This is a genomic window from Pseudomonas sp. MIS38, from assembly GCF_019891575.1.
GTDB lineage: Bacteria > Pseudomonadota > Gammaproteobacteria > Pseudomonadales > Pseudomonadaceae > Aquipseudomonas > Aquipseudomonas putida_A.
In genome coordinates, this window is sequence record NZ_JAFLXF010000001.1 from 114,710 (window position 1) to 344,380 (window position 229,671).

The window sequence follows — 229,671 nt, forward strand, 5'->3', positions numbered from 1 at the left end:
ACGGCAGCGCCCGCAAGCCACGTTGAACGGTACGGAGACCAGATCGCCGATCTTCAGATTCTCGACGTCGGAACCCTTTTCGATCACTTCGCCGGTGATTTCGTGGCCCAGCACCAGACCGGTCTGCGCCGTGGTCCGGCCGCGCACCATGTGCTGGTCGGAGCCACAGATGTTGGTGGACACCACACGCAGAATCACCCCGTGCTCGATCTTCCTGCCACGCGGGTCCTGCATTTTCGGATAGTCGATTTTCTGTACTTCGACCTTGCCAGCGCCGAGATACACCACACCACGATTGCCAGACATGCTTTCACCTCGCTGTTGTTTTTATGGAACTGCGTTGCCCAGGCAGGCAGCGCGTTAAGTGCTCGGGTTATTGCTTGTTGGTTTTGCGTTGTCAGTCATGGCCTCTTCGCGAGCAAGCCCGCTCCCACAGTTGATCTTGGGTGTGACAGAGACCTGTGTTTCGACACAAATCCCTTGTGGGAGCGGGCTTGCTCGCGAAAGCGATCTAAAGAACGACCGTGCGATTGGCGTTCAAAAACACCCTTCTTTCGATGTGATAACCCACGGCCCGGGCCAGGGTCAGGCCCTCGATATCCCGCCCTTTGGCAATCAGATCCTCCGGGTAATGACTGTGATCCACCGCCTCGACGCCCTGGGCAATGATCGGCCCTTCATCGAGGTCGTTGTTGATGTAATGCGCCGTCGCGCCGACCAGCTTCACGCCCTTGTTGTAGGCCTGGTGATACGGCTTGGCACCCTTGAACCCCGGCAGCAGCGAGTGGTGAATGTTGATCGCCTTGCCATCGAGCTTGCGGCACAGCTCCGGTGACAGCACCTGCATGTAGCGGGCGAGGATCACCAGTTCGGCGCCGGACTCTTCGATCACCTGCCACACCTGACGCTCCTGCGCCGGTTTGTCGTTGGGGTCGAGGGGGAAATGGTAGTAGGGAATCTGGTGCCAGTCGGCCAGCGGCTTGAGGTCCGGATGGTTGGACACCACCGCCGCCACGTCCATCGACAACTGGCCGATGCGCTGGCGGTAAAGCAAATCGTTGAGGCAGTGATCGGCCTTGGAAACCATGATCACCACTTTTGGCCGGTAGTTCGGCGCGGTCAGCTCGAAGACCATGCCGAACGCCTGACCGCGCTCGGCAAGGCCGGCGCGGAAGGATTGTTCGTCGAAACCGTCAGGCTGACGGAATTCCACGCGAATGAAGAAACGGCCCGAGAGCCGGTCATCGAACGAATGGTGCTCGGTGACGTAGCAACCCTGCTCGAACAGAAAACGCGTCACCGCGTCCACCGTGCCTAGCACGCTGGGGCAGTCGGCGGTCAGAATCCATGTGTCTGGGGCGCGGCTCATGGTGCGGTGACTCCTGTTCTTTTGTGCGCGGTGTCTGGGGGATTTTTGCCCCTCACCCTAGCCCTCTCCCGGAGGTAGAGGGGACTGACCGAGGTGTTCTTTCGAGCTACGCCGACCTGAAATATCGCGGCGAACTCAGGCTCGAAAACCACACAAATCTGCTCCCTTCCCCCCTCTCCCCCCTGGGGGAGAGGGCTGGGGTGAGGGGGTAAGCTTTTAGGCTTGTACGCTCAACCCGTACTCGGCCGACGCATCCTGCAACCACAACCACCAGTAGTCCGAGAAGCTGCGGCGGATCAGCAGTTCCCAGGTGTCTTCGGCGGTATGGCGAATCATCAGCTGCGACTTGGCGAACACCGTGCCCACCGCTTTGCCGACCGGGAAGTTGTTCGGGTGCACGTCATAGCTGGTGGATTTCATCAGCACCTGACGCACGTTCGGCCCGCTCAGTTCGAGCACTTGCTGGCCGCCGCTGACGTTGACGATCGCGATGTGCAGGTCGCCCAGCGCTTCGCGCAGTTTCTGCTCGGCGGCGAACTCTTCACCGCTTGGCACGATCAGCAGCCACTCGTCCGGGCCCATCCATTGCAGGCTGGTTTCGCCTTTGACGATGACGCTCAGGGCGCCCGGCAACTCAATGCCGAGGGCCTTGTGCACGCCAGCGGCGAAGGCTGCATCGTGGCCATCGCCACGAATGGTCAGGTGACCGAGGAGTTTCTTTTCACGCACGATGACGCCGGCGTTCTTGCGACCCTTGCCGACCAGGCTGGCGAGGTCGGCATGGTGCAGCGACGACTCGGCCTTGGCCCCGGTGGTCGGGCGTTGTTGGTATACGTTGGCTGTGGTCATAAAGCACCTTCCTTAATTCTGACTTGAACCCTTTGCAAGCAGATCTACCGCTATCGCGAGCAGGCTCACTCCTACAAGGGGTACGCGATCACCTGTAGGAGTGAGCCTGCTCGCGATGAAGTCACCGCGGTGCGACTGGCACTCCACAGGAGCCGAACCCTCAAATATTCTGCCGATCACCCTTCGGATCGAAGAACACCGAAGACACAATCTCCGCCTCGATCACGCTGCCATCGGCCAGCGGCGCGAACACCCGCTCGCCCATGCGCTTCAGACCGCCCTTGACCACGCCCATGGCAAACGAATAGCCGAGGGAGTTGTGCGCGTAGCTGGAGGTCACGTGGCCGACCATGGTCATCGGGATCGCCTGCTTGGTGTTGAACACCAGTTGCGCACCTTCCGGCAGCCAGACGTTCGGGTCGATCGGCTTCAGGCCCACCAGTTGTTTACGCTGATCCTTCACGCAGTCTTCTCGGTTCATGCCGCGCTGGCCGATCCACGAGAACGGTTTGGTGCGACCGACGCACCAGCCCATGTTCAGGTCGTCCGGGGTCATCGAGCCGTCAGTGTCCTGACCGACAATGATGAAACCCTTCTCGGCGCGCAGCACGTGCATGGTTTCAGTGCCGTACGGCGTCAGGTTGTACTGCTTGCCAGCCTCGACGATTTTCTCCAGCACGCCCATCGCGTAGTCGGCCTGCACGTTGACTTCGTACGACAGCTCACCGGTGAACGAGATACGGAACACCCGCGCCGGCACACCGCCGACCAGACCTTCTTTCCAGGTCATGAACGGGAAGGCTTCGTTGCTCAGATCGATGTCGGTCACGGCGCTGAGCAGCTTGCGGCTGTTCGGTCCGGACAGGGTCATGGTCGCCCAGTGGTCGGTGACCGAAGTGAAGTACACCTTCATCTCTGGCCATTCGGTCTGGTGGTACAGCTCCAGCCATTGCAGCACGCGGGCCGCGCCGCCAGTGGTGGTGGTCATGACGAAATGGTTGTCGGCCAGACACGCCGTCACCCCGTCGTCGAAAACCATGCCGTCTTCTTTGCACATCAGGCCGTAACGCGCCTTGCCCACGTCAAGCTTGGTCCAGGCGTTGGTGTACACGCGGTTGAGGAACTCGCGGGCATCCGGGCCCTGAATGTCGATCTTGCCCAGGGTCGAGGCGTCGAGCAGACCGACGCTGTCGCGCACGGCTTTGCATTCGCGCTTCACCGCCGCATGCATGTCTTCACCGTTTTTCGGGAAGTACCATGGACGTTTCCACTGGCCGACGTCTTCAAACTCGGCGCCGTTTTTCAGGTGCCATTGATGCAGAGCGGTGTAGCGCACCGGTTCGAAAATGTGCCCACAGTGACGGCCCGCTACCGCGCCGAACGTTACCGGCGTGTAGTTGGGGCGGAACATCGTGGTGCCCATCTGCGGGATGGTCACGTTCAGCGAACGGGCGGCGATGGCCAGGCCGTTGACGTTGCCGAGCTTGCCCTGATCGGTGCCGAAGCCCAGCGCGGTATAGCGTTTGACGTGTTCAACCGACTCGAAACCTTCGCGGGTCGCCAGTTCGATGGCGGCGGCGGTGACGTCGTTCTGCAGGTCGACGAATTGTTTCGGCGCACGCGAGGTGCCCTTCTCGTGCGGCACCTGGAACAGCGCCAGGGTCGCTTCTTCGAGACGACTCAGCGCTTTTGGCAGCGTGCCTTCGACCACCGCGAAACCGGCTTCACTGGCAGCGCGTGCGCCACCTTCGAAACCATCGGCCAGCGAATCTCCGAGGCCGTAAACGCCGTTGATGCCGCCGACGCACACACGCTTCTGCGGTGCTTCGCCCGGTACGAAACCGAGGATGTCTTCGCGCCAGATCGGCTTGCCACCGAGGTGCGAAGCCAGGTGCACCACCGGACTGTAACCGCCGGAACTGGCGATCACGTCGCAGTCGAGCCATTCGCCCGGGCTGGTCACGGTGTGCGCTTTGACGTCAATCGCGGCAACGCGGGCAGCGGTGACGCGCTTGCTGCCACGGGCCTCGATCACGGCGCTGCCGGTGAGTATGCGAATGCCTTTGGCGCGGGCTTCTTCCACCAGCGCACCACGCGGATTGCTGCGTGCATCGGCGATGGCCACCACTTGCAGGCTGGCGTCGAGCCAATCCAGCGCCACGCGATAGGCGTGATCGTTGTTGGTGGTCAGCACCAGCTTCTTGCCCGGTGCCACACCGTAACGGCGCACGTAAGTCGAGACCGCACCGGCGAGCATGTTGCCCGGCACGTCGTTGTTGCCGTAGACCAGCGGACGCTCGTGGGCACCGGTCGCCAGCACTACACGCTTGGCGCGAACCCGGTGGATGCGCTGACGCACCTGACCGATTGGCGCACGGTCACCGAGGTGATCGGTGAGGCGTTCGTGAATGGTCAGGAAATTGTGGTCGTGGTAACCGTTGACCGTGGCGCGCGGCAACAGCAGCACGTCCGGAGTGTTTTTCAATTCAGCGATAACGCTGGCCACCCACTCGATCGCCGGTTTGCCGTCGAGGCTTTCGCGGGAATCGAGCAGGCTGCCGCCGAACTCCTCCTGCTCATCGGCGAGGATCACCCGCGCACCGCTGCGTGCAGCCGCCAGGGCCGCGGCGAGCCCGGCAGGGCCGGCGCCGACGATCAGCACGTCGCAGTGCTGGTTCATGTAGTCGTAGGTGTCCGGATCGACTTCGGTCGGCGAACGGCCAAGCCCTGCAGCCTTGCGAATGTACTTCTCGTAGGTCATCCAGAACGATTGCGGGTACATGAAGGTTTTGTAGTAGAAACCCGGCGGCATCAGCTTGCCGCCGACCTTGCCGAGAATCCCCATCATGTCGTTGTTGACGCTCGGCCAGCCGTTGGTGCTGGTGGCGACCAGGCCTTGATACAGCGCCTGTTGCGTGGCGCGCACGTTGGGAATCTGCGTGGCTTCGGTGGCACCGATCTGCAGCACGGCGTTCGGCTCTTCGGCACCGGCGGCGAAGATCCCGCGTGGACGCGAATACTTGAAGCTGCGGCCGATGATGTCGACGCCGTTGGCGATCAGTGCCGAGGCCAACGAGTCGCCCTCGAAGCCTTTGTAGCTCTGACCGTTGAAGGTGAAGCTCAGCACTTTGTTGCGGTCGATCCGTCCACCGTTGGACAGGCGATTGGTCTGGCTCATACCTTCTCTCCCAGCGCCGTCGTGGCTGTTTTCGCCGTATCAGCCTTGTCGGTGAATTGCGGCTTGGTGCCGATCTTGTAGGTTTCGAGAATCTCGTAGGTCACGGTGTCGCGGGTGACGTTGAAGTACTGGCGGCAACCGGCGACGTGATCCCACAGCTCGTGGTGCAGACCACGCGGGTTGTCGCGGAAGAACATGTAGTCGCCCCACTCTTCATCGGTGCAGGCGTTCGGATCCAGCGGACGCGGGATGTGCGCCTGACCGGATGCATGGAATTCCTCTTCGGAGCGCAGTTCGCCGCAGTGAGGACAGAAGATATGCAACATGGGGATTTCTCCTGTTAGTGGGCAACCGCAGCAGCGCCGTGTTCATCGATCAACGCACCGTTGTGGAAACGGTCGATGGAGAAAGGTGCGGCCAACGGGTGCATTTCACCCTTGGCCAGACTCGCGGCAAACACGTTGCCCGAGCCAGGAGTGGCCTTGAAGCCACCGGTGCCCCAACCGCAGTTGAAGAACATGTTCGGTACCGGGGTTTTCGAAATGATCGGGCAAGCGTCCGGGGTGGTGTCGACGATGCCGCCCCACTGGCGGTTCATGCGCACCCGCGACAGCACCGGGAACATCTCGACGATGGCCTGGATGGTGTGCTCGATCACCGGGTACGAACCGCGCTGACCATAGCCGTTGTAGCCGTCGATACCGGCGCCGATCACCAGGTCGCCCTTGTCGGACTGGCTGATGTAACCGTGCACGGCGTTGGACATGATCACGCTGTCAATAATCGGTTTGATCGGCTCGGACACCAGCGCTTGCAGCGGGTGAGATTCGATCGGCAGACGGAAACCGGCGAGCTTGGCCATGTGCCCGGAGTTACCGGCGGTGACCACACCGACACGCTTGGCACCGATGAAACCCTTGTTGGTTTCAACGCCGATGCACACGCCGTTTTCCTTGCGGAAACCGATCACTTCGGTCTGCTGGATCAGATCCACGCCCAAGGCGTCGGCGGCACGGGCAAAGCCCCAGGCCACGGCATCGTGACGGGCGACGCCGCCGCGACGCTGAACAGTCGCGCCCATCACCGGGTAGCGAGTGTTTTTCGAGCAGTCGAGGTATGGGATCTCGTCGGCCACTTGCTTGGCATTGAGCAATTCGCCGTCGACGCCGTTGAGGCGGTTGGCGCTGACCCGACGCTCGGAATCTCGGATGTCCTGCAGGGTGTGGCACAGGTTGTAGACACCGCGCTGGGAGAACATCACGTTGTAGTTCAGGTCCTGCGACAGGCCTTCCCACAATTTCATCGCGTGTTCGTACAGGTGCGCCGACTCGTCCCACAGGTAGTTCGAGCGAACGATGGTGGTGTTGCGCGCGGTGTTACCGCCGCCCAGCCAGCCCTTCTCGACCACGGCGACGTTGGTGATGCCGTGCTCTTTCGCCAGGTAGTAGGCGGTCGCCAGACCGTGCCCGCCACCGCCGACGATGACCACGTCGTAGACCTTCTTCGGCGTCGGCGTGCGCCACATGCGCTGCCAGTTCTCGTGGTGGCTGAGGGAGTGTTTGAAGAGGCCGAAGCCCGAATAGCGTTGCATAGTCATTTACTCCAAACCGCTCAGCGATAAACCGGGTAGTCGGCGCACAGTGCCGCGACGTTCTTGGCCACATTCGCTTCAACGTCGGCGTCACCGAGGTTGTCGAGGATGTCGCAGATCCAGCCGGCCAGCACTTCGCACTGGGCGACCTTGAAGCCGCGGGTGGTGACGGCCGGGGTGCCGATACGCAGGCCCGAGGTCACGAACGGCGACTGCGGGTCGTTCGGCACGGCGTTCTTGTTGACGGTGATGTGCGCACGGCCGAGGGCAGCGTCAGCATCTTTGCCGGTCAGGCCCTGACGGATCAGGCTGACCAGGAACAGGTGGTTGTCGGTGCCGCCGGACACTACATCGTAGCCACGTTTGATAAACACGCTGGCCATCGCCTTGGCGTTGTCGATCACTTGCTGCTGATAGGCCTTGAAGCCGGGCTCCAGCGCTTCCTTGAAACACACGGCTTTACCGGCGATGACGTGCATCAGCGGGCCGCCCTGGGCCCCGGGGAATACTGCGGCGTTGAGCTTCTTCTCGATCTCTTCGTTGGACTTGGCCAGGATCAGCCCGCCACGCGGACCGCGCAGGGTTTTGTGGGTGGTGGTGGTGACCACGTCGGCGTACGGCAGCGGGTTCGGGTACAGGCCAGCAGCGACCAGACCGGCAACGTGGGCCATGTCGACGAACAGCAGCGCACCGACCTTGTCGGCGATCTGACGGAAGCGCGGGAAGTCCAGGGTCTTGGAGTAGGCGGAGAACCCGGCAACGATCATCTTCGGCTTGCACTCGACGGCCAGACGCTCGACTTCGTCGTAATCGATCAGCCCGGTATCGGTGTTGATGCCGTACTGCACCGCGTTGTACAGCTTGCCCGAGGACGACACTTTGGCGCCGTGGGTCAGGTGACCGCCGTGGGCCAGGCTCATGCCGAGAATGGTGTCGCCCGGCTGGATCAGCGCCAGGTACACGGCGCTGTTGGCGGAGGAGCCGGAGTGCGGCTGGACGTTGGCGTAATCGGCGCCGAACAGCTGCTTGGCGCGTTCGATGGCCAGCGCTTCGACTTTATCCACATGCTCGCAGCCGCCGTAGTAGCGCTTGCCCGGATAACCTTCGGCGTATTTGTTGGTCAGGCCGCTGCCCTGCGCTTGCATGACGCGTTTGCTGGTGTAGTTCTCCGACGCGATCAGCTCGATGTGATCTTCCTGACGTTGCTCCTCGGCATTCATTGCCGCCAGCAGTGCATCGTCGTAACCCTGGATCTGGTCTTGCTTGCTGAACATCGCGTCTCTCCCAGCGGCATCTGTGCGCCATTCGTCTCGGTAAGGCACTGGCAATGAAGGCAGTGCCCTTTGATGCCGATGGTATGACCGGCGCAGACAGCTCAAATGCCTGCGGACGCCACGCAAAGGTGCGTTTACGACATGGCTCGAAATGACCGATTGAATTCGTGGAGATCCCCTGTGGGAGCGGGCTTGCTCGCGAAGAGGCCGTGTCAGTCGACATCAATACCGCCTGACACACCGCTTTCGCGAGCAAGCCCGCTCCCACAGGGGTCAGGTGTATGCCGTGCGGATGGCGAGCAACAGGAGGAAATGCAGGGGATAGAGCGCGTACGCCCAACGGCGCATGGGCAGCGGATGGATAGACCCGAAGTGTCGCAACAGGAACATGCCGAGCAATGGCGCACCCAGACACGCCGCGATGCCGATTACCGCGACGGCGTTACCGAATACGGCAGCCTCATACAGCACCTGCCACTGATTCCCCGCCAGACACACCAGCCCCGGCAGCAGGCCGAAATACCCGGGGCGACGAATCACCCACAGCAGCGCCAGCGGCAGCAACACGCCAAACACGCCGAACATCAGCCATTGCGAAAACAGCGCCGCCAGCAGCAAGGCACCGACGCCCAACAGTCGCGACAGTAGCGTGCGATCTTGCCAGCCCCGCGCCACCAGCAACCCCAGCGCCAGCGTAGGCATCACGTTCAAGGTGTCGGGATCAGGAATGTACAAGCGGTAGGGAATCTCACTGAGCGCACTGAACAGCAGCAGCCAGCCCAGATAGCGCCACTCGGTCTTCTGCGCACCGGCCCGGGACAGGTTCGCCGCCATCGCCAGGCAGAACCACGGGAACGCCAGACGTCCCGGCACATACAGCCAATCGGCGCTGATCCCGACATATCGCAGGTGATCGAGCAGCATGCTCAGCAGCGCCAGCCACTTGAGCAGATCCAGCGCGCCGTCGCGTTTAGTCACGTGCATAATCGGGTAACAAACTGGTAATTTTCTGACAGCGACATCCCGTGTGCTCCCCGGAAGATCTTCGGTAAAGTGCGCACCCTCATTGACCACGAGCCTTCACAAGAGTCTCGACCACGGAAGCCGGCCATGACCGACAAGAGCCAACAATTCGCCAGCGACAACTACTCCGGTATCTGCCCTGAAGCCTGGGCCGCCATGGAACAGGCCAACCACGGCCACCAGCGCGCTTATGGCGACGATGAATGGACCGCACGTGCGGCCGACCATTTCCGCAAGCTGTTCGAAACCGACTGCGAAGTGTTTTTCGCCTTCAACGGCACCGCCGCCAACTCGCTGGCGCTGTCGTCACTGTGCCAGAGTTACCACAGCGTGATCTGCTCGGAAACCGCCCACGTCGAAACCGACGAATGCGGCGCGCCGGAATTCTTCTCCAACGGCTCGAAACTGCTGATCGCTGGCACCGAAAACGGCAAGATCACCCCGCAGTCGATCCGCGAAGTCGCGCTCAAGCGCCAGGACATCCACTACCCCAAACCGCGCGTCGTGACCCTGACTCAGGCCACTGAAGTCGGCAGCGTCTACACCCCGGAAGAAGTCCGCGCCATCAGCGCCACCTGCAAAGAGCTGGGCCTGCACCTGCACATGGACGGCGCGCGTTTCTCCAACGCCTGCGCATTCCTCGGCTGCTCGCCGGCCGACCTGACCTGGAAGGCCGGCGTCGATGTGCTGTGCTTCGGCGGTACGAAAAACGGCATGGCCGTGGGTGAAGCGATTCTGTTCTTCAACCACAAACTGGCCGAAGACTTCGATTACCGCTGCAAGCAGGCCGGGCAACTGGCGTCGAAAATGCGCTTCCTCTCGGCACCGTGGGTCGGCATCCTCGAAAACGACGCCTGGCTCAAATACGCTCGCCACGCCAACCACTGCGCGCAACTGCTGGCCGAGCTGGTCAGCGACATTCCGGGCGTGGAACTGATGTTCCCGGTGCAGGCCAACGGCGTATTCCTGCAACTCTCGGAACCGGCCATCGCCGCGCTGACCGCGAAAAACTGGCGCTTCTACACCTTCATCGGCAAGGGCGGCGCACGTTTCATGTGCTCGTGGGACACCGAAGAAGAACGCGTACGCGAACTGGCCCGCGACATCCGCGAAGTGATGTCCGCCTGATTCCCCTGTAGGAGCTGCCGCAGGCCGCGATCTTTTGATTTTGATCTTAAAAACAAGATCAAAAGATCGCGGCCTGCGGCAGCTCCTACAGGGATGGCGATGACTCTTGGTCTACATTGTCTGTCGAGCCCTCCGCTCACATAACAAGAAGCAGGAGCATCGGCATGTCGCTACAAGGCAAAACCCTGTTCATCACCGGCGCCAGCCGTGGCATCGGGCGTGAGATTGCGCTGCGTGCCGCGAAAGACGGGGCCAATATCGCGATTGCGGCCAAAAGCGCCGAAGCCCATCCCAAACTGCCCGGCACCATCCACAGCGTAGCCAAGGAAGTCGAAGCCGCTGGCGGCAAGGCATTGGCCCTGCAAGTCGATGTGCGTGATGAAGACGCGGTGCGCAATGCGCTGGCCCAGGCCAACGAGCATTTCGGCGGCATCGATGCGCTGGTCAATAACGCCGGGGCGATCAAGTTGACCGGCGTGCAGCACATCGAACTCAAGCGTTTCGACCTGATGCACCAGATCAACACCCGCGCGGTACTGCTGTGCAGCCAGGCCGCCCTGCCCTATCTGAAGAAATCCGCCGGACACATCCTCAACTTGTCGCCACCGCTGAACATGGCGAACAAGTGGTTTGCCCAGTTCAGCCCGTATACGGTGACCAAGTACGGCATGAGCATGTTGACCGTGGGCATGAGCGAGGAATTCGCCAGTTACGGCATCAGCGTCAATTCACTGTGGCCGCAGACCATGATTGCCACCGCCGCCATCGAATTCCAGCTGGGCAACCGTGAGTCGTTCAAGCATGCGCGCACGCCGGCGATCATGGCGGATGCGGCGCATGTGATCCTGGGAAGCAGCGCACGACAGATCACTGGACGGCTACTTATCGACGAAGAAATTTTGCGTGAGCACGGCGTGACTGAGTTCAAGCATTACCGGTTCGAACCGGGGAGTGATGCGGCGTTGATGACGGATTTGTTTATCGACTGAAAAGCCCCTCACCCTAACCCTCTCCCGGAGGGAGAGGGGACTGATTGGGGGATATTTGAGAATTACCCCGACCTGAATCTGCTTTACCGAATCCATAATCGATAAGGTCTTTCAGGGTCGATGTATAGCGCCAGACACCTCGGTCGGCCCCCTCTCCCTCTGGGAGAGGGCTGGGGTGAGGGGCAAGCCGTACGCAAAGTTCGCCCCAGCTCAGAATTCGATTCTGACGTCGCCCTTCGGCACGCTGCAGCACGACAAGATAAACCCTTCCGCCTCGTCGTCCTCGGTAATCCCGCCGTTGTGCTCCATCTCTACTTCGCCCCCAAGCTTCATCACCTTGCACGTGCCGCAGATCCCCATGCCGCAAGCTTTCGGGATCATCAGGCCCAGCTTGGCCGCCGCCGCGTGCACGGTTTCGCCCGGGGCCACGCGAATGCTTTTGCCGGACGCGGTGAATTCGACCTGATGCAGATCCGCTGCATCGATTTCCGGAGCCTCGGCTGCCTGCTCGGCTTGCTCCACCGCATCGGCACGAGCCTCCGGTGGCGTGGCGCCGAAGGATTCCTCGTGATAACGCGACATGTCGTAACCGGCCACTTCCAGCAGGCGCTTGACCGCGTTCATGTACGGCGTCGGGCCGCAGCAGAACACTTCGCGTTCGAGGAAGTCCGGCACCATCAGTTCCAGCATCTTGTGATTGAGGTAGCCGCGATAACCGGCCCACGGCTCGCCCAGCCCGTGTTTCTCGCAGATCAGGTGCAGGCTGAAGTTGTCGATTCGCGACGCCATGTGTTCCAGCTCGCGGTGGTAAATGATGTCTTTCGGCGAGCGCGCGCTGTGGATAAAGGTCATGTCGACGTTGGCGTTGGTGTCGTAGAACCAGCGCGCCATCGACATGCACGGAGTGATCCCCACGCCGCCGCTGAGATACAGCACTTTCGGACTCGGGAAGTCGATGGCGTTGAACAGCCCGACCGGGCCGTGCACTGCCAGCTCCTGGCCTTCATGCAGGGTGTCGTGCAGCCAGTTGGAGACCTTGCCGCCCGGCACGCGTTTGATAGTCACCGAGAAGCTGTACGGCACCGACGGCGAACTGGAAATGGTGTACGAGCGCATGATCGGCTGGCCGTCGATTTCCAGCTCCAGGGTCACGAACTGCCCGGGCTTGAAGAAGAACAGGATCGGCTGGTCGGCCATGAAACAGAAGGTGCGCACGTCCCAGGTTTCCTGGATGACTTTGACGCAACGGACGATGTGTCGGCCATTGGCCCAGGTCTGGGTGGTGACCGGATTCAGGAAGCTGTTGGACATGCTGTTCTCCACGGCCGACTGTCGGCCTTCATGTGGCGATTCTGCGTATAGCGTGAACCGTCCGTTTACCTATCCGCGACATCGGCATACTTATCGCGACCAGCCCCCAACCGCCGGGGGTTGCGCGTCGGGAACAGATTGCACCATGTCGCCCATGGATAAGGTTCCGGGCAGCGCCGGCCCCACACTCGCCCCACACCAAGACGAATTCTTTACACCTTGCGTAGCAACCCTGATCAGCCACTTTCGCGGCCACGCAGATGGCCTTGAGGAATACATCGATGGACGTCACCGCAAAAATCAGCCTGGGCGATCCGCTGGAACCCGCACGCAAGGCCACCGCACAGATGCTGCAGGAGCGCGAGCGCACTTTCTCGCTGCCGCAGCCGTTCTACAGCGACGAACGCCTGTTCGATATCGACATGCAGGAGATCTTCCAGAAAGAGTGGTTGATCGCCGGCATGACCTGCGAGATCCCGGCCAAGGGCAACTACCTGACCCTGCAGGTCGGCAAGAACCCGATCATCGTCATTCGTGGCGCCGACGGCGTGGTCCACGCGTTCCACAACGTCTGTCGCCACCGTGGCTCGCGTCTGTGCACCAGCGAAAAGGGCAAGGTTGCCAAACTGGTCTGCCACTACCACCAGTGGACCTACGAGCTGGACGGGCGCCTGCTGTTCGCCGGCACCGAGATGGGCGCCGACTTCGACATGAAGCAATACGGCCTCAAACCGGTGAACGTGAAGACTGCCGGCGGCTACATCTTCATCAGCCTGGCGGAGAATCCGCCGGCCATCGATGACTTCCTGTCGACGCTGAACCACTACATGGAACCGTACGACATGGAGAACACCAAGGTGGCGATCACCACCACCTTGATGGAAAAGGCCAACTGGAAACTGGTGCTGGAAAACAACCGCGAGTGCTACCACTGCAACGCGTCGCACCCGGAACTGCTGAAAACCCTGCTGGAATGGGACGACGTCACCGACCCGCGTGCCGATCAGGCGTTCAAGGATCACGTCGCCGCGTCTGCTGCTGCGTGGGAAGCCGAGAAGATCCCTTACGCCCACGCCAGCTTCGGCCTGCGCAACCGCATCGTGCGCATGCCGCTGCTCAAGGGCACCGTGTCGATGACCCTGGACGGCAAACAGGGCTGCGCCAAACTGATGGGCCGGATCAAGAACCCGGATCTCGGTTCGATGCGCATCCTGCACCTGCCGCACTCGTGGAACCACTGCATGGGCGACCACATCATCGTCTTCACCGTATGGCCGATCAGCGCCCAGGAAACCATGGTCACCACCAAATGGCTGGTGCACAAGGACGCGGTCGAAGGCGTGGATTACGACGTCGAGCGCATGCGCCAGGTGTGGGACGCGACCAACGATCAGGACCGCCGCCTGGCCGAAGAGAACCAGCGCGGGATCAACTCCACGGCTTATCAGCCGGGGCCTTACTCCAAGACCTATGAGTTTGGCGTGGTCAACTTCGTGGATTGGTACAGCGAGCGGATGCTGAACAACCTTGGGGCGGAACCTGCGCCGTACCTCAAGGGCGTGCCGGTTCAGGGTTGAAAATCGCCAGTGCCGACAATAAAAAACCGCGAGCACGCTCGCGGTTTTTTTATTGCAGCCGTGGCACCGTTACCAGTTCCAGGATCTGATGATGCTCTGCGCCGCCTCGAAGATATTGTTCACATCAGCGGCACTCGGCGGACGTTTATAGTCCGGGTCGATTTTTCTTTGCAGCGCATCGTACAAACCATCGATCTTTTCTTCGGTTCGTTTCTTGTCGCGAAGTCGAAGAGCATCGAGCTTTGCTTTATTTGCATCAAGCGCCCGATTTTCTTCAAGATTGATTGCGCGACACCACTCGCCTTCAATAGGATCGATAAACGGCGGTGGCCCGATGGGTTTAAATGGTTTGATCATTAAACACCTCACAGACCATAAAATGGCTTCAGGAGAACCAGCCTCCAATCCAACTGACGACCGAATTGAAAGTATTGGTAATTTTCTCCCAGACATTCTTCAGCCAACTGAGGATCTTCTGGCCAATCTCGATAAAGAAGTCACCGATCTTGTTGAGTACGCCATTAAAGAGATTGCCAAAGTTTTCCATAAAACCAATAACCGCATCGGCACTGGCCGGAAATTTGTCAACTTCATTGATGGCCGCGTCGTAGATTTTGTCGATTCGCTCTTCGGCAGCCTTCTGGTCACGTTTACGCAGCTCCTCAAGTTTTTCCTTGTAGGACTTGGTATCGGTCGACCCGGAATTCTGGAACGCTTCGGTGGCTTTCACCAGCCCTTTTTCCGATTGATTCGACTGTCCTTCTCCTGCTTCCCTGGCTTCTTTTTCCAGCCTTTTCACACCTGGATCATTGGCGCCATTACTCAGATAAAGGCTGCGCAGGTGAATCTGTTGCAGGCGTGGCGAAGCCATCAGTACGCCTCGTGCCGCACCCGACGAGCGTTTCTTGGCATGAACGCGCATTTCGTTCAGCAGTTCGACATAAGCCTCTTTCGACGGAGGAACGGCCGCTTCGGCGACCGACTTGACTTTTGACTTGGCTGCTTCAGACATTTTGGAACTCCTTGTAGTGTTGTATTTATCGCATTTGGTGTTGTGCCCCGGCAGACAAATGCTGCTGATAAAACCGGCAGACAGCACTCGTCAAAAAACTCATACTCCGCCCATGCAACTGCTCGTTGTCTTTTTAATTCCGGCAATTATCAAACAGCATCCCACATGAAATACGCGCGAATTAAACAGCTTTCGCAGCGCCATCCCGAAATGGATTAATCACAAAGTAGGGTTTCTTGATAAAAAGCCAATAAATTGACTAAAAGTACTCCATTACAAAAAAACTCCTGCATTGAACCCGGCGGAATTTATTGCTGAACAATTTTGTTCAATTCCTCACGTGCAGCCAAGTAAAGTCGCAGCCACCATACCTGTCAAACTTGCCAATAGAACTATCGGAAACTGTTTCTATTTTGATTCGGCATATACCGACAACTAAACCCTTTAACTAGCCAGCACAAGAGGAGTTAAGGTTTTTATATTTTCAATGCATGAAAAGGCCTGCGGTACAGATACCGCAGGCGCCCGGTCATGTGGATGACCACCTCACACTGCCATCCTCCCCAATAAACTCCTCAAAAATATCCTCTCCCACCAACCTGATTTTCGCGTACCCGTTCAACACCCGCAGTGGATACGCCGGGTCGTTGGCATCCTGCGTCTCCGACCACAACACCCGCGAATGCCCGTTCAGCTCGCTGGCATTGCCATAGGGAATCGCCCCGTGCCCGGCGCAGCGCGCGTGCAAACCGCCCTGCTGTGCATAGACGATGCCGTTGTGCAGATGCCCCCAGTACCAATAATCCGGCTCGCGCCCCAGGGCATCGCACACCGGTTGATACAGCGCGGTCTGGTGATGCCCGGAAATATCGAAGCCCTGGTGATGGCTGAGTACCATGATCTTTTTGCGCTTGGGCAAGGCTTTCATCCAAGTGATCTGCGGCTCGTTGAGTGTGCCGTCCATGTACAGGTTCATCGCGTCCGAGGCATACGCCGAATCCAGCCCGACCACTAGCCAGTCGTCGTTGATCAAGGCGAAATAACTGGTGCCCTGCTGCCCCGGAAAGCGCTTGGCCAGTTCCTTGAAATAGCCGTGGGCGCCGCTGTACATCTCGTGGTTGGAGTTGAGGGTGAACGAGCCGTGGCTGCCCATCGGCCAACCGGCCATGTCGACGTCTTCCTGCGAATGGCTGCCGGCGTAGTAGACGTCGCCCAGATGGATGGTGAAATCCGCTTGCGCCAGTTGCATCTGGTTGGCGACTGAAACTGCCGGCGCATGACTGTCGAAGGGGCCGGTGCCCCAGTCGCCGGCAATCGCCAAAGTCACGTCGCGCTCCATCTGCACCACCGCCGGGTCAGTGCCGAAGGTCGCGTGATGGCGCAGGTTTTCAATCCACTTGAGCAATGCCTCGCTCCACAGCAGATCAAGCAATTCCCACTTGCGACAGCCGAGCAGGCTGCCGTCCTGCAACACCCGGGTTGCCAGTTGATCCGGCGATTGCGGCAACGGTGTGGCATTGCCGATACGCAGGATCGACAACCCGTGGGACAACTCCCACGGCACCGCCGGCTCGTCGCCCGGCAACTCACCGTTTTTCAGCACGTACTGCGCCTGATCGTGACCGCGCTGCAGCAGCTTGATGATCGCCTGAAACTCCTGCGGTTCCAGCTCGCTGATGAGCTTCATCCAGGCCATTTCCATGCGCGTGAACAAGCCGTGAATGCGCAGTTTGACCTTGTCGTACTCGTGTTCCCAATGACTGACCAGTGACATGGCGTAATCCTCTATCCGTAAGGGCTCACAGGGTTTTCATGAATTCGATCAACGCACGTTTGTCGTCGTCCGACAGCGTGGTGCCATACAGGTGACCGCTGTTGTGGTTGCCCTCCAGTCGGGTGTCGTATTTGAAATCCGCCGAGGCTTTGGCCTGAGCGCCCGTGGTGACGAAACCGACGTTGACCGGGTCGTAGACGTCGGAGCCGGTGATGAACACCACCGGACGTTTTTCCGGCGGTTGCAGCAGATCCCACAGGGTCGGCACCGAACCGTTGTGCAGGTAAGGCGCGCGCAGCCAGATACCGTCAGTCGGCGTGTTGCTGTAGCTCTGGGTCTTGCGATACGCGCCGAAGTCGAACGGCGGTTTCTTGAAGGTATGGAACGCCGTCACCAGACCGGTGGTGAACGAATCGAGCCGATGTGGATCGGTGCCGAGCTGGTCGATGTTGGTGGTCACTTGCCCGGTGTCGGCGCGTCCGAAGTCGTGGCACGCGGCGCAATTTGCATCCCAGATCGGCTTGCCTTGCGCGACTTTCGCCTGATCCAGCGCCCACGGCCACGCCGGCGCCTTGTGCCCGAGCAGCCAGTTGGTCACTCGGTTGAAGCTCGGCGGCAGCACCGACTCCGGCGTTGCGCCCACGGCCATCGCGGCGGCGTAGTTGCGCTCGTGGATCTTGTTGTTATTGCCGTCCCAGTGCAGGTACATCGATTCCCGCGGCTTCTGGTTCCACACTTGCGGCAGATCGACGGTGCCGATGGTCGAGTCATCCGGGAAGCCGAACACCACCATTTTCGTCGGGTTGAAGGTGTCGGTGCGGCCCGGGCCCTGTTGCGGCCGCAGCTTCTGCCAGGCGTAGGCCTGTTTCTGCTTGAGCAAAGCGCTCTTCGCCATCGGAATAATCAGATAGCGGTTGTAGAGCTTCTCGAAAAAGCCCAGCTGGAATTTGCCGTTGATCGCCGCCATCACCGCGTCGGTGGTGAATTTCGGGTCGCTGGCGCAATCGTAGGCGAACCACTGGAAGGCCTGCAGTTGCAGGGTGTTGGCCGGCGCGCTCGGCACGTTGACCGCAACGTCGCTGGCATTGGCCCGGTAGGAGCCGGTGTGACACAGCGCGCAGTTCGGTTCCACGGTCGGGTAACCGATCTGCCGCTTGGCCATGCCGATCGGCAGGTCCTTGCCGTTTTCATAGAGAAAGCCGAAGACTTCCCAGCCGCCGGGTTTGGGCAGTTTTTCCGGGCACATCTGCGGCAGCACGGCGAACAGGTAATACGGGATCCGCGCTTCGATACCGAGGCCGATGGCGGCGTATTTGTAGTGGTCTTCGTCGGAGGCGTATTCCTGCTCCGGCACCACCCGCAGCATCTGGTACCAGGTCTGGTAACCGATGAAACCGAGCAGCGCCACCACGATCAAGGTGCCGACCTTGAAGGCATGGCTCTGCCATTGCCGCGCCCAGGCCGCGCGCCACTCGCGACAGCCATCGCAGAGCAGCGCCCATGGCCGGTTCGCGGGCGTGGTGCCGAGGTACAGCAGAATACCGAGGATCAGGAAGAAGCTCAGATCGCCCATCAGCATCGGCACGAACACCGAACCCTGAATGCTCGTATTGATCAGGTAAATCCAGAACACCACGGCGATCAGCCGCGTCAGCACGCACAGCCAGGAATGCACCACATAGCGCGGCGCATTGAAGCCCGACGGCATGTAAAACACGCTGATGCCCACCAGCAGCATCCCGGCGTTTTCCAGCCACGGGTCGGAGAGTTGCGGCGGCAGACCGACCACCGATGTCAGCAACCCCGGCGCGAACAGCGCCGGGATCGCGAACACCATGTTCATCGCAATGCCGATCCAGATGAAGCGTTGAAACCAGCGGATGTAGCTGTCCATATCATCCATTTCCTTCTGACCACCAACCAGCGATGTCCCCTGTGGTGAGGGGATTTATCCCCGATGGGTCGCGAAGCGGCCCCAAACCCTGCCGGCGCGGTCTGTCAGGATGATCGCGCACTCAGGTTTTACGACTGCTGCGCAGCCGATCGGGGATAAATCCCCTCGCCACAGAGAATCTCCTCAACACAGAAATCAGTAATCGATCTCAGCCGAGGGCCGTTTTCTCCAGGTGCTCAAGGATGAGCGGATACACATCCACCACCGCGTTCTTGCCGAACATGCAGTCGATGTGGCCGTAACCCGGCACTACGTGCCGGCTGTAGCGCTCCGGCCCGTGGACTTCGCAGACTCGCTGGTAGGTCTTGAGCGTGCTTTCCGGCAGATAGCACTGGTTCTCCGCGCCGCTGATAAAGCAGATCGGCATCGTCAGCCGCTGGAAGTGCGGCATGTACACATCGTTGCCTTTGAAATCCACCAGATGCCCTTTGCGCACGATCAGCGCCAGGTGCTCGAAGGTCTCGATGTTCGACTCGCCGAACAGCTCGTGCAGGTTGTCGTGCAGGGTTTCGTTGAGGGTGTCGTGGCGATACAGCGAGGCGTACATGAAAGTGATGCGGTGGCACACCGGGTTGGTGCAATAACCCTGCGCCTCGATTCGCGCGTAACCGTTGAGGGCCTTGTCGTAGAGGCGGTTGAACCAGTTCTCCTTGCTGTCGGCGTAAGCCGTCATCGACTTGATGCCGATGGCGTCGAGCATTCCCGGCAAGTGCAGACCAGCCTTCAATCCGGTGGCTGTGGCGACCACGGTGTCAGCGGCAATCTGCGAGCAGACCACCGAACGCACACCCTGCAGCCCTGCCAGCAACGACATGAAGAACGTGGTCGCGCCGTAGCAATGCACCACGCACTGCACGTCTTTGGCCTGCGTCTCCTGCTGAATTTGCGCAATGGCAGCCTTGAAGTCGTACTGGGCGATCTGGTCGCCATTCCACTCTTTCTTGCTCGCCGGCAGCAGAATGCTCACCCGGAAATCCAGCAGCCACACGTCATAGTCGTGCTTGCACAGGTACTCCAGCAGGTTGGTCTGGATGGTGTCGGTGGAAAAGATATTCGAGCCGACGCCCAGGCCATGCACCAGCATCACCGGGCCTTTGCTACCGGCCTGATAACGGGTCAGGCGCAGCTCGACGCCGTCCTCGGTGGGGAAGAAATGCACCGCCGGGATCGGCGCATCCAGTGGCCGTTTCAAGCGTGGCGGCGCGTCGGGGTTGAAGTATTTGTCACCGGCGAAGACCCCGCCGTAACTCTCCCAGAGAATTCCGGCGAAGAACTTGCCGAAGCGCGCCAGGCCTTCGATGCGCTCGCGCTCGTTGCGCGCGTTGAGCACTTTCATGGTGGTCATCTGCTTGGCGAAATCGGTCGGATGAATGTGCATCACCCCGGAGCCGATCACCTCGCCCGACTTGTCCGGCCCGCGATACAGCGTCACGTACAGGGTGCTGGTGTCGTGCCAGATGTTGAGCACGCCGTTGTCTTCCGGCACGGTTTTGAAGGCGCTGAAGAAGTAGTCGCTGCCGTCCTCGGCGGTCAGTTTCATGTCGTATTTCATGTGCCGCGTGTCGACCTGCTGCTCGAATTGCTCGAACAGATTGAACACGCCGTTGCTGGCGGTCAGCGGTTGCGGCGACAGCGCCGGGGCATTGACCGTACCGACAATGGTCGCGGCGTGCTCCGGTTCCTTGATCATCCGGTTGAGGTCGTTGGCGGTGATGGTCAGGGTGAAGTCGATTGGCGAGTTGTCCGCCTCGCCGCGTTTGGCCGCCGCTTCGTAGACTTTCAGATCGGTGCTTTGCGCGGCGGTGAAGGCGCGGGAGAAATAGCCTTTCATGGTTTCGGTGAACTGCACGCCGAGGGTCGGCGGCGCTACCTGTTTGCGCGGTGCCGACGGCAGCGTGTAGTCGATCTTCCAGCCACGGTCGGCGGCCAGCAGGCCCATGTTGCGTTCACTCACGGCGGAGATGGTCAGCAGCGGATTGACCGCCAGCGAGGTCGGGATCACCGCGCCGTCGGTCACGTACAGACTGGCGTAAACATCGGTGCCGGCCGCGCCGCTGAACACCTGGCCCTTGTGATTGACCACGCCTTGCGTCGCGTCTTCGCCCATCACGCAACCGCCCAGCGGATGCACCGAGACGATGCTGTGCTTGAGCAGTTGGGTCCAGATCGGGTTCTCGACCCAGACCCCGCCCAGTGCCTTGGTGCTCTGGTACAAACGTTGGTTGCCGAGCTTGAAGTTTTCCTGCTCGCCGACACCCGGCCAGTCGATGCGCAACTGGTCCTTGTTGTCGAGAATCATCCGGCCCTGACCGCTGTCGTGGCTCATGATCAGGTAGGTCTGCATGTTGTGCAGCGCGCCGTAATAGGGGCCGCGCAGGAAGCTTTCGGCCTCGCGCTCCTTGTAGCCGAGCTTGCCGCTGAAACTGTCGTCCGTGGCCTTGCCGATCATCTGGGCAAACCCGGCCATCGCCGGCACCATCGGCCGGCCGAGGGCGCCAGGGATCGAGCCTTCCTCGATGACCATGCGGCTGCGCCAGTCACCTTCGGTGCGCATGTCGATGATCGAGGTGATGCACGGGCCGACCGGGTGCAGCTCCTTGGCCGAATGCGCGCCGAAGCCGATGCCGTTGATGGTCTGCTCGCAGTTGTGGCCGAAACCGAGGATGTCGCCGTTACCGCTCATGTTCTCGCCGAGCTGACCGGACATCACCAGACCCTTGTCCCCCGAACGCAGCAGAATTTCGGTAGAGCCGAGGGTGCCGGCGGAGACCACGACGATATCGGCCTTCACGAACAGCGTCGGCGCGTCGAATTTCTCGCGCCCGCTGTCGAGGTACTGGAAGTGCACGATCCAGCCATCGCCGTCGCGCTCCAGATGCCGCACCTCAGCCTGGCAGAAAATCTCCGCGCCATGGTTCCAGGCATCCGGCAGATAGTTCATCAGCGTGGTGTTCTTGGCCTTGTTGTTACAGCCCGAGACGCAGTCGCCGCACTGGTTGCACGGCAGTTGCTCGACGCCGACGTGGTTGAGGTTGTTCGGCAGTTTGTCGAAGGTCACGTTGATCGGTGGCTTGTAGAAATGCGCGCCTTGCTTGAGGTAGTCCGCAGACTTTTTGTTGGCGTCGAGCTTGGGCAGGTTCGGCGCGTTGTTCGGGTACGGATTGGGCTTGAGCATTTCCCGGGCGCGGGCGTAACCGTCCTTGAGCAGCGTATCGCGATGATCGCGTACCGCCTGCGGCCAGCGTGGATCCTCGAACACCCCGGGTTCCGGCTCCAGGGCAACGTTGGCGTTGATCAGCGATGTACCGCCGAGGCCGCAGCCGACCACCACGTTCTGCTGGGCATTCACATGCAGGTCGAACAGTCCGGTGCGCGAGCCAATGTGGCCGTCCGGGTCATGCACCTGCAGCTCTTCAGTCGCGGCGATCATGGTGTTGGGGTATTCACCGGGCTGGATTTCCCGCCCGCGTTCGAGCAGGCACACCTGCTTGCCGGCCCGGGACAGGCGCGATGCAGCAATGCCGCCGCCATAACCGGAGCCGATGACGATCACGTCGTAGTGTTCCTTGATCTCGCTGATGGGCGTTGCGATGCGTGTCATGAGGGTGTTCCTCTCTCAGGCAGATGGGGCAACTCTGCGGTTGCCTGCAATCAATGGGCGAACGGGCACCTGGCCTCCGGGTCGAGCCCGGCGACAGCACAGCGGTTAAAGCAGGAGGTCGCTACAGACGAGCGCGTTGATTGGCCGCACGACGTAACGTGCGCTTGCGTGGCGAGGGGGGATGGCGATGTGGGCGGCTATCCATCATGCGTTCTCCCAGAACCTGATGTGGATAAGTGACGGCTGTCCTTGTGCCATTGCAGTGAAGACAGCGCAGGAATCGAAGTCAAGGCAACGCTTTAGAACTGTATGAAATCTGATCAATTGCCGTTTGGACTATGCCCGGCGGGGCCTGCAGGGTTTGGCGAACAAGTTATCCACATAGCCATGCACAGCAAATGGGGGTAACTGTGGATGAATGGAAAAATAACTGCCTGATTTGTGAAGAAAAATCGTGACTTATCCAAAATTATGGTTTGCCAGACACATTGGCTATTTTTTGATCAAGTCTTTGTAAGCCACGGTTTTCATGGCTTGTAGAGGATGGCGAACACGTTATCCACAGAAGCACCAACAGAGTTCGGGGGTAACTTTGTCTTGTCTGTGGAAAAGCGTTAGAGGGTGTGTGAAATCGGGGGGTGCGTGGGAGTTTTGCGTAGAAACAGCTGATTTGATTGTTTTTTGATCAACTCTTCGCAGGCCACGGTTGGTATGGGTCTCAGCGGATAGCGAACATCTTATCCACAGAAGCGCCAACAGAGAATGGGGGCAACTTGCTCAGTTATCCAAGAGAAAAAGTCCAGGAAATCCGTGACTTAGGCTGGTTGTTTTTTGATCGCAGCGCTGTAAGGCTTGATTGGCGTGGGGTGCGGGCAAAGGCAAACACGTTATCCACAGATCCGCCAACAGGGATTGTGGGTAAACACTACCCCTCACCCCAGCCCTCTCCCAAAGGGAGAGGGAGCCGACCGCATCGCCTGTTCAAACTCCACCGACCTGAACGAACATTGTGATCTCAGGCTTGGCCAGACCAAGGTCACTGCGCAATCGCAGGTCGATGTAATTAGCCAATACCACTCGGTCGGTCCCCTCTCCCTCCGGGAGAGGGCTAGGGTGAGGGGCTTTTCAGCGAACAACCCCTTCTTCGATCAGGAGTTTGAGGATCGCTTCAGCGCCGGCCTGCGCGGTGACGCCTTTAAGCACTTGTCCACCGCCGCCACTGGCTTTAGCGGTGGCAGCTTTCATGCGGTCCGCACCGCTCTTGGCCTTGATCACCTTCAAACGTTTCGGCCGTGGCTTGGCCGGTTGCAGTGTGGAGACGGCCAGCAGTTCATCGTCCAGCACCTCAACGTCTTCGGCATTCAACACCCCGCGTCGCGCCGGACCGTAGGCACTCTGCCGAGGTTTGGGCGCGGCGTTATCCACAGTCGCCAGAAACGGCAGCTTCACCTTCAACCGGCGTCGCTGCCCACGGGGCAAGGCTTGCAGCACCAGCGCCGAACCATCATTGATCGACTCGACCTGCGCCAGCCCCACCACCAGCGGCCAGCCCAGCCCCTCGGCCAGCAGGAACGGCAACATGCCCGAGCCTTCGCCGGTTTCCGCCTGACTGCCGGTCAGCACCACTTGGGCGCCGGCCTCGCGCAGATACGCGGTCAGCCCCGGCAAGGCGTCGGCGCCAGCGGGTTGTTCCAGCACATGCAGCTGTCCCAGGCCCATGCCCAGATAGGCGCGCAGCGCCGGTTCCGCAACGTCCCCGGCATGCAGCACTTGCAGGTTATCCCCAGCCAGTTGCAGGCCCAGTTCCACGGCGCGGGCGTCCTGTTCGGCGCGGCGTGGCCGGCCCGACGTCGGGTGGGCACCGATGGAAACCAGACTGATGATCTTTGTGCTCATAACCCGTTCCTTAAGCCGCATCGCGCTTGGCTTCGTTGCGGTAAGCCGCTACCGCCGCGATCAACGCCTGAAGAATTTCCGCGCTCTCGCCAATCACCGAAAGATCGGCGCGTTTGATCATGTCGCAACCGGGGTCGAGGTTGATCGCCACCACCTTGTCGCAGGCACCGATGCCTTGCAGGTGCTGGATCGCCCCGGAGATACCCACAGCCACATAAACCCGTGCGGTGACCCAAGTGCCGGACGCACCGACCTGCCGATCACGCGCCATGAAGCCATCGTCCACCGCGACCCGCGAGGCGCCTTCGGTGGCACCGAGGGCGGCAGCGGTTTCGTGGAACAGCGCCCAGTCCTTGACCCCGTTGCCGCCGGAGAAAATGAACTCGGCTTCGGCCATCGGAATCGCCGCCGGGTCCACCGCGACCGCGCCAAGATCCTCGATCCGCGACAGGCTGCGCGCCACCGTTGTGGATAACTCCACCGGCAGTGCCTCATGACGGGTTTCGCTGACCGGTTCCGCGCATTCGGCTGCGGCCAGAATCAAGCGTGCGACCGGTCGCGCCAGGTCTTGCAGGCCTGCGCCAGCGCGACCGATGCATTCCTGATCCTTGACCTGCCAGACTCGCGTCGCCGGGCGTTCGCCCAGTGCCGCGGCAAAACGCCGACCGAGTTCACCACCACCGCTGCGGCTGTCCGGTAGCAGCCAGTGGCGTGGATTGAACTGGTTATCCACAGCCCGCAGGCCCTGCACCCGTTGCTCCGGTGCATAACCGCTGAATTGGTCGCCCTCCAGTACCAGCAAGCGATCGACGCCGGCCGTGGCGAAGGCGCTCTCTTTGTGTTCGCCAAACACCACCGCCAGCACCGCACCGTCGTTGCCGGCCAGTTGATGAGCCAGGCCCAACAGGTCACGGTCGTGGCTGCTCAGGCGGCCGCCGACCATGTCCGGCACCACGCTGATATAGAACGCCGGGGCTGGCACCTGATGCAGCGGCAACTGCACTTCAACCGTGGCCGAGCGTTTGACCGCTCCGCCCTGTTGCGCGCCGCTGCGATCGATACGCTTGATGCCGTTGGGGCCGATGAATCCGATGCCGTGCAGGTTCTTGCGGATGACGCCATTGGGGCCCATCCAGCTGTGTTGCGCCGGTTGCATCGCCGCGTGCAGCGGATGCAGACGGTTACGCGCAATCCATTCGGCGCGCGGGTCGCGGCGGATAATGTCGCTCATCAGTGGGCCTCCGCAGGTTCACGTTTGGCCGGTGCAGTCGGCTTGTTCGGCGCGGCGTCTTCGAGCAGCGCGTCGGCCACCAGTTCGGCGATGTCCTTGATCAGCGGACGCGGTTCGACCACGCCCTCGAGCATCGCAGTGCACTGTGGACAACCTACTGCCACCAGCTCGGCGCCGGTCTCGCGGATGTCATCCATGCGCATGTCGGGGATCCGCTGCTTGCCGGGAATGTCGGTGATCGGCGCACCGCCACCGCCGCCGCAGCAGCGCGAGCGGAAGCCGGAACGTTGCATCTCTTTGACCTCGATGCCGAGGGCGCGCAGCACTTCGCGCGGTGCCTCGTACTCGCCGTTGTAGCGACCGAGGTAGCACGGGTCGTGGTAGGTCACGCTGTTGCCTTTGTGCTGACCGAGGTTCAGCGCACCGGCCTGGATGATTTCCGCCATGTAGGTGCTGTGGTGCTGCACCAGGTAGTTGCCGTCGAACGCGCCGTACTCGTTTTTCAGCACATGGAAGCTATGCGGATCGCAGGTGACGATGCGGTTGAAGCTGTATTTGGCCAGGGTCTGGATATTGCGTTTGGCGAGCAGCTGGAAGGTCGCTTCGTCGCCTAAACGCCGGGCCACGTCACCGCTGTCACGTTCTTCGAGGCCGAGTACGGCGAAGTCGACCTTCGCGGCTTTCAGCACTTTGACGAACGCGCGCAGGGTGCGCTGGTTACGCATGTCGAAGGCACCGTCGCCGACCCAGAACAGCACGTCGGTGGATTTCTTTTCGCTAAGCAGAGTGAGGTTCAGATCCGCCGCCCAGTTCATCCGCCCGCCCGGAGCGAAACCGCCGGGGTTGTCAGTGGCGATCAGGTTTTCCAGGACCTCGGCACCCTTGTTCGGGGTCGCGCCTTTTTCCAGCGTCAGATGGCGGCGCATGTCGACGATGGCGTCGACGTGCTCGATCATCATCGGGCATTCCTCGACGCAGGCGCGGCAGGTGGTGCACGACCACAGGGTTTCGGCATCGACCAGACCATTGACGATCGGTTGATGCGGATTGCCGCTGTGCTCACCGATTGGCTTGCCCGGATAAGGGCTACCGGCAAACTTCGCGTCAGTGCCGCCAGCCAGGCCGACGACCATGTCCTGAATCAGCTTTTTCGGGTTCAGCGGCTGGCCGGCAGCGAAGGCCGGGCACGCCGCTTCGCACTTGCCGCACTGCACGCAGGCGTCAAAACCGAGCAACTGGTTCCAGGTGAAATCCTTGGGTTTTTCCACGCCCAGCGGTGCGGATGGATCGTTGAGGTCCAGCGGTTTCAACCCGGTGGAGCGACCGCCGCCAAAGCGTTCGGCGCGGCGGTGCCAGGCCAGGTGCAGCGCGCCGGCGAACGCGTGCTTCATCGGCCCGCCCCAGGTCATGCCGAAGAACAGCTCCGACACGCCCCACAAAACGCCGAGCCCGAGAATCGCCGCCAGCAGCCAGCCGCCGAAGTTTTCCGGGAGGATCCCGGCCACCGGCAGGGTCACCAGGAAGAACGAGGCGGAGAAAGCCAGCAGGCTTTTCGGCAGGCGCATCCACGGGCCTTTCGACAACCGTGCCGGCGGATTGAGCCGGCGCCGGTAAACGAAGATCGCGCCGACGAACATCACTGCCGTCATCAGCAGCAGCGCATAGCCGAGGATACGGTTATGCAGGCCGAAACCGTGCACCAGAATCGCCAGCACGATCGACGCCACCGCACCACCGGCCGTGGCGACGTGAGTGTTGGCGATGTATTTATCCCGCGCCACCACGTGGTGCAAGTCGACCATATAACGCTTGGGCATGGCGAACAGGCCGCCGATCAGATCGACCTTCGAGGCCCGGCCCCGACGCCACATAGCCACCCGCCGCAACGCACCCAGCACCGCAAGGGCCAGAGCTGCGAACAACAGGATTGGAAGAAGGGTGTTCAACATGGTGAAGCTCCCACCAGTACAGCCTGGAGAAACACGGTCTACATTACTGTGGGAGCGGGCTTGCTCGCGAAAGCGCTGGATCAGTCAACTCATGCAGAACTGACAGAATGCATTCGCGAGCAAGCCCGCTCCCACAGGGGTCATGTGCAAGTCCTTAGAAGTCTTTGCACAACCGCAGGGCGTCGTAGATCGCAGCGTGGGTATTACGCTGCGCCACGCAGTCGCCGATGCGGAACAGCAAGTAGCCGTCACCGGTGCTGCTCAACGATGGCTGCGGCTGGATCGCGAACAGCGCTTCCACGTCGATCTGGCCCTTGTTGCGCGAACCCTCTTTGAGCGCGTAGTAGATTTCCTCATCCGGACGCACGCCGTTTTCCACCACCACCTGATCGACCACCCGCTCCTCTTTGGCGCCGGTGTATTCGTTCTCCAGCACCGCCACCAGCTTGTCGCCTTCGCGGTAGACCTTTTCCAGCATCATGTCGCCGGTCATGATCACTTCTTTCGGGTACATGCTGCGGTAGTAAGTCGGGAACGATGTACCGCCGATGGCCACGCCCGGTTTGATGTCGTCGGTAACGATCTCGACCTGGCTGCCCTTGTCGGCGAGGAAGTCGGCGACCGACATCCCGGTGAACTCGCAAATGGTGTCGTAGACCAGCACGTTCTTGCCCGGCGCGACCTTGCCGTCGAGCACGTCCCAGCTGCTGACTACCAACCCTTCGGCGGCGCCCCAGTGTTCGTTCTGCTCAAGGAACGGATGCCCACCGACCGCCAGCACCACCACGTCCGGACGCAGATCCATAATGGTTGCCGCATCGGCCGCAGTGCCCAGACGCAGGTCGACTTTCAGCCGCGCCAGCTCCAGCTGGAACCAGCGGGTGATGCCGGCGATCTGGTCGCGCTGCGGCGCTTTCGACGCGGTAGTGATCTGCCCACCGATGAATTCTTTCTTCTCGAACAGGGTCACGTCGTGGCCACGCTCGGCAGAGACGCGTGCTGCTTCCATCCCGGCCGGGCCGGCACCAACGATCACCACTTTGCGTTTGACGCCTGTGGACTTCTCGATGATGTGCGGCACGCCCATGTATTCACGGGAGGTCGCGGCGTTCTGGATGCACAGCACGTCCAGACCTTGATACTGACGGTCGATGCAGTAGTTCGCACCGACGCACTGTTTGATCTGGTCGATCTGGCCCATCTTGATCTTGGCGATCAGGTGCGGGTCGGCGATGTGCGCGCGGGTCATGCCGACCATGTCGACGTAACCGCCCTCCAGTATGCGCGTGGCCTGGTTCGGGTCCTTGATGTTCTGCGCGTGCAGCACCGGCACCTTGACCACTTCCTTGATCCCGGCCGCCAGGTGCAGGAACGGCTCCGGCGGATAGCTCATGTTCGGAATCACGTTGGCCAGGGTGTTGTGGGTGTCGCAACCCGAGCCGACGACGCCGATGAAATCGAGCATGCCGGTGTCGTCGTAATACTTGGCGATCTGCTTCATGTCCTCGTGGGACAGACCGTCCGGGTGGAACTCGTCACCGCAGATACGCATGCCCACGCAGAAATCGTCACCGACCTCGGCGCGCACGGCTTTCAGCACTTCCAGGCCGAATTTCATCCGGCCTTCGAAGCTGCCACCCCATTCGTCGGTACGCTTGTTGACGCGCGGGCTCCAGAACTGGTCGATCATGTGCTGGTGTACGGCCGACAGCTCGACGCCGTCCAGGCCACCGGCCTTGGCGCGACGCGCCGCTTGCGCGTAGTTGCCGATCACCCGCCAGATTTCTTCCGGCTCGATGGTCTTGCAGGTCGCACGGTGCACCGGTTCACGGATACCCGACGGCGACATCAGGGTCGGCCAGTGGAAACCATCCCAACGCGAGCGTCGGCCCATGTGGGTAATCTGGATCATGATCTTGGCGCCGTGCTTGTGCATGGCGTCGGCCAGATTCTGGAAGTGCGGAATGATCCGGTCGGTGGACAGGTTGACCGAACTCCACCATTGCTGCGGACTGTCGATGGCGACCACCGACGAACCGCCGCAGATCGCCAGGCCAATGCCGCCCTTGGCTTTCTCTTCGTAGTATTTGACGTAGCGCTCGGTGGTCATGCCACCGTCAGTCGCGTAGACCTCAGCGTGCGCGGTGCTGAGCACGCGGTTGCGGATGGTCAGTTTGCCGATCTGGATCGGCTGGAACATTGCTTCGAAAGCCATGGCGGGTTCCTCGACTTACAACGGCTTGACGGTGAACAGGCCGTCGTCGTGGCCTTCTTCGGAGCCACCGTAGACTTGCTCGGCAACGGTGCGAATTTTGCTGCCGCGCGCCTCAAGAATCTGATCCATGGCGCCGGCAAACCAGCCAGTGAACATGTAATCGACCTTGCGCCCGACCTTGCCGTACACATAGACGAATGCCGAGTGTTCGAGCTTGACGCTGGCGGTACCTTTGTCGAGGTCGATGTCCTGGATCTTGAACAGGCCCCAACCGCGTTGCGACAGGCGCTTCATGTAGTGCTCGAACACCGCGACGCCTTCCAGGCCGTGGCATTCGGCTTCTTTTTCACACCAGTGCCAGGCCGACTTGTAGCCAGCCTTGTAGAGGATCTCGGCGTAGGCTTCGGCGCCCAGCACTTCCTCGATGCCCATGTGGTTGTTGACGAAGAAGTGACGCGGCACGTACAGCATCGGCAGGGCGTCGGAGGTCCAGACACCGGTCTCGCTGTCGACTTCGATTGGCAATTGCGGGGCGATCTTGGCCATGGAAACTTAACTCCAGAAAAATTTAGATTCAGTGTTGGCCGCAGCCCTCACCCCAGCCCTCTCCCCGAGGGAGAGGGGGCAGATCGGCGGCGGTCTTGAGTAAGCGTTACTCGCCCCAGACGTCTTTCAGGACGTTGACCCAGTTCTCGCCCATGATCTTGCGCACCACACGCTCGGAGTGGCCGCGCTTGAGCAGGGTTTCGGTCAGATTCGGGAACTCGCCGACGGTGCGGATGCCCAGCGGGTTGATGATCTTGCCGAAGCTGGTCAGACGACGGGCGTAGCCCTTGTCGTGGGTCAGGTATTCGAAGAAGTCCTGGCCGTGACCCTGGGTGAAGTCGGTGCCGATGCCGATGGCGTCTTCGCCGACGATGTTCATGGTGTATTCGATGGCTTCGGCGTAATCGTCGATGGTCGAATCGATGCCCTTGGCGAGGAATGGCGCGAACATGGTCACGCCGACAAAACCGCCGTGGTCAGCAATGAACTTCAGTTCAGCATCGGACTTGTTGCGTGGGTGCTCTTTCAGACCCGACGGCAGGCAGTGGGAATAGCAGACCGGTTTTTTCGATTCGAGGATGACTTCTTCGGACGTCTTGGAGCCGACGTGGGACAGGTCGCACATGACGCCGACGCGGTTCATCTCGGCGACGATTTCGCGACCGAAGCCCGACAGGCCGCCGTCACGCTCGTAGCAACCGGTGCCGACCAGGTTCTGGGTGTTGTAGCACATCTGCACGATGCCGACGCCGAGCTGCTTGAACACCTCGACATAGCCGATCTGGTCTTCGAACGCGTGGGCGTTCTGGAAGCCGAAAAGGATGCCGGTCTTGCCCTGCTCCTTGGCGCGGCGGATGTCGGCGGTGGTGCGCACCGGCATCACCAGGTCACTGTTTTCGCGGATCAGCTTCTGGCTGGCGGCAATATTGTTCACGGTCGCCTGAAAGCCTTCCCACACCGACACAGTGCAGTTGGCCGCCGTCAGACCGCCCTTGCGCATGTCTTCGAACAGCTCGCGGTTCCATTTGGCAATGATCAGACCGTCGATAACGATGCTGTCGGCGTGTAATTCGGCTGGGCTCATCAGGCGTCCCCTTATTGGCGATTCATGCGCCGAATCGTCTGCCGGCGCTTTGGGGCCAGCATATGCCTCGGTGCCGGGGCGACCGGGTGCAAAAACGACAGGGGAATTGCCGAAAGCGTCAATCCGCGACAAAGGAATTCATATGTGACCAAAAAAATCGGCAATACCCGATGGACCCAACCGGTCGACTCGCGAAACGTGGCTAAACGGCTAGTAGTGAGCCGAATTTCGAAAAATCAGTCTACCTGCCCCCCAAACCGTGAGCCGTCGTGAAGTTTTTCAATAGCTACAGGGCAAAAAGCAATATGGAAAAATCATGGTTTCGTAATTAGAATAACTCCTTAAACTCAGGGAGAATCTAAAAAATGGCAGAGAATTCTGGTGGCGGTTCAGCCACTAATAGTGGAATTGATTTCCAGCAACGAATTGCAGCCTTCTTTACACTTTCAATGGCTCTTGACCTAGATTGCAGGAGAGTTCTTGATCGCGACAACCTAACAAATATTACAAAAGTATCATTTGAAACTGCCGACTCGATTGATGACATCGTACTTACACATGAAACAGCTAAAAGCTATCTACAGGTAAAGCGAAAGCTTTCATTATCAGAAAGCAAACAGTCCGACTTTTACAAAACAATAACGCAATTTGTCAAGCAAAACCAAACATCCCAAAATCCAAACGATTGCTTTTGTATTGTAACGAGCAGTGACACTTCAAGAAAAATCCTAAACGAACTAAAAAAAATAACAAAATCAACTCGACTAAATTTTAGCGACTCCACTTCAAATCCACTTTCAGGCAGCGAACAAGAAGTTAAAGAAACACTCTACAAATGTATAAACATGGCATGCTCAGAAAATAAAATACCGGAGCTAACACCATTAGAAAAGCAGAAACTTATTAAAAAAATATACATCATCGAACTTAGCATCGAGAATGGCGGAATGTATGAAAACTCCTTTCTCACTTCTATAGCAAGCAAATTCTCTTCGGCACCGGAGTTAATTTGGGGGATGATTATCGCCAAAACCCTAACATGGTCAAAGCACAGACAGTCTGTGGACTTGCCCGGAATCAAGAGCTTACTAGATCAATTCATACATGACCTACCCAATCAACTCAAACAAGAACAAAAGACTGAAAGCAATTTCAACTTCAAATTCGACCCTGACAAATACAACATCTGCTCTGGGTATGAAGTCATTTTAATCAACACGCCACACTCGTATACAGAGCTCACACTAATATCGCTTCCTCGCTTCGATGAAAACGGACTGCAATACTTAAAATTCAACGAATCCACCGTTAAATTAGCAGATAACTCCATACATAAACTACATGGACGATTTGCTACCTTTACCGGCGCAGAAAGATTCCTCCTTGACCGAGAGTGGAATGAAAGTAAAAAACTTACAATAGTGGAAAGCGAAAACTTACACAACTACAACAATGACAGAATTGCAGTAGCGCATTCCGAAAAAGTCCGCAAAAAGATGCTCGATAATAGCGACCCTTCGAAATGTATGCACTGTGGTAAAGGGCTGTCACACAATGCATTGAATATTGAGATAAGTGAGGAACACCTGCCCTTTGATGTTGGAATCATCCATAAAGAATGCCAGAGAGCTTCCGATAGAGTACTAGGAGTCTCTTTAAATCCAGGCATAGAGAAATACCCTGAACTGAAGAATTTCGATTATAAAGTCTGGTTCTCAGCACTAACAAGAGGTCAAGCACTTTGGAGTGGTTACCCCAACGTTAGCGAACCAATAAAAAATGTACTTTGGAACTCAGATGCAGCATCCAGCACTGGCAGCCAGTGCATAAAAGTAACGTTAGCAGACGAATCTGTAAAGTTCATACTGCAGCGCGGAAAAGTGCATCGCTTCACGTCCGAAAATGCCGATCTTGCATGCAAAAAACTAAACAAATGGATAGTTGATGCCAAGTTAAAAAACGACCCACTTTGCTACTCTGAAAACGGCGAAGTATTTAGCACCAAAAATCAGATTCTCGCATCACTTCCGGGAGCCGTAGAAGTAATAGAATGCATAAAATTTGAACGTTCAACCTATACCAGAGGAATATCAAGCATCTATGACACCTGCGAAAACTACTACACACCTCTCATAACTCTAACAACTTTAGACGACAAACAGATACTATTCAATGACACCATATTTTTTATAACAAATCCTTTAACCCTTGGTAAGTTCCTTGCCAACTGGGGCTCCATAGACTTAACCCCTCCATCATACAATATAAAAATAATAGAAACAGACATGCAGTTTGACGACACCATGATGACCGCCATAGATAATAATCAGCACGCATTAGTTGATCCGGTCTTCAGCAAAAATTCAGAGCTTTTGAAAGGCACAATCATTCAGGACTTTGATTTATGGAAGCTAGAAAACGCAAAATTCGTTCTTCACACACTGACGAATGATGACAACACACATACACATATCCTAAAAAACCAAAAGAGCGAAGCAGCCTTCTTACTTTCAAGCACTTGTAACCGCGAAAATTGCTCATGCCTAGGCTGCCAACTAGTAAAATCAATTACCGAGCTACACGGAATAACTAATATCACCATATTCCAAACAGGACCACTTAGTTCAGTGGTTGTGATCGAAGAAAACGCAATGAACATTAATGAAGAGTTGCTAAAAAATCTAGCTATTGATTGGGAACCCTAAAATGCCCACCAAACAACCTTAACACTTGATATAAGATTCTCGGAATTAATCAACATATCATTATTCTTCGACAGTCATCCGCTGTTCAACACGACCTACATAGGCGAGAATTCGTTTTATTATCAAATGAAGGGCGACTACAATGAAATCGATCTTCCTGGCTTTGGCACTGATGGCGACCGGCGTACACGCCGCCGAAGAGACCGACAACAACCCGTGCGACGCGGTGGAAAACGACGTCCAGACCCTGGAATGCTCGACCTACAGCCGCACCACTGCCGAAGACCTGCTCAAAGACAACTACGCCAGCCTCAACGAACGCATGCAGGCCACCTACGGTAAAAACGCAGCGCAACTGGCCGACATCACCGCCAAACTGAAAACCGCCCAGCAACAATGGTTGAAAACCCGCGACGCCGATTGCGCCGTGGAAGCATTCCCCGCCACCGAAGGCAGCAAGGCGTTCAAGATTGCGCAGAATGACTGTGTGGCACGGATGAGTGACGAACGGTCGGAGTTTTTGGAGTCGATTGGGCAGGAATGATCCTGAATGTTCCGCTGAAAGCTGGAACTGCCTCCAGCTTTCAGCCGCACTATCCCCTCTTCCTACAAAGTACTCCGACCTCGCCTACACAAATTTCTTGAACGCCCGAAGCTGCGGGCCTTTCACGCAACATGCTGTCAACGATTGTTGATTGGCCTCCGAAGAAGCATAAGCAAAGATTCGCGAATCTTATAAAAGACTTATATTCTTCCATGAACAGCATCCACTGGACGCGAAAGGCCGTTAAGCAACTCTTGAAATTGCACACCGTTCATCAGGGACAGGTTAGAGATGCCGTCACGGCGCTTGCCGACATGCCTGATGTTGGCAATGTCAAAGCACTGATTGGCCATGACTATGCCTACCGCCTGCGCGTTGGCAATTATCGAGTCATGTTCGACTGGGAAGGCGCAATCAAAGTGGTCAGTATTCAAGAGGTCAAAAAACGCGATGAACGCACCTACTGACATCCAAATCATCAATGATGCCGAAGGCAACCCCGCCTTCGTAGTCATTCCCTACGCTCAATACGTTGCGCAGAAATTGCAGCCCGATCTGATCCCGCATGAGGTGGTCAGTCGAATGGTCGACGGGGCGACACCGATCCGTGCCTGGCGCGAACACCTGAACCTGACTCAGGAAGAAGTGGCGAAACGTCTGGGAATTTCCCAGCCGGCGTTCGCTCAACAGGAGACGGTAGCGAAGCCACGCAAGGCAACCCGCGAGAAAATTGCAGCGGCGTTCGGCATCACGGCCAATCAGCTTGAGTTGTAGGCTGCCCTCTTCATTCAAAGGAAATCCCATGAACATCTGCGGCATCGAAATCAAAGGCAGCGAAGCGATCATCGCCGTGGCCTCCCTTGACGGGGCAACGCTGAGCCATGTGGCGCTCAACACCAAGAAAATCGCCCTCGACGATGATGACGAGGCAGCCAACGTCAAACGCTTCGCGGCGCAGGTCGCTTCGTTTGTGCGCGAGCATTCGATTGATCGGATTGCGATCAAGAAGCGCAGCAAGAAGGGCGAGTTTGCCGGTGGGCCGACCACGTTCAAGATCGAGGGGGTGTTTCAGTTGCTGGATGGGTGTGAGGTGACGCTATTGTCGCCGCAGACGATCAATGCGCAGGCCAAGAAGCACAATTTCGAGCTGCCGGGGACGTTGAACAAGTATCAGCATGAGGCTTACAAGGCGGCGTGTTCGGCGTTGGTGAAGAAGTAACCTTTTCTTCAGACACTGAAGATCAAAAATGTGGGAGCGGGCTTGCTCGCGAATGCGGTGGATCAGTCAACTCATGTTTCGACTGACACTCCGCTTTCGCGAGCAAGCCCGCTCCCACATTGGTTTTGTGTGCATCCATTCAAGCTTGGGCGGTACGGCGGTCTTCGCGGGGACAGCGAGCGAACCTCGCTCGATAACTGCGGGTGAAATACGACGGCGATTCAAACCCGCAGGCGATACTGACTTCGAGCACGCTCATATCGGTCTGGCGCAACAGCTGCCGGGCCTTTTCCAATCGCAGACGCAGATAAAAATTGCTCGGCGTATCGTTCAGATGCAGCCGAAACAAGCGCTCCAGCTGCCGCCGCGTGACCTTGATCGATTCCGCCAGTTGCAGCGTGGTCAGCGGTGGTTCGCTGTGTTGCTCCATCTCGCCAATCACTTGCACCAACTTCTTGTTGCTGATGCCGTAGCGCGTGGCGACTTCCATGCGCTGGTGGTCCTTGCGCGGACGAATCCGCCCCAGCACGAATTGTTCGCTGACCTGAATCGCCAGTTGCGGGCCGTGGGCCTGGGCGATCAGATCGAGCATCAAGTCGATGGACGCCGTGCCGCCCGCCGAGGTGATACGCCGCCGGTCAATCTCGAACAGTTCCTGAGTCACGCTGAGCTGTGGATAAGACTCCTTGAACGCATCGATGGCTTCCCAGTGCAGGGTCAGGCGATGGCCGTCGAGCAGGCCGGCTTCGGCGAGGACGAAACTGCCGGTGTCGATGGCACCGAGGGTCACGCCTTCGTTGTCCAGGCGGCGCAGCCAGTGCTCAAGGGTTGGCGTGGCGAACTTCAGCGGTTCGAATCCGGCCACCACTAACAGCGTCGCACCTTTCTTGAGCGGCTCCAGCGCCGCGTCGGCGTTGACCGACATGCCATTGCTCGCCAGCACTGCCCCGCCATCGGCGCTGAGCACGTGCCAGCGGTACAGCTCGCCACGAAAGCGGTTGGCCACCCGCAGCGGTTCGATCGCGGAGATAAAGCCGATGGCGGAAAACCCCGGCATCAGCAGAAAGTAGAAATCCTGGGACATGGGCGCACTCGGTTAGCGGGTAGCGTGGAACGTTGATACGCCGATTGTCATCAGCGTTCAAGCGCACAGGTCGCTACAGTGCAAATGCCAGTCGCCGCAGTGCGCTTTCACGGGGCCGTTGCTGCGTAACTTGGCATCACCGGCACGCCAGATGCCGGAACTCACAATAACGACCTGCCGAGGAACCCGACATGAAACGACTGATCAGCAGCTGTGTTCTTGCACTCAGCGGTACCGCTTTCTTGAGCGCCAGCGTCATGGCGGCCGAACCTGCGTCGTGCCAGAACGTGCGCATGGGCGTCGTCAACTGGACCGACGTGATCGCCACCAGTGCCATGACCCAGGTCCTGCTCGACGGCCTCGGCTACAGCACCAAACAAACCAGCGCCTCCCAGCAAATCATCTTCGCCGGGATCCGCGATCAGCGTCTGGACCTGTTCCTCGGCTACTGGAACCCGCTGATGACCCAGACCATCACCCCGTTCGTCGATGCCAACCAGGTCAAAGTCCTGCCGGCACCAAGCCTGAAGGACGCCCGCGCCACCCTCGCCGTGCCGACTTATCTGGCCGACAAGGGCCTGAAGACTTTCGCCGACATCGCCAAGTTCGAGAAGGAACTGGGCGGCAAGATCTACGGCATCGAACCGGGCTCGGGCGCCAACACGCAGATCAAGGCGATGATCACCAAGAACCAGTTCGGTCTCGGCAAATTCCAGCTGGTCGAGTCCAGCGAAGCCGGGATGCTCGCCGCCGTTGACCGCGCCGTACGCCGCAAGGAGGCCGTGGTGTTCTTCGGCTGGGCGCCGCACCCGATGAACGTCAACGTCAAGATGACTTACCTCACTGGCAGCGAAGACGCCCTCGGCCCGAACGAAGGCATGGCCACAGTGTGGACTGTCACCGCGCCGAAATACGCCGAACAGTGCCCGAACGTCGGTCGCCTGCTGAGCAACCTGACGTTCACCGCCGAAGACGAGAGCCGGATGATGCAACCGCTGCTCGATCACAAGGACGCCTTCGAGTCGGCCAAGCAATGGCTCAAGGATCACCCCGAAGACAAGCAGCGCTGGCTAGAAGGTGTAACCACGTTCGACGGCAAACCGGCCGCTGAAAACCTGCAACTGACCAGTAAATAACCCCCGTTTGAAAAGCCCCTCACCCTAACCCTCTCCCCGAGGAGAGGGGACTGACCGACGCTTCGCAGCCCCGAAAAGGGCTGCGAACAGACCCATCACGCCTGAAGGAAACCGCACCATGAACCACGACGTCATCATCACCTGCGCACTCACCGGTGCTGGCGACACGACCGCCAAGAGCCCCCACGTGCCGGTCACTCCGAAACAGATTGCAGCGGCGGCCGTAGAAGCGGCCAAGGCCGGCGCCACCGTTGTGCATTGCCATGTGCGCGACCCGCAGACCGGCAAGTTCAGCCGTGACGTGGCGCTGTACCGCGAAGTGATGGAGCGCATCCGTGAGGCCGACGTCGACATCATCGTCAACCTCACCGCCGGCATGGGCGGCGACCTGGAGATCGGTGCCGGCGAGCACCCGATGGAGTTCGGCCCGAACACCGATCTGGTCGGCCCGCTGACCCGTCTGGCCCACGTTGAAGAGTTGCTGCCGGAAATCTGCACCCTCGATTGCGGCACGCTGAACTTTGGCGACGGCGACACCATTTACGTCTCGACCCCGGCGCAACTGCGCGCCGGCGCCAAGCGCATCACCGAGCTGGGGGTGAAGGCCGAGCTGGAAATTTTCGACACCGGCCACCTGTGGTTCGCCAAGCAGATGATCAAGGAAGGCTTGCTCGACAACCCGCTGTTCCAGCTGTGCCTGGGCATCCCGTGGGGTGCGCCGGCCGACACCACCACCATGAAAGCCATGGTCGACAACCTGCCGGCCGATGCGGTGTGGGCCGGGTTCGGCATCGGCCGCATGCAGATGCCGATGGCCGCGCAAGCGGTGCTGCTCGGCGGCAACGTGCGGGTTGGTCTGGAAGACAACCTGTGGCTGGACAAGGGGGTGCTGGCGACCAACGGTCAACTGGTCGAACGCGCCAGCGAGATACTCAGCCGCCTCGGCGCTCGCGTGCTGACCCCGGCTGAGGGCCGCAAAAAGATGGGCCTGACCCAGCGCGGCTAAATCATCACTCATTTCCCCCCTGTGGGAGCGGGCTTGCTCGCGAAGGCGGTGGCTCTGCCCATAAAGATGCGTGGGATGTACCGGCCTCTTCGCGAGCAAGCCCGCTCCCACAGGGTTCTGCGAATTCTTTCAGGAAATCACCATGAGCTTTATCACCGACATCAAAACCTTCGCCGCCCTCGGCAGCGGTGTCATCGGCAGCGGCTGGGTCGCGCGTGCCCTCGCCCATGGCCTCGACGTGGTGGCCTGGGATCCGGCGCCTGGCGCTGAAGCCGCGCTGCGCAAACGCGTGGCCAATGCCTGGGGCGCGTTGGAGAAAAACGGTCTGGCGCCCGGTGCTTCGCAGGATCGTCTGCGTTTTGTCGCGACCATCGAAGAATGCGTGCGCGATGCCGATTTCATTCAGGAAAGCGCCCCGGAACGCCTCAAGCTGAAACTCGATCTGCACAGCAAAATCAGCGCAGCGGCCAAGCCTGATGCCTTGATCGGATCGAGCACTTCCGGCCTGTTGCCGAGCGAGTTCTACGAGAGCTCGACCCACCCGGAACGCTGCGTGGTCGGCCATCCGTTCAATCCGGTTTACCTGTTGCCGCTGGTGGAAGTGGTCGGTGGCAAGAACACCGCACCGGAAGCTATACAAGCGGCAATGAAAGTCTACGAATCACTCGGCATGCGTCCGCTGCATGTGCGCAAGGAAGTACCGGGATTCATCGCTGACCGTCTGCTCGAAGCGCTGTGGCGTGAGGCGCTGCACCTGGTCAACGACGGCGTGGCGACGACTGGCGAGATCGACGACGCGATCCGCTTTGGCGCCGGTCTGCGCTGGTCATTCATGGGTACCTTCCTGACCTACACCCTCGCGGGTGGCGATGCCGGAATGCGTCACTTCATGTCGCAGTTCGGCCCGGCGTTGCAGTTGCCGTGGACCTATCTGCCGGCACCGGAACTGACCGACAAGCTGATCGACGATGTGGTCGATGGCACCAGCGACCAGCTCGGCCGCCACAGCATTTCCGCGCTGGAGCGCTATCGTGATGATTGCCTGCTGGCGGTGCTGGAGGCGGTGAAGACCACCAAGGAAAAGCACGGGATGAGTTTCAGCGAGTGATCCTTGCTCAGCAGTTCCGGCCCCTTCGCGAGCAAGCCCGCTCCCACAGGTGACCGCATTCCAATGTGGGAGCGGGCTTGCTCGCGAAGACGGCAGCCCAGTCACTATTAATGTTGGATCTGACATCATGCCCACTCTCACCACCTACCAAACCACCATCATCCCCGACTGGGTCGACTACAACGGCCATCTGCGCGACGCCTTCTACCTGCTGATTTTCAGCTACGCCACCGACGCGCTGATGGACCGTCTCGGCATGGACAGCAACAACCGCGAAGCCAGCGGCCACTCGCTGTTTACCCTTGAACTGCACCTGAATTACCTGCACGAAGTGAAGCTCGACGCCGAGGTCGAGGTGCGCACGCAGATCATCGGTCACGACAGCAAACGCCTGCACCTCTATCACAGCCTGCACCTGGCCGGCGACGACAAGGAACTGGCCGGTAACGAGCAGATGCTGTTGCACGTCGATCTCGCCGGCCCACGTTCCGCGCCGTTCACCCCGGACACCTTGAGCCGCCTGCAAGCCATCGCCGCCGAGCAAGTCGATCTGCCCGTCCCGGCTTACATCGGCCGCGTCATCGCTCTGCCACCCGCCCGTTAATCCCTCCCACGCAAGGAGCCGCCATGCACACCGCTGCTGCTGTTGCCGATTTCCGTACTTATCCGTTGACCAGCGCGCTGAGCGGCGTGCAGAACCTGGCGGATCGCGTGTCGATTGCCTGGGCCGACGGCCGCGTCAGCCCGTTCCATCACGTCTGGTTGCGAGATAACTGCCCGTGCGAGCAGTGCGTCTACAACGTCACCCGTGAGCAGGTATTCGAGATCGTCGATGCCGCGCCGGATCTGGCCCCAGCCAACGCGCACATCGACAGCGACGGCTGTCTGCAGATCGACTGGCAGGATGGCCATCGCAGTCGCTTCGATCCGGGCTGGCTGCGTGCGCACGCCTATGACGACGAGTCCCGCGCCGAACGTCTGGCCGCCAAACCCAAGGCTTACCTGTGGCGCAGCGATTTGCAGCTACCGGTATTCGAATATTCAGCGCTGATGAACGACAACGGCGCGCTGCTGCAATGGCTGATCGCGGTGCGCGACCTCGGCCTGACGCAAGTACGCGGCGTGCCCACCGAGCCGGGTTCGCTGAAGCTGATCGCGCAGCGCATTTCGTTCATCCGCGAGAGCAACTTCGGCGTGCTGTTCAACGTGCAGTCCAAGGCCGATGCCGACAGCAACGCCTACACCGCTTTCAACCTGCCGTTGCACACGGACTTGCCGACTCGCGAGCTGCAACCGGGGCTGCAGTTTCTACATTGCCTGGTGAATGATGCCGAGGGTGGCGAGAGTATTTTTGTCGACGGTTTTGCGATTGCCGATGCTTTGCGTCAGGAAGCACCGGAGCTGTTCCAGGCGCTGTGCGAAATCCCCGTGGAGTTTCGCAACAAGGACCGCCACAGCGACTATCGTTGCCTGGCGCCGATCATTGCGCTGGATGCGCTGGGCCGGGTTGCGGAGATTCGCATGGCGAACTTTTTGCGCGGCGCATTCGATACATCGGTGGAGCAGATGCCGCTGCTGTACCGGGCCTATCGGCGCTTGATTGCGATGACCCGCGAGCCACGATTTCGGCTGATGCAGCGACTCAATCCGGGGGAGCTGTGGTGCTTCGATAACCGCCGCACGCTGCATGCGCGCAATGCGTTTGATCCAGCGACCGGGGCGCGGCATTTCCAGGGTTGCTACATCGATCGGGATGAGTTGTTGTCGCGGATTCTGGTGTTGCAACGGTAAACCGCGTCATCGTTCTTCGCGAGCAAGCCCGCTCCCACACTGGAATGCATTTCAAATGTGGGAGCGGGCTTGCTCGCGAAGGCGTCAGCGCCAACCACACCCCACTCCCGGATTCACAGGCAAAAAAAGCCCCGATACAAGCCGTGACAGGATCGGGGCAGAGGGTACTGTTGAGGAGCTGCCAGTCGAGGGTGACCAAACCGTCGTGTAGCGAGCTGAGGTCAGTGTGCCGACTCCCCTTGGCACTGAGTTAGCCGAAAACGACCTGTTCATAGCCGTCGCGGCCACTGCGACAAATCGCCCTTGCCGTGCCTCCACATGCCCACCAGAATCGAGTCACGACCTCCGTTGCCGAAGAAGGAAGCGCGCCATGATGTATGCCGATTTGATCGATCAGGAAGACTTGTTGGGCCAGCTCAAGGCATTGGGTTTTCAAGTGCCGAGCGGCTCGACTGCCGAGCAGGCCTGTGAGTGTGCGGTGCGCGGTCTGGACAATGTTCGCGCGTTTGAATTGCGCAAGATGGTCAAGGACATGTACACCAGCGGCGCCAGTATCCAGCCTGCGGTGCGCCAGGCGATCGACAAACAGTTGTTGCCGGCGTTGGCGCAATACCAACAGACCCACAGCGCCTGACGAGCAACTGTGGCGAGGGAGCTTGCTCCCGCTGGGCCGCGAAGCGGCCCCAAACCGGCAGATGCTCTATTCCAGATAAATCGCATTCGCAGGTTTAACGAGCGCTTCGCGCCCGAGCGGGAGCAAGCTCCCTCGCCACAAAAACTTTCCGGTCTACAGCCTTACGCTGGCAAACGTCGACTCATTACGCGCCTGACTCAACGCCGACATCGGCCCCGACAGCGGCGACATCACGATCGCCTGCGGCAGCGGCAGCATCGCCACTTGCTGGGTGGTGTTGGAGCCTACGCGTTCGTCACGCGGCGGAATGCCGAAGTATTCGCGGTAGCACTTGGAGAAGTGCGGCGTCGAGACGAAACCACACACCGACGCCACTTCGATGATCGACATCGGCGTTTGCTTGAGCAACTGCCGCGCGCGGATCAGGCGCAGCTTCAAGTAGTAGCGCGACGGCGAGCAGTGCAGGTATTTCTGGAACAGCCGCTCCAGCTGTCGACGCGACACGGCGACGTACACCGCCAGTTCGTCGAGGTCGATCGGCTCTTCCAGATTGGCTTCCATCAGCGCGACGATTTCCTGCAGCTTCGGCTGGTTGGTGCCGAGCATATGCTTGAGCGGCACACGCTGATGATCCTGCTCGTTGCGGATGCGTTCGTAAACGAACATTTCCGAGATCGCGGCGGACAGCTCACGCCCATGATCGCGGCTGATCAGGTGCAGCATCATGTCCAATGGCGCGGTGCCGCCGGAGCTGGTGAAACGGTTACGGTCGAGGGTGAACAGGCGAGTGCTCATCGCCACACGCGGGAAAGCTTCCTGCATCGCCGCCAGACATTCCCAGTGCACGCTGCAATCGAACCCGTCGAGCAGACCGGCGCAAGCCAAAGCCCAACTGCCGGTGCACACCGCGCCCAGACGCTTGGACTGACGGGCCTGGCTTTGCAGCCACGAGACGTGTTCACGGGTCACGGTGCGTTGAATGCCGATCCCGCCGCAGACGATCACGGTGTCCAGGGGCGGAGCTTTGTGCATGGAGGCATCGGGGGTGATTTGCAGACCGTCACTGGCCCACACCTGGCCGCCATCGACGGTCAGGGTGCTCCAGCGATACAGCTCACGACCGGACAATTGGTTGGCCATGCGCAGGGGCTCGACTGCGGAGGCCAGAGAAATCAGCGTGAAATTGTCCAGCAGCAGAAAGCCGATGGATTGAGGCGCACGGTTCTGGGGTTGGGCCCCGGAGTTGAACGACGTCATCGCGGTATCTCCTCACACAAAGCGGGTGATGGCCTCAGGCGGAGGCTCTTGTTATTGCCGGCGTTCTCGCGTGGGAGACGGGCTTTGTTATGACAGAGCAATTGCCATGCCTAAAATTGAATGGCTGTTCAATAACTCCTGAAAACGACGTCGCGACGTGTCTATTCAAGACGTCGGACACACGGTGTTTCGAAGTGCCATCAGCGGCGCCGAGAGCCCTGCCCCGCTGCCTGTGAGCAGATCGGTAGCACTTGTGGGAACGGGCTTGCGCGCAGTTGTTTCAGAGTGTCACCGCAAGCACGGGTGACGGACGGCAGGGAGTGCGAATGGCGCACTGCGAGTGGGAAAAGCTCTTATCTGATTGCGACGCGCTAAAAGGTGGCGCCTGCGGTTATGTGTGTTCCGTTAGCGAGCAGTTTTGACTGGTCTGGCCTCTTCGCGAGCAAGCCCGCTCCCACAATGGATCTACAGTGAACACAGAATTTGTGAACACCCGGTTCCAATGTGGGAGCGGGCTTGCTCGCGAAGAATTCCACTCGGTATTGCTGATTCAGCACTCAACCGCACTGACCGCCAACCCACCCCGCGAGGTCTCTTTGTATTTGTCATGCATATCGGCGCCGGTATCACGCATGGTGCGGATCACCCGGTCCAGCGAGATGAAGTGCTGACCATCACCACGCAGGGCCATCTGCGCCGCGTTGATCGCCTTCACAGCGGCAATTGCGTTGCGCTCGATGCACGGCACCTGCACCAGGCCGCCGACCGGATCGCAGGTCAGGCCGAGGTTATGTTCCAGGCCGATTTCCGCCGCGTTGCACAGTTGCTCCGGAGTGGCACCGAGGATCTCCGCCAGCCCCGCCGCCGCCATCGCGCAGGCCGAGCCGACCTCGCCCTGGCAGCCGACTTCGGCACCGGAGATCGAGGCGTTCTTCTTGCACAGAATCCCCACCGCCGCCGCGCCCAGGAAGTAGTCGACCACGTTGGCGTCGGTGACCGCTTCGCTGAACTTCATAAAGTAGTGCAACACCGCCGGGATGATCCCCGCCGCGCCATTGGTCGGCGCCGTGACCATGCGCCCGCCGGCAGCGTTTTCTTCATTGACCGCGAGGGCATACAGGTTGACCCACTCCATGGCACTGAGGGTCGAGCCGATCACGTTGGGCTTGTTCAACTCCTGCAGGCTGCGATGCAACTTGGCCGCGCGCCGGCGCACATTGAGACCGCCGGGAAGGATGCCTTCGTGCTTGAGGCCCTGCTCGACGCAATCCTGCATCGCCCGCCACAGCTTCATCAGCCCGGCACGGATTTCCTCTTCGCTGCGCCAGACCTTTTCGTTGGCCATCATCAGTTCGGCGACGCGCAGGTTGTTCTTTTGGCACAGCTGCAGCAGTTCCACCGCGCTGGAAAAGTCATAAGGCAATTCGGTGCGATCCAGATCGACCACACCGCTGGATGCCTGCGCCTGATCCACCACGAAACCACCACCGACCGAGTAGTAGGTGTCGCGATGAATCTCGCCGTGATCGCCTTCGGCAACCAGAGTCATGGCGTTGGGATGGAACGGCAGGTTCTCGTCGATCAGGCGCATGTCGCGAGCCCATATAAACGGCACCGACAGACGACCATCCAATAACAGCGTGTGAGTTTCGCGCAGCGCCTGAATGCGCGGGCCGATCTGCGACGGGTCGATTGCGTCCGGCCACTCGCCCATCAGGCCCATGATCACCGCGTTGTCGCTGCCGTGACCGATGCCGGTAGCCGACAGCGAGCCGAACAGTTGCACTTCTATACGCCGTACCTGCTCCAGCAGGTGCCGGTCGCGCAGCGCTTCGACAAACAGGGCGGCGGCGCGCATCGGGCCGACGGTGTGGGAACTGGACGGGCCGATGCCGATTTTGAACAGGTCGAAAACGCTGATAGCCATTGCTGCAGAGCTCCTGAGGATGCCGTTCCCGGGCGTTAAGCGCCCGCTGGCGGAGCTGCTACGCTCAAGCTGCGATCCGCCGGAATGCCCGCATCATCAGGCTTTTGTCAGGTCGCTCGGCGTCTGACACCGACGCACTCATGCCCACCAACGCCGTGCCGGTTTCCTCCCGTGTTTTCGCCGTTTTTATGCGGTTCAGATGGCCAAACGGGGCGGAAAAAAGCTGTAAACGACGTCACTGACACTGGATGCGACCATCCCTGTACTGGATACGACCCACCCTGTAGGCGTCAGATTTTCACTGGTACATGATCGTTATGACTCGATTGCAAGGCGCCGTGGTAGAGCTGTCTCCAGAACGCCATCCAACCGCAACCTATAAGTGCGGTGGTCCACAGTCGGAACACTGCCAAAAAAAACACCAAGGAGTCCATCCATGAAAGGTTCCCCGTCGTTGTTGTTGGCCGCCATGCTGAGTCTGCCGTTACTGGCGCAAGCTGCAGAACCGGCGCAGTGCAGTACCGTAAATTTCTCCGATGTCGGCTGGACCGACATCACCGCCACCACCGCCACCACTTCGGTGGTGCTCGACGCCCTCGGCTACAAGACCAAGACCACCATGATCTCCGTGCCCGTGACCTACAAGTCGCTGGCCGACGGCAAGAATATGGACGTGTTCCTCGGTAACTGGATGCCGACCATGGAAAACGACATCAAGGCCTACCGCGATGCCGGCACCGTCGAAGTGGTGCGCACCAATCTCAAAGGTGCCAAGTACACCCTCGCCGTACCGCAAGCCCTGTACGACAAGGGACTGCATGACTTCGCCGACATCGCCAAATTCAAGAAAGAGCTCGATGGCAAGATCTACGGCATCGAGCCTGGCAACGACGGCAACCGCCTGATCCAGAGCATGATCGACAAGGACGCTTTCGGTTTGAAAACCGCCGGCTTCAAGGTCGTCGAATCGTCCGAAGCGGGCATGCTCTCGCAGGTCGACCGCGCGCAGAAACGCGACACCGCCGTGGTCTTCCTCGGCTGGGCGCCGCACCCGATGAACAAGCGCTTCAAGATTCAATACCTGACCGGCGGCGATGACTTCTTCGGCCCCGATTTCGGTGCTGCCACCGTGGCGACCAACACCCGCAAGGGCTACACCACCGAATGCAGCAACGTCGGTCAGTTGCTGAAGAACCTGGAGTTCACCGTCGACATGGAAAGTACCCTGATGGGCAACATCCTCGACGACAAGATGAAGCCTGAAGCGGCCGCCAAGGCCTGGCTGAAAAAGAACCCTCAGGTGCTCGATACCTGGCTCGCTGGCGTGACCACCATTGACGGTAAACCAGGCCTGGAGGCCGTGAAAGCCAAGCTCGCACAGTAATTGCCTTACGCCGGGCGAGTTCGCTCGCCCGGGCTGTTTATTCCTTGCATGCGGACGTTCACTACCATGCTGATTGATCAGAAAATCCCTTTAGGCCAGTACATCGCGGGCTTCGTTGAATGGTTGACGCAACACGGCGCCAGCACCTTCGACGCAATCGCCGTGACACTGGAAACGATGATCCACGGCGTGACGTTTGCGCTGACCTGGTTCAATCCCTTTGTCTTGATCGGCCTCATCGCCCTGCTCGCGCATTTCATCCAGCGCAAATGGGGGCTGACTGTTTTTGTGATTGCCTCGTTCCTGCTGATCCTCAACCTGGGGTACTGGCAGGAAACCATGGAAACCCTCGCCCAGGTCATGTTCGCGACCCTGGTCTGCGTGGTCATCGGCGTGCCGTTGGGCATCGTCGCCGCCCACAAGCCGATGTTCTACACTTTAATGCGTCCGGTACTCGATCTGATGCAGACCGTACCGACCTTCGTTTACCTCATTCCTACCCTGACCCTCTTCGGGTTGGGTGTGGTGCCGGGCCTGATCTCCACGGTGGTGTTCGCCATCGCTGCGCCGATCCGCCTGACCTACCTGGGCATCCGCGATGTCCCGCAAGAACTGATGGACGCCGGCAAGGCCTTCGGCTGCTCGCGTCGCCAATTGCTCTCACGGATCGAACTGCCTCACGCCATGCCGAGCATCGCTGCCGGCATCACCCAGTGCATCATGCTGTCGCTGTCGATGGTGGTGATCGCGGCACTGGTAGGCGCCGACGGACTCGGCAAACCGGTGGTCAACGCACTGAACACTGCTGATATCGCCCTGGGCTTCGAAGCGGGCCTGGCGATCGTACTGCTGGCGATCATGCTCGACCGTATCTGCAAACAACCCGACGCCAAAGTAGGGGGTGACGCATGAGCATAATTCGCTTCGATAACGTTGACGTGATCTTCACCAAGGATCCGCGCGAAGCACTGAAACTTCTCGATCAAGGTTTGACCCGCAGCGAGATCCTGAAAAAGACCGGGCAGATCGTCGGCGTGGAAAAGGCCAGTCTGGACATCAACAAGGGCGAGATCTGCGTACTGATGGGCCTGTCCGGCTCCGGCAAGTCAAGCCTGCTGCGCTGCATCAACGGCCTCAACACCGTGAGTCGCGGCAAGCTGTTCGTCGAGCACGAAGGCAAGCAGATCGACATCGCTTCCTGCACCCCGGCCGAACTGAAAATGATGCGCACCAAACGCATCGCCATGGTGTTCCAGAAGTTCGCCCTGATGCCGTGGCTGACGGTGCGCGAGAACATCAGCTTCGGTCTGGAAATGCAGGGCCGACCGGAAAAGGAACGGCGCAAGCTGGTCGACGACAAGCTCGAACTGGTGGGCCTGACCCAATGGCGCAACAAGAAGCCCGATGAACTCTCCGGCGGCATGCAGCAGCGTGTCGGCCTGGCCCGGGCGCTGGCGATGGACGCCGACATTCTGCTGATGGACGAACCGTTCTCGGCACTCGACCCGCTGATCCGTCAGGGCCTGCAGGATGAACTGCTGGAATTGCAACGCAAGCTGAGCAAGACCATCGTTTTTGTGAGTCACGATCTCGACGAGGCACTCAAACTGGGTAGCCGCATCGCGATCATGAAGGACGGCCGGATCATCCAGTACAGCGTGCCGGAAGAGATCGTACTGAACCCGGCGGACGACTATGTGCGCACCTTCGTGGCCCACACCAATCCGCTCAACGTCCTGTGTGGCCGCAGCCTGATGCGCACGCTGGACAACTGCAAACGCATCAACGGTTCGGTATGCCTCGACCCGGGTGGCGATTCGTGGCTGGACCTGGCCGAAGGCAACACGATCAAGGGTGCGCGGCAGAACGGTTCGGTACTGAACCTGCAGAACTGGGCACCGGGGCAAGCAGTGGAAGCGCTGGAGCGCAAGCCGACACTGGTGGACTCGAACATCGGCATGCGCGATGCGCTGCAGATTCGCTACCAGACCGGCAACAAACTGGTGCTGCACGACAACAACCATGTGGTGGGGATTCTGGGCGACAGCGAGCTGTATCACGCGTTGCTGGGCAAGAACCTGGGGTAAGAACCACAGACACAAAAACGCCGCGAGAGGATCGCGGCGTTTTTGTTTATCGGAATACAGGGCGTTCAGCGTTGGAGCTGATGGCCCCTTCGCGAGCAAGCCCGCTCCCACAGTTAAAATGCATTCCAATGTGGGAGCGGGCTTGCTCGCGAAGAATGCGGCACGGTGCTTCAGACAGAAACACCGCACCACCTACAACTTAGCTATACACCCGGCCAAGGAGCTGCCGATGGCTTTCAAACTGATCGAGCACATCGCGTGTGATCTGATCCTGCGTGAAGCCCATCAGGTCGTAGTCCTGGCTGCCGTTGTGCAAATACACCTCGGCGCGGTAGTAACGCTGGCGAGCTTCATCGGACTGGGCCGATTCGGTCGGGGTCGCCAGATAGCCGTCCAGGCTCACTTCGTAGACGAAAGGGTTACCCTCTTCCATCTCGACGCGCACGCCCATGCAGCGCTTGGATTTGCCCAGCAGCGTCTGCACTTCCAGACCCTGCGCACGCATTTGTGCGGCAGCGTCTTCCAGCGCCGGGCTGACCTGCTTGTCCATGAAACGCTGCACCACCGATTGGCTCGGTTGCAGATCCAGCTGCGTCAGACGCTCGCTGAAACCACGACGACCGCGCTCAGCCAGTTGCGCCTGCTCCTGTTCGATCTGCACGTCCTGACGCATCGCCTTGTGCAAGCCGAACATGAAGAACACCAGCACCACCGAGAACGGCAGACCGGCCAGCACCACCATGGTTTGCATGGCTTCGAAGTTACCGGCGAACAGCAGACCGATGGTCACCAGCGTGATCACCACCGACCAGAAGATCCGCAGCCAGTGCGGCGCATCTTCATCAACGTTGCCGCCCTTGCAGGACAGATTCGCCATCATCACCGCGCCGGAGTCGGCCGGGGTCAGGAACAGCACGAAACCGACGAAGATCGACACACCGATGACGACTTTCGACGCCGGGTAGTGTTCCAGCAACTGGTAGATCGCCATCGACGGTTGTTCCAGCGCCGTCTTGCCAAGCTCCACCGCCCCCTGGTTCATCACCAGATCCAGTGCCGAGTTACCGAAGATCGACAGCCACGCCAGGGTGAAACCCAACGGGATCAGCAGTACACCAGCGACCAGTTCACGCACGGTACGACCACGGGAAATACGCGCGATGAACATGCCGACGAATGGTGCCCAGGAAATCCACCACGCCCAGTAGAACAGGGTCCACAGGCCCAGCCAGCGGTCGGACTTGGCGCTGTCACCTTCATAGACGTACAGGTCGAAGGTCTTCAGCACCACGCCGTTGAGGTAGTCGCCGATGTTCTGCACGAAGCCGTTGAGCAGGTGCAGGGTCGGGCCGAACAGCAGGACAAAAATCAGCAGACCGCTGAACAGCACGATGTTCAGGTTGGACAGACGACGAATGCCGTTTTCCACGCCGGACACGGCAGCGATGGTCGCCACGGTGCTCATCACGATGATCACGATCAGCAGATTGGTGTTGCTGTGTTCCATGCCGAACAGGTTTTCCAGACCCGAGGACACCTGCAACGAGCCGATCCCCAGGTTGGTCACCAGACCCAGCAGGGTCACGAACATGCCGAAGCCGTCCACTGCATGACCGGCGGCGCCCTTGACCCAACGCTCGCCGACCAGCGGATACAGCGCCGAACGCAAGGCCAGCGGCTGGTTATGACGGTAGGCAAAGTACGCCACGGCCAGACCGACCAGTGCATAGATCGCCCAGCCGTGCAGGCCCCAGTGCAGGAAGGTCAGCTGTACAGCTTGACGCGCGGCCAGGTTGGTGGCCGCTGCGCCTTCCGGCGGATTGAAGTAGTGGTCCAGCGGCTCGGACGCGCCGAAGTACAGCAGCGAAATACCGATACCCGACGAGAACAGCATCCCCGCCCAGGCGCCGTAGCTGAAATCCGGGGTGTCGTCCTTGCTGCCCAGTTTGAGTTTGCCGTAGGAGGAAAACGCCAGGCCCACCACAAACACCAGGTAGGCGGCGATCACCACCATGTAGTACCAGCCGAAGCTGCGCGACAACCAGGCCTGAGCGATACCCAACAATCTGCCGGCCTCTTGCGGGGCGATGATCAGAATGGCGGTCAACAACAGAATCAACGCGGTAGAGGTGTAAAACACCCAACCGTTGACCGTCACCTTCTCGGGCGGGGTCTTTATAAGAGAGGCAGAACTCATGGCACAAATGCTCCAGGCAGTGCGAGAGAAGAACACAAGGCAACACGGAACCCGACCAATCGGTTAGTTGGCAGCCGACCGGCGGGTGATATAAAGACACCCCGAAAAAAGCCCGAACCTGCCGAAATGGCGTTGCGAATCGCTTTCGTGGCCAAAGCTGTGCGGACGTTCATCCGAAACCTGGCCCCGAGCGTCTTGCCCATTCAACACGTCCATCGAACAGCGAACCGCGCCATGCCCCACGCAGGTTTCAAGCATTTTCGGATGTCGTTTTATCGCCATTTACAAGCAGAAAAAATCTGTAGGCAGCGACGATTTGTCGCAGATCTTATTCTTTGTTGATTGAACGTTCAATCAAAACAAAATAGACTGGCCCTCAATCCGATAGGCGTTTATCGCCCGTCGGAAGGCCTAAGGAGATGTGCAAGATGCCCAAGGTCGGTATGCAACCCATCCGCCGCCAACAACTGATCGAAGCCACGTTGCAGGCGGTCGATCAGGTCGGTATGGGGGACGCCAGCATTGCGCTGATCGCCCGTTTGGCCGGTGTCTCGAATGGCATCATCAGTCACTACTTTCAGGACAAGAACGGCCTGATTGCCGCCACGATGCGGTATCTGATGAGCGTCCTCAGCGAGAACGTCACCGCGCGCCGGCAGGCGCTGGCAGACAGCAGCCCACGGGCGCATCTGCAGGTGATCATCGAAGGCAACTTCGACGCCAGCCAGGTCAATGGCCCGGCAATGAAAACCTGGCTGGCCTTCTGGGCCACCAGCATGCACCAGCCGTCTTTGCACAGGTTGCAGCGGATCAACGATCACCGTCTGTATTCCAACCTGTGCTGCGAGTTCCGCCGTGTGTTGCCGCTCGAAGATGCGCGCAGCGCCGCGCGTGGACTGGCAGCGTTGATCGACGGCTTGTGGTTGCGCGGCGCGCTGTCGGGAGACGCTTTCGACACCGCGCAGGCGCAACAGATCGCTTACGAATACATGGATTTCCAATTGGCCAAGCAGGTGAGTTAGAGCACACAGAAAACGCTCGGCCCCTGAACCGCCACCGCAGCACCACCGCGATGGTCAACGCCAACCACTAATGCACTTGCGAGGACACTATGGCCCGTTTCGAACTGCAAAAACTCTACATCGATGGCGCGTACTCCGACGCTGGCAGCGATGCCACTTTCGAAGCCATCAACCCGGCGAACGGTGAAGTCCTCGCCCAAGTGCAACGTGCGACCAAGGAAGACGTCGAGCGTGCTGTGGTCAGCGCTGAAAAGGGCCAGAAAATCTGGGCCGCGATGACCGCCATGGAGCGTTCGCGCATCCTGCGTCGCGCCGTCGACATCCTGCGCGAGCGCAACGATGAGCTGGCTGCTCTGGAAACCCTGGACACCGGTAAAGCCTTCTCCGAAACCAAATACGTCGACATCGTCACCGGCGCCGACGTGCTGGAATACTACGCAGGCCTGGTGCCGGCGATCGAAGGCGAGCAGATTCCGCTGCGCGACACTTCCTTCGTCTACACCCGTCGCGAGCCACTGGGCGTGGTCGCCGGTATCGGCGCGTGGAACTACCCGATCCAGATCGCGCTGTGGAAATCCGCACCGGCCCTGGCCGCCGGTAACGCAATGATCTTCAAGCCAAGCGAAGTCACCTCGCTGACCACCCTGAAACTGGCCGAGATCTACACCGAAGCCGGCCTGCCAAACGGCGTGTTCAACGTACTGACCGGCAGCGGCCGAGAAGTCGGCACCTGGCTGACCGAGCACCCGCGCATCGAGAAAGTCTCCTTCACCGGCGGCACCGACACCGGCAAGAAAGTCATGGCCAGCGCTTCGGCTTCGTCGCTGAAAGACGTGACCATGGAACTGGGCGGCAAGTCGCCGCTGATCATCTGCGACGACGCCGACCTCGATCGCGCCGCCGACACCGCGATGATGGCCAACTTCTACAGCTCCGGTCAGGTTTGCACCAACGGCACTCGCGTGTTCGTACCGAGCCACCTGAAAGCCGCTTTCGAAGCCAAGATCGTCGAGCGCGTAGCGCGCATCCGCATCGGCAACCCGGAAGACGAAAACACCAACTTCGGCCCGCTGGTCAGCTTCGCCCACATGGAAAGCGTGCTCGGTTACATCGCCAAGGGTAAAGAAGAAGGTGCCCGCGTGCTGTGCGGCGGCGAGCGCCTGACCGACGGTGAATTCGCCAAAGGCGCCTTCGTCGCGCCGACCGTGTTCACCGACTGCACCGACGAAATGACCATCGTTCGTGAAGAAATCTTTGGCCCGGTGATGGCGATCCTCTCCTACGAGACCGAAGAAGAAGTGATCCGCCGCGCCAACGACACCGACTTCGGCCTGGCCGCCGGTATCGTCACCAAAGACCTGAACCGCGCGCACCGCGTGATTCATCAACTGGAAGCCGGTATCTGCTGGATCAACGCCTGGGGCGAGTCCGACGCGAAGATGCCGGTTGGCGGTTACAAGCAGTCGGGCGTGGGCCGTGAAAACGGCATCAGCTCGCTGACCAACTACACACGCATCAAATCGGTACAGGTCGAGCTGGGCGATTACGTCTCGGTGTTCTGATTGTGGCGAGGGGATTTATCCCCGATGGGCTGCGAAGCAGCCCCCCTCCAGACACTGCTGTTCTCCAGATAGATCTCAATCGCTGATTTCAGGACTGCTGCGCAGCCGGTCGGGGATAAATCCCCTCACCACAGGGGATTTTCTCCTCAGCACAGGTTTTGCAGTGTTCCGGCGATCTTGACCTGACCACATCTAAAGAGGGTGCATTCAATGTCCCAAGAATTCGATTACATCATCATCGGTGCCGGCTCGGCCGGTAACACCCTGGCGACCCGTCTGACTGAAGACGAAGGCGTCACCGTGCTGCTGCTCGAAGCAGGCGGCCCGGACTACCGCTTCGACTTCCGCACGCAAATGCCGGCCGCGCTGGCATTCCCGCTGCAGGGTCGTCGCTACAACTGGGCGTACGAAACCGATCCGGAGCCACACATGGACGGCCGCCGGATGGAGTGCGGTCGCGGCAAAGGCCTTGGCGGCTCCTCGCTGATCAACGGCATGTGCTACATCCGTGGCAACGCGATGGACTACGACGGCTGGGCGAAGCTGCCAGGTCTGGAAGACTGGTCGTACCTCGACTGCCTGCCGTACTTCCGTAAAGCGGAAACCCGCGATATCGGCCCGAACGACTACCACGGTGGCGACGGCCCGGTCAGCGTGACCACGCCGAAGGCGGGCAACAACCCGCTGTTCCACGCCATGGTTGAAGCCGGCGTGCAGGCCGGTTACCCGCGCACCGAAGACTTGAACGGCTACCAGCAGGAAGGCTTCGGCCCGATGGATCGCACCGTGACGCCGAACGGCCGTCGTGCTTCCACCGCCCGTGGCTACCTCGACGTCGCGAAAAAGCGCTCGACCCTGACCATCGTCACCCACGCCCTGACCGACAAGATTCTGTTCGAAGGCAAGCGTGCGGTCGGCGTGCGTTACCTGGTCGGTTCGGCAGAAGAGCGCGTTGAAGCCAAAGCGCGCAAAGAAGTTCTGCTGTGCTCCGGCGCCATCGCTTCGCCGCAGATTCTGCAGCGCTCCGGCGTCGGCCCGGCAAAACTGCTGGAAAGCCTCGACATTCCGGTGGTGCATGACCTGCCGGGCGTCGGTGAAAACCTGCAGGATCACCTTGAGCTGTACCTGCAATATGCCTGCACCCAACCGGTCTCGCTGTACCCGTCGCTGCTCTGGTACAACCAGCCAGCCATCGGTGCCGAGTGGCTGTTCAACGGCACCGGCATCGGCGCCAGCAACCAGTTCGAAGCCGGCGGTTTCATCCGTTCGCGTCCAGAATTCGAGTGGCCGAACATCCAGTACCACTTCCTGCCGGTAGCGATTAACTACAACGGCAGCAACGGTGTGAAAGAGCACGGCTTCCAGGCGCACATGGGTTCCATGCGTTCGCCGAGCCGTGGTCGCATCCAGTTGAAGTCCAAGGATCCGCGTCAGCACCCGAGCATCCTGTTCAACTACATGGCCACCGAGCAGGACTGGCAGGAGTTCCGTGACGGCATCCGCCTGACCCGCGAAATCATGCAACAGCCTGCGCTGGACGCTTTCCGTGGCCGCGAAATCAGCCCGGGCATCGACGTGCAAACCGATGAGCAGCTGGACAAGTTCATCCGCGAGCACGCCGAAACCGCGTTCCACCCGTCCTGCTCGTGCAAGATGGGCACCGACGAGATGGCCGTAGTGGATGGCGAAGGTCGCGTGCACGGTATGCAGAGCCTGCGTGTGGTCGACGCTTCGATCATGCCGATCATCACCACCGGTAACCTGAACGCGCCGACGATCATGATCGCCGAGAAAATCGCCGACAAGATCCGTGGCCGCAAGCCTCTGCCGCGTAGCACCGCTGCCTACTACGTCGCTGGCAATGCGCCGGTGAAAAGCAAGCCGATGCGTGATATCACGCCTGTTGCTCAGTAATTCCATTACACCGCGTCACGGCTAATCGCGAGCAGGCTCACTCCTACAAGGATCTCCAGTGAACACGCATTATGTGAACACTGGAGATTAACTGTAGGAGTGAGCCTGCTCGCGATGAGGCCCTGCAAATCAGCCTCCATCTCCCTGCTGCACAGTAAATCCTCCTACACCCCCTCTTCACTTGATCCTACCCCCACGCAGGCCTACTCTAGACCTCGCGCAATCGTTTCCCCCCTCCCCGCCGAATCGCTTCACCCCGCAACTCCATAACAAGGAGGTTCCCGAATGTTCGATTTCCACCCCCAGCTCAAGCAGCGCTTCGCTGCCTTGCGCACGGGCGCCGAGTTTTTTTCCCTGCGGTATGTACGCGAGTCCGGCCAGTACCTGTCGGTGCGCAAGAACGTCGCCGAGCCGCCAAGCCTGAGCCGCGACGAAGGCGCGATGCTCACTGTGCGCGTCAACGGCGTCGAGGCTTACGCGGCGACCAACGACCTGTCGCAGCAAGGCCTGCAAGCCGCCCTTGAGCGCGCCGAACAGCAGGCCCGGCGACTGAAGCCGCACGCCTTGCTCGACCTGCGCAACCAGCCGGTGTCGAGCGATCGCGCTGATTACTTTTCGCCCAATCTTGAGCAACCCTTCCCGTCCCTGAGCGAATGCTTCGAGCTGCTCGGCGCGGAATCCGCCTCGGTGCCAAAGGATGAGCGCCTGGTGAATTGGGAAGCGAGCATCGGCATCACCCACGTCGAGCAGATCTACCTGAGCAGCGCCGGCGCCGAATTGCGCCAGGCCCAGCGCTTCGTCTATCCAAGCCTCGACGTCACCGCCTACGACGGCAACGACAGCCAGACCCGCAGCCTCGGCCGCGAGAACTTCGGCCAGCAGGGTGGCGCGGACGTGATCAGCCGTTGCGGCCTGGTCGGCGCCGGCCCGAAGGTGGCCGATCAGGCCCTGCAACTGCTGCTCGCGCCGAACACCCCGCAAGGCCCGCGCGATCTATTGCTGATGCCTGACCAGATGATGCTGCAGATTCACGAGTCCATCGGTCACCCGCTGGAGCTCGACCGGATCCTCGGTGACGAGCGCAATTACGCCGGCACCAGCTTCGTCAAAACCAGCGACTTCGGCAGCCTGCAATACGGTTCGAAGCTGCTCAACGTGACCTTCGACCCAGACATTCCCGAAGAGCTGGCCAGCTACGGCCACGATGACGACGGGACCAAGGCCAGCAAACAATTCCTGATTCGCGAAGGCTTGCTGTTGCGGCCACTGGGCGGCGCGCTGTCGCAGTTCCGCGCCGGTCTCGACGGGGTTGCCAACAGCCGCGCCTGCGGCTGGAACCGGCCGCCGATCGACCGCATGGCCAACCTCAACATCGAGCCGGGCGATCAGTCGCTGACGCAACTGATCAGCGGCATCGAGCACGGCATTCTGATGAGCACCAACCGTTCGTGGTCGATTGACGATGCGCGCAACAAATTCCAGTTTGGTTGCGAGTGGGGTCAGTTGATCGAGAACGGTGAACTCAAGGGTGTGGTGAAAAATCCGAACTACCGGGGCATTTCCGCGCACTTCTGGAAGAGTCTGCGCGCGGTCGGCAATGCCGGCACCCGAATGGTGCTGGGCACGCCAAACTGCGGCAAGGGCGAGCCGAACCAGGTGATCCGCGTCGGCCACGCTTCACCGGCCTGCGTATTCAGCAACGTTGATGTGTTTGGGGGAGACGCCTGATGAGCATTTCGAAGAGTCAGTCCGACGCCTTCAAGGTCATGGTCAATTGGCTGCGCGACAGTGTGCGCGAGCCGGAACAATTCACCCTCAGTTACGCCGCCGAATCCTCGGCGTTCGTGCGTTTCAATCACGCTAAGGTGCGTCAGGCCGGCCAGGTGCAGCAAGCCGACGTCGGGCTGAAGCTGATCAACGACGGGCGTCACGCCGATCTGCACATCACCCTGTCCGGTGATCAGGAAGCCGATCTGCAACGCCTCGCCGAAGGCCTGCAACAACTGCGCGAAACCCTGCCGCTGCTGCCACAGGATCCGTACCTGCTGCTCAACCACAACGGCTGGCAGAGCAACAACGTGCAGGAACATCCGCTGCCGGACACCGAGCAGGTAGTCGAGGAAATCTGCACCGCTGCTGAAGGTCTGGATCTGGTCGGCTTCTATGCTGCCGGCCCGATCAGCCGTGGTTTCGCCAGTTCCTCGGGGGCGTTCGGCTGGCATCAGGCCAACAGCTTCAACTTCGACTTCAGCCTGTTCCACGACAACGGCGAAGCAGTGAAAGCCAGCTACGCCGGGCACGAGTGGAGCAGCGAAGGCTTCACCCGCCGCTTCCAGCAGGCCCGCGAGCAACTGGCGTTCCTTGGTCGACCGTTACGCACCCTCGCACCGGGGCAATACCGCGCGTACCTGGCGCCGGCCGCGCTGGAAGAAATCATGGGCATGCTCAGCTGGGGCGGCTTCTCGGCGCAGTCGATTGCCAGCAAAAGCAGCCCGCTGCAGAAGCTGTATGTCGGCGATCAGACGTTCAGTCCGCTGGTCTCGCTGGATGAGCAAGTCAGCGGTTCGTTGAGCCCGGCATTCTCCGGGGAGGGTTATCCGCGCAGCGATCTGCGGCTGATCGTCGAAGGCAAGGCCGGTGATCAACTGGTCGGTTCGCGCAGTGCCGCCGAATACGGCCTGACCGCCAACGGCGCCAGCGGCGGTGAAATGCCAAGTGCACTGAACATGGCCGCCGGTGATCTGTCACAGGCAGAGATCCTCAAGCAGTTGGGCACCGGGCTGTACATCAGCAATTTGTGGTACCTGAACTACTCGGATCAACCGGCGGCGCGCCTGACCGGCATGACTCGCTTCGCAACTTTCTGGGTCGAGAACGGCGAGATTCAGGCGCCGGTCAGCACCATGCGCTTCGACGACAGCGCTTACAGTCTGCTGGGTTCGCAGCTGGAAGCATTGACCGCCGAGCGTGAGTTGCTGCTGTCGGCGAGCACGTATAGCCAGCGCAATACCTCGTCGGCACTGCTGCCGGGGGCGCTGGTGAGCCGACTGACCTTGACCCTGTAAACGCAAACCTCCAGCACACCTTGGGATCAAGTACTGGAGTGAACCCTGTGGCGAGGGGATTTATCCCCGATGGGTCGCGTAGCGGCCCCGCTTTTAAAATCAAATGCAGGGGACTGCTGCGCAGTCCATCGGGGATAAATCCCCTCACCACAGAGTTTCATGCACAACAAGCCATTTGGATTAACCACCCACAAGAGGTTCCATGCCCACACGCCCGCCTCTCGACGCCATCACCGCCCGCTGGTTGCCGTGGGTCGTCGCCATTGCGTTCTTCATGCAGTCCCTCGACGGGACCATCCTCAACACCGCCCTGCCGGCCATGGCCCGGGATCTGGCCGAAGACCCGTTGCGCATGCAAGGTGTGGTCATCGCCTACATGCTCACCGTGGCCTTGCTGATTCCGGCCTCGGGCTGGATCGCCGATCGCTTCGGCACCAAGAAGATCTTCTTCGGCGCGATCCTGCTGTTCAGTTTCGGCTCGCTGCTCTGCGCGTTATCGAGCAGCCTGAGCATGCTGGTCGGCGCGCGGGTGATCCAGGGTCTGGGCGGCGCATTGATGCTGCCGGTCGGACGGCTGGTGGTGCTGCGCGCCTACCCGCGTTCGGAACTGGTGCGGATCATGGGCTTCATCACCATTCCCGGTCTGCTCGGCCCGCTGATCGGCCCGACCATGGGCGGCTGGATGGTGCAATACCTGACGTGGCACTGGATTTTCCTGATCAACCTGCCGGTCGGTGTTCTCGGCTGCTACGCGGTGTGGAAGTTCATTCCCGACCTGCGCGGTACTGAACGCACGCGCTTCGATAGCCTCGGTTTCCTGCTGTTCGGCGCGGCGATGATCCTGATCACCATCGCCATGGAAGGTCTGGGCGAATTGCACTTGCCGCATCTGCGGGTGATGTTGCTGCTGTTCGGCGGTCTGGCCTGTCTGGCGGCGTACTGGCTGCGCGCCGGGCGCGTCGAAAACCCGCTGTTCGCCCCTTCGCTGTTCAAGACCAGGACTTTCGCGGTCGGAATTATCGGCAACCTGTTCGCCCGCCTGGGCAGCGGCGCCCTGCCGTTTCTGGTGCCATTGCTGCTACAGGTGGCGCTGGGTTATTCGCCATCGCAAGCCGGAATGAGCATGTTGCCGCTGGCTGCAGCGGCGATGTTTGCCAAGTGGATGGCGCGGCCGCTGATCGAACGCCTCGGCTATCGCATTGTGCTCACCGGCAACACTCTGGCGCTGGGAATCATGCTGGCGAGCATGGGCCTGGTCAGCGAGCAGACGCCGTACTGGCTGCTGTTGTGCCTGCTGGCAGTTCTCGGCGCGATCAACTCGCTGCAATTCACCGCGATGAACACCGTGACCCTGATCGACCTCGACGACGCCAGCGCCAGCAGCGGCAACAGCTTGCTGTCGGTGGTGGCGCAATTGTCGCTGAGTCTGGGCGTGGCCTGTGCCGGTGCGTTGCTTGGTGGCTTCACGGCGGAGATCGGCAACGATGGCGTCGAAACCGTGCTGGGTGCGTTCCAGCTGACCTTTGTTACCGTCGGAATCATGGCGATGCTGGCAGCGACGATCTTCTCGCAACTGTCGAAAGAGGACGGTCGCCGGGTCAAACGCCCGGATGAACATCCGGATGAGCACATTGAACACTAGGCAGTGTCATGTCTTGTGAATGCTTTTGTGGTGAGGGGATTTATCCCCGATGGGCTGCGCAGCAGCCCCATAATCTGCCGCCTCAGTACATCTGGCTGATCGCGTTCAACCTTTTCAGGGGGTGCTGCGCACCCCATCGGGGATAAATCCCCTCGCCACAAAGGCTCCCTCGCCACAGGTTTATCTTCATTCAAGGAAAGCCTGGGGGAATGAAATCAGGCACTGTTCGTCCAGAACTTTCGAGGAAAGTGGCACGGGGCTGCTACACTGCGCGACATTTTGTTTTGCAGGCCAGTCCCGTGACCACCATCGCCACCGCTTTTAATACTCTGCCGCTGTCCGCCGCCATGCTGGCTAACCTCGAATCCCTCGGTTATGCCCAGATGACGCCGATCCAGGCGCAGAGCTTGCCGGTGATCCTCAAGGGGATGGACCTGATCGCCCAGGCCAAGACCGGCAGCGGCAAGACCGCCGCGTTCGGCATCGGCCTGCTGAACCCGATCAACCCGCGCTACTTCGGTTGCCAGGCGCTGGTGATCTGCCCGACCCGTGAGCTGGCCGACCAGGTCGCCAAGGAAGTCCGGCGTCTGGCCCGTGCCGAAGACAACATCAAGGTTCTGACCCTGTGCGGCGGCGTGTCGTTCGGCCCGCAAATCGCTTCGCTGGAGCACGGCGCGCACATCATCGTCGGCACCCCGGGACGTATCCAGCAGCACCTGCGCAAGGGTTCGCTGGTGCTCGACGGTCTGAACACGCTGATCCTCGACGAAGCCGATCGCATGCTCGACATGGGCTTCTACGACGCCATCGAAGACATCATCGAAAAGACTCCGGCACGCCGTCAGACCCTGCTGTTCTCCGCCACTTATCCGGTGGGCATCAAGCAACTGGCGTCGAAATTCATGCGTGATCCGCAAACGGTGAAAGCCGAAGCGTTCCATGACGACACGCAGATCGAACAGCGCTTCTACGAAATTTCTCCGGAAGAGCGCATGAGCGCAGTGACCAAAGTTCTGCACCACTTCCGCCCGGACTCCTGCGTGGCGTTCTGCTTCACCAAGCAGCAGGTGCAGGAAACAGTCGATTACCTGACCTCCAAAGGCATCTCCGCCGTCGGCCTGCATGGCGATCTGGAACAGCGTGACCGCGACCAGGTGCTGGCGATGTTCGCCAACCGCAGTACGTCGGTCCTGGTCGCCACCGACGTGGCCGCCCGTGGTCTGGACATCGATGCGCTGGACATGGTGATCAACGTCGAGCTGGCCCGTGACTCGGAAATCCACATTCACCGCGTTGGCCGTACCGGTCGTGCCGGCGAGAAAGGCATCGCGGTCAGCCTCGTTGCGCCGTCCGAAGCGCATCGCGCGCAAGCCATCGAACAGCTGCAGAAAGCTCCGCTGAACTGGGATCAGGTCGACAACCTCAAGTCCCAGGGCGGCGCCCCGCTGCAGCCACCGATGAGCACGCTGTGCATCGCCGGCGGGCGTAAAGACAAAGTGCGTCCGGGCGACATCCTCGGCGCACTGACCGGCGACGCCGGTATCCCGGGCGCGCAGGTGGGCAAGATCGCGATCTTCGACTTCCAGTCGTATGTGGCGGTTGAACGCACCGTGGTCATGCAGGCACTGCAGCGCTTGAACAACGGCAAGATCAAGGGCCGTTCGCTGCGCGTGCGGGTTTTGTAAACGATCTTCCAAGCAAAGAAGATCCCCTGTGGGAGCGGGCTTGCTCGCGAATGCGGTGTATCAGGCGACTTATGTGTCAACTGACATACCGCATTCGCGAGCAAGCCCGCTCCCACAGTTTGTTTTGTAGCGACCTACCAAGAGGACACCGTTTTGCGCTCTACCGAAGTCGTGATCATTGGCGCTGGCGCCGCAGGGTTGATGTGTGCACTGACCGCCGCCGGGCGTGGGCGTCAGGTGCTGCTGCTCGACCACGCGAACAAGGCCGGCAAGAAAATCCTGATGTCCGGTGGTGGCCGCTGCAATTTCACCAACATGTACACCGAACCCGCCAATTTCCTCTCGGGTAATCCGCATTTCTGCAAATCGGCACTGGCGCGCTACACCCAGTGGGATTTCATCGGCATGGTCGCCAAGCACGGCGTGCCCTACCACGAGAAGAAACTCGGTCAGCTGTTCTGCGATAACAAATCCAGCGACATCCTCGGCATGCTGCTCGACGAGTGCGATCAGGTCGGCGTCGAGCTGCACCTGGACACCTCGATCCAGACCATCGAGAAAGTCGAAAACGGCTACCTGCTCGACACCACCCTCGGCCAGCTCCAGTGCCAGTCGCTGGTGATCGCCACTGGCGGCCTGTCGATCCCGACGCTGGGCGCCACCGGTTTCGGTTATCAGGTCGCCAAGCAGTTTGGCCATGAACTGCTGCCGACTCGCGCCGGACTGGTGCCGTTCACCATCACTGATCAGCTCAAGGAACTGTGCACCGAGCTGTCCGGTACTTCGGTGGATTGTCTGGTCAGCTGCAACGACCAGAGCTTTCGCGAGAATATTCTGTTCACTCACCGTGGCCTCAGCGGCCCGGCGATTCTGCAGATCTCGTCGTTCTGGGAGCCGGGCGACACCGTGGAGATCAACCTGCTGCCGGATCACGACACCGCGGCATGGCTGCAACAGCAAGTGGCCGAACGCCCGAACAGTGAACTGAAAACCCTGCTCGGCGAGATCTTCACCAAGAAGATGGCCAACCTGCTGGCGGACAACTGGTTCGTTTCCAAACCGATGAAGCAATACACCCACGCCGAACTGGCGCAGATCGCCGACAAGCTCGGCAGCTGGAAAGTCGTCCCGGCCGGCACCGAAGGCTATCGCACCGCCGAGGTCACGCTGGGTGGCGTCGATACCCGCGAAGTGTCGTCCAAGACCATGGAGTCGCTGAAAAGCCCGGGGCTGTATTTTGTCGGCGAAGTGCTCGACGTCACCGGGCATCTGGGCGGTTTCAACTTCCAGTGGGCCTGGGCCTCGGGGTACGCGGCTGCGCAGTACGTCTGATCCAACACAAATCAAAAAACTGTGGGAGCGGGCTTGCTCGCGAATGCGCTGGATCAGTCGACATACATGTTGAATGACACACCGCTTTCGGGAGCAAGCCCCCTCCCACAGTTGTTATGTGTGATGCAGTAAGGAACACTTTTTGCTGTCAGATGTGATCGGCGCCATTGCGTCGGCGTCATTACTGGCTCAATTTAGCGGCATCGCCTCGGAAGGCCTTCGCACTTCATGTCCTCGACCTCGTTTCGTCAGTCTTTGCGGCGCCTGTGGGCGCTGGATAAATTCAGCTACAGCGTGCGGGTGTTCATCGCCCTGACCGGCAGCATGGCGCTGTGTTGGTATCAGGATGAAATGGGCCTGCTGATCCCATTGTTCCTCGGGATCATCGCCAGCGCCCTGGCCGAGACCGACGACAGTTGGCAGGGCCGTCTCAACGCACTGGCAGTGACACTGGTGTGTTTCAGTATCGCCGCGCTGTCGGTGGAACTGCTCTTCCCCTACCCCATCGTGTTCGCCATCGCCCTGGCCTTGGCCAGCTTCGGCCTGACCATGCTCGGCGCACTCGGCGAGCGTTATGGCGCGATTGCCTCGGCGACCTTGATTCTGTCGGTTTACACCATGATCGGCGTGGATCAGCGCGGCGGCGCGGTCACCGATTTCTGGCACGAACCGATGCTGCTGGTGGCGGGTGCCGCGTGGTACGGCCTGCTCTCGGTGCTGTGGCAAGCGATGTTTTCCAACCAGCCGGTGCAGCAGAGTCTGGCGCGGCTGTTCCGTGAACTGGGTTTCTACCTGAAGCTGAAAGCCTCGCTGTTCGAGCCGATCCGCAAACTGGATGTCGAAGGTCGACGGCTGGAACTGGCGCAGCAAAACGGTCGCGTGGTCGCCGCGCTGAACAGTGCCAAGGAAATCATTCTGCACCGGGTCGGCAACGGTCGCCCGGGGTCGAAAGTCAGCCGTTATCTGAAGCTGTATTTCCTCGCCCAGGACATCCACGAACGCGCCAGCTCTTCGCACTATCCGTATAACGCGCTGGCCGATGCGTTCTTCCACAGCGACGTGCTGTTCCGCTGCCAGCGTTTGTTGCGCCAGCAGGGCAAGGCCTGCCGCGCGCTGGCCGAATCGATCCAGATGCGCCAGCCGTTCGTCTACGACGCCAGTTTTGCCGAAGCACTGACTGACCTCGATGCCTCCCTTGAACACCTGCGCATCCAGAGCAATCCGGCGTGGCGCGGCCTCCTGCGCTCGCTGCGTGCCCTGGCCGCCAACCTCGGCACCCTCGACCGTTTGCTCAGCGACGCGAGCAACCCGGATGCCTTGGCGGACGCCACCGACAGCAGCCTGCTCGACCGCTCACCGCGCAACCTCAAGGACGTGTGGATTCGCTTGCGCACCCAGCTGACGCCGACCTCGTTGCTGTTCCGCCATGCCCTGCGCTTGCCGCTGGCACTGAGTATCGGCTACGGCATGGTGCATCTGATTCACCCGTCGCAGGGTTACTGGATCATCCTCACCACGCTGTTCGTCTGCCAGCCGAACTACGGCGCGACCCGGCGCAAGCTCGGTCAGCGGATTCTCGGCACCGCCATCGGCCTGACCGTGGCGTGGGCGCTGTTCGATCTGTTCCCCAGCCCGCTGGTGCAGTCGTGCTTCGCGATCGCCGCCGGGGTGGTGTTCTTTACCAACCGCACCACGCGCTACACGGTGGCGACCGCCGCGATCACGATCATGGTGCTGTTCTGCTTCAACCAGATCGGCGATGGCTACGGGCTGTTCCTGCCGCGCCTGTTCGATACCCTGCTCGGCAGTCTGATCGCCGGCCTGACGGTGTTCCTGTTCCTGCCGGACTGGCAGGGCCGACGCCTGAACAAGGTGCTGGCCAACACCCTGACCTGCAACAGCATCTACCTGCGCCAGATCATGCAGCAATACGCTGCCGGCAAGAGCGACGACCTCGCCTATCGCCTGGCCCGACGCAACGCGCACAACGCTGATGCGGCGCTGTCGACAACGCTGGCGAACATGCTCATGGAGCCGGGGCATTTCCGTAAGGAAGCGGACGTCGGTTTCCGTTTTCTGGTGCTGTCGCACACCCTGCTCAGCTACCTCTCCGGGTTGGGCGCGCATCGCGAAACGCAGCTACCGGCAGACGTGCGTGAACAACTGATAGACGGCTCCGGAGTGAAACTGGCCGCGAGCATCGACGACATTGCCCAGGGCCTGGCGAACAAGCAACCGGTGGCGATTCAGAGTGACGAAGAAGAAGCGCTGGCCAATGAGCTGGAGCAGATGCCGGACGAGATCGATGAAGGACAGCGACTGGTGCAGACGCAACTGGCGTTGATCTGCCGGCAGCTGGGGCCGTTGCGCACGTTGGCGGCGCATTTGATCAAAGACACCAGTGAGGTCAGCGGCGGCTGATCAGACGCCATCGCGAGCAGGCTCACTCCTACAAGGGAACGCATTTCAAACTGTAGGAGTGAGCCTGCTCGCGATAGGGCCATCAGCCACTTAACAAATTCTGGATCAGCTCTCACATCCCATGCTGGCGCAGCAACTTGTCATAACTGCCATCCGCCTTCATCGCCGCAATCGCCTTATCAAACCCGGCCACAATCTGCTCATGCTGCGGATTCTTCAGGCTTACCAGAATATGCAGGCTGTTCTCGCTCAGCGGCTTGGGCAGAAACTCCACGGCGTTGCGCACTTTGGCTGATTCGCGGGCCAGGTAATAGCGCGCGACGTACTCATCCTCCAGGGTCAGCTTGACCCGGTCCGCCGCCAGCATGCGCACGGCCATGGCGAAGTTATGCACAGGGACTTTCTCCAGTGCGGTATCGGCATCGAAGGCCTGCGAGTAGGCATAACCGCGCACCACCGCCACCGGGTAGGTGTGCAGTTGTTCCAGGCTGCCGTACTCCAGCGGCGTGTCCTTGCGCTTGAGAAAGCGGATGCGGTTGAGCAGGTATTCGCCAGAGAACTGGCCGATTTTGGTCCGTTCGTCGTTGTACCAGGCGTTGACCAGCACGTCGTATCGTCCTTCGCCCACCCCCAGCAGTGCCCGCGCCCAAGGTACCTGTTCATAGTCGCTGGCATAACCGGCCCGCGCCAGCGCGGTGCTGACGATGTCGGTGGCCAGACCACCGTTGACCAGCGTGTCGTCGGTAAAGGGCGGCCAGATATCAAACACCAGTCGCAACTTCTCCGCTGAGGCGGTTTGGGCCAGCAAGAGCAATCCGATCAAAGCAAAGGCTCGATGCAGTCGCGGCATGCTTGAAAATCCTTAGCGGGCGGGCTGCCCAGCGTGTTTTCAGTCAAAACCCCAAGGCCCCTTACCGGCGAAACCCAGGCCCTAACAGTAGCTCATTGAAGCCAGTGCACAGCGCTTTCCAGCAGATTACACAAAGCAGCCGCTATCGCGAGAAAGGAATGATGGCATTTTGACCTTTGTCACAGACTGTTCCGCCATACAGACATCCGGCGCCAGTGCCCTTAGTATCGGGCGACGGAGTTCAAGGAGTCGGAAGATGACAATCGAGTGGGTCTGCAAGCATCACAGTGATCTGGGCAAAGAAGAGTTGTACGCACTGCTGAAGCTACGCTCGGAGGTGTTCGTGGTCGAACAGAAATGCGCCTACCCGGACCTCGACGGCCAGGATCTGGGCGGCGACACCCATCACCTCATGGGTTGGGAAGATGATCAGTTGATGGCCTATCTGCGCCTGCTTGATCCCGAGTCCCAGGGCGGTGACGTGGTGATTGGCCGCGTGATCATCGCGCCGCAGGGCCGTGGCAAAGGGCTGGGGCATGTGATGATGGAACACGCACTGAAACAGGCCGGGAAGCATTGGCCGCAGGTGCCGATCTATCTGTCGGCGCAGGCGCATTTGCAGGGATATTACGGCAGGTACGGGTTTGTGGTGGCGGGTGAGGAGTATCTGGAGGATGACATTCCGCACATAGGCATGCGTCGTCCTTGAGGGCCCCTTCGCGAGCAAGCCCGCTCCCACATTTTGATCGCATTCCATCTGAAGGAACTCGGTCTACTGTGGGAGCGGGCTTGCTCGCGAAGGCGTCAGCTCAGGCACTGCGAAACTCAGGGATACTCCAGCACAGCCTTGATCTGCCGCAGATTACGCTCGATCCACCCGCGATCAATCGCCCCCCATTCACGAATCCGATAGCGCCCGGCATGATTGCGCGCGCCCTCTTCCTGCTCGAATTCACAGACGATGTCCAGATCCGCCAGCGCGGCGATCGTGTCCTGCGCCGTGCGCCGGGGCATGCCGGTCACTTCGGTCAGCGCCGGGACGCTTGGGGCCAGGCCGCTGTCGATCAGGTAGGCCACGTACAGGCGCCGGTAAAAGCTGCTTTTGGTCTTGCTGACGTCCATGCATGGGCTCCGTTAATTAAAAGATCAAAAGATCGCAGCCTTCGGCAGCTCCTACAAATCGCGCCACGTCAGGTATACCCGCAGATCGAACTCGATCTGGTGATACCCCGGCAGCATGTGTTCGCACAATTTATAGAAGGCCTTGTTGTGATCCGACTCCTTGAAGTGCGCCAGTTCATGCACGACGATCATCTTCAGGAACTCGGGGGCCGCCTCCTTGAACAACGAGGCGATGCGAATCTCTTTCTTGGCCTTGAGCTTGCCGCCCTGCACCCTTGAAACCGTGGTGTGCAGGCCCAGCGCGCGGTGCGTCAGGTCGAGGCGGTTGTCGAACAGCACCTTGTCGATGGCCGGCGCGTTGCGCAGGTATTCCTGCTTCAGGTCCAGCGCGTAGCTGTACAGCGCCTTGTCGCTCTGCACATCGTGACGCCCCGGATAGCGTTGGCTCAGGTAGTCACCCAGACGCTGTTCGGCGATCAGTTGGCGCACCTGATCCTGCAATTGCGCGGGATAGGCCTGGAGGTATTTCAACGCAGTCATGGGCACGGCAATACGGTTCGAAAAGAGCGCCAGTGTAGCGAATTCAAACCGGCAGCGCGCCCCAGTCGAAGGGCTCGGCGAAGCTGGCGGCGTCTTCGGAGGTCAGCGGGCGCGCCACCAGGAAACCCTGCACATATTCGCAGCCATGCGCTTGCAGCCATTGGTACTGCTCGATGGTTTCCACGCCTTCGGCGATCACCAGCAAACCGTACTGCTTGCACAGATTGATCACGTTGCTGACCAGCGCCGCGTCGCGCGTCGAATCCGGCAGCCGCGCAATCAGGTGTCGATCAAGCTTGAGCGTGTCCAGCTCCAGATCACGCAGATGCGCCAGCGAGCACGGCCCTGAACCGAAATCATCCAGCGCCACCCGCACCCCGAGATTGCGTAGCAGGCGCAGCTGTTTGCGGGTCTCGTCGGGGTTGTGCATCAGCGCGTCTTCGGTGATTTCCACCTCCAGTTGCCGTGGCTCCAGCGCGTGCCGCTCAAGCACCTGACGCAATTCGGTGACCAGGTTCGGCAGACCGAACTGGGTGTTGCTCAAACTCACGCCGAGCACCAGATCTTCGGCAAACAACGTTTCCCAGGCTTTGCGCTGGCCGGCGCCGCGATGATAGATCCAACTGCCGAGCCGACTGATCAGCCGTGCCTCTTCCAGCAACGGCAGGAACAGCCCCGGCGGCACATCGCCGACGCTCGGATGCTGCCAGCGCAGCAACGCCTCGAAACCGCGGATCTGCCCGCTGTCGATCGCGACCTGTGGCTGATACACCAGATTGAAATCGCGGTTCTCGATGGCGTTGCGCACGCTTTCCTCGAGCATCAGCCGCGAGCGGGCGCGACCGTTCATTTCGTGATCATAAAAACGATACTGCTGACGCCCGGCGCGCTTCGCCTCATACATGGCGATGTCCGAGGCGCGCAGCAAGCCGTCGAGGTTCGAGCCGCAGTCCGGGTAAGTGGCGATGCCGATACTCGCGCCGAGGGCGATGTCCAGCCCTTCGATCTGCTGACAGATCGACACCCGCTCGATGAGTTTCTCGGCAATCTTCGCCGCTTGCTCGGGGAACTCCAGATCGAGCAACGCCGTGAACTCGTCACCGCCCATGCGCGCGAGAATATCGAACGGCCTTAAGCACGCCTTCAACTGCTCGGAGACCCAGCGCAGCACCCGGTCGCCGGCATCGTGGCCAAGGGAATCGTTGACCCGTTTAAAGCCATCGAGATCCAGATACAGCAGCACCCAACTGCTGTCGCTGCGTTCACCGCGCAGCAGCAGGTTTTCCACCGTCTGATAAAAGCCCCGGCGATTGAGCAGACCGGTCAACGGATCGGTGACCGCCTGAAATTCCAGCTGCTGATGCAGGTGACGCACCACTGACATGTCCAGCACCGTCACCACCATCGCCCGCTGCTCGGCGGGCAGCGGCGCACAGGACAACGCCACCGGCACCTGTTGCCCCGGCGCCGTCCGCAACAACGCATCGTGCAGACGCAAGGTCTCCCCGCGTTTATAGCCGGCCAACAACTCGGAATCAGCCCACAGCGGGATGTGCGGTTTCTGCAGATAATCGAGAAATTCCTTGCCCTCCAGCTCTTTCACCGGCGCATTCAGCAGCCGCGAAATCGCCGGGTTGGCGAAGCGGATCAAACCGTCCTCGCCGAGCACCAATATTCCTTCCGCCGCGTTATCCAGCACCGAGGCATTGAAGGCCCGCGCGACCTCCAGATCATGACTCAGGCGCTGCAAGGCGCGGCGGTTGCGCTGGTGTTCGAGCAATGCCTGGACTTTGGGCTTGAGGATCTGCGGATCGAACGGCTTGAACAGGTAATCCACCGCGCCACTGGCGTAGCCCTTGATCACGGCGTCCTGGGACTGTTCGTTGGCGGTGAGGAAAATGATCGGCGTGAGACGTGTGCGCTGGCTGCCGCGCATCAGCCGCGCGACTTCAAAACCGTCCATTCCTGGCATCTGCACGTCCAGCAGCACCAGATCGACGTCGTGTTCGAGCAGCAGATTGAGTGCCTCGAAGCCGGAGGCGGCGGTCATGACGTGCCAATCCTGACGCTGCAGCAACGCGCGCATGCTGATCAGGTTTTCAGGGTAATCATCAACGATCAAAAGGACAGAGCTGCCTTCACCTGGCTGGGGTTGCGCGCATTCCATGCTGCTTCTCTTGTCGGGACATCTCTTGTCGGACTATCGGCCGGTTCTTGGGAAAACCGTACAGTTACTGAGCCATCACTCTAGTCGCGGATCTGTGAAAGCAGAAGCTGTCACGCCGCCATCATTTAGCCAAAGCGGCGACTTACCGACTAACGGTCACCCCTGCAGCCCCCGAAAACCGGCACAGATGGCATTTCGACAGGATGTTGACGCCAATCATCTGCCAAACGGGCGTTAACAAAAAACTCCTCTACGCTTATAACTGCCGCCCGAAAAGGCGCGGGCTAGAGCTTCTGGCACTCGCGTTCAGGATGAATTGAGTGGAAGAACCGACATGATCGATCTCGCAACCTGGAACCTCAGCGTTCCCGTCGGCAGTCCGCCGTACACCGTCGAAACCTCCAAACTGGTGAATGGCTTCAAGGATCAGTACTTCCATTCCGACACCGGCACGCTGTTTTTCTGGTCACCGGTAACCGGGTCGAAAACCGAAAACGCCATCTACCCGCGCACCGAACTGCGCGAAACCTTCAGCAACGGCACCCTGCGCAACTGGTATTACCCGGACGCCGACAACACCCTGCGCGCAACCCTCGCGGTGAACAAGGTGCCCAGCTCGGGCAAGATCGTCATCGGCCAGATCCACGCGTATGAAAGCCAGAAGCCGATGGTGAAACTCGAATACCAGTACAAGACCAAAACTGAAACCGGCAACCTGGTGATCAAGGTGCGCATGCACCCCGATGACGATGAAAGCCGCGTCATCACCCTCGCCACCGGCATCAAACTCGACCGCGAATTCAACTACCTGATCCACCTCAGCCCCGGCGGTGCACTGGGCGTGAGCGCAGCGGGTTATCAGTGGGATTCACAAATCAGCGCGACGTGGCGCAACAAGCCGCTGTACTTCAAGGCGGGGGTGTATGTGCAGGACAACACCGGGTATACCAGTGAGGGTGGGCAGGTGACGTTTACCAAGCTGGATATTGATCACGACAAGTGACATCGGCGGCCCCGATACTTACACAAAACCCTGTGGGAGCGGGCTTGCTCGCGAATACGGTGGGTCAGCAACAATAATGTTGAATGACGTTCCGCATTCGCGAGCAAGCCCGCTCCCACAGGGCACCAACTGCGTGATGAGAGCAAAGGGGTGTCTAGTCTTGAAATGGTTTAAACCTATTTCAGGACTAGACACTTGGATTCTCCTTTCCCGCCCTTTCCTACGAAGCAGAAGTAGGGAAATTTACAAAAAACTCACCATCCGAAACTGCGAACCCCTTATTCCCTGGTTCCTTATGAAACCTAAATTTTCCTTTAATAACTCCAGAGCTATTTTTTTCCAGTACGAATAATCCAGATTGAGGCCTCCATGCAGGGGCATATCGCGCGTCGCATACAAAATCAATTACATTGGGGAAGTCTGGAAAATAGTGATATGTACCTGGAATAAGATCCTTGGAGAATAAAAATAAAATATTTTCTGAATGATGTTCAGTATGGCTACTTGTATGCACATAAATGTTGTCAGAGTAATCTCCATAAAGATGGGTAGATTTATACTCAGTTTTCTCTTCGCCACTTTCGCCATCCTTGCCGTACAAGATACAGCTGACCTCGCCACTGAGCTCATGCTTTTTAAATTTCTCACGGACATCAATGCTTGACATATCAATCTCTCCATTACATAGAAGGAACAAAATCAGTAAAGGGAGGGATAAATATATTTATCGTTACTTCCTTTCTGATTGCATTGAGACGATAGGCTGCAATGAATTTTAAATCACCTGTCAGAAATGACAGTTCTTTATGCGATTTCGAAATAAGCAAAATAATTTACGCAGTCGTTAACGAAATTTATTTTTCTCTCAAAAATAACTATGCATTCGCCCACATCTCGTGCGGGGAAAATGTCACACATATCGGGCTTATCGAGAGAAAATTTAAAAATCTTTTTTAACGACATTTTTAGCCGCCAGCCGTTAACTTGTTCACAATGAAAAACTCACACAAAAAAACCCGCCACTCGGCGGGTTTTTCATTTACGCGATCAAACGCCCAGGCTTAGTTCACCTTGGCGTTCAACTCACCCTTCAGATAACGCTGGAACATCGCTTCCAGCGAGATCGGCTTGATCTTCGAAGCGTTACCGGCAGTACCGAACGCTTCATAACGTGCGATACACACATCACGCATTGCCGTCACAGTCGCGCCGAAGAATTTACGTGGGTCGAACTCGCTCGGGTTGGTGGCCATCAGGCGACGCATGGCGCCGGTGGATGCCAGTCGCAGGTCGGTGTCGATGTTGACCTTGCGTACGCCGTACTTGATGCCTTCGACGATTTCTTCAACCGGTACGCCGTAGGTTTCTTTGATGTCGCCGCCGTACTGGTTAATGATCGCCAGCCACTCTTGTGGCACGGACGAGGAACCGTGCATCACCAAGTGGGTGTTCGGGATGCGCTTGTGGATTTCCTTGATGCGGTCGATCGCCAGCACGTCGCCGGTAGGTGGCTTGGTGAACTTGTAGGCGCCGTGGCTGGTGCCGATGGCGATGGCCAGGGCATCGACCTGGGTCTTCTTGACGAAGTCAGCGGCTTCTTCCGGGTCGGTCAGCATCTGGCTGTGATCCAGAACGCCTTCAGCGCCGATGCCGTCTTCTTCACCGGCCATGCCGGTTTCCAGCGAACCCAGGCAGCCCAGCTCGCCTTCAACCGAAACGCCGCAGGCGTGAGCCATGGCAACAGTTTGTTGGGTAACGCGGACGTTGTATTCGTAGTCGGTCGGAGTCTTGCCGTCTTCGCCCAGGGAGCCGTCCATCATCACCGAGCTGAAGCCCAGTTGAATGGAGCGCTGGCAGACGTCAGGGCTGGTGCCGTGGTCCTGGTGCATGCACACCGGGATGTGCGGGAATTCTTCGATCGCGGCCAGGATCAGGTGACGCAGGAACGGCGCGCCGGCGTATTTGCGAGCGCCGGCCGAAGCCTGGACGATCACCGGGGAGTCAGTCTTGTCAGCGGCTTCCATGATGGCGCGCATCTGCTCAAGGTTGTTGACGTTGAAGGCTGGAACGCCGTAGCCGAACTCGGCTGCGTGGTCCAGCATCTGGCGCATGCTGATAAGTGCCATTGTGTGTGTCTCTCCCGGTTGAGGGTCGTTAATCGTGCCAGCCTGCCGGAGCGGCGGCGGCTATTCAAGTGATTGCAGATCGGGGGTCGAAGCCCGGTCTGGTGATTCGGTGTTACCAAAATCTTGTGAACAACAGAGAACCCCTGTGGGAGCGGGCTTGCTCGCGAATGCGGTTTAACATTCACCATTACCGCAAGCTGATCCACCGCTTTCGCGAGCAAGCCCGCTCCCACATTTTGGATCTGTGTGAATCAATTCAATCGTCTTACTCGGCCTTGCAGCCGCGGCCGATCAGGTCATTGGTGGCGACCCAGTACACCAGGCCTTCGTCACCCTTGACGTGAAACGCCAGCATGCCGTCGCTGTACAGCACGCCCGAGGCGCCCGGCTCTTCTTTCAGGCGATAGACCTGATCACCGCCACCCAGCCGAACATCGACTTCCTTCTGGCCGGCATTGGCGTAGCGCCATAGCACTTTGGCCTGGCTGTCGCAGGTCCAGGTGGTCCAGCTGTCCGCAGGTGCGGACGACTGAAACAGGTTCAACTGCGCGCAACCGCCCAACAATGCCAACGCCGCAATGGCGATCAAGCCTTTCATCCGTGTTCCTCGACTGACAGCCAACGCCGCCAGCCCTGAGTTAAAGAGTCAGACCGGTCAAGGACAACCATGTTCCTTGGCCGGGGTTTGCGTCTCGTATTTGTCCAGACCGTCCGGCCCCGAGCGCTTGTTCAGCACCGGGTTGGTTTCGGCCTGCCAGTCGGCCTGATAGCAGCCTTTCTGTGCCGCATCCGGCGCAGGTGTCGCCTCGGCCTTCGGGTTACTCCCGCAGGCCGCCAGCGTACCGGTCAGCAACAACAGCGCTAACGACTTGACCATCTGAACACTCCTTTGCCTGGCCAAACGGGCGGCCTCAGGCCTTGGCCCGACTTTCCAGGACTTCAACGGCTGGCAGCACCTTGCCTTCGACGAATTCGAGGAACGCGCCACCACCGGTGGAAATGTAGGAGATTTGCTCGGCCACGCCATATTTATCGATGGCCGCCAGGGTGTCGCCACCGCCGGCGATGGAGAACGCGGCGCTGTCGGCGATGGCTTGGGCCAGCACTTTGGTGCCGTTGCCGAACTGGTCGAATTCGAACACGCCGACCGGGCCGTTCCACAGAATGGTTTTCGACGATTTCAGCAGTTCGGCGAAGTTGGCCGCGGTTTGCGGGCCGATGTCCAGAATCATGTCGTCAGCGGCAACGTCAGCGATCAGCTTGACGGTGGCTTCAGCACTTTCCGCGAACTCCTTGGCAACCACCACGTCCACCGGCAGCGGTACGCTGACCTTGGCGGCGATGGCGCGCGCGGTGTCCAGCAGGTCCGGCTCATACAGCGACTTGCCGACCGGGTGACCGGCGGCAGCGAGGAAGGTGTTGGCGATGCCGCCACCGACGATCAGTTGATCGCAGATCTGGCTCAGACTGTTGAGTACGTCGAGTTTGGTCGAGACCTTGGAGCCGGCAACGATCGCAGCCATTGGCTTGGCCGGTGCGCCCAGCGCCTTGCCCAGTGCGTCCAGCTCAGCGGCCAGCAGCGGGCCAGCAGCCGCGACTTTGGCGAACTTGGCAACACCATGCGTCGAACCTTCGGCACGGTGCGCGGTGCCGAAAGCGTCCATCACGAACACGTCGCACAAGGCGGCGTATTGCTGGGCCAGCTCGTCAGCGTTCTTTTTCTCGCCCTTGTTGAAGCGCACGTTTTCGAACAGCACGATGTCGCCGGCCTTGACGTCAACGCCGCCCAGGTAATCGGCCACCAGCGGCACGTCGCGGCCCAGGGCCTTGCTCAGGTAGTCAGCGACTGGCTTGAGGCTGTTCTCGGCGGAGAACTCGCCTTCGGTCGGACGGCCCAGGTGTGAGCACACCATCACCGCCGCACCTTTTTCCAGGGCCAGCTTGATGGTCGGCAGCGAAGCCAGGATACGCGCATCGCTGGTGACAACACCGTCCTTGACTGGGACGTTGAGGTCTTCGCGGATCAATACGCGCTTACCTTGCAGATCGAGGTCGGACATCTTCAACACGGTCATGGGTCGCACTTCCTGAGTAGCTGTTCTTAGAGAGCAGGTTTTTTTGAAATCGCTGTTTGCAGATAGTGATCTGCAACGTCCAGCATTCGGTTGGCAAAACCCCATTCGTTGTCGAACCAGGCCAGGATGTTCACCAGCTTCGGGCCGGAAACACGGGTCTGACTGGCATCGACGATGGCCGAATGTGGGTCATGGTTGAAATCACAGCTGGCGTGCGGCAACTCGGTGTAGGCCAGCAGCCCCTTGAGCGGGCCGTTGGTGGCGGCTTCGCGCAGGATCCGGTTGACCTCGTTGGCATCGGTCGCGGTGGCGGTCTGCATCGTGATGTCGAGGCAGGACACGTTGACCGTCGGCACGCGTACGGCTTTGGCCTGAATTCGCCCGGCAAGTTCCGGCAGCAGGCGCTCGATGCCACGCGCCAGACCAGTGGACACCGGGATCACCGACTGGAACGCCGAACGGGTGCGGCGCAGGTCTTCGTGGTGATAGGCGTCGATCACCGGTTGGTCGTTCATCGCCGAGTGAATCGTGGTGATCGACACGTAATCCAGGCCGATCGCCTTGTCCAGCAGACGCAACAGCGGCACGCCGCAGTTGGTGGTACAGGAGGCGTTGGACACCAGCAGTTCATCGCCAGTCAGGCAATCCTGATTGACGCCGAAGACGATGGTGGCGTCGACATCCGCCTCGCTGGCCATCGGCTGTGAAAACAGCACGCGTGGCGCGCCGGCGTCGAGAAAACGCTGGCCATCTTCGCGGGTGTGGTAGGCACCGGAACACTCCAGCACCAGGTCGACGCCCAGCGCCGCCCAGTCGATGCCTTCGGGGGTGGCACTGCGCAGGACCTTCACGCAGTCGCCATTAATATGCAGACAATCGCCTTCTACTCGCACTTCGCCGGGAAAGCGGCCGTGGGTGGAGTCGAAACGTGTCAGGTATTCGATGCTGGCCATGTCCGCCAGATCGTTGATCGCGACAATTTCAAACCCGGCCTTCTCGCCACGCTCGAACAACGCACGCAAGACGCAACGACCAATCCGGCCGTAGCCGTTGAGTGCAACTTTGTAGGGACGCGGTTGAGGCATGGGGTTCTCGATTACCGTTTGATTCCGTTATTGCAGTGGTGTCTGAACCACCGATTTCGCGAGCAAGCCCGCTCCCACATTGGATCAGGGTTGTGAACACTGTGTGTGTCACACAACAAATCCCCCTGTGGGAGCGGGCTTGCTCGCGAAGGCGTCAGTCCAGACGACGCAACTTCTGGATCAGTCTTCCAGCAGCTCTTCAGCCTGACCCAGGATGTTTTCCAGGGTGAAGCCGAACTCTTCGAACAGTGCCGAAGCCGGAGCCGATTCGCCGTAGGTGGTCATGCCGATCACGCGACCTTCCAGACCCACGTACTTGAACCAGAAGTCGGCGTGGGCCGCTTCGATCGCGATACGTGCGCTGACCTGCAACGGCAGAACCGATTGCTTGTAGCCGGCGTCCTGAGCGTCGAACACGCTGGTGCAAGGCATGGAAACCACGCGCACCTTGCGGCCTTGCTCGGTCAGTTTGTCGTAGGCCTGAACGGCCAGACCGACTTCCGAACCGGTGGAAATCAGGATCAGCTCAGGCTCGCCTGCGCAGTCCTTCAACACGTAACCACCGCGGCTGATGTCGGCGATCTGACCGGCATCGCGTTCCTGGTGCTGCAGGTTCTGACGCGAGAAGATCAGCGCCGAAGGGCCGTCCTTACGCTCCAGCGCATTTTTCCAGGCCACCGCCGATTCAACGGCATCGGCTGGACGCCAGGTGTCGAGGTTCGGCGTGGTCCGCAGGCTGGTCAGTTGCTCGATCGGCTGGTGCGTCGGGCCGTCTTCGCCCAGACCGATGGAGTCGTGGGTGTAGACGTGGATCACACGCTTCTTCATCAGCGCCGACATGCGTACTGCGTTGCGCGCATATTCCATGAACATCAGGAAGGTCGCGCCGTAAGGCACCAGGCCGCCGTGCAGGGACACGCCGTTCATGATCGCGGTCATGCCGAATTCGCGCACGCCGTAGTACATGTAGTTGCCGCTGGCGTCTTCAGCGCTGACGCCTTTGCAACCTTTCCACAGGGTCAGGTTGGAACCGGCCAGGTCAGCTGAACCGCCGAGCAGTTCCGGCAGCAGCGGGCCGAACGCGTTCAGGGTGTTCTGGCTGGCTTTACGGCTGGCGATGGTTTCGCCTTTGGCCGCCACTTCAGCGATGTAGGCCGAGGCTTTTTCCGCGAAGTCCGCCGGCAGTTCGCCGCTCAGACGACGGATCAGCTCGTTGGCTTCGGTCGGGAACGCCGCGGAGTAGGCAGCGAAACGCTGATCCCACTCGGCTTCGGCGGCGCGACCTTTTTCCTTGGCATCCCACTCGGCATAGATGTCGGCCGGGATTTCGAACGGGCCGTAGTTCCAGTTCAGCGCCTGACGGGTCAGGGCGATTTCCGCGTCACCCAGTGGGGCGCCGTGGCAATCTTCCTTACCCTGCTTGTTCGGCGAACCGAAACCGATGGTGGTCTTGCAGCAGATCAGGGTCGGCAGCGGGCTCTTGCGCGCGGTTTCGATGGCGGTCTTGATCTCTTCCGGATCGTGACCGTCGACGTTGCGGATCACCTGCCAGTTGTAGGATTCGAAACGCTTCGGGGTGTCATCGGTGAACCAGCCTTCGACTTCACCGTCGATGGAGATGCCGTTGTCATCGTAGAAGGCGATCAGCTTGCCCAGGCCCAGCGTACCGGCCAGGGAAGCGACTTCGTGGGAAATGCCTTCCATCATGCAGCCATCACCGAGGAACACGTAGGTGTGGTGATCAACGATGTTGTGGCCAGGACGGTTGAACTGCGCACCCAGAACCTTTTCAGCCAGGGCGAAGCCGACGGCGTTGGCCAGACCCTGACCCAGCGGGCCGGTGGTGGTCTCGACGCCCGGGGTGTAACCGAATTCCGGGTGACCCGGGGTGCGGCTGTGCAGTTGACGGAACTGCTTGAGGTCGTCGATCGACAGGTCGTAACCGGTCAGGTGCAGCAGCGAGTAGATCAACATCGAGCCGTGGCCGTTGGACAGCACGAAGCGGTCACGGTCGGCGAACGACGGGTTGCTCGGGTTGTGCTTGAGGTAGTCGCGCCAAAGTACTTCGGCGATATCTGCCATACCCATAGGGGCACCGGGATGGCCGCTGTTGGCTTTTTGCACGGCATCCATGCTGAGGGCACGAATGGCGTTGGCACGCTCACGACGGCTAGGCATCGCTGATCTCCTGGGTGTGAATAGATTGAAACGGAAAAAAGGAGGGCATTTTCCCTCACCGGAGCGCCTCGGGGCAATGACAGATAGTCATCCGAGGGCGTTTTTCCCGTGCTGGACGGCGGTTTCGTCTGGTGAAACCTTTCCGCTGTTCGTTTGTAGAGTTAACCAGCCAGTGAGAAGTGCCATCTATCGAGCAATATCAAAACTTTTTGATATTGCCCTTGCAGCGATTTCCCACCGTCACTAGACTGCTGCCCCATGAACTTACGCGTGCCTTCCATTCGCCATGACGATTGCGACGAGCTGGCGGCCCTGTGCAAGGCCGGTGGCGATCCGCTGCGTCTGAATGTATTGCGCGCGCTGGCCAACGACTCGTTCGGCGTACTGGAGCTGGCGCAGATTTTCGGTATCGGTCAGTCCGGCATGAGCCACCACCTAAAAGTGCTGGCCCAGGCCGATCTGGTGGCGACACGCCGTGAAGGTAACGCGATTTTCTATCGCCGCGCCCTGCCCCACACCGAATTGCTGGGCGGCAAGTTGCACGCCGCATTGTTAGAAGAAGTCGACAATCTGGCGCTGCCGGACGACGTGCAGGCACGCATCGCCCAGGTCCACGGACAACGCGAAGCCGCCAGCCAGGACTTTTTCGCCCGGGTCGCGGAGAAATTCCGCGCCCAGCAAGACTTGATCGCAGGCCTGCCGCAGTACCGTGACAGTGTGCTGGCCCTGCTCGACAAACTGAACTTCAATGGTGCTGCCACGGCCATTGAAGTCGGCCCCGGCGATGGTGCTTTCCTGCCGGAACTGGCCCGCCGCTTCGGCACCGTAACCGCGCTGGACAACAGCCCGGCGATGCTCGAACTGGCGCGTCAGGTATGTGAACGTGAACGGCTGGCTAACGTCAGCCTGCAATTGGCCGATGCATTGAATGGCACCAGCCTTCAGGCCGATTGCGTGGTACTGAACATGGTGTTGCACCATTTCGCCGCGCCGGCCGAAGCGCTCAAGCACATGGCCGGCCTGCTGCAACCGGGCGGTAGCCTGCTCGTGACAGAGTTATGTAGCCACAACCAGAGTTGGGCCAGGGAGGCCTGCGGTGATCTGTGGTTGGGGTTTGAACAGGACGATTTGGCCCGTTGGGCCACCGCTGCGGGACTCGTTCCCGGGGACAGCCTCTATGTAGGCTTACGTAATGGTTTCCAGATCCAGGTTCGCCACTTTCAGCGACCGGCTGGCGACACTCACCATCGGTAAATTCAGGAAAACATCGAGATGAGCGAATACTCCCTCTTCACCTCCGAGTCCGTGTCTGAAGGACATCCGGACAAAATCGCCGACCAGATTTCCGATGCGGTGCTGGACGCCATTATCGCCCAGGACAAACACGCACGCGTTGCCGTGGAAACCCTGGTCAAGACTGGCGTTGCCATCGTGGCCGGTGAAGTGACCACCAGCGCCTGGGTTGACCTGGAGCAGATCGTTCGTGACGTGATCTGCGACATCGGCTACACCAGTTCCGAAGTCGGCTTCGACGGCGCGACCTGCGGCGTGATGAACATCATCGGCAAGCAGTCCCCTGACATCAACCAGGGTGTTGACCGTGCCAAGCCTGAAGATCAGGGCGCCGGCGACCAGGGCCTGATGTTCGGCTACGCCAGCAACGAAACCGACGTGCTGATGCCAGCGCCGATCACCTTCTCGCACCAGCTGGTGCAGCGCCAGGCCGAAGCCCGCAAATCGGGTCTGCTGCCGTGGCTGCGTCCGGACGCCAAGTCGCAAGTGACGTGCCGTTACGAAGGCGGCAAGGTGGTCGGTATCGACGCCGTTGTTCTGTCGACCCAGCACAACCCTGAAGTGTCGTACAAAGACCTGCGCGAAGGCGTGATGGAGCTGATCGTCAAGCACGTGCTGCCTGCCGAACTGCTGAGCAAAGACACCCAGTTCCACATCAACCCGACCGGCCAGTTCATCATTGGCGGCCCGGTAGGTGACTGCGGTCTGACCGGTCGCAAGATCATCGTCGACAGCTACGGCGGCATGGCCCGTCACGGCGGTGGCGCGTTCTCCGGTAAAGATCCATCGAAGGTTGACCGTTCGGCGGCCTACGCTGGCCGTTATGTTGCCAAGAACATCGTCGCTGCCGGCCTGGCCGAGCGTTGCGAGATTCAGGTGTCCTACGCCATCGGTGTCGCTCAGCCGACTTCGATCTCGCTGAACACCTTCGGTACCGGCAAGATCAGCGATGACAAGATCATCAAACTGGTGCGTGAAGTGTTCGACCTGCGTCCATACGCAATCACCACCATGCTGGATCTGCTGCACCCGATGTACCAGGAAACTGCAGCCTACGGCCACTTCGGTCGTGCTCCGCAGACCAAGACGGTTGGCGAAGACACCTTCTCCACCTTCACCTGGGAAAAAACCGACCGCGCCGACGCTCTGCGTTCTGCCGCTGGTCTGTAAGCCCTCCCGGCTGCACAAAAAGCCTCGCACGGTTCGCGCCGTGCGGGGCTTTTTCATGCCTGGAATCCCCTTCCAACATCTATAAAGAACCCTGTGGGAGCGGGCTTGCCCGAGAAGAGGCCGGCCCATGCGCCCCCTGTATGGGCACGGAAACACGATGCAAAACACCCACCCGGTGCCTCTCTGAATCCTCGCCTAGCCTTAAAGCATTCCCCCTGAGCAAGGACGCTCAAAATGCTTGCCACGCTGCGCCTGTTTTCAGTTCTTTTGCTGAGTTTCACCCCTCTGATCGCCCATGCAGCCTGCCCAGACTGGCCATTCGGCAAAGCGCAAGTTGAAATCTCGGCTCTGCAACAGCAGATCGACCAATGGGACGACGCCTACCACCGCGAAGGCCGCTCGCTGATTGCCGACGAACTCTACGATCAATCGCGCGTGCGGCTCATCGAATGGCGCCAGTGCTTCCAGCAGCCCGCAGCGCCCGAACCGTTGCGCAGCGCGTCTGGCTCCGTCGCGCATCCAATCGCCCACACCGGTCTGGACAAGCTTCACCAAGCCGCCGCCGTTCAAGCATGGTTAAAGGATCGGCAGGATGTCTGGGTACAACCCAAGGTCGATGGTGTAGCGGTCACGCTGATTTACCGTCGCGGCCTGTTGCAGCAGGCGATCAGTCGCGGCGACGGGATCAGCGGTCAGGACTGGACAGCGTCGGCGCAAAAGATCGCTGCCATTCCGCAACAACTGACCCAACCGCTGGACCTGCTGGTGCAGGGCGAGCTCTATTGGCGCCTGAATCAGCATGTGCAAGCCAGCGCCGGCAGCGTCAACGCCCGCGCCACCGTTGCCGGGCTGATGAGCCGTAAAACCTTGAGCGCAGAACAGGCGTCCGGGATCGGTCTGTTCGTCTGGGACTGGCCGCAGGGCCCGGCGAATCTGCCTGAAAGAATATCGACGCTAGCGACGCTGGGCTTCGCCACGACAGCGCCATTCAGTCAGGTCATCGCCAACCTTGCCGACGCGCAAAAATGGCGCGAGCACTGGTATCGATCGCCCCTGCCCTTCGCCACCGACGGCATTGTCTTGCGCCAGAGCCAGCGCCCACCGGCTGAGCGCTGGCAGGCGAGCGCGCCCTACTGGGCTATCGCCTGGAAATACCCGTTTGCCCGAGCGCTGGCCGAAGTGCGCAAAGTGAATTTCAAAGTCGGCCGCAGCGGACGCATCACGCCAGTATTGGAGTTGTCGCCGGTGATGCTCGATGACCGCGAGATCAGACGCGTCAGTGCCGGTTCACTCAAGCGCTGGCAGGCGCTGGATATCCGCCCCGGCGATCAAGTGGCAATCAGCCTGGCCGGGTTGACGATTCCACGACTCGACAGTGTGGTGTTGCGTACCTCCGAACGGGCCGCCCTCGACATTCCCGACACGCGCGACTTCCACGCCTTGAGCTGCTGGCAACCGACACCCGGTTGCGAAAGCCAGTTTCTCGCGCGCCTGACCTGGCTCAGTGGCAAGCAGGGGCTGGCGCTGCAGAATGTCGGGCGCGGCACCTGGGAGAAACTTCTGGAAACAGGCCGCCTGAACAACCTGCTGGATTGGTTGACCCTCGACGAGCCAGAGCTTGCTAACATTGCCGGCTTCGGCGAACGCAGCAGCGCACGTCTGATCAACAGTTTTCACAGCGCCCGCCAACGGCCGTTCACCCAGTGGCTCAAAGCATTGGGTTTACCGCCGACGGGGCAGGCACAACTGGCCGACTCGTGGCAGGCGCTGGCACAACGCGACACCGAACAATGGCAGGCAGAAGCCGGAATCGGCCCGGGCCGCGCGGCGCAATTGAGCGCATTCTTCCGCGACCCGCAGGTGCTGGCCTTGAGTGACACATTACGCGCCGCCGGAATCGACGGTTTCTGATCACGCAATCCCCGGCAGCCGGGAACCCAAGGGCCGTCAGACGCTCAAACAGCGCAGTGCCCCCGACCCGACTGCCTTTGCACATGGAGCTTTTATGAAATTTCTTGCACCCCTTGCCTTGCTGACTCTCTGTGGTGTTCTGGCCGCGCCTGTGATGGCTGACGAAGATGCACCGGGCCTGACCGGTTGCGCCGCGAAGAAGCAGGGCATCATCAATCAGCTCGAGCAGGCGAAATCCCGGGGCAACACCGATCAGCAGGCCGGTCTGCAAACCGCGCTGGATGAAGTGACGAAGAACTGCACCGATGCCGGCCTGAAGAAAGAACGCGAAAACAAGGTGCTGGAAGCCAAGCACGAAGTGAGCAAGCGTCAGGCGGATCTCGACAAGGCGATGAAGAAAGGCGATCCGGAGAAAATCAACAAGCGCAAGGACAAGCTCGCCGAGTCGCGCAAGGAACTGCAGGATGCGCTGGACCAGATCGACAAGTAACCGTTAATGCGGGGAATTTGATGCCCTCTTCGCGAGCAAGCCCGCTCCCACATTTTATTTGTGAACGACACAGATCCAGTGTGGGAGCGGGCTTGCTCGCGAAGGCGTCAGCTCAAACAACAGAAATCAATGATCGCGAAACTCTTTATGGCAAGCGCTGCAGGCATCTTCAACTTTCTGCACCGCAGGCCCGAGGTTACTGGCCTTGTACGGCTGAACCTTGCTGGCGATCACCAGTTCACCGGTGGCCGCCTCAAGGTTACGGGCCAATTCCTGAAAGCGGGCCTGACGCAGCCAGACATCATCCTTGGCGCTGGTGTGATCTTCTTCACGAACCTGCGGGAAATGCTTCCACGGTTCATGCGACAACGCATCGAGCTTCACCGCGCCTTCGGCGAATTTCGGCCCGTCGAACGGAATACGTCCACGCAACATGCCGCCCAGGTCTTCGCCGGTCTTGAGCATTTGTTTGAAGATCGCCTTGCGTTGCCCCAGCGGAGAATTCGGATCGACGCCGCCACAGGCGGACAAGGTCAGACAGGCCAGCAATACAACAGAAATTCTTTTAAGAGTCATGGTGGCTTCAGGTCACGGAATTCGGCGGCCAGTATCCTCGCGTCGCCGACAAACACCAATAGCCCTATTAAAAATACGGGTTGCCGGAGCGCATGGAGCACTTGGGCAACCGGCACAGGAATCACTCCATGAACAGCCGTTTCAAGGCCTGGCGTCACCCACTGATCGCAACCCTGCCACTGCTGGCAATCCTTGCCGGCTGTACGGGTGGCGACACTGCCAAACCGAAAACCCATGCCTTGGCCACTTATTCCAGCGCCACTTGGGAAGCCTTGCCGGCGGTGTCCGACAGCGATCTGGTGGCCGGTTTCAGTTCATGGCGCAGCGCCTGCACCCGACTCAAGGCTGATCCGGTCTGGGGCGGCACCTGCGCGGCAGCCGCCAACGTGCCGCAAAGCGCCAACGAGATTCGCGCGTTCCTCAAGCAGAACCTCGACGTGTTCGGACTGCGCGCCGAGCATGACAACCCCAACGGTCTGATCACCGGTTACTACGAACCGGTCTACCCCGGCAGCCTGACGCCCACCGAGGTGGCGAACGTGCCGGTGTACGGCGTGCCGGAAGACATGATCATCGTCTCGCTGGACAGCATTTACCCGGAACTGAAGGGCAAGCGCCTGCGTGGCCGTCTCGAAGGCCGAGTGCTCAAGCCGTATGACGACGCGGCGACCATCGAGTCCAAAGGCGTCAAAGCGCCGGTAGTGGCGTACCTGACCGATCCAATGAACCTGCAGTTTTTGCAGATCCAGGGTTCCGGGCGGATTCAGACGCCGGATGGCAAACAACTGCGCATCGCCTACGCCGACCAGAACGGCCATCCGTACCGGCCGATCGGGCGCTGGCTGGTGGAACAGGGCGAGTTGAAGAAAGAAGACGTGACCATGGGCGCGATCAGCAACTGGGCCAAGGCCAATCCGTCGCGCATCCCGGAACTGCTGGGCAGCAACCCGAGCTACGTGTTCTTCACCCGCAACCCGGACAGCAACGAAGGCCCACGCGGCTCGCTCAATGTGCCGCTGACCGCCGGCTACAGCGCAGCAGTGGATCGCAAGGTGATTCCGTTGGGCAGCCTGCTGTGGCTGTCGACCACCCGCCCGGACGGCAGCGCTTTGGTTCGCCCGGTCGCGGCGCAGGACACCGGTGGCGCGATTGCCGGCGAGGTGCGCGCGGATCTGTTCTGGGGCACCGGCGATGCTGCCGGGCAACTGGCCGGGGACATGAAACAGCAGGGACAGATCTGGATGCTCTGGCCTAAAGGTGTGGCGTTGCCGCAAGTACCGCAGGTGGCCGATACGGTTAAGGACAAGCCTTAAGCGCCTCGGCGCCAGAGCTACCGCCTTCGCGGGCAAGCCCGCTCCCACAGGGTTCTTTGGTGTACACAGGATTTGTGCTCGCCATTGATACCTGTGGGAGCGGGCTTGCTCGCGAAGAGGCCAGCTGCAACACCCGAGAATCAGACCGACACAAAGAAGAACGCAGCAATCAGCCCCATCCCGACAAACCACACCAGCGACCGCAAGATCGCCCAATCCGCCAGGTAGCAGATGATGTACAGCAGGCGACTGGTGATAAACAGCACCGCCAGCACATTCACTGTCACCAGCTGCGCCGTGCCCACCAGATGGGCAACGATCACCGCTGCCGCAAACGCCGGCATCACCTCGAAGCTGTTCAACTGCGCCGCATGCGCCCGTCGGGCGACGCCGCCCACGCTATCGAGAAAATCCCGAGGATCATGATTGTCACTGAGCCTGAAACCGCCCGAGACCTTGGCCACAATCGTGCACACATACGGCAGGAAAATCGCGATCAACACACACCACAGAGCCACCGTCATAAAGCCGTCCTTCTTCGAGTGATAGAGAATTGCGGGCCGTCAGAACTTCATCACCAACATGCCGATCAGCACCAGCCCACAGGCTAAGAGCCGCGGCCTGCCGAAAGGTTCTTTCAGGTAGCGCATGCCGAACAGCACCACCAGGATCACGCTGATCTCACGCAAGGCCGCCGCCTCGGCAATCGAGCCCAACTGCATCGCCCACAGCACCAGAGCGTAGCTGAACAACACGCAGAACCCGACCGCCAGCCCCAGCTTCCACTGCTCGCGCCAGAACACCAGAAATGCCGGGCGCTTCGCCACCCACGCCAGCAACGGAAACGGCCAAGCGCTGAGCAGCGTGACCCAGACCAGGTAATCCAGTGGATGCGACCAGCGCCGCAAGGCCTGACCATCGATGTAGGTGTAGCAACCGATGCACAAGCCGATCAGCGCCACCACCGGTAGCATCGACCAAGGGAGATGTTTGCCACCACCGCCCTGCCAGAGCAAGCAAGCCATGCCCAGCGGAATCAGCATGATCCCGAGGATCTGCTGCGTGGTGAGCACTTCGCCGGCGAAGATCAGGGTCAGCGCCAGCACCACCAACGGCGACAAGCCACGCATCAGCGGGTAGACCAACCCGAGGTCGCCGACCCGATAAGCTTGAATCAGCAGATAGCGATACAACAGCTCGAACGCCGCCGAAGCCAGAATCCACGGCCAGATTTCCACCGGCGGCAGGCTGATGAATGGAAATGCCAGCGCCACGAACAGCAGCGCCACCGTGTCCATGCACGCCACCACCAGCAACCGTTCGGCACTGAACTTGATCAGGGTATTCCACGTCGCATGCAACAGCGCCGCCATTAACACCAGAACTGTCGCCGCCACGTTCCACTCCTTGATTTTTTTGTTGACCCTACACCAATGTCTGCGGCTGACCAACCGAGGGGGGCATGATTGTGTCCCCACCCCGAAACAGCCCATCCAACCTTTGCACCGAAGAATCGGGGCGCTGTCTTTCCACCCCCATCCAATGGAGCCCGGATGCTAGAACTTGTTGCCGCTTTTATCTGCCTCACCACCCTTCTCACCTTCGTCAATTACCGTTTCATCGGCCTGCCGCCGACCATCGGCGTGATGGTCACCGCGCTGATGTTCTCCCTGTTGCTGCAAGGCCTGAGCGTGCTCGGCTATCCCGGCCTCGAAGACCGCGTGCAGCAACTGATCGGCCAGATCGACTTCGGCGATCTGCTGATGAACTGGATGCTGTCGTTCCTGCTGTTCGCCGGCGCCCTGCACGTCAACCTCAACGACCTGCGCAGCTATCGCTGGCCGATCGGCCTGCTGGCGACGTTCGGCGTGCTGATTGCCACCGCCGTGATCGGCAGCCTCGCCTATTACATTTTTGCCCTGTTCGGCTGGCACGTGAGCTTCCTCTACTGCCTGCTGTTCGGCGCGCTGATTTCGCCTACAGACCCGATCGCAGTGCTCGGCGTACTGCGTACCGCCAATGCTTCGAAACCGCTGAAAACCACCATCGTCGGCGAGTCGCTGTTCAACGACGGCACTGCGGTGGTGGTGTTCACCGTGCTGCTGGGCATCGCCCAACTGGGTGAGACGCCGACCCTCAGCGCCACGGCCATGCTGTTCGTGCACGAAGCCATTGGCGGTGTGCTGTTCGGCGGGCTGATCGGTTATGGGGTGTACCGGATGATCAAGAGCGTCCAGCAGCATCAGATCACGGTGATGCTGACCCTGGCGCTGGTGATCGGCGGTTCGGCGATGGCCACCGAGCTGCACGTCTCGGCACCGATTGCGATGGTGGTCGCCGGTCTGATCATCGGCAACCTGGGGCGCAACCTGGCGATGAACGACATGACCCGCAAGTACCTCGACGGCTTCTGGGAGCTGCTCGATGACATGCTCAATGCGCTGCTGTTCGCACTGATCGGCATGGAGCTGCTGTTGCTGCCGTTCAACTGGGCGCACGTGGCGGCGGCCAGTTTGCTGGCGCTGGCGATCCTGCTCTCGCGCCTGCTCACCGTGGCCCCGGCCATCGTTCTGCTGCGGCGCTGGCGCACGGTGCCGCGCGGCACCATCCGCATTCTGACCTGGGGCGGTTTGCGCGGCGGGGTGTCGGTAGCACTGGCGCTGGCCCTGCCGCTGGGCCCGGAGCGCGATCTGCTGCTGAGCATCACCTACATCGTGGTGCTGTCGTCGATCCTGTTGCAGGGCCTGACCATCGGCAAGCTGGTCAAGCACGCCACCCGTGACGAGCCGGCCACAGCGGCCGAACCCGCACACTGACGTATCACCGCAGCGCCGTCGTGAGCCCCCTCACGACGAACCGCACAGCAAATCAAGCAGATGCCGCATCGCCAATGGGCGGTGCGGCGTCGAGCCATGCATCACCACCAACTCGCGCGCATGACGCTGCCCGTCCTCGACCGGTAACACGTACATCCCTTCCAGCATCATCCCGGCCCACTGCGGCACCAGCGATACCCCCATCCCCTGCGCGACCAGCATGACGATCGTTTCCAGCGCATCCAGTTCGCACAGCACGTTGGGCTCGATGGCCTGTTCATCGAGGTAGCGCTGAGCAATCTGCCCACCCCACGAGCGTGCGTCATAACGAATGAACGGATGAACGCGCAACAGCGTTTCCAGCGACTGCCCGGCGTACGCGGCTGGAGCCACCAGAATCAGCGGCTCTACCTTGAGTACGACCAGTGCCAATGCCTTGGGCGGCTGGAATGGAGGCCTGACCAGAATCGCTGCGTCCAACTCCCCTGCAAGCACCTTCTCGTAAAGACTTTTCGAGTCACCCGGGGTGATCTTCAGCTTCAAATCAGGTGCTGTAAGCGCCAATCGCTCGATCAAGGTGGGTAACACGCCGGTCAGCGCTGTGGAAATTGCACCGATTGTCAGTTCACCGGCCACCCCATCGGGATGCAGATCGCTCTGTAGATCCTGGGCCAATTCGATGATCGCCCTGATCTTCGGCAGAATCAGCAGGCACTGGTCCGAGGGCCGGGCAGCGTGCGCGGTACGCAGCAGTAACGTGCAACCCAGCAATCTTTCGAGCGCCTGGACGCGCTGACTGATAGCCGCCGCAGTGCGACTCTCGCGCCGTGCCGCTGCCGCAATCGAACCGGTCTCGACCACCGCCACCAGACTTTTCAGAAACCGTACATCCATAAGTTTTCCTTTCGCTCAGAACAAGGCGAAGTCGTTATGCCCCGCCGCACGGTCTGTTTACCCTGAGCGCTCCTTCACTTGGGGACATCGCATGAACAGACCTTTTCACGCTGCATACCATGTTTGCGACCTGGAACAGGCGCGGACTTTTTATCGAGATGTGTTGGGCTGCACCGAAGGCCGCAGTACCGAGACATGGGTCGACTTCGACTTTTTCGGCAATCAGCTCTCGCTTCATGTGGGCACGCCCTTCACCACGACCCGTACCGGCCAGGTTGGCGATCACAAAGTATTGATGCCGCACATTGGCGTCGTCCTGCCGCTGGAGGAGTGGCTGGAGCTGGCCGATCGTTTGAGCCGCCTCGGCACAACGTTTGAAATCGCTCCGGTGATCCGCTTCGCCGGCGAACCCAGCGAGCAGCGCACGATGTTCTTTCTCGATCCCAGCGGCAATCCGATCGAAGTCAAGGGTTTCAAGGACTTCGACGGCCTCTTCGCACACTGAGCTTCACCCCAACAAACACAACAACAAAAGGGGCACATCATGACTACCAGGAAACCCACCAGTCTGGTCACCCGCATCATGCTCGGGCTGGCAGCCGGAATAATCGTCGGCATCCTTCTCAACCAGTTTCCCGAACACAAGATCTGGTTCATCGACAATCTGCTGCAACCGGCCGGTGACCTGTTCATCAGGCTGATGAAAATGATCGTCGTACCGTTGGTCTTTGCGTGCATGGTCGTCGGCATCGCCGGGGCAGGCAGCACCAAGGCGCTGGGGCGGGTCGGGATAAAGACGCTGGTTTATTTCTTTACCATCACCAGCATTGCCATCGTCTTCGGACTGATCGTCGGCAATGTTTTTCAGCCCGGCGCCGGCGCAGACTTCAGCAGCACCCTGCAATCACCGGCCATTGGTCTGGCGAATACGGGGGACACACAGAACCTGGGCCGAACTCTGGTGAACATCGTGCCGGACAACATCGTCCTGGCCATGTCTCAGGGCAAGCTGCTCTCCGTGCTGTTTTTCGCGATCCTGTTCGGCTGTGCCCTGTCGATGCTGCCCGAGCCGCAGAAGGCGCCATTGATCGCCGTGATTCAGGCGGTATCGGACACCATGTTCAAGGTCACGCATCTGGTCATGCACTATTCACCCATCGGCATCTTCGGCCTGATCGGGGTCACCGTGGCCAGCTTCGGCCTTAGTGCATTACTGCCGCTGGCGAAGCTGATCGGCATCACTTACGTCGCGGTGTTGCTCTTCGCGTTGGGCGTGCTGGGGCTGGTGGCGCGGATGGCCGGCATTCGCTTTTTCCACCTGATTCGGGAAATACGCAGTGAATTGATACTGGCTTACAGCAGTGCTGCGTCGGCCACGGTGATGCCACAACTGATCGAGAAAATGGAGAAGTATGGCGCTCCGCGCCCGATCACCAGCATGGTCATTCCACTGGGGTACTCGTTCAACCTTGATGGCGCCTCGCTGTTCGCGGGACTGGGCACGCTGTTTATCGCCCAGGCGTACGGGATTGATCTGAGTCTGGCGGATCAGGCCATGCTGGTGCTGATCATGGTGTTGACGTCAAAGGGCGCGGCGGGAGTGCCGGGTTTCATGTTCATCATCCTCACAGCGACCCTGACCACCGCCGGTTTGCCAGTGGAAGGCGTGGCAATCATCGCCGGCGTCTACCGCTTGATGGACATGCCGGTCACCGCGCTCAACGTGTTGGGCAATGCACTGGCACCGCTGGTCATAGCGCGCTGGGAGGGACAGCTCAAGGCACCTGAAAGCGAACCGACGACAGAACCGGTCAGCCCGCCGTTCAAGGCCTGAAACTATCGGGGCTTGCTGTCGGATTCATCTTCGCGGGGTTTGCCGGAGTTCGGTTTATCCGTCTTGGGCGCCCCGCTTTCGCTGCGGATCTGCGCATGGCTGATCAGGGCGAAGATGAAACTGCCGCCGATGATATTCCCCGCCAGCGTGGGCCCGGCAAACACCATCCAGAAATCACTCCACGGCAGCTCGCCGGCAAACACCAGATACGACACTTCCGCCGAACCGACCACGATGTGGGTGAAGTCGCCCAGCGCCATCAGGTAGGTGATAAGGATGATGATCCACATCTTCGCGCTCTCCATGGACGGGATCATCCAGACCATGGTGGCGATCATCCAGCCGGAAACGATGCCCTTGGCAAACATCTGACTGGCGTGGTTTTCCATGACCTTGCGGCCGATTTCAAGGAAGGCGTGATCAGTCTTGGTGTCGAAGATCGGCAGCTCGAGCATCACGTACGCCACCAGAATCGTCCCGCACAAATTGCCGAACAGGACCACGCCCCACAGGCGGATCAGCCGGCCGAAGTTTTTCAGGGTCGGTTTGGTCATCACCGGTAGAACGGCGGTCAGGGTGTTTTCGGTGAACAATTGCTGGCGGGCGAGAATCACCGCGAGGAAACCGGCGCAGTAGCCGAAACTGGCGATCACCTTGAATTCCTCGCCCTCGGGCAGACGCGAATTGAGCAGGCCCATGCCCATCAGCGACAGGCCCATGGTCAGCCCGGCGGCGAGCGCCGACCACCACAGCGCGGCAATGCTGCGCTCCAGTTCCTGATCACCTTGAGTGCGGATGATTTCATGCAGAACCGCCGCGCGGGGCGGCTGGTTTTTCTCGACTTCGTGTTGTTCATCGGTCGAGAGGTTGGGGGTCTTGCCGTCTGTAGGGTTGCTCATGGCGCGGGAACCGTGGGGGGTGGTGTTTACCTACGACCCCGGCGGTTCATGGCTGTTCAGTGGCCAGATGATTCTTCGCTGGCTGAACAACCGCATTCGCGAGCAAGCCCGCTCCCACAGGTACAACGCAATCCATGTGGGAGCGGGCTTGCTCGCGAAGGGCGCGCCGCCGATGTTAGTTGCTGACCAGTTCATCTTCCTTGAACTGGTCTTTGACGTACTTGATCTCGGTGCGACCGTGCGGCGCCGGCAGGCCGTCTTCGCCGAGGTTGACGAAGACCATCTTCTCGACCGTGAGGATGCTCTTGCGGGTGATCTTGTTGCGAACCTCGCAGGTCAGGGTGATCGAGGTGCGGCCGAACTCGGTGGCGGTGATGCCCAGTTCGATGATGTCGCCCTGGCGCGAGGCGCTGACGAAGTTGATCTCGGAAATGTACTTGGTCACCACGCGCTGATTGCCCAACTGGACGATCGCGTAAATCGCCGCTTCTTCGTCGATCCAGCGCAGCAGGCTGCCGCCGAACAGGGTGCCATTGGGGTTGAGGTCTTCGGGTTTTACCCATTTGCGGGTGTGGAAATTCATATTCACTCCTGAGCGTTTGCCGAAAGATGGCGCCATCTTGGCAGACCGGACGGTCATGCTCCATGAGCCTTCTACTATGGTCGCTATTAGCGATCTTCATCTGGCCGACAGAAACCCTTTGGAAGATCAGTCTAGACGGCTATAATCGCCCCCGTTTCAAAACGGTAACGTTCACCTGCTACCGTTTTCCCGCCACCTGTCCGAGGGGCGCTGCAGCAGGATCAACCTGTCAGGCTCGGATGGGGCGTTGACTGGCCACGGCCGGACACTAAACGCACAACGGCGCCCATTCGCATACATTACGAATGGAGGCTCTTCATGAGCGCTGTTATCACGCCTGCAGATTTTAACGATTACAAAGTTGCCGATATGTCCCTGGCTGCCTGGGGCCGTCGCGAAACCATCATCGCCGAGTCGGAAATGCCGGCCCTGATGGGTCTGCGCCGCAAGTACGCCTCCGAGCAGCCGCTCAAGGGCGCGAAAATCCTCGGCTGCATCCACATGACCATTCAGACTGCCGTGCTGATCGAAACCCTGGTTGCCCTGGGTGCCGAAGTACGCTGGTCGTCCTGCAACATTTTCTCGACTCAGGATCAGGCCGCTGCGTCCATCGCTGCCGCCGGCATCCCGGTTTTCGCCTGGAAAGGCGAGACTGAAGAAGAGTACGAGTGGTGCCTGGAGCAGACCATCCTCAAGGATGGCCAGCCATGGGACGCCAACATGATCCTCGACGACGGCGGCGACCTGACTCAGCTGCTGCACGACAAGTACCCACAGGTGCTGGACCGCGTTCACGGCGTGACCGAAGAAACCACCACCGGCGTTCACCGCCTGCTGGACATGCTGGCCAAGGGCGAGCTGAAGATCCCGGCGATCAACGTCAACGACTCGGTGACCAAGTCCAAGAACGACAACAAGTACGGCTGCCGTCACAGCCTGAACGATGCGATCAAGCGCGGCACCGACCACCTGCTGTCCGGCAAGCAAGCGCTGGTCATCGGTTACGGTGACGTGGGCAAGGGCTCTGCTCAGTCGCTGCGTCAGGAAGGCATGATCGTCAAGGTTTCCGAAGTTGACCCGATCTGCGCCATGCAGGCCTGCATGGACGGTTTCGAACTGGTTTCGCCGTTCATCGACGGTATCAACGACGGCACCGAAGCAAGCATCGACAAAGCGCTGCTGGGCAAGATCGACCTGATCGTGACCACCACCGGTAACGTCAATGTTTGCGACGCGAACATGCTCAAAGCCCTGAAGAAGCGCGCTGTTGTCTGCAACATCGGCCACTTCGACAACGAAATCGACACCGCTTTCATGCGCAAGAACTGGGCGTGGGAAGAAGTGAAGCCACAGGTCCACAAGATCCACCGTACCGGCCCGGGCGCTTTCGACGCACAGAACGACGACTACCTGATCCTGCTGGCCGAAGGCCGTCTGGTGAACCTGGGCAACGCCACCGGTCACCCGAGCCGCATCATGGACGGTTCGTTCGCCAACCAGGTACTGGCGCAGATCTTCCTGTTCGGCCAGAAGTACGCCGACCTGTCGCCAGCCGAGAAAGCCGAGCGTCTGACCGTTGAAGTATTGCCGAAGAAACTCGACGAAGAAGTGGCCCTGGAAATGGTGCGCGGCTTCGGTGGCGTGGTCACTCAACTGACCAAGCAACAGGCTGACTACATCGGCGTCACCGTCGAAGGCCCGTTCAAGCCGCACGCTTACCGCTACTGATTGACGCGGCGGCCTGCTCTCCCTGTGGGAGCGGGCTTGCTCGCGAAAGCGGTCTGTCATTCAGCATTGATGTTGCCTGACCCGCCGCTTTCGCGAGCAAGCCCGCTCCCACATGGGCGGTGCAAGCCTCACAGGCTTCGTGTTTCCAAGGGTATTTCCCATGTCCCAAGACCGTCGCTACAGCTTCGAGTTCTTCCCGACCAAGACCGATGCTGGGCATGAAAAACTGCTCAACGTTGCCCGTCAGCTGGCAACGTACAACCCCGACTTCTTCTCCTGCACCTACGGCGCTGGTGGTTCGACCCGTGATCGCACCCTCAACACCGTTCTGCAACTGGAAAGCGAAGTCAAAGTACCGGCCGCACCGCACCTGTCGTGCGTCGGCGACAGCAAGGACGACCTGCGCGGCCTGCTGAACGAGTACAAGGCTGCCGGCATCAAGCGCATCGTTGCGCTGCGCGGTGACCTGCCGTCCGGCATGGGCATGACCAGCGGCGAGCTGCGTCACGCCAACGAACTGGTGGAATTCATTCGTGAAGAAACCGGTGATCATTTCCACATCGAAGTTGCCGCTTACCCGGAGATGCATCCGCAAGCGCGCAATTACGAAGACGATCTCGCCAACTTCGTGCGCAAGGCCCGCGCCGGTGCCGACAGCGCGATCACCCAGTACTTCTTCAACGCCGACAGCTACTTCTACTTCGTCGACCGTTTGCAGGCGCTAGGCGTGGACATTCCGGTGGTGCCGGGGATCATGCCGATCACCAACTACAGCAAGCTGGCGCGGTTCTCCGATGCCTGCGGTGCGGAAATTCCGCGCTGGATCCGCAAGCAACTGGAAGCCTACGGCGATGACAGCCAGAGCATTCAGCGCTTCGGCGAGCAAGTTGTCAGCGAAATGTGCGAACGCCTGTTGCAGGGCGGCGCACCGGGGCTGCACTTCTATTCCATGAACCAGGCTGAACCTAGTCTGGCGATCTGGAATAACCTGAAGTTGCCGCGCTAAGCATTAAAAGAAAGATCAAAAGATCGCAGCCTTCGGCAGCTCCTACAGGGGTGTCGTTGCTGCGATTTTTTGCTTTTGAATCCCCGAATTAGAGCTTGTGCAGGCACTTTCTGGCTCTTTCGCGTTTCTCGTCGTAATCTCAAGCCATGCCTTTTTTCGCGCAGTTACTCACCGTGCTGGTTTTTGCTTGCCTGAGCTTTGCCGCTCGGGGCGAGAAGCTGCGTATTGTCACCGAGCCGTGGGCGCCTTATGTCTACGAGGAGGGCGGCAAGAACCTCGGGCTGGACTACGAAACCACCGCCATCGTGTTCAAGCGTCTGGGAATCGAAGTCGAGTGGCAGTTCCTGCCGTGGAAACGTTGTCTGTCGATGCTCGAAACCGGCCAGGCCGATGGCGCGCTGGATATTTTTCACAGCGACGAGCGTGATGCCACTCTGCTCTACCCCATCGAACCGCTGTCGGACGTCGAGTTCGTGATGTTCTACGCCAACGACCGTCCCCATCCGTTCCGCCAGCTCGAAGACCTCAAAGGCCTGACCATCGGCACTTCGCCGGGCTATCTGTACAGTCCGGACTTCAGCCAGTCGACACTGTTCACCCGCGAGCCGGCACCAACCCACGAGGCCAACTTCGGCAAACTGTTGCGCGGACGTATCGACTTGCTGATCACCGATCGCCGCGTGGGCCAGCATTTGCTCGATCAACTGAATATTCGCGATCAAATCACCGAAAATCCCACGGTCATCAGCCGTCAGAGCCAATATCTGGCCGTTCGACGCAATGCCGGGATGGATCTGCTGGTGGCGCGTTTCGGTGCCGAACTCAAGCGTTTCAAGCGCGAACCGGCCTACGCCGAGCTCAGCGCACGCTACGGCGCCGCCCCGGTCGACGCCGTGCCGCTGGGCAACGCCTCGGCCAGCCGCAAAACCGTTGAGCAGCAGGAAAGCAGCGCGCAGTGATTGCTCTGTTATACTCCGGCGTTCCCGCCAGGCTCACGCCCGGACGCCCGGAACCGTAACAGGCCTCTCGACCCGCTACAGCGCAGCTTTCAGCCCGCGCGAGCGCTCCTGACGTGCCTTCGGAGCCGCAGCAGGACCGGACGGGATCGCGTCCTCTTAAACGCGATTCGCGCCAGGCAAGACTCCCATTGGGCCAAGCCCTAACTAAAACAGGATTACTCATGTCCTTTGCTTCCCTCGGTCTCTCCGAGGCTTTAGTCCGTGCCATCGAAGATGCGGGCTATACCGAGCCTACTCCGGTGCAACAGCGGGCCATTCCCGCCGTGTTGCAAGGTCGCGACCTGATGGTTGCGGCACAGACAGGTACCGGTAAAACCGGCGGTTTCGCCCTTCCGATCCTGGAGCGGTTGTTCCCCAACGGTCACCCGGACAAATCCCAGCGTCATGGCCCGCGCCAACCGCGCGTACTGGTCCTGACCCCGACCCGCGAACTCGCGGCCCAGGTTCACGAGAGCTTCAAGATCTACGCCCGTGACCTGAAATTCGTCAGCGCCTGCATCTTCGGTGGCGTCGGCATGAACCCGCAAGTCCAGGCCATGTCCCGTGGCGTTGACGTCCTCGTCGCGTGCCCGGGTCGTCTGCTCGACCTCGCCGGCCAGGGCAGCGTCGATCTGTCCCACGTCGAAATCCTCGTCCTCGACGAAGCCGACCGCATGCTCGACATGGGCTTTGTCCACGACGTGAAGAAAGTCCTCGCGCGTCTGCCGGCCAAGCGGCAGAACCTGCTGTTCTCGGCGACGTTCTCCAAAGACATCACCGATCTTGCCGGCAAGCTGCTGCACAACCCGGAACGCATCGAAGTCACACCGCCGAACACCACGGTCGAGCGCATCGAGCAACGCGTGTTCCGTCTGCCGGCCAGCCACAAGCGTGCCCTGCTGGCGCACCTGATCACCGCCGGTGCCTGGGAACAGGTACTGGTGTTCACCCGCACCAAGCACGGCGCCAACCGTCTGGCCGAGTACCTGGACAAACACGGCCTGCCGGCTGTGGCCATCCACGGCAACAAAAGCCAGAACGCCCGCACCAAAGCCCTGGCCGATTTCAAGGCCGGTGAAGTGCGCATCCTGGTCGCGACCGACATCGCCGCGCGCGGTCTGGACATCGATCAGTTGCCACACGTGGTCAACTTCGAACTGCCGAACGTCGATGAAGACTATGTGCACCGTATCGGCCGTACTGGCCGCGCCGGTCGTTCGGGCGAGGCGATCTCGCTGGTGGCCCCGGACGAAGAGAAGCTGCTGAAAAGCATCGAACGCATGACCAAGCAGAAAATCGCCGACGGCGACCTGATGGGCTTCGATGCCAGCACCATCGAGGCCGAGAAGCCTGAAGTGCGTGAGCGTCCGGACATGCGCAACCCGCGCAACTCCCGTGGCCCGCGTGGCGACGGTCCGAATGGTGGCGGTGGTGGCGGCGGTCGCAAGGACAAAGGCAAAGACAAGGGCAAGGAAAAACCCGCCGGCGAACGCGGCGAGCGCCCTGCCCGTCAGCAGAAACCGCGTGAAGGCACCCCGGCCCGCGAACAGCGTCCGAGCCAGCCACCACGCGCGGCGGCTGATCGTGCACCGGACGAGTTCCTCGACGACGATATCGATAACTTCGGTAACCGCGTTGATTACGTGCCGAAAGCTGCTCCTGCCGGTGGCCGTGGTCGCCGTCCAGGCGCGCCAGCTCAGGGCGCAGGTGCAGGCGCTCCACGCGGCGGTCAGTCGCAAGGTCGCCAGAACGGCCCGCGTAACAGCAACGGTTCGAGCACCGGCACCCCACCGGGCAAACGCAGCGGCCCGCGCAACGGTGCTCCCCGTGATGGCCAGGGCCGTCGTGACGAGTCCTCGCGCAACCGCCGCCCGGCTCGCGACGATCAGCAACGCGCCGAACCGGCCGTGCAGAACCCGCGCAGCACCGGGCCGAAGATCATGCACAAGGAATCGAAAGCCGACCGCTTCCCGACGCCTGAGCAGCTCGATCAACTGCCGACCCGCCCGCGCGGCGAAAAACCAGCACTGCTGACCCGCAATCGCTGAGTTATCGCGGCAATGAAAAATGCCCCGGTTCGAAAGAGCCGGGGCATTTTTTATGAGCACGCCAATATCCCTGAATCACCACATCACCTGTGGGAGCGGGCTTGCTCGCGAATGCGGTATGTCTGTAACGGAAGTATCGACTGGCCCGCCGCATTCGCGAGCAAGCCCGCTCCCACAGGGGATCTGCGGTGAGATCAGTGTTGTGAAGGACAATAAAAAACGCCCCCGGCCTTACGACCGGGGGCGTTTTTGTATGGCGGCGAAAATTACTTCGCTTTCACACCTTCGAACGAGATGTACAGGTCGACCTTGTCGGACTGTGGACCCAGATCCATCATCTTGCCGAAATCAGAGCGCTTGATGCTGGTGGTACCTTCGAAGCCGGCACGGTAGCCGCCCCATGGATCCTTGCCCTCGCCCAGGAACACAGCCTTGACCACGATTGGCTTGGTCACGCCGTGCAGGGTCAGGTCGCCGGTCACGTCGGCAGTGTCTTTGCCATCGGCGTTCTTGCCGGTGGATTTGACGCTGGTGGAGACGAACTTGGCGTCAGCGTATTTGCCCACGTCCAGGAAGTCTTTGCTGGAGATGTGCTTGTCGCGCTCGGCGTGGTTGGTGAACACGCTGGCGGTTTTCACGTTGAATTCGATTTTGCTGTCTTCAGGCTTGGCGGCGTCGAAGCTGAACTTGCCGTCGATGTCCTTGAAGGTACCGGTGATGTAGCTGTAGCCCAGGTGGCTGATCTTGAAGTCGACGAAAGCGTGCTGGCCTTCCTTGTCGACGGTGTAATCAGCAGCCATCACGTTCGCGGACAGTACGGCCGAACCGATTGCCAGAGCGGCCAGAGTCTTTTTCAACATGCTTTCTTTTCCTTTGAGTCGAGGTTGAATTTCAGGCTTTGCGACCGAGCATTCGAGTAAGGGTCGCATCACGATCGATAAAGTGGTGCTTCAATGCTGCCAACGCATGGAGACCGGAAAAAATTACCAGCGCCCATGCCAGCCAGAGATGAATCACCCCAGCGGTGTCTGCCTGATCCGGTAACCCGGAAACCAGTGCAGGAACTTCAAACAGGCCAAACACCGGGATCCCGACACCGTCTGCGGTGGAAATCAGGTAACCGGCAAGCATCACAGCGAACAGCCCGACGTACAGAAACCCGTGGCCGAATTTGGCGCCGATGCGGGTCATGCGGCTGTAGCTTTGCAGCGTCGGTGGTGGTGGGCTGATAAAGCGCCACAACACCCGCAACACCATCACACCCAGCAGCACCAGACCGATGCTCTTGTGCAGATCCGGCGCGTCTTTGCGCCAGCTGCTGTAGTAATCCAGCCCCACCATCCACAGACCCAGCGCGAACAGTCCGAAGACCGCCAGCGCCACGCCCCAGTGCATGAAGATGCTGACCCAACCATAGCGTGAAGCAGAGTTACGTAGCTGCATTGCCCAAATCCTGTGAGAACTGCGAACCAAGACTAGCGAGTTATCTATCGAATTAAAGCGGAAAATTTTGCTTTGAAATATCGAGAAATACGATCAAGAGTCTTGAACATGGTAGTTAAGGAAAGATTAAAGGGGAAAGAGTGGGGCAGAAGGCTGGGTACAGATCCAAAGTCAGTGCTGCCTGAACCGGCCTCTTCGCGAGCAAGCTCGCTCCCACAGGGGATCGCATTCCAGCTGAGGGATCACGGTCGAATAATGTGGGAGCGAGCTTGCTCGCGAAGGCGGTTTGGCAGGCCAAAAAAAAGCGCGGCATGAGAGCCGCGCTTTTTCATTCACCGCAAAGCCTTACTGCGCTTTGCTATCGGTGTTTGCCGCCGGAGCCGGGGTTGTAGCCGGCTTGGCCGCAGGCTTCTTCGCCGGCTCAGCCTTTTTCGCCGCCGGTTTGGCCGGGGCCTTTTTCGCCTCGGTTTTCGCTGCAGGCTTCTTCGCCGCAGGCTTGGCTGGCGCTTTCTTCGCCGGCTCGGCTTTCACCGGAGCGGCGGGTTTCGGCGCTTCTACCGGAGCTGGCGCAGGGGCTGGAACCGGTGCAGGCGCTGGGGCTGCTGGAGCTGGAGCCGGCTCAGGCGCCTTCACAGGTTCTGGCTTCTTCTCGTCATCCGAACCGCCAAACAGGTTGCTGAAGAAGTTGCCCTTCTTCGCCGCCACGGCACCCGCCGCGCCTGCCGCTGCTGCGGCTGGAACCACTTTGACCGGCTCAAACGACTTGCCGGCGGCCAGGTCTTCAACCTGACTGGCCGCACGCTGACCGGTGCGCAGCGCGCCTTCCAGAGTGCCCGGATACAGGGTGTCGGTGTGTTCGCCGGCAAACGCTACGCGTTGCAGTGGGCGCTCCCACATGCGCCAGAACTTGCTGATCTGGCCCGGGCCGTAAGCCAGGTAGGCGCCGCCCATCGACGGGTCGGTGCTGTAGCGACGGATTTCATAGCCGGTGAACGAGCCACGGGCCTGTGGATAAAACGCGTGCAGACGGATCAGCACCTGATCGACCATCTGCTTGTCGCCGAACGCTTGCATCACGCGGGCATTGTCGCCGGACAGGTTGATCACCACGTTGGCGCCACCTTTCAGCGCCGGTTCGATCCAGAGCATGCCGAGGCCGGCGTTACTGTAGATCTCACCGGACATGCGCGCCTTGCTTTCCCACACTGGCGTCTTGAACTTGAGCATGATCTGGTCGCGCCAGCCGTAGTTGGTGCCCTTGATCGCGGCCAGGTGCTGAGCGTCCAGCGCCGGGGTGAGCGCAATCTTGTTCAGCGCACGCAGCGGCACGGCCAGCACCACGTAGTCAGCCTGATAGCCAACACTGCCGACCTTGACGGTCACGCCATCCTTGTCCTGAGTGATCGCGGAAACCGGCGAGTTGGTCTTGATGGTCTTGATCTGTTTGACGAACGCCTGGGCCAGCACCTGGCTGCCGCCGACCAGACGCGAGGCGCGCAGGTCACGGTCAGAGACGCCACGGTAGACGCGGTTCTGCTGGGCGAAATACAGCAGCGACAGACGCGAAGGCTCGTCGTAGTGGGTGCGGATGTCCTGGTTGATCAGCTGACGCGCGGTGGCCGGCAGGTTCTGCTTGTCGAGCCAGCTCGACACGTTGATCTGGTCCAGCGCATGCAGGGTGTTGGTCGCGGCCGGGTTCTGCGGGTCGTCGATCGAACGGGCCAGATCGTCGAGGGTTTTCTGGTAGCGCTTCAGGGCATCGGCGGTGGCCGGCTGCTTGGTCGCCAGATCGGCAGCGGAGAAATATTCACCGTCGATCAGATAACCCGGTGTACGCACGAATTCAGGGGCTGGCGTGGTGCTCAGCTTGAAGGTCGAGACGTATTTGTTCAGCACCGGCTGGGTCTTGTCGTTGCCGATCCACTCGCTGGTGGCCATGCCCGAGCGACCGCCCAGGCTCGGCTTGGCTTCGAGCAGCGTGACCTGCCAGCCCTTGTTTTGCAGCTCGTAAGCTGCGGTCAGGCCCGACAGGCCGCCGCCGATCACGATTGCGGTTTTATCCTTGGCCAGCGCCGTAACGCTGAACAGCCCCAACATCACCAGCGCACAGGCGCGCAGCCAACCGACAGACATTCAGCGAACTCCGGAAATACACGTAGGAAAAAAGCAGTTTTGCGGGTCAGACGACCCAAAGAACCGCGAAGAATACGTCAGCCATCAAAACGCCGCCAGCGACGTCTATCGGCCCATACAAAGTAGCTCAATCGACGCAATGGGTTGTCCCGGCGCGATGCATTGCATAGGCTTGCGCGATTGTTTGCCCGCGCCTGACGCGAGCCGCCTCGAGGAGACTGTAAATGGGCCTGAATAACCAGTGGATGCAACGCGACCTCGCGGTGCTGTGGCATCCCTGCACCCAGATGAAAGACCACGAACAGCTGCCGCTGATCCCGATCAAGCGCGGTGAAGGCGTCTGGCTCGAAGACTTCGAAGGCAAGCGCTACCTCGACGCCGTCAGCTCCTGGTGGGTCAACGTGTTCGGCCACGCCAACCCGCGCATCAACCAGCGCATCAAGGATCAGGTCGATCAGCTGGAGCACGTGATTCTGGCTGGTTTCAGCCATCAACCGGTGATCGAACTGTCCGAGCGTCTGGTGAAGATGACCCCGGAAGGCCTGAATCGGGTGTTCTACGCCGATAACGGTTCGTCCTGCATCGAAGTCGCGCTGAAAATGAGCTTTCACTACTGGCTCAACCGCGGCCAGCCAAACAAAAAGCGCTTCGTCACCCTGACCAACAGCTACCACGGCGAAACCATGGCAGCGATGGCGGTCGGCGACGTGCCGCTGTTCACCGAGACCTACAAAGCGCTGCTGATGGAAACCATCAAGGTGCCCAGCCCGGATTGTTATCTGCGCCCCGAAGGCATGAGCTGGGAAGAGCATTCGCGCAACCTGTTCGCCGCCATGGAACAGACACTGGCAGAACATCATGACAGCGTGGCGGCAGTCATCGTCGAGCCGTTGATTCAGGGCGCCGGCGGCATGCGCATGTATCACCCGGTGTACCTCAAGCTGCTGCGCGAAGCCTGCGACCGCTACGGCGTGCACCTGATCCACGACGAAATCGCCGTCGGCTTCGGCCGCACCGGCACCATGTTCGCCTGTGAGCAGGCCGGCATCCGCCCGGACTTCCTCTGCCTGTCCAAGGCCCTGACCGGCGGCTACCTGCCACTGGCGGCGTGCCTGACCACCGACGAGGTCTACAGCGCGTTCTACGACGACTACCCGACCCTGCGCGCCTTCCTCCATTCGCACAGCTACACCGGTAACCCGCTGGCCTGTGCGGCGGCGCTGGCGACCCTGGATATCTTCGAGCAGGACAACGTCATCGAGAACAACCAGGCCCTGGCCCGGCGCATGGCCTCGGCCACTGCGCATCTGGTCGATCACCCGAATGTCAGCGAAGTGCGGCAGACCGGCATGGTGCTGGCGATCGAAATGGTCAAGGATAAAGCCACCAAAGAGGCCTACCCTTGGCAGGAACGTCGCGGTTTGAAGGTGTTCCAGCATGCGCTGGAGCGTGGCGCGCTGCTGCGTCCGCTGGGCAGCGTGGTGTATTTCCTGCCGCCGTACGTGATTACCCCGGAGCAGATCGACTTCCTCGCCGAAGTCGCCAGCGAAGGCATCGACATCGCCACCCGTGACAGCGTCAGCGTGGCCGTGCCAAAAGATTTCCACCCGGGGTTCCGCGATCCGGGCTGATTGAAAATTTGTGGCGCCTGAACTGCCGCTTTCGCGAGCAGGCTCGCTCCCACCCTGGAATGCATTTCCCTGTGGGAGCGAGCCTGCTCGCGAATGAAGTCGACACCGATCCAACTGATTCACATCTTTCCAGAGACCCGAAATGAGACTGTCCCGCTTCTTTATCGACGCCCCCCTGAGCACCGGCGAACACGAACTGCCGGAAGCCCAGGCGCATTACATCAGCCGCGTGCTGCGCATGGCCGAGGGCGATGCGGTGCAGCTGTTCGACGGCTCCGGCCATGAGTTTCGCGGCTCGCTGGTGGAGGTCGGCAAGAAACGCGTCGTCGTGCAGATCGACGAGCAGTTAGCCGGGCAGATTGAATCGCCGCTGCAGATCCACCTCGGCCAGGGCCTGTCCCGTGGCGAACGCATGGACTGGGCGATCCAGAAAGCCACCGAGCTGGGCGTGACGGAAATCACCCCGATCTTCAGCGACCGCTGCGAAGTGCGCCTGAAGGACGAACGCGCCGACAAACGCCTGCTGCACTGGCGTCAGGTGGCGATCAGCGCCTGTGAGCAGTGCGGCCGCTCGCGGGTGCCGGTGATTCATCCGCCGGTGCTGCTGGCGGACTGGTTGAAACAGACCGAAGCCGAGCTGAAACTGGTGCTGCACCCGGTGGCGGAGCCGCTGGTGAGCCATGCCAAACCGGCGACCCTGGCGTTCCTGATCGGCCCCGAAGGCGGCTTGTCCGACGCCGAGGTCGAGCAAGCCAAGGGCAACGGTTTCCACGCCGCCCGCCTCGGCCCACGCGTGCTGCGTACCGAGACTGCGCCGGTGGTTGCACTGGCGGTGGCTCAGCAGCTTTGGGGTGACTTCTAGGGCCTCTTCGCGAGCAAGCCCGCTCCCACATTGGATTTCCAGTGAGCACAAATTTTGTGCACACCCGAGAACTACCGTGGGAGCGGGCTTGCTCGCGAAGAGCTTCACCTCGGTCTGACTGTCACTCCACCGGATCACTGACTGGCCTGGCAATGATCGCCTTCAACTCGCTGGTCATCGGAAACTCCAGGTTCAACCCCTTTGGCGGGATCGGCTGTTCGAACCACTTACGGTAAATCCCGTTGATCTCCCCCGAGCTGTACAGATCGGCCAGCGCGTCGTTCACCAGCGCGAGGAATTGCGGATCATCCTTGCGCACCATGCAGCTGTAGATTTCCCGCGATTGTTCCTCCCCCACCACGACCCAGTTGTGCGGGTCCCGCGCCTTGGCCCGCTCGCCGTAGAGCAATGCGTCGTCCATGTAGAAGGCCGCTGCCCGTCCCGACTGCAGCATCTGGAACGCCTCGCCGTGATCCTTGGCGCTGATCACGAACATGTTCAGTTTGTGGTCGAGGTTGTAGCTCTTCAGATAGCGCTCGTTGGTGGTGCCGGCGGTGGTCACCACGTTCTTGCCGCGCAGGTCATCGAAGCTGTGAATGCCGCTGTCCTTTGCGGTCAGCAACTGCCCTTTTACGTAGATGAAACCGTAGGAGAACGCGACCTGTTTCTGCCGCTCGGCCGTCACCCCGGTGGAGCCGCACTCAAGATCAACCGTGCCGTTCTGCACCAGCGGAATCCGCGTCTGCGATGTCACCAGGTTGTACTTCACCTTCAGCTCCGGCAACGCCAGTTGCTGCTTGATCCGCTCGACAATCTTGCCTGCCAGCTCCACCGAATACCCCATCGGCTGCCCGGTGTGATCGCCCACATACGAGAACGGCACCGACGCATCGCGATAGCCCAGGGTGATGCTGTTGGCGCTGGCGATCTTGCCAAGCGCGCCGGTCAGCGGCACTTCATTGGCCTGTGCCTGGGCGCCGATGAACAGCGCCAGTGTGCAGCCGAGCAACGTGATTTTTTGCATTGTTATTCTCCGTTGTGGTTGGGGTGTTTTAGCAGAATCCGTCACGCCGCACGGGGATTGAAGCCGTGCAGATCAATGGATGTACGCTGCTGGCCGATCAGTTCGCTGAGCAACTGCCCGCTGCCGCAGGCCAGGGTGAAACCGAGCGCGCCGTGGCCGAGGTTGAGCCACAGATTGCGATACGCCGTGGCGCCCAACAACGGTACGCCGGTGGGGGTGGCCGGGCGCATGCCCGCCCACTCCACAGCCGCGTCGTAATTGCCGGCATCGGGAAAGGTGTCGCGGGCCTGGCGCTTGATCAGTGCCAACCGCTCGGGATCTACCGCCGGGTCGAAACCGACGATGTCGACCATCGCCGCCACGCGTAACTGTTCGCCGATGCGCGCGTAGACGATCTTGCGGTCGTAGTCGGTGATGCTCACGTCCGGCGCCCGATGCCCGTTGCCGATCGGCACGGTCAGGCTGTAACCCTTCAGCGGATACAGCGGCACGTGCAGGCCGGGCAGCGCCAGCAAAGAGCTTCGGTGCCCGGCGGCGATTACCAGTTGGTCGACCGGCAGGGTTTCGTCGCCAAGCTCAATGGCGGTGACGGCGCCGTGGCTGTGACGAATGCCGGTGACTGCCTGACCGAGACGAAACTCGCAACGGCCCGACGCCTTCAATCGCCCCGCCAACTGCTGGCAGAAGGCGTGACAGTCGCCGACTTCTTCATCCGGCGTGTAGATCGCGCCCACAAACGGCGCTTTGGTCAAGGCCGGTTCCAGTTGCGCACATTCGGTGGCGGACAACACCTGTTGTTGCTGCGGATCGGCCAGGCCCTTGCGCGCATGGTCGAAACTGACGGCATTGCGGAAAGTCACCAGTTTGCCGTTGCGCCGCCAGTTGAAACCGGTAAGTCCGTCATCCTCGCGCCAGCGTTTCAGGGTGCTCTGGCTGAACAGCGCCAGACGCAACAGATGCGCCGCGTTTTCGCGGTTGATCGAGGTGCGGCAGGCGGCGAGAAACGACGCCATCCAGCGCCATTGCGCCGGGTCCAGACGCGGGCGCAGCTTGAGCGGTGAGTCGCCGCGCAGCATCCAGCCGATCGCCTGCAACGGCACGCCGGCATCGGCCAGCGGCGCCACATAGCGGTAGGACAACTGGCCGCCGTTGGCGAAGCTGGTTTCGCTGCCCAGCGACTGCCGCGCCTCGACCACTGTCACTTCGAAACCGTCGCGCACCAGCGCATAGGCCGTTGCCAACCCGATCACGCCGCCGCCGATGATGCACACACGCTGAGCCATGTCCGTCCCTATTTCTATGTGAAGACGAGGCTGAGGTTAGGGTGAGGTGACAGGCGCCGAACAATGAATAAAGATGCCAGACCTATAAACAAAGGTTATGGACTCGCCATGCGCCTTCGCCACATCGAGATTTTCCAGGCCATCCGCCAGACCGGCTCGGTCAGCGCCGCTGCGCAATTGCTGCACGTCTCGCAACCGGCGGTGACCAAAGTGCTGCAGCACGCCGAGCAGCAGTTGGGCTTTCCGTTGTTTCTGCGGGTGCGCGGTAAATTGCAGGCGACCCCGGAAGCGCTGGAGCTGGAGCGCGAAGTCGACAAGGTCACGGAAAGTCTGCAAGGCGTGCGGCGCCTGGCACAGAGCCTGCGCCGCGAACCCGGCCACAGCCTGCGGATCGGCGCGACTCCAGCGCTGGCGCTGTCGCTGCTGCCGCCGGCGATCCGGCAATGGACGGCGCAATTCCCGGACATCGCCTGCGAACTGTCCAGTGCCCACAGCCGCGAGTTGATGCAGAACCTGCTGATGCGCGAAGTGGACGTGGCCCTGACGTTGCAACTGCCGGATCACCCGGGGCTGAAAGCGCAGCCGCTGGCGGCGGGGGTGCTGGTGGCGTTGGCGCCAAAGGACTTCTGGCCGCCGGCAGACGTCGGCAAACCGCTGCCACTGATGGCGCTTGCGGATGTGCCGCTTATTGGTTTATCCAGCGCCGATCCATTGGCGGCAAGGCTCGACAGCTATCTGGAAGCGGTGGAGCCACCGCCACGGGTGCGGATTGCCGTGCAGACCTATTCGCTGGCACGGGCGATGGTCGAGTCCGGCGCCGGCGTCGCGGTGATCGATCCGTTCACCGCACTGGGCGCCTCTGTGGCAACCACCACCCTCCGCCCCCTCGCCCCGCCACTGCCGATCACTTTGTACGCCGTGACCCGCGCCAGCGAGCCACCACCGCATACGCTCAACGATCTGCTGCAGATTTTCAGCCAGCGAGCTGAACAACAACTCAATAACCTGCACTCGGCACAAGTCTGATGTGGGAACACAACTAATGTGGGAGCGGGCTTGCTCGCGAATGCGGTGTGTCATTCAACAGAGATGTTGTCTGAATCGACGCATTCGCGAGCAAGCCCGCTCCCACAGGGAGATTGGGGACAATTCCAGTTAGAGGACATAAAACAGAATCGCCACAAAGTGCAGCAGACTCCCGGCGATCACGAACAGATGCCAGATCCCGTGCGCATGCCGTAACCGGTGATCCAGGGCAAAAAAGATAATGCCCACGGTGTACAACACCCCGCCCGACGCCAGCCAGGCAAACCCTGCCGTGCCCAAAGCAGCAATCAACGGTTTGACCGCCACCAGCACGATCCAGCCCATCACCGCGTAGATCACGATCGACAGGATCCGCGCTTCCGAGCGTGGTTTGATCTCCTGCAGGATGCCGATCAGCGCCAGCCCCCAGACAATCCCGAACAACGTCCAGCCCCACGGCCCGCGCAGCGTCACCAGACAGAATGGTGTGTAGCTGCCGGCGATCAGCAGGTAGATCGAAAAGTGATCGACCTTCTTCATGATCGCTTTCTTGCGCCCGCGCACGCTGTGGTACACGGTCGAGGCGCTGTAGAGCACCAGCAACGTAAAGGCGTAGATCGCCACGCTGACAATTTTCCACGGACTGCCGTCGAGGCTGGCAATCACCAGCATCCACACGCCGCCGATAAATGCGGCCACTGCCCCGACCAGATGCGTCCAGGCGTTGAGTTTTTCCCCGTGATACATGTGTCGCTCACCTCGTTATTCGTTACCGCAGCGCGCAAGGCTCGGGCCTTGAGCGTAAAAGCGCAATGTTTCTGTTCAACGCGGACCTGCGCACGCCACGGTAATTGGGCACAATCGGTCGATACCAAAAAGAGTCCGCGCCATGCTGATCGACGAAGAATTGACCCTGAAAAAACTCGAGGTGTTCCTCGCCTTCATGCGCACCGGCAATCTGGCGCGCGCCGCTGCCGAGTTGCAGACCAGCAATGTCAGCGTGCACCGGGCGATCCATTCGCTGGAAAGCGCCCTGCGCTGCCCGCTGTTCAAGCACGAAGGGCGCAACCTGACGCCACTGGAAAGCGCCTACGTGCTCGAAGAACGCGCGCAGAAGCTGATTCAGGACGTGGTCGAAAGCGTGCGCCTGACCCGCGAGGCCGCCGGTTTCTCCGCTGAACGCTTCAAACTCGGCTCGCTGTATTCGCTGACGGTGAAAACCGTACCGCAACTGATCATGGGCCTGAAGATCCGCCGCAGCGAACTCAACATCGACCTGATCCTCGGCTCGAACATCGACCTGCTGTACAAGCTGAAGAACATGGAAGTCGACGCGATTCTGGTGTCGCTGGACGACACGGTCAGCGACCCGGACTGCGAGCAGATCCCGCTGTTTTCCGATGACATTTTCCTCGCCACGCCGGCAGATTCAAGATTCGCTCAACGCAGTGAAGTCGATCTGGCAGAGGTGCGCGATGAAACCTTCATCACCCTGACCCAAGGCTTCGCCACCCATCAGGACGGCATTCGGGTGTTCAAGCAGGCGGGGTTCGAGCCGAAGGTGGCGATGCAGGTCAACGACATCTTCACCCTGCTGAGCATGGTCAGCTCGGGGGTGGGTTATGCGTTGCTGCCGGGAAGGATTGCGGCGGTGTACGAGAACCGGGTGAAGCTGATTCCGTTGCAGGAGAAGTACCGCTTGCAGCAGCACATTGGCGTGGTGTTTCTCAAGGCCAAGGAGCGCGATCCGAATCTGCTGGCGTTGCTGGCGGAGTGTCGGATGTATGCCAATCGCCAGACTTGAGACCGAGTCGCGCCCTTCGCGAGCAAGCCCGCCCCCACAGGGGAACGCATTCCAAATGTGGGAGCGGGCTTGCTCGCGAAAGCGTCAACTCAGACAACTGAAATTCCGGATCTAGCCCACAATCCCGCGAACAATGAAGAACAGCAGCGAAGGCCCCAGCAAACAGCCAAGCCCAGTATGGAACGTAGCGGTCAACGCCCCATAAGGCACCAACCGCCGATCCGTCGCCGCCAGCCCCGCGGTCACCCCGCTCACCGTCCCGGCCAGACCACCAAACACCATCGCCGAGCGCGGGTTATCCAGGCCCATCCAGCGCGCCGCGACCGGCGTGCCGACCATCACCAGAATCGCCTTGATCAATCCAGTGGCAATCGACAGCGCCATCACATCCGAGGTCGCGCCAATAGCCGCACCAGTCACCGGTCCGACGATGTAGGTCACCGCGCCCGCGCCGATGGTGGTCATGCTCACCGCATCGCGATAGCCGAAGGCCCAAGCCATACACGCGCCGACAATGAACGGCAGGATGGTGCCGAGCAGCAGCGCGATCACGCCAATCAACCCGGCCTTCTTCGCCTCGGTCGCCTGCACTTCGAACGCCGTGGCGACAATCGCGAAATCCCGCAGCATCGCCCCACCCATCAGGCCGATGCCGGAGAACAGCGTCAGATCCGCCAGGCCTTTCTGGCCACCGGTCATGGTGCCGCCGACCCAGGCCAGCACCAGACCGATGACGATGGCAATCGCCGAGCCGTGAATGCGCCCGAAGGTCAGGCGTTTCGAGAGAATCACCGAGACCCACATGATCACGCCGACGAAAGCGAACGCGGTGATCAGGCCATTGTGTTCCAGACCGTTTTCAATGAGTGCCCACATGTCAGCGACCTCCTACCGGGGTGCCGACCGGGGTGACTTCCACCGGTTCGTCGGGCAATGGTTCACCCTTATGGGTGCGGCTGATCAAGGCAATCGTGCAGCCACAGACCAGCACCGAACCGATGGCCGCCAGCACCGCCACCGGGCCGCCGTGCAGGGCGGTGACGACGTTCTGTTGCGCGGCCATCGCTACCACCACCGGAATGTACATCGCGCCCCAGAAGCCGACGCCCATTTCGCAATCCCTGGTCATGCCGCCGCGTTTTTGCATCCACAACCGCGCGCAGATCAACAGAATCATGGCGATGCCGACCCCGCCGACGTTGGATTTGACGCCCAGCAACACGCCAAGCATGTCACCCATGATCACCCCTGCCAGCGTACAGATCGCCAGCAGCGCCACACCGTAAATAATCATTGTTGTAGTCCTCAAAGTGCATCGTCGAATGTTGTTTTTGTTGTTCGAAGCCTGAGTCGCGGCAGTTTATGGTCGGCGGCCACCCTCCTCTCGCAACAGCGCCTGCAAGGTGTCCAGACGCGCACTGTCAAAGGCAGTGACCGTGCCCGATTCAAACACCCGGCGCGCCAGCCCGGTCAGCACCGCACCGGGCGGCAGTTCGATTTGTAAACGTACGCCGCGCTCGTAAGCGCTTTGCACGGTGCCGCGCCAGTCCACCACGCGGCACATGTTGAAGGCGAGGTCGTCGCGCAAGGCATCAGGCTTGATCAGCGGACGCGCGCGGCTGCCACTCAGGTAAGCGATTTTCGGGGGCTTCAGTGCAACCTTGGCGAAGGCTTCGGCGAGGGTTTGCGCCGGCGCTTCCAGCAACGGACAGTGTGACGGCACGCTCACCGCCAGGCGTTTCGCCAGACCGGCGCCACGACTGCGCGCCAGTTCCGCCACCGCTTGCATCGCCTTGTCGCTGCCGGCAATCACCACCTGGTTATCGGCATTGATGTTGGCCAGATACACCGGCGACTCCGCGCTGTGCACCTGCGCCAGCAGCGTTTCGACGGTGGATAATTGCAGGCCGATGATTGCGGTCATGCCAAAGCCTTGTGGATAAGCCTGCTGCATCAACTCGCCACGCAGGCTGACCAGATTTAACGCATCGCTGAAGCTCAATGCCCCGGCGACCACCGCTGCCGGGTAGGCACCGATGGACAGACCGGCGACGTAATCCGCTTCCAATTCGTCCTGTAGCAACTGCCGCGAGGCAGCGACCCCGGCGATCAACAGGCACAGCTGAACCGCCCGGGTGCTGCGCAACGCGTCGGCAGAATCGAGCAGCGCGACATCTTCACCGAGCACCTCGCTGGCCTCGGTCAAGGTTTCCCGAGGCAAACGCAGGAGCATGCCCGGTTGCTGCGCGCCCTGGCCGGGGAACACCAACAGGCTGCTCACGCTGCCTGCTCCTGCGGGTTCCACGGATCAGTGACCAGACAGGCTTGATGGGCGTTTTTCAGCAGCACCCGTGCAGACCCACTGGCCCATTCGCGCAAAGCGACTGCACCGAACGGCGTCTGCAATTGCATGTCGACCCGGCACACGGCGTGATCAAAAACCGCGACCAGTTTGCGTGCTTGATTACGCGTGATCAGTTGCGGTGTACGCAGAATCAGATCGAGATCGCTGGCCGCGTGCATCGCCCTAAAACCACTGGCCAATTCAAACCCGACACTACCGCTGATACCCCAGACCCAACCGCAGTCATCAAGCATTGGCCGCAGTTGTTTGAGTGCCTGCATCACCGGTAAATCGCGCTCGCACTCAACATGACACAGCGCCTCAGGACTAACGCGACAGGCAATCGAATCGACCGGCATGAACGCCGCCAGCCGCTGCTCACGGAACACACCGCGCACGCCCACCGCGATCAAACCTTCAGCGCTCACCGCCCGCCGCACCACCACCGGTTGCCCGGCAGCCAGCGACTCGATCGCCCACTGCGGCGCATCCGCCGGCAACTGCGCCGGGGTCATGCCCCAGAGCAGGTCGTGAGCCAGTGGCATGTTCACCACTGCGCCCTCAGCAGTTCACGCACGCGGCTGGACGCTTCACGATTTTTCGCGCCGAGACGCTTGCGCAAGTCAGTGCTGGAGATATCGTCGATGGCCTGTTTCAGGCACTCGGTCACCCGCGCAAGATCCTCCGCCGTCGGCTGCTCGATCTGCTGCACCGAGAGGGTTTCCCAGAGCAATCCGAGGCTGGCGTAGCTGTCGATGTCATAGGCCATTGGCGGCACGCTGGCGGACAGTGCTTCCAGTTCCTCGACACTGCGCAGCGTCACTCGCGCCGCCGAGGCCTTGCCCATCGCATGCACCATCACCCCGGGATCGCGCAGGGCAATCAAACGGTTGGCCTGATAACCATGAGCAAGAAACGCCCCGGACATGGCCTTGCCCACCAGCAGCGCAATCACCGGATGCCCGGCCAGACGGGCGCGGGCATAACTGTCCGCCGCACCGGCCAGTGCCTGATGAATGCCGAGGGCTTCTTCGCGACGACCGTAAGCCTGGCTCGGGACGTCGACGATGGCGATGATCGGGCGCTTCTGCGCTTTGTCGCGATCCGCCGTGATCGCGTCATCTACAGCCTTGGCCAGACCCCAGCCTTCGAGCAAACCGACTTCGCCATTGCGAGCCCGTGGGAAACGGTTGTCGGGGTCAGCGACCACCGCAATAAAGCGTCCAAGTTCGCCATCGGCCACTTGCAACGATGGCGGCAAACCTTCTACGGCTTTCGCGCCCGCGCTCAGGGCGTTGAACCAGTTCAAACCGCGCACGGAATAACCACTCATGAGCGCTCTCCTTGATACAGATCGCGAACCACCGACGGTTCGATTTGCTTGGCGGTGTCCAAACGGTTCAGGCGTTGCAGGAACCAATCGGCGCGCTGACTGCGCGGCTTAGCGGGCAAACCCTGCTGCAGCAATTCACCGACCTGCTGACGGATCTGCGCCACATCATCGGCGACATAACGATCCACCAGCCCGCTGGCGAAACGCTGTTCGCCGCCGGTCAGGCTCCAGATGAAGGGCCGGTCGCGGGAGTCGTATTCCTCGATCCCGGCTTCCTGCTCGATCACCTGCGGCCCGTTCAAACCGAGACGCGCTTCCTGGGTCACCAGCAAATAACTGCACAGCGCAGCGGCAATCGACATGCCGCCGAAACAACCAACACTGCCCGCGACCACACCGACCACCGGTTGGTACTGCTGCAAATCGACAATCGCCGCATGAATATCGGCAATCGCCGCCAGCCCGAGGTTGGCTTCCTGCAAACGCACGCCACCGGTTTCCAGCAGCAACACGGCGCGAGTCGGGATGCCCTTGCGGTTGTCTTCGGCGGCCAGTTCCAGCGCGCCGGCAATCTTCGCCCCGCCGACTTCGCCGAGGCTGCCGCCCTGGAACGCGCCTTCGATGGCGGCGATCACCACCGGCAAACCGTCGAGGCTGCCCTTGGCGATCACAACGCCGTCATCGGCTTGCGGCACCACGCCCTGGCGTTCAAGCCATGGCGACATGACCCGCTGAAACGGGTCGAGCAATTCGCGGAAGGTCCCGGCGTCGAGCAAGGCTTTCGCCCGTTGCCGCGCGCCGAGTTCGACGAAGCTGTGCTTGTGCAACAGCGCTGCGCTGTCAGTCATGGCCGATCTCCTCGAAACCTTGTTCCAGGCGCAAACGCACCACCCCCGGCGTGGCGCCGAAATCGTGAATATCGATGGCCATCGCCGGCGGCGTGGTGCCGTCGAACATCCGCGCGAACAGATGCTGCCAACGCTGCTGCGCACCGTTGACCGAGGTCTGCACATTGATCGTCAGCTTGCCGGCCAGCCCCGGTTCAATCAGCACTTCCAGATCGCCCGAGCCGACACAGCCGACCAGCGCCCGCCCGCGTGGCGGCTGCCCGGCGGGGAATTCAAAGGATAAGGTTTCCATCAAAACGCTCCTTGAAGGATGCCGTCGCGCTCGATTCGATCGAGCAGCAGCGTGGCGGCGAGCAAATCGGCGGCGCCACCGGGCGAGGCATTCAATGCGATGAGTTGTTGATCCAGTTCGTGCAGACGCCGACGCCCGCTGAGGCTGGCGCTGCCGCCGGCGTCGAGCACCGCTTGCGCGCCGTGTTGCATGGCGTGCAGGCCTTGTTCACCGGCGCGGTAGAGCACGCAGGTGTCGGCCAGATCGGTCATGATCGCGAGCAGCGCGTCGAGCCGGGCGTTCTGTTCGCCGTGGCTGCTGGCGCGGCTGCGTTTGAGTTGCGGCAAGCCGCGTTGCAGCACGGACGGGAAGCCGAGTTGCGCTTCCTCACGGGCACCGCGTGCGCCGTAGCGCAGGGCGACTTGCGCGCCGTGGCTCAGCGGTTTTGGTGCGTAGCGGTCATCGAGTAATGCCAGACGTGCGGCGCGAAGAGAGACTGCGTTGGCGCTTGAGGATTTCGGTTCCAGCGCAGCAGCGGTCACCAGTAACCCCAGCGCCCAAATGGCGCCGCGATGGGTATTCACGCCGTTGGTGGTCGTGAGCATGGCTTGCTCGCCTTCACGGCCGATGCGGCCAATCGTTTCGCGCAACGTGGAATCGACTTCGCCGATTTCAACCGCCGCTTCGGCCATTTCCTTGAACGCCGGCCACAACGACAGCGCCGAGGCGTGCATCAGGCCCAGGTGCAGATCGGTGTGCGCGCCATTGCCACGTCGGTCGACCAGCGCCGGTTTCGGTGACAGATCGGCTTCGTCGATCAGCGCATCCACCGCCAGATCCGCCAGGCGTTCGCTCAGGCTCAGGGATTTCGCTTGCAGGTTGAGTGCGTGCATTACCAGCTCCTGAACTTGGCGGGCGGGTTGTACAGGCCGCCGGACCACTCGACCAGATCGGCCACACTTTTCGCCGCCAGCAGTTCGCGGGTGGCGTCGGTGCGGCGGATGCCGAGGTCTTCGGGCAAGGCGATCAGGCCTTCGCGGCGCATGCGTTCGGTGTCTTTCGGGTTGTGCCGCAGGCCGATGGCGGTAACGCCGGCCACCGCTGCGATCATCGCCTGACGCTCTTCCAGCGAGCGCGCCTTGTACAGGTAGGCGATGCCCTCTTCGGTGAGCAAGTGAGTGACGTCGTCGCCGTAGATCATGATCGGCGCCAGCGGCATGCCGCTTTTCTTCGCCACCTCCACCGCGTCGAGGGTTTCGACGAAGGTCGGTTTGCCGCCCTCCTGGAAGGTCTCGACCATTTGCACCACGAGTTTCTTGCCGCGCTCGAGCATCGGTTGCTGCGAATCGTCATGGCGCATGTCGAGCCACGCCGGGGTGCCGTGACGACGGCCGCGTGGGTCGTGCCCCATGTTCGGTGCGCCGCCGAAACCGGCGAGGCGACCACGGGTCACGGTGGAGGAATGGCCATCGCCATCGACTTGCAGGGTTGCACCGATGAACAGGTCCACCGCGTACTGCCCGGCCAGTTGGCAGAACATCCGGTTGGAACGCAGCGAACCGTCACGCCCGGTGAAGAACACGTCCGGCCGCGCGGCGATGTAATTTTCCATGCCCAGTTCGGTGCCGAAGCAATGCACGCTTTCGACCCAGCCGCTTTCGATCGCCGGGATCAACGTCGGGTGCGGGTTGAGCGTCCAGTTGCGGCAGATCTTGCCTTTGAGGCCGAGGGATTCGCCGTAGGTGGGCAGGATCAGCTCAATGGCGGCGGTGTTGAAACCGATGCCGTGGTTGAGCGACTGCACGTTGTGTTTTTCGTAGATCCCGCGAATCGCCATCATCGCCATCAACACGTGCACCGGTTTGATGTGCCGTGGGTCGCGGGTGAACAGCGGTTCGATGTAGAACGGCTTGTCCGCCACCACCACGAAATCCACCCACGAGGCCGGGATGTCGACGCGAGGCAGTTCGCTGACATCGTCGACCAATTGGTTGACCTGGACGATGACGATGCCATCGCTGAACGCCGCCGGTTCAATCAGTGCCGGGGTGTCTTCGGTGCTCGGGCCGGTGTAGATGTTACCGGCGCGGTCGGCCATGAACCCGGCCGAAAGCACGACGTTGGGGATCAGGTCCACCACCAGCCGCGCGTAGAGTTCGATGTAGGTGTGGATCGCGCCGATTTCCAGCAGGCCGTCTTCGAGCAACTGGCTGATGCGCAGGCTCTGGGTGCCGGCGAAGGAGAAATCGAGCTTGCGGGCGATGCCGCGTTCGAACAGATCGAGGTGCTCGGAGCGACCGACGCTCGGCATGATCATGTGCAGATCATGCAGCTTGGCCGGATCGGCTTTGGCCAGCGAACGGGAAAGGAAATCCGCCTGCTTCTGGTTGTTGCCCTCCAGCACCACACGGTCGCCGGGATGGATCAACGCTTCGAGTGCGGCGACGATCTTGTCGCTTGGCAGTACCACACCGTCGGCCAGCCCGCGCACCTTGTCGAGACGCCGCTGCTTCTCGTCACGCCGCCGCGTCCAGCGCGAGTCGGGGGAAATTGTTGTTGTCATGCTCACTCCACGGGGTTCGCTGTCGTGGAGCTACGTTAGGCGTGTGGGGTGGGGGCATCAATCAAGCGCGGTGGTGAATCGTTACGCTCAGGGTAACGATCGAGGGCTGCCCTCACCCTAGCCCTCTCCCGGAGGGAGAGGGGACTGATTGGGGGATGCTCAAGGGTTACGTCGACCTGGGAGTGTTGTACTGAATCCGGAATTCACCAGGTTTACCAAATCCATAATCGACTCGGTTTTTCAGGTCGATGTACAACGCCAGACACCTCGGTCGGCCCCCTCTCCCTCCGGGAGAGGGCTGGGGTGAGGGTCGGCTTTTAATCACTCCGTCGGCACCAACCTATCCAACACCCGATTCACCGCCATCTCCGCCACCATCACCACCTGAGCAATGCCCTGCAGCGTCTTGCGGTGCGTGCCTTGCACCAGCGCCGCATGGTTGTTGAGCATGACCGTGGCCGAGCCGAGGGATTCGCTGGCGTCGGCCAGCAGGGATTCGCTGTCGGCGTCGGGGTTGGCCATATACAGCGTGTTGGGGGTGTAGGGCGTGGCCATGAGGTCGGGTTTTGGCGGGCCGAGGTAATGGTCGAGGGCGCGCTCGGCGGCTTCGTGGAATTTCTTTGATTCGGGGGCTTCGTAGGGGGATGCCGCATCTGTTGGCGGCGGACTTGGTGTTGGTTTAATCATTTTCAGGTTCCGAAATAAAGCTGGAACCGCTTCTCTGCTAAAAGAAGGGGTGGCAGCTGAACGCAGGTTAGCAGACCGGGGAACCTAAGGAAGCCGGCGCGCCGAAGCGCCCTGCGCACAGCCGCCATCGAATGCAGGCACTGAGCCTGACGATGATGTATGTGCACCCTTAGATTAACCACGGGCTGCTAAACCCGATCACTGGGAATCAGTGACGGGATCAAGTTACGCAGCCTGCCGAGGGCGCACAAGCCGGCGGATTCTGGTGCATGCGTAGGCAGCGGCGCAAGGATTTGTAGGCTGCTGACCGTAACCTTGGGTGTCCTTAAACAGCGGGGCTGAAGTGTGTTTATTGCGCTGTAGAGATTGAGGATTTGTCTGTCGGATTGAGGTGAGGCGACTGGCGCCTTCGCGAGCAAGCCCGCTCCCACAGGGGATTTATGGCGTACATAAAATCTGCATCCACTGAAGACCCACTGTGGGAGCGGGCTTGCTCGCGAAGAGGCCAGTCATGCCACTGAAGACTCCGGATCAGTGGATAAGTCCGGCATCCACCAACAACTGCTCCAACCCCAACAAATCCGGCACCTTCGCCACCTGCTCCCCGACCTGCACCGCCGCCTGCTCCAGCGCACACAACGGCACATCGACATAACTCAACTGACTGTCGAGCTTGTACGAACGCGGGATCCCCTGCACCAGCAGCGCAATGAATTTCAGCTGCGGCAACCCACCGAGAGCATTGAGGATGACGATCCGCGCGCGTTCGCCGATGACGATTTTCTGCCCGCAGGCTGACTCGAAACTCAGCAGCGGAATCTGCCGTTCGCGCCAGCTCACCCGCCCCAGATACCACGGCGGGGTGTCGAGGTCGAAGGCGCTGGCCTGGTAGTCGATCAGCTCGGCGACGGCGACGTTGGGCAGGATCAGGTTGCGGTCGGCCAGCGGCAGCAGCAGGCCGGTGAGTTGGCTGGTGCGCGCGTTGTGGCGGCGCTCATGCATGTTTCTTGCTCCAGTGGGCAATGCTTTCGAGCAGCACCGATTCCTGATACGGCTTGCCGAGGTAGTCGTTGACGCCGATGGCCATCGCGCGGTCGCGGTGTTTCTGCCCGGTGCGCGAGGTGATCATGATGATCGGCAGGTGTTGCAGGCGCTCGTCATTGCGTACCTGGGTGGCGACTTCGAAGCCGTCCATGCGCGGCATTTCGATGTCGAGCAGCATCAGGTCGGGCATGTGTTCTTCGAGCAGCAACATGGCGTCGACACCGTCCTTGGCGGTCAGCACGTTCATGCCGTGGCGTTCGAGCAAACGGCTGGTGACCTTGCGCACGGTCACCGAGTCATCGACCACCAGCACCAGCAGTGGCTTCTGCGGTTCGCTGTCGATTTCCGTCTGCGCCGGGCGCTGCGCAACCCGCGCCTGCATCGCGCGGATCGGTGCGAGTAGATCAAGAATCAGCACCACCCGGCCATCGCCGAGAATCGTCGCCCCGGACACGCCCTGCACTGCCGCGAACTGCGGGCCGAGGCTCTTGACCACGATCTCGCGGGTGCCAGCCATCGCATCGACCTGCACCGCGATGTGCCGGTCATTGCACTGCACCAGCAGCACCGGCAGCGGCAGGCTCTGGCCGAGCAGTTTCGGGCGTGGCGCGGTTTTCAGCAGCTCGCCCAGATAGCACAGTTCGTAACGCTGGCCGGCGTAGTGGTAGCTCGGCGGATCGTTGCGGTAGTGCGCTTCCAGATCATTCGGCAACACGCGGACGATGCCTTCGATGGTGTTCAGCGGAATCGCGTATTGATCCTCGCCGCACTGCACCATCAGCGCGCGGTTGACCGACACGGTGAACGGCAGACGAATGCGAAAATGCACGCCCTGCCCCGGCACCGAGTCGATGCTCATGGTGCCGCCGAGCTGACGGACTTCTTCGTGAACCACGTCCATGCCGACGCCGCGTCCGGAAATCTGGGTGATCTTTTCCGCCGTGGAGAACCCCGGCTGCAGGATGAATTGCAGCACGTCGCGGTCGCTGATCTCGGCGTCCGGTGCCAGCAGGCCGCGCTTGATTGCCTTGCGCCGCACCGCGTCCAGCGGCACCCCAGCGCCATCGTCGCGAATATCGAAAACGATGTCGCCACCCTCGCGGGTCAGGTCGAGGGTGATCGTACCCTGCGCCGGTTTGCCCGCCGCCAGCCGCACTTCGGCCGACTCCAGACCATGGTCGACGGCGTTGCGCAGCATGTGCTCCAGCGGCGCGGCCATGCGCTCCAGCACGTTGCGATCCATCTCGCCTTCGGCGTTGCCGATGATGAACGCGACGTCTTTGTTCAGCTCTTCGGCGACCTGACGCACGATGCGTTTCAGGCGCGGCAGCATGCGTTCGAACGGCACCATGCGCGTACGCATCAGGCCTTCCTGCAACTCGGTGTTGATCCGCCCCTGTTGCTGCAACAGGTTCTCGGCGTCGTGGTTGCGGCGCTCGAGGGTTTCCTTGAGATCGAGCAAGTCGGAGGCGGATTCGAACAGCGCCCGCGACAGTTGCTGCAACTGCGAATGACGGTCCATTTCCAGCGGATCGAATTCTTCGTAACCGAGGCGTTCGGCATCGACTTGCTGACGGCTGAGAATACGCCCCTGGGTTTCGGTGTCGAGCCGGCGAAGCTGATCGCGCATGCGCTCGATGGTGGTTTCCATCTCGTTCAGCGCGGTTTGCGCATCGCTGACTTGCTGCTCGATACGCCCACGGAAAATCGAGGTTTCCCCAGCCAGGTTGACCAGCTCATCGAGCAGTTCGGCGGAGACCTTGACCATGTCCGCGCCGGCATCAGCGGCGGGTGCCGCAGGCTCGGTCTTGGCCGGAATCGGCAGCAGCGGCGGCGTGTCAGGAGTCGCCGGGTGGCTGAAATTCTGGATCGCGTTGATCAGCCGATCCGCCGGCGGGCATGGCTGCCCGGCGCGCACGCCGTCGAGCATCTGCGCCAACCGGTCATGCCCGCGCTGCACCAGCGCGAACAGTTCGGCGGACGGTTGCAGCACGCCGGTGGCGAGGCTTTCGTAAAGGTATTCGAGCTCATGGGCGAGGTCGCCGATCGGGCCGATCTCGACCATCCGCGCGCCGCCCTTGAGGGTGTGCAGATCGCGCAGCAGGGTTTCCACTTCCTGCCGATTGCCCGGCTCTGCCTGCCAGCGCAACAGCGCGGCGCCGGAGCTTTCGATGATGTCGAAACCTTCTTCGAGGAAGATTTCCAGCAGTTCCGGATCATGCGCCGCGCTGTCGGGTACAGCCGTCGGCTGCGCCGCTTCGGCACTGCCGGACTGGCCCTGACGGAACTGGCGGATCGCTTCGATCAGGTCTTGCGCCGGGGTCAGTGGCTGATGGTTGTGCAACTGTTCAAGCAACTGCGCCAAGCGGTCGTGGCTCTTGTGCAGCAAGCGTCCGAGCAGCTCGCTGTAACTGTGGCGACGATCCACCAGACCTTCGTAAAGACTTTCCAGCTCATGGGCCAGATCGCCGATGGCGTCGACTTCGGCCATCCGCGCGCCGCCCTTGAGGGTGTGCAGATCGCGCTGCAACGACGACAGCGGCGCAGCGTTGTCCGGGTCGCTCAACCAGCGCTGCAGGGCTTGCCCGGCACTGTCGAGAATATCCACCGCTTCTTCGAGAAAGATCTCGACGATCTCGTCATCCGGCGCGCTTTCGGCGTTGGCGCGGGACAGTTCGGCGGTGGCGGCGCCCAGCTCATGGATGCTCAAGGTGCGGCTGCCGTCGCTGCGAATCAGCCCCATGGCGGTCGGGTCGAGGCTTTCATCGAGCAGTTCGTGCAGGGCGCGAATGCGCTGCGGCTGTGGGGTGATTTCCTGGCCGGCGGCCAGTTCGTCGAGCATGTTGATCAGCGCTTCGTGAGCGTTCTGCGCTTCGTGGAAGAACCTGTCGCTGACCGCCAGGCTGCTTTCTTCGACGGCGCCATAGAGGTCGAGCAAGGCTTCGCAGAGCACGTCCACCGGCAGCAGATCGGCGAGGTGTGCGCCTTCGCCCAGAGTAGTGAGTTCGTCCAGCAGCGCGCTGAGTTCCTGGCGCTCGCCGGGGTGTTGCTGCCAGCGTTGCAACAGGCTTTCGGCGTCGAGCAGGATGTCCATGCCTTGAGCGAGGAAGTTGTTGATCAGTTGCGGATCGCGCTTGATCCGCAGGCCGGTGTTCGGCGCGTTGAGGATCGCCTCCAGGCGTTCGGCCAGCAGCGTTTCGGTGCGTTTGATCAGCGACTGCGCACCGACAATCGGTGCCAGCGGATCGTGCTTGAGCTGGCGCAGACCGACGCGGAACAGGCCTTGGGCTTCAAGGAGCAATTCCACTTCATCAAGATCCAGCGGCAACTGATGCGCCTTGAACTCGCGCGCCAGTTTATCCAGCGGCGCGGCCAGTTCGGCAATCGGCAACACGCCGGCCATCGACGCACTGCCCTTGAGCGTGTGCAAGGCGCGCTGCAATTCGTCGCTGGCCGGCAGCGGCACATGCTCGGCAGCCTGATCGAGGAAGCGGTTGAGGCTGGCGAGGTGGGTTTCGGCCTCGTTGCGGAAGATCTCCAGCAACAACGGGTCGAGGGCCGCCACGTCGTCGACGTCTTCGGCCGCCAGCGGCTCGACGCCTTTGGCCAGCGCATGCGCGCGGGCCGCCAGTTGATCGACATCGCTGCGCTGACGCTGGCGCTGCGTGGCGAATTCGCTGATCAGTTCCGGCAGTAGCAACGCCGTGTCGGTGAGCAACTGCTGCACCTGCGCGCCAGGTTCGACGCTGTGTTCCAGCACGCGGTTGAGCAGGTTTTCCACCGCCCAGGCCAGCTCGCCAAGGATCAACGCGCGAACCATGCGCCCGCTGCCCTTCAAGGTGTGAAAGGCGCGGCGCAGTTCGGTCAGGGCGGCGCGGTCATGAGTGTCGGCCGACCAGCGCGGCAGGTATTCGTGCAGGACTTCGAGGACTTCGTCGGTCTCTTCGAGGAACACTTCGCGCAGTTCATCGTCCACCGGCTCTTCATCGGCCGGTGGTGGCATCAGGCTGCCGGGCGTGATCAAGGCCGGCGGGTTGACCGCCGACACCGGGCTGGCCAGCACATCGGCCAGCGACTGCACGGTGTCAGGGTCATCCAGCGCTTGCAGGTCCTGCATCACCAGCGCTTCGCTGGGGCTGAGCACATCGTCGAGCACCGGTACGTGCTGTTCGTGTGGAAAGAAACCGAGGCTGGCGAGGCTCTTTTGTGCGACATCCAGCAGTTGTTCATTCGGCGCTTGCGGGTCGTCGCTCAGGCGCTCGAGGTAATACTCGAGGCTGGTGATGACGTCGGCCAGATTATCCAGTTGCTGCCAGCCTGGCTGGTGCGGATCGAGCAGCAGGTGTTCGCGGATGAAGCTGTTACAGGCCTCGACCAGACTCGCCGCGCGGCTCAGCGGAATCATCGCCAGCGCGCCGCGCACTTGAGTCAGCAGTTCAGGCAGCGGCTGCAGTTGCTGGCGATCCCAATCGGCGTCGATGTAATCAACGATCATGTCCTTGGCCTGTTGCAGGCAGATGCGCGCTTCCTTGATCACGATCTGATGGATCTGCGTCAGGTCAGTGGTCGGCAGGCGCGCGTCTTCGGGGCTTTCCGGCTCTACGGTGCCGACCATCCCGGCGAGGTTGGCTTCGACGTAGAGCAGCGCACCGGCAACGTCCATCAGCGTCGCGTCATTCGGTTCGCGCTGGCCCTGGGCGAGGCTGAGCACCACCGCCAGTTGATCGATGATGACTTTGCGCGGCTGGCCGAAACCGAGCACCGCGAGGGTGTCGGCGATCTGCCGCAACGGCGCCAGCAGGCTCTCCAGATCGGAGGTGTGCTGACGGTCGCTGCGCACGAACAGGTCGAGGCGTTCCTTGACCCGCACCAACTCTTCGCACAGCGCCGCCAGCACCGAGCGCATCGCATCGCGGTCGGGACCGGCCAGGCGCGCGCGTTCTTCGTCGACCATCGCGCTGTCGGGCAACGCGTCGTCCAGGGAGTAGCGTTCTTTCATGGTCAGCATCTGCCCGGTGGGATGTTCGGCTTTGGCAATATAGAACAGCAGGCTTTTCAGCAGCTCCGGCGGGGGCGGCTGATTGAGGCCGCGCGGGCCTTGTTCGAGCAGGCGCTTGAGTTCCTTGTCGGCGTCCTTGAACAGGCTGCGCAGCGCCGGGCTGTTGGCGATGGCGCCTTCGCGCATGCCTTCGACCAGCGCGGAAGCGACCTGCCACAGCGGGCTCAGGGGCGCATCGGCGCTGAGCGCTTCGAGGCGCTGGAAAACTTTCGCCAGGTATTCGAGGTGGGTCTGGTCATCCTGCTCGCGCAGCAACCCGACCAGCGCCATTTGCAGCATCTGACGCAACTTGCGCAGCACGTTGGGCCAGTCGGCCGGCTCCAGCGCGGCCAAGGCTTCTGCGCTCAACGGCGACACGTCCGGCAAGGGCGGGCTGAACAGGCTGGTTTCCGAGAGCAGGCTATCGCCGCGCGCACTGCGCAGGTCGTTGATCAGCGGCAGCACCACCAGCGGCAAGTCGCGGCGGGCGCTCTGCACCCGATCGAGGTAGATCGGCAATTGCCCAAGGGCTTGCAGCAGCAAGTGCAGGGCTTCATCGCGATGGGCGACGCGCCCCTGCTGCAAGGCTTCGACCAGATGCTCCATTTCTTCGGCGAGCAACGCCGCGCCGTAGAACTCGACCATCTGCAAACTGCCGTGCACCTGATGGATATAGGCCAGACACTCATCCAGCCCCGGCGCGGCCTGCGGGTCATCGAGCACGGCTTCAATCGCCTGATGCGCCTGTTTCAGCGTTTCGGCAATTTCACCCTTGACCCATTCGAGGGCCACGTAGTCGTGCCGGTCACCCATAACCACTCCACTCACGCCTTGTCCGTCGCGGACGCCGACGGCAAGGTGAAACCGGATACCGAACGGCGCAGCTGACTGGCCATTTTCGCCAGATTGCCAATGCTCTCGGCGGTGGCGGTCGAGCCGGACGAGGTCTGCGTGGTGATCTGCTGGATCACGTTCATCGTCAGCGAGATCTGCCCGGCCGACGAGGTCTGCTGCTGCGCCGCGTTGGAGATGCTTTGAATCAACGCGGCGAGGGTTTTCGAAACGCCTTCGATTTCTTCCAGTGCCACTCCGGCATCCTGCGCCAGTCGCGCGCCGCGCACCACTTCGGTGGTGGTCTGCTCCATGGAAATCACCGCTTCGTTGGTGTCGGTCTGGATCGCCCGCACCAGGGTTTCGATCTGCCGGGTGGCGGCGGACGAACGTTCGGCCAACCGCTGCACTTCGTCGGCGACCACGGCAAAACCGCGTCCGGCATCCCCGGCCATCGAGGCCTGAATCGCCGCGTTGAGCGCGAGGATGTTGGTCTGGTCGGCAATGTCGTCGATCAGGCTGACGATGTCGCCGATTTCCTGCGACGACTCGCCCAGACGCTTGATGCGCTTGGCGGTGTCCTGAATCTGTTCGCGGATGTTGTCCATGCCGTGGATAGTGTTGTGCACCACCTCGTTGCCCTTGTTGGCGATTTCCACCGAGCGCTCGGCCACCGCCGAGGATTCAGCGGCGTTGGCCGAGACCTGATCGATCGACTGGGCCATATCGCTGATCGCGGTCGAGGCTTCGGAAATCTGCTGCGCCTGATGTTCCGAGGCTTGCGCCAGGTGCATGGCGGTGGCCTGGGTTTCCTGCACGGCGGCGGCGACTTGGCCGGCGGTGAGGTTGATCGTCGCGACCAGATCGCGCAGTTGATCGACCGAGTAGTTGATCGAATCGGCGATGGTTCCGGTGAAGTCTTCGGTCACCGAGGCGGTCACCGTCAGGTCACCGTCGGCGAGGTCTTCGATCTCGTCGAGCAGGCGCATGATCGCGTTCTGGTTGCGCTCGTTCTTCTCGGCGGTCTCGCGCAACTGGCGGTTGGTTTCACGAACCATGACCATGCCGATCAGGATGATCGAGGCCAGCGCCAGCAAGCCCAGCACGTAACCGCCGATGGTGTCGGTGTTACGCCCGCCGGCAAGATTTTCGAAACCGCTGGCGAGGTGCGAGGCCTCGTCGAGCAGGGTCTGCGACAGGCTGAAAATGTTGCTCGCCGATTCACGGACCTTGAACAGTTCTGGCGAGGTTTCGAGGATTTCATCCACCGAGCCGGAGACGAACTGGAACAGCTCGGAAATTTCACTCAGGCGCGCACGGGCATCGCGGTCTTCGACCTGGCTGATTTTCAGGGTCGGGTTGCCCTGCAGCATGCCGTTGAGCACCTGACCGAAACGGGTGGCATCGCGGCCAAACGCATCGGCGGCCTGCTGCGAATTTTCGTCGCCGGCCAGCACGGTGTTGACCGCACCGAGGATGCGCTCGGCCAGCAGCGATTGGCGTTGGGCCATCGCCACCTGCGCTGCCGGCGCGCCGCGCTGCAGGAGGATCTCGACGACTTTTTCGTATTCGATCTGCAACTGCGGCACGGTTTCGGCCAGGGTCGCGGCGACTTGATGCAGCGAGAGCACGGTCTGTTCGCTGGAGAGAATCGCGTCGGTGTTTTTCAGCAGGCGTTCCCAATCCAGCTGCACCGCGCGCATTTCCGGGCGCACGGTGGCCGGCGCGGGTGGCAGGCCGGTGGCCGGGTCGCCCTTCTTCAGGTAACCCCAGCGCTGGGCAAAATCATTGCGCGCATCGCTCAGCAGCTTGAACGCAGCCGACTTCCCGGCAGCCGCCTCGGTGGCGTTCTTGGCAATGCGTTGCGACAGCACGCGCAGTTCACCGGCGTGACCGATGTATTGCTTGTCGTAGTTGGCCTGGGTGTTGAGGTAGGCGAAGTTGGCGAACAGCAGCATGATGAACACGATCAGTGCGATGAACAGCACGATGATCTGCGAGCGACTGCGCGACCCTTCCGCCGATTTGCCTGTTTTTGCCTTTGTCATCGGTCCTCGCCTATGAAACCTGCCACGGTCCACTGTGGGATTTGTGGTGAGGGGATTTATCCCCGATGGGTCGCGCAGCGGCCCCAACACTGAGTTGTATCTGGCACATCGCGAATGCAGGTTTTGGGTTGGCTTAGCCAACCATCGGGGATAAATCCCCTCGCCACAAACCCCCACCCCATAGATATCTGGTGCTTCGGCTATATCGCGACGCTCATGAACACCGGCGATTTGGCCAGCGCAAACAGGCTGAACACCCGCCAGTTCTGCTCACGCCGGAAATAGCCTTTGACGAACTCGGCCTTGGAACCCTGGCGTTTGCTGATCGAGATCGGTTCGAAGCTGTCCTGCTCGAAGTGCTGCAGACCGAACACCTCATCCACCAGCAACCCGGCGAACACATCGTTGTGCTCCACCACCAACACACGCCGCTGCTTGCGCAGCGGCGACAGCTCGTGACCGAAGAATCCGCACAGGTCCATGATCGGCAGCAAGCGCCCACGCAGGTTAGCCACCCCTTTGACCCACGGCTTGACCCCGGGCAACTGAGTGCAGCGCGGTTCGTGCAGCACTTCGCTGACTTCGCCCATCGGCGTCACGTACCAATGCTCGCCGAGGCGAAAACCGATGCCGCTCCAGCGATCCTGACGGCCGGGCTGCGACGGCAGGTCCGCCGCCAGCAGACGGCAGCGCTGGTCGATCTGCCACAGCAGCTCGAACGCGGTCAGCGACTGGTTCATGGCCGCGCGATCAACCGGCCAGCACGTTGTTCAGGGTCTTGATCAGCATGTCTTCTTCGACCGGTTTGGTCAGGTAATCCTTCGCGCCCTGGCGCGTGCCCCAAACCTTGTCGGTTTCCTGATCCTTGGTGGTGATGATGATCACCGGAATATGGCTGGTCTCGGCATCCTTGGTCAGTTGCCGGGTGGCCTGGAAGCCGTTGAGGCCGGGCATGACGATGTCCATCAGCACGGCGTCGGGTTTTTCCTGACGGGCCAGGGCCACGCCGTCGGCGCCGTTTTCGGCCTTGAGCACTTCATGGCCGTGCTTTTCCAGCATGCCGGTGAGTTTGTACATTTCAGTCGGCGAATCATCGACGATCAGGATACGTGCCATGGTCTTCCCCATTTTTCTTGTCGACTCCCGGCCCGCTGGCCGAGCGTCACTGTACGTGTCTTACTGCGGCAAAACGGCGGCGAAGCCCGGAACATGGGCCTGAATCGCGTCGAGCAGTTCTTCCTTGCTGAAAGGCTTGGTCAAAAATTGATCAGAACCGACAATCCGCCCCTTGGCCTTGTCGAACAGCCCGTCACGCGACGACAGCATGATCACCGGCGTGGCCTTGAACGCACTGTTGTTCTTGATTAAAGCGCAGGTCTGATAACCATCCAGACGCGGCATCATGATGTCGACAAAAATGATCCCGGGGTGGTGGTCGGCGATCTTGGCCAACGCGTCGAAACCGTCGATCGCCGTGATGACTTCGCAGCCCACATTTTTCAACAGCGTTTCGGCGGTGCGACGAATCGTTTTCGAGTCATCGATCACCATGACCTTCAAGGCGCTGGACTGCTGTTCCATAAGAGGGCTCTACCGTCGCCTTTGCGAATCAAATTGTCCGTTTTGCGATGAGTAATGGCTGGAAACCCTTGATGCTCAAGGGCCAGCACGCTATGCCAGCCTTTTTAGCACAGTCTCCATAAGCAATCTATCGACGGGTTTTTCCTTGACCGAAAACCCGCCCGGCGCCACTCTGGCGGCACTTTTTCAATACCGATCCGGTAGCCAATTTTCGAGGAAAACCCAATGAGCGTTCGCGTCGGGATTGTCATGGACCCTATCGCCAGCATTTCCTATAAAAAGGATAGCTCGCTGGCCATGCTGCTGGCCGCGCAGAAACGTGGCTGGGAACTGTTCTACATGGAGCAGCGCGACCTGTATCAGGCCGAAGGTCAGGCCCGGGCGCGCATGAAGCCGCTGAAAGTCTTCGCCAACCCGGAAAAATGGTTCGAACTGGACGCCGAGCAGGACAACCTGCTGAGTGATCTGGACGTGATCCTGATGCGCAAGGATCCACCGTTCGACATGGAGTTCGTCTACTCCACCTACCTGCTGGAACAGGCTGAAACCGCCGGTGTGCTGGTAGTCAACAAACCGCAGAGCCTGCGCGACTGCAACGAAAAACTGTTCGCCACGCTGTTCCCGCAGTGCACCCCGCCGACCATCGTCAGCCGCCGCGCCGATGTGCTGCGTGAATTCGCCGCCAAGCATGGCGACGTAATCCTCAAGCCGCTGGACGGCATGGGTGGCACTTCGATTTTCCGCCACCGCGCCGGCGACCCGAACCTGTCGGTGATTCTGGAAACCCTGACCGCCCTCGGCAACCAGCAGATCATGGGCCAGGCCTACCTGCCGGCGATCAAGGACGGTGACAAGCGCATCCTGATGATCGACGGCGAGCCGGTGGATTACTGCCTGGCGCGAATTCCGGCTCAAGGCGAAACCCGTGGCAACCTCGCGGCCGGTGGTCGTGGTGAAGCGCGGCCGCTGACTGACAAGGATCGCTGGATTGCCGCGCAAGTCGGCCCGACTCTGCGCGAGAAAGGCCTGCTGTTCGTTGGCCTCGATGTGATCGGCGAAAACCTCACCGAAATCAACGTCACCAGCCCGACCTGCATCCGCGAGATCGACAATGCTTTCGGTACCGACATCGGCGGCCTGCTGATGGATGCCATCGACAAGAAGCTGCAAGCCGCCGGCAAAAAGCCGCAAGCTTGACGTGTGTCACATGCAGCTTGTCGCTTGAAGCGTGAAGCCCAAGGCGCGAAACCAACATTGCGTTATCATGCGCAGCCTCTGAAAAACGCGATGTTGGTTTTCTTGTCATGACCCTCCCGTCCGATCTGCCCGCAGAACTCGCCCACCGTGGCGTGCGCCCGGCCGATCGCCTCGGATTTACCCTGTTTCTCGCGGCGCTGATTCATTTGGCGCTGCTGCTTGGCGTTGGCTTCACCATGGTCGAGCCCAAGCAGATCAGCAAAACCCTGGAAATCACCCTCGCCACCTTCAAGAGCGAAACCAAGCCGAAAAAGGCTGACTTCCTCGCTCAGGAAAACCAGGAAGGCAGCGGCACCCTCGACAAGAAGGCGATTCCCAAGACCACCGAGGTCGCGCCGTTCCAGGACAATCAGGTCAAGAAGGTCACCCCGCCCCCGGCCGCCAAACCGGAAGTACGCGAAGCGGCGCCCAAGGCTGCGGTGACCACCGTGGCGCCGAAACAGCAAAAGGCGCCGACCAAGAAAGAAGAAACCAAAACCGAGACCAAACCCGCGGTCAACGCGCCGACATTCGACAGCTCGCAGTTGTCCAGCGACATCGCCAGCCTCGAAGCGGAACTGGCCAACGAACAACAGTTGTACGCCAAGCGCCCGCGGATTCACCGCTTGAGCGCCGCCTCGACCATGCGCGACAAGGGCGCCTGGTACAAGGACGACTGGCGCAAGAAGGTCGAGCGCATCGGCAACCTCAATTACCCGGAAGAAGCGCGGCGCAAGCAGATTTACGGCAACCTGCGCCTGATGGTTTCGATCAACCGCGACGGCTCGCTGTATGAAGTGCTGGTGCTGGAATCCTCCGGCCAGCCGCTGCTGGATCAGGCGGCGCAGCGCATCGTCCGGCTGGCGGCACCGTTTGCACCGTTTACCGGCGATCTGTCGGATATCGACCGACTGGAAATCATCCGCACCTGGAAATTCGCCCGGGGCGACAAGCTTTCCAGCAACTGACCGCCGGCATAAGGGCTTTTGTGGCGAGGGAGCTTGCTCCCGCTGGGCTGCGAAGCGGCCCCCTGCATTTATCAGATACACCGAGATATCAGTTTTTACGACTGCTGCGCAGCCGAGCGGGAGCAAGCTCCCTCGCCACAGTGGGCGGGAAGACCATTCGCAACGCATCCTCAGCTTGTCAGTTCGCCCCTTGAACGCCACACTATCGCTCATGAAAAACGTCAGCCCCAGCTACCTCAAGCATCACTTCCTGATCGCCATGCCACACATGGCCGACCCGAACTTTGCCCACACCTTGACCTACATCGTCGAGCACACGGCCAATGGCGCCATGGGGCTGGTGGTCAATCGACCGCAAGAGCTGAATCTGGCTGACATTCTCGAGCAATTACGCCCGGACATCGATCCGCCAGCGCTGTGCCAGCATGTGCCGATCTTCATTGGCGGCCCGGTGCAGACCGATCGCGGTTTCGTCCTGCACCCGTCGGGCAAGACCTTTCAGGCCACCGTCGAACTGGACGGTGATCTGGCGCTGTCCACCTCGCAGGACGTGCTGTTCGCCATCGCCGACGGCGTAGGCCCGGCGAAAAGCGTAATCACCCTTGGTTATGCCGGTTGGGAAGCCGGGCAACTGGAGGCCGAGCTGGCCGACAACGCCTGGCTGACCTGCCCGTACGACGCCGACATCCTGTTCAACACCAGCAGCGAGCTGCGTCTGGAAGCGGCGGCACGGCACCTGGGGATCAACCTCAGCCTGCTGACCAGCCAGGCAGGGCACGCCTGATGGCCCTGCGCCTGATTCTCGGCTTCGACTACGGCACCAAACAGATCGGCGTTGCGGTCGGCCAGGTGATTACCGGCCAGGCCCGCGAGCTGTGCACCCTGAAAGCGCAGAACGGCGTGCCCGACTGGAATCAGGTCGAAGCGCTGTTCAAGGAATGGAAACCCGACGCCGTGGTGGTCGGCCTGCCGCTGAACATGGACGGTACGCCCAGCGAGATGTGCCTGCGCGCGGAGAAATTCGCCCGCCGTCTCAATGGCCGTTTCAATGTGCCCTTCTATACCCACGACGAACGCCTGACCACCTTTGAAGCCAAGGGTGAGCGACTGGTGCGTGGCGGGCAGAAAGGCAGTTACCGCGACAACCCGGTGGATGCCATCGCCGCCGCCCTGCTGTTGCAGGGCTGGCTCGATGAAAACACTGCATTGTTTGAATCCTGACAAGCGCTTCGGCGCTTTTCTTTTGGTTATAAACCCAGCCGCGTCCGGCAGGACGCGGCTCGGAATCACGAAGGAGCAACCATGAGCCTGCCCAATCCCGCCGATCTGATCAGCCAGATGGCGACCCGCCTCAAGGCGCACCTTGCACAGCGTGATATCAGCGAACCGCGTTACATCGGCATCCGCACTGGCGGCATCTGGGTCGCGCAGGCCTTGCTCAAAGAATTGGCCAGCGACGCGCCATTGGGCACGCTGGATGTTTCCTTCTACCGCGACGACTTCAGCCAGAACGGCCTGCACCCGCAAGTGCGCCCCTCGGCCCTGCCCTTCGAGATCGAAGGCCAGCATTTGGTGCTGATCGATGACGTATTGATGAGCGGCCGGACCATCCGCGCCGCCATGAACGAACTGTTCGACTACGGCCGCCCGGCCAGCGTGACCCTGGTCTGCCTGCTCGACCTGGACGCCGGCGAGCTGCCGATCCGCCCGAACGTGGTCGGCGCGACCCTGTCGCTGGCCGCCAATGAGCGGGTCAAGCTGTCCGGCCCGGAGCCGCTGACGCTCGAACTGCAAGACCTGAATTCCTAACCCGCCCTTATTGAGAGTCCCCCTCGCGATGACGCCTCTAGATACCAAGCGCCCGCTGCAGCTCAATGATCAGGGCCAGCTGCGCCACTTCCTCTCGCTCGATGGCCTGCGCCGCGAGTTGCTGACGGAAATCCTCGACACTGCCGACTCGTTCCTCGAAGTCGGTGCCCGGGCGGTGAAGAAGGTCCCGTTGCTGCGCGGCAAGACCGTGTGCAACGTGTTCTTCGAAAACTCCACCCGCACCCGCACCACCTTCGAACTGGCGGCCCAGCGGCTGTCGGCGGACGTGATCACCCTGAACGTGTCGACCTCGTCGGCCAGCAAAGGTGAAACCCTGCTCGACACCCTGCGCAATCTCGAAGCGATGGCCGCCGACATGTTCGTGGTGCGCCACGGTGACTCCGGCGCCGCACACTTCATCGCCGAACACGTCTGCCCGCAGGTGGCAATCATCAACGGCGGCGACGGCCGTCACGCGCACCCGACCCAGGGCATGCTCGACATGCTCACCATCCGTCGGCACAAGGGCGGTTTCGAAAACCTCTCGGTGGCGATCGTCGGCGACATCCTGCACTCGCGGGTGGCGCGCTCGAACATGCTCGCGCTGAAGACCCTCGGCTGCCCGGACATCCGCGTGATCGCGCCGAAGACCCTGCTGCCGATCGGCATCGAGCAGTACGGCGTCAAGGTCTACACCGACATGAACGAAGGCCTGAAGGACGTCGACGTGGTGATCATGCTGCGCCTGCAGCGTGAGCGCATGACCGGCGGCCTGCTACCGAGCGAAGGCGAGTTCTACCGCCTGTTCGGCCTGACCACCGCGCGTCTGGCCGGGGCCAAGCCCGATTGCATCGTCATGCACCCGGGGCCGATCAACCGTGGCGTGGAAATCGAGTCCGCGGTGGCCGACGGCCCGCATTCGGTGATCCTCAATCAAGTCACCTACGGCATCGCCATCCGCATGGCCGTGCTGTCGATGGCCATGAGCGGGCAAACAGCGCAACGTCAATTCGAGCAGGAGAACGCCCAGTGAAGCTCAGCATTCTCGGCGCCCGCGTCATCGATCCAAGCAGCGGCCTGGATCAAATCACCGACATTCACGTTGAAGCCTGCAAGATCGTCGCCCTCGGCGCCGCACCGGCCGGTTTCACCGCTGTGGAAACCATCGACGCCAGCGGTCTGGTTGCAGCACCGGGCCTGGTCGACCTGAACGTCGCCCTGCGCGAGCCGGGCTACAGCCGCAAAGGCAGCATCGCCAGCGAAACCCGCGCGGCGGCGGCTGGCGGCGTGACCAGCCTGTGCTGCCCACCGAAGACCAAACCGGTGCTCGACACTTCGGCCGTGGCCGAACTGATCCTCGACCGCGCCCGCGAGGCCGGCAACACCAAGGTGTTTCCGATTGGCGCGCTGAGCAAAGGGCTGGATGGCGAGCAACTGGCAGAACTGGTGGCGCTGCGCGACGCCGGGTGTGTGGCGTTCGGCAACGGTCTGGAGAGTTTCCGCAACACCCGCACCCTGTGCCGGGCATTGGAATACGCGGCGACCTTCGACCTGACAGTGATTTTCAATTCGCAGGATCACGATCTGGCGGATGGCGGTCTGGCCCATGAAGGCGCGGTCGCCAGTTTCCTCGGTCTGCCGGGGATTCCGGAAACCGCTGAGACCGTGGCTCTGGCTCGCGATCTGCTGCTGGTCGAGCAGACCGGCGTGCGCGCGCACTTCAGCCAACTGACCAGCGCGCGCGGCGTGGCTCTGATCGCTCAGGCGCAGGCCCGTGGCTTGAAGGTCACGGCGGATGTCGCCCTGTATCAGTTGATCCTCACCGATGAAGCGCTGATCGACTTCAGCAGCCTGTATCACGTGCAACCGCCGCTGCGCACCCGCGCCGACCGCGATGGCCTGCGCGAAGCGGTGAAATCCGGGGTGATTTCGGCGATTTCCAGCCATCACCAACCGCATGAGCGCGACGCCAAACTGGCACCGTTCGGCGCGACCGAGCCGGGCATCAGCAGTGTGGAGTTGCTGCTGCCGCTGGCGATGACGCTGGTTGAGGATGGTTTGCTGGATCTGCCGACCCTGCTGGCGCGCCTGAGTGCCGGGCCTGCGGATGCACTGCGTCTGCCGGCGGGCAAACTGGCGGTGGGCGGTGCGGCGGATATCGTGCTGTTCGATCCGAAAGCGTCCACCGTGGCCGGTGAAGGCTGGCTGTCGAAGGGCGAGAACTGCCCGTTCCTCGGTCACACCCTGCCGGGGGTGGTGCGTTACACCTTGGTGGATGGGCGGATCAGCCACCAGGCGTAACCGGCTGCTGAGGGACATTGTGGCGAGGGGATTTATCCCCGATGGGCTGCGCAGCAGCCCTCAATCTACAACCGCGGTGATTCAGTTCCTCCGCGGTTGAATGTTTTAGGGCCGCTACGCGCCCCATCGGGGATAAATCCCCTCGCCACAGGTTACTGAAAAGCGCCGCGATTCTGCGCGTTACGCACCGAGACCTGATCATTCAGTGTCCAGAAGTCATACAGCACACCAATAAAGAACAACCCGCCGGTCAGCAGATACAGCAACCCGCTGATCCACTTGCCCTGGTACATCCGGTGCACGCCGAAAACGCCCAGGAACGTCAGCAGAATCCACGCCACGTTATATTCGATCGGCCCTGCGGTGAAACGCAGATCCGCCTCGCGATCCATTGCCGGGATCAGGAACACGTCGATCAGCCAGCCAATGCCTAGCAGACCGAAGGTGAAGAACCAGATCGTCCCGGTCACCGGCTTGCCGTAATAGAAGCGGTGAGCGCCGGTGAAACCAAAAATCCACAGCAGATACCCGATGATTTTGCTGTGCGTATCCTGCGGTGCAGCAACCTGCTGATAGCGGTTCATGAAGACCTCGATTCACTCGATAGATAAATTTTCTTTAATTCTTTGTGACTTTTTTACATGTAGCCGACGTACGGCAAATGTTACCGTGTCGTCCGTCAAAGCCTTATAGCACCGGACTTCTGTCCGACAATTGCGTCCGTTTGCCGCTTGTTTGGTTCCGTTGCCCTCCGATGGAATCGACCAACGGCCTCGGAAGGGACAAAAAAGCTGTTATAAAGTTGCGCGCTAACACATAAGAGCCACGCCTAATGCGACCATTTTTCAAGACATGGCTAACTATTTGCCTATTAATGCCACTGGCCGCCCACGCCACCAATCGTGAGCAACGTCTTCCCAACGTTAACGGTTTCACCCCTAAATCCCATGCTTCGGCTCCTTCGAGCAAGAGCAGCAAACAAACGAAACACACCACGCTCGCCAGCAAGAATCACGGCAAGCTGGTTCCACCGATGGCCAACAAGGAAAGCAGCAACGTCCTGAGCCGTGCGGTGAACGTCCTCGGTACTCCCTACCGTTGGGGCGGCAGCAGCCCAAGTAAAGGCTTCGACTGCAGTGGTCTGGTGAAATATGCGTTCAACGACGCCACGTTCGACCTGCCACGCACCTCCAACGCGATGGCCAGCGGGCATGGCGAGAAAGTCGAACGCAAGGATCTGAAGCCGGGCGACCTGATTTTCTTCAACATCAAGAGCCGTCGGGTCAACCACGTTGCCATCTACCTGGGCAACGACCGCTTCATCCACGCCCCGCGCCGTGGCAAAGCGGTGAGCATCGATACACTGAACAAGCCGTACTGGGAACAGCATTACGTGGTTGCCAAGCGTGTGCTGCCGAAAGAACCGGCTGGCAAACAGATGCGCGTGGTTCAACGCTGAGTCGACTGATCCGGAATCTGCTCAAGCAGTACTGACCCCTTCGCGAGCAAGCCCGCTCCCACATTGGAATGCATTCGAATGTGGGAGCGGGCTTGCTCGCGAAGAGGCCAGTGAAAGCAACACAAGCCTCTCTTAAAAATTATCCGGCGTACGCGCCTTCTCCCGCGCATGCTCGCGGCTGATCAAGCCCTTGGTCACCAGTTCCTTCAGGCACATGTCGAGTGTCTGCATCCCCAACGATCCTCCGGTCTGAATCGCCGAATACATCTGCGCCACCTTGTCCTCGCGGATCAGGTTCCGGATCGCCGACGTTCCCAGCATGATCTCGTGCGCCGCCACCCGTCCGCCGCCGATCTTCTTGATCAGCGTCTGCGACACCACGGCCAGCAGCGACTCGGACAGCATCGAGCGCACCATAGACTTCTCGTCGCCCGGGAACACATCGACAACACGGTCGATGGTCTTGGCGGCCGACGTCGTGTGCAGCGTGCCGAACACCAGATGCCCGGTTTCAGCGGCAGTCAGTGCGAGGCGAATGGTTTCCAGGTCGCGCATCTCGCCAACCAGAATCACGTCCGGGTCTTCGCGCAGTGCCGAGCGCAGCGCCGTGGCAAAGCTGCGGGTATCGCGATGGACTTCGCGCTGATTGATCAGGCACTTGCGCGATTCGTGGACGAATTCGATCGGGTCTTCGATGGTGAGGATATGGTGATGGCGATGGGTATTGAGGTAATCGATCATCGCCGCCAACGTGGTGGATTTGCCGGAGCCGGTCGGCCCGGTCACCAGCACCAGCCCGCGCGGGGCATCGGTGATCTTGCGAAAGACATCGCCCATGCCGAGGTCTTCCATGCTCAGCACTTTCGAGGGAATGGTGCGAAACACCGCGCCGGCGCCCCGGTTCTGATTGAACGCATTGACCCGAAAGCGCGCCACGCCGGGGACTTCGAACGAGAAATCCGTTTCCAGGTGTTTCTCGAAGTCGACCCGCTGGGTGTCGTTCATGATGTCGTAGATCAATTCGTGCACTTGTTTGTGATCCAGCGCCGGCAGATTGATCCGCCGCACATCGCCATCGACGCGGATCATCGGCGGCAGACCGGCCGACAGGTGCAGGTCGGAAGCGCCCTGTTTGGCGCTGAACGCCAGCAGTTCAGTGATATCCATAGCGTCCCTCAATTCCAGTAGAATGCCGCGAACCTTCAGACCGCCGGCGCCTCTTGATGTCCACGATAGCAGACAACATTCTTCAGGTTAGTTCGCGTATCCAGGCAGCGGCCAAAGCTGCAAACCGCGATGAACACAGCATCCAGTTGCTGGCCGTGAGCAAGACCAAACCGGCGCAGGCCCTGCGTGAAGCCTACGCCGCCGGCCTGCGTGACTTCGGCGAGAACTATCTGCAGGAAGCCTTGGGCAAACAGCTCGAACTGGCCGACCTGCCCTTGATCTGGCACTTCATCGGCCCCATTCAATCGAACAAGACTCGCGCCATCGCCGAGCATTTCGACTGGGTGCACTCCGTGGATCGCCTGAAAATCGCCCAACGCCTGTCCGAGCAGCGCCCGACCGAGCTGCCGCCGCTGAACATATGCATTCAGGTCAACGTCAGTGGTGAGGCCAGCAAGTCCGGCTGCACCCCGGCCGACCTGCCGGCGCTGGCCGAGGCCATCAGCGCCCTGCCCCGGCTGAAACTGCGCGGGCTGATGGCGATTCCCGAGCCGACCGAAGATCGCGCCGAACAAGATGCCGCTTTTGCTGCCGTGCAACGTTTGCAGGCCAGCCTGAATCTGCCGCTCGACACACTTTCCATGGGCATGAGCCACGACCTCGAGTCGGCCATCGCCCAAGGCGCCACCTGGGTGCGGATCGGTACCGCCCTGTTTGGCGCCAGAGATTACGGTCAGCAATGACCGACAGCCATCTGAAAAAGGACCTGACATGAGCAACACACGCATTGCCTTTATCGGTGCCGGCAACATGGCCGCCAGCCTGATCGGCGGCCTGCGGGCCAAGGGTCTGCAAGCCAGCCACATCCGCGCCAGCGATCCGGGCGAAGAGACCCGAACGCGCGTCAGCGCCGAACACGGCATCGAAACCTTCGCCGACAACGCCCAGGCCATCGACGGCGTCGACGTGATCGTACTGGCGGTCAAGCCACAGGCGATGAAAGCCGTGTGCGAAGCCATCCGCCCAAGTCTGAAATCGCAGCAACTGGTGGTGTCGATCGCCGCCGGCATCACCTGCGCGAGCATGACTGCGTGGCTTGGCGAGCAGCCGATCGTGCGCTGCATGCCCAACACCCCGGCGCTGCTGCGTCAGGGCGTCAGCGGCCTGTACGCCACCAGCGAAGTGACCGCCGAGCAGCGTCAGCAGGCTGAAGAGCTGCTGTCCGCCGTGGGTATCGCGCTGTGGCTGGACGAAGAGCAGCAACTCGATGCGGTGACCGCCGTCTCCGGTTCCGGCCCGGCGTATTTCTTCCTGCTGATCGAAGCGATGACCGCCGCTGGCGTCAAACTCGGCCTGCCAAAGGAAATCGCCGAGCAACTGACCCTGCAAACGGCTCTGGGCGCCGCGCACATGGCGGTATCCAGCGATGTCGACGCTGCCGAACTGCGCCGCCGCGTGACCTCGCCAAACGGCACCACAGAGGCCGCGATCAAATCATTCCAGGCTAACGGCTTCGAAGCCCTGGTAGAAAAAGCACTCGGCGCCGCCGCGCACCGCTCGGCCGAAATGGCTGAACAACTGGGCAAATAAGGAGCCTTACATGATTGGATTGAACACCGCAGCGGTTTACGTGCTGCAAACCCTCGGCAGCCTGTACCTGCTGATCGTGCTGTTGCGCTTCGTCCTGCAACTGGTGCGCGCGAACTTCTACAACCCGCTGTGCCAATTCGTGGTCAAGGCTACCCAGCCGCTGCTCAAGCCACTGCGCCGGATCATCCCGAGCATCTTCGGCCTCGACATGTCATCGCTGGTGCTGGCGATTCTGGTGCAACTGGCCCTGATGGCCCTGACCCTGCTGCTGACCTATGGCACCACCGGCAACCCGCTGCAGCTGTTCATCTGGTCGATCATCGGCGTGACCGCGCTGTTCCTGAAGATTTTCTTCTTCGCCCTGATCATCAGCGTGATCCTGTCGTGGGTCGCTCCGGGCAGCCACAACCCGGGCGCTGAACTGGTGAACCAGATCTGCGAGCCGGCGCTGGCACCGTTCCGCAAGATTCTGCCGAACCTCGGCGGTCTGGACCTGTCGCCGATTTTCGCCTTCCTGGCGCTGAAGCTGATCGACATGCTGGTGATCAACAATCTGGCGGCAATGACCATGATGCCGGAAATCCTGCGCCTGCTGATGTGAGCTGGTTTCGCTGGGACGGCGACGATCTGATCCTCGAATGTCATCTGCAACCGGCAGCCCGCAGCGATGATTTCGCCGGGCTGCACGGTGACCGCCTGAAGATCCGCCTCACCGCGCCGCCGGTCGAGGGCAAGGCCAATGCGTATCTGATGGGCTTTCTGGCCAAGGCGTTTGGGGTGTCCAAGAGTCAGGTCAGTTTGCTCAGTGGCGAGTTGAACCGGCAGAAACGGGTGAAGATCTGTGCGCCGAAGAAGCTGCCGGAGTTGCCTGATCTGACGCGTCCAGCCTGACCCACCGAGTCGCTCCATTCGCGAGCAAGCCCGCTCCCACAGGAGATCGCATTCCCCTGTGGGAGCGGGCTTGCTCGCGAATGGCCGCGCCTCGGTCCAAAGCGAACAAACAGGCCCGATCGTTGCTTGCCGCTAACCCCCATGCTCTTTAGACTTACGCCTCATTTCAACGAGAGCAGGGTCGATGCCAGCTGCCTTTCCCCCCGATTCTGTTGGTCTGGTGACGCCGCAAACGGCGCACTTCAGTGAACCTCTGGCTCTGGCCTGTGGCCGTTCGCTGCCCGCCTACGACCTGATCTACGAAACCTACGGCACGCTGAACGCACAGGCGAGCAACGCCGTGCTGATCTGCCACGCCTTGTCTGGTCATCATCACGCTGCCGGCTATCACAGCCCCGACGACCGCAAGCCCGGTTGGTGGGACAGTTGCATCGGCCCCGGCAAACCGATCGACACCAACAAGTTCTTCGTGGTCAGCCTGAACAATCTGGGCGGCTGCAACGGCTCCACCGGCCCGAGCAGTATCAACCCGGAGACCGGCAAGCCGTTCGGCGCCGATTTCCCGGTGCTCACCGTCGAAGACTGGGTGCACAGTCAGGCGCGTCTGGCTGACCTGCTCGGCATTCGTCAGTTCGCCGCCGTCATCGGCGGCAGCCTCGGCGGCATGCAGGCGTTGCAATGGACCATCACCTACCCGGATCGCGTGCGCCACTGCCTGGCCATCGCCTCGGCCCCCAAGCTGTCGGCGCAGAACATCGCCTTCAACGAAGTGGCGCGCCAGGCGATCCTCACCGACCCGGAGTTCCACGGCGGTTCGTTCCAGGAAGCGGGCGTGATCCCCAAGCGCGGGCTGATGCTGGCGCGGATGGTCGGGCACATCACCTACCTGTCCGACGACTCGATGGGCGAGAAATTCGGCCGCGGCCTGAAGAGCGAAAAGCTCAACTACGACTTCCACAGCGTCGAGTTCCAGGTCGAAAGCTACCTGCGCTATCAGGGTGAAGAATTCTCCGGGCGTTTCGATGCCAACACTTATCTGTTGATGACCAAAGCCCTGGACTACTTCGATCCGGCGGCCAACTTCGACGATAACCTGGCGAAAACCTTCGAGAACGCCACCGCCAAGTTCTGTGTGATGTCGTTCACCACCGACTGGCGCTTCTCCCCGGCCCGCTCGCGGGAGCTGGTGGACGCGCTGATGGCGGCACGCAAAGACGTCAGCTATCTGGAAATCGATGCACCCCAGGGCCACGACGCCTTCCTGATTCCGATCCCGCGCTATTTGCAGGCGTTCGGCAATTACATGAACCGAATTACGGTGTGAACAAGCCATGAGAGCTGATCTGGAAATCATCCAGGAATGGATCCCCGCCGGCAGCCGCGTGCTCGACCTCGGTTGCGGCGACGGCGAACTGCTGACCTGGCTGCGCGACAACAAGAACGTCACCGGTTATGGCCTGGAAAACGACGCCGACAACATCGCCGAGTGCGTGGCCAAGGGCATCAACGTCATCGAGCAGGACCTGGACAAGGGACTGGGCAACTTCGCCAGCAACAGTTTCGACATCGTCGTCATGACCCAGGCCCTGCAAGCCGTGCATTACCCGGACAAGATCCTCGACGAAATGCTGCGGGTCGGTCGTCAGTGCATCATCACCTTCCCCAACTTCGGCCACTGGCGCTGCCGCTGGTATCTGGCAAGCAAGGGCCGGATGCCGGTCTCCGAGTTTCTGCCGTACACCTGGTACAACACGCCGAACATTCACTTCTGCACCTTCGAAGATTTTGAAGAACTTTGTCGCGAACGTGATGCGAAGGTCATTGATCGGCTTGCCGTGGATCAACAGCACCGCCACGGGTGGGCCAGTAAGCTATGGCCTAATCTGTTAGGTGAGATTGGTATCTACCGCGTCAGCAGCCCGGTGCTTGCAGATCATCGGGTCGCGGTCTGAACCACGACATTTCGAGGAGAACGATCATGGGTCGCTTGATTACTGTGCTATTGGCCGCCTGCCTGAGTCTGTCGGCGGTGGCCGCCGATGCCATCAAGGGCGAACGCAAGGAAGTGTTCGGCGACGTTACCGTGCACTACAACACCTTCAACTCGACCTTCCTGACACCCGACATCGCCAAAGCAGCCGAGCTGATCCGCAGCAAGAACCAGGGCGTGATCAATGTCTCGGTGATCAAGGACGGCAAACCGCTGATCGCCAACGTCACCGGCACGGTCAAAGACCTGACCAGCCAGAGCGTGCCGCTGAACTTCCGCCAGGTCACCGAACAGGGCGCGATCTACTACATCGCCCAGTACCCGGTGGAGCAGCAGGAAACCCGCACCTTTGAAATCAAGGTGCAGAACGGTGACAAGATCAACACCATCAACTTCAACCAAGAACTCTTTCCCGGCGAATGATGAACCTCACGCAACTCGTACTGGCCAGCCATAACGCCGGCAAACTCAAGGAACTCCAGGCCATGCTCGGCGACTCGGTGCAACTGCGCTCGATCGGCGAATGGAGCAAGGTCGAACCGGAGGAAACCGGTCTGTCGTTCGTCGAGAACGCGATCCTCAAGGCGCGCAATGCCGCGCGCATCTCCGGCCTGCCGGCGCTGGCCGACGACTCGGGTCTGGCGGTGGATTTCCTCGGCGGTGCACCGGGCATCTACTCGGCGCGCTATGCCGACGGCAAGGGCGATGCGGCGAACAACGCCAAACTGCTCGAGGCCCTCAAAGACGTGCCGCAAGCCGAGCGCGGCGCGCAGTTCGTCTGCGTGCTGGCACTGGTGCGGCATGCCGATGATCCGCTGCCGATCCTCTGCGAAGGCCTGTGGCACGGGCGCATCCTGACCGCCGCCAGCGGCGAGCACGGTTTCGGCTACGACCCGCTGTTCTGGGTGCCGGAACGTAACGTGTCCAGCGCCGAACTGAGCCCGGCCGACAAGAACCAGATCAGCCACCGCGCCCGTGCAATGGATCTGCTGCGCCAGCGTCTGGGCCTGAAATGACCCACAGCCACCCCGCGTCGTCGCTGATCATCGGCGGCGCCGCCTCTTCGCCTCGGGCGCCGCTGCCTACGCTACCGCCTCTGGCGCTGTACATCCACATTCCGTGGTGTGTGCGCAAATGTCCGTATTGCGATTTCAACTCGCACACCGCCAGCCCGGTGCTGCCGGAAGAGGAATACGTCGACGCGTTGCTGGCCGATCTCGATCAGGACCTGCACGCGGTGTATGGCCGTGAAATCAGTTCGATCTTCTTCGGTGGCGGTACGCCGAGCCTGTTCAGCGCCGAAGCGCTCGGACGCCTGCTCAAAGGTGTCGAGCAGCGCATCCCGTTTGCGCACGACATCGAGATCACCCTGGAAGCCAATCCCGGCACCTTCGAGCAAGAGAAGTTCGTTGCGTACCGCAAGCTGGGGATCAATCGCCTGTCGATCGGCATCCAGAGCTTCCAGCAGCAGAAACTCGAAGCCCTCGGGCGCATCCATAACGGCGACGAAGCGGTGCGCGCGGCGGGAATGGCGCGCCAGGCCGGGTTCGACAACTTCAACCTCGACTTGATGCACGGCCTGCCCGATCAGTCGCTGGACGATGCCTTGAGCGACCTGCGTCAGGCCATCGAACTGAAACCGACGCACATCTCCTGGTATCAGCTGACACTGGAGCCGAACACGGTGTTCTGGAACCAGCCGCCGGTGCTGCCGGAAGACGACACGCTGTGGGACATTCAAGAAGCCGGGCAAGCGCTGCTCGCCGCGCACGGTTACGCGCAATACGAAGTCTCGGCCTATGCCCAGCCCGGGCGGCCGGCGCGGCACAACCTCAATTACTGGAGTTTCGGCGACTTCATCGGCATCGGTGCTGGCGCCCACGGCAAGCTCAGTCATCCGGACGGGCGCATCGTCCGCACCTGGAAGACACGCCTGCCGAAGGACTATCTCAACCCAGCCAAGAGTTTCCAGGCCGGCGAGAAAGTCCTGACCAACGACGAGATGCCGTTCGAGTTCCTGATGAACGCCCTGCGCCTGACTGCCGGGGTGGAATCACGCCTGTATCCCGAACGCACCGGCCTGCCACTGGAAAGTCTCGCCGAACACCGCCGCGAGGCCGAACAAAGCGGCCTGATGCAGGTCGAACCGTCACGTCTGGCGGCCACCGAGCGCGGACAACTGTTTCTCAACGACTTGCTGCAGAAATTTCTGAGCTGAGCCCCACGGCCGCCCTAAGGAAAACCGCATGGATTTGATACTCGATCTGCTCGCCACCGTGTCCCGCTGGAGCCGCAGCAACCTCTCGGAAATCGCCCTGGCGCTGGTGGGCTGCCTGCTGGTGCTGTTCGGCGCCGACTTCAAAGGCTGGGTCGAACAACGCCTGGGCAGCATCGCCGGCGCCCTGCGCGTACCGCTGATGGCCCTGCTGTGCGTGATCGGCAGCGGCGCCGCGCTGATCTATGCCACGCCGTGGGTGGTCAAGGGCCTGAGCCAGTTCAACAACTACAGCCTGGCGCCGGTGCTGCTGGTGGTGCTGGTGCTTATCGGCGTCGTCGCTGACCGCCGCTGATTTTCAGCCATCACCAAAAACAACTGTGGGAGCGGGCTTGCTCGCGAAGGCGTCGTATCAGTCAACATCAACGTTGAATGATTCACCGCTTTCGCGAGCAAGCCCGCTCCCACAGTTGATCGCAATGACAGGGAAGTTCATGAGCAAAAAAAATTTGGACGAGACAAGCAAATTTCTCAGCTTCGTATTGCGCCACGAACCTCAGGCGATCGGTCTGACGCTGGACTCTGAAGGCTGGGCAAATATCGAAGAACTGATCAACGGTGCTGCGCGTGACGGTCGCAAACTGGATCGCGAACTGATTGAAGCGGTCGTGACAAGTAGCGACAAGAAGCGCTTCTCGACTTCCGAGGACGGCCAACTGATTCGTGCGGTTCAGGGCCACTCAACGAAAAGCGTGGATTTGCAGTTCGAGCAGAAACAGCCACCGCAAACGCTGTATCACGGCACAGCGACGCGCTTTCTTGAGTCAATCAAAGAACAAGGCCTGATTCCGGGATCACGCCATCACGTGCACCTTTCCCAAGACATCGACACCGCTTCGGCCGTCGGGCAGCGCTATGGCACCGTGGTGATTCTGAAAGTCGCCGCACGGCAGATGGAAGAACAGGGTTTGAAGTTCTATCAGGCCGAAAACGGCGTTTGGCTGACAGAACAGGTGCCGGCGCGCTTTCTCTCCACCGTGTAATTGCTGAGCACACAAAACAACTGTGGGAGCGGGCTTGCTCGCGAAGGCGTCGTATCAGTCAACATCAACGTTGAATGAATCACCGCTTTCGCGAGCAAGCCCGCTCCCACATTGGGTTTTGCGTGATGCTCAGGAGATTTTTTCGAACTTCAGATCCCACACGCCATGCCCAAGACGTTCGCCGCGGCGTTCGAACTTGGTGATCGGGCGTTCGGCCGGGCGTGGTACGCATTTGCCGTCTTCGGCGAGGTTGCGGTAGCCCGGGGCGACGTTCATCACTTCCAGCATGTACTCGGCGTACGGTTCCCAGTCGGTGGCCATGTGCAGGATGCCGCCGACCTTCAGCTTGCTGCGCACCAGTTCGGCGAAGGACGCCTGAACGATGCGACGCTTGTGGTGACGGCTCTTGTGCCACGGGTCCGGGAAGAACAGCATCAGTCGATCGAGGCTGTTGTCGGCGATGCAGCGGTTGAGCACTTCAATCGCGTCGCAATCGTAGACCCGCAGGTTGGTCAGGCCCTGAGTCAGCACGCCGTTGAGCAGCGCGCCGACACCCGGACGGTGCACTTCCACACCGATGAAGTCCTGATCCGGTGCCGCCGCGGCCATTTCCAGCAGCGAGTGACCCATGCCGAAGCCGATCTCCAGCGAGCGCGGTGCCGAACGGCCGAACACCTGATCGTAATCCACCGGCGCGTCGGCCAGCGGCAGCACGTACAGCGGCGCGCCCTGGTCCAGACCCCGTTGCTGGCCTTCGGTCATGCGCCCGGCGCGCATCACGAAACTCTTGATGCGGCGGTGTTGGCGCTCGTCGCCCTCTTCCGTCTGGATAGGCGTGTCGTTCGATTCAGTCATCAATGGCTCTTACTTGATCAGACCATCCAGCGGCGAAGAGGCGCTGGCATAGAGTTTTTTCGGCATGCGGCCGGCGAGGTAGGCCAAGCGGCCTGCGACGATCGCGTGTTGCATGGCTTGGGCCATCATCACCGGTTGCTGAGCATGGGCGATGGCCGAGTTCATCAGCACCGCGTCACAGCCCAGTTCCATGGCGATGGTGGCGTCGGAGGCGGTACCGACACCGGCATCCACCAGCACCGGAATCTTGGCTTCTTCGAGGATGATCTGCAGGTTGTACGGGTTGCAGATCCCCAGTCCGGAACCGATCAGACCGGCCAGCGGCATGACCGCGATGCAGCCGATTTCCGCCAGTTGGCGAGCGATGATCGGGTCATCACTGGTGTAAACCATCACGTCGAAGCCTTCCTTGACCAGCGTTTCGGCGGCCTTGAGGGTTTCGATCACGTTGGGGAACAGGGTTTTCTGGTCGGCCAGCACTTCCAGCTTCACCAGGTTGTGACCATCGAGCAGCTCACGGGCCAGGCGGCAGGTGCGCACGGCCTCGATAGCGTCGTAGCAACCGGCGGTGTTCGGCAGGAAGGTGTAGCGATCCGGCGACAGCACTTCGAGCAGGTTCGGCTCGCCTTCGATCTGGCCGAGGTTGGTACGGCGCACGGCGAAGGTGACGATCTCGGCACCCGAGGCTTCGATGGCCTGACGGGTTTCTTCCATGTCACGGTACTTGCCGGTACCGACCAGCAAACGCGACTGGTAAGTACGACCGGCCAGAACAAAAGGCTTGTCGCTGCGAACGATGCTCATGGGGAATCCTCTTTAGGGGTGAGGGTCTTGCAGAATTCTGTGCCCTTGCGGGCCGGCGATCAGCCGCCGCCGATGGCGTGCACCACTTCGACGTTGTCGCCGTCGTTCAGGATGGTGTCGGCATGCTGGCTGCGCGGGACGATATCCAGATTGAGTTCGACTGCCACCCGGCGACCGGTCAGGTCCATACGGGCAATCAGGGCCGCAACGGTTTCACCGTCGGGCAGTTCAAGGGATTCGCCGTTCAACTGAATGCGCATGCGCCTGGCCGCCATCATTTTTAGGGGGTGGCATTCTAGCCCGATCATGACCTAAAGGTCAGCACCAAGCGTCAAGCGGTTTACTGCAGGCGCCAGGCGGCAAGTCCAAGACACAGCCAGCCAACCAGAAACGCCAGACCGCCGAACGGGGTGATGATGCCGAGCTTGCTGATGCCGGTGGTGGTCAGCACATACAGACTGCCCGAGAACAACAGGATGCCGACGGCGAACGAGATACCAGCCCAGGCCACCAATCGTCCCTGAATCTGCGTGGCCAGCAGCGCAACGCCGAACAGCGCCAGGGTGTGCACCAGTTGATAGGTCACGCCGGTGTGGAAAATCGCCAGATACTCGGGGGTCAGGCGGCTCTTCAGGCCATGAGCGGCGAAGGCGCCAAGGCCCACACCGGTAAAACCAAAGAAAGCGGCCAGCATCAGAAAGCCACGCAGCATGTGGAACTCCAGTCAGACTCGTTCGGCAGGGTCTGTATAATGGCCCGCTCTATCGGTTCGGCCAAGCCATCTCTATGCTGCGTTCACTTTTGCGTCGTCTCACGAAGGCCCTGCTCTGGTTCGCGGGCGGCAGTGTATTGCTGGTGTTGCTGTTTCGCTTCGTGCCACCGCCGGGCACGGCGCTGATGGTCGAGCGCAAGATCGAATCCTGGGTCGACGGCGAGCCGATTGACCTGCAGCGCACCTGGAAACCGTGGGACGAGATCTCCGACGACCTTAAGGTCGCGGTCATGGCCGGCGAAGATCAGAAGTTTCCCGAGCACTGGGGTTTTGACTTCGGCGCGATTCAGGCTGCGCTGGCCCACAACGAACTCGGCGGTTCGATTCGCGGTGCCAGCACCTTGAGCCAACAAGTGTCGAAGAACCTGTTTCTGTGGTCCGGTCGCAGCTATCTGCGCAAAGGCCTGGAAGCATGGTTTACCGCACTGATCGAGGTGTTGTGGCCCAAGCAGCGGATTCTTGAGGTTTACCTGAACAGCGTCGAGTGGGATGACGGGGTGTTTGGTGCCGAAGCCGCAGCACGTCATCACTTTGGTGTGAGCGCCAAGTCACTGTCGCGGCAGCAGGCGAGTTATCTGGCGGCGGTGCTGCCTAACCCGCGAGTGTGGAGCGCCAGCCATCCGACAGCGTATGTGTCGCGCCGGGCCGGGTGGATTCGGCAGCAGATGAGCCAGCTCGGTGGGACCAGTTACCTGCTAGGGCTTGATGATTCGCGTCGGGCGCCTTGGGCCGAATAACCACATTCAATCATTCAGACACCATCAATCACTGTGGGAGCGGGCTTGCTCGCGAAGGCGGTGGGTCAGCCAGCATTGTCGGTGACTGACACGACGCCTTCGCGAGCAAGCCCGCTCCCACAGGGATTTGTGTTGAAACAGAAATGAAAACGCCCCGATCATCGCTGATCGGGGCGTTTTTGTTTGCCTGAGCGCCGGTTATGCGGCGATCGACAATTTGAGCTTGTTCATCGCGCTCTTCTCGAGCTGACGGATCCGCTCGGCCGACACGTTGTACTTCTGCGCCAGGTCGTGCAGCGTGGCTTTCTCTTCTGCCAGCCAGCGCTGGTAGAGGATGTCGCGGCTACGTTCGTCCAGCACTTCCAGCGCTTCGTGCAGGTTGTGGTTGGAGTTGTCGCTCCAGTCGGCATCTTCCAGTTGACGCGCCGGGTCGTACCGGTGGTCTTCCAGGTAGTTGGCCGGCGACTGGAAAGCACTGTCGTCATCGGCCTCTGCAGCCGGATCGAAGGCCATGTCATGACCGGTCAGGCGGCTTTCCATCTCGCGCACTTCACGTGGTTCGACGCCAAGGCTTTCCGCCACACGGTGGACTTCCTCGTTGTTCAGCCACGCCAGACGTTTCTTCTGGCTGCGCAGGTTGAAGAACAGCTTGCGCTGGGCCTTGGTGGTCGCGACTTTCACAATGCGCCAGTTGCGCAGGATGAACTCGTGAATTTCCGCCTTGATCCAGTGCACGGCGAACGACACCAGACGCACACCCATTTCCGGGTTGAAGCGTTTTACCGCCTTCATCAGACCGACGTTGCCTTCCTGGATCAGGTCAGCCTGAGCCAGACCGTAGCCGGAATAGCTACGGGCAATGTGTACGACAAATCGCAGGTGGGCGAGCACCATCTGCCGAGCCGCCCCCAAATCCTGCTCATAGTAGAGACTCTCGGCCAGTTCACGCTCCTGCTCCGGCGTCAGCAATGGAATGCTGTTGACGGTGTGCACATAGGCTTCCAGGTTCGCACCCGGAACCAACGCGTACGCAGGTTGCAAAGAATTGGTCATGCGAAAAAACCTCCCACTTACATACTCGTGCCTCTCGGCACTGCGAAAAATTGACCGGGAATTCAAGTACAAGTTCCCAAAAAACCGCAAGGTCAATCACGCGCAAAAAAGATTCTACTTCGGCGCCAGCTCCCTGAGATGACGTGCGACTGCAATCCATGCACCGATATAACCCAACAGCACCGCGCCAAGCAAGAGCGACAGACCGTCGGCAACTGGCACTCCGGCCAGCGCGAAATCACTGCCGTACAAGCCGGCCAGTCCAACCACCGCGTCGTTCAGCCAGTTCAGGCCGAACGCCAGCACACCCCAGGACAGAACACCCGCACCGAAGCCATACAACGCGCCCATATAAAGGAAGGGGCGACGTACATAGCTGTCAGTGCCGCCGACGAGTTTAATCACTTCTATCTCTGTGCGGCGGTTTTCAATATGAAGACGAATGGTATTGCCTATCACCAAAAGTAATGCAGACACCAAAAGCACCGTCAGACCGAAGACAAAACGGTCACCGAGCTTGAGGATGGCGGCCAGACGCTCGACCCAGACTAGATCAAGTTGCGCCTGTTGTACCTTCGGCAGCTCGGAAAGTTTTTGTCTTAATGCTTCCAGAGTCGGCTTGTCGACCTCGTTCGGGGTCACCAGCACCACGCCCGGCAGCGGGTTCTCCGGCAGCTCGCGCAGGGCTTCGCCCAGACCGGACTGCTGCTGAAACTCTTCCAGCGCCTGATCACGACCGACATATTCGGCATTAGCGACGCCGGGCATGCCTTTGATCTGCTCGCGCAACGATTCACCCTGCGCGGGCGTGACATCCAGCTGCAGGTACAGCGAAATCTGCGCCGCACGCTGCCACGAACCGCCGAGACGCTCGACGTTGTTGATCAGCAGTGACAAGCCCATCGGCAGGCTCAGCGCCACAGCCATCACCATGCAGGTGAAGAAGCTGCCGATCGGCTGCTTGCCGAGGCGCCGCAGGCTGTCGAGCAGGCTGGCACGGTGACTTTCGATCCACGAACGCAACAGCGTGGAAAAGTCCGGGCCGTCGTCATCGTCGTGTTTTTTCTTCTTTGGCGGTTGCGGGTCGGCGGCTTTCGGGGCCACGCGCTCGGATACCTTCGGACTGCGTGTCGCACTCATACGCCGGCCTCCCCGTCGCCGATCAGTCGGCCGCGTTGCAGGGTCAGCATGCGGTGGCGCATGCGCGCAATCAGCGCCAGGTCGTGACTGGCGATCAGCACGCTGGTGCCCAGGCGGTTGATGTCTTCGAACACGCCCATGATCTCGGCCGCCAGACGCGGGTCGAGGTTACCGGTCGGTTCGTCCGCCAGCAGCAGGGCTGGACGGTGGACGATGGCGCGGGCGATGCCGACGCGCTGTTGCTGACCGGTGGACAGGTCGCCCGGGTACAGATCGGTTTTATCCGACAGCGCCACGCGCTCCAGCGCCGAATCCACGCGCTTGGCGATTTCGGCCTTGGACAAGCCGAGAATCTGCAGCGGCAGCGCGACGTTGTTGAACACCGTGCGATCGAACAGCAACTGGTGATTCTGGAACACCACGCCGATCTGCCGACGCAGGAACGGAATCTGCGCGTTGCTGATGGTGCTCAGGTCCTGCCCGGCCAGCAGCAGTTTGCCGCTGGTCGGACGCTCCATCGCCAGCAACAGGCGCAACAGCGTGGACTTACCGGCACCGGAGTGACCGGTGACAAACAGAAACTCGCCACGACGGACTCGAAAGCTCAGCTCATGCAAGCCGACGTGACCGTTCGGGTAGCGTTTACCGACCTGTTCGAAACGAATCATGAACGCTCCCGCTCGGCAAACAGTGCCTGGACAAAGGGTTCGGCTTCAAAGGTACGCAGATCGTCGATGCCTTCACCGACACCGATGTAGCGGATCGGCAGACCAAACTGCTTGGCCAGGGCGAAAATCACCCCGCCCTTGGCGGTACCGTCGAGCTTGGTCAGCGCCAGGCCGGTCAGTTCGACGGTCTGGTTGAATTGCTTGGCCTGGTTGATCGCGTTCTGACCGGTGCCGGCATCAAGTACCAGCAGCACTTCGTGCGGTGCGTCGGCGTCGAGCTTGCCGATCACCCGGCGAACTTTCTTCAGCTCTTCCATCAGGTTGTCTTTGGTGTGCAGACGACCGGCGGTGTCGGCGATCAACACGTCGATGCCACGGGCCTTGGCGGCCTGCACGGCGTCGAAGATCACCGAAGCAGAGTCGGCACCGGTGTGCTGGGCAATCACCGGGATCTTGTTGCGCTCGCCCCAGACCTGCAGCTGCTCAACGGCAGCGGCGCGGAAGGTGTCACCGGCGGCGAGCATGACTTTCTTGCCTTCCAGTTGCAGCTTCTTCGCCAGCTTGCCAATGGTGGTGGTCTTGCCGGCGCCATTGACGCCGACCACCAGAATCACGAACGGCTTGTTCTGCGAGGCAATTTTCAGCGGCTGCTCGACCGGCTTGAGCATCGCTGCCAGCTCGGCCTGCAACGACTTGTACAGCGCGTCGGCGTCGGCCAGCTCTTTGCGTGCGACCTTCTGGGTCAAGCGCTGGATGATCTGCGTGGTGGCTTCGACACCGACGTCGGCGGTCAGCAGACGGGTTTCCAGCTCATCGAGCAAATCGTCATCAATGGTTTTACGGCCGAGAAACAGGCTGGCCATGCCCTCGCCGATGCTGGCGCTGGTTTTCGACAAGCCTTGCTTGAGGCGGGCGAAGAAGCCGACTTTGGTTTCTTCGCTGCGCGGGGCTTCCACTGGCGTTTCAGCAACCACTTCTACCGGCACCACCGGAGCAGCGACGACAGGTGCAGGTGCAGGTGCAGGTGCAGGTGCAGGTGCAGGCTCGGGCTGCTGCACGACCGGCGCAACAGGGGCGACGACCACCGGGGTCACTGGCTCGGGAACAACCGGCGCAGGCTCGACAACCGGCTCAACCAATGGCGCCGGAGCGACTTCAGGGACGAACGCGGCAGGTGCAGGAATCGGCGGCGTCACATGCGGCGCAGCCTCTTCGACCAAGGCCACCGGCTCTTCCGCCACCGGCAAGGTCAGCCACGGCTCGGTCACCGCGGTCAGTGACAACTCGGCCGCCACCGGAGTTTCAGGTTCTGGCTCGGGCTCGACCGGTTGCAGCACCGGCTCGGCAATCGGCAGCACGATCGGCGCCGGCTCTTCTTCTATAGCAGGCGCTGGCGTCGGAGCCGGTTCAGGAATCGCGGGCGGCTGTTCGACGACGGGTTCCTGCGGTTTCTTACGCAGCCATCCGAACAGGCTTTTCTTCTCGCCAGCCGCAGCTGGGGTCTTCTTGTCGTCGTTGGAACCAAACATGGAGGACGGCTATCTCACGGTAGCGACGCGCCATAAGGGCGCCCCGGCAAATAAATATTCGATGCAGAACAGACTGTGTTTCATCCAGCTTGTTCACGCGCAACATTTTGTCGAGGCGCCAGCGGCACCCCAAAGATTCGTATTAACGAAGGACTAAACCGGCAAAATCGGCGAAAAAGCGAAGTCTAGTCGATAAACCGCAGCTTTCTGCCGCCAACCTATACAACCGCATCAGGCCTGAAAACCTGATAGGCGTGGTCGCCGGTAAAACGGATCAGTATCCTAGCACCCTCTCGCCCGCCGACGCTAAGACCAAGCGGGCAGCCCAACAGGTTAAAAAACGAATGAATGCTCTAGCCCGCCGCGCTGCAGGCCTGCTGCTCAGCACAGTCTGCCTGCCCCTTTCGGCCCTGGCGGCCGACCCGCAACCGACCCACGAATTCACCCTCGACAACGGTCTGAAGGTCGTCGTGCGCGAAGACCATCGCGCGCCGGTGGTGGTGTCGCAGGTCTGGTACAAGGTCGGTTCCAGCTACGAAACCCCGGGCCAGACCGGCCTGTCCCACGCGCTTGAGCACATGATGTTCAAGGGCAGCGAGAAAGTCGGCCCCGGCGAAGCCTCGTTGATCCTGCGCGATCTGGGCGCCGAAGAAAACGCGTTCACCAGCGACGATTTCACCGCGTATTACCAGGTGCTGGCCCGCGACCGTTTGGGCGTGGCCTTCGAACTGGAAGCCGACCGCATGGCCAATCTGCGCCTGCCGGCTGACGAGTTCGCCAAGGAAATCGAAGTCATCAAGGAAGAGCGTCGCCTGCGCACCGACGACAAGCCGATGTCCAAGGCTTACGAGCGTTACAAGGCGATGGCTTACCCGGCCAGCGGCTACCACACACCGACCATCGGCTGGATGGCCGACCTCGATCGGATGAAGGTCGAAGAGCTGCGCCACTGGTATCAGTCCTGGTATGTGCCAAACAACGCCACGCTGGTAGTGGTCGGCGACGTCACCCCCGATGAAGTGAAGACCCTCGCCCAACGCTACTTCGGGCCGATTGCCAAGCGCGACGTGCCACCGGCGAAGAAACCGCTGGAACTGGCCGAGCCGGGTGAGCGCCAGATCACCCTGCATGTGCAGACCCAACTTCCCAGCCTGATGCTCGGCTTCAACGTGCCAAGCATTGCCACTGCTGAAGACAAGCGCTCGGTCAACGCCCTGCGCCTGATCTCGGCGCTGCTCGACGGCGGCTACAGCGGGCGCATCCCGACGCAACTGGAGCGCGGTGAAGAGTTGGTCTCGGGCGGTTCGTCGAGCTACGACGCCTACACCCGTGGCGACAGCCTGTTCACCCTGTCGGCGACGCCGAACACCCAGAAGAACAAGACCATGGCGCAAGCTGAAGCCGGTCTGTGGAAATTGCTGGAACAGCTGAAAACCACCGCACCGTCCGCCGAAGAACTCGAGCGCGTGCGGGCACAAGTGATTGCCGGCCTGGTGTTCGAACGTGATTCGATCACCAGTCAGGCCACCGCCATCGGCCAACTGGAAACGGTCGGTCTGTCGTGGAAGTTGATGGACACCGAACTCGCCGATCTGGAAAGCGTGACCCCGCAAGACATCCAGAACGCCGCCAAGCTGTATTTCACCCGCGAACGTCTCAGCGTCGCCCATGTCCTGCCACTGGAGACGACTCATGAGTGAGCGCAAATCCCCACGCCTGTTGCTTGGTCTGATCGCTGTGGCGGTCATCGGCTCCGCCGCGTTCTATCTGATGCCCGGTGTCAAAACCGACGCCAGCGAAGCACTGGACAACGCCAAGACCAGCCAGAAGCTGCAATCGCTGGCCGAACTCGACGGCAAGGCCCCGGCCAGCCGCAAGCTCGACGTGCAGACCTGGAACACCGCCGAAGGCGCCAAGGTGCTGTTCGTCGAAGCCCATGAGCTGCCGATGTTCGATATGCGCCTGATCTTCGCCGCCGGCAGCAGTCAGGATGGCAATGCACCGGGTCTGGCAGTCCTGACCAACGCCATGCTCAACGAAGGCGTGGCCGGCAAAGACGTCGGCGCCATCGCCCAAGGCTTCGAAGGCCTCGGTGCGGATTTCGGCAATGGTGCCTACAAGGACATGGCGCTGGCTTCGCTGCGCAGTCTGAGCGCCGCCGACCAGCGCGAGCCGGCGCTGAAGCTGTTCTCAGAAGTGGTGGGCAAACCGACCTTCCCGGCCGATTCCTTTGCGCGCATCAAGAACCAGATGCTCGCCGGTTTCGAATACCAGAAACAGAACCCCGGCAAACTCGCCAGCCTCGAGCTGATGAAGCGTTTGTACGGCGATCACCCATACGCGCACTCCAGTGACGGCAATGCGCAGAGCGTGCCGAAGATCACTCTGGCGCAACTGCGTGAATTCCACGCCAAGGCCTACGCGGCCGGCAACGTGGTGATCGCGCTGGTCGGTGACTTGTCTCGCGCCGAAGCCGAGGCGATTGCCAATCAGGTCTCCGGCGCCCTGCCTAAAGGCCCGGCATTGTCGAAAATCGCCCAGCCGCAGGAACCGAAAGCCAGCGTCAATCACATCGAGTTCCCGTCGAAGCAAACCAACCTGCTGCTCGCACAGCTGGGCATCGACCGTGACGACCCGGATTACGCGGCGCTGTCGATGGGTAACCAGATCCTCGGTGGCGGCGGTTTCGGTACGCGCCTGATGAGCGAAGTGCGCGAGAAGCGTGGCCTGACCTACGGCGTGTACTCGGGTTTCAGCCCGATGCAGGCTCGCGGCCCGTTCATGATCAACCTGCAAACCCGCGCGGAAATGAGCGAAGGCACGCTGAAACTGGTGCAGGACGTGCTCGCCGATTATCTGAAGACCGGCCCGACCCAGAAAGAACTCGACGACGCCAAGCGCGAGCTGGCCGGCAGCTTCCCGCTGTCCACCGCAAGCAACGCCGATATCGTCGGCCAACTGGGCGCCATGGGCTTCTATAATCTGCCGTTGAGCTATCTGGATGACTTCATGCGTCAGTCCCAGAGCCTGACTGTCGAGCAGGTCAAAGACGCGATGAACAAACACCTGAGCACGGACAAACTGGTCATCGTCAGCGCTGGCCCGACCGTGCCGCAAAAGCCGTTACCGGCCCCATCTGATAAACCTGCCGAGCAACCGCTCGGGGTTCCGGAGCATTAATGGCTACTCGTCCTAAAAAACCTGTGCAGAACGTCCACAACGGTGTGAACCAGTTGCGCATCATCGGCGGCGAATGGCGCAGCCGCAAACTGAGCTTCCCCGATGCACCGGGCCTGCGCCCGACACCGGACCGCGTGCGCGAAACCCTGTTCAACTGGCTCGCGCCGTATGTGGCCGGGGCCAAGGTGCTGGACCCGTTCGCCGGCAGCGGCGCGCTGTTTCTTGAAGCACTGTCGCGTGGCGCAGCCATGGGTCAGGCGCTGGATGCCAGCCACGTAGCGGTATCGAGCCTGAAGGAACACCTCGGCACCCTGCGCTGCACCAACGGCCAGGTGCAGACCGCCGACGCGCTGCGTTATCTGGAAACCCAGGTCGCCACGCCGTTTGACTTGGTGTTCCTCGATCCGCCGTTCAACCAGAACCTGCTGCCGGCCGTTTGCGCCCTGCTGGAAGAGCGCCAATGGCTGGCGCCGGATTCGTGGATCTACACTGAAAGCGAGACCGCGCCTTCGACGCTGGGCCTGCCGGGCAACTGGCGCCTGCACCGCGAGCAGAAATCCGGGCGGGTGTACTACGCGTTGTGGCAACGTATGGCCGTTAACTGAACGTATTGAACAACCCTGTGGCGAGGGAGCTTGCTCCCGCTGGACTGCGCAGCAGTCCCCAAAAAGGGCCGCTTCGCGCCCCAGCGGGAGCAAGCTCCCTCGCCACAAAAGGTGTGTGCCCTCTGGAAACTGAACGCTTCACCCCCGCCTTCGGCCTCGGCAATCCGCACCTGCAAACCTTGTGGGGGCCGCTGTGGCGCAAAACCGTCCACCTTGATCGCGAGCGGGAACGCCTGTGGCTGGATGACGGCGACTTCCTCGACCTCGACTGGCATGGCCCGCACAGCGCCGAGGCGCCGTTGGTGCTGGTGTTGCATGGGCTGACCGGTTCTTCGAATTCGCCTTACATCGCCGGGATTCAGGCCGCCCTCGCCGCGCAAGGCTGGGCCAGCGTCGCGCTGAACTGGCGCGGTTGCTCCGGCGAACCCAACCTGCTGCCGCGCAGTTACCACTCCGGCGCCAGCGAAGACCTCGCCGAAGCGATCCAACACTTGCGTGCCAAGCGCCCGCTGGCGCCGCTGTATGCGGTCGGTTATTCCCTCGGCGGCAATGTATTGCTCAAGCATTTGGGCGAGACCGGCAGCGACAGCGGCGTGCTCGGTGCAGTGGCGGTGTCGGTGCCGTTTCGTCTTGATCAGTGTGCAGACCGCATTGGCAAGGGATTTTCCAAGGTTTATCAGGCGCACTTCATGCGCGAGATGGTCGCCTACATCAAGAACAAGCAACGCCAGTTCCAGCACGACGGGCGCGAGGATGGCCTGGCGGCTCTGGCGGCGCTCGGTTCGCTGGAGAACATGCGGACTTTCTGGGACTTCGACGGCCGGGTCACCGCGCCGCTGCACGGCTTTACCGATGCCGAGGATTACTATCGCCGGGCGTCGAGTCGCTACTTTCTCGGCGAGATCCGCACCCCGACCCTGATCATTCAGGCCGCTGACGATCCGTTCGTGTTCCCCCACAGCTTGCCGACGGCCGAAGAGCTGTCCGCCAGCACCCGGTTCGAGCTGCAGGCCAAGGGTGGGCATGTCGGGTTTGTCGATGGCACGTTGCGCCAGCCCGGTTACTACCTGGAACGGCGCATCCCGCAATGGCTGGCCCGTGTGACGTCATGAGCGATCAGGGCGAGTCGATCCGGTTCTGGCAAACCGCGCCGCTGGCCGGGGTCGAGTTGCTGTCGGCGCGCTACATCGAGCATCGCTTCGCCCCGCACGTCCACGACGGCTATGTGATCGGCATGATCATGGCCGGTGCCCAGCGTTATCGCTATCGCGGTGCCGAACACCTGGCCGGCAGCGGCACGCTGGTGCTGATCAACCCGGACGAATTGCACACCGGGCACAAGGGCACCGAGGACGGCTGGCTGTACCGGGCGTTTTATCCCGATACCGGACAGATCGTTTCACTGCTCGAAGAACTGGAACTGCCCACCGCGCCGATGCCGGCCTTCGGCGCAACGCTGTACCGCGACCCGGATCTGGTCAACGGTTTCTGTCAGTTGCATCGTTTGCTGGAAAGCCCCGCCACCGCCCTGCAACAGCAGACGATGTGGCGCGAAATGATGATGCTGTTGTTGCAACGGCATGCGGCGGTGCAGATCAACGGCAAACCGGGCAAAGAGCACCGCGCGGTGGTGATGGCCAAGGAGCTGCTACATGCGCAACTCGCTGCGCCGCCGTCGCTGGAAGAGCTGGCGGCCGCAGTGAATCTGTCGCCCTTCCACTTCGCCCGGGTGTTCCGCCGCGCTACCGGCATGCCGCCACACACCTGGCTGATGCAGCAGCGCATCGCCACGGCCCGGGGTTTATTGCAGCACGGTTGCCTGCCGGTGGAAGTCGCCATGCAACTGGGCTTTGCCGATCAGAGTCATCTGAGCCGGCAGTTCAAGCAGGTGTATGGCGTGGGGCCGGCGGCGTATCGCAGTGCCCGACAACCTGTCAGCGACGATTAACCCCTGTGGGAGCGGGCTTGCTCGCGAAAGCGGTGTTTCAGCACACATCATGGTTGACTGACACACCGCTTTCGCGAGCAAGCCCGCTCCCACATTGGGGGTATGGTGACTTTATTCGCCGGTGGCAATCCCGCGAGAAGGCTCGTTGATCCACTCACTCCACGACCCGGCATACAACGAACCCAGCGGATACCCCGCCAGGCACAACGCGAACAGATTGTGACACGCCGTCACCCCGGAGCCGCAGTAAGCGACCAGCTCCGAAGGCGAACGCTCGCCGAGTTTCGCAGCAAAGCGTTGCTTGAGCTGCTCTGCTGGCAGGAAGCGTCCGTCGCTGCCGAGGTTTTCGGTAAACGCCGCACATTGCGCGCCGGGAATGTGCCCGGCAATCGGATCGATCGGCTCCACCTCACCCTTGAAGCGCGGCAAGGCCCGGGCGTCGATCAGGGTCAGGGACGGCTGACCGAGGCGCTTGTGCAATTGCTCGGCGCTCAGCAGCAGTTTCATGTCCGGCTGACCACTGAAGTTGCCCCGGCTGACCGACGGCGCGTCCAGACTCAGCGGCAGACCCGCCGCGTGCCAGGCCTTCAGCCCGCCGTCGAGAATGAACACGCCATCGCGCTTGCCCAGCCACGCCAGCAACCACCAGGCGCGGGCCGCATAGGCACCGGGGCCGTCGTCGTACAAAACCACATCGCTGTCGGCATTGATGCCCCAGGCTTGCAGACGTTCGATCAATGCCGCCGGTTCGGGCAGCGGGTGACGCCCGGTCACGCCTTTGATCACCTTGCCGCTGAGGTCACGCTCAAGGTCGGCGAAGCGGGCGCCGGCGATGTGCCCTTCGGCATAGCTGCGCTGCCCGTAGTCCGGGTCTTCGAGGGCAAAACGACAATCGAGAATCACCAGCCCCGGCTGCTCCTTGCGGGCATCCAGTGCATTCGGGCTGAGCAGTTGCGCAATCGGCATAACGGACTCCTGTGAGCGACTTCGAAATGGGTTACCGCCCTTCCTCGAGGGCCTGGGCCAGCGGCACGTAGAACTCGTCGAACAAGGCATTCACCTCTTCACGGGCCTGATCGGTGACGAATCCGGCTTCCAGCACCAGCACCTGATACACGCCACGCTTGATGGCCTGCTCGCTGAGGTGGTTGGAGTTTTCCCGGGTGGTGCACAGAAAGCGCACCCACGAGGTGAGGATGATCCAGGCATTGATCGTCAGGGATTCGATCTGCACCCGATCCATCTTGAGAATGCCGGCGGCGACGAAGCCTTCGTAGATCGCCATGCCCTGAATCACGCAGCGCTGAGAGAAACGCCGGTAGCGCGCGGCCAGGTCCGGGTCGCTGTCGAGCAGGTGCTCAAGATCCCGATGCAGAAAGCGGTAGCCCCACATCGCCGACAGCAGCTCCTTGAGGTAATAGCGCTTGTCTTCGACGGTGGCGGCACGCCCCTGCGGCGGGCGCAGAAAGCTGTCCACAAGCGTCTCGTACTCACTGAACAGCACGGCGATGATCGCCTGCTTGTTCGGGAAGTGGTAGTACAGATTGCCCGGAGAAATCTCCATGTGGGCGGCGATGTGATTGGTGCTGATGCTGCGCTCGCCCTGCTGATTGAACAGTTCGAGGCTGTTCTGCACGATGCGCTCGCTGGTTTTTATTCGTGGGGCCATGGCTTGAGCTTTAATTCAGAGTGCGGTGAGGGGCATCTTACGACCTAACCGGAATGGGATAAAACAAAGCTGTGTCGGGAAGTCATTTGACTTTCTAGAGCATAGACTCTAGAAAGTCATCACTACAATAAATCCGGAGCCGACGATGACTGCCGACATTGCTTATCTGCAAACGCTGCAACAGCCCCTGGAAGAGCTGGATCGGCTGTTCGCGGCACAGCGCGCCGCCTATGCCGCCAACCCGATGCCACCGGCAGATCAGCGCCAGCAGTGGCTCAAGGCGTTGCGTGAATTGCTCAGCCAGGAGCGGCAGGCGCTGGTCGAGGCCATCAGCGCGGATTTCAGTCATCGCAGCGCCGATGAAACCCTGCTCGCCGAACTCATGCCCAGCCTGCACGGCATCCATTACGCCAGCCGCCATCTCAAGAGCTGGATGAAGTCGTCGCGGCGCAAAGTCGGCATGGCCTTTCAGCCGGCGTCGGCGAAAGTCGTGTACCAGCCGCTTGGCGTGGTCGGCATCATCGTCCCGTGGAACTACCCGTTGTATCTGGCCATCGGCCCACTGGTCGGCGCGCTGGCGGCGGGCAACCGGGTGATGCTCAAGCTCAGCGAATCGACCCCGGTCACCGGCCAGTTGCTCAAGACCCTGCTGGGACGGATTTTCCCCGAAGATCTGGTCTGCGTGGTGCTGGGCGAGGCCGACATCGGCGTGGCGTTCTCCCGCCTGCGTTTTGATCACCTGCTGTTCACCGGTGCCACCAGCATCGGCAAACACGTGATGCGCGCTGCGGCGGAAAACCTGACCCCGGTGACCCTCGAACTGGGCGGCAAGTCCCCGGCCATCGTCTCTCGCGACGTGCCGCTCAAGGACGCCGCCGAACGCATCGCCTTCGGTAAAACCCTGAATGCCGGCCAGACCTGCGTCGCCCCCGATTACGTGCTGGTGCCGCAAGACCGCGTCGGCGCGTTCGTCGAAGCCTATCGTCAGGTGGTGAACAATTTCTATCCGACCCTCGCCGACAACCCGGACTACACCGCGATCATCAACGAACGCCAACTGGCCCGGCTCAACGGTTATGTCAGCGACGCCACGAGCAAGGGCGCGCTGCTGATCCCGCTGTTCGAACAGGGCCAGGGCCGGCGCATGCCGCACAGCCTGCTGCTCAATGTCACTGACGAGATGACCGTGATGCAGGACGAAATCTTCGGCCCGTTGCTGCCGATCGTGCCGTATCAGGATCTCGATCAGGCGTTTGCCTACATCAATCAGCGCCCGCGTCCTCTGGCGCTTTACTACTTCGGCTACGACAAGCGCGAGCAGAACCGCGTGCTGCACGAAACCCACTCCGGCGGCGTGTGCCTGAACGACACCCTGCTGCACGTGGCGCAGGACGACATGCCGTTCGGCGGCATCGGCCCGTCGGGCATGGGTCATTACCACGGCCACGAAGGCTTCCTAACCTTCAGCAAAGCCAAGGGTGTGCTGATCAAACAGCGCTTCAATGCAGCGAAGCTGATTTACCCGCCCTACGGCAAATCGATTCAGAAACTGATCCAGAAGCTGTTCATCCGCTAATCGTCGTCACCGCCGGGTAATAACAACAATGCACCCAAGCCTGACCGAAACACCTGCCCTGTCGCGCCGTGGCCTGCTGAAGTTCAGCCTTGGCGCCACAGCGTTTCTCGCCACCGCCGGCCTCGGCGCCAGCCTCAGTGGCTGTTCATCGAGTGTCGCAGCCAATGGCTTCGTCACTTTGCGTGACGGCGACCTGCTGTTTCTGCGCGCACTGATTCCGGTGATGCTCGAAGGCGCCGTGGCCGCCGAGAAAATGCCCGGTGCGGTGGATGGCACCCTGAAGTCGCTGGACTACAGCCTCGATCACCTGTCGCCGGAAATGCTCAAACTCACCCGGCAATTGTTCGATGTGCTCGGCATGACCGTCACCCGCGGTCCGCTCACAGGGATCTGGGGCAGTTGGGAAAACGCCAGCCCCGAGACCATGCGCCACTTCCTCGAGCGCTGGCAGAACAGCTCATTGAGCCTGCTGCGCATGGGCCACAGCTCATTGCAGCAGATGGTGATGATGGCCTGGTACACCCGCGCCGAGTCCTGGGGCCATTGCGGCTACCCCGGCCCGCCCACGGTCTGAAACCGAGTCGCGCCGTTCGCGAGCAAGCTCGCTCCCACAAGGGAATGCATTTCAATGTGGGAGCGAGCTTGCTCGCGAAGGCGCCAGCCACCACACCACCGCTCCCAGAATAATAAAGAGAACCTGATCAATGCCCGTACCCGACCCGTTCCGCGAAGGCCTCGCCCGTGGCTGGAAAACCTACAACGGCGCCCAACTGACCGGCGACCTGACGCTGCAAGCCGATGTGGCGATCATCGGCAGCGGTGCCGGTGGCGGCACCACGGCAGAAATCCTCAGCGTCGCCGGTTACAAAGTGCTGCTGATCGAAGAAGGCCCGCTCAAGACCAGTTCCGACTTCAAGATGCTCGAAGACCAGGCCTACAGCAGCCTCTATCAGGAAGGCATCGGCCGCATGAGCAAGGACGGCGCGATTACCATCCTCCAGGGCCGTGCGGTCGGCGGCACCACGCTGATCAACTGGACCTCGAGTTTCCGCACGCCCGAGCCGACCCTCGAGCACTGGGCCAAGGAACACAACGTCAAAGGCCACAGCCCGTCCGAGATGGCGCCGTGGTTCGAAAAAATGGAGCAGCGTCTCGGCGTCGCGCCATGGATGGTGCCGCCCAACGCCAACAACGACGTGATCCGCAAGGGCTGCGAGCAACTCGGCTACAGCTGGCACGTGATCCCGCGCAACGTGCGTGGCTGCTGGAACCTTGGCTATTGCGGCATGGGCTGCCCGACCAACGCCAAGCAGTCGATGCTGGTCACCACCATTCCGGCGACCCTGGAAAAGGGCGGCGAGTTGCTGTACCTGGCCCGCGCGGAAAAGCTGTTGATCAGCGGCGACAAGATCACCGGCCTGCAATGCGTGGCGATGGACGAGCGTTGCGTCGCGCCGACCGGACGCAAAATCACGGTCAAGGCCCGGCATTACGTGCTGGCCGGCGGTGGCATCAACAGCCCGGCACTGCTGCTGCGCTCGGATGCACCGGATCCGCATCAGCGCCTCGGCAAACGCACGTTTCTGCATCTGGTGAACATGTCCGCCGGGCGTTTCGACGAAGTGATCAATCCGTTCTACGGCGCGCCGCAGTCGATCTACTCGGATCATTTCCAGTGGAAGGACGGCACCAGTGGGCCGATGGGCTACAAACTCGAAGTGCCACCACTGCAGCCGGCGCTCGCGGCGACGTTGCTCGGCGGCTTCGGCACCCAGAACGCCGAACACATGGCGGACCTGCCGCACACCCATGCGATGTTGGCGTTGCTGCGCGACGGGTTTCACCCGGACAGCCCCGGCGGCAGTGTCGAACTGCGCGGTGATGGCTCGCCGGTGCTCGACTATCAAGTCTCGCCTTACGCCTGGGAGGGCCTGCGCCGCGCCTTTCACAGCATGGCCGAGATCCAGTTTGCCGGCGGCGCCAAAGCCGTGATGCCGATGCACGCCGATGCGCGCTCCGTGAAAACCCTGGCCGAAGCCCGCACGCTGATCAACGGTCTGAGCCTTGAGCTGTATCGCACGCGCCTGGGCAGTGCCCACGTGATGGGCGGTTGTGCGATGGGCGAAGAGCCGAAAAACGCAGTTACCGACAGTCTTGGCCGGCATCATCAACTGAGCAATCTGTCGATTCACGATGGCTCGCTGTTCCCCACCAGCATTGGCGCCAACCCGCAATTGTCGGTGTATGGCCTGACCGCGCAGCTGGCGACAGCCCTCGCCGATCGGCTGAGAAATCCGTGAAAAAACCGGTTTATCGCGTCGTCTATAGTGCTTTCTTACCCAACAGGCGACTTGGCCGACCGGGACGGCTGCGATACCATCCGACTCCCCAACGGACTCCCGCCAGGACGACGCGATGAACCGAGTGTTGTACCCAGGTACCTTCGACCCTATTACCAAAGGGCATGGCGATCTGGTCGAACGCGCCTCGCGCCTGTTCGATCACGTGATCATTGCGGTCGCCGCCAGCCCGAAGAAAAACCCGCTGTTCCCGCTGGAACAACGGGTTGAGCTGGCTCGCGAGGTCACCAAACACCTGCCCAACGTCGAAGTGGTCGGCTTCTCGACGCTGCTGGCGCATTTCGCCAAGGAGCAGAACGCCAATGTGTTCCTGCGTGGCCTGCGTGCGGTGTCGGACTTCGAATACGAATTCCAGCTGGCCAACATGAACCGCCAGTTGGCCCCGGACGTCGAGAGTCTGTTTCTCACCCCGTCCGAGCGTTATTCGTTCATTTCCTCGACGCTGGTGCGGGAAATCGCCGCGCTGGGCGGCGATATCAGCAAGTTCGTCCACCCCGCCGTGGCTGACGCGCTGACCCTGCGCTTCAAAAAGTAGGAGCTGCCGAAGGCTGCGATCTTTTGCTTTTAAAGATTGCAGTCTCGTGCCCTTGATCGCAGCCGCGTGCACTGCGCTCGCCAATGCGGCACAATTGCGCGCATTGATTTATTGCGCCCGGGCCTGCCGCCCCGGCTGGAGTTAGCATGTCCCTGATCATCACCGACGATTGCATCAACTGCGACGTCTGCGAACCCGAGTGCCCGAACGCCGCCATTTCTCAAGGCGAAGAGATCTATGTGATCGACCCGAACCTGTGCACCCAGTGCGTCGGCCACTACGACGAGCCGCAGTGCCAACAGGTCTGCCCGGTGGATTGCATTCCGCTGGACGAGGCGCATCCGGAAACTGAAGAACAGTTGATGGAGAAGTACCGCAAGATTACCGGCAAGGCCTGATCTGAACATTTTGTAGCGCTCTTCCGGGCCTCTTCGCGAGCAAGCCCGCTCCCACAGTTGGAATGCATTTCAATGGTGGGAGCGGGCTTGCTCGCGAAAGGGCCATCAGCAACACCACACCATCCTGATCAGCTCACTCGCGCTGCTCAAACCCCTCCCCTGTACACCCCAAACAGCGCACAAACGCCGCTTTCGCCGGATCCACCACCAGCGCCTGCCCCGCATCACCTACCCCGCCACCCAGCGCGGTAAACGGCAATGACACCACAAACACCCCCGCACCCAGCACCGTTGCCACCACCAATAAAGGTCGGGCAATCAGCAAATCGCCGATCATGGCGTAGGCGGGAGGGTTCTGGATGGCGTAGCGAGGATCACCGCTGCCGTTTTCCGCGGCTTGAACGGCCAGGCTGGAACACAGCAGCAGTGCGGCAAACAGGACTTGCAAGGACTTCATGGCACGATCCTTCGGGCTGAACAGTGAGACCACTCACTATAGACCGTAGGACTTTTTCAGATTTTTGCCTCAGGTCTGGCAGCGCGGACAGAACACACTGGCCCGTTGCCCCAGCTTCACTTCCCGCAGGCCAGTACCGCAGACCTTGCAGTGCTCACCACCGCGACCATAGACAAACAGTTCCTGCTGGAAGTAGCCGGGCTGCCCGTCACCGCCGATGAAATCCCGCAACGTGGTGCCGCCGCGCTCGATGGCTGCGGCGAGAATCCGTTTGATCTCGATCGCCAGCTTCAGATAACGCGCCCGGGAGATGCTTTTGGCTCCGCGGCGCGGATCGATCCCGGCAGCGAACAGCGCTTCGGTCGCGTAAATGTTGCCGACGCCCACCACCACCGCGTTGTCCATGATGAACGGCTTGACCGCCATCGAACGCCCGCGCGACAACTGGAACAGGCGCTCGCCGTCGAACAGATCGGTCAACGGCTCTGGCCCGAGACGAATCAGCAGTTCGTGATTGAGCGGGTCGGTACTCCACAGCATCGCGCCGAAACGGCGTGGATCGGTGTAACGCAGCGCCAGACCGGATTCCAGCTCGATATCGACGTGCTCGTGCTTGAGCGCCGGCAACCCGACCTCCACCAGCCGCAGGTTGCCCGACATGCCCAGGTGACTGATCAGCGTGCCGACTTCGGCATTGATCAGCAAATACTTGGCCCGCCGCTCGACCATCACGATGCGCTGCCCGGACAGGCGCACATCGAGATCTTCGGGGATCGGCCAGCGCAGCCGGCGGTCACGTACGATCACCCGGCTGACGCGCTGGCCTTCAAGGTGCGGAGCAATGCCCCGGCGGGTGGTTTCGACTTCCGGCAGTTCAGGCATGGTGTCCTCGAATCAATGCGCGCCGAGGTCGCGGATCGTCTGTTTGAGGGTTTCAAAGTCGTAATCCGACAGGCCGACGTAATCGAGCACCAGCGGCCCGACAGCGTTCCATTCGAAGTCTTCGGTCTGATTGCCCAGCACCCGGTAGGACGCGCAGATGTGCTCGGCCATCTTCAGGATCGCCAGCAGGTTTTTCAGCTGGCTGTTGCGTGACGACTCGTCGCTGAAGATTGCCAAGGCGTTGTGGTGATTGGCGATCGCCGCGCTGACATGCTCCGGCAGGCGCCACGACTTGGCGGTGTAGTAACCGACCACGGCGTGGTTGGTATTGAACTCGCTGTTTTCGGTGTCCACCACCCGGCACTCGGCGCTGGCATTGGCATAGGCCTTCTCCAGCACCGACATGTAATTGGGGAAACGCTGCAGCATCAACGGCACGCCACAGTCATGGAACAGACCCAAGGCATAGGCTTCATCACCGGCCTGGGTGCCGATGCGCTTGGCCAGGGTCAGGCACGTCATCGCCACGTCCTGAGCGGTGTCCCAGAAACGGTTGAGGGTGACGATGGTGTCGTCGTTCATCTCGCCCTTGATCGACTGCGCGTTGATCAGGTTGATGATCGACCGACTGCCCAACAGATTCACCGCGCGCTGGATCGAAGTGATCTTGTTGCTCAGGCCGTAATACGGCGAGTTGACGATTTTCAACAGAGAACCGGACAGGCCGGGATCCTGAGCGATCAGCTTGGCGATCACCTCCAGGTCCGGGTCGGGCATGTACTGCTCCATCTGCAGATCCACCATGATCTGCGGCTGCGCGGGCACGCTGATGCCTTGCAGGGATTGTTGAATCTGTTCGGTGGTCAGCTCTTGGGACATAAGTACACACTCTGGGACAGGCGGCGATTCTAACCTCTAAAAACCGCAGGACGACACACCAGTGGGCAATTGTCAGGAACTTTCATTCACGCTCAGGCTTCGGACTTTGTAAGGCCGACCGGACAATCAAGCACCGGCTCGGCGGTAATTTCCCGCAGACTCAGGAGCTTATCGATGGCTACTTCCCTCACTGGCAAACGCGTCGCCATTTTAGTAACAGACGGTTTCGAACAGGTCGAACTGACCGGGCCCAAGCAAGCACTGGAGCAGGCCGGCGCCCAGGTCGACATCCTTTCGGCCGAGGCCGGCAAGGTCAAAGGCTGGAACCACGACAAACCGGCGGATGACTTCAAGGTCGATCAGACCTTTCAAGGCGCCAGCAGCGAGCAGTACGACGCGATCGTCCTGCCGGGCGGCGTGCAGAACTCCGACACCATCCGCATCGACCAGGATGCCCAGCACCTGGTCAAGACCGGCGCCTCCGCCGGCAAACCGATCGCGGTGATCTGCCACGGCAGCTGGCTGCTGATTTCCGCCGGGCTGGTCAACGGCAAGACCCTGACCAGCTACAAGACGCTCAAGGATGACCTGGTCAATGCCGGGGCCAACTGGGTGGATAAAGAAGTGGTCAAGGACGGCCACCTGATCAGCAGCCGTCAGCCGGACGATATTCCAGCGTTCAACCGTGAGTTGATCGACGCGCTCTCTGCCTGATCTGTGGGCTTGTGAGTTTATGTGGTGAGGAGATTTATCCCCGATGGACAGCGCAGCTGTCCCAGATCGACTCACGCGGTCAGTCAGAAAACTGCGTTGGGGGTTTGCGGCTGCTGCGCAGCCGATCGGGGATAAATCCCCTCGCCACAGGTAATGTCTTCCACCGGCAATGACTTGCCACATGTCCACTCACCAGCCAATCAGGCCGAGCAACACGGTATACTCCCGCTCTTTTTTCCGGAGCGACGTCATGTCCCTGCCTAGCCTGCGCCTCAAAGCCAACGCCGACCGTCGCCTGCGCAACGGCCACTTGTGGGTCTACAGCAACGAAATCGATGTGGCCGCCACGCCACTGCACGGCTTCAAGGCCGGCGATCAGGCGATCCTCGAAGCCGCCGGCGGCAAGCCGCTGGGCATCGTCGCGATGAGCCCGAACAACCTGATCTGCGCTCGCCTGTTGTCGCGCGACATCAAGCTGCCTCTGGACAAGTCGCTGCTGGTACACCGCCTGAACGTGGCCCTGTCGCTGCGCGAGCGCCTGTTCGACAAACCGTTCTACCGCCTGGTCTACGGCGACTCCGACCTGCTGCCGGGTCTGGTGGTCGACCGTTTCGGCGACATCCTCGTGGTGCAGATCGCCTCGGCGACCATGGAAGCGCATAAAGATGACGTGATCGCTGCACTGACCCAAGTGCTCAAGCCAAGCGGCATCCTGTTCAAGAACGACTCCGCCGCCCGTGACGCCGAAGGCCTCAACCGCTACGTCGAAACCGTGTTCGGTCTGGTGCCGGAGTGGGTCGCGCTGGAAGAGAACGGCGTGAAGTTTGAAGCGCCGGTGATCGGCGGCCAGAAAACCGGCTGGTTCTACGACCACCGCATGAACCGCGCCCGCCTCGCCCCTTACGCCAAGGGCAAACGCGTCCTCGACCTCTATAGCTACATCGGTGGCTGGGGCGTGCAGGCTGCGGCGTTCGGTGCCAGCGAAGTGTTCTGCGTCGACGCGTCGGGCTTCGCCCTCGACGGCGTCGAGCGTAACGCCGCGCTGAACGGCTTCGCCGACAAGATGACCTGCATCGAAGGCGACGTCTTCGAAGCATTGAAGGAACTCAAGGCCAGCGAAGAACGTTTCGACGTGATCGTTGCCGACCCGCCAGCGTTCATCAAGCGCAAGAAAGACATGAAGAACGGTGAAGGCGCCTACCGTCGTCTGAACGAGCAAGCCATGCGCCTGCTGACCAAGGACGGCATTCTGGTCAGCGCTTCGTGCTCGATGCACCTGCCGGAAGACGATCTGCAGAACATCCTGCTGACCAGCGCCCGTCACCTGGACCGCAACATCCAGATGCTCGAGCGCGGTGGTCAGGGCCCGGACCACCCGGTACACCCGGCCATCGCCGAGACTCGCTACATCAAGAGCATCACCTGCCGCCTGCTGCCTAACAGCTGATCGGCCCATGAAACGGGGAGCCTGCGGGCTTCCCGTTGGCTTTACGGCGATGCAATGTCGTCGAATTTCTTCCTCTTTCCTACAACTAACTTCCTACATGCATGCAGGACATTTCCCTGCGCATTACATTTCAACATCTAATACTTACAAGTTTGCCCTTGCAGCACGCCCACTCCGACAAAATTAATAGAAATTTCCTACCCAAGTATCGCTTGCCAATAATTCATTACAACCTATTATTAAGTTGTCACCACGACGGTGACATTCACTCTCAATGAACAAGGAGTTCATACTTATGAAAGCAATTACTCTGGAAACCAACCAAATCGCAAACCTGGCCTTCCTGGTTGCGCCTAAAGCCCGCTAAGTGAGCCAGAACGCTGGGGAGTGCCGGCACCCCAGCGTTCTTCCGACCCGTTCCAGAGCGATGAACACAACATGCATATCAATCCCTATTTATTCATATTGCCGCGCACGCCCGGACAAATAGTCTGGAACTATAAAGACCACACTCAACATGAACTTGACCTGACTTACTCTTGTCGACTTGCACAACTTATCAACAACCCGGAACAGTTCGACAGACGCAACATCATAGACTCACAACTTCTGAACGCCGGAATATTAACCGTTGCAAAAATAGACAGCCCGCCATGGGGCTGGGATGAATTGTCGAAGATTTATCATATCGGCACCCAGAACATTCCCTGCGAACAGACACCCCAGAATATTCACGAGTGGTCCAGGCAATACCTGAACCATTGCAACGCGGTGCTGACTACACCGGCACCCGCGCAAGATCGGTCGACACCTCAAGACGAACCTCGAATCGCCCTGCCCGCCTCCGCGGCCCTGACCGTTGCCAGCTTGGGCAATGTCCTGCGCCTGAGAAAAACCTGCCGCTCTTTCACTGGCGCAGCGATCACCCTCAATGACGTCGGTACACTGCTGTACCTCTCGCTGGGCTTTCTTCGCCATCGCGACAATGACCGCGACGAGAGCATTGCCGAGGGCCTCGGCGCCCGCCGCAGCAGTCCTTCAGGTGGCGGGTTGAATGCCTGTGAAGGATTTCTTCTGGCACGCAATATCGAGGGCCTCGAACCGGGTGTCTACGCCTACCACCCGGCAGAACACGCACTCAGCCGGGTCAATCCTTTGCCCGACCCCGCGCTGGGTCATTTGCTGGCGGGTCAGCACTTCATCAATAACCTGCCACTGGGTCTGTTTATCACCGCTCGTTTCGACAAGCTCTGGTGGAAGTATGAACACTCACGCGCCTATCGCATGGCGTTTGTCGAGGCGGGTCATCTGTCGCAAACCTTTCAACTGGTGGCCACAGCGCTGGGCCTGGGAACGTGGCTGACCGGGGCATTCGCCGACCGCCAGGTCGAAGCCCTGCTCAAACTCGAAGGCAGCGCTGAACAACCGTTGTTCTTTGTCGGCTGCGGCGCCAGCGACGGTCAGGCGATGTGTCAGGAAGTGCGCGACCTGTTGCAGGAGACGCGCAAATGAGCGCATCAACCGTGGATCAGCCCGAAGCGCCAGAGTCCTGGGCGCTTCGATTCACCCTCGGCGACTGGAACAACCACGCTTCGGTACGCACCAGCCGGCACGACTACCAGTTGCCGGCAGACCTGCAGTTGCAACTGCAAACCCGCTTCTGGTTTCCGCCGGCATTCCTGCCGTATCTGTCCCACCCGGCGATCGAAGCCGCAGGCAGCAAGGTCATGCATCGGCTGGCTGCCAACCACCTGGTGCACTTTCTCGACTACACCACGCTGCTGGAACACCGCATCGTCAACCGCGCCGTGGAAACCATCGTCCACGGTGAGTTGCCCGCGCACATTCCGTCAAGGATGAAAACCGCCGCGCTGCAGCTCTATACCGACGAGGGTTATCACGCATTGTTCTCCCATCATCTGGCCGAACAGATCGCCGAACTGCATGGTTTCACCGGTCGTCAGCAGGTGCCGTTGCGCATCACCCGCCTGACCGGTCAGATCGCCCGAACACCGGAGAGCAAACGCCCGCTGGCATGGTTTCTGCTCGGCTTCGTCTCCGAAACCATCATTGCCCGGGAGTTGCTGGATGTGTGTCGGGAAACGCTGGTCAGCAGCGTGAACGACATGCTGCGCGACCACCTCGCTGATGAAGCGCGCCACAGCCGTTTTTTTTCCGAGGTCTTTCACTACCTCTGGTTGACCCTGAACAGCCGCCAGCGCGCCTTTGCGGCCAGAACCTTGCTGGAGACCCTGGCGACCTTCTTCGAAGTCGACGAGCAATGGCTGCACCAAAGCCTGCGCCGCGCCGGCATTGGCGAAGGTGCGATCAAGGAAATCCTCGACAGCCTGACCAACGAACAGGCCAGCCGCCAGCGTGCCCGATCCGGAGCGACGGCTACGCTTGCTGCACTCGAAAAAGCCGGATTCTTCGCGCTACCCAACAACCGCAAACTTTTCGCCAAGGCAGGACTGATCGATGCTTGAAGGAAGAACGGTGGTAACGACCCGACAACGACGCGGGGCGATCAGCCTGCTTTTGGCCATGGTGCTGCTGGGGGTGTTTCCGCTGGACGTCCTGCTGCCGTCGTTCCCGGCGCTGGCCGAACACTTCGCCAGCACTCCGACCGACATCGCCCTGTCGATCAGCCTGTTCGCGGTGGGCATCGCCTTTGCCCAACTGCTGATCGGGCCGTTGTCCGACGTCATCGGGCGCAAGGGGTTACTGCTCGCCGGCATGGCTGTCTCGATCCTCGGCGCCATCGGCTGCGTAATGACCAGTGACTACACGCTGTTCATGGCCTTTCGCATCGTGCAGGCCATCGGCTGTGGCTGTTTCGTCCTGTCACAGGCGCTGGTGCAGGATCTGTTCGAGGGCGCAGAGCGCGATCGCCTGCGGATCCTGATGGTGACCGCCACCGGGATCTTCATCTCCATATCACCGCTGGCCGGAACCTTCCTGCAGGCGACCCTGGGCTGGCGTGGCAGCTTCTGGCTGTTCATCGCACTGGCGGCGGTGGTGTTGCTCAAGGCCTGGCTGTTTCTGGACGGCGGTCGGCCAGTCGCCAAAGGCACACCGCTCAACTTCCTCAGCGCCTACCGGCGAGTGCTGGCGGATTTCGAGTTCGTCGGCTACTGGCTAATTTCGGCTTTCGCGTTCGCCTGCCACTTCTCGTTCATCGTCATTTCGCCGTTGATCTTCATGGATCAGTTGCAGCTGTCAGCCTACGACTTCTCGCTGATCCTGCTGATCTACGGTGCGGCGTATGTGACCGGCGGGATTGCCGCCACGCTGTTGAGCCGGCGCATCAGCTCTGCGCAACAGATCGTGGCCGGGTTGAGCCTGATTCTGCTGGCAGGGCTGGTGATGCTATTCCTGTCGCAGTACTTCGCACTCTCGCCCGTCACGGTATTGATCCCGATGCTGATCTGCACCGCCGGCACCACCATTGCACGCCCGGCCGCCACCTCACGCGCCATGGGCCTGTTCCCGGAGAACGCCGGTACTTCGGCCTCGGCCGGTAGCACGATCATCTTCATCTGCGGCGGGTTGATCAGTGCGCTGATCAGCCTGAGTCCAGGCAACCTGCAGGCCACTCTCGGCTACTGTTTTGTCCTGCTCAGTTGCATCGCGCTGGCGCTGAACAAGAGGATCAGCCATCGCGCCAGCGTCATCGAAAACGGCGCCGTCACGCCCTCTGGCAGCGATTGAGCCTGCCGGTCGTCATGCCATACGCACCGTCGGCACTGGAACAACGCTTTGCGCCATTCCCTCCAGACGCCAGCGGTGTAGAATCGGCTGATTCATCGCCATTCATCCCCCGGCGGGTTTATGAGCTCAGGCTGAGGCAAGCGGCGATCCCGCAAAGTCATCGGCAACATCCAGGACACACGGCCATTTCTGAGTGTTCCAGACGTCAATAGAAGCTCACTCCCTTTTGATACCTGATTAGCCGCCCGGAGTGCTCCATGCCAGATTACCGCTCGAAAACATCCACCCACGGCCGCAACATGGCCGGCGCCCGCGCACTGTGGCGCGCCACCGGGATGAAAGATGACGACTTCAAGAAGCCGATCATCGCCATTGCCAACTCCTTCACCCAGTTCGTGCCGGGCCACGTGCACCTCAAAGACCTCGGTCAACTGGTTGCCCGGGAAATCGAACGCGCCGGTGGCGTAGCGAAAGAATTCAACACCATCGCCGTGGATGACGGCATCGCCATGGGTCACGACGGCATGCTCTATTCGCTGCCGAGCCGCGAGATCATCGCCGACTCTGTCGAATACATGGTCAACGCCCACTGCGCCGACGCCATCGTCTGCATCTCCAACTGCGACAAGATCACCCCGGGCATGTTGATGGCCGCTCTGCGCCTGAACATTCCGGTGATCTTCGTTTCCGGCGGCCCGATGGAAGCCGGCAAGACCAAACTCGCTTCCCACGGCCTCGACCTCGTCGACGCCATGGTGATCGCCGCCGACTCCAGCGCTTCTGACGAGAAGGTTGCCGAGTACGAGCGCAGCGCCTGCCCGACCTGCGGTTCCTGCTCCGGCATGTTCACCGCCAACTCGATGAACTGCCTGACCGAAGCGCTGGGCCTGGCATTGCCGGGCAACGGTTCGACCCTCGCGACCCACAGCGACCGCGAGCAGCTGTTCCTTCAGGCCGGTCGCACCATCGTCGAACTGTGCAAGCGTTACTACGGCGAGAACGACGAGTCCGTGCTGCCGCGCAACATCGCCAACTTCAAGGCGTTCGAGAACGCGATGATGCTCGACATCGCCATGGGCGGTTCGACCAACACCATCCTGCACTTGCTGGCTGCGGCTCAGGAAGCCGAGATCGATTTCGACCTGCGCGACATCGACCGTCTCTCGCGCAGCGTGCCGCAACTGTGCAAAGTGGCGCCGAACATCCAGAAGTACCACATGGAAGACGTGCACCGCGCTGGCGGCATCTTCAGCATCCTCGGTTCGCTGGCACGCGGCGGTCTGCTGCACACCGACCTGCCGACCGTGCACAGCCGCAGCATGGAAGAAGCCATCGCCAAGTGGGACATCACCCAGACCGACGATGAAGCCGTGCACCACTTCTTCAAGGCCGGCCCGGCGGGCATCCCGACCCAGACCGCGTTCAGCCAGTCGACTCGTTGGGAAACCCTGGATGACGACCGAGAAAACGGCTGCATCCGCAGCTTCGAACACGCCTACTCGAAAGAAGGCGGCCTGGCCGTGCTGTACGGCAACATCGCTCTCGACGGTTGCGTGGTAAAAACCGCCGGCGTCGACGAGTCGATCCATGTCTTCGAAGGCAACGCGAAGATCTTTGAAAGCCAAGACAGCGCGGTGCGCGGCATCCTCGCCGACGAAGTGAAGGAAGGCGATATCGTCATCATTCGCTACGAAGGCCCGAAAGGCGGCCCGGGCATGCAGGAAATGCTCTACCCGACCTCGTACCTGAAGTCCAAAGGTCTGGGCAAAGCTTGTGCGTTGCTCACCGACGGTCGTTTCTCCGGCGGTACTTCCGGCTTGTCGATCGGCCACGCTTCGCCAGAGGCTGCGGCCGGTGGCGCGATCGGTCTGGTGCAGGACGGCGACAAAGTGCTGATCGACATCCCGAACCGCTCGATCAACCTGTTGGTCAGCGATGAAGAACTGGCTGCGCGCCGGGTCGAACAGGACAAGAAAGGCTGGAAACCGGTCGAGCAGCGTCCACGCAAAGTGACCACTGCGCTCAAGGCCTACGCCCTGCTGGCGACCAGCGCCGACAAGGGTGCGGTGCGTAACAAGGCGATGCTCGACGGGCTGTAAGCGTCAATCGCAAAAACAAAAATGCCCGGCCAAAGTGCGGGGCATTTTTTTGCCTGATCCAAAAACAATGAAGATCAAAACTGTGGGAGCGGGCTTGCTCGCGAAAGCGGTCTACCGGTCAAAAAATCTCCCGCCTGACACTCCCTCTTCGCGAGCAAGCCCGCTCCCACAAGGGACTGTCAGTGATTCTGGAATCTAAGTTCCAACAGGGATTGGGGGCTTACTGGATTTCTTCAGGCTTGACGATCACCCAGTTCTTGTCCGCCGTCACCGGCAATCCTTCCTTGGCCTGCGCCGCTGCGTGTTTGGCCATCATGCCGTTGAGCTGGGTCATGTATTTGTCCTTGCGGTTGACCCACAAGTGAATGCCGCCCTTGGCTACATCCACATCGTGGAACAGCATGTAGCCGTCGCTGCTCGGTGTGTCGCCGCCCACCAGTACCGGTTTTTTCCACTCATCAATGTAGGTCAAGATCGCCGCGTGTTTGCCGGCCATCCAGGTTGCCGGGGTCCACAGGTACGGCGTCAACTCCAGACCGAGGTTGGCCTTCTCGTCATATTTGCCGGCGGTGATCTGCTTGCGCGCGGTCGTCAGCTCGCCGGTTTCGCGGTTCTTCAGCAACATGGTCACGCCGATCACATTCTGCGGTTTGACGTTGTAACCGTACTTCGGATCGGCCGCGACCATGCGCACCAGTTCTTCGGAGGCGGCGGTCATCACGTAAACCTCGATGCCGTTCTCCATCAGCTTGTTGTACAGCTCGGCCTGGCCGGTGAAGACTTTCGGCGGCTGCACATCGATGTTCTTCACTACATCGCCTTCGTAGTAAGTGGCCGGCACCGGTTTGCCCGACGCCATCAGCTCATCGACGTAGCCCTTGAGTTCCTTGAGAGTGAAGCCGGAGAACACCTGCGCTACCCACGGGTAGCAGACCATGTCGTCGACTTCGCACAGGCGATAGTAGTAACTGAACAGGCTTTCCTTATGGTCGGCGGTGTCCTTGAACGGCATCAGTTTCAGGGAGGGATCGAGTTTGTCGCGGGTGATCAGGCCCTTGTTTTCCATGAACGGCAGCAACGACTCTTCGAGGTCGTAGCGGTAACTGGTGTTGTCCATGTCGAACACCGCGTAGTTACCCTTGTTGGCATTGGCGGCGATCATCGCGTCCAGTGCCTTGGCCTGATCCGCCGGCCAGTGCTTCAGGTCGGTGGCGAATGCGTGAGCGGCCAAGCCCAATCCAAGAACCACAGCGAGCATTTTCGGTGCGAACTTCATCGGCGTTTTCTCCCTGACTGAAAGACATCGACGCTAACAAATAAGTGTGACAGTCCTCGTCTGTCAGCGACCGCTTACGTCTCCTCAACGCCAGTTGCATTGCCGAGAGCGACAAGTGCTTATTCCAAAAACGACGGACAACCTGCGATTTCGGTATTAATTCATTGGAAATCAAACTGTTAGGCTTGCCGGTTCGCAGTTGCCCAAGAAGGCGACTGGCACAAGTCTTATCGGAGTCTTCATGAATCTGCCACTGATCCTCAATCTGCTGGTGTTCCTCGCCCTGCTCTTCGGTCTGGCGCAAACCCGCCACACGACGTGGAGCCTGGCGAAAAAAGTCCTGCTCGCGCTGGTACTCGGCGTAGCGTTCGGTGTTGCCCTGCACACCGTTTACGGTGCCGGCAACCCGGTACTGAAAGCTTCGATCGGCTGGTTCGATCTGGTCGGCAACGGTTACGTGCAGTTGCTGCAAATGATCGTGATCCCGCTGGTGTTCGCCTCGATCCTCAGTGCGGTCGCGCGTCTGCACAACGCCTCGTCGCTGGGCAAGATCAGCTTCCTGACCATCGGCACCCTGCTGTTCACCACCGCGATCGCGGCGCTGATCGGTATCGGCCTGACCAACCTGTTCGGCCTCACCGCCGAAGGCCTGGTCGCCGGCACGCAGGAAATGGCCCGCCTGCAAACCATCCAGACCGACTACGCCGGCAAGGTTGCCGACCTGAATGTGCCGCAGCTGCTGCTGTCGTTCATTCCGCAGAACCCGTTCGCCGACCTGGCCCGGGCCAAGCCGACTTCGATCATCAGCGTGGTGATCTTCGCTGCTTTCCTCGGTGTCGCGGCGCTGCAACTGCTCAAGGATGATGTCGAAAAAGGTCAGAAAGTGATCAACGCCATCGACACCCTGCAAGCCTGGGTGATGCGTCTGGTGCGTCTGGTGATGAAGCTGACCCCTTACGGCGTGCTGGCGCTGATGACCAAAGTGGTGGCCGGTTCCAACCTGCAGGACATCATCAAGCTCGGCAGTTTTGTCGTGGTCTCGTACCTCGGCCTGGGCCTGATGTTCGTAGTACACGGGCTGCTGGTGTCGGCCGCCGGGATCAACCCGCTGCGTTTCTTCCGAAAGATCTGGCCGGTGCTGACGTTCGCGTTCACCAGCCGCTCCAGTGCGGCGAGCATCCCGTTGAGCATCGAAGCGCAGACCCGTCGTCTGGGCATTCCGCAGTCGATCGCCAGTTTCGCCGCCTCGTTCGGTGCGACCATCGGCCAGAACGGTTGCGCCGGTCTGTACCCGGCGATGTTGGCGGTGATGGTTGCGCCAACCGTAGGCATCAACCCGCTGGATCCGCTGTGGATCGCGACACTGGTGGCGATTGTCACGCTGAGCTCGGCCGGTGTGGCCGGTGTTGGTGGCGGCGCGACGTTCGCGGCACTGATCGTGCTGCCGGCGATGGGCTTGCCGGTGTCACTGGTGGCGCTGCTGATTTCGGTTGAGCCGCTGATCGACATGGGTCGTACGGCGTTGAACGTGAGTGGTTCGATCACGGCCGGTGCGATTACCAGCCAAGTGATGCAGCAGACCGATAAAGCACTGCTGGATGCGGATGAGCATGCGGAGCTTGCTCAGGCTTAAATTCTTCTTTGCCTGACCTGCCCTCTTCGCGAGCAAGCCCGCTCCCACATTGGATCTGTGATCGACACAAATCCAATGTGGGAGCGGGCTTGCTCGCGAAGCTTTTAAGCTTTTTCCCAGACTTCGAAGTTGTAAGCGGGCTTGTCGCCCTCGGCCGGATTCGGCACGTTCGACACCAGCTTCCACTGGTTCAGGTCAAACTCCGGAAACCACGCATCTCCTTCCGGGCTCAGCGTCACTCGGGTCAGATACAAACGATCCGCCTGCGCCAGCCCTTGTGCATACAACTGCGCGCCGCCAATCAACATCAATTCATCGACACCCTGCGCTTTCGCCCATTCCTCGGCGCGCACCACTGCAGCTTCCAGCGACGGATACACTTCCGCCCCCTCCAGCAGCAGATCCGGCTGACGGCTGACCACGATGTTCAAGCGCCCCGGCAGCGGACGACCGAGGGAGTCCCAGGTCTTACGGCCCATGATGATCGGCTTGCCGAGGGTCGTGGCCTTGAAGTATTTGAAGTCCCCCGGCAGGTGCCAGGGCATGCTGTTGTCGACGCCGATCACGCGGTTTTCACCGAGGGCTGCGATCAGGCTGAGGGGGAGTGATTTAGTCATGCCGGCGAGGATACCAGAGCCTCGCTTGACCCGATAAGCGCCACAGCGGTTATGCTCACTGCTCAATTGAGCAACGGAATGGCGCGTGACTGAACTGACTCCACTGCAAAACCTCTGGCTGACCGAAACCATCCGCCTGCGCGAAGAACACGCAGGTCCCCTGGAGGATCTGGAAGCCAATCGACTGGCCCGCGCGGCCGGCGGCGATCTGCCGGGCCGTATTCAGCGCCGCGCCGTGTGGCTGGCCGAGCGCGACGGGCTGAGCGCAGCACTCCAGCACTGGCTGCAAGGCGCGCGTCTGGCGCTGGTGCTGCTGGTCATTTTTGCGCTGCTGAGCGGCGCCGGTCTGGCCTTCGCCGCGCTGAGCCAGACACCGGTGAATGTGTTCTGGGCTTTGGGCAGCCTGCTCGGATTGAACCTGATTCTGCTGCTGAGCTGGGCGCTGGGGCTGATCTTTGCCGGTGAACACGGCGCCACCCTCGGGCGCTTGTGGCTGTGGCTCAGCGAAAAACTCGCCCGCGATGCCAAAGCCGCGCAACTCGCGCCGGCCCTGCTGCTGATGTTGCAGCGCAGGAAACTCAATCGCTGGGCGCTCGGCACTTTGGTCAATGGCCTGTGGTTGCTGGCGATGCTCAGCGCACTGCTGTTGCTGCTGACACTGATGGCGACCCGGCGCTATGGTTTCGTCTGGGAAACCACCATTCTCAGCGCCGACACCTTTATCAACCTGACCCAAGCCCTCGGCGCGCTGCCGGCGCTGCTCGGCTTCAACGTGCCGACCGTAGAGATGATCCGCGCCAGCGGCGGCGCAGCGCTGGATATCGAAAGCGCGCGACAAGCCTGGGCAACCTGGCTGGTCGGCGTGCTGGTGGTCTACGGCGTGCTGCCGCGTCTGCTGCTGGCGCTGTTGTGTTTCTGGTGCTGGAGTCGCGGCAAAGCCGCGCTGACGCTGGACTTGAACCTGCCCGGTTACGCCCAGTTGCGTGAACGGCTGATGCCGACCAGCGAACGCCTCGGCATCAACGACGCCGCGCCTGCGCAGTTGCATCGGGTCGAAAGCAGCGTCAGCGAACACGCCAGCGACGGCGCTTTGCTGGTAGCCATCGAACTCGACGATCAGCGCCCGTGGCCACCGGCCCTGCCGAAAACCGTGAGCAACGCCGGAATCCTCGACAGCCGCGAATCGCGGCACAAACTGCTCGAACAGCTCAGCCGTTTCCCCCCGGCGCGTCTGCTGATCGCCTGCGACCCGCGACGCTCGCCGGATCGCGGCAGCCTCGCGCTGATCGCCGAACTGGCGCGCAACGCCAGCGCCACCCGGGTCTGGCTGCTGCAAGCACCGCCCGGCGAAGCGCTGGACAGTGCCCGTCTCGGCGACTGGCACGTTGCGCTGCAACAACTGGAGTTGCCGTTCGCCGATTGCGCGCCGATGAACTGGCTGGAGAGCGGTCATGACTGATGCCCGGAAAGCGCCGCTGAAACTCGCGGTGGTCGGCCACACCAACGTCGGCAAGACTTCGCTGCTGCGCACCCTGACCCGCGACGTCGGCTTCGGCGAAGTCTCGCACCGGCCGAGCACCACTCGACATGTCGAGGGTGCGCGGTTGTCGGTGGACGGCGAGCCGTTGCTCGATCTCTACGACACGCCGGGGCTGGAAGACGCCATCGCCCTGCTGGATTTCCTCGAGCGTCTGGAGCGCCCCGGCGAACGTCTCGACGGCCCGGCGCGACTGGCGCGGTTTCTCGACGGCAGCGAAGCGCGTCAGCGTTTCGAACAGGAGGCGAAAGTGCTGCGACAGCTACTCGCGTCCGACGCCGGTCTGTATGTGATCGACGCCCGCGAACCGGTGCTGGCCAAGTATCGTGACGAACTCGAAGTGCTCGCCAGCTGCGGCAAACCGCTGCTGCCGGTGCTGAATTTCGTCAGCAGCGCCAACCATCGCGAACCGGACTGGCGCGAAGCGTTGGCGCGGCTCGGCCTGCATGCGCTGGTGCGGTTCGACAGCGTTGCGCCGCCGGAAGATGGCGAGCGGCGCCTGTACGAAAGCCTTGCGCTGCTGCTGGAAAACGCCCGTCCGCAACTGGAGCGCTTGATCGCCGATCAACAGGCCCAGCGCCTCGCCCGCCAACAAAGTGCGGCGCGTTTGATCGCCGAATTGCTGATCGACTGCGCCGCGTGCCGACGCAGCGTGGTCAGCGAGGCCGAGCAGGAGCAGCAAGCGATCAGCGAACTGCGCAAAGCCGTGCGTCAGCGTGAACAGAAATGCGTCGAAGCGCTGCTCAAGCTCTATGCGTTTCGCCCGCAGGATGCGGCGGCCAGTGATCTGCCGTTGCTCGATGGGCGTTGGGGCGATGATCTGTTCAACCCGGAAACCTTGAAGCAACTCGGCGTGCGGGTGGGCGGCGGGATTGCGGCAGGCGCTGCGGCCGGGGCTGGCGTGGATTTGCTGGTGGGCGGGATTACCCTCGGTGCGGCGGCTTTGGCCGGTGCGATTGCCGGTGGTGCACTACAAACGGCGCGCAGTTATGGCAGCCGCTTGCTCGGCAAGATCAGGGGCCAGCGGGAGTTGACCGTGGATGACGGGGTGTTGCGGCTGCTGGCGTTGCGGCAGCGCCAACTGTTGCTGGCGCTGGATCAGCGCGGGCATGCGGCGATGGAGGCGGTTCAGGTCGCCACCCCGCAGGACAAGACCTGGCGCGAAGGCAAGTTGCCGGATGCGCTGAGCAAGGCGCGGGCGCATCCGCAGTGGTCTTCGCTCAATCCGCATGCGAAGTTGAATCAGGCGGAGCGGCAGGAGCAGATTGAGGCGTTGGTTGATCGGGTGCTTGAGCTTTAGATCGCTACCCCCTCACCCCAGCCCTCTCCCCCAAGGGGTAGAGGGGGAAGGGAGCAGATCTTCTGGCTTTTCAAAACCTGAGTTCGACTGGATATTTCAGATCGATGCAGGGCCCAAGAACAACACGGTCGGCTCCCTCTCCCTCCGGGAGAGGGCTGGGGTGAGGGTTGCAATCACTCAGCCGACAACAAAACCTCAGCCTTGCGCTTCAGCACACCCAAATCCATCACCGGCACCGCCCTCTCCTTGGCCAGCTCGTCCCACTGGCGCATGCGCAAGCTGACGGCACACAACGGATCCCGCTCAAACACATCCGCCTCAGCCTCGCTCATCACCCCGCCCTGATATTCCAGCGTGCGGCGACTCGCTTCACTCAGGCGTTCGAAATACCCAGGCTCACGCAAGGTCAGATAGCGCTTGGCCTCAACGTGATATTCCACCAACCGCGCCAGGCGCTCACTGAATCCCGCCTCACGCAAATAATCCGCCCCCAACCGCTCATGGCTGACCACGCCATAACCGCCCATGTTCTCGGCACCTTCGGCGCACAGGTGGCCGATGTCGTGGAAGAACGCCGCCAGCACCACTTCATCATCAAAGCCTTCAGCCATCGCCAACTGCGCTGCCTGAGACATGTGTTCGATCTGCGACACCGGCTCGCCGATGTAATCACTAGCACCAAAGCGTTCATACAACGCAAACACCCGGTCAACGACTTGCGCATGCCCCGCCATCACATTTCCTCCAGCCATTGCGCCACGTTGCGCTCGGCCATTGCCGGGCCGACGCTCATGCCGACGCCGGTGTGCATCAACGCCACACTCAGCCCCGGTGCCGGGCGCAGCAACGAAAACGGCCCCGGCCCACGGACACCGTAGACGCCCTGCCAGCGCTCGACCACTTGCACCTTGCAGCCCAGCGTGTGCTCGGCCAGCTCCAGCATCCAGTTGTCCACTTGCTCGGCGTTGAACGGCGACGGATCGCTGCCGTAATGGTGCGAGTCGCCGATGATCAGCTCGCCATACGGCGTCGGACTGATCAGCAGGTGAATGCCGTTGTCGTGCAGGTGCGGTTGTTCGCGCAGGATCTGCGCCTGCACCGCCGCCGCTTCTGGCAAATCGGCGAAGGCGCCGTAGTGCACGCAGCTCAAACCGGTGAGCAAGGCGTGTTGCAGATTCAGCTCGATCTGCGGTTTGGCGCGGAGCATTTGCAGGCGGCAGATCTGCGGATCGAGCGCGGCAATCGGTTCGGCCAGCAGGGTCTGATAATCGTGGCCGGAGCAGACGATGATTTGCTTTGCCGTGAAGCTGCCGGCGGTACTGTGCAGGTGCCCCGGTTCGACGTCGCGCACCAGCGTACTGAAGTGAAACTCGACGCCGAGGTCGCGGCGCAGATAGTCGATCAACGCCGGAATCGCTTCACGCGAGTACAGCTGTTGATCGTCCATGCCGTGCAGCGCCGCGCGGTGGTGGCTGAACTGACCGTGATACAGATCACGCAGGGCGGCGCCACGCAGCAAAGCGACGTTGTACCCGTGCTCCACGGCGCGGCCGTTGCAGAAAGCTTCGAGCAAGTGTTCTTCGGCTTCGCTGCGGGCGAACAGGTACGAGCCGTTTCGCTTGATCTGCAGACCGGCGAGTTGCGCCCAGTCACCCCAGATCTCGCGGCTGGCCTTGGCCAGTTCAAGCATCGGCCCCGGTGGCTGGCCGGTGACCAGCGCCTGACCGAAGTTACGCACCGAAGCGCCGAGGGGCGTGGCGGTGCGTTCGAAAACGCTGACCTTGAGGCCGCGTTTGGCGGCGGCGTAGGCGTGGGACAGGCCGAGGATGCCGGCGCCGACGATCAGCAGGTCTTTGTGTTGAGTCATGGAGATTTTCCCTGAATGGGAGACCGCCTTCGCGAGCAAGCCCGCTCCCACAGTTTGATCGCATTCCTTCCGGTGGAACTCGGTCGAATGTGGGAGCGGGCTTGCTCGCGAAGAGGCCCTGTCAGTCGATAAAGATCTTACTTGGCAACGACTTTCTCGGACTTGCCGTCATAACGCTTGCGCCATTCGGTCAGGATCTCGTCGCGGTTCTTCGAGGCCCAGGCGAAGTCGTTTTTGATCAAGCGCTGCTCGTAGTCGGCCGGCAGTTCGGTCTGCGGCTTGGCGATGCCCGGCTGGGCGAGGACGGCGAAGTTTTCCTTGTACAGATCCATTGCCTCGGCGCTGGCGGAGAAGTCCGCGAGTTTTTTCGCCGCGTCTTCATGCGGGGTGCCTTTGATCACCGCAGTCGCCTCGATCTCCCAGCCCAGGCCTTCTTTCGGCAGGATGATGTCCAGCGGCGCGCCCTGGCGTTTCAGCTGTACCGCCGGGTATTCGAAGGAAATACCGATCGGGAATTCGCCCGCAGCAGCCAGTTTGCAAGGCTTGGAACCGGAGTGAACGTACTGGCCGATGTTCTGGTGCAGACCGTCCATGTAGGCCCAGCCCTGCTTCTCGCCGAAGGTTTGCAGCCAGGCGCTGACGTCGAGGAAACCGGTGCCGGACGACGCCGGGTTAGGCATGACGATCTTGCCCTTGTACTCAGGCTTGGTCAGATCCTGCCAGCTCACCGGCTTGCTCAAGCCCTGCTTCTCGGCTTCCACGGTGTTGAAGCAAATGGTCGCGGCCCACACGTCCATGCCGACCCAGGCTGGCGGGTTGGCGGCGTCGCGGTAGTTCGCGCCGATCTTGCCCAGATCCTTCGGTGCATAGCTTTGCAGCATGCCCTGCTGATCGAGGATCGCCAGGCTCGAAGCGGCCAGGCCCCAGACCGCGTCAGCCTGCGGACGGGCCTTTTCGGCGAGGAGTTTGGCGGTGATGATCCCGGTGGAATCGCGCACCCACTTGATCTCGACGTCCGGGTTGGCCTTCTCGAACGCGGCTTTGTAAGCGGTCAGTTGCTCGGCTTCGAGGGCGGTGTACACCGTCAACTCGGTTTTTGCCGCGAAGGCATTCAGGCTGAAAGTAGCGAGCACAGCAGCGGCCAGGGCCATAGGCTTGAACATGATCGTTTTCCTGTCGGTGAGTTGAGGCTGTAGGGATAAGTCGTCAATCAGTGACCGGGCGCGGTTTGCCGCCAGGCCTGGGAACGGCGCAGCAAGCCGCGCGAAGCCCACGCCAGCAGCAAGGACACGCCTGCCGAGGTGAACAGAATCAGGGTCGACATCGCTGCCGCGCCGCCGACGTTGCCGGCGTCATCCATGTTCAGCACCGCGACCGCCGCGAGGATGGTGTCGGGGCTGTAGAGGAAGATCGCCGCCGACACCGTGGTCATCGCCGAGACGAACAGGTAGCGCACGATGTCCAGTAGCGCCGGCAGGCAGATCGGCACGGTGACGCGCAGGTAATGGCGGTACAGCGGCGCCTTGAGCGACAGCGCGGCGGCTTCGAACTCGGCGTCGAGCTGGCGCAGCGCGGTGGTCGCGGTCATTTGCGCGGTGGTCAAATAGTGCGCAATGGTGCAGACGATCAGCAGGGTCATCGTGCCGTACAGCACGTGCAGCGGGTTGCCGCTGAGGTTGAAGAAAAAGACGTAACCCAGGCCAAGCACCAGCCCCGGCACTGCCATCGGGATGAAACTGAGCATGCGCAACGTCAGGTTGAGGCCGCGTTGGCTGCGGGTTTTCTCCATCAGGTAAGCGCCAGTGAAGATCAGCACGCTGCCAATCAGCGCCGTGCCCAGCGCCATCTTCAAGCTGTTGCTGTACGCCAGCCAGCCACCGCCGGCGGTCTCGTTGAACTGGTAGTGATTGAGCGACAGCGACAGGTTGTACGGCCAGAACTTCACCAGCGACGAAAACACTGCCATGCCGAACACCAGCAGCAGCGCCGCGCTGATCAACAAAACAATCGCCAGATAGCAGGCATCGCGCCGCTTCGACGGCGCCGGTTTGAACACCTGGGCGCGGCCGCTCATGGAATCGCCGTGACGCCGACGCAACCAGGCATCGACGCCGAAGCTGAACAGCGCCGGCAGCAACAGCACCATGCCGATCAGCGCCCCGCGACCGAATTGTTGCTGGCCGACCACGGCTTTGTAGGCTTCCAGCGCCAGCACTTGATAGTCGCCACCGACCACCACCGGCACGCCGAAATCTGTGATGGTCAGGGTGAACACCAAGCAGAACGCGGCGAACACTGCCTGCCGGGTCGCCGGCCAGGTGATGCTGCGAAAGGCTTTCGCCGGACTGGCGCCCATGCTCGACGCCGCATCGAACAGCCGCGCATCGGCCAGCGACAGCGCCGACAGCAGAATCATCAGCGCATGGGGAAAGGTGTAGATCACCTCACCCAGCACAATGCCCCAGAAACCGTAGATATTGTCCGAGAGCAGCCCGCGCAACATGCCCTGGTTGCCGAACAGATAGACCAATGCGATACCCGGCAGCATCGATGGCGCCATCAATGGCAGCAGGGAAATCCCGCGCCAGATGCCCTTGGCTGGAATCAATGTACGTTGCAGGGCGTAGGCAAACAGGTAGGCCAGCGGTACGACGATGGCCGCGACGCTGAGGGAAACTTTCAGGCTGTTGCCGAGCAGCCAGTGGAAATTCGCGCTGCTCACCAGTTCCTTGGCGGCGAGCCAGCCACCGCCCTGCCCGGCCTCGCTGCTGAAGCCGCGCCAGAAGATCGCCAGCAACGGCAGCAGCACAGCGACACCGAGTAGCAATAGCAGCAGGAGTTTGCCGCCGAGGACGAAGATCCGGTCACCGACCTCGGCCCCGGACACTCGCCGCGCCTGCTTGTGCGGTAGCGGCAGTGCGATGTTCGCGCTCATCAGGCGAACACCTGCAGGCTGCGCGGCGGCAAGGCGACCATGATCTGCTGGGCGCCAAGGCGTGGCATGGCTTCCGGCGCCAGTTCAGCAAGCAGCGCGTGGCCCGGCAATTGGTCGAGTTCGAAGCTCATGCGGCAGCGATTACCGAGAAAGGTGATCTCACGGACTTTCGCCGGAAACAGGTTTTCTTCGTGCACCAACGGATTGACGCTGATTGCTTCCGGGCGGCAGAACAGTCGGCCCGAAGCGCCGCTGACGCTACCATCGGCCAGACGCACATCCATCCCTCCAACCCGGGCGTGACTGGCGCTGCTGCGCTGGAACGGCAGCCAGTTGCCCTGCCCGACGAACTCGGCCACGAATGGCGTGGCCGGGCGGTTGTAGATTTCCTGCGGGGTAGCGTATTGCTCGACGCGGCCGTTGTTCATCACGGCGATGCGGTCGGCCATCAGCATGGCTTCGTCCTGATTGTGCGTGACCATCAGGGTGGTGATGCCGAGGTTGCGCTGCAGTTGGCGCAGCTCGGTGCACAGATGCTCACGGACGCGGGCGTCGAGGGCCGACATCGGTTCGTCGAGCAATAGCAGCGACGGCGCCGGGGCCAGGGCGCGAGCCAGGGCAACCCGCTGTTGCTGGCCGCCGGACAATTGACCCGGGTACTTTTTCTCACTGCCGGTGAGGCCGACCAGTTCCAGCATCTGCCCGACGCGACGGCGTACTTCGTCGCGACCGCTGCCGGCGAGGCCGTAGGCAATGTTCGCTTCGACGGTCAGATTGGGGAACAGCGCGTAGGACTGGAACAGAATCCCGTAATCCCGGGCCTGCGGCGCGAGGTGCGAAACATCGCGGTCACCGAGGTACAACTCGCCGCTGTCCTGCTTCTCCAGCCCGGCGATGCAGCGCAGCAGCGTGGTCTTGCCACAGCCCGACGGGCCGAGCAGACACACCAGCTCACCGGCCGCGACATCGAGGGAGACGTTATCCAGCGCGGTGAACGCGCCGAAGCGTTTCTGCACGCCGCGCACTTTCATCGGCGCACCGGGGTTGGTCAGGGCAGTTGCGATTGCAGGATTCATGGACAGACCTCATCAAGCTGATGGGGCCAATCCTAGAGTTGTAATGCGTCCGTCATGTGGCAGTAGGGCAAAAACGGCTGATAGTGGTATTCGGGGATTTTGGTTCAGGTTTCAAGTCATGGGTTGCCTGGTCTGACGCCTTCGCGAGCAAGCCCGCTCCCACACGGGGACAGTGTTCACAACACACATCCAATGTGGGAGCGGGCTTGCTCGCGAAGAGGCCCATATGTGCACTGAAGAAATCAGGCCGGGGACATCTCTTGGGCCAGGCCAAGAAACGCCGCCGGCAACCGCGCACCCTTGCGCTCCTTGAGGCAATACAGATACTCGGGAATCTGCGGCGCATTCTCGATGGTCAGCACCCGCAACTGCGGATCGTGCGGCACTTCCTGGCGGGCAATGATGCTGATGCCGATATTGCGCAGCACCGCCTCGCGGATCGACTCGCGGCTGCCGATCTCCAGCAACGGGCCGAAACTGACCCCGGCGTTTTGCAGCAACTCCTCGGTCAAACGGCGGGTGGTCGAACCCGACTCGCGCATCAACAACGTATGCCCGGCCAGCGCACTCAACGCCACATGCTCCTGCGTCGCCAGCGGATGATTGCGATGCACCGCCAGCACCAGTGGATCGCTGCCCAATACCCGGCGAATCAACCGCGCGTCCTCAAGCAACTGCGACGACGCGGCGACATCGACCCGGTAATCCTCCAGCGCTTCGAGCACCTGCTGCGAGTTGCCGATCTCCACCGATACTTCCACCTGCGGCAGACGCTCGCGGAAGGTCTTCACCAGATCGAGGATGTAATACGGCGCAGTGGCAGCGATGCGCAACGTGCCCTGCACCTGACCGCTGTTGCGCAGGAAGAACTCGATATCGGCCTCCTGCTGCAACAGCGCCTTGACCATCGGCAGCAACCGCGCGCCTTCGTCGCTGACACTCAAGCGTCGGCCGCCACGGTAGAACAGTTCCACCGAGTACTGACTTTCCAGATTACGAATCTGCGTGGTCACGGTGGGTTGGCTGAGGCCGAGCTTTTTCGCCGCCAGCGTAATGCTGCCCAGGCGGGCGACCATATAAAACGCTTTCAGCTCGGCACTCAGCACAACCATCCCTCATCGTTTATTTACGCAGCAGGCGCAAACCGTTGAACACCACCAGCAGGCTCACGCCCATGTCGGCGAACACCGCCATCCACATGGTGGCGAGTCCGGCGAAGGTTACCCCAAGAAAGATAGCCTTGATCACCAGTGCCAAGGCGATGTTCTGTTTCAGGATGCTCGCGGTGTCACGCGACAGACTGATGAACGCCGGGATCTTGCGCAGATCGTCGTCCATCAGGGCGACATCGGCGGTTTCAATCGCGGTGTCGGTGCCGGCGGCCGCCATGGCGAAACCGATCTCGGCGCGGGCCAGTGCCGGGGCGTCGTTGATGCCGTCGCCAACCATGCCCACCCGATGACCCTGTGCATAAAGCGCTTCGATGGCTAGCAGCTTGTCGGTTGGCAGCAAGTCGCCCTTGGCCTGATCGATGCCGACCTGCGCGGCAATCGCCTGCGCGGTGTGCACGTTGTCACCGGTGAGCATCATGGTTTTCACGCCCAGCGCGTGCAACTGGCGGATCGCTTCGCGGCTGGACTCCTTGACCGTGTCGGCCACGGCGAACAGCGCCAGCGGACCAGAACTGTCGAGCAGCAACACCACGGATTTGCCCTGTTTCTCCAGCGCAAACAGCTTCTCTTCCAGTTGCGGCGAGCACAGGCCCAGCTCCTCGACCAGACGATGGTTGCCCAAGTGATAGGTCTGGCCGTTGACCTGTCCCTTCACGCCACGACCGGCCAGCGCTTCGAAGTTATCCACAGTCAGCACGGCGAGGTTTTTATCCACAGCGGCGTTGGCGATCGCCAGCGACACCGGGTGATCGGAACGCCCGGCCAGCGCCGCGGCGATTGCCGGAGCAGTGGCGTCAGCGGTTGGGTCGAGCGACAGGTAATCGGTCTGCACCGGTTTGCCATGAGTGATGGTGCCGGTCTTGTCCAGCGCCAGATAGTCGAGCTTGAAGCCGCCCTCCAGGTACACGCCGCCCTTGACCAGAATGCCTTTGCGCGCCGCCGCTGCGAGGCCGCTGACGATGGTCACCGGGGTAGAGATCACCAGTGCGCACGGGCAGGCCACCACCAGCAGCACCAGCGCACGGTAGATCCAGTCGAACCACAACGCGCCCATAAACAGCGGCGGAATGATCGCCACGGCCAGCGCCAGCACGAACACCACCGGGGTGTAGATTTTCGAGAACTGATCGACGAAGCGCTGCGTCGGCGCCCGCGCACCCTGAGCCTGCTCGACGGCGTGGATGATCCGCGCCAGGGTCGAGTTGTTCGCCGCCGCAGTCACCGTGTATTCCAGCGAACCGGCCTGGTTGATGGTGCCGGCGAAGACTTTGTCGCCGATGGTTTTCTCCACCGGCAGGCTTTCACCGGTGATCGGCGCCTGATCGATGGTCGAACTGCCGCTGACGACCTCGCCGTCCAGCGCAATGCGCTCGCCGGGTTTTACCCGCACGCGGGCGCCGAGTTCGACGCTTTTGACCTCTTGTTCGACCCAGTTGCCGTCGGCTTGCTGCACCGTGGCCTGTTCCGGGGTCATCTGCATCAGGCCGCTGATGGCATTGCGCGCACGATCCAGCGAGCGCGCCTCGATCAGCTCGGCCACGGTGAACAGGAACATCACCATCGCCGCTTCCGGCCACTGCCCGATCAGCACCGCACCGGTCACCGCGATGCTCATCAGCGCGTTGATGTTGAGGTTGCGGTTCTTCAGGGCGATCCAGCCCTTTTTATAGGTGGTCAGGCCGCCGCTGAGGATCGACACCAGCGCAATGATCGCCACCACCCAGGTCGGCGCGGCGTTGGTGAAGTGGATCACTTCAGCCGCCAGCGCACCAACGCCAGACAGCGCCAGTGGCCACCAGTGTTTTTTCACCGGCGCCGGGGCCGGGGTTTCGATGCCCGCCTCCAGTGGTTCGGCGTGCATGCCCAGAGACGTGATCGCCTCGGTGATCGGCGCGGTGTCCGGCAGATTGTGGGTCACGCCGAGCACGCGGTTGATCAGGTTGAATTCTAGTTGCTGCACACCGGCCAGTTTGCCGAGTTTGTTCTGGATCAGCGTCTGCTCGGTCGGGCAGTCCATCGCTTCGATGCGGAAACTGCTCAGGCGGGCGTCAGCGCTGGTCTTTTCGCTCAGTTGCACCAACGCAGGCGCGGCGACTGTCGACGAGCAGCAAGAATCTTCGTGCGAATGAACCGGTGCCGGTGCTGCGGCTTTCGACCCGCAGCAGGAATCGCCGCCATGTTCGTGCTTATGCACAGGCTGCAATTTATGGCTGTGGCTATGATCGTGCCCGTCGCCGGGCTTGTGGGTGTGCTGGGAATCGCTCATTGGTCGCGTCCATGAAGGTGCCTGTTGCCAAGTAAAGACCCTGTAGCCACTATAGGGTCAAGCACCCTTTTGGAGATTGCCGTCATGAAGATCGGAGAACTGGCCAAACTCACCGACTGCGCCGTGGAAACCATCCGCTATTACGAGCGCGAAAACCTGCTGCCGGAGCCGGCGCGCAGCGACGGTAACTACCGCGTTTACACCCACGCCCACGCCGAACGCCTGACCTTCATCCGCAACTGCCGCACCCTCGACATGACCCTCGAAGAAATCCGCAGCCTGCTGACCTTGCGCGACAGCCCGCAGGACCAGTGCGAAAACGTCAATGCGCTGATCGACGAGCATATCCAGCATGTAAAGGCGCGGATTGACGGGTTGCTGGCGTTGCAGACACAACTGCTCGACCTGCGCCAACGCTGTGGCGAAGGGCCGGGGGCGGATCAGTGCGGGATTTTGCAGCGGCTGGAGGTGAGTGGCGGGGTTGTGGCGACGGAAGTCGAACACTCCCATGTAGGCCGTAGCCACGGCCACTGAGACTTACACAGAACCGAATGTGGGAGCGGGCTTGCTCGCGAAGACGGAGTGTCAGTCGACATCATCGTTAACTGATACACCGCATTCGCGAGCAAGCCCGCTCCCACCAGGTATTGCGTGAAGTTTTTAGACCGCCATTGGCGCGGTCATTGGCGCATGGTGCTCATAGCCTTCCAGCGAGAAATCGCTCGGCTCGACCAGCTCCAGCCACTCCGGCTGGTACACACCGGTCTTGGCAAACTCCGGCACGCGGTCGGAGATTTTCAGTTTCGGCATGGCGAACGGCTCGCGTTTGAGCTGTTCGTTGAGCATGTCCAGGTGGTTCTCGTAGACATGCGCATCACCGATGAAATAGGTGAACCAGCGCGGCGTGTAGCCGGTCAGGCGCCCGATCAGGCTTAGCAGCGCAGCGCCTTCGGTGAGGTTGAACGGCGTGCCCAGGCCCAGGTCGTTGGAGCGGATGTACAGGGTCAGGGAGATCTCTTTGGTCTCGACGTTCGGGTGGAACTGGTACAGCAGATGACATGGCGGCAGGGCCATTTCATCGAGCTGGGCGACGTTCCAGCCGTGGAACAGAATACGGCGGCTGCCCGGATCCTTGATGATCGTGTCGACGCACTGGCGCACCTGGTCGATGGCTTTGTACAGCACCACATAAGCCTGGCCGTCTTCTTCGCCCTGGGCGATCTGCTTGTAGCCGTTGCTCAGGGTCTGTTCGATGGCGGCAGTGTTGCTCAGCGGGATCTGCTTGTACGCCGGCCATTTGCGCCATTGCACGCCGTAGATTTCGCCGAGGTCGTCTTCGCCCTGACGGAACGGGTTGGCCAGCCATTGCGCATTTTCGTTGGCGTTCTGATCCCAGACCTTGCAGCCCAGCGCACGGAATTCCGCGGCGTTGTTCACGCCGCGCAGAAAACCGCACATCTCGCCGATGGCCGATTTGAAGGCCATCTTGCGGGTGGTGATCGCCGGAAAGCCTTCCTGCAGATCGAAACGCAGCATCGCACCCGGGAAACTGATGGTGTTGATGCCGGTGCGGTTGGCCTGTTTGGTGCCGTTCTGGATGACGTGCGAGACCAGTTCGAGATATTGCTTCATGAGTTACCTGTGTCCTTTGAGCCCCGGCGTCGCGCGCCGGGGTTCGTAGTTTAAGCGGTCGGCGCGAGCGGCGCTGCCGGCGCACGACGATAGGCCAGCCAGATCAGGAACAGACCGCCGACGATCATCGGTACGCACAGCACCTGACCCATGGTCAGCCAGTTCCAGGCCAGGTAGCCCAGTTGCGCGTCCGGAACGCGGACGAACTCGACAATAAAACGGAAAATTCCGTAAAAAAGCGCGAACATGCCGGATACGGCCATGGTCGGACGCGGTTTACGCGAGAACAACCACAGGATCAGGAACAGCGCCACGCCTTCGAGCGCGAACTGATACAGCTGCGACGGGTGACGCGGCAGCTGCGCCGGATCGCTGAACGGCGGGAAGATCATCGCCCACGGCACGTCGGTCGGCTTGCCCCACAGCTCGGCGTTGATGAAGTTGCCGATACGCCCGGCACCCAGACCGATCGGCACCATCGGCGCAACAAAGTCCATCAGTTGGAAGAAGGTCTTGCCGTTACGCTTGCCGAACCACAGCGCGGCGAGCATCACCCCGATGAATCCGCCATGGAACGACATGCCGCCCTTCCACACTTCGAAAATCAGCGTCGGGTTGGCGATGTAGGCGCTCAGATCATAGAACAGCACGTAACCCAGACGTCCACCGACAATCACCCCCATCGACAGCCAGAACACCAGATCGGAGAGCTTCTCCTTGGTCCAGGTCGGGTCGAAACGGTTGAGCCGGCTCGACGCCAGCAGCCATGCGCCGCCGATGCCGACGAGGTACATCAGGCCGTACCAGTGGATTTTCAGCGGACCGATGGCCAGGGCCACCGGGTCGATCTGCGGGTAAGGCAGCATTGCGACTCCTCGTTAGAGTTGAAACCAAAATTCCCGGGCGACGCTGCCACCTCAGGATTAAGCCAGGATTGCGGCCCGTTCTGACCCAGCGGATCAGAGCAGGAAATTCAGGCCCACGCAGAACAGCAAAGCGGCGAACAGCCGTTTCAGCAAGCGCGGCGACAATCTGTGGGCCAGGCGCGCGCCGAGACGGGCGAACACCATGCTGGTCAGGGCAATGCCCAGCAGCGCCGGCAAATAGACAAAACCGAGACTATGCGGCGGCAACAGCGGATCATGCCAGCCCAGAATCATGAAACTTAACGCACTCGCCACAGCAATCGGCAAACCGCAGGCCGACGACGTTGCCACCGCCTGCTGCATCGGCACGCTGCGCCAGGTCAGGAACGGCACGGTCAGCGAACCGCCGCCGATTCCGAAAATCGCCGAGGCCCAGCCGATCACACTGCCGGCCACGGTCAGACCGAGTTTGCCCGGCACCGTTCGACTGGCCTTGGGTTTGACCTCCAGCGCCAGTTGCACGGCAATCACCAAGGCGAACACGCCGATGATCTTCTGCAGGTTCGGCCCGGAAATCGCCTCGGCCGTCAGCGCCCCAAAACCGGCGCCGAGCAGAATACCCACGGTCATCCACATGAAGATCGGCCAGCGCACCGCACCACGTCGATGGTGTTCACGCACGGCGTTGACCGAAGTGAAGATGATGGTCGCCAGCGATGTCCCTACCGCCAGATGCGTGAGGATCGACTGATCGAATCCCTGCAAGGTAAAACTGAACACCAGCACCGGGACAATAATGATCCCGCCGCCCACCCCGAACAGCCCGGCCAGCACGCCCGCACAGGCGCCCAACGCCAGATAGAGCAGAAATTCCATGACCGTCTCCCAGACGCATCCCCAAAACCGGAGCGGCATGGTAACGGATGCATGCCCTTTGGCTCCACTGACGATGGATGCACGGACGCCGACTGCGTAGAGTGAGCAGAAAACACACAAGGACCACCTTATGTGCCTGATCGTTTTCGCCTGGCGCCCGGGCCATGCCCAGCCGCTGATCGTCGCGGCCAACCGTGACGAGTTCTACGCCCGCCCGAGCCTGCCGCTGGCGCCATGGGCCGACGCGCCGCATGTGCATGCCGGCCGCGATCTTGAGGCTGGCGGCACGTGGCTGGGGATTGGTGCCAACGGACGTTTCGCCGCACTGACCAATATCCGCGACCCGCACCAGCCGCCGGCGCGCAAGTCACGAGGGGAACTGGTGGCGCGGTTTCTCACGGGCGATGCGTCGATTGATGATTACTTAAGCGATGTGGTCGCGCGCTCGCCGGAGTACGCCGGGTTCAACCTGCTGCTGGGTAATGCCCATGAGCTGTGGCACTTCAATGCGCGGACGTCGGAACCGGTGATGCTCGAACCGGGCGTCTACGGGCTATCGAATGCCGGGCTGGATACGCCGTGGCCGAAGTTGCTCAAGGCCAAGGTGGCCCTGAGCGCGGTCTTGGATGATCCGCAGCCTGCGCGACTGCTGGGGTTACTGAGCGATGCGCAGACCGCGCCGTTTAACGAATTGCCGGACACCGGGGTCGGGCTGGCCACTGAATCACTGCTGTCGAGTGTGTTTATTGCCAGTCAAAGTTACGGGACACGGGCGAGTACGGCGTTGATCGTGCAGGCGGACGGCACGCGGCGAATGGTCGAGCGCAGCTTTGGGCCGTATGGCGGGCATTTGGGCGAGGTGGAGATTGCTGTTTAGCAGCGTTTGAACTGACGCCTTCGCGAGCAAGCCCGCTCCCACATTCGACCACATTCCAAAGGTAGAACTCGGTCAAATGTGGGAGCGGGCTTGCTCGCGAAGAGGCCCACAAGGTTTTAGAGAGCCTTGTTGACCGCCGGCGGATTCATCTTCGACAACCCGAGATTCTTCAGCGCCAGTTGCAGCGAGCTGTGGATAACTTGCGGGTTATCGATCTTCATCAGCTCCGCCAGCAGATCCTTGGCCTTGCTCAGGTTGATCTGGCGCAGCATCCACTTCACTTTCGGCAAGTTGGTGGCGTTCATCGACAGGCTGTCGAAGCCCATCGCCATCAACAGCACCGCCGCTGCCGGATCACCGGCCATTTCACCGCAGATGCTCACCGGTTTGCCTTCGGCATGCGCGTCGCGGACCACGGTTTGCAGGGCTTGCAGCACCGCCGGGTGCAGGTAGTCGTAGAGGTCGGCCACTCGCGGGTTGTTGCGGTCGACCGCCAGCAGGTACTGGGTCAGGTCGTTGGAGCCGACCGACAGGAAGTCCACCTGCCGCGCCAGCTCCTTGGTCTGGTACACCGCAGCCGGAATTTCAATCATCACCCCGATCGGCGGCATCGGCACGTCGGTGCCTTCGTCGCGCACTTCGCCCCAGGCCCGGTGGATCAGGTGCAAGGCTTCTTCGAGTTCGTGGGTGCCGGAGATCATCGGCAGCAGGATCCGCAGGTTGTTCAGGCCTTCGCTGGCCTTGAGCATCGCGCGGGTCTGCACCAGGAAGATTTCCGGGTGATCGAGGGTCACGCGAATCCCGCGCCAGCCGAGGAACGGGTTGTCTTCCTTGATCGGGAAGTACGACAGCGACTTGTCACCGCCGATGTCGAGGCTGCGCATGGTCACCGGTTGCGGGTGGAACGCGGCGAGCTGCTCGCGGTAGATCGCCAGCTGTTCCTTTTCACTCGGGAAGCGCTGGTTGATCATGAACGGCACTTCGGTGCGATACAGGCCGACACCTTCGGCGCCGCGCTTCTGCGCCCGCGCCACATCGGCCAGCAGCCCGGTGTTGACCCACAGCGGCATGCGGTGGCCATCGAGGGTCACGCACGGCAGATCACGCAGGGTGTCGAGGCCCAGCGCCAGTTGTTTCTCTTCTTCGACCACCTCGGCAAACTGCTTGCGCAGCACATCGCTGGGGTTGGTGTAGACCTCGCCGCGGGTGCCATCGACGATCACTTCGATGCCGTCAACCTTGGCGTACGGCAGGTCAACCAGACCCATCACCGTCGGAATGCCCATGGCCCGGGCCAGGATCGCGACGTGCGAGTTACCCGAACCGAGGACCGACACCAGACCGACCAATGTGCCTTCCGGCACCTCGCCGAGCATCGCCGGCGTCAGCTCTTCGCTGACCAGAATGGTTTTTTCCGGGTAGACCAGGTTCTGCTGACGCTCTTCCTGCAAGTAGGCCAGCAGGCGGCGGCCGAGGTCTTTGACGTCCGACGCACGCTCGCGCAGGTAGGCGTCGTCCATCAGTTCGAAACGATTGACGTGCTCAGTGACCACCTGACGCAGCGCGCCCTGGGCCCACTGGCCGGTCTTGATCACGGTGGTGATTTCGCTGCCCAGCGAGGCATCGTCGAGCATCATCAGGTAGACGTCGAACAGCGCACGCTCTTCCGGGCGCAGCTGGGTCGCGAGCTTGGCGGACAACGCGCGCATGTCGGCGCGCACACCTTCGATGGCGGTCTTGAACAGCGCCAGCTCGGCGTCGATGTCGGTGATGGTTTTATCTGGCACAACGTCCAGGTCCGCCGGCGGCAGCATGACCACCGCGGTACCGACCGCCGCACCCGGCGAGCCCGGTACGCCGACGAACTTGGCTTCCTGAATGCCCTTGCCCTGTCTGCCCAGACCACGGATCGAGCCGGTGGCCTCGGCGTGGGCGATAACGCCGGCGAGCTGCGCGCTCATGGTCACGAGGAAGGCTTCTTCACCTTCATCGAACTGGCGGCGTTCTTTCTGCTGGATGACCAACACGCCGACGACGCGGCGGTGGTGAATGATCGGCGCCCCGAGGAAGGAGGCGTAGCGCTCCTCGCCGGTCTCGGCGAAGTAGCGGTAGCGCGGGTGATCCGCGGCGTTTTCGAGGTTCAGGGGTTCTTCACGCGTGCCGACCAGACCCACCAGACCTTCGTTGGGTGCCATGCTGACTTTGCCGATCGAGCGCTTGTTCAAGCCCTCGGTGGCCATCAGGACGAAGCGGTTGGTCTCGGGATCAAGCAGGTAGACCGAGCAGACCTGGCTGCCCATGGCCTCTTTGACGCGCAACACAATAATCCCCAACGCCGCCTTGAGATCCTTGGCGGAGTTAACTTCCTGGACGATCTTGCGCAGCGTATTGAGCATGGCTCGGGGTCGAACTCCGTCGTCAGTCGCGCGCTAAAAGGCGCGGGGCAAGCTCTTTGAGGGCGCGTCGATACACCTCGCGCTTGAATGTCACCACCTGGCCCAACGGATACCAATAACTGACCCAGCGCCAGCCATCGAACTCCGGTTTACCGGTCAAATCCATCCGCACCCGCTGCTCGTTGGAGATCAGGCGCAGGAGAAACCATTTCTGCTTCTGGCCGATGCACAGCGGTTGGCTGTGGGTACGCACCAGACGTTGCGGCAAACGATAGCGCAACCAGCCACGAGTACAGGCCAGTATTTCAACATCTTCACGTTCCAGGCCAACTTCTTCGTTCAGCTCGCGGTACAAGGCGTCCTCCGGCGTCTCCTCGGGGTTGATTCCCCCTTGTGGAAACTGCCAGGCATCTTGATTGATACGGCGAGCCCATAGCACCTGGCCGGCGTCATTCGTCAGAATGATCCCGACATTGGGGCGGAAACCATCGGGGTCGATCACGGCAACAACCTCGCAAACGCATGTCGCCGCATTGTTCCACAAAGCTTGATAAGGCGGCAACGAAGGTTCCTACCTTATGTGCACTCTTGTGAAAAGACCGTATTCTTGTCGCCTTTTTACTGACTTTTCAGCGGGTAACTGCAATGCGCCTGGCTCTATTCGATTTGGACAACACCCTTCTGGGCGGCGACAGCGATCACGCCTGGGGCGACTATCTGTGCGAACGCGGCTTCCTCGACCCGGTTGCATACAAGCAGCGTAACGACGAGTTCTATCAGGATTACCTGGCCGGCCAACTGGATAACGCCGCGTACCTGAACTTCTGCCTGGAAATCCTCGGCCGCACCGAAATGGCCGTGCTTGAACAGTGGCACAACGACTACATGCGCGACTGCATCGAGCCGATCGTGCTGCCCAAGGCGCTGGAACTGCTCAAACAGCACCGCGACGCCGGCGACAAACTGGTGATCATCACCGCCACCAACCGCTTCGTCACCGCCCCGATTGCCGTGCGCCTGGGCGTTGAAACCCTGATCGCCACCGAGTGCGAGATGGTCGATGGCCGCTACACCGGGCGCAGTACTGATATTCCGTGCTTCCGCGAAGGCAAGGTGACGCGCCTGAATCGCTGGCTGGAGGAGACTGGGTATTCGTTGGATGACAGCTATTTCTATAGTGATTCGATGAATGATTTGCCGCTGCTGGAGCAGGTGGCGAACCCGGTGGCGGTGGATCCGGATCCGAATCTGCAGGCCGAGGCCGAGAAGCGCGGGTGGCCAGTGATTTCGTTGCGCGACTGATTAGGCCTTCGCGAGCAAGCCCGCTCCCACAGGAGATGGTGTTCACAACACCAATCCAATGTGGGAGGGGGCTTGCTCCCGAATGGGGCAACGCGGTGTGAAGCCTTAAACAGGCTTGGCGCCCATCAACCCGGCAATGGCGATAAAGCAGACAAAGCTGAATAACGCCAAGGCAAAAGTGAACCTGCCAACCCCGCCCGGCGCCTTGCGCAAGCGATTCAACCGCACCAGCAACCAGAACCACGCCAGCGCCGCCACGGTGTACAGCACGCTGGAAGCCAGCAGCCAGGTCTGCCCCAGCGGCCAGCCGACCAGATGCACCATGCCCCAGCCGGTAAACGGCATGCTCAACAGCGCCAGGCCCATCAACAGCCAGATGAACACCCGTGGCCGTTGCAAGGTGCGGCTGCCAGCCGTTGCATCACCTTTGCGGCGCGCCAGAAAAACCCAGACTCCCAAACCCAGCGCACTGGCCAGCAACACCACGGTGGCGACCATGTGCGCGGTTTTCAGGGCAGTTAACGTTTCCATTGTTCGATTTCCTTATGGCCTGCCCATCAGCGTAGCCGCTCAGCCAAGAAACAGCTGATAGGCCGGGTTCTCGCTTTCATCCCAGTACGGGTAGCCGATTTCTTCAAGTGCCGCCGGCACCAGATGACGCTCGTCATGCGGTACTTGCAGGCCTGCGACGACACGACCATCCGCCGCGCCATGATTGCGATAGTGGAACATCGAGATGTTCCAGCGCCCGCCGAGCTTGTTGAGAAAGTTGAACAGCGCGCCCGGACGCTCCGGGAATTCGAAGCGAAACACCACTTCGTCGATCACGTGCGCCGCGTGGCCGCCGACCATGTGGCGAATATGCAACTTGGCCAGTTCGTTGTCGGTCAGGTCGAGTACCGGGAAACCCTGCTCGGTCAGACTCGCCAGCAGCGCGCTGCGCGGGTCGTTTTCCGGGTGCGTCTGCACGCCGACGAAGATGTGTGCTTCGCTGCCGGTGTTGTAGCGGTAGTTGAATTCGGTGATCTGGCGCTTGCCGATCGCTTCGCAAAACGCCTTGAAGCTGCCGGCCTGTTCCGGGATGGTCACGGCGATGATCGCTTCGCGACCCTCGCCCAGCTCGGCGCGCTCGGCGACGTGGCGCAGGCGATCGAAGTTGACGTTGGCCCCGGAGTCGATGGCGACGAAGGTCTGGCCACTGACGCCGCGCAACTCGACGTACTTCTTGATCCCGGCCACGCCCAAGGCGCCGGCAGGTTCGGTGATCGAGCGGGTATCGTCGTAAATATCCTTGATTGCCGCGCAGATCTCGTCGGTGCTGACAGTAATCACTTCGTCGACGTAGTCTTTGCAGATGTCAAAGGTGTGCTGGCCGATCTGTGCCACCGCCACGCCGTCGGCGAAAATGCCCACGGTCGGCAGTACCACGCGCTCACCGGCGGCCATGGCCGCTTGCAGGCAGTTGGAGTCGTCCGGCTCGACGCCGATGACCTTGATGTCCGGACGCAGGTATTTCACGTACGCCGCAATACCGGCAATCAGACCGCCGCCGCCGACCGGCACGAAAATCGCGTCCAGCGGTTGCGGGTGCTGGCGCAGAATTTCCATCGCCACGGTGCCCTGCCCGGCAATGGTGTGTGGATCGTCGTACGGGTGGATGTAGACGTAGCCCTTTTCATCGACCAGTTTCAGCGAGTACGCCAAGGCTTCCGGGAAGGAATCGCCGTGCAGCACCACTTTGCCGCCGCGCGAACGCACGCCTTCGACCTTGATCTCCGGGGTGGTCTTGGGCATCACGATGGTCGCTTTCACGCCCAGCACTTTCGCCGCCAGCGCCAGACCTTGCGCATGGTTGCCCGCCGACGCGGTAACCACGCCACGGGCGCGCTCTTCGTCAGTCAGCTGGGTCAACTTGTTGTACGCGCCGCGAATCTTGAACGAGAACACCGGCTGCAAGTCTTCACGCTTGAGCCAGATGTCATTGCCCAGCCGCTCGGAGAGCTGGCGAGCGTTCTGCAGCGGGGTTTCTACGGCAACGTCATAAACGCGCGAGGTGAGGATCTTTTTGACGTACTGTTCGAGCATCGGAAAGCATCACTGGCGATTGGGCGGGGCCGACGAGTCTAACCCGGCTTTTGGGCGCACGACCACACTGAACAGGGGGTTTTAGCCGGGGCGAACAGTTTGTGATGTAAACCTCATTGTGGTGAGGGGATTTATCCCCGATCGGCGGCGCAGCCGTCGTCAACCTGAGAGCGCAATATTTGGGAGGAGTGCTGGGGAGCGCTTCGCCCTCCATCGGGGATAAATCCCCTCACCACAGGAGTGTTTCCCCCTGCCTTGTCGCGGGGCCTATAATGCCGGCCTTTCCGTACTCACCTGCCCGCTTCCGGAGCCCGCATGACCCAGGATCAACTCAAACAGGCAGTGGCTCAGGCCGCTGTCGACTTCATCCTTCCGAAACTCGACGACAAGAGCATCGTCGGGGTCGGCACCGGCTCCACCGCCAACTGCTTCATCGATGCACTGGCCCAGCACAAGGGCGCGTTCGATGGCGCGGTCGCCAGCTCCGAAGCCACTGCGGCGCGCCTCAAGGGCCACGGGATTCCGGTGTATGAGCTGAACACGGTCAGCGACCTGGAGTTCTACGTCGACGGCGCCGACGAGAGCGACGCGCACCTGAACCTGATCAAGGGCGGCGGCGCCGCCCTGACCCGCGAGAAGATCGTCGCGGCCGTGGCCAAGACCTTCATCTGCATCGCCGACGCCAGCAAACTGGTGCCGGTGCTGGGCGAATTCCCGCTGCCGGTCGAAGTGATCCCGATGGCCCGCAGCCACGTCGCCCGCCAACTGGTGAAACTGGGCGGCGACCCGGTGTACCGCGAAGGCGTGCTGACCGACAACGGCAACATCATCCTCGACGTGTTCAACCTGCAGATCACCAACCCGGTGGAGCTGGAAGCGCAGATCAACGCGATCGTCGGCGTGGTCACCAATGGCCTGTTCGCGGCGCGTCCGGCGGATCTGTTGCTGCTGGGCACCAGCGAAGGTGTGAAAACCCTGAAGGCTGAGTAAGCCCGGCCGCCCCATTCTTGAGGGTAATTGCGTTACCCCCTGTGGGAGCGGGCTTGCTCGCGAATGCGGTGTGTCAGATACATTAATTTGTCTGATACACCGCATTCGCGAGCAAGCCCGCTCCCACATTTGGTTTTTTGGGGTGTCAGTCAGTTTTGCGCAGGTTTCTTGAAGACGTAAAACAAGTTCGGTTCACTCACCAGATACAACGTCCCATCGTCATCCATCGCAATGCCCTCGGCCTGCGGTACGCTCTTCTGTAAACCCTGCCGCCCCTTGTTCAGTGACAGTGTGCTCAACGGCCGCCCGTCCACGTCCAGTTCCAGAATCAGCCCCGACTCGTCGGACAGCGCCAGCAAATGGCCGCTGCGCTCGTCGTATTGCAGGCTCGACAGATCGCGCACGAACATCCCGGCATCGCGCTTGGGGTTGTTGACCACGTGTACCGCGTAGGATTTTTCCGGGTTGAAGTGCGGAAAACCGTGCACCTCATAAATCAGCATCGGATCACGTTCCTTGGCGACGAACAGGCGCTTGCCCACCGAGTCATAGGCCAGGCCTTCGAAGCCCTTGTTGCCGCTCATGTGCACGCCCAGAGTCATCTGTTCAGCGTCCGCCGCATCAAGGAACGTGGTGTCCCGCTCCAGATGCACCTTGATCAGGCGTTGCTGGCGCTCGTCGGTGATCACATAGGTGTCGGCGCTGATGAACTCCACCGCTTCAGGATCGCCGAAGCCGATCAGCGCGATGCGCCGCAGGATTTTGCCGTCGAGGGACAACTCGACCAACTCGGCATTCTTGTTGGTCACGGTGAACAGGCTTTTGCGCACCGGATCGTAGGTCAGCGCCGAAACATCGTCGTTCAGGCCGTCGATGATCCTGGCCTCGACCTCGACCCGGTATTGATCCAGACCAATGGCCTCGCTGCTCAACGGCTGCCACAAGGTATGCAGATTGAACCAGGCGCGCTCGAACAGGCGCAGGTATTGGCCGATCGCGATCAACACGATCAGGACAACAACCGACAGGATGATAAACAGGGGCTTGGGGCGGGCAAGTCGACGCATTCAGGCAGGCTCGGGATCAAAACAGGCGGATGAAATATCACGCCTGTCTGAACTGAAGCTTAATGGCCACTTGCCTCAGGCCACAAGACAACCCTGTGTAGGAGTTGCCGCAGGCTGCGATCTTTTGATCTTGAAAAACAAAAGCAAAAGATCGCAGCCTGCGGCAGCTCCTACATGAGGATTAGTGAAAGGTGGTTATTTCTGCTTTTCGAAGCGATAGAACAGGTTCGGCTCGCTGACCATGTACAGCGTACCGGCGTCGTCCATGGTCACGCCTTCGGCACGGGGAATGGTGTTCTTCAATCCGTTGAAACCGCCAAGCAGGGTCATGAAGCTGACTTGCTCGCCCTTCTCGTCCAGTTCCAGCAACAGGTGCGAATCGGCGGACAGCACCAGGGTGTGGCCGGTACGTGGGTCGATGGCCAGTGCCGAGAGGTTGCGAATGTCCAGTTCATCATTGGCCAGCTTCTGCTTGTCGCCCTTGAGGATCTGGCTGCCGTCGCTTTTCCAGGTGAACAGCGCCGGCGGCCGCTCTTCGCCCAGCAGCAACTGCTGGTTGCGCGGATCCCAGGTGATTGCCTCGAACGCTTTGTTCTGGTTTTTCGACGGGCCGAGGTCGTATTTCGGGAAGTCGGCGATATTCAGCTCGCGGGTGTTGGCATCGACCTTGACGATGGTCAGCAGGTGTTCGCGCTCATCGACGATCGCCATCAGGCCGTTTTCCATCACGGTCACGCCCTCCGGATTGCTCCAGCCCACCAGCGGCATCTTGCGCAGCACATCACCCTGCAGGGTCAGTTCGACCAGAAACGGATTCTTGCCCATCACCGAAAACAGGGTTTTGGTCTGCGGGTTGTAGGACAGGTCCGAGGCCTCGTCCTTTTCCATGCCCGGCAGCAGTTTGCCGTCGATCACCGCCCGATAATCCGGCAACCAGATGCTTGCCTTCTGCTCGGCCTGAGTCTCGAGTCGCTCGCGCAGCCACAGCAGGCCACGGTCGTCCCAATGCATGATATGCGCCACGCCATAAGCGACAGCGAGCACCAGCAACAGCCAGACATACCAGCGCAGGGCAAAACGTGAACGACGGGAAGTTTTGAGCTGGGTGTGAGCAGACATCAGGGACGCGTTCCGAATATTCAGGCTATGGGTAATAGCACAAAGAGGCCGGCTCAGACGCCAGAATGAGAGGAATTATCCGGACAGGATGTGAAAAAAACGGCAAATGACGGGATTGTTGTGCGGCTTTGCGAGCCGCGACACAGAGCCAATGTAGGAGTGAGCCCTGTGGTGAGGGGATTTATCCCCGATGGGCTGCGAAGCGGCCCCAAAGCTGGGACTGCTGCGCAGGCCATCGGGGATAAATCCCCTCACCACAACAGGCTATCTCCCACAGGGTGTTGCAGTTTCGCGGTCAGCGCACGCTGCTGCTGAAGCTGCTCGCGCCAACCAGTTCCAGCACGATGTCGTCGCCGACATTCAGCGGGCCGACGCCCACTGGCGTGCCGGTGAGGATCACGTCGCCGGCCTGCAGCGAGAAGCAGCCGGCCATGTGCTGGATCATCGGCACGATCGGGTTGAGCATCGCGCTGCTGTTGCCGTCCTGGCGTACTTCGCCGTTGATGGTCAGGCGAATGCCGATGTCGGTCAGGTCAGGGAAAGTGCTGCCGACCACGAACGGGGCAATCACCGCCGCGCCGTCGAACGACTTGGCGATTTCCCATGGCAGGCCCTTGGACTTGAGCTCGGCCTGCTTGTCACGCAGGGTCAGGTCCAGCGCCGGGGCGAACCCGGAGATCGCGTCGAGCACTTCTTCACGGCTCGGCTTAGTCGACAGCGGCTTGCCGATCAACACGGCGATTTCCGCTTCGTAGTGCACCGAACCGCGCTCGGTCGGAATGCTGAAACCGCCTTCCAGTGGCACCACGCAACTGCCTGGCTTGATGAACAGCAACGGCTCGGTAGGCACCGGGTTGTCCAGTTCCTTGGCGTGTTCGGCGTAATTACGGCCAATGCACACCACTTTCCCGATCGGGAAGTGAATGCGCGTGCCGTCGACGTACTGGTGCTGATAGCTCATTTACCGACTCCTGCCTTCATTGATTCATCAGGGATTGCCAATCAAACCGCGAAGATCTTGCCCGGGTTCATGATGCCGTTCGGGTCGAACACCGCTTTGACCGCTTTCATGTACTCGATTTCGACCGGAGAACGGCTGTAGGTCAAGTAGTCGCGCTTGGTCATGCCCACGCCGTGCTCGGCGGAGATCGAACCGTTATATTTCTCGACGGTTTCGAACACCCACTTGTTGACGGTCGCGCACTTGGCGAAGAACTCGTCCTTGCTCAGGTTATCCGGCTTGAGGATATTCAAGTGCAGGTTGCCGTCGCCGATGTGGCCGAACCAGACAATTTCGAAGTCCGGGTAGTATTCGCCGACGATCGCGTCGATTTCCTGCAGGAATGCCGGGACTTTCGACACGGTGACCGAGATGTCGTTCTTGTACGGCGTCCAGTGCGAGATGGTCTCGGAGATGTACTCGCGCAGCTTCCACAGGTTCTGCAGCTGGGTTTCGCTCTGGCTCATCACACCGTCCAGCACCCAGCCTTGCTCGACGCAGTGTTCGAAGGTTTCCAGCGCCGTGTTGGCCACTGCTTCGCTGGTCGCTTCGAATTCCAGCAGCGCGTAGAACGGGCAGTCGGTTTCGAACGGCGCCGGTACGTCGCCACGCCCCAGCACTTTGGCCAATGCCTTGTCGGAGAAAAATTCGAACGCGGTCAGATCAAGCTTGCCCTGGAAGGCGTGGAGCACCGGCATGATCGAGTCGAAGTCGGCGGTGCCGAGGACCATGGCGGTCAGGTTTTTCGGTGCGCGATCCAGACGCATGGTCGCCTCGACCACGAAACCGAGGGTGCCTTCAGCGCCGATGAACAGCTGGCGCAGGTCGTAGCCGGTGGCGTTCTTGATCAGGTCCTTGTTCAGCTCCAGCACATCGCCCTTGCCGGTGACCACTTTCAGGCCGGCGACCCAGTTACGGGTCATGCCGTAACGAATCACCTTGATCCCGCCGGCATTGGTGCCGATATTGCCGCCAATCTGGCTGGAACCGGCCGAAGCGAAGTCCACCGGGTAGTACAGGCCGTTTTCTTCGGCGACGTTCTGCAGGTGCTCGGTGACCACGCCCGGCTGACACACGGCGGTGCGGTCGGTGAGGTTCACGTCGAGAATCTGGTTCATGTAGTCGAACGACACCACCACTTCGCCATTCGCGGCCACGGCGGCAGCGGACAGCCCGGTGCGCCCGCCCGACGGCACCAGCGCCACTTTACGGGTGTTGGCCCAGCGGACGATGGCCTGCACCTGCTCGATGGTCTTGGGAAACACGATGGCGCTCGGCGCGGGGGCGAAGTGCTTGGTCCAATCCTTGCCGTACGCGTTCAGGGAGTCGGCGTCGGTCAGGACCTTGCCAGGCTCGACCAGGGTCTTCAGTTCATCAATCAGGGCAGGATTGGTCATCGACAGAACTCTCGAACAATTCATGGTCATCCTGAAGACGCTTCACGTCGCAGGAATGAGTGTTTAGCGGGGTGGCTATGCTAGCATACCGACCCCGCAGGCCAGTGCCCAAGGCCAGTTCTGCGGTGACGGCTTTCTTGTCGTCCAGGTCAATGTCTGTTGACCATTTCCTGCCATTTTTCTCCGGGATACAGGTTTACGCAGATGAGCAAGACTTCTCTCGATAAGAGCAAGATCAAGTTCCTTCTTCTCGAAGGCGTCCACCAATCGGCTGTCGACGTCCTCAAGGCGGCGGGCTACACCAGCATCGAATACCTGACAGGCTCCTTGCCGGAAGCCGAGCTCAAGGAAAAGATCGCTGACGCTCACTTCATCGGCATTCGTTCGCGCACCCAACTGACCGAAGAGATCTTCGATCACGCGAAGAAGCTGGTCGCGGTCGGCTGTTTCTGCATCGGCACCAACCAGGTTGACCTGAGTGCTGCCCGCGAGCGCGGCATCGCCGTGTTCAACGCGCCGTACTCCAACACCCGCTCCGTCGCGGAACTGGTGCTGGCCGAAGCGATCCTGCTGCTGCGCGGCATCCCTGAGAAAAACGCTTCCTGCCACCGTGGCGGCTGGATCAAATCCGCAGCCAACTCCTTCGAGATCCGTGGCAAGAAACTCGGCATCGTCGGCTACGGCTCGATCGGTACGCAGCTGTCGGTTCTGGCTGAAGGTCTGGGCATGCAGGTGTTCTTCTACGACACCGTGACCAAGCTGCCGCTGGGCAACGCTACTCAGGTCGGCAACCTGCACGAGCTGCTGGGCATGTCCGACATCGTCACCCTGCACGTTCCGGAAACCGCGGCGACCCAGTGGATGATCGGCGAGAAGGAAATCCGCGCCATCAAGAAGGGCGGCATCCTGATCAACGCCGCGCGCGGCACCGTGGTCGAGCTGGACGCCCTGGCGGACGCGATCAAGGACAAGCACCTGATCGGCGCGGCCATCGACGTGTTCCCGGTGGAGCCACGCTCCAACGACGAAGAGTTCGAAAGCCCGCTGCGTGGCCTGGACAACGTGATCCTGACCCCGCACATCGGTGGCTCGACTGCCGAAGCGCAGGCCAACATCGGTCTGGAAGTGGCGGAAAAACTGGTCAAGTACAGCGACAACGGTACATCCGTTTCGTCGGTGAACTTCCCGGAAGTGGCCCTGCCGGCTCACCCTGGCAAGCACCGTCTGCTGCACATCCACGAGAACATCCCGGGTGTGATGAGCGAGATCAACAAGGTCTTCGCCGAAAACGGTATCAACATCTCCGGTCAGTTCCTGCAGACCAACGAGAAAGTCGGTTACGTGGTGATCGACGTCGACGCCGAGTACTCGGAGCTGGCGCAAGAGAAGCTGCAACACGTCAACGGTACTATCCGTAGCCGCGTGTTGTTCTGATCCGACGCTGAGCGACAAAAAAAGGGAGCCTTCGGGCTCCCTTTTTCATGCGTGCGAAAACGTCATTCGACGTTGACGGTGATCTTTTTCGAGACGATCGGCGGATCGAACGCCATGTGGCCGCTGTCACCCAGCTCCAGTTGCAAGGTGTGCTTGCCCGGAGCCAGTTTGATCGTGGCCTCGGTCTGTGCCTTGCCGAAGTGCATGTGGTTGGCGTCGGTCGGCACGACGGAACCGGCCGGAACGATTTCCTTGGCATCAATCAGCAGGTGGTGGTGACCGGTGTTCTTGGTGACGTCACCGGCCGGTGCCAGCGCAACGTCCTTGACCCCGAACTTGACCTTGAACTCCTGAGAAACCGTGGCCCCGTCTTCGGGAGAAACGATGAACACTTCGGCGCCCTTGGGTGCCGGGGTCGCTGCACTGGCCAGCACTGAAACACTCATCAACAGGCCAGCCAAGGCTGCTCGTGACATAAACGTTTTCATTCTCTTCTCCAGTTTTTCCGTAAAATCCGCGCGGTCATGACAACTTCATGACCATTCGTTGTCGAAGGCACTCGACAACCATAGCAAAGCGAGCCTGACTCAGAGCATCGCAATAATGACTTCAAAGGAGTGACCATGCGCTTTCTGCCTGGCCTGATCTGCCTGCTACCCCTTCTGAGCCCTCTGGCTCACGCCGAACTGATTGATGACGTCAACGACCGTGGCGAGTTGCGCATTGCCCTTGAGGCTAATACACCGCCCTTCAATTTCAAGGATGGCGACACACTCACGGGGTTCGAGGTCGAGCTAGGGCAACTGCTGGCCAACGAGCTGGATGTGCGCGCCGACTTCATCGTCACCGACGAAGCCGACCTGCTCCAGGGCGTTGAAAGCGGCAAGTACGACGTCGCGCTCAACCACATAGCACTGACACCTGAACTCAAGGATCGTTTCGACGTCAGCGAGCCTTACGGCAAGGTCGATTCGCAGCTGCTGGCGAAGAAGGATGAGCAGCCTCGACCGATGGTGCTGGTACAGGCGCTGACCGAGGAGAAGCCGAAGACGGCGGTGCCGGTGGAGTTGGCGATTCCGTTTCAGAAGGGTAATCCGGCGTTTCAGGCGAGCCTTGCGGGTGCGTTGCAGCGGATCAAGGCGGATGGGCGGTTGGCGGCGTTGTCCGAGAAGTGGTTCAGCGAGCCCAAATGAACACTTAAACCCTGTGGGAGGGGGCTTGCTCCCGAAGGCGTCGTGTCAGGCAATACACAGGTTGGATGACCCGCCGCTTTCGCGAGCAAGCCCGCTCCCACATGGGTTTTGTGGGTGGCTTTCAGTCGAGTTGGGTCAGGGCCATTGCGGCCTCAGGCAGTTCGAGCTCACTGAACACCTGCACCCCATGCCGTTTGAGCAGCGCAGCCGTCACGCCTTCGCCACTGACCTTCACCCCACTGAACGTCCCGTCATAGGTCAGCAAATTCCCGCAAGAAGGACTGTTGGCCTTGAGCACCGCCACGCGGATGTCATGCTTTTGCACCAGCTCCAGCGCTTGCCGCGCACCATCGAGAAACTGCGCGCTGACGTCCTCGCCTTCGCTGGTGATCACCGCCGCCGTGCCATCGAGCACTTCGGCGCCCTGCCCGCCCGGGATCTCCGCCGCTGCCCGCGGTGTTGGCAAACCGCCAGCCACTTCGGGACACAGCGGCACCACACGGCCTTCGGCGATCCACTGTTTGAGCAGATCGAACGGCCCGCTGGCCCCGCCGTCGTAACGCACGCGGTGGCCCAACAGGCAGCGGCTGACCAGAATCTTCTGCATATCAGAACGGCTCGTTGCCACGGCGACGGAACCAGCCGGTCAGCGACAGGCGTTCGCGGTGCGCCGGCAGCACTTCATGCGGCACCTCGCCGGAGAGGAACACCACCAGACAGCCGCCGGTGGGTTGCACGTCGTGGACGCGCTCATCGTCCAGGTACATGCGCAGCTGACCGCCGTCTTCCGGCAACCACGCGTCATTGAGGTAGACCACCACCGAAACCATGCGCCGGTCATCGTCGCGAAAACGGTCGACGTGCTTGCGATAAAACGCGCCCGGCGGATACAGGGCGAAATGGCATTCGAAATCCTCGAGCCCGAGGAACAGCCCGCGATTGAGCGCCTCGCGCAGACTGTCCATCAGGCTCAGATAACGGTCGCTGGCCTCGGCCTGGCCCGGGTCGATCCACTGGATGTGGTCGCCACGAATGCCCTCGCGAATCTCCGAAAACGGCCCACGGCCTACCCCCGCCGGCGCCAGTTCACCCTCGGCCTCACGTTTGCGGCACTCGGCCGCCAGCTCACGGGTCAAACCCGCGGGCAGGAAAATGTTCTGCTGCGACCAGCCGTGTTCGGCCAGGTCGTCGACGATGCGTAACAGCAGCGGGTGTTCAGAGGATATTTGCATGGCGCGCATAGTATGCCGGCGGCAGGAAATCCGACAGAGCCACGCAGCGGCTTGCTACGAATTCTCGACAAGTCCCGGCACCGCACGGAGAATAGTCCGCTGCTGACAGGAGTCCCTATGCGCCGTTTGCTTTTTTCACTGTTGATGTTCTGCGTTTTGCCCGCCTGGGCGGACGGCCACGATCAGCTGTACAAGATCGCCGGCTGGCCAGATCAACGTGCGCATTTCAATGATGCCCTGAGTGCCGCGCAGCAGCGCTACCAGAACAACCTGCCGCCGGCGGTGTTTCAAGCCCTGGTCAACAACAGCAACCAGCGCTTCGCTCCCCAGGCCATGGATCAGCGTGCCGAAGCGCAACTGCGCCAGCACCTTGCCGATCCACAACCGGCACTGACCTTCTTTCAATCGCCGCTGGGCAAGAAAATCGTCGCCGCTGAATTGCTCGCCACCCGTCGCGATCAACTGGCGAAGAACGCCAAGGGCCTGCCGAAGATGCAGGCCAGCGACAGCCGCCTGCTGATCATCGGCCATCTGGCCCAGGCCCTGCCCGCCCGCGAGGCCGGCGCGGAAGTCAGCCTGGCGATTGCCGGGGTGGCGGCGGACAGTTTGAGCTCGATGATCCCCGGCTTGCTCGGCGGCGGTCAGGCGCAAGGCATGTTGAACGGCCAGCGCCAGCGCCTGATGGAGCAGATCGGCGCCGATTTGAACAACACGCTGCTCTACGTTTATCGCGATCTGTCGGATGACGAACTGGAGCAGTTCGCGACCTTCGCCGAGTCCAGCGAGGGCAAGGCGTATTACCAGGCGGCGCTGGCGGCGATTCGGGCGGGGTTGGCGGTGGGGCAAAGCTCCTCGAACCTTGGTCAGTGATCTTTATTGCCTGACCGGCCGCCTTCGCGAGCAAGCCCGCTCCCACAGGTGATCGCGGTTTCATGTGGGAGCGGGCTTGCTCGCGAAGAGGCCCTTACAAACACTATAAATTTCTGCCCCTGATTCGCTTGTTCAGAAACTCGAAATACTCCTCGCGCATTTCCAGCGTCTCGTTCGCCAGATGATGCCGCGCCTCCGGCAGCAGCAGAATCTGCGGCCGGTCGAACTTCCACTTCAGCACCTGTAAGTTGTGCTGCCAGTCCACGGTCATGTCCGCCTGCCCCTGAATGATCAGCGGCCGTCGCGGACTTTTTTTCGCGTGTTCGACGCGGATGATCCAGCGCGACAGTGCACCGACCCACGCCGTCGGCAAACGTTTTGGCTGTAACGGATCGGTCTGCAGGAACGGCAGGAAATCCGGGTCGTTGGAGTTCTCGCTGAAGCGCCGGGCGATGCCCCGCACGAAAGGCCTCAGCAGGTAATAACTGAGCTGCGACCAGCCCCAGGCGCGCGGACGCACCAGCGGCGCCAGCAGAATCAACTGGCCCTGCGCCGGACTGTTCTCGCCATGGTTGAGCACATGATCGACGACGATCGCGCCGCCAGTGCTTTGTCCGCACAGATGCCAGGGTTGCGGCAGGGCAATCGAACTGGCTTCAGCGAACAACGCCTGCAACGTGTCCTGATATTCGGAGAAGTCGCGGATGCTCGCCCGCGGTCCACTCGACAAACCATGGCCCGGCAAGTCGCAGGCGATGACGGCAAAATCCTGATCCAGCGCCCACTCGATCACATGCCGATACAGCCCGGTGTGATCGTAAAAACCGTGCAGCAGAAACAGCGTGCCCTTGACCTTCTCCGGCCACCAGCAATGGCTGACCAGCTCATAACCGTCCACCTCGAACCGGCCCATGCCGCGCCAGACATCGCGCTCGGGAAAGTCGGTCTGATAGAACCGCTGATACGCCTTGGCCTCGTCCGACAACGGCTGCCACTGGGCCAAAGGCTTGAGGCTGGCGCGTAAATGATCGGCATCGAAAGTGTCAGGCATGCGGGTATTCCAAAGCGGTAAACAGACTTTATCGGCCTGCGATATTCATCTGTTGCGGCAAGCATGGCAAGCTAGCCCCCCTTCGAGGATCGAAAAACCATGCGCTCGCCCTACCGCACCGCACTGTTTGCCAGCCTGCTCGCGCTTGTGTGTGCCGGGGTGCTGTGGGCGGCGTACGACTGGTTTCAGGGGCGCTATCTGCGTGCGTTCAGTCAGCACACCGCCGTGTTTTCCGGGGATCCGTTGCGCCTGCCGGATGAACTGGCCGGCCCCGGCAAAATCCGTCTCGTGCATTTCTGGGATCCGGCCTGCCCATGCAACGTCGGCAATCAACAGCACCTGACCGAGATGGTCGAGCAGTACGGCGCGCGCGGTGTGGAATTCTTCGCCGTGCAGCGCGCCGGCTCCCACGGCCAGTTACCCGCCACCCTGAGCAATCTGAAAACCATCGCGGTATTGCCCGGTTCCGAGCAGATCCCGGCCAGCCCCGCCGTGGCGATCTGGGATCGCAGCGGCAAACTGGCGTACTTCGGGCCGTACAGTGAAGGGCTGACCTGCAATTCCAGCAACAGTTTTATCGAACCGATCCTCAATGCCCTGACCGAAGATCGCCCGGTCAACGCCACGCACACCCTGGCGGTCGGGTGTTATTGCCCGTGGCCGGTAGTGGCGCAGTAAGGCATTCCGGACTTTTCAAGGACAGCGATGCACGGCACGGAAGGTCTGTGCTAATTGTTTGCAGCCCGACGGGCGGCAATCCCGCATGCACAAGGAGTCACCATGAAACGCGTTTTCACCGTTCTTGCCTTGCTCATCGTTGTCCTGCTCGCCAGTGTCGGCGGGTACGTCTATAGCAAGCAACCGACGCGTCAGGGCCAGGTGAAGCTGCGCAATCTGCAGGGTTCGGTGACCGTGCGTTACGACGAACGCGGGGTGCCGCATATTCGTGCCGAGAACGAAACCGATCTGTATCGCGCCCTCGGCTACGTGCACGCTCAAGACCGGTTGTTCCAGATGGAAGCCATGCGCCGCCTCGCGCGCGGCGAGCTGGCCGAAGTGCTCGGGCCGAAGCTGCTCGACACCGACAAACTGTTTCGCAGCCTGCGCATCCGTGAACGCGCTGCCAGCTATGTCGCCAGTCTCGATAAGCAGTCCCCGGCGTGGAAGGCCCTGCAAGCCTATCTGGACGGCATCAACCAATATCAGGACAGCCACGTCGCGCCGGTGGAGTTCGACGTGCTGGGCATTCCCAAGCGGCCGTTCACGGCGGAGGACAGCATCAGCGTCGCCGGTTATATGGCCTACAGCTTCGCCGCCGCGTTTCGTACCGAACCGCTGCTGACCTACGTGCGCGATCAACTCGGCGCCGATTACCTCAACGTCTTCGACCTCGACTGGCAGCCCAAAGGCGTGCTCGCCAAAGATCAGGCCAAGAAGTCGCCGACCCTCGCCGCCGGTGACTGGCAAGACCTCAACGCCCTCGCCCGCCTCAGCGAGCAGGCGCTGATTGAAAACGGCCTGCCGCAATTCGAAGGCAGCAACGCCTGGGTGATCGCCGGCAGCCGTAGCCAGAGCGGCAAACCGCTGCTGGCCGGTGACCCGCACATTCGCTTCTCGGTGCCGTCGGTGTGGTACGAGGCGCAACTGTCGGCGCCGGGCTTTGAGCTCTACGGCCATCATCAGGCACTGGTGCCGTTCGCGTTCCTGGGGCACAACCTCGATTTCGGCTGGAGCCTGACCATGTTCCAGAACGACGATCTGGATCTGATCGCCGAGAAGGTCAACCCGGACAACCCGAATCAGGTCTGGTACCACGGCCAGTGGACCGATCTGGTCAGCTCCGAGCAGCAGATCGCGGTGAAGGGCCAGACGCCGGTGACGCTGACCTTGCGCCAGTCGCCCCACGGCCCGATCGTCAACGACGCCCTCGGCACTGCCGCCGGTAAAACGCCGATCGCCATGTGGTGGGCGTTTCTCGAAACGCCGAACCCGATCCTCGAAGGTTTCTACCAGCTCAACCGCGCCGACACCCTGGCCAAGGCCCGTGCGGCGGCAGCCAAGGTGCAGGCGCCGGGGCTGAACATCGTCTACGCCAACGCCAAGGGTGACATTGCATGGTGGGCCTCGGCGCTGTTGCCGAAACGCCCGGCCGGGGTAAAGCCGGAGTTCATTCTCGACGGCAGCAGCAATCAGGCGGACAAGGACGGCTACTACCCGTTCAGCGCCAACCCGCAGGAAGAAAACCCGGCGCGCGGCTACATCGTCTCGGCCAACTTCCAGCCGCTGTCGCCGACCGGGATGGAGATTCCCGGTTACTACAACCTCGCCGATCGCGGCCAGCAGCTCAACCGCCAGCTCAGCGACAAGAATCTGAAGTGGAGCAACGAGGCCAACCAGAAGCTGCAACTGGGCACCACCACCGCCTACGGCCCGCGTACCCTGGCGCCATTGCTGCCGGTGTTGCGGGAAGTGGTGAGCGATCCGGCGCAGCTGAAACTGGTCGAGCAACTGGCGCAGTGGCAAGGCGACTATCCGCTGGATTCGGTCAACGCCACACTGTTCAACCAGTTCCTCTACGACCTCGCCGATGCGGCGATGCGTGATGAGCTGGGCAACGATTTCTTCGAGACCCTGCTGTCGACCCGGGTGATCGACGCCGCCCTGCCACGCCTGGCGGCGAATGCGGACTCGCCGTGGTGGGACAACCGCAACACACCGAATAAGGAGACCCGTGCCGACATCGTCAAAGCGGCGTGGCAGGCGAGCATGACGCACCTGAAACAGACCCTCGGCGACAATACGTCCGACTGGCAATGGGGCACGGCGCACACCCTGACCCACGGTCATCCGTTGGGTCAGCAGAAGCCGCTGGACCGGATCGTCAATGTCGGGCCGTTCGCTGCTCCCGGCAGTCATGAAGTGCCGAACAATCTCTCGGCCAAGCTCGGCCCGGCGCCATGGCCGGTGACCTATGGGCCTTCGACACGGCGCCTGGTGGACTTCGCCGACCCGGCGCACAGCCTGACCATCAACCCGGTCGGCCAGAGTGGTGTGCCGTTCGACAGCCACTATGACGATCAGGCTGAAGAGTACGTCGAGGGGATGTATGTGCAGGCGCATTTCAGCGAGGAAGAGGTGACGGCCAATACGCGCAGTACCCTTAAGCTGTTGCCGGCGCGGGCGACCCAATAGTTCTCGGTCAGCCGGACGGCCCCTATCGCGAGCAGGCTCACTCCTACAGGGGAACGCATTCCAATTGTAGGAGTGAGCCTGCTCGCGATGGGGCCCGCCAACTCAACACATCTCTCAGAGCATCAACGCAAAATTCAGCCGAAACTGCTGCGGCGTCACGCCCAATCGACGGTTGAACACACTGCGCATGTGCTGCGCATCGCGAAACCCGCACTGATAGGCCACGGTCTTCAGCGGTGCCGTGGTGCTTTCCAGCAGCACCCGCGCCGCATCCACTCGCGCACTTTCGACGAACTCCGCCGGGGTGACCCGAGCCTCACGGGCGAACACCCGGGAGAAGTTGCGCGCACTCATGTTCGCCGCGTTCGCCAGATCGGCAATCGTCAGATCGCCGGTGAGGTTGGCCAGCACATACAACTGCACCATCGCCACCGCTGACGTCGACTCCGCATGCGGTGTGAGGAACGGGCTGAACTGCGATTGCCCGCCGGAGCGCTGGGTGAACACCACCAGTCGCTTGGCCACACTCAGCGCTACTTCAGCGCCGTGATCGCGGGCCAACAGGTACAACGACAGATCGATCCCGGCGGTGACCCCGGCTGAGGTGTAGAGCGCACCGTCCTCGACATACAGGCGGTCGGCCTCGACTTGGGTCGATGGACACAACTGGGCCAAGGCTTCGGCATCGTTCCAGTGGGTGGTCACGGTGCGCCCTTCGAGCAACCCCGCCCGCGCCAGCATGAACGCGCCGTTGCAGATCGAGCCGAAACGCCGCGCACGGGCGCAGGCCTCACGCAGCCAGGTGTCGAAGCTTTTGCCGAAATCCATGAACGGCAACTGCGGGCCGCCGGCCACCAGCAGCAGGTCCCAGGCGTCGAGCGCTTCGCTGAAGTGCCGGTGAGCACTGAGGTTCAACCCGTTGGAGCAGGCCATCGGCCCGCGTTCGAGGCCGATCACCTCCAGTTGATAGTGATCCTCAGGCGGCAAAAAACGATTGGCCTCGGCGAACACATCCATCGGCCCGCTGACATCCAGCGCCTGCACGCCGGGGAATACCACGATGGCGATGGTTTTGTTCATAAGCCTCCAATGTCCTCAATGCCTGTGGCAAACACAAATCCCTGTGGGAGCGGGCTTGCTCGCGAAAGCGGTGTGTCATTCAACAGGTAAGTTGAATGTGAGGGCCCTTTCGCGAGCAAGCCCGCTCCCACATGGGCCGTGCCTGCCTTGTTGATTGAGCCAACCCTAGCCAATCCAGGTTCAACAAGCGAGGTTGGCACGATTTGCAGGTCGATTGGCAAGGATCGCAGCCATGCGTTGATTGTCCGTTTAGTGCCTCGGGGAACAGACTTTGCCCATCAGCGCCACGACGGCGTTTTCGATGAGGATACCTTCATGAGCACGACCATTGCCGGCATCAAGATCCCCGACAGCGCCCTCGCCCGGGCCACCACCGAGTACATTCGCGACATCGAAACCGACCTGCTTTACCACCACTCGCGCCGGGTGTTTCTGTTCGGCGCATTGAGCGGCGAGCGCCAACAACTGGCCTACAACCCGGAGCTGCTGTATATCGGCGCGATGTTCCACGACCTCGGTCTGGTCGAGGGCTATCGCAGTGCCGACGAGCGTTTCGAAGTGGATGGCGCCAACGCGGCAGCGGCGTTTCTCAAACCGTATGGGCTCAGTGATGACGACATCGAACAGGTCTGGCTGTCGATTGCCCTGCACACCACGCCGGGCGTGCCCAAACATCTGCGGCCGACCGTGGCGCTGGTGACGGCAGGTGTCGAGATGGACGTGTTGGGCATGGATTACGCGGCGTTCAGCAGTACCCAGCGCGAAGCCGTGGTGCATGCGCATCCACGCGGGGAAGGTTTCAAGGAGTGCATCATCTGCGCGTTTGCCGACGGCTTGCGCCATCGTCCGCAGACCACGTTCGGCAACGTGAAGACCGATGTGCTGGTGGATCAGGAGCCGGGGTTCAAGCCGATGAACTTTGTTGAAGTCATCCGCCAATCTCCCTGGACTGCCTAATACCAACTGTGGGGGTGTGCCCTGTGGTGAGGGGATTTATCCCCGATGGACTGCGTAGCAGTCCCTTTCTTTTTGAATCAAGAGAGGGGGCCGCTTCGCAACCCATCGGGGATAAATCCCCTCGCCACAAAAGCCCGCTCCCACATTTGGATTTGGGTTGGCCTTGAGAAAGTGGCCAACCCGATATGGCTTAAGCCGCTTCCGGCGCAGGCGCGCGGCGCACGTCCGGTTGCTTCCACGAATCGGCGGCGCCTTCTTCGATGGCTTGCTGGATGGCTTTCTTGCGCGCTTCTTCGGCGCGGCGGCTGAAGAACCACACCATGAACGTCACGATCGACACCGCCAGCAGAATCAGGCTGGCCACGGCGTTGATCTCAGGCTTCACGCCCAGACGCACCGCGGAAAACACTTCCATCGGCAGAGTGGTCGAACCCGGGCCGGAAACGAAGCTCGCCAGCACCAGGTCGTCCAGCGACAGGGCGAACGACATCATTCCGCCCGCTGCCAGCGATGGCGCGATCATCGGGATGGTGATCAGGAAGAACACCTTCCACGGCCGCGCACCCAGATCCATCGCCGCTTCTTCGATCGACAGGTCCAGCTCACGCAGACGCGCCGACACCACCACCGCCACATACGCCGCACAGAACGTGGTGTGGGCGATCCAGATGGTGACGATGCCACGTTCCTGCGGCCAGCCGATCATCTGCGCCATGGCCACGAACAGCAGCAACAGCGACAGACCGGTGATCACTTCCGGCATCACCAGCGGCGCGGTGACCAGGCCACCGAACAGCGTACGGCCCTTGAAGTGGGTGATGCGGGTCAGCACGAAGGCTGCCAGCGTACCCAGCGCCACCGCCGCAACCGCGGTATAGCAGGCGATTTCCAGGGAGCGCACCACCGAGCCCATCAGTTGGGTGTTGTCGAGCAGGCCGACGTACCACTTGATCGACCAGCCGCCCCACACCGTCACCAGTTTCGAGGCGTTGAACGAGTAGATCACCAGGATCAGCATCGGCAGGTAGATGAACAACAGACCCAGTACCAGCATCAGGCTGGAGAAACGGATGCGTTTCATTCTTTGCCCTCCATTTCCTTGGCCTGACTGCGGTTGAACAGGATGATCGGCACAATCAGGATCGCCAGCATCACCACCGCCAGGGCGGACGCCACCGGCCAGTCACGGTTGTTGAAGAACTCTTGCCAGAGCACTTTACCGATCATCAGGGTTTCCGGGCCGCCCAGCAGTTCCGGGATCACGAACTCGCCGACCACCGGGATGAACACCAGCATGCAGCCGGCAATGATCCCGTTCTTGGACAGTGGAATGGTGATTTTCCAGAAGCTGTTGAAGGTGCTCGAACCGAGGTCGGAAGCGGCTTCCAGCAGGCTCTGATCGTGCTTCACCAGGTTGGCGTACAGCGGCAGGATCATGAACGGAAGGTACGAATAAACCACGCCGATATAGACCGCCAGGTTGGTGTTGAGGATCTGCAGCGGCTCGTCGATAAAGCCCATGCTCATCAGGAAACCGTTGAGCAGGCCGTTGTTGCTGAGGATGCCCATCCACGCGTAAACGCGGATCAGGATCGCAGTCCAGGTCGGCATCATGATCAGCAGCACCAGCACCGTCTGCAGCTCTTTGCGCGCACTGGCGATGGCGTAGGCCATCGGGTAGCCGATCAGCAGGCACAGCAGCGTGCTGAAGAACGCCATCTTCAGCGAGCCGAGGTAGGCGGCGATGTACAACTCGTCGTCGCCGAGCATCGCGTAGTTGCCCAGGTTCAGCAGCAGTTGCAGCTTCTGCTCGGCGAAGGTGTAGATCTCGGTGTACGGCGGGATGGCCACGTCGGCTTCAGCGAAGCTGATCTTCAGGACGATGAAGAACGGCAGCATGAAGAACAGGAACAGCCAGATGAACGGAACCCCGATGACCAGTTGCCGGCCATTGGGAATTATTCGGTTGAGCCGTCGTTTGAACTTGCGCATGTTCATGAGCGAAGTACCACGCCGCTGTCGTCTTCCCACCACACGTAAACCTGATCGCCCCAGGTCGGACGCTGGCCGCGACGTTCGGCGTTGGCGACAAACGACTGCACCAGCTTGCCGCTCGGCAATTCGACGTAGAACACCGAGTGGCCGCCGAGGTAGGCGATGTCATGCACCTTGCCGCTGGACCAGTTGTATTCGCAGGTCGGCATTTCGGCGGTGACCAGCAGCTTCTCCGGACGAATCGCGTAGGTCACGGATTTGTCCTGTACCGAAGTGCTGATGCCGTGGCCGACGTAGATCTGCCGGTCGAGGTCTTTGCAGGTGATGGTCGCGTGGCCTTCGGCGTCGTCGATCACTTCGCCTTCGAAGATGTTCACGTTGCCGATGAATTCGCAGACCAGACGGCTGGTCGGGGTTTCGTAGATGTCGATCGGGCTGCCGATCTGGGCGATCCAGCCCAGGTGCATGATCGCGATGCGCTCGGCCATGGTCATGGCCTCTTCCTGGTCGTGGGTCACCATCACGCAGGTCACGCCGACGCGCTCGATGATCTCCACCAGCTCCAGTTGCATCTGCGAACGCAGTTTCTTGTCCAGTGCGCCCATCGGCTCGTCGAGCAGCAGCAACTTCGGCCGCTTGGCCAGCGAGCGCGCCAGTGCCACCCGCTGCCGCTGACCGCCGGACAGTTGATGCGGCTTGCGCTTGGCGTACTGGCTCATCTGCACCAGCTTAAGCATCTCGGCCACGCGCGCATCGATCTCGGCGTTGGGGATCTTGTCCTGCTTGAGGCCGAAGGCGATGTTCTGCGCCACAGTCATGTGCGGGAACAAGGCATACGACTGGAACATCATGTTGATCGGTCGCTCGTACGGCGGCATGTCGGTGATGTCGACGCCGTCGAGGAAAATGCGCCCCTCCGTGGGCCGTTCGAACCCTGCCAGCATCCGCAGCAGCGTGGATTTGCCCGATCCCGAGCCGCCGAGCAGGGCGAAGATCTCGCCTTTCTTGATTTCCAGGGACACATCGTCCACGGCAATCGTCTCGTCGAACTTCTTCGTGACCCGGTCGATTTTGACCAACACCTGCTTAGGTGTCTGGTCGCCCTCGAGGGCTTTCTTATAGGCGCCGGAGGCAACTGCCATTTACGAAACTCCCAGAAAAAAACAGTGCAGTTCGCCCCATGCGGGCGAACCCAGGATAGTTTGTGCCTTACTTGCCCGACTTGACCTTGGTCCAGCTACGGGTCATCAAACGCTGAATATTGGGTGGCAACTCGACCGACACGTAGGTCTTGTCGAGGACTGCTTGCGGTGGATAAACCGCTTCATCGGTGCGGATGGACTGTTCCATCAGCTTGTCCGACCCCGGGTTGGGGTTGGCGTAACCGACGTAATCACTGACCTGGGCGATCACCTCAGGTTTCAGCAAATAGTTGATGAAGGCGTGGGCCTCTTTGACGTTGGACGAATCCTTCGGAATCGCCAGCATGTCGAACCACAATGCGCCGCCCTCTTTCGGAATCGAGTAGGCGATGTTCACGCCCTTCTTGGCTTCTTCGGCACGGTGTTTGGCCTGGAAGATATCGCCGGAGAAACCGATGGCCACGCAGATGTCGCCGTTGGCCAGATCACCGATGTATTTCGACGAGTGGAAATAGGTCACGTAGGGACGCACGGCCAGCAGTTTGTCGGTGGCCTTGGCGTAGTCCTTCGGATTGGTGCTGTTGGCGTTCAGCCCCATGTAGTTGAGCACGGTCGGCATCATTTCATCGGCCGAGTCGAGGAACGCGACGCCACAGCTGTGCAGCTTCTTGATGTTCTCCGGCTCGAACAGCACGCTCCAGGAGTCGATCTTGTCGATGCCGAGCACCGCTTTGACTTTCTCGACGTTGTAGCCGATGCCGTTGGTGCCCCACAGGTACGGCACGGCGTACTGGTTGCCCGGGTCGTTCTGTTCCAGGCGCTTGAGCAGCACCGGATCGAGATTCGAATAATTCGGCAACTGCGACCTGTCGAGCTTCTGGAACGCGCCCGCCTTGATCTGTTTGCCGAGGAAGTGGTTCGACGGCACGACCACGTCGTAACCGGTACGCCCGGCCAGCAGCTTGCCTTCCAGGGTCTCGTTGGAATCGAACACGTCGTACACCGGTTTGATCCCGGTGGCTTTCTCGAAGTCGGCCAGGGTGGTCTCGCCGATGTAATCCGACCAGTTATAAATATGCACCGTACCGGCGGCCTGGGCTCCGACAGCGATCGTCAGGCCGGCAGTGGCCAGCAGGGCTTTGCGCAAAGAAGAAAAAATAGGCAAGTGGAGGTCCTCTAAATTAGTTGGGCCCAAGTTGCCCCGCGTTACATGACAGCCATGGCTGCCCGGCAACCAAACCGGCGCGCAACTTACCCTCGAAAAACCGTTCCTGCAAAACTTCCTGTCATTTAATTGATCCGCTGGCCGCCGTCGCGGCGACGACGGCCAGTGGTTGCTGCGTCAAACCGGCTTATTTACCGGATTTGATCTTGGTCCAGCTGCGGGTCAGTTCACGCTGGGTAGCGGCCGGCAAATCGGCGATCGCATACAGCTTGGCCTGCACGTCGGCTGGCGGGTAGATGCCTGGATCGGAGGTGATGTCCTTGTTCACGTACTGGGTCGCTTCGGCGTTACCGTTAGGGAAGCGCACAGCGTTGGTGATCTCGGCCATCACTTTCGGTTGCAGCAGGTAGTTCATGAACTTGTAGGCGCCGTCGATGTTTTCCGCATCTTTCGGAATCGCGACCATGTCATAGAAGCTGCCGGCACCTTCCTTCGGAATGGCATAGCTGACTTTGACCTTGTCACCGGCCTCGGCGGCACGCGACTTGGCCTGCTGCACGTCACCCGAGTAGCCGACCGCTACGCAGATGTTGCCGTTGGCCAGGTCCGAGATGTACTTGGAGGAGTGGAAGTAGGTGATCGAAGGACGAATCTTGAGGAACAGTTCCTCGGCTTTCTTGATGTCTTCTTTCTTCTGGCTGTCGGTTGGCAGGCCCAGGTAGTGCAGCGCGACCGGGAGCATTTCGGTCGGCGAGTCGAGGAAGCTCACACCGCAGCCCTTGAGCTTGGCGATGTTCTCCGGCTTGAGCAGAGTGTCCCAGGAGTCGATGGTGTCGACGCCCAGTGCAGCCTTGACCTTCTCCGGGTTGTAGCCGATGCCGATCGAGCCCCACATGTACGGGAAGGCGTGCTTGTTGTCCGGGTCACTGACCGAAACCGCCTTGAGCAGCGATTTGTTCAGGTTGCCGTAGTTGGACAGCTTGGACTTGTCCAGCTCCTGATAAACGCCCGCCTTGATCTGCTTGGCCAGGAAGTTGTTCGACGGCACAACGACGTCGTAACCGGATTTGCCCGCCAGCAGTTTGGCTTCCAGGGTTTCGTTGCTGTCGAATACGTCGTAGACGACTTTGATCCCGGACTCTTTCTCGAAGTTGGCAATGGTGTCCGGAGCGATGTAGTCGGACCAGTTGTAGACGTGCAATACCTTGTCGTCCGCGTGGACCGCGCCCGCCATCATGCCCGCAACGGACAAAGCGAGAAGAGTCTTGCCAGCAAGCTTTTTACCTAATGCCTTCATGCGTCATGCTCCAAATTTTTCTTTTTTGAACCACTTTGTTCAGCGGCCGAACCCGGACAACTGGAACCGCGGCTAGTCTGGCAAGATCGGAGGCGGTCTTTCAAGAAAAGGCCAACCTTTCTGACACCTTCGAGCGAGAGCGCCGCAGCTCCCCCGCTCGAAGCCTAGCACTTAGGCCTGCAACGCACTGAGGGTCAGGTCCAGACACTTGCGTGCCTTGGTCACCAGCTCATCGATCTCCGCCTTGCTGATCACCAGCGGCGGCGCAATGATCATGGTGTCGCCCACGGCGCGCATGATCAGGCCGTTATCGAAGCAGAACTGCCGACAGATCATGCCCACGCCCTTGCCTTCGTAACGTTTGCGAGTGGCCTTGTCCTGCACCAGCTCGATCGCCCCCAGCAGACCAACGCCGCGCACTTCGCCCACCAACGGGTGGTCGTTGAGTTCGCGCAGACGTTTCTGCAAATACGGTGCCGTTTCGTTATGCGCGTTCTCGATAATTTTCTCGTCGCGCAGAATCCGGATGTTTTCCAGCCCCACCGCCGCCGCCACCGGGTGCCCGGAGTAGGTGAAGCCGTGGTTGAAATCGCCGCCCTCGTTGAGCACCTTCACCACTTCGTCACGCACGATCAGGCCACCCATCGGGATGTAGCCGGAGGTCAGGCCTTTGGCGATGGTCATCATGTCCGGCTTCAGGTCGTAGAAATCCGAACCGAACCACTCGCCGGTACGACCGAAACCACAGATCACTTCGTCAGCGACGAACAGAATGTCGTACTTGGCGAGGATTTCCTTGATGCGCGGCCAGTAGGTGTCTGGCGGAATGATCACGCCGCCGGCGCCCTGAATCGGCTCGGCAATGAACGCACCGACGTTGTCCACGCCGACTTCGAGAATCTTCTCTTCCAGCTGATTGGCCGCCCAGATGCCGAACTCTTCCGGCGACATGTCGCCACCCTCGGCGAACCAGTACGGCTGCGCGATATGGACGATGCCCGGAATCGGCAAGTCGCCCTGCTCGTGCATATAGGTCATGCCACCCAGGCTCGCGCCGGCCACGGTGGAGCCGTGATAACCGTTCTTGCGGCTGATGATGACTTTCTTGTTCGGCTGGCCCTTGATCGCCCAGTAATGGCGAACCATGCGCAGCATGGTGTCGTTGCCTTCGGAGCCGGAACCGGTGAAGAACACGTGGTTCATGCCTTGCGGCGCCACGTCGGCGATGGCCTTGGCCAGTTCCAGTGCCGGCGGGTGCGCAGTCTGGAAGAACAGGTTGTAGTAAGGCAGTTCGCGCATCTGCTTGGCAGCTGCGTCGGCCAGCTCATCGCGGCCATAACCGATCGCCACGCACCACAGACCCGCCATGCCATCGAGGATCTTGTTGCCCTCGCTGTCCCACAGGTACACGCCCTTGGCGTTGGTGATGATCCGTGGACCCTTCTCTTTCAGCTGCTTGAAATCGCTGAACGGGGCCAGGTGGTGATCGCTGCTCAGGGCTTGCCACTCACGGGTTTGCGGGTTGTTGCTGGTCATGCCAATTCTCCTTGTTATCGGTGAAGGCGCGGCTGCTGCCAGCCGCGCCCGGCGTATCAGACGGCGAAGAGCAGGTACTCACGCTCCCAGGAACTGATCACGCGCTTGAAGTTTTCATGCTCGGCCCGCTTGACCGCGACGTAGCCGGTGATGAAGGTCTTGCCCAGGTATTTCTCGATGGTCGCGCTGTTTTCCATGCGCTCCAGCGCGTCCTCGATGGTCAGCGGCAGGCGCAGGTTTCGGCGCTCGTAACCACGACCGACCACTGGCGCGCTCGGGTTGAGGCCCTCGACCATGCCGATGTAACCGCAGAGCAGGCTCGCGGCAATCGCCAGGTACGGGTTGGCGTCGGCGCCCGGCAGGCGGTTTTCCACCCGACGGTTCTGCGGGCCGGCATCCGGTACGCGCAGGCCCACGGTGCGGTTTTCTTCGCCCCACTCCACGTTCACCGGCGCCGAAGTGTCCGGCAGGAAGCGGCGGAACGAGTTGACGTTCGGGGCGAACAGCGGGAGCAATTCCGGGATCAGTTTCTGCAGACCACCGATGTGGTGCAGGAACAGCTGGCTCATGGTCCCGTCTTCATTGGAGAACACGTTCTTGCCGGTCTCGATGTCGATGATGCTCTGGTGCAGGTGCATCGCGCTGCCCGGCTCGCCGGTCATCGGCTTGGCCATGAAGGTCGCGGCCACGTCGTGTTTGAGCGCGGCTTCGCGCATGGTGCGTTTGAATACCAGGATCTGGTCGGCCAGCGACAGTGCATCGCCGTGACGGAAGTTGATTTCCATCTGCGCCGTGCCGTCTTCGTGGATCAGCGTGTCGAGGTCCAGCTCCTGCAGTTCGCACCAGTCGTAGACGTCTTCGAACAGCGGGTCGAATTCGTTCGCCGCTTCGATCGAGAACGACTGACGCCCGATTTCCGGACGGCCCGAACGGCCGATTGGCGGCTGCAACGGATAGTCGGGGTCGTCACTGCGCTTGGTCAGGTAGAACTCCATCTCCGGCGCCACAATTGGCTGCCAGCCCTTGTCGGAATAGAGCTTCAAGACTTTCTTGAGGACGTTGCGCGGCGACAGCTCGATCGGGTTGCCTTGCTTGTCGTAGGTGTCGTGGATCACCTGAGCGGTCGGCTCTATCGCCCATGGCACCAGGTACACGGCGTTCTGGTCGGGACGGCAGATCATGTCGATGTCGGCCGGGTCGAGCAGTTCGTAATAGATGTCGTCTTCGACGTAGTCGCCGGTCACGGTCTGCAACAGAACGCTTTCTGGCAGGCGCATGCCCTTCTCGGCGATGAACTTGTTGGTCGGCGAGATCTTGCCCCGGGTGATACCGGTCAAGTCGCCGATCATGCATTCGACTTCTGTGATCTTGTGGTCTTTCAACCAATCGGTGAGCTGGTCGAGGTTGTTACTCATAAATGCCTCTGGGCTGAGTCTCCTGACATCGTGTCAGGCAAAGTTTGACGCCGTGGCGTCGCGTTAAAGGGGGCTTGCTTGCGCGCAGTACCGGCTTACGCCTGGCACCGCGCATAGACAATGAAAGAGGAGCTTACCTGCCCTTTACGCTGGCGTTGCATTTCCTGTGCACATTCAAGGCGTGCAGAATCATGAGCACGGCTTTGGGAGCGGCACAGGCTTTGGGACTCAAAGGGATCTATATTGGAAGGAGACGCCATAAACAGGATGCTGTCCCGTGCGTCCAGAATATCGGACGTTGCCGTTGGGCCTGATGCGCACGAGAACCTCGTCGACCCGCCGCGAGCCATGCTGGCTGCATTACGGACGGATTTGTCGCCACTGATGTGATGAGCATGCAGACCGGACTGTTGCGAGCAGTCGGTGATGCCGATTAACGGCAGGCGAGACATGAAGCACCCCGGTATTATTGCTGTTATGGGTTTGGTCGGAGCTTAGCCTTGTTCATTTTTTTACACAACACCCCCGTAAAAAATACAACACGGCCTGCTCAAGCCCGCGGGTGCCAAGCGTCCCAAGGACAGAAAACTGCCCCAAAGTGCCCCATAAATGCCCTTGCAGCGCTTTTTTAGGGCAAAAAAGGCCTCGCTTGACTTCGGCAGGCCGTTCGGGTTGACTGAAACCAGAAAAGATCAATGATTGATATTTTTAACAACAAAGGTGTTGCATCATGTCGGTACCCCCGCGTGCCGTTCAGCTTAACGAAGCGAACGCGTTCCTTAAGGAACATCCTGAGGTTCTGTACGTTGACCTTCTGATTGCGGATATGAATGGTGTGGTGCGCGGCAAGCGCATCGAACGCACCAGCCTCCACAAGGTTTACGAGAAAGGCATCAACCTGCCGGCCTCCCTATTTGCTCTGGATATCAATGGCTCTACGGTGGAAAGCACCGGCCTGGGTCTGGACATCGGCGACGCCGACCGGATCTGCTATCCAATCCCCGATACCCTGTGCAACGAGCCATGGCAGAAGCGCCCTACCGCGCAACTGTTGATGACCATGCACGAACTTGAAGGCGATCCGTTCTTCGCCGATCCGCGCGAAGTGCTCCGTCAAGTTGTTGCAAAGTTTGACGAGCTGGGCTTGACCATCTGCGCAGCCTTCGAGCTGGAGTTCTACCTGATCGACCAGGAAAACGTGAACGGCCGCCCTCAGCCGCCACGCTCGCCGATCTCCGGCAAACGCCCGCACTCGACTCAGGTCTACCTGATCGACGACCTCGACGAATACGTCGACTGCCTCCAGGACATTCTGGAAGGTGCCAAAGAGCAAGGCATCCCCGCCGACGCCATCGTCAAGGAAAGTGCCCCGGCGCAGTTCGAAGTGAACCTGCACCACGTCGCCGACCCGATCAAGGCGTGCGACTACGCGGTCCTGCTCAAGCGTCTGATCAAGAACATCGCCTACGACCATGAAATGGACACCACCTTCATGGCCAAGCCGTATCCGGGCCAGGCGGGTAATGGTCTGCACGTCCATATCTCGGTGCTCGACAAAGATGGCAAGAACATCTTTGCAAGCGAGGATCCCGAGCAGAACGCCGCGCTGCGTCACGCGATCGGCGGTGTGCTCGAGACCCTGCCGGCGCAGATGGCTTTCCTCTGCCCGAACGTCAACTCGTACCGTCGCTTCGGCGCGCAGTTCTATGTACCGAACTCGCCGTGCTGGGGCCTGGATAACCGCACCGTGGCGATCCGCGTACCGACCGGCTCAGCCGATGCCGTGCGTATCGAACACCGCGTGGCCGGCGCCGACGCCAACCCGTACCTGCTGATGGCTTCGGTCCTGGCCGGTGTGCATCACGGTCTAGTGAACAAGATCGAACCGGGCGCTCCGGTCGAAGGCAATAGCTACGAGCAGAACGAACAAAGCCTGCCGAACAACTTGCGCGATGCCCTGCGCGAGCTGGACGACAGCGAGGTGATGGCCAAGTACATCGATCCTAAGTACATCGATATCTTCGTCGCCTGCAAGGAAAGCGAGCTGGAGGAGTTCGAACACTCCATCTCCGACCTTGAGTACAACTGGTATCTGCATACCGTTTAAGCGAATTGCGACCAGATAAAACGCCGTCGGCCGTCTTGGCCCACGGCGTTTTTTTATGGCCGGATTCTGTTCTGAATGGCCGCCTGCGGCGGTTCGGGAGCAAGCCCCCTCCCACAGGGGATCTACAGCGGATGGGGATCTTTTGTACGCAGAAGATCAACTGTGGGAGGGGGCTTGCTCCCGAAGGCGTCCTGGCAGACAACACACGGCTCGGCTCGTACAATGCCCGCTGCCCCGCAGGAGACTTCCATGACGCGTCCCGCCCCCGTTCGCAAACCCCGTGCCCGTAGCCAGGCGCGGATCGATTCGATACTCGACGCCGCGCGTACGCTGCTGGCCGCCGAGGGTGTGGCCAGTCTGTCGATCTACAGCGTCGCCGAACGCGCGCAGATTCCGCCCTCCTCCGTGTACCACTTCTTCGCCAGCGTGCCGGCACTGCTCGAAGCGCTGACCGCCGACGTGCATGCGGCGTTTCGCGCCTGCCTGCAAGCGCCGATCGACCACGAGGCGCTGCGCGACTGGCGTGACCTGTCGCGGCTGGTCGAAGAGCGGATGCTGGAGATCTACGACGAAGACGCGGCGGCCCGCCAGTTGATCCTCGCCCAGCACGGCCTGACCGAAGTGACCCAGGCGGACCGCCAGCACGACATCGAACTCGGCGACCTGATGCACAAGCTGTTCGACCATCACTTCGAATTGCCGCGCCTGCCAAGCGATGTCGATGTGTTCGCGCTGGCGATGGAACTGGGCGACCGCGTGTATGCGCGCTCGGTGCAGCAGCACGGGCAGATCACACCGCGCATGGCCGAGGAAGGGATGCGGGTGTTTGATGCCTATATCGGCCTGTATCTGCCGCCTTACCTGCCCAAAAGAGTTCTCTAGCGCATTCACCGGCCCCTTCGCGAGCAAGCCCGCTCCCACATTTGGAACGCGATCCCCTGTGGGAGCGGGCTTGCTCGCGAAGGCCGCGCCACAGTTTTCAGATCAGGCACAAAAAACCCCGAAGGGCTCACGCCCTCCGGGGTTTGTTTTGTTCCACAGGCTTACAACTTGGCGATCGACACCTCGGTGGATTTCACGAAGGCGATCACCTCGCTGCCCACCGCCAGTTCCAGCTCCTTGACCGAGCGGGTGGTGATCACTGAAGTGACGATGCCGGAAGCGGTTTGCACGTCGATTTCCGACAGCACGTCGCCGAGAACGATCTCCTTGATCGAGCCTTTGAACTGGTTGCGCACGTTGATGGCTTTGATAGTCATG

At 60.9% G+C, this 229,671-nt stretch carries 206 protein-coding genes and 1 riboswitch (1 of these 207 running past the window's edge); of the genes, 95 read left to right on the forward strand and 111 right to left on the reverse strand.

Features of this window, described 5'->3' with window-relative positions; translation table 11 throughout:
- From fdhA to J1G18_RS00540, 8 genes are all read right to left on the reverse strand, one after another.
- On the reverse strand, positions 1-306 hold the 5' portion of the coding sequence (gene fdhA / locus J1G18_RS00505; protein WP_027610665.1) for a formaldehyde dehydrogenase, glutathione-independent. It extends 894 nt beyond the left edge of the window; the window shows 306 of its 1,200 coding nt (coding positions 1-306); its start codon is at positions 304-306; its stop codon lies off the left edge, out of view.
- A gap of 205 nt (positions 307-511) precedes the next feature.
- On the reverse strand, positions 512-1,369 hold the full coding sequence (gene purU / locus J1G18_RS00510) for a formyltetrahydrofolate deformylase (RefSeq protein WP_003228959.1): 858 nt from the start codon (positions 1,367-1,369) through the stop codon (positions 512-514).
- 216 nt (positions 1,370-1,585) lie between these two features.
- Positions 1,586-2,218, reverse strand: a complete 633-nt coding sequence (locus J1G18_RS00515) for a sarcosine oxidase subunit gamma (RefSeq protein WP_008086919.1) — start codon at positions 2,216-2,218, stop codon at positions 1,586-1,588.
- A gap of 160 nt (positions 2,219-2,378) precedes the next feature.
- Positions 2,379-5,396 (reverse strand): sarcosine oxidase subunit alpha, encoded by a 3,018-nt coding sequence (locus J1G18_RS00520; protein WP_123588995.1) that lies wholly within the window; start codon positions 5,394-5,396, stop codon positions 2,379-2,381.
- On the reverse strand, positions 5,393-5,722 hold the full coding sequence (locus tag J1G18_RS00525; RefSeq protein ID WP_003228964.1) for a sarcosine oxidase subunit delta: 330 nt from the start codon (positions 5,720-5,722) through the stop codon (positions 5,393-5,395). Before J1G18_RS00525 ends, J1G18_RS00520 begins: the two co-directional genes overlap by 4 nt.
- A 14-nt stretch (positions 5,723-5,736) precedes the next feature.
- Positions 5,737-6,987 carry a sarcosine oxidase subunit beta gene (locus J1G18_RS00530; RefSeq protein WP_003206307.1) on the reverse strand — a complete coding sequence of 417 codons (1,251 nt, stop codon included), beginning with the start codon at positions 6,985-6,987 and terminating at the stop codon, positions 5,737-5,739.
- A gap of 20 nt (positions 6,988-7,007) precedes the next feature.
- Complete coding sequence (gene glyA / locus J1G18_RS00535; protein ID WP_027610662.1) at positions 7,008-8,261, reverse strand: serine hydroxymethyltransferase; 1,254 nt, start codon at positions 8,259-8,261, stop codon at positions 7,008-7,010.
- 273 nt (positions 8,262-8,534) lie between these two features.
- Positions 8,535-9,245: a TraX family protein gene (locus J1G18_RS00540; protein ID WP_223006929.1), complete on the reverse strand. Its 711-nt coding sequence runs from the start codon at positions 9,243-9,245 to the stop codon at positions 8,535-8,537.
- Positions 9,246-9,371: 126 nt separating this feature from the next.
- Between J1G18_RS00540 and J1G18_RS00545 the strand changes: the two genes are divergently transcribed.
- Both J1G18_RS00545 and J1G18_RS00550 read left to right on the forward strand, forming a co-directional pair.
- A complete protein-coding gene (locus J1G18_RS00545; RefSeq protein ID WP_016772826.1) occupies positions 9,372-10,412 on the forward strand; it encodes a low specificity L-threonine aldolase in 1,041 nt (346 codons plus the stop codon).
- Positions 10,413-10,576: 164 nt separating this feature from the next.
- The gene (locus J1G18_RS00550; protein WP_223006930.1) at positions 10,577-11,401 is read left to right on the forward strand and encodes an SDR family oxidoreductase; all 825 of its coding nucleotides are present in this window, start codon (positions 10,577-10,579) and stop codon (positions 11,399-11,401) included.
- Positions 11,402-11,611: 210 nt separating this feature from the next.
- Here the strand turns inward: J1G18_RS00550 and gbcB are convergent, their stop codons facing one another.
- Positions 11,612-12,712 (reverse strand): glycine-betaine demethylase subunit GbcB, encoded by a 1,101-nt coding sequence (gbcB, locus tag J1G18_RS00555; RefSeq protein WP_135296724.1) that lies wholly within the window; start codon positions 12,710-12,712, stop codon positions 11,612-11,614.
- A 281-nt stretch (positions 12,713-12,993) separates the two neighbouring features.
- Between gbcB and gbcA the strand changes: the two genes are divergently transcribed.
- Positions 12,994-14,289 (forward strand): glycine-betaine demethylase subunit GbcA, encoded by a 1,296-nt coding sequence (gbcA, locus tag J1G18_RS00560; RefSeq protein ID WP_027610658.1) that lies wholly within the window; start codon positions 12,994-12,996, stop codon positions 14,287-14,289.
- Between the two features lie 69 nt (positions 14,290-14,358).
- On the opposite strand, the gene J1G18_RS00565 is transcribed toward gbcA, so the two are convergent.
- The 11 genes from J1G18_RS00565 to J1G18_RS00615 all read right to left on the reverse strand — a co-directional run bounded on the left by J1G18_RS00565 (position 14,359) and on the right by J1G18_RS00615 (position 31,551).
- Positions 14,359-14,646: a hypothetical protein gene (locus J1G18_RS00565; protein WP_064589561.1), complete on the reverse strand. Its 288-nt coding sequence runs from the start codon at positions 14,644-14,646 to the stop codon at positions 14,359-14,361.
- 28 nt (positions 14,647-14,674) lie between these two features.
- The gene (locus J1G18_RS00570) at positions 14,675-15,301 is read right to left on the reverse strand and encodes a hypothetical protein (RefSeq protein WP_064589562.1); all 627 of its coding nucleotides are present in this window, start codon (positions 15,299-15,301) and stop codon (positions 14,675-14,677) included.
- 529 nt (positions 15,302-15,830) lie between these two features.
- Positions 15,831-17,075 (reverse strand): metallophosphoesterase family protein, encoded by a 1,245-nt coding sequence (locus tag J1G18_RS00575; protein WP_223006931.1) that lies wholly within the window; start codon positions 17,073-17,075, stop codon positions 15,831-15,833.
- 25 nt (positions 17,076-17,100) lie between these two features.
- Complete coding sequence (locus J1G18_RS00580) at positions 17,101-18,969, reverse strand: hypothetical protein (RefSeq protein WP_223006932.1); 1,869 nt, start codon at positions 18,967-18,969, stop codon at positions 17,101-17,103.
- Positions 18,970-19,177: 208 nt separating this feature from the next.
- Complete coding sequence (locus J1G18_RS00585; RefSeq protein ID WP_223006933.1) at positions 19,178-22,630, reverse strand: GMC family oxidoreductase N-terminal domain-containing protein; 3,453 nt, start codon at positions 22,628-22,630, stop codon at positions 19,178-19,180.
- 1,125 nt (positions 22,631-23,755) lie between these two features.
- Positions 23,756-24,526, reverse strand: a complete 771-nt coding sequence (locus tag J1G18_RS00590; RefSeq protein WP_223006934.1) for an electron transfer flavoprotein subunit beta — start codon at positions 24,524-24,526, stop codon at positions 23,756-23,758.
- A 10-nt stretch (positions 24,527-24,536) separates the two neighbouring features.
- Positions 24,537-25,757 carry an electron transfer flavoprotein subunit alpha/FixB family protein gene (locus tag J1G18_RS00595; RefSeq protein WP_134787510.1) on the reverse strand — a complete coding sequence of 407 codons (1,221 nt, stop codon included), beginning with the start codon at positions 25,755-25,757 and terminating at the stop codon, positions 24,537-24,539.
- Positions 25,757-27,706 (reverse strand): dimethylglycine demethylation protein DgcB, encoded by a 1,950-nt coding sequence (gene dgcB, locus J1G18_RS00600; RefSeq protein ID WP_223006935.1) that lies wholly within the window; start codon positions 27,704-27,706, stop codon positions 25,757-25,759. The genes J1G18_RS00595 and dgcB overlap by 1 nt, the downstream gene beginning before the upstream one ends.
- A gap of 154 nt (positions 27,707-27,860) precedes the next feature.
- Entirely contained in the window at positions 27,861-29,921 is a 2,061-nt protein-coding gene (dgcA, locus tag J1G18_RS00605; protein ID WP_047596497.1) for a dimethylglycine demethylation protein DgcA, read from the reverse strand.
- 15 nt (positions 29,922-29,936) lie between these two features.
- On the reverse strand, positions 29,937-30,467 hold the full coding sequence (locus J1G18_RS00610) for a DUF5943 domain-containing protein (protein ID WP_008083165.1): 531 nt from the start codon (positions 30,465-30,467) through the stop codon (positions 29,937-29,939).
- A 106-nt stretch (positions 30,468-30,573) separates the two neighbouring features.
- Complete coding sequence (locus tag J1G18_RS00615) at positions 30,574-31,551, reverse strand: dipeptidase (protein ID WP_007962626.1); 978 nt, start codon at positions 31,549-31,551, stop codon at positions 30,574-30,576.
- A gap of 365 nt (positions 31,552-31,916) precedes the next feature.
- On the opposite strand from J1G18_RS00615, the gene J1G18_RS00620 reads away from it, so the two are divergent.
- The 5 genes from J1G18_RS00620 (at position 31,917) to J1G18_RS00640 (ending at position 36,019) form a co-directional block, all read left to right on the forward strand.
- Positions 31,917-34,256, forward strand: coding sequence for a hypothetical protein (locus tag J1G18_RS00620; protein ID WP_223006936.1), 2,340 nt, complete (start codon positions 31,917-31,919; stop codon positions 34,254-34,256).
- A gap of 142 nt (positions 34,257-34,398) precedes the next feature.
- On the forward strand, positions 34,399-34,800 hold the full coding sequence (locus J1G18_RS00625; protein ID WP_223006937.1) for a lysozyme inhibitor LprI family protein: 402 nt from the start codon (positions 34,399-34,401) through the stop codon (positions 34,798-34,800).
- 212 nt (positions 34,801-35,012) lie between these two features.
- On the forward strand, positions 35,013-35,267 hold the full coding sequence (locus J1G18_RS00630; protein WP_098965990.1) for a type II toxin-antitoxin system RelE family toxin: 255 nt from the start codon (positions 35,013-35,015) through the stop codon (positions 35,265-35,267).
- Complete coding sequence (locus J1G18_RS00635; protein WP_098965992.1) at positions 35,251-35,574, forward strand: helix-turn-helix domain-containing protein; 324 nt, start codon at positions 35,251-35,253, stop codon at positions 35,572-35,574. The genes J1G18_RS00630 and J1G18_RS00635 overlap by 17 nt, the downstream gene beginning before the upstream one ends.
- 28 nt (positions 35,575-35,602) lie before the next feature.
- Positions 35,603-36,019 (forward strand): DUF3010 family protein, encoded by a 417-nt coding sequence (locus J1G18_RS00640; RefSeq protein WP_064589572.1) that lies wholly within the window; start codon positions 35,603-35,605, stop codon positions 36,017-36,019.
- 139 nt (positions 36,020-36,158) lie between these two features.
- Here J1G18_RS00640 and J1G18_RS00645 read toward each other — a convergent pair whose 3' ends face one another.
- Complete coding sequence (locus J1G18_RS00645; RefSeq protein WP_095121415.1) at positions 36,159-37,103, reverse strand: GlxA family transcriptional regulator; 945 nt, start codon at positions 37,101-37,103, stop codon at positions 36,159-36,161.
- A gap of 191 nt (positions 37,104-37,294) precedes the next feature.
- Here J1G18_RS00645 and J1G18_RS00650 point away from each other — a divergent pair, with 191 nt between their 5' ends.
- The 6 genes from J1G18_RS00650 to J1G18_RS00675 all read left to right on the forward strand — a co-directional run bounded on the left by J1G18_RS00650 (position 37,295) and on the right by J1G18_RS00675 (position 42,778).
- A complete protein-coding gene (locus J1G18_RS00650; protein ID WP_098965995.1) occupies positions 37,295-38,239 on the forward strand; it encodes a choline ABC transporter substrate-binding protein in 945 nt (314 codons plus the stop codon).
- A 118-nt stretch (positions 38,240-38,357) separates the two neighbouring features.
- Positions 38,358-39,245 carry a 3-keto-5-aminohexanoate cleavage protein gene (locus J1G18_RS00655; protein WP_086793588.1) on the forward strand — a complete coding sequence of 296 codons (888 nt, stop codon included), beginning with the start codon at positions 38,358-38,360 and terminating at the stop codon, positions 39,243-39,245.
- Positions 39,246-39,387: 142 nt separating this feature from the next.
- Positions 39,388-40,353 (forward strand): L-carnitine dehydrogenase, encoded by a 966-nt coding sequence (locus J1G18_RS00660; RefSeq protein ID WP_223006938.1) that lies wholly within the window; start codon positions 39,388-39,390, stop codon positions 40,351-40,353.
- Between the two features lie 127 nt (positions 40,354-40,480).
- Positions 40,481-40,957 (forward strand): thioesterase family protein, encoded by a 477-nt coding sequence (locus tag J1G18_RS00665; RefSeq protein WP_098966000.1) that lies wholly within the window; start codon positions 40,481-40,483, stop codon positions 40,955-40,957.
- 23 nt (positions 40,958-40,980) lie between these two features.
- Positions 40,981-42,144 (forward strand): gamma-butyrobetaine dioxygenase, encoded by a 1,164-nt coding sequence (locus J1G18_RS00670; RefSeq protein WP_223006939.1) that lies wholly within the window; start codon positions 40,981-40,983, stop codon positions 42,142-42,144.
- 370 nt (positions 42,145-42,514) lie between these two features.
- Positions 42,515-42,778: a hypothetical protein gene (locus J1G18_RS00675; protein WP_103304375.1), complete on the forward strand. Its 264-nt coding sequence runs from the start codon at positions 42,515-42,517 to the stop codon at positions 42,776-42,778.
- 153 nt (positions 42,779-42,931) lie between these two features.
- Here the strand turns inward: J1G18_RS00675 and J1G18_RS00680 are convergent, their stop codons facing one another.
- Entirely contained in the window at positions 42,932-44,035 is a 1,104-nt protein-coding gene (locus tag J1G18_RS00680) for a GlxA family transcriptional regulator (RefSeq protein WP_007949927.1), read from the reverse strand.
- 550 nt (positions 44,036-44,585) lie between these two features.
- On the reverse strand, positions 44,586-45,962 hold the full coding sequence (locus tag J1G18_RS00685; protein WP_223006940.1) for an L-serine ammonia-lyase: 1,377 nt from the start codon (positions 45,960-45,962) through the stop codon (positions 44,586-44,588).
- 436 nt (positions 45,963-46,398) lie between these two features.
- Here J1G18_RS00685 and J1G18_RS00690 point away from each other — a divergent pair, with 436 nt between their 5' ends.
- The 3 genes from J1G18_RS00690 (at position 46,399) to choV (ending at position 49,433) form a co-directional block, all read left to right on the forward strand.
- Positions 46,399-47,346, forward strand: coding sequence for a choline ABC transporter substrate-binding protein (locus J1G18_RS00690; RefSeq protein ID WP_027610641.1), 948 nt, complete (start codon positions 46,399-46,401; stop codon positions 47,344-47,346).
- A 66-nt stretch (positions 47,347-47,412) separates the two neighbouring features.
- Positions 47,413-48,258, forward strand: coding sequence for a choline ABC transporter permease subunit (choW, locus tag J1G18_RS00695; protein WP_007962645.1), 846 nt, complete (start codon positions 47,413-47,415; stop codon positions 48,256-48,258).
- Positions 48,255-49,433: a choline ABC transporter ATP-binding protein gene (gene choV / locus J1G18_RS00700; protein WP_007962646.1), complete on the forward strand. Its 1,179-nt coding sequence runs from the start codon at positions 48,255-48,257 to the stop codon at positions 49,431-49,433. Before choW ends, choV begins: the two co-directional genes overlap by 4 nt.
- A gap of 199 nt (positions 49,434-49,632) precedes the next feature.
- On the opposite strand, the gene betT is transcribed toward choV, so the two are convergent.
- Entirely contained in the window at positions 49,633-51,630 is a 1,998-nt protein-coding gene (gene betT / locus J1G18_RS00705; protein ID WP_210556465.1) for a choline BCCT transporter BetT, read from the reverse strand.
- Positions 51,631-52,058: 428 nt separating this feature from the next.
- Between betT and betI the strand changes: the two genes are divergently transcribed.
- The 9 genes from betI to yccS all read left to right on the forward strand — a co-directional run bounded on the left by betI (position 52,059) and on the right by yccS (position 66,273).
- Entirely contained in the window at positions 52,059-52,652 is a 594-nt protein-coding gene (gene betI, locus J1G18_RS00710; RefSeq protein ID WP_223006941.1) for a transcriptional regulator BetI, read from the forward strand.
- An 89-nt stretch (positions 52,653-52,741) separates the two neighbouring features.
- On the forward strand, positions 52,742-54,214 hold the full coding sequence (gene betB / locus J1G18_RS00715; protein WP_027610639.1) for a betaine-aldehyde dehydrogenase: 1,473 nt from the start codon (positions 52,742-52,744) through the stop codon (positions 54,212-54,214).
- A gap of 210 nt (positions 54,215-54,424) precedes the next feature.
- Positions 54,425-56,128, forward strand: coding sequence for a choline dehydrogenase (betA, locus tag J1G18_RS00720; RefSeq protein WP_223006942.1), 1,704 nt, complete (start codon positions 54,425-54,427; stop codon positions 56,126-56,128).
- A 285-nt stretch (positions 56,129-56,413) separates the two neighbouring features.
- Positions 56,414-57,856 carry a TldD/PmbA family protein gene (locus J1G18_RS00725; RefSeq protein ID WP_223006943.1) on the forward strand — a complete coding sequence of 481 codons (1,443 nt, stop codon included), beginning with the start codon at positions 56,414-56,416 and terminating at the stop codon, positions 57,854-57,856.
- The gene (locus J1G18_RS00730; RefSeq protein ID WP_134787519.1) at positions 57,856-59,193 is read left to right on the forward strand and encodes a TldD/PmbA family protein; all 1,338 of its coding nucleotides are present in this window, start codon (positions 57,856-57,858) and stop codon (positions 59,191-59,193) included. The genes J1G18_RS00725 and J1G18_RS00730 overlap by 1 nt, the downstream gene beginning before the upstream one ends.
- Positions 59,194-59,395: 202 nt before the next feature.
- Positions 59,396-60,835: a multidrug transporter subunit MdtD gene (gene mdtD, locus J1G18_RS00735; protein ID WP_047596520.1), complete on the forward strand. Its 1,440-nt coding sequence runs from the start codon at positions 59,396-59,398 to the stop codon at positions 60,833-60,835.
- A gap of 299 nt (positions 60,836-61,134) precedes the next feature.
- On the forward strand, positions 61,135-62,520 hold the full coding sequence (dbpA, locus tag J1G18_RS00740) for an ATP-dependent RNA helicase DbpA (RefSeq protein WP_223006944.1): 1,386 nt from the start codon (positions 61,135-61,137) through the stop codon (positions 62,518-62,520).
- Positions 62,521-62,673: 153 nt separating this feature from the next.
- Positions 62,674-63,852, forward strand: coding sequence for an NAD(P)/FAD-dependent oxidoreductase (locus J1G18_RS00745; RefSeq protein WP_210556458.1), 1,179 nt, complete (start codon positions 62,674-62,676; stop codon positions 63,850-63,852).
- 228 nt (positions 63,853-64,080) lie between these two features.
- Positions 64,081-66,273 (forward strand): YccS family putative transporter, encoded by a 2,193-nt coding sequence (gene yccS / locus J1G18_RS00750; RefSeq protein ID WP_223006945.1) that lies wholly within the window; start codon positions 64,081-64,083, stop codon positions 66,271-66,273.
- Between the two features lie 112 nt (positions 66,274-66,385).
- Here the strand turns inward: yccS and J1G18_RS00755 are convergent, their stop codons facing one another.
- On the reverse strand, positions 66,386-67,123 hold the full coding sequence (locus J1G18_RS00755; RefSeq protein ID WP_027610632.1) for a substrate-binding periplasmic protein: 738 nt from the start codon (positions 67,121-67,123) through the stop codon (positions 66,386-66,388).
- Positions 67,124-67,379: 256 nt separating this feature from the next.
- Between J1G18_RS00755 and J1G18_RS00760 the strand changes: the two genes are divergently transcribed.
- The gene (locus J1G18_RS00760) at positions 67,380-67,832 is read left to right on the forward strand and encodes a GNAT family N-acetyltransferase (protein ID WP_135296737.1); all 453 of its coding nucleotides are present in this window, start codon (positions 67,380-67,382) and stop codon (positions 67,830-67,832) included.
- A 116-nt stretch (positions 67,833-67,948) separates the two neighbouring features.
- Here the strand turns inward: J1G18_RS00760 and J1G18_RS00765 are convergent, their stop codons facing one another.
- Genes J1G18_RS00765 through J1G18_RS00775 form a run of 3 tightly spaced genes read right to left on the reverse strand, consistent with a single transcriptional unit; the run spans position 67,949 to position 70,952 of the window.
- On the reverse strand, positions 67,949-68,245 hold the full coding sequence (locus J1G18_RS00765; RefSeq protein WP_003229005.1) for a helix-turn-helix domain-containing protein: 297 nt from the start codon (positions 68,243-68,245) through the stop codon (positions 67,949-67,951).
- 51 nt (positions 68,246-68,296) lie between these two features.
- On the reverse strand, positions 68,297-68,785 hold the full coding sequence (locus tag J1G18_RS00770) for a M48 family metallopeptidase (RefSeq protein ID WP_098966017.1): 489 nt from the start codon (positions 68,783-68,785) through the stop codon (positions 68,297-68,299).
- 43 nt (positions 68,786-68,828) lie between these two features.
- Positions 68,829-70,952, reverse strand: coding sequence for a putative bifunctional diguanylate cyclase/phosphodiesterase (locus J1G18_RS00775; RefSeq protein ID WP_223006946.1), 2,124 nt, complete (start codon positions 70,950-70,952; stop codon positions 68,829-68,831).
- 334 nt (positions 70,953-71,286) lie between these two features.
- Here J1G18_RS00775 and J1G18_RS00780 point away from each other — a divergent pair, with 334 nt between their 5' ends.
- Positions 71,287-71,955 carry a polysaccharide lyase family 7 protein gene (locus J1G18_RS00780; protein WP_096795728.1) on the forward strand — a complete coding sequence of 223 codons (669 nt, stop codon included), beginning with the start codon at positions 71,287-71,289 and terminating at the stop codon, positions 71,953-71,955.
- A gap of 220 nt (positions 71,956-72,175) precedes the next feature.
- On the opposite strand, the gene J1G18_RS00785 is transcribed toward J1G18_RS00780, so the two are convergent.
- From J1G18_RS00785 to tkt, 7 genes are all read right to left on the reverse strand, one after another.
- Positions 72,176-72,622: a hypothetical protein gene (locus J1G18_RS00785; protein ID WP_127646195.1), complete on the reverse strand. Its 447-nt coding sequence runs from the start codon at positions 72,620-72,622 to the stop codon at positions 72,176-72,178.
- Positions 72,623-73,016: 394 nt separating this feature from the next.
- Positions 73,017-74,081, reverse strand: a complete 1,065-nt coding sequence (gene fba, locus J1G18_RS00790) for a class II fructose-bisphosphate aldolase (protein WP_003229012.1) — start codon at positions 74,079-74,081, stop codon at positions 73,017-73,019.
- A gap of 265 nt (positions 74,082-74,346) precedes the next feature.
- Entirely contained in the window at positions 74,347-74,679 is a 333-nt protein-coding gene (locus tag J1G18_RS00795) for an MliC family protein (protein WP_098966020.1), read from the reverse strand.
- 57 nt (positions 74,680-74,736) lie between these two features.
- Positions 74,737-74,958: a hypothetical protein gene (locus J1G18_RS00800; RefSeq protein WP_007961876.1), complete on the reverse strand. Its 222-nt coding sequence runs from the start codon at positions 74,956-74,958 to the stop codon at positions 74,737-74,739.
- A 34-nt stretch (positions 74,959-74,992) separates the two neighbouring features.
- Positions 74,993-76,156, reverse strand: a complete 1,164-nt coding sequence (locus J1G18_RS00805; RefSeq protein WP_027610625.1) for a phosphoglycerate kinase — start codon at positions 76,154-76,156, stop codon at positions 74,993-74,995.
- 26 nt (positions 76,157-76,182) lie between these two features.
- Positions 76,183-77,241, reverse strand: coding sequence for an erythrose-4-phosphate dehydrogenase (epd, locus tag J1G18_RS00810; protein ID WP_098966022.1), 1,059 nt, complete (start codon positions 77,239-77,241; stop codon positions 76,183-76,185).
- Between the two features lie 180 nt (positions 77,242-77,421).
- Positions 77,422-79,419, reverse strand: a complete 1,998-nt coding sequence (tkt, locus tag J1G18_RS00815) for a transketolase (protein WP_027610623.1) — start codon at positions 79,417-79,419, stop codon at positions 77,422-77,424.
- Between the two features lie 258 nt (positions 79,420-79,677).
- Here tkt and J1G18_RS00820 point away from each other — a divergent pair, with 258 nt between their 5' ends.
- From J1G18_RS00820 to J1G18_RS00835, 4 genes are all read left to right on the forward strand, one after another.
- Positions 79,678-80,673, forward strand: coding sequence for an ArsR/SmtB family transcription factor (locus tag J1G18_RS00820; RefSeq protein WP_047596542.1), 996 nt, complete (start codon positions 79,678-79,680; stop codon positions 80,671-80,673).
- Between the two features lie 18 nt (positions 80,674-80,691).
- A complete protein-coding gene (gene metK, locus J1G18_RS00825) occupies positions 80,692-81,882 on the forward strand; it encodes a methionine adenosyltransferase (protein ID WP_027610621.1) in 1,191 nt (396 codons plus the stop codon).
- Positions 81,883-82,116: 234 nt separating this feature from the next.
- The gene (gene ligB / locus J1G18_RS00830; protein ID WP_223006947.1) at positions 82,117-83,793 is read left to right on the forward strand and encodes an NAD-dependent DNA ligase LigB; all 1,677 of its coding nucleotides are present in this window, start codon (positions 82,117-82,119) and stop codon (positions 83,791-83,793) included.
- 94 nt (positions 83,794-83,887) lie between these two features.
- Positions 83,888-84,283, forward strand: coding sequence for a DUF1090 domain-containing protein (locus J1G18_RS00835; protein WP_007961884.1), 396 nt, complete (start codon positions 83,888-83,890; stop codon positions 84,281-84,283).
- Positions 84,284-84,409: 126 nt separating this feature from the next.
- Here the strand turns inward: J1G18_RS00835 and J1G18_RS00840 are convergent, their stop codons facing one another.
- Positions 84,410-84,859 carry a c-type cytochrome gene (locus tag J1G18_RS00840; RefSeq protein ID WP_027610619.1) on the reverse strand — a complete coding sequence of 150 codons (450 nt, stop codon included), beginning with the start codon at positions 84,857-84,859 and terminating at the stop codon, positions 84,410-84,412.
- A gap of 128 nt (positions 84,860-84,987) precedes the next feature.
- Between J1G18_RS00840 and J1G18_RS00845 the strand changes: the two genes are divergently transcribed.
- The gene (locus J1G18_RS00845) at positions 84,988-86,172 is read left to right on the forward strand and encodes a murein transglycosylase A (RefSeq protein WP_223006948.1); all 1,185 of its coding nucleotides are present in this window, start codon (positions 84,988-84,990) and stop codon (positions 86,170-86,172) included.
- A 140-nt stretch (positions 86,173-86,312) separates the two neighbouring features.
- Here the strand turns inward: J1G18_RS00845 and J1G18_RS00850 are convergent, their stop codons facing one another.
- Together J1G18_RS00850 and J1G18_RS00855 are read right to left on the reverse strand one after the other, a co-directional pair.
- Positions 86,313-86,696 (reverse strand): MAPEG family protein, encoded by a 384-nt coding sequence (locus tag J1G18_RS00850; RefSeq protein WP_027610617.1) that lies wholly within the window; start codon positions 86,694-86,696, stop codon positions 86,313-86,315.
- Positions 86,697-86,735: 39 nt separating this feature from the next.
- A complete protein-coding gene (locus J1G18_RS00855) occupies positions 86,736-87,569 on the reverse strand; it encodes an EamA family transporter (RefSeq protein ID WP_223006949.1) in 834 nt (277 codons plus the stop codon).
- A 156-nt stretch (positions 87,570-87,725) separates the two neighbouring features.
- Here J1G18_RS00855 and J1G18_RS00860 point away from each other — a divergent pair, with 156 nt between their 5' ends.
- Entirely contained in the window at positions 87,726-88,988 is a 1,263-nt protein-coding gene (locus J1G18_RS00860; protein ID WP_223006950.1) for a cation:proton antiporter, read from the forward strand.
- Positions 88,989-89,018: 30 nt separating this feature from the next.
- Here J1G18_RS00860 and J1G18_RS00865 read toward each other — a convergent pair whose 3' ends face one another.
- Positions 89,019-89,882 carry a LysR family transcriptional regulator gene (locus J1G18_RS00865; RefSeq protein WP_223006951.1) on the reverse strand — a complete coding sequence of 288 codons (864 nt, stop codon included), beginning with the start codon at positions 89,880-89,882 and terminating at the stop codon, positions 89,019-89,021.
- A gap of 91 nt (positions 89,883-89,973) precedes the next feature.
- Here J1G18_RS00865 and J1G18_RS00870 point away from each other — a divergent pair, with 91 nt between their 5' ends.
- On the forward strand, positions 89,974-90,387 hold the full coding sequence (locus J1G18_RS00870) for a VOC family protein (protein WP_223006952.1): 414 nt from the start codon (positions 89,974-89,976) through the stop codon (positions 90,385-90,387).
- Positions 90,388-90,426: 39 nt separating this feature from the next.
- Positions 90,427-91,716, forward strand: a complete 1,290-nt coding sequence (locus tag J1G18_RS00875) for a cation:dicarboxylate symporter family transporter (protein ID WP_246881621.1) — start codon at positions 90,427-90,429, stop codon at positions 91,714-91,716.
- A gap of 2 nt (positions 91,717-91,718) precedes the next feature.
- On the opposite strand, the gene J1G18_RS00880 is transcribed toward J1G18_RS00875, so the two are convergent.
- Positions 91,719-92,615, reverse strand: a complete 897-nt coding sequence (locus J1G18_RS00880) for a formate/nitrite transporter family protein (protein ID WP_223006953.1) — start codon at positions 92,613-92,615, stop codon at positions 91,719-91,721.
- Between the two features lie 175 nt (positions 92,616-92,790).
- On the reverse strand, positions 92,791-93,198 hold the full coding sequence (locus J1G18_RS00885; protein ID WP_095137509.1) for an acyl-CoA thioesterase: 408 nt from the start codon (positions 93,196-93,198) through the stop codon (positions 92,791-92,793).
- 196 nt (positions 93,199-93,394) lie between these two features.
- Positions 93,395-93,493, forward strand: a riboswitch (S-adenosyl-L-homocysteine riboswitch).
- Between the two features lie 23 nt (positions 93,494-93,516).
- Between J1G18_RS00885 and ahcY the strand changes: the two genes are divergently transcribed.
- The 4 genes from ahcY to J1G18_RS00905 all read left to right on the forward strand — a co-directional run bounded on the left by ahcY (position 93,517) and on the right by J1G18_RS00905 (position 98,978).
- The gene (gene ahcY, locus J1G18_RS00890) at positions 93,517-94,926 is read left to right on the forward strand and encodes an adenosylhomocysteinase (RefSeq protein ID WP_096795737.1); all 1,410 of its coding nucleotides are present in this window, start codon (positions 93,517-93,519) and stop codon (positions 94,924-94,926) included.
- A gap of 160 nt (positions 94,927-95,086) precedes the next feature.
- A complete protein-coding gene (metF, locus tag J1G18_RS00895; RefSeq protein WP_003229047.1) occupies positions 95,087-95,932 on the forward strand; it encodes a methylenetetrahydrofolate reductase [NAD(P)H] in 846 nt (281 codons plus the stop codon).
- 146 nt (positions 95,933-96,078) lie between these two features.
- Entirely contained in the window at positions 96,079-96,891 is an 813-nt protein-coding gene (locus tag J1G18_RS00900; protein ID WP_115988717.1) for a substrate-binding periplasmic protein, read from the forward strand.
- Between the two features lie 221 nt (positions 96,892-97,112).
- Positions 97,113-98,978, forward strand: coding sequence for a DEAD/DEAH box helicase (locus J1G18_RS00905; protein WP_098966035.1), 1,866 nt, complete (start codon positions 97,113-97,115; stop codon positions 98,976-98,978).
- A gap of 266 nt (positions 98,979-99,244) precedes the next feature.
- Here J1G18_RS00905 and J1G18_RS00910 read toward each other — a convergent pair whose 3' ends face one another.
- The 3 genes from J1G18_RS00910 to J1G18_RS00920 all read right to left on the reverse strand — a co-directional run bounded on the left by J1G18_RS00910 (position 99,245) and on the right by J1G18_RS00920 (position 102,554).
- Complete coding sequence (locus J1G18_RS00910; protein ID WP_096795740.1) at positions 99,245-99,838, reverse strand: YceI family protein; 594 nt, start codon at positions 99,836-99,838, stop codon at positions 99,245-99,247.
- Positions 99,839-99,869: 31 nt separating this feature from the next.
- Positions 99,870-100,421 carry a cytochrome b gene (locus tag J1G18_RS00915; RefSeq protein WP_047596555.1) on the reverse strand — a complete coding sequence of 184 codons (552 nt, stop codon included), beginning with the start codon at positions 100,419-100,421 and terminating at the stop codon, positions 99,870-99,872.
- Positions 100,422-100,766: 345 nt separating this feature from the next.
- On the reverse strand, positions 100,767-102,554 hold the full coding sequence (locus J1G18_RS00920) for a flavin monoamine oxidase family protein (RefSeq protein WP_223006954.1): 1,788 nt from the start codon (positions 102,552-102,554) through the stop codon (positions 100,767-100,769).
- A gap of 224 nt (positions 102,555-102,778) precedes the next feature.
- On the opposite strand from J1G18_RS00920, the gene J1G18_RS00925 reads away from it, so the two are divergent.
- Positions 102,779-104,185, forward strand: a complete 1,407-nt coding sequence (locus tag J1G18_RS00925; protein WP_223006955.1) for an adenosylmethionine--8-amino-7-oxononanoate transaminase — start codon at positions 102,779-102,781, stop codon at positions 104,183-104,185.
- 142 nt (positions 104,186-104,327) lie between these two features.
- The gene (locus tag J1G18_RS00930; protein WP_098966038.1) at positions 104,328-105,047 is read left to right on the forward strand and encodes a 16S rRNA (uracil(1498)-N(3))-methyltransferase; all 720 of its coding nucleotides are present in this window, start codon (positions 104,328-104,330) and stop codon (positions 105,045-105,047) included.
- Positions 105,048-105,168: 121 nt separating this feature from the next.
- On the opposite strand, the gene J1G18_RS00935 is transcribed toward J1G18_RS00930, so the two are convergent.
- Both J1G18_RS00935 and J1G18_RS00940 read right to left on the reverse strand, forming a co-directional pair.
- Complete coding sequence (locus J1G18_RS00935) at positions 105,169-106,071, reverse strand: transporter substrate-binding domain-containing protein (protein ID WP_134784859.1); 903 nt, start codon at positions 106,069-106,071, stop codon at positions 105,169-105,171.
- Positions 106,072-106,112: 41 nt separating this feature from the next.
- Positions 106,113-107,354, reverse strand: coding sequence for a D-amino acid dehydrogenase (locus J1G18_RS00940; protein WP_223006956.1), 1,242 nt, complete (start codon positions 107,352-107,354; stop codon positions 106,113-106,115).
- Positions 107,355-107,462: 108 nt separating this feature from the next.
- Between J1G18_RS00940 and J1G18_RS00945 the strand changes: the two genes are divergently transcribed.
- Positions 107,463-108,380, forward strand: coding sequence for a LysR family transcriptional regulator (locus J1G18_RS00945; RefSeq protein WP_027610598.1), 918 nt, complete (start codon positions 107,463-107,465; stop codon positions 108,378-108,380).
- A gap of 129 nt (positions 108,381-108,509) precedes the next feature.
- Here the strand turns inward: J1G18_RS00945 and trhA are convergent, their stop codons facing one another.
- A complete protein-coding gene (gene trhA / locus J1G18_RS00950) occupies positions 108,510-109,127 on the reverse strand; it encodes a PAQR family membrane homeostasis protein TrhA (protein WP_007964065.1) in 618 nt (205 codons plus the stop codon).
- 142 nt (positions 109,128-109,269) lie between these two features.
- Between trhA and J1G18_RS00955 the strand changes: the two genes are divergently transcribed.
- Positions 109,270-110,184 (forward strand): LysR substrate-binding domain-containing protein, encoded by a 915-nt coding sequence (locus J1G18_RS00955; RefSeq protein WP_223006957.1) that lies wholly within the window; start codon positions 109,270-109,272, stop codon positions 110,182-110,184.
- Between the two features lie 111 nt (positions 110,185-110,295).
- Here the strand turns inward: J1G18_RS00955 and madM are convergent, their stop codons facing one another.
- The 16 genes from madM to pilG all read right to left on the reverse strand — a co-directional run bounded on the left by madM (position 110,296) and on the right by pilG (position 128,772).
- Positions 110,296-111,060 (reverse strand): malonate transporter subunit MadM, encoded by a 765-nt coding sequence (madM, locus tag J1G18_RS00960; protein WP_123588956.1) that lies wholly within the window; start codon positions 111,058-111,060, stop codon positions 110,296-110,298.
- 1 nt (position 111,061) lies between these two features.
- Complete coding sequence (madL, locus tag J1G18_RS00965; RefSeq protein ID WP_103369368.1) at positions 111,062-111,478, reverse strand: malonate transporter subunit MadL; 417 nt, start codon at positions 111,476-111,478, stop codon at positions 111,062-111,064.
- A 66-nt stretch (positions 111,479-111,544) separates the two neighbouring features.
- Positions 111,545-112,465, reverse strand: coding sequence for a malonate decarboxylase subunit epsilon (gene mdcH / locus J1G18_RS00970; protein ID WP_223006958.1), 921 nt, complete (start codon positions 112,463-112,465; stop codon positions 111,545-111,547).
- Positions 112,462-113,082: a malonate decarboxylase holo-ACP synthase gene (locus tag J1G18_RS00975; protein WP_223006959.1), complete on the reverse strand. Its 621-nt coding sequence runs from the start codon at positions 113,080-113,082 to the stop codon at positions 112,462-112,464. Before J1G18_RS00975 ends, mdcH begins: the two co-directional genes overlap by 4 nt.
- Complete coding sequence (gene mdcE, locus J1G18_RS00980) at positions 113,076-113,861, reverse strand: biotin-independent malonate decarboxylase subunit gamma (RefSeq protein WP_223006960.1); 786 nt, start codon at positions 113,859-113,861, stop codon at positions 113,076-113,078. Before mdcE ends, J1G18_RS00975 begins: the two co-directional genes overlap by 7 nt.
- The gene (locus J1G18_RS00985) at positions 113,858-114,709 is read right to left on the reverse strand and encodes a biotin-independent malonate decarboxylase subunit beta (protein WP_223006961.1); all 852 of its coding nucleotides are present in this window, start codon (positions 114,707-114,709) and stop codon (positions 113,858-113,860) included. Before J1G18_RS00985 ends, mdcE begins: the two co-directional genes overlap by 4 nt.
- Positions 114,702-115,001 carry a malonate decarboxylase subunit delta gene (locus tag J1G18_RS00990; RefSeq protein WP_003229075.1) on the reverse strand — a complete coding sequence of 100 codons (300 nt, stop codon included), beginning with the start codon at positions 114,999-115,001 and terminating at the stop codon, positions 114,702-114,704. Before J1G18_RS00990 ends, J1G18_RS00985 begins: the two co-directional genes overlap by 8 nt.
- Positions 115,001-115,873 (reverse strand): triphosphoribosyl-dephospho-CoA synthase, encoded by an 873-nt coding sequence (locus J1G18_RS00995; RefSeq protein ID WP_223006962.1) that lies wholly within the window; start codon positions 115,871-115,873, stop codon positions 115,001-115,003. Before J1G18_RS00995 ends, J1G18_RS00990 begins: the two co-directional genes overlap by 1 nt.
- A complete protein-coding gene (mdcA, locus tag J1G18_RS01000; protein WP_095137524.1) occupies positions 115,873-117,543 on the reverse strand; it encodes a malonate decarboxylase subunit alpha in 1,671 nt (556 codons plus the stop codon). The genes J1G18_RS00995 and mdcA overlap by 1 nt, the downstream gene beginning before the upstream one ends.
- Before the next feature lie 321 nt (positions 117,544-117,864).
- The gene (locus tag J1G18_RS01005) at positions 117,865-118,230 is read right to left on the reverse strand and encodes a DUF6124 family protein (RefSeq protein WP_134784869.1); all 366 of its coding nucleotides are present in this window, start codon (positions 118,228-118,230) and stop codon (positions 117,865-117,867) included.
- A gap of 531 nt (positions 118,231-118,761) precedes the next feature.
- The gene (locus J1G18_RS01010) at positions 118,762-119,232 is read right to left on the reverse strand and encodes a chemotaxis protein CheW (protein ID WP_003229084.1); all 471 of its coding nucleotides are present in this window, start codon (positions 119,230-119,232) and stop codon (positions 118,762-118,764) included.
- Positions 119,225-125,125 (reverse strand): Hpt domain-containing protein, encoded by a 5,901-nt coding sequence (locus tag J1G18_RS01015; RefSeq protein WP_223007101.1) that lies wholly within the window; start codon positions 125,123-125,125, stop codon positions 119,225-119,227. The genes J1G18_RS01010 and J1G18_RS01015 overlap by 8 nt, the downstream gene beginning before the upstream one ends.
- 11 nt (positions 125,126-125,136) lie before the next feature.
- A complete protein-coding gene (locus J1G18_RS01020) occupies positions 125,137-127,191 on the reverse strand; it encodes a methyl-accepting chemotaxis protein (RefSeq protein ID WP_027610585.1) in 2,055 nt (684 codons plus the stop codon).
- 200 nt (positions 127,192-127,391) lie between these two features.
- The gene (locus tag J1G18_RS01025) at positions 127,392-127,931 is read right to left on the reverse strand and encodes a chemotaxis protein CheW (RefSeq protein ID WP_007964098.1); all 540 of its coding nucleotides are present in this window, start codon (positions 127,929-127,931) and stop codon (positions 127,392-127,394) included.
- Between the two features lie 10 nt (positions 127,932-127,941).
- Complete coding sequence (pilH, locus tag J1G18_RS01030) at positions 127,942-128,307, reverse strand: twitching motility response regulator PilH (RefSeq protein WP_025109154.1); 366 nt, start codon at positions 128,305-128,307, stop codon at positions 127,942-127,944.
- A 60-nt stretch (positions 128,308-128,367) separates the two neighbouring features.
- The gene (pilG, locus tag J1G18_RS01035) at positions 128,368-128,772 is read right to left on the reverse strand and encodes a twitching motility response regulator PilG (protein ID WP_003229093.1); all 405 of its coding nucleotides are present in this window, start codon (positions 128,770-128,772) and stop codon (positions 128,368-128,370) included.
- 225 nt (positions 128,773-128,997) lie between these two features.
- Between pilG and gshB the strand changes: the two genes are divergently transcribed.
- The 7 genes from gshB (at position 128,998) to J1G18_RS01070 (ending at position 135,086) form a co-directional block, all read left to right on the forward strand.
- Positions 128,998-129,969, forward strand: coding sequence for a glutathione synthase (gene gshB / locus J1G18_RS01040; protein WP_223006963.1), 972 nt, complete (start codon positions 128,998-129,000; stop codon positions 129,967-129,969).
- 107 nt (positions 129,970-130,076) lie between these two features.
- Positions 130,077-130,976, forward strand: a complete 900-nt coding sequence (locus tag J1G18_RS01045) for an energy transducer TonB (protein WP_007964106.1) — start codon at positions 130,077-130,079, stop codon at positions 130,974-130,976.
- Positions 130,977-131,187: 211 nt separating this feature from the next.
- Entirely contained in the window at positions 131,188-131,760 is a 573-nt protein-coding gene (locus J1G18_RS01050; protein ID WP_041063515.1) for a YqgE/AlgH family protein, read from the forward strand.
- The gene (gene ruvX, locus J1G18_RS01055) at positions 131,760-132,197 is read left to right on the forward strand and encodes a Holliday junction resolvase RuvX (protein ID WP_003229101.1); all 438 of its coding nucleotides are present in this window, start codon (positions 131,760-131,762) and stop codon (positions 132,195-132,197) included. The genes J1G18_RS01050 and ruvX overlap by 1 nt, the downstream gene beginning before the upstream one ends.
- Before the next feature lie 81 nt (positions 132,198-132,278).
- Positions 132,279-132,785: a bifunctional pyr operon transcriptional regulator/uracil phosphoribosyltransferase PyrR gene (gene pyrR, locus J1G18_RS01060; protein ID WP_027610583.1), complete on the forward strand. Its 507-nt coding sequence runs from the start codon at positions 132,279-132,281 to the stop codon at positions 132,783-132,785.
- Between the two features lie 28 nt (positions 132,786-132,813).
- Positions 132,814-133,818, forward strand: a complete 1,005-nt coding sequence (locus J1G18_RS01065; RefSeq protein WP_003229107.1) for an aspartate carbamoyltransferase catalytic subunit — start codon at positions 132,814-132,816, stop codon at positions 133,816-133,818.
- Positions 133,815-135,086 carry a dihydroorotase gene (locus tag J1G18_RS01070; RefSeq protein WP_098966064.1) on the forward strand — a complete coding sequence of 424 codons (1,272 nt, stop codon included), beginning with the start codon at positions 133,815-133,817 and terminating at the stop codon, positions 135,084-135,086. The genes J1G18_RS01065 and J1G18_RS01070 overlap by 4 nt, the downstream gene beginning before the upstream one ends.
- A 152-nt stretch (positions 135,087-135,238) precedes the next feature.
- Here the strand turns inward: J1G18_RS01070 and J1G18_RS01075 are convergent, their stop codons facing one another.
- The gene (locus J1G18_RS01075) at positions 135,239-135,670 is read right to left on the reverse strand and encodes an NINE protein (protein ID WP_007964113.1); all 432 of its coding nucleotides are present in this window, start codon (positions 135,668-135,670) and stop codon (positions 135,239-135,241) included.
- Positions 135,671-135,918: 248 nt separating this feature from the next.
- Between J1G18_RS01075 and J1G18_RS01080 the strand changes: the two genes are divergently transcribed.
- The gene (locus J1G18_RS01080; protein WP_003229112.1) at positions 135,919-136,545 is read left to right on the forward strand and encodes a C40 family peptidase; all 627 of its coding nucleotides are present in this window, start codon (positions 135,919-135,921) and stop codon (positions 136,543-136,545) included.
- A 132-nt stretch (positions 136,546-136,677) separates the two neighbouring features.
- On the opposite strand, the gene J1G18_RS01085 is transcribed toward J1G18_RS01080, so the two are convergent.
- Positions 136,678-137,712 carry a type IV pilus twitching motility protein PilT gene (locus tag J1G18_RS01085; RefSeq protein WP_003229114.1) on the reverse strand — a complete coding sequence of 345 codons (1,035 nt, stop codon included), beginning with the start codon at positions 137,710-137,712 and terminating at the stop codon, positions 136,678-136,680.
- Between the two features lie 56 nt (positions 137,713-137,768).
- Between J1G18_RS01085 and J1G18_RS01090 the strand changes: the two genes are divergently transcribed.
- The 11 genes from J1G18_RS01090 (at position 137,769) to J1G18_RS01140 (ending at position 145,441) form a co-directional block, all read left to right on the forward strand.
- Positions 137,769-138,455, forward strand: a complete 687-nt coding sequence (locus J1G18_RS01090) for a YggS family pyridoxal phosphate-dependent enzyme (protein WP_223006964.1) — start codon at positions 137,769-137,771, stop codon at positions 138,453-138,455.
- A 28-nt stretch (positions 138,456-138,483) separates the two neighbouring features.
- Positions 138,484-139,302: a pyrroline-5-carboxylate reductase gene (gene proC / locus J1G18_RS01095; RefSeq protein WP_223006965.1), complete on the forward strand. Its 819-nt coding sequence runs from the start codon at positions 138,484-138,486 to the stop codon at positions 139,300-139,302.
- 10 nt (positions 139,303-139,312) lie between these two features.
- Positions 139,313-139,903, forward strand: coding sequence for a YggT family protein (locus J1G18_RS01100; protein ID WP_027610578.1), 591 nt, complete (start codon positions 139,313-139,315; stop codon positions 139,901-139,903).
- Positions 139,900-140,193 (forward strand): DUF167 domain-containing protein, encoded by a 294-nt coding sequence (locus tag J1G18_RS01105; RefSeq protein WP_182402856.1) that lies wholly within the window; start codon positions 139,900-139,902, stop codon positions 140,191-140,193. The genes J1G18_RS01100 and J1G18_RS01105 overlap by 4 nt, the downstream gene beginning before the upstream one ends.
- Before the next feature lie 184 nt (positions 140,194-140,377).
- Entirely contained in the window at positions 140,378-141,517 is a 1,140-nt protein-coding gene (locus J1G18_RS01110; protein WP_003229124.1) for a homoserine O-succinyltransferase MetX, read from the forward strand.
- A gap of 7 nt (positions 141,518-141,524) precedes the next feature.
- Positions 141,525-142,145, forward strand: coding sequence for a methionine biosynthesis protein MetW (gene metW, locus J1G18_RS01115; protein ID WP_003229126.1), 621 nt, complete (start codon positions 141,525-141,527; stop codon positions 142,143-142,145).
- A gap of 26 nt (positions 142,146-142,171) precedes the next feature.
- On the forward strand, positions 142,172-142,606 hold the full coding sequence (locus J1G18_RS01120; RefSeq protein ID WP_027610575.1) for a DUF4426 domain-containing protein: 435 nt from the start codon (positions 142,172-142,174) through the stop codon (positions 142,604-142,606).
- Entirely contained in the window at positions 142,603-143,199 is a 597-nt protein-coding gene (rdgB, locus tag J1G18_RS01125) for an RdgB/HAM1 family non-canonical purine NTP pyrophosphatase (RefSeq protein WP_096795762.1), read from the forward strand. Before J1G18_RS01120 ends, rdgB begins: the two co-directional genes overlap by 4 nt.
- Complete coding sequence (hemW, locus tag J1G18_RS01130; RefSeq protein WP_262415487.1) at positions 143,196-144,401, forward strand: radical SAM family heme chaperone HemW; 1,206 nt, start codon at positions 143,196-143,198, stop codon at positions 144,399-144,401. Before rdgB ends, hemW begins: the two co-directional genes overlap by 4 nt.
- A 28-nt stretch (positions 144,402-144,429) precedes the next feature.
- Complete coding sequence (locus tag J1G18_RS01135) at positions 144,430-144,753, forward strand: DUF3392 domain-containing protein (protein ID WP_003229134.1); 324 nt, start codon at positions 144,430-144,432, stop codon at positions 144,751-144,753.
- Positions 144,754-144,892: 139 nt separating this feature from the next.
- Positions 144,893-145,441: an RNA 2'-phosphotransferase gene (locus tag J1G18_RS01140; RefSeq protein WP_223006966.1), complete on the forward strand. Its 549-nt coding sequence runs from the start codon at positions 144,893-144,895 to the stop codon at positions 145,439-145,441.
- A gap of 129 nt (positions 145,442-145,570) precedes the next feature.
- On the opposite strand, the gene trmB is transcribed toward J1G18_RS01140, so the two are convergent.
- From trmB to J1G18_RS01160, 4 genes are all read right to left on the reverse strand, one after another.
- On the reverse strand, positions 145,571-146,296 hold the full coding sequence (trmB, locus tag J1G18_RS01145) for a tRNA (guanosine(46)-N7)-methyltransferase TrmB (protein ID WP_047297147.1): 726 nt from the start codon (positions 146,294-146,296) through the stop codon (positions 145,571-145,573).
- A 9-nt stretch (positions 146,297-146,305) separates the two neighbouring features.
- Positions 146,306-147,100, reverse strand: coding sequence for a thiazole synthase (locus J1G18_RS01150; protein ID WP_007964131.1), 795 nt, complete (start codon positions 147,098-147,100; stop codon positions 146,306-146,308).
- 59 nt (positions 147,101-147,159) lie between these two features.
- Entirely contained in the window at positions 147,160-147,360 is a 201-nt protein-coding gene (gene thiS, locus J1G18_RS01155; RefSeq protein ID WP_167734067.1) for a sulfur carrier protein ThiS, read from the reverse strand.
- 80 nt (positions 147,361-147,440) lie between these two features.
- Entirely contained in the window at positions 147,441-147,812 is a 372-nt protein-coding gene (locus J1G18_RS01160; RefSeq protein ID WP_134784877.1) for a DUF423 domain-containing protein, read from the reverse strand.
- A gap of 74 nt (positions 147,813-147,886) precedes the next feature.
- Here J1G18_RS01160 and mtgA point away from each other — a divergent pair, with 74 nt between their 5' ends.
- Positions 147,887-148,609, forward strand: a complete 723-nt coding sequence (gene mtgA, locus J1G18_RS01165; protein WP_134784878.1) for a monofunctional biosynthetic peptidoglycan transglycosylase — start codon at positions 147,887-147,889, stop codon at positions 148,607-148,609.
- A 198-nt stretch (positions 148,610-148,807) separates the two neighbouring features.
- Here mtgA and rpoH read toward each other — a convergent pair whose 3' ends face one another.
- The 4 genes from rpoH to ftsY all read right to left on the reverse strand — a co-directional run bounded on the left by rpoH (position 148,808) and on the right by ftsY (position 152,999).
- Positions 148,808-149,662, reverse strand: a complete 855-nt coding sequence (rpoH, locus tag J1G18_RS01170) for an RNA polymerase sigma factor RpoH (RefSeq protein WP_003229146.1) — start codon at positions 149,660-149,662, stop codon at positions 148,808-148,810.
- A 114-nt stretch (positions 149,663-149,776) separates the two neighbouring features.
- The gene (gene ftsX / locus J1G18_RS01175) at positions 149,777-150,802 is read right to left on the reverse strand and encodes a permease-like cell division protein FtsX (RefSeq protein ID WP_223006967.1); all 1,026 of its coding nucleotides are present in this window, start codon (positions 150,800-150,802) and stop codon (positions 149,777-149,779) included.
- Positions 150,799-151,470 carry a cell division ATP-binding protein FtsE gene (gene ftsE / locus J1G18_RS01180; protein WP_003229148.1) on the reverse strand — a complete coding sequence of 224 codons (672 nt, stop codon included), beginning with the start codon at positions 151,468-151,470 and terminating at the stop codon, positions 150,799-150,801. Before ftsE ends, ftsX begins: the two co-directional genes overlap by 4 nt.
- A complete protein-coding gene (gene ftsY, locus J1G18_RS01185; RefSeq protein ID WP_223006968.1) occupies positions 151,467-152,999 on the reverse strand; it encodes a signal recognition particle-docking protein FtsY in 1,533 nt (510 codons plus the stop codon). The genes ftsE and ftsY overlap by 4 nt, the downstream gene beginning before the upstream one ends.
- A gap of 344 nt (positions 153,000-153,343) precedes the next feature.
- Between ftsY and J1G18_RS01190 the strand changes: the two genes are divergently transcribed.
- The 5 genes from J1G18_RS01190 (at position 153,344) to J1G18_RS01210 (ending at position 158,732) form a co-directional block, all read left to right on the forward strand.
- Entirely contained in the window at positions 153,344-154,699 is a 1,356-nt protein-coding gene (locus J1G18_RS01190) for a M16 family metallopeptidase (protein ID WP_098966083.1), read from the forward strand.
- Positions 154,692-156,179: a M16 family metallopeptidase gene (locus J1G18_RS01195; RefSeq protein WP_223006969.1), complete on the forward strand. Its 1,488-nt coding sequence runs from the start codon at positions 154,692-154,694 to the stop codon at positions 156,177-156,179. Before J1G18_RS01190 ends, J1G18_RS01195 begins: the two co-directional genes overlap by 8 nt.
- Positions 156,179-156,784: a 16S rRNA (guanine(966)-N(2))-methyltransferase RsmD gene (gene rsmD / locus J1G18_RS01200; RefSeq protein WP_223006970.1), complete on the forward strand. Its 606-nt coding sequence runs from the start codon at positions 156,179-156,181 to the stop codon at positions 156,782-156,784. The genes J1G18_RS01195 and rsmD overlap by 1 nt, the downstream gene beginning before the upstream one ends.
- 113 nt (positions 156,785-156,897) lie before the next feature.
- On the forward strand, positions 156,898-157,896 hold the full coding sequence (locus J1G18_RS01205) for a hydrolase (protein WP_139055190.1): 999 nt from the start codon (positions 156,898-156,900) through the stop codon (positions 157,894-157,896).
- Positions 157,893-158,732: an AraC family transcriptional regulator gene (locus J1G18_RS01210; protein WP_135296958.1), complete on the forward strand. Its 840-nt coding sequence runs from the start codon at positions 157,893-157,895 to the stop codon at positions 158,730-158,732. Before J1G18_RS01205 ends, J1G18_RS01210 begins: the two co-directional genes overlap by 4 nt.
- A gap of 111 nt (positions 158,733-158,843) precedes the next feature.
- Here J1G18_RS01210 and J1G18_RS01215 read toward each other — a convergent pair whose 3' ends face one another.
- Together J1G18_RS01215 and J1G18_RS01220 are read right to left on the reverse strand one after the other, a co-directional pair.
- Positions 158,844-159,698 (reverse strand): sulfurtransferase, encoded by an 855-nt coding sequence (locus J1G18_RS01215; RefSeq protein WP_134784884.1) that lies wholly within the window; start codon positions 159,696-159,698, stop codon positions 158,844-158,846.
- A 31-nt stretch (positions 159,699-159,729) separates the two neighbouring features.
- Entirely contained in the window at positions 159,730-160,401 is a 672-nt protein-coding gene (locus tag J1G18_RS01220; protein WP_027610562.1) for a TetR/AcrR family transcriptional regulator, read from the reverse strand.
- Positions 160,402-160,546: 145 nt separating this feature from the next.
- Between J1G18_RS01220 and J1G18_RS01225 the strand changes: the two genes are divergently transcribed.
- The 5 genes from J1G18_RS01225 to J1G18_RS01245 all read left to right on the forward strand — a co-directional run bounded on the left by J1G18_RS01225 (position 160,547) and on the right by J1G18_RS01245 (position 165,270).
- Entirely contained in the window at positions 160,547-161,977 is a 1,431-nt protein-coding gene (locus J1G18_RS01225) for a coniferyl aldehyde dehydrogenase (protein ID WP_223006971.1), read from the forward strand.
- A 28-nt stretch (positions 161,978-162,005) separates the two neighbouring features.
- Positions 162,006-162,551, forward strand: a complete 546-nt coding sequence (locus J1G18_RS01230; RefSeq protein WP_135296767.1) for a twin-arginine translocation pathway signal protein — start codon at positions 162,006-162,008, stop codon at positions 162,549-162,551.
- A gap of 130 nt (positions 162,552-162,681) precedes the next feature.
- Entirely contained in the window at positions 162,682-164,277 is a 1,596-nt protein-coding gene (locus tag J1G18_RS01235) for a GMC family oxidoreductase (protein ID WP_223006972.1), read from the forward strand.
- Positions 164,278-164,392: 115 nt separating this feature from the next.
- The gene (coaD, locus tag J1G18_RS01240) at positions 164,393-164,872 is read left to right on the forward strand and encodes a pantetheine-phosphate adenylyltransferase (RefSeq protein WP_003229157.1); all 480 of its coding nucleotides are present in this window, start codon (positions 164,393-164,395) and stop codon (positions 164,870-164,872) included.
- A gap of 146 nt (positions 164,873-165,018) precedes the next feature.
- Positions 165,019-165,270 (forward strand): YfhL family 4Fe-4S dicluster ferredoxin, encoded by a 252-nt coding sequence (locus J1G18_RS01245; RefSeq protein WP_003195146.1) that lies wholly within the window; start codon positions 165,019-165,021, stop codon positions 165,268-165,270.
- 133 nt (positions 165,271-165,403) lie between these two features.
- Here J1G18_RS01245 and J1G18_RS01250 read toward each other — a convergent pair whose 3' ends face one another.
- The 3 genes from J1G18_RS01250 to J1G18_RS01260 form a co-directional block, all read right to left on the reverse strand.
- On the reverse strand, positions 165,404-165,727 hold the full coding sequence (locus tag J1G18_RS01250) for a hypothetical protein (RefSeq protein ID WP_007964160.1): 324 nt from the start codon (positions 165,725-165,727) through the stop codon (positions 165,404-165,406).
- A gap of 69 nt (positions 165,728-165,796) precedes the next feature.
- On the reverse strand, positions 165,797-166,609 hold the full coding sequence (mutM, locus tag J1G18_RS01255; protein WP_223006973.1) for a bifunctional DNA-formamidopyrimidine glycosylase/DNA-(apurinic or apyrimidinic site) lyase: 813 nt from the start codon (positions 166,607-166,609) through the stop codon (positions 165,797-165,799).
- Between the two features lie 12 nt (positions 166,610-166,621).
- Positions 166,622-167,434 carry an HDOD domain-containing protein gene (locus tag J1G18_RS01260; protein ID WP_174823985.1) on the reverse strand — a complete coding sequence of 271 codons (813 nt, stop codon included), beginning with the start codon at positions 167,432-167,434 and terminating at the stop codon, positions 166,622-166,624.
- A 228-nt stretch (positions 167,435-167,662) separates the two neighbouring features.
- On the opposite strand from J1G18_RS01260, the gene J1G18_RS01265 reads away from it, so the two are divergent.
- The 6 genes from J1G18_RS01265 to ilvD all read left to right on the forward strand — a co-directional run bounded on the left by J1G18_RS01265 (position 167,663) and on the right by ilvD (position 175,459).
- Positions 167,663-168,202, forward strand: a complete 540-nt coding sequence (locus J1G18_RS01265) for a type 1 glutamine amidotransferase domain-containing protein (RefSeq protein ID WP_103368025.1) — start codon at positions 167,663-167,665, stop codon at positions 168,200-168,202.
- 250 nt (positions 168,203-168,452) lie between these two features.
- Positions 168,453-169,649 (forward strand): class I SAM-dependent rRNA methyltransferase, encoded by a 1,197-nt coding sequence (locus tag J1G18_RS01270; protein ID WP_027610554.1) that lies wholly within the window; start codon positions 168,453-168,455, stop codon positions 169,647-169,649.
- Between the two features lie 438 nt (positions 169,650-170,087).
- Positions 170,088-171,161 (forward strand): SagB family peptide dehydrogenase, encoded by a 1,074-nt coding sequence (locus tag J1G18_RS01275; RefSeq protein WP_223006974.1) that lies wholly within the window; start codon positions 170,088-170,090, stop codon positions 171,159-171,161.
- Positions 171,158-172,135, forward strand: coding sequence for a diiron oxygenase (locus J1G18_RS01280; protein WP_135296773.1), 978 nt, complete (start codon positions 171,158-171,160; stop codon positions 172,133-172,135). The genes J1G18_RS01275 and J1G18_RS01280 overlap by 4 nt, the downstream gene beginning before the upstream one ends.
- Complete coding sequence (locus J1G18_RS01285) at positions 172,128-173,360, forward strand: MFS transporter (protein WP_223006975.1); 1,233 nt, start codon at positions 172,128-172,130, stop codon at positions 173,358-173,360. Before J1G18_RS01280 ends, J1G18_RS01285 begins: the two co-directional genes overlap by 8 nt.
- Before the next feature lie 257 nt (positions 173,361-173,617).
- Positions 173,618-175,459, forward strand: coding sequence for a dihydroxy-acid dehydratase (gene ilvD, locus J1G18_RS01290; RefSeq protein ID WP_086792292.1), 1,842 nt, complete (start codon positions 173,618-173,620; stop codon positions 175,457-175,459).
- Positions 175,460-175,679: 220 nt separating this feature from the next.
- Here the strand turns inward: ilvD and J1G18_RS01295 are convergent, their stop codons facing one another.
- Positions 175,680-176,735 carry a haloacid dehalogenase-like hydrolase gene (locus J1G18_RS01295; protein WP_223006976.1) on the reverse strand — a complete coding sequence of 352 codons (1,056 nt, stop codon included), beginning with the start codon at positions 176,733-176,735 and terminating at the stop codon, positions 175,680-175,682.
- A gap of 241 nt (positions 176,736-176,976) precedes the next feature.
- Here J1G18_RS01295 and J1G18_RS01300 point away from each other — a divergent pair, with 241 nt between their 5' ends.
- Positions 176,977-178,368 carry an L-cystine transporter gene (locus tag J1G18_RS01300; protein ID WP_096795779.1) on the forward strand — a complete coding sequence of 464 codons (1,392 nt, stop codon included), beginning with the start codon at positions 176,977-176,979 and terminating at the stop codon, positions 178,366-178,368.
- A gap of 104 nt (positions 178,369-178,472) precedes the next feature.
- Here the strand turns inward: J1G18_RS01300 and J1G18_RS01305 are convergent, their stop codons facing one another.
- Positions 178,473-178,985 (reverse strand): dihydrofolate reductase, encoded by a 513-nt coding sequence (locus tag J1G18_RS01305; protein WP_223006977.1) that lies wholly within the window; start codon positions 178,983-178,985, stop codon positions 178,473-178,475.
- 85 nt (positions 178,986-179,070) lie between these two features.
- On the opposite strand from J1G18_RS01305, the gene J1G18_RS01310 reads away from it, so the two are divergent.
- Positions 179,071-180,444, forward strand: a complete 1,374-nt coding sequence (locus J1G18_RS01310) for a DUF2868 domain-containing protein (protein ID WP_223006978.1) — start codon at positions 179,071-179,073, stop codon at positions 180,442-180,444.
- Positions 180,437-181,822, forward strand: coding sequence for a GTPase/DUF3482 domain-containing protein (locus tag J1G18_RS01315; protein ID WP_223006979.1), 1,386 nt, complete (start codon positions 180,437-180,439; stop codon positions 181,820-181,822). The genes J1G18_RS01310 and J1G18_RS01315 overlap by 8 nt, the downstream gene beginning before the upstream one ends.
- 173 nt (positions 181,823-181,995) lie before the next feature.
- Here J1G18_RS01315 and J1G18_RS01320 read toward each other — a convergent pair whose 3' ends face one another.
- From J1G18_RS01320 to J1G18_RS01350, 7 genes are all read right to left on the reverse strand, one after another.
- Positions 181,996-182,556, reverse strand: a complete 561-nt coding sequence (locus J1G18_RS01320) for a phosphonate degradation HD-domain oxygenase (protein WP_223007103.1) — start codon at positions 182,554-182,556, stop codon at positions 181,996-181,998.
- Positions 182,556-183,689 (reverse strand): TIGR03364 family FAD-dependent oxidoreductase, encoded by a 1,134-nt coding sequence (locus J1G18_RS01325; RefSeq protein ID WP_223006980.1) that lies wholly within the window; start codon positions 183,687-183,689, stop codon positions 182,556-182,558. Before J1G18_RS01325 ends, J1G18_RS01320 begins: the two co-directional genes overlap by 1 nt.
- 137 nt (positions 183,690-183,826) lie before the next feature.
- Positions 183,827-184,852 carry a putative 2-aminoethylphosphonate ABC transporter substrate-binding protein gene (locus J1G18_RS01330; RefSeq protein ID WP_003229178.1) on the reverse strand — a complete coding sequence of 342 codons (1,026 nt, stop codon included), beginning with the start codon at positions 184,850-184,852 and terminating at the stop codon, positions 183,827-183,829.
- 47 nt (positions 184,853-184,899) lie between these two features.
- Positions 184,900-186,624 carry a putative 2-aminoethylphosphonate ABC transporter permease subunit gene (locus J1G18_RS01335; RefSeq protein WP_135296783.1) on the reverse strand — a complete coding sequence of 575 codons (1,725 nt, stop codon included), beginning with the start codon at positions 186,622-186,624 and terminating at the stop codon, positions 184,900-184,902.
- Positions 186,624-187,700, reverse strand: coding sequence for a putative 2-aminoethylphosphonate ABC transporter ATP-binding protein (locus tag J1G18_RS01340; RefSeq protein ID WP_003229183.1), 1,077 nt, complete (start codon positions 187,698-187,700; stop codon positions 186,624-186,626). The genes J1G18_RS01335 and J1G18_RS01340 overlap by 1 nt, the downstream gene beginning before the upstream one ends.
- 242 nt (positions 187,701-187,942) lie before the next feature.
- Positions 187,943-188,806: a LysR family transcriptional regulator gene (locus tag J1G18_RS01345; RefSeq protein WP_223007104.1), complete on the reverse strand. Its 864-nt coding sequence runs from the start codon at positions 188,804-188,806 to the stop codon at positions 187,943-187,945.
- 16 nt (positions 188,807-188,822) lie between these two features.
- Positions 188,823-191,138, reverse strand: a complete 2,316-nt coding sequence (locus tag J1G18_RS01350; protein ID WP_223006981.1) for a heavy metal translocating P-type ATPase — start codon at positions 191,136-191,138, stop codon at positions 188,823-188,825.
- Positions 191,139-191,222: 84 nt separating this feature from the next.
- On the opposite strand from J1G18_RS01350, the gene cadR reads away from it, so the two are divergent.
- A complete protein-coding gene (cadR, locus tag J1G18_RS01355; protein WP_098966121.1) occupies positions 191,223-191,672 on the forward strand; it encodes a Cd(II)/Pb(II)-responsive transcriptional regulator in 450 nt (149 codons plus the stop codon).
- 126 nt (positions 191,673-191,798) lie between these two features.
- Here cadR and J1G18_RS01360 read toward each other — a convergent pair whose 3' ends face one another.
- The 3 genes from J1G18_RS01360 to J1G18_RS01370 form a co-directional block, all read right to left on the reverse strand.
- Positions 191,799-192,770: a thymidylate synthase gene (locus J1G18_RS01360; protein ID WP_047596629.1), complete on the reverse strand. Its 972-nt coding sequence runs from the start codon at positions 192,768-192,770 to the stop codon at positions 191,799-191,801.
- A 50-nt stretch (positions 192,771-192,820) separates the two neighbouring features.
- Complete coding sequence (gene lgt, locus J1G18_RS01365) at positions 192,821-193,636, reverse strand: prolipoprotein diacylglyceryl transferase (protein ID WP_007965581.1); 816 nt, start codon at positions 193,634-193,636, stop codon at positions 192,821-192,823.
- A 93-nt stretch (positions 193,637-193,729) separates the two neighbouring features.
- Positions 193,730-194,512: a sulfite exporter TauE/SafE family protein gene (locus J1G18_RS01370; protein ID WP_027610537.1), complete on the reverse strand. Its 783-nt coding sequence runs from the start codon at positions 194,510-194,512 to the stop codon at positions 193,730-193,732.
- 130 nt (positions 194,513-194,642) lie between these two features.
- On the opposite strand from J1G18_RS01370, the gene J1G18_RS01375 reads away from it, so the two are divergent.
- On the forward strand, positions 194,643-195,389 hold the full coding sequence (locus J1G18_RS01375) for an NRDE family protein (RefSeq protein ID WP_210556406.1): 747 nt from the start codon (positions 194,643-194,645) through the stop codon (positions 195,387-195,389).
- Between the two features lie 116 nt (positions 195,390-195,505).
- Here J1G18_RS01375 and ptsP read toward each other — a convergent pair whose 3' ends face one another.
- Together ptsP and J1G18_RS01385 are read right to left on the reverse strand one after the other, a co-directional pair.
- Positions 195,506-197,785, reverse strand: a complete 2,280-nt coding sequence (gene ptsP, locus J1G18_RS01380) for a phosphoenolpyruvate--protein phosphotransferase (RefSeq protein ID WP_047596633.1) — start codon at positions 197,783-197,785, stop codon at positions 195,506-195,508.
- Positions 197,786-197,807: 22 nt separating this feature from the next.
- Complete coding sequence (locus J1G18_RS01385) at positions 197,808-198,287, reverse strand: RNA pyrophosphohydrolase (protein ID WP_003229203.1); 480 nt, start codon at positions 198,285-198,287, stop codon at positions 197,808-197,810.
- 143 nt (positions 198,288-198,430) lie between these two features.
- Here J1G18_RS01385 and J1G18_RS01390 point away from each other — a divergent pair, with 143 nt between their 5' ends.
- Entirely contained in the window at positions 198,431-199,087 is a 657-nt protein-coding gene (locus J1G18_RS01390; protein ID WP_223006982.1) for an HAD family hydrolase, read from the forward strand.
- Between the two features lie 105 nt (positions 199,088-199,192).
- On the opposite strand, the gene J1G18_RS01395 is transcribed toward J1G18_RS01390, so the two are convergent.
- Positions 199,193-199,618, reverse strand: a complete 426-nt coding sequence (locus J1G18_RS01395; RefSeq protein ID WP_098966127.1) for a DUF2269 domain-containing protein — start codon at positions 199,616-199,618, stop codon at positions 199,193-199,195.
- 39 nt (positions 199,619-199,657) lie between these two features.
- Positions 199,658-201,172, reverse strand: coding sequence for a threonine ammonia-lyase, biosynthetic (gene ilvA, locus J1G18_RS01400; protein ID WP_027610533.1), 1,515 nt, complete (start codon positions 201,170-201,172; stop codon positions 199,658-199,660).
- A 315-nt stretch (positions 201,173-201,487) separates the two neighbouring features.
- Between ilvA and rpiA the strand changes: the two genes are divergently transcribed.
- Positions 201,488-202,162 carry a ribose-5-phosphate isomerase RpiA gene (gene rpiA / locus J1G18_RS01405; protein WP_007913886.1) on the forward strand — a complete coding sequence of 225 codons (675 nt, stop codon included), beginning with the start codon at positions 201,488-201,490 and terminating at the stop codon, positions 202,160-202,162.
- Positions 202,163-202,311: 149 nt separating this feature from the next.
- Here the strand turns inward: rpiA and J1G18_RS01410 are convergent, their stop codons facing one another.
- The 4 genes from J1G18_RS01410 to J1G18_RS01425 form a co-directional block, all read right to left on the reverse strand.
- Positions 202,312-203,229 (reverse strand): SdiA-regulated domain-containing protein, encoded by a 918-nt coding sequence (locus tag J1G18_RS01410; RefSeq protein ID WP_223006983.1) that lies wholly within the window; start codon positions 203,227-203,229, stop codon positions 202,312-202,314.
- 195 nt (positions 203,230-203,424) lie between these two features.
- Complete coding sequence (locus tag J1G18_RS01415; protein ID WP_223006984.1) at positions 203,425-204,348, reverse strand: SdiA-regulated domain-containing protein; 924 nt, start codon at positions 204,346-204,348, stop codon at positions 203,425-203,427.
- A gap of 295 nt (positions 204,349-204,643) precedes the next feature.
- On the reverse strand, positions 204,644-205,309 hold the full coding sequence (locus tag J1G18_RS01420; protein WP_027610530.1) for a fumarylacetoacetate hydrolase family protein: 666 nt from the start codon (positions 205,307-205,309) through the stop codon (positions 204,644-204,646).
- 41 nt (positions 205,310-205,350) lie between these two features.
- The gene (locus J1G18_RS01425) at positions 205,351-206,745 is read right to left on the reverse strand and encodes an FAD-binding oxidoreductase (protein WP_223006985.1); all 1,395 of its coding nucleotides are present in this window, start codon (positions 206,743-206,745) and stop codon (positions 205,351-205,353) included.
- Between the two features lie 204 nt (positions 206,746-206,949).
- On the opposite strand from J1G18_RS01425, the gene serA reads away from it, so the two are divergent.
- Positions 206,950-208,179, forward strand: coding sequence for a phosphoglycerate dehydrogenase (serA, locus tag J1G18_RS01430; protein WP_003229219.1), 1,230 nt, complete (start codon positions 206,950-206,952; stop codon positions 208,177-208,179).
- Between the two features lie 62 nt (positions 208,180-208,241).
- Here the strand turns inward: serA and J1G18_RS01435 are convergent, their stop codons facing one another.
- On the reverse strand, positions 208,242-208,667 hold the full coding sequence (locus J1G18_RS01435) for a DUF4399 domain-containing protein (RefSeq protein ID WP_135296788.1): 426 nt from the start codon (positions 208,665-208,667) through the stop codon (positions 208,242-208,244).
- Between the two features lie 135 nt (positions 208,668-208,802).
- Between J1G18_RS01435 and J1G18_RS01440 the strand changes: the two genes are divergently transcribed.
- On the forward strand, positions 208,803-209,372 hold the full coding sequence (locus J1G18_RS01440; RefSeq protein WP_135296789.1) for a transporter substrate-binding domain-containing protein: 570 nt from the start codon (positions 208,803-208,805) through the stop codon (positions 209,370-209,372).
- A 121-nt stretch (positions 209,373-209,493) separates the two neighbouring features.
- Here J1G18_RS01440 and J1G18_RS01445 read toward each other — a convergent pair whose 3' ends face one another.
- Positions 209,494-209,979: a DUF523 domain-containing protein gene (locus J1G18_RS01445; protein WP_223006986.1), complete on the reverse strand. Its 486-nt coding sequence runs from the start codon at positions 209,977-209,979 to the stop codon at positions 209,494-209,496.
- Between the two features lies 1 nt (position 209,980).
- Positions 209,981-210,613, reverse strand: a complete 633-nt coding sequence (locus tag J1G18_RS01450; protein WP_103484326.1) for a 2OG-Fe(II) oxygenase — start codon at positions 210,611-210,613, stop codon at positions 209,981-209,983.
- A gap of 108 nt (positions 210,614-210,721) precedes the next feature.
- Between J1G18_RS01450 and J1G18_RS01455 the strand changes: the two genes are divergently transcribed.
- Positions 210,722-211,474, forward strand: coding sequence for a DUF2059 domain-containing protein (locus tag J1G18_RS01455; protein ID WP_097088904.1), 753 nt, complete (start codon positions 210,722-210,724; stop codon positions 211,472-211,474).
- Positions 211,475-211,577: 103 nt separating this feature from the next.
- Here J1G18_RS01455 and J1G18_RS01460 read toward each other — a convergent pair whose 3' ends face one another.
- Positions 211,578-212,525 (reverse strand): alpha/beta hydrolase, encoded by a 948-nt coding sequence (locus tag J1G18_RS01460; protein WP_134784906.1) that lies wholly within the window; start codon positions 212,523-212,525, stop codon positions 211,578-211,580.
- A 99-nt stretch (positions 212,526-212,624) separates the two neighbouring features.
- Here J1G18_RS01460 and J1G18_RS01465 point away from each other — a divergent pair, with 99 nt between their 5' ends.
- Both J1G18_RS01465 and J1G18_RS01470 read left to right on the forward strand, forming a co-directional pair.
- A complete protein-coding gene (locus J1G18_RS01465; RefSeq protein ID WP_139055167.1) occupies positions 212,625-213,203 on the forward strand; it encodes a DUF6436 domain-containing protein in 579 nt (192 codons plus the stop codon).
- Between the two features lie 102 nt (positions 213,204-213,305).
- Positions 213,306-215,717, forward strand: coding sequence for a penicillin acylase family protein (locus J1G18_RS01470; protein ID WP_223006987.1), 2,412 nt, complete (start codon positions 213,306-213,308; stop codon positions 215,715-215,717).
- Between the two features lie 114 nt (positions 215,718-215,831).
- Here J1G18_RS01470 and J1G18_RS01475 read toward each other — a convergent pair whose 3' ends face one another.
- A complete protein-coding gene (locus J1G18_RS01475) occupies positions 215,832-216,797 on the reverse strand; it encodes a GlxA family transcriptional regulator (protein ID WP_223006988.1) in 966 nt (321 codons plus the stop codon).
- Positions 216,798-217,112: 315 nt separating this feature from the next.
- Here J1G18_RS01475 and J1G18_RS01480 point away from each other — a divergent pair, with 315 nt between their 5' ends.
- Positions 217,113-217,754, forward strand: a complete 642-nt coding sequence (locus tag J1G18_RS01480) for an HD domain-containing protein (protein ID WP_223006989.1) — start codon at positions 217,113-217,115, stop codon at positions 217,752-217,754.
- A 190-nt stretch (positions 217,755-217,944) separates the two neighbouring features.
- On the opposite strand, the gene J1G18_RS01485 is transcribed toward J1G18_RS01480, so the two are convergent.
- The 7 genes from J1G18_RS01485 to J1G18_RS01515 all read right to left on the reverse strand — a co-directional run bounded on the left by J1G18_RS01485 (position 217,945) and on the right by J1G18_RS01515 (position 226,304).
- Positions 217,945-218,835, reverse strand: a complete 891-nt coding sequence (locus tag J1G18_RS01485) for an ABC transporter permease subunit (protein ID WP_027610518.1) — start codon at positions 218,833-218,835, stop codon at positions 217,945-217,947.
- Positions 218,832-219,713: an ABC transporter permease subunit gene (locus tag J1G18_RS01490; RefSeq protein ID WP_171061891.1), complete on the reverse strand. Its 882-nt coding sequence runs from the start codon at positions 219,711-219,713 to the stop codon at positions 218,832-218,834. The genes J1G18_RS01485 and J1G18_RS01490 overlap by 4 nt, the downstream gene beginning before the upstream one ends.
- Positions 219,714-219,748: 35 nt before the next feature.
- Positions 219,749-220,891, reverse strand: a complete 1,143-nt coding sequence (locus J1G18_RS01495) for an ABC transporter ATP-binding protein (RefSeq protein WP_003229245.1) — start codon at positions 220,889-220,891, stop codon at positions 219,749-219,751.
- Between the two features lie 67 nt (positions 220,892-220,958).
- Positions 220,959-222,056: a polyamine ABC transporter substrate-binding protein gene (locus J1G18_RS01500; RefSeq protein ID WP_047596655.1), complete on the reverse strand. Its 1,098-nt coding sequence runs from the start codon at positions 222,054-222,056 to the stop codon at positions 220,959-220,961.
- 187 nt (positions 222,057-222,243) lie between these two features.
- Positions 222,244-223,353 carry a polyamine ABC transporter substrate-binding protein gene (locus J1G18_RS01505; RefSeq protein WP_098966147.1) on the reverse strand — a complete coding sequence of 370 codons (1,110 nt, stop codon included), beginning with the start codon at positions 223,351-223,353 and terminating at the stop codon, positions 222,244-222,246.
- Between the two features lie 171 nt (positions 223,354-223,524).
- A complete protein-coding gene (locus tag J1G18_RS01510; RefSeq protein WP_223006990.1) occupies positions 223,525-224,889 on the reverse strand; it encodes an aspartate aminotransferase family protein in 1,365 nt (454 codons plus the stop codon).
- A 56-nt stretch (positions 224,890-224,945) separates the two neighbouring features.
- The gene (locus J1G18_RS01515; RefSeq protein ID WP_003229252.1) at positions 224,946-226,304 is read right to left on the reverse strand and encodes a glutamine synthetase family protein; all 1,359 of its coding nucleotides are present in this window, start codon (positions 226,302-226,304) and stop codon (positions 224,946-224,948) included.
- A 730-nt stretch (positions 226,305-227,034) separates the two neighbouring features.
- Here J1G18_RS01515 and J1G18_RS01520 point away from each other — a divergent pair.
- Together J1G18_RS01520 and J1G18_RS01525 are read left to right on the forward strand one after the other, a co-directional pair.
- Entirely contained in the window at positions 227,035-228,411 is a 1,377-nt protein-coding gene (locus tag J1G18_RS01520; protein ID WP_003229254.1) for a glutamine synthetase family protein, read from the forward strand.
- Positions 228,412-228,660: 249 nt separating this feature from the next.
- Positions 228,661-229,293, forward strand: coding sequence for a TetR/AcrR family transcriptional regulator (locus tag J1G18_RS01525; RefSeq protein ID WP_098966151.1), 633 nt, complete (start codon positions 228,661-228,663; stop codon positions 229,291-229,293).
- 161 nt (positions 229,294-229,454) lie between these two features.
- Here J1G18_RS01525 and J1G18_RS01530 read toward each other — a convergent pair whose 3' ends face one another.
- Entirely contained in the window at positions 229,455-229,670 is a 216-nt protein-coding gene (locus tag J1G18_RS01530; protein WP_007967989.1) for a molybdopterin-binding protein, read from the reverse strand.
- Between the last annotated feature and the right edge of the window lies 1 nt (position 229,671).

Excerpts from the sequence above, each read along its gene's own strand:
- purU (WP_003228959.1), bottom strand. The coding sequence starts at position 1,369 with ATGAGCCGCGCCCCAGACACATGGATTCTGACCGCCGACTGCCCCAGC.
- J1G18_RS00515 (WP_008086919.1), bottom strand. The coding sequence starts at position 2,218 with ATGACCACAGCCAACGTATACCAACAACGCCCGACCACCGGGGCCAAG.
- J1G18_RS00520 (WP_123588995.1), bottom strand. The coding sequence starts at position 5,396 with ATGAGCCAGACCAATCGCCTGTCCAACGGTGGACGGATCGACCGCAAC.
- J1G18_RS00525 (WP_003228964.1), bottom strand. The coding sequence starts at position 5,722 with ATGTTGCATATCTTCTGTCCTCACTGCGGCGAACTGCGCTCCGAAGAG.
- J1G18_RS00530 (WP_003206307.1), bottom strand. The coding sequence starts at position 6,987 with ATGCAACGCTATTCGGGCTTCGGCCTCTTCAAACACTCCCTCAGCCAC.
- glyA (WP_027610662.1), bottom strand. The coding sequence starts at position 8,261 with ATGTTCAGCAAGCAAGACCAGATCCAGGGTTACGACGATGCACTGCTG.
- J1G18_RS00540 (WP_223006929.1), bottom strand. The coding sequence starts at position 9,245 with ATGCACGTGACTAAACGCGACGGCGCGCTGGATCTGCTCAAGTGGCTG.
- J1G18_RS00545 (WP_016772826.1), top strand. The coding sequence starts at position 9,372 with ATGACCGACAAGAGCCAACAATTCGCCAGCGACAACTACTCCGGTATC.
- J1G18_RS00550 (WP_223006930.1), top strand. The coding sequence starts at position 10,577 with ATGTCGCTACAAGGCAAAACCCTGTTCATCACCGGCGCCAGCCGTGGC.
- gbcB (WP_135296724.1), bottom strand. The coding sequence starts at position 12,712 with ATGTCCAACAGCTTCCTGAATCCGGTCACCACCCAGACCTGGGCCAAT.
- gbcA (WP_027610658.1), top strand. The coding sequence starts at position 12,994 with ATGGACGTCACCGCAAAAATCAGCCTGGGCGATCCGCTGGAACCCGCA.
- J1G18_RS00565 (WP_064589561.1), bottom strand. The coding sequence starts at position 14,646 with ATGATCAAACCATTTAAACCCATCGGGCCACCGCCGTTTATCGATCCT.
- J1G18_RS00570 (WP_064589562.1), bottom strand. The coding sequence starts at position 15,301 with ATGTCTGAAGCAGCCAAGTCAAAAGTCAAGTCGGTCGCCGAAGCGGCC.
- J1G18_RS00575 (WP_223006931.1), bottom strand. The coding sequence starts at position 17,075 with ATGTCACTGGTCAGTCATTGGGAACACGAGTACGACAAGGTCAAACTG.
- J1G18_RS00580 (WP_223006932.1), bottom strand. The coding sequence starts at position 18,969 with ATGGACAGCTACATCCGCTGGTTTCAACGCTTCATCTGGATCGGCATT.
- J1G18_RS00585 (WP_223006933.1), bottom strand. The coding sequence starts at position 22,630 with ATGACACGCATCGCAACGCCCATCAGCGAGATCAAGGAACACTACGAC.
- J1G18_RS00590 (WP_223006934.1), bottom strand. The coding sequence starts at position 24,526 with ATGAGCACAAAGATCATCAGTCTGGTTTCCATCGGTGCCCACCCGACG.
- J1G18_RS00595 (WP_134787510.1), bottom strand. The coding sequence starts at position 25,757 with ATGAGCGACATTATCCGCCGCGACCCGCGCGCCGAATGGATTGCGCGT.
- dgcB (WP_223006935.1), bottom strand. The coding sequence starts at position 27,706 with ATGTTGAACACCCTTCTTCCAATCCTGTTGTTCGCAGCTCTGGCCCTT.
- dgcA (WP_047596497.1), bottom strand. The coding sequence starts at position 29,921 with ATGGCTTTCGAAGCAATGTTCCAGCCGATCCAGATCGGCAAACTGACC.
- J1G18_RS00610 (WP_008083165.1), bottom strand. The coding sequence starts at position 30,467 with ATGGCCAAGATCGCCCCGCAATTGCCAATCGAAGTCGACAGCGAGACC.
- J1G18_RS00615 (WP_007962626.1), bottom strand. The coding sequence starts at position 31,551 with ATGAGCCCAGCCGAATTACACGCCGACAGCATCGTTATCGACGGTCTG.
- J1G18_RS00620 (WP_223006936.1), top strand. The coding sequence starts at position 31,917 with ATGGCAGAGAATTCTGGTGGCGGTTCAGCCACTAATAGTGGAATTGAT.
- J1G18_RS00625 (WP_223006937.1), top strand. The coding sequence starts at position 34,399 with ATGAAATCGATCTTCCTGGCTTTGGCACTGATGGCGACCGGCGTACAC.
- J1G18_RS00630 (WP_098965990.1), top strand. The coding sequence starts at position 35,013 with ATGAACAGCATCCACTGGACGCGAAAGGCCGTTAAGCAACTCTTGAAA.
- J1G18_RS00635 (WP_098965992.1), top strand. The coding sequence starts at position 35,251 with ATGAACGCACCTACTGACATCCAAATCATCAATGATGCCGAAGGCAAC.
- J1G18_RS00640 (WP_064589572.1), top strand. The coding sequence starts at position 35,603 with ATGAACATCTGCGGCATCGAAATCAAAGGCAGCGAAGCGATCATCGCC.
- J1G18_RS00645 (WP_095121415.1), bottom strand. The coding sequence starts at position 37,103 with ATGTCCCAGGATTTCTACTTTCTGCTGATGCCGGGGTTTTCCGCCATC.
- J1G18_RS00650 (WP_098965995.1), top strand. The coding sequence starts at position 37,295 with ATGAAACGACTGATCAGCAGCTGTGTTCTTGCACTCAGCGGTACCGCT.
- J1G18_RS00655 (WP_086793588.1), top strand. The coding sequence starts at position 38,358 with ATGAACCACGACGTCATCATCACCTGCGCACTCACCGGTGCTGGCGAC.
- J1G18_RS00660 (WP_223006938.1), top strand. The coding sequence starts at position 39,388 with ATGAGCTTTATCACCGACATCAAAACCTTCGCCGCCCTCGGCAGCGGT.
- J1G18_RS00665 (WP_098966000.1), top strand. The coding sequence starts at position 40,481 with ATGCCCACTCTCACCACCTACCAAACCACCATCATCCCCGACTGGGTC.
- J1G18_RS00670 (WP_223006939.1), top strand. The coding sequence starts at position 40,981 with ATGCACACCGCTGCTGCTGTTGCCGATTTCCGTACTTATCCGTTGACC.
- J1G18_RS00675 (WP_103304375.1), top strand. The coding sequence starts at position 42,515 with ATGATGTATGCCGATTTGATCGATCAGGAAGACTTGTTGGGCCAGCTC.
- J1G18_RS00680 (WP_007949927.1), bottom strand. The coding sequence starts at position 44,035 with ATGACGTCGTTCAACTCCGGGGCCCAACCCCAGAACCGTGCGCCTCAA.
- J1G18_RS00685 (WP_223006940.1), bottom strand. The coding sequence starts at position 45,962 with ATGGCTATCAGCGTTTTCGACCTGTTCAAAATCGGCATCGGCCCGTCC.
- J1G18_RS00690 (WP_027610641.1), top strand. The coding sequence starts at position 46,399 with ATGAAAGGTTCCCCGTCGTTGTTGTTGGCCGCCATGCTGAGTCTGCCG.
- choW (WP_007962645.1), top strand. The coding sequence starts at position 47,413 with ATGCTGATTGATCAGAAAATCCCTTTAGGCCAGTACATCGCGGGCTTC.
- choV (WP_007962646.1), top strand. The coding sequence starts at position 48,255 with ATGAGCATAATTCGCTTCGATAACGTTGACGTGATCTTCACCAAGGAT.
- betT (WP_210556465.1), bottom strand. The coding sequence starts at position 51,630 with ATGAGTTCTGCCTCTCTTATAAAGACCCCGCCCGAGAAGGTGACGGTC.
- betI (WP_223006941.1), top strand. The coding sequence starts at position 52,059 with ATGCCCAAGGTCGGTATGCAACCCATCCGCCGCCAACAACTGATCGAA.
- betB (WP_027610639.1), top strand. The coding sequence starts at position 52,742 with ATGGCCCGTTTCGAACTGCAAAAACTCTACATCGATGGCGCGTACTCC.
- betA (WP_223006942.1), top strand. The coding sequence starts at position 54,425 with ATGTCCCAAGAATTCGATTACATCATCATCGGTGCCGGCTCGGCCGGT.
- J1G18_RS00725 (WP_223006943.1), top strand. The coding sequence starts at position 56,414 with ATGTTCGATTTCCACCCCCAGCTCAAGCAGCGCTTCGCTGCCTTGCGC.
- J1G18_RS00730 (WP_134787519.1), top strand. The coding sequence starts at position 57,856 with ATGAGCATTTCGAAGAGTCAGTCCGACGCCTTCAAGGTCATGGTCAAT.
- mdtD (WP_047596520.1), top strand. The coding sequence starts at position 59,396 with ATGCCCACACGCCCGCCTCTCGACGCCATCACCGCCCGCTGGTTGCCG.
- yccS (WP_223006945.1), top strand. The coding sequence starts at position 64,081 with ATGTCCTCGACCTCGTTTCGTCAGTCTTTGCGGCGCCTGTGGGCGCTG.
- J1G18_RS00755 (WP_027610632.1), bottom strand. The coding sequence starts at position 67,123 with ATGCCGCGACTGCATCGAGCCTTTGCTTTGATCGGATTGCTCTTGCTG.
- J1G18_RS00760 (WP_135296737.1), top strand. The coding sequence starts at position 67,380 with ATGACAATCGAGTGGGTCTGCAAGCATCACAGTGATCTGGGCAAAGAA.
- J1G18_RS00765 (WP_003229005.1), bottom strand. The coding sequence starts at position 68,245 with ATGGACGTCAGCAAGACCAAAAGCAGCTTTTACCGGCGCCTGTACGTG.
- J1G18_RS00770 (WP_098966017.1), bottom strand. The coding sequence starts at position 68,785 with ATGACTGCGTTGAAATACCTCCAGGCCTATCCCGCGCAATTGCAGGAT.
- J1G18_RS00775 (WP_223006946.1), bottom strand. The coding sequence starts at position 70,952 with ATGGAATGCGCGCAACCCCAGCCAGGTGAAGGCAGCTCTGTCCTTTTG.
- J1G18_RS00780 (WP_096795728.1), top strand. The coding sequence starts at position 71,287 with ATGATCGATCTCGCAACCTGGAACCTCAGCGTTCCCGTCGGCAGTCCG.
- J1G18_RS00785 (WP_127646195.1), bottom strand. The coding sequence starts at position 72,622 with ATGTCAAGCATTGATGTCCGTGAGAAATTTAAAAAGCATGAGCTCAGT.
- fba (WP_003229012.1), bottom strand. The coding sequence starts at position 74,081 with ATGGCACTTATCAGCATGCGCCAGATGCTGGACCACGCAGCCGAGTTC.
- J1G18_RS00795 (WP_098966020.1), bottom strand. The coding sequence starts at position 74,679 with ATGAAAGGCTTGATCGCCATTGCGGCGTTGGCATTGTTGGGCGGTTGC.
- J1G18_RS00800 (WP_007961876.1), bottom strand. The coding sequence starts at position 74,958 with ATGGTCAAGTCGTTAGCGCTGTTGTTGCTGACCGGTACGCTGGCGGCC.
- J1G18_RS00805 (WP_027610625.1), bottom strand. The coding sequence starts at position 76,156 with ATGACCGTGTTGAAGATGTCCGACCTCGATCTGCAAGGTAAGCGCGTA.
- epd (WP_098966022.1), bottom strand. The coding sequence starts at position 77,241 with ATGCCTCAACCGCGTCCCTACAAAGTTGCACTCAACGGCTACGGCCGG.
- tkt (WP_027610623.1), bottom strand. The coding sequence starts at position 79,419 with ATGCCTAGCCGTCGTGAGCGTGCCAACGCCATTCGTGCCCTCAGCATG.
- J1G18_RS00820 (WP_047596542.1), top strand. The coding sequence starts at position 79,678 with ATGAACTTACGCGTGCCTTCCATTCGCCATGACGATTGCGACGAGCTG.
- metK (WP_027610621.1), top strand. The coding sequence starts at position 80,692 with ATGAGCGAATACTCCCTCTTCACCTCCGAGTCCGTGTCTGAAGGACAT.
- ligB (WP_223006947.1), top strand. The coding sequence starts at position 82,117 with ATGCTTGCCACGCTGCGCCTGTTTTCAGTTCTTTTGCTGAGTTTCACC.
- J1G18_RS00835 (WP_007961884.1), top strand. The coding sequence starts at position 83,888 with ATGAAATTTCTTGCACCCCTTGCCTTGCTGACTCTCTGTGGTGTTCTG.
- J1G18_RS00840 (WP_027610619.1), bottom strand. The coding sequence starts at position 84,859 with ATGACTCTTAAAAGAATTTCTGTTGTATTGCTGGCCTGTCTGACCTTG.
- J1G18_RS00845 (WP_223006948.1), top strand. The coding sequence starts at position 84,988 with ATGAACAGCCGTTTCAAGGCCTGGCGTCACCCACTGATCGCAACCCTG.
- J1G18_RS00850 (WP_027610617.1), bottom strand. The coding sequence starts at position 86,696 with ATGACGGTGGCTCTGTGGTGTGTGTTGATCGCGATTTTCCTGCCGTAT.
- J1G18_RS00860 (WP_223006950.1), top strand. The coding sequence starts at position 87,726 with ATGCTAGAACTTGTTGCCGCTTTTATCTGCCTCACCACCCTTCTCACC.
- J1G18_RS00865 (WP_223006951.1), bottom strand. The coding sequence starts at position 89,882 with ATGGATGTACGGTTTCTGAAAAGTCTGGTGGCGGTGGTCGAGACCGGT.
- J1G18_RS00870 (WP_223006952.1), top strand. The coding sequence starts at position 89,974 with ATGAACAGACCTTTTCACGCTGCATACCATGTTTGCGACCTGGAACAG.
- J1G18_RS00875 (WP_246881621.1), top strand. The coding sequence starts at position 90,427 with ATGACTACCAGGAAACCCACCAGTCTGGTCACCCGCATCATGCTCGGG.
- J1G18_RS00880 (WP_223006953.1), bottom strand. The coding sequence starts at position 92,615 with ATGAGCAACCCTACAGACGGCAAGACCCCCAACCTCTCGACCGATGAA.
- J1G18_RS00885 (WP_095137509.1), bottom strand. The coding sequence starts at position 93,198 with ATGAATTTCCACACCCGCAAATGGGTAAAACCCGAAGACCTCAACCCC.
- ahcY (WP_096795737.1), top strand. The coding sequence starts at position 93,517 with ATGAGCGCTGTTATCACGCCTGCAGATTTTAACGATTACAAAGTTGCC.
- metF (WP_003229047.1), top strand. The coding sequence starts at position 95,087 with ATGTCCCAAGACCGTCGCTACAGCTTCGAGTTCTTCCCGACCAAGACC.
- J1G18_RS00900 (WP_115988717.1), top strand. The coding sequence starts at position 96,079 with ATGCCTTTTTTCGCGCAGTTACTCACCGTGCTGGTTTTTGCTTGCCTG.
- J1G18_RS00905 (WP_098966035.1), top strand. The coding sequence starts at position 97,113 with ATGTCCTTTGCTTCCCTCGGTCTCTCCGAGGCTTTAGTCCGTGCCATC.
- J1G18_RS00910 (WP_096795740.1), bottom strand. The coding sequence starts at position 99,838 with ATGTTGAAAAAGACTCTGGCCGCTCTGGCAATCGGTTCGGCCGTACTG.
- J1G18_RS00915 (WP_047596555.1), bottom strand. The coding sequence starts at position 100,421 with ATGCAGCTACGTAACTCTGCTTCACGCTATGGTTGGGTCAGCATCTTC.
- J1G18_RS00920 (WP_223006954.1), bottom strand. The coding sequence starts at position 102,554 with ATGTCTGTCGGTTGGCTGCGCGCCTGTGCGCTGGTGATGTTGGGGCTG.
- J1G18_RS00925 (WP_223006955.1), top strand. The coding sequence starts at position 102,779 with ATGGGCCTGAATAACCAGTGGATGCAACGCGACCTCGCGGTGCTGTGG.
- J1G18_RS00930 (WP_098966038.1), top strand. The coding sequence starts at position 104,328 with ATGAGACTGTCCCGCTTCTTTATCGACGCCCCCCTGAGCACCGGCGAA.
- J1G18_RS00935 (WP_134784859.1), bottom strand. The coding sequence starts at position 106,071 with ATGCAAAAAATCACGTTGCTCGGCTGCACACTGGCGCTGTTCATCGGC.
- J1G18_RS00940 (WP_223006956.1), bottom strand. The coding sequence starts at position 107,354 with ATGGCTCAGCGTGTGTGCATCATCGGCGGCGGCGTGATCGGGTTGGCA.
- J1G18_RS00945 (WP_027610598.1), top strand. The coding sequence starts at position 107,463 with ATGCGCCTTCGCCACATCGAGATTTTCCAGGCCATCCGCCAGACCGGC.
- trhA (WP_007964065.1), bottom strand. The coding sequence starts at position 109,127 with ATGTATCACGGGGAAAAACTCAACGCCTGGACGCATCTGGTCGGGGCA.
- J1G18_RS00955 (WP_223006957.1), top strand. The coding sequence starts at position 109,270 with ATGCTGATCGACGAAGAATTGACCCTGAAAAAACTCGAGGTGTTCCTC.
- madM (WP_123588956.1), bottom strand. The coding sequence starts at position 111,060 with ATGTGGGCACTCATTGAAAACGGTCTGGAACACAATGGCCTGATCACC.
- madL (WP_103369368.1), bottom strand. The coding sequence starts at position 111,478 with ATGATTATTTACGGTGTGGCGCTGCTGGCGATCTGTACGCTGGCAGGG.
- mdcE (WP_223006960.1), bottom strand. The coding sequence starts at position 113,861 with ATGAGTGGTTATTCCGTGCGCGGTTTGAACTGGTTCAACGCCCTGAGC.
- J1G18_RS00985 (WP_223006961.1), bottom strand. The coding sequence starts at position 114,709 with ATGACTGACAGCGCAGCGCTGTTGCACAAGCACAGCTTCGTCGAACTC.
- J1G18_RS00990 (WP_003229075.1), bottom strand. The coding sequence starts at position 115,001 with ATGGAAACCTTATCCTTTGAATTCCCCGCCGGGCAGCCGCCACGCGGG.
- J1G18_RS00995 (WP_223006962.1), bottom strand. The coding sequence starts at position 115,873 with ATGCACGCACTCAACCTGCAAGCGAAATCCCTGAGCCTGAGCGAACGC.
- mdcA (WP_095137524.1), bottom strand. The coding sequence starts at position 117,543 with ATGACAACAACAATTTCCCCCGACTCGCGCTGGACGCGGCGGCGTGAC.
- J1G18_RS01005 (WP_134784869.1), bottom strand. The coding sequence starts at position 118,230 with ATGATTAAACCAACACCAAGTCCGCCGCCAACAGATGCGGCATCCCCC.
- J1G18_RS01010 (WP_003229084.1), bottom strand. The coding sequence starts at position 119,232 with ATGCATGAGCGCCGCCACAACGCGCGCACCAGCCAACTCACCGGCCTG.
- J1G18_RS01015 (WP_223007101.1), bottom strand. The coding sequence starts at position 125,125 with ATGGGTGACCGGCACGACTACGTGGCCCTCGAATGGGTCAAGGGTGAA.
- J1G18_RS01020 (WP_027610585.1), bottom strand. The coding sequence starts at position 127,191 with ATGACAAAGGCAAAAACAGGCAAATCGGCGGAAGGGTCGCGCAGTCGC.
- J1G18_RS01025 (WP_007964098.1), bottom strand. The coding sequence starts at position 127,931 with ATGAACCAGTCGCTGACCGCGTTCGAGCTGCTGTGGCAGATCGACCAG.
- pilH (WP_025109154.1), bottom strand. The coding sequence starts at position 128,307 with ATGGCACGTATCCTGATCGTCGATGATTCGCCGACTGAAATGTACAAA.
- pilG (WP_003229093.1), bottom strand. The coding sequence starts at position 128,772 with ATGGAACAGCAGTCCAGCGCCTTGAAGGTCATGGTGATCGATGACTCG.
- gshB (WP_223006963.1), top strand. The coding sequence starts at position 128,998 with ATGAGCGTTCGCGTCGGGATTGTCATGGACCCTATCGCCAGCATTTCC.
- J1G18_RS01045 (WP_007964106.1), top strand. The coding sequence starts at position 130,077 with ATGACCCTCCCGTCCGATCTGCCCGCAGAACTCGCCCACCGTGGCGTG.
- J1G18_RS01050 (WP_041063515.1), top strand. The coding sequence starts at position 131,188 with ATGAAAAACGTCAGCCCCAGCTACCTCAAGCATCACTTCCTGATCGCC.
- ruvX (WP_003229101.1), top strand. The coding sequence starts at position 131,760 with ATGGCCCTGCGCCTGATTCTCGGCTTCGACTACGGCACCAAACAGATC.
- pyrR (WP_027610583.1), top strand. The coding sequence starts at position 132,279 with ATGAGCCTGCCCAATCCCGCCGATCTGATCAGCCAGATGGCGACCCGC.
- J1G18_RS01065 (WP_003229107.1), top strand. The coding sequence starts at position 132,814 with ATGACGCCTCTAGATACCAAGCGCCCGCTGCAGCTCAATGATCAGGGC.
- J1G18_RS01075 (WP_007964113.1), bottom strand. The coding sequence starts at position 135,670 with ATGAACCGCTATCAGCAGGTTGCTGCACCGCAGGATACGCACAGCAAA.
- J1G18_RS01080 (WP_003229112.1), top strand. The coding sequence starts at position 135,919 with ATGCGACCATTTTTCAAGACATGGCTAACTATTTGCCTATTAATGCCA.
- J1G18_RS01085 (WP_003229114.1), bottom strand. The coding sequence starts at position 137,712 with ATGGATATCACTGAACTGCTGGCGTTCAGCGCCAAACAGGGCGCTTCC.
- J1G18_RS01090 (WP_223006964.1), top strand. The coding sequence starts at position 137,769 with ATGTCCACGATAGCAGACAACATTCTTCAGGTTAGTTCGCGTATCCAG.
- proC (WP_223006965.1), top strand. The coding sequence starts at position 138,484 with ATGAGCAACACACGCATTGCCTTTATCGGTGCCGGCAACATGGCCGCC.
- J1G18_RS01100 (WP_027610578.1), top strand. The coding sequence starts at position 139,313 with ATGATTGGATTGAACACCGCAGCGGTTTACGTGCTGCAAACCCTCGGC.
- J1G18_RS01110 (WP_003229124.1), top strand. The coding sequence starts at position 140,378 with ATGCCAGCTGCCTTTCCCCCCGATTCTGTTGGTCTGGTGACGCCGCAA.
- metW (WP_003229126.1), top strand. The coding sequence starts at position 141,525 with ATGAGAGCTGATCTGGAAATCATCCAGGAATGGATCCCCGCCGGCAGC.
- J1G18_RS01120 (WP_027610575.1), top strand. The coding sequence starts at position 142,172 with ATGGGTCGCTTGATTACTGTGCTATTGGCCGCCTGCCTGAGTCTGTCG.
- rdgB (WP_096795762.1), top strand. The coding sequence starts at position 142,603 with ATGATGAACCTCACGCAACTCGTACTGGCCAGCCATAACGCCGGCAAA.
- hemW (WP_262415487.1), top strand. The coding sequence starts at position 143,196 with ATGACCCACAGCCACCCCGCGTCGTCGCTGATCATCGGCGGCGCCGCC.
- J1G18_RS01135 (WP_003229134.1), top strand. The coding sequence starts at position 144,430 with ATGGATTTGATACTCGATCTGCTCGCCACCGTGTCCCGCTGGAGCCGC.
- J1G18_RS01140 (WP_223006966.1), top strand. The coding sequence starts at position 144,893 with ATGAGCAAAAAAAATTTGGACGAGACAAGCAAATTTCTCAGCTTCGTA.
- trmB (WP_047297147.1), bottom strand. The coding sequence starts at position 146,296 with ATGACTGAATCGAACGACACGCCTATCCAGACGGAAGAGGGCGACGAG.
- J1G18_RS01150 (WP_007964131.1), bottom strand. The coding sequence starts at position 147,100 with ATGAGCATCGTTCGCAGCGACAAGCCTTTTGTTCTGGCCGGTCGTACT.
- thiS (WP_167734067.1), bottom strand. The coding sequence starts at position 147,360 with ATGCGCATTCAGTTGAACGGCGAATCCCTTGAACTGCCCGACGGTGAA.
- J1G18_RS01160 (WP_134784877.1), bottom strand. The coding sequence starts at position 147,812 with ATGCTGCGTGGCTTTCTGATGCTGGCCGCTTTCTTTGGTTTTACCGGT.
- mtgA (WP_134784878.1), top strand. The coding sequence starts at position 147,887 with ATGCTGCGTTCACTTTTGCGTCGTCTCACGAAGGCCCTGCTCTGGTTC.
- rpoH (WP_003229146.1), bottom strand. The coding sequence starts at position 149,662 with ATGACCAATTCTTTGCAACCTGCGTACGCGTTGGTTCCGGGTGCGAAC.
- ftsX (WP_223006967.1), bottom strand. The coding sequence starts at position 150,802 with ATGAGTGCGACACGCAGTCCGAAGGTATCCGAGCGCGTGGCCCCGAAA.
- ftsE (WP_003229148.1), bottom strand. The coding sequence starts at position 151,470 with ATGATTCGTTTCGAACAGGTCGGTAAACGCTACCCGAACGGTCACGTC.
- ftsY (WP_223006968.1), bottom strand. The coding sequence starts at position 152,999 with ATGTTTGGTTCCAACGACGACAAGAAGACCCCAGCTGCGGCTGGCGAG.
- J1G18_RS01190 (WP_098966083.1), top strand. The coding sequence starts at position 153,344 with ATGAATGCTCTAGCCCGCCGCGCTGCAGGCCTGCTGCTCAGCACAGTC.
- J1G18_RS01195 (WP_223006969.1), top strand. The coding sequence starts at position 154,692 with ATGAGTGAGCGCAAATCCCCACGCCTGTTGCTTGGTCTGATCGCTGTG.
- rsmD (WP_223006970.1), top strand. The coding sequence starts at position 156,179 with ATGGCTACTCGTCCTAAAAAACCTGTGCAGAACGTCCACAACGGTGTG.
- J1G18_RS01210 (WP_135296958.1), top strand. The coding sequence starts at position 157,893 with ATGAGCGATCAGGGCGAGTCGATCCGGTTCTGGCAAACCGCGCCGCTG.
- J1G18_RS01215 (WP_134784884.1), bottom strand. The coding sequence starts at position 159,698 with ATGCCGATTGCGCAACTGCTCAGCCCGAATGCACTGGATGCCCGCAAG.
- J1G18_RS01220 (WP_027610562.1), bottom strand. The coding sequence starts at position 160,401 with ATGGCCCCACGAATAAAAACCAGCGAGCGCATCGTGCAGAACAGCCTC.
- J1G18_RS01225 (WP_223006971.1), top strand. The coding sequence starts at position 160,547 with ATGACTGCCGACATTGCTTATCTGCAAACGCTGCAACAGCCCCTGGAA.
- J1G18_RS01230 (WP_135296767.1), top strand. The coding sequence starts at position 162,006 with ATGCACCCAAGCCTGACCGAAACACCTGCCCTGTCGCGCCGTGGCCTG.
- J1G18_RS01235 (WP_223006972.1), top strand. The coding sequence starts at position 162,682 with ATGCCCGTACCCGACCCGTTCCGCGAAGGCCTCGCCCGTGGCTGGAAA.
- coaD (WP_003229157.1), top strand. The coding sequence starts at position 164,393 with ATGAACCGAGTGTTGTACCCAGGTACCTTCGACCCTATTACCAAAGGG.
- J1G18_RS01245 (WP_003195146.1), top strand. The coding sequence starts at position 165,019 with ATGTCCCTGATCATCACCGACGATTGCATCAACTGCGACGTCTGCGAA.
- J1G18_RS01250 (WP_007964160.1), bottom strand. The coding sequence starts at position 165,727 with ATGAAGTCCTTGCAAGTCCTGTTTGCCGCACTGCTGCTGTGTTCCAGC.
- mutM (WP_223006973.1), bottom strand. The coding sequence starts at position 166,609 with ATGCCTGAACTGCCGGAAGTCGAAACCACCCGCCGGGGCATTGCTCCG.
- J1G18_RS01265 (WP_103368025.1), top strand. The coding sequence starts at position 167,663 with ATGGCTACTTCCCTCACTGGCAAACGCGTCGCCATTTTAGTAACAGAC.
- J1G18_RS01270 (WP_027610554.1), top strand. The coding sequence starts at position 168,453 with ATGTCCCTGCCTAGCCTGCGCCTCAAAGCCAACGCCGACCGTCGCCTG.
- J1G18_RS01275 (WP_223006974.1), top strand. The coding sequence starts at position 170,088 with ATGCATATCAATCCCTATTTATTCATATTGCCGCGCACGCCCGGACAA.
- J1G18_RS01280 (WP_135296773.1), top strand. The coding sequence starts at position 171,158 with ATGAGCGCATCAACCGTGGATCAGCCCGAAGCGCCAGAGTCCTGGGCG.
- J1G18_RS01285 (WP_223006975.1), top strand. The coding sequence starts at position 172,128 with ATGCTTGAAGGAAGAACGGTGGTAACGACCCGACAACGACGCGGGGCG.
- ilvD (WP_086792292.1), top strand. The coding sequence starts at position 173,618 with ATGCCAGATTACCGCTCGAAAACATCCACCCACGGCCGCAACATGGCC.
- J1G18_RS01295 (WP_223006976.1), bottom strand. The coding sequence starts at position 176,735 with ATGAAGTTCGCACCGAAAATGCTCGCTGTGGTTCTTGGATTGGGCTTG.
- J1G18_RS01300 (WP_096795779.1), top strand. The coding sequence starts at position 176,977 with ATGAATCTGCCACTGATCCTCAATCTGCTGGTGTTCCTCGCCCTGCTC.
- J1G18_RS01305 (WP_223006977.1), bottom strand. The coding sequence starts at position 178,985 with ATGACTAAATCACTCCCCCTCAGCCTGATCGCAGCCCTCGGTGAAAAC.
- J1G18_RS01315 (WP_223006979.1), top strand. The coding sequence starts at position 180,437 with ATGACTGATGCCCGGAAAGCGCCGCTGAAACTCGCGGTGGTCGGCCAC.
- J1G18_RS01320 (WP_223007103.1), bottom strand. The coding sequence starts at position 182,556 with ATGGCGGGGCATGCGCAAGTCGTTGACCGGGTGTTTGCGTTGTATGAA.
- J1G18_RS01325 (WP_223006980.1), bottom strand. The coding sequence starts at position 183,689 with ATGACTCAACACAAAGACCTGCTGATCGTCGGCGCCGGCATCCTCGGC.
- J1G18_RS01330 (WP_003229178.1), bottom strand. The coding sequence starts at position 184,852 with ATGTTCAAGCCTATGGCCCTGGCCGCTGCTGTGCTCGCTACTTTCAGC.
- J1G18_RS01335 (WP_135296783.1), bottom strand. The coding sequence starts at position 186,624 with ATGAGCGCGAACATCGCACTGCCGCTACCGCACAAGCAGGCGCGGCGA.
- J1G18_RS01340 (WP_003229183.1), bottom strand. The coding sequence starts at position 187,700 with ATGAATCCTGCAATCGCAACTGCCCTGACCAACCCCGGTGCGCCGATG.
- J1G18_RS01350 (WP_223006981.1), bottom strand. The coding sequence starts at position 191,138 with ATGAGCGATTCCCAGCACACCCACAAGCCCGGCGACGGGCACGATCAT.
- cadR (WP_098966121.1), top strand. The coding sequence starts at position 191,223 with ATGAAGATCGGAGAACTGGCCAAACTCACCGACTGCGCCGTGGAAACC.
- J1G18_RS01360 (WP_047596629.1), bottom strand. The coding sequence starts at position 192,770 with ATGAAGCAATATCTCGAACTGGTCTCGCACGTCATCCAGAACGGCACC.
- lgt (WP_007965581.1), bottom strand. The coding sequence starts at position 193,636 with ATGCTGCCTTACCCGCAGATCGACCCGGTGGCCCTGGCCATCGGTCCG.
- J1G18_RS01370 (WP_027610537.1), bottom strand. The coding sequence starts at position 194,512 with ATGGAATTTCTGCTCTATCTGGCGTTGGGCGCCTGTGCGGGCGTGCTG.
- J1G18_RS01375 (WP_210556406.1), top strand. The coding sequence starts at position 194,643 with ATGTGCCTGATCGTTTTCGCCTGGCGCCCGGGCCATGCCCAGCCGCTG.
- ptsP (WP_047596633.1), bottom strand. The coding sequence starts at position 197,785 with ATGCTCAATACGCTGCGCAAGATCGTCCAGGAAGTTAACTCCGCCAAG.
- J1G18_RS01390 (WP_223006982.1), top strand. The coding sequence starts at position 198,431 with ATGCGCCTGGCTCTATTCGATTTGGACAACACCCTTCTGGGCGGCGAC.
- J1G18_RS01395 (WP_098966127.1), bottom strand. The coding sequence starts at position 199,618 with ATGGAAACGTTAACTGCCCTGAAAACCGCGCACATGGTCGCCACCGTG.
- ilvA (WP_027610533.1), bottom strand. The coding sequence starts at position 201,172 with ATGCTCGAACAGTACGTCAAAAAGATCCTCACCTCGCGCGTTTATGAC.
- rpiA (WP_007913886.1), top strand. The coding sequence starts at position 201,488 with ATGACCCAGGATCAACTCAAACAGGCAGTGGCTCAGGCCGCTGTCGAC.
- J1G18_RS01410 (WP_223006983.1), bottom strand. The coding sequence starts at position 203,229 with ATGCGTCGACTTGCCCGCCCCAAGCCCCTGTTTATCATCCTGTCGGTT.
- J1G18_RS01415 (WP_223006984.1), bottom strand. The coding sequence starts at position 204,348 with ATGTCTGCTCACACCCAGCTCAAAACTTCCCGTCGTTCACGTTTTGCC.
- J1G18_RS01420 (WP_027610530.1), bottom strand. The coding sequence starts at position 205,309 with ATGAGCTATCAGCACCAGTACGTCGACGGCACGCGCATTCACTTCCCG.
- J1G18_RS01425 (WP_223006985.1), bottom strand. The coding sequence starts at position 206,745 with ATGACCAATCCTGCCCTGATTGATGAACTGAAGACCCTGGTCGAGCCT.
- serA (WP_003229219.1), top strand. The coding sequence starts at position 206,950 with ATGAGCAAGACTTCTCTCGATAAGAGCAAGATCAAGTTCCTTCTTCTC.
- J1G18_RS01435 (WP_135296788.1), bottom strand. The coding sequence starts at position 208,667 with ATGAAAACGTTTATGTCACGAGCAGCCTTGGCTGGCCTGTTGATGAGT.
- J1G18_RS01440 (WP_135296789.1), top strand. The coding sequence starts at position 208,803 with ATGCGCTTTCTGCCTGGCCTGATCTGCCTGCTACCCCTTCTGAGCCCT.
- J1G18_RS01445 (WP_223006986.1), bottom strand. The coding sequence starts at position 209,979 with ATGCAGAAGATTCTGGTCAGCCGCTGCCTGTTGGGCCACCGCGTGCGT.
- J1G18_RS01450 (WP_103484326.1), bottom strand. The coding sequence starts at position 210,613 with ATGCGCGCCATGCAAATATCCTCTGAACACCCGCTGCTGTTACGCATC.
- J1G18_RS01455 (WP_097088904.1), top strand. The coding sequence starts at position 210,722 with ATGCGCCGTTTGCTTTTTTCACTGTTGATGTTCTGCGTTTTGCCCGCC.
- J1G18_RS01460 (WP_134784906.1), bottom strand. The coding sequence starts at position 212,525 with ATGCCTGACACTTTCGATGCCGATCATTTACGCGCCAGCCTCAAGCCT.
- J1G18_RS01465 (WP_139055167.1), top strand. The coding sequence starts at position 212,625 with ATGCGCTCGCCCTACCGCACCGCACTGTTTGCCAGCCTGCTCGCGCTT.
- J1G18_RS01470 (WP_223006987.1), top strand. The coding sequence starts at position 213,306 with ATGAAACGCGTTTTCACCGTTCTTGCCTTGCTCATCGTTGTCCTGCTC.
- J1G18_RS01475 (WP_223006988.1), bottom strand. The coding sequence starts at position 216,797 with ATGAACAAAACCATCGCCATCGTGGTATTCCCCGGCGTGCAGGCGCTG.
- J1G18_RS01480 (WP_223006989.1), top strand. The coding sequence starts at position 217,113 with ATGAGCACGACCATTGCCGGCATCAAGATCCCCGACAGCGCCCTCGCC.
- J1G18_RS01485 (WP_027610518.1), bottom strand. The coding sequence starts at position 218,835 with ATGAAACGCATCCGTTTCTCCAGCCTGATGCTGGTACTGGGTCTGTTG.
- J1G18_RS01495 (WP_003229245.1), bottom strand. The coding sequence starts at position 220,891 with ATGGCAGTTGCCTCCGGCGCCTATAAGAAAGCCCTCGAGGGCGACCAG.
- J1G18_RS01505 (WP_098966147.1), bottom strand. The coding sequence starts at position 223,353 with ATGAAGGCATTAGGTAAAAAGCTTGCTGGCAAGACTCTTCTCGCTTTG.
- J1G18_RS01510 (WP_223006990.1), bottom strand. The coding sequence starts at position 224,889 with ATGACCAGCAACAACCCGCAAACCCGTGAGTGGCAAGCCCTGAGCAGC.
- J1G18_RS01515 (WP_003229252.1), bottom strand. The coding sequence starts at position 226,304 with ATGAGTAACAACCTCGACCAGCTCACCGATTGGTTGAAAGACCACAAG.
- J1G18_RS01520 (WP_003229254.1), top strand. The coding sequence starts at position 227,035 with ATGTCGGTACCCCCGCGTGCCGTTCAGCTTAACGAAGCGAACGCGTTC.
- J1G18_RS01525 (WP_098966151.1), top strand. The coding sequence starts at position 228,661 with ATGACGCGTCCCGCCCCCGTTCGCAAACCCCGTGCCCGTAGCCAGGCG.
- J1G18_RS01530 (WP_007967989.1), bottom strand. The coding sequence starts at position 229,670 with ATGACTATCAAAGCCATCAACGTGCGCAACCAGTTCAAAGGCTCGATC.